Below are 230,686 nucleotides of genomic sequence, written 5' to 3'. Positions count from 1 at the left end.
AATCTGAGCCTGGGCGGGAAGGCGAACGCCCAACTGGACGCGGCCGTACGCAACTCCATCGCCTCCGGCGTGACCTACGCGGTCGCGGCGGGCAATGGCGGACAACCGGCCAATCTGTACTCGCCCGCCCGCGTCGCGCAGGCGCTCACCGTCGGCGCCGTCGACCGGACCGACACCCGGGCGGGATTCTCCGACTACGGCGCCTCGCTGGACCTCTTCGCACCCGGCGTGGCGATCACCTCCGCGTCGTACCGGAGCGACACCGCGAGCGCGACCCTCTCCGGTACGTCGATGGCGAGTCCGCACGTCGCGGGCGCGGCGGCGCTCTATCTGGCCGGCCACCGCCGGGCGACACCGGCCCAGGTGGCCAGGGCACTCGTACGGCGCGCGGTGTCCGGGAGGGTCGCGCGCGCGGGGGCGGGTTCGCCCGACAAACTGCTGCGCGTCGGCGGCCCCTAGAGATCCGCCCGGGGGACGGGAACCGGCCCCGTCCGCGCGGGACGAGGCCGGTCCTGTACGCAGACATACGCGTAAGGAGTTAACAAAGCGTCGGATTGCCCACCCGAATAGGGTGGGAAGGCTCCTGCGGTACAGCCCGCAGGCCCCACCTCCCCACACCCTCATCCGCCCACCCACGTTGACGCGGACAGGAGCGGTCATGCCCGCCACGCACCACACGTCGCCACCCCCGACGACCACCTCCGACGCCTCCCCCCCACCCGCGGTCGACGCCGCTCCCGGCGTCCCGGAGAAACCCTCCGCAGACCCGCGCGGTGGCGTCGGACGCATTCCCGTCCTCGACGTACGTCCCCTCGTCCTCCAGGGCCGCCGACCGGCGAAGGCGGTGGTCGGCGAGGCCTTCGAGATCTCCGCCACGGTCTTCCGCGAGGGCCACGACGCGGTCGCCGCGAACGTCGTCCTGACGGACCCGCGGGGCCGCGGCGGCCCCTGGACCCCGATGCGCGAACTCGCCCCCGGCACCGACCGCTGGGGCGCCACGGTCGCCGCGGACGGGACGGGCCGCTGGACGTACACCGTGGAGGCGTGGAGCGATCCGGTCTCCACCTGGCGCCACCACGCGGGGATCAAGATCCCGGCCGGCCTCGACACGGAACTGGTCCTGGAGGAGGGCGCACGGCTGTACGAACGGGCGGCCGCCGGTGTGCCCGTGGGCCGGGACGGAAGGGACGTCGTGCTCGCCGCCGTGGACGCGCTGCGCGACGCCGGCCGGCCGGCCGCGGCCCGTCTCGCCGCCGCCCGCACCCCCGAGGTGGACCGGCTGCTCGCCCGCCATCCGCTGCGCGAACTCGTCACGTCCTCGGAGGCGTTGCCCCTGCTCGTGGAGCGCGAGCGGGCCCTGTTCGGCTCCTGGTACGAGTTCTTCCCGCGTTCGGAGAGCGGCCGGCTGGACCCGCTGGTGCACGGCACGTTCCGCACCGCCGCCGAACGCCTGCCCGCCATCGCGCGGATGGGCTTCGACGTCGTCTATCTGCCGCCGATCCATCCCATCGGCACCACGTACCGCAAGGGCCCCGACAACACCCTCTCCGCCGGTCCGGCCGACGTGGGCGTGCCGTGGGCGATCGGCTCCCCGGAGGGCGGGCACGACGCGATCCACCCGGATCTCGGCACCATCGACGACTTCGACGCGTTCGTACGCCGGGCGGAGCGCGAGGGCCTGGAGATCGCCCTCGACTTCGCGCTCCAGTGCTCCCCCGACCACCCGTGGGTGGAGAAGCATCCGGAGTGGTTCCACCACCGCGCCGACGGCACGATCGCGTACGCGGAGAACCCGCCGAAGAAGTACCAGGACATCTACCCGATCGCCTTCGACGAGGACATGCCGGGGCTGGTCCGGGAGACGCTGCGGGTGCTGCGGTACTGGATGGACCACGGTGTCCGGATCTTCCGCGTGGACAACCCGCACACCAAACCGGTGGTCTTCTGGGAGCAGGTCATCGCGGACGTCAACCGGACCGACCCGGACGTGATCTTCCTGGCCGAGGCGTTCACCCGGCCCGCGATGATGCGCACACTCGGGGCGATCGGCTTCCAGCAGTCGTACACGTACTTCACCTGGCGCAACACCAAGGAGGAGCTGACCGACTACCTCACCGAGCTGTCGGGCGAGGCCGCCGCGTCCATGCGGCCCAACTTCTTCGTCAACACCCCCGACATCCTGCACGAGTTCCTCCAGCTCGGCGGGCGCCCGGCCTTCGAGCTGCGGGCGGTGCTCGCCGCGACGCTGTCACCGACCTGGGGCGTCTACAGCGGTTTCGAGCTGTGCGAGAGCACCCCGCTGCGGAAGGGGAGCGAAGAATACCTGAACTCCGAGAAGTACCAACTGCGTCCGCGTGACTGGGAGTCGGCGGAGCGTGACGGACGTAGCATCGCGCCGTTGCTGGGTGCGCTCAACGCGATCAGACGGCGCAGCCCGGCCTTGCGGCAGCTGCGCGACCTGCACTTCCACCCCACGGACAAGGAGGCGGTGATCGCCTACTCGAAGTCCGTCACGGACGCCCGCGGATCGAACACGGTTGTGGTGGTGGTCAACCTCGACCCCCACCACACCCAGGAGGCCACGGTCTCGTTGGACATGCCGCAACTCGGCCTGGACTGGCACGAGTCCGTGCCGGTGCGCGACGAGCTCACCGGCGAGACCTACCACTGGGGCAGGGCCAACTATGTGCGTCTGGAGCCTGGGCACAGGCCCGCGCACATTCTCACCGTCCTGCGACCGTCCTCACCGCACATCGGAGGGTCACCCACCATATGATCGTCAACGAGCCCGTACCGGACACCTTCGAGGACACCCCGGCCAAGGACCGCGACCCCGAATGGTTCAAACGCGCCGTCTTCTACGAGGTCCTGGTCCGCTCCTTCCAGGACAGCAACGGCGACGGCGTCGGTGACCTCAAGGGCCTCACCGCGAAACTCGACTACCTCCAATGGCTCGGCGTCGACTGCCTCTGGCTGCCCCCGTTCTTCAAGTCCCCCCTGCGGGACGGCGGTTACGACGTCTCCGACTACACCGCCGTACTCCCCGAATTCGGCGACCTCGCCGACTTCGTCGAGTTCGTCGACGCCGCCCACCAGCGCGGCATGCGCGTCATCATCGACTTCGTCATGAACCACACCAGCGACCAGCACCCGTGGTTCCAGGAGTCCCGCGCCAACCCCGACGGACCCTACGGCGACTACTACGTCTGGGCCGACGACGACAAGCAGTACCAGGACGCCCGGATCATCTTCGTCGACACCGAGGCCTCCAACTGGACCTTCGACCCGGTCCGCAAGCAGTACTACTGGCACCGCTTCTTCTCCCACCAGCCCGACCTCAACTACGAGAACCCCGCCGTCCAGGAGGAGATCGTCTCCGCACTGCGGTTCTGGCTCGACCTGGGGATCGACGGCTTCCGGCTGGACGCGGTCCCGTACCTGTACCAGGTCGAGGGAACCAACTGCGAGAACCTTCCGCCAACGCACGAGTTCCTGAAGCGGGTGCGCAAGGAGATCGACACGCACTACCCGGACACGGTGCTGCTGGCCGAGGCGAACCAGTGGCCCGAGGACGTCGTCGACTACTTCGGCGACTTCCCCTCCGGCGGCGACGAGTGCCACATGGCCTTCCACTTCCCCGTCATGCCCCGCATCTTCATGGCCGTCCGCCGCGAATCCCGCTACCCCGTCTCGGAGATCCTCGCCAAGACCCCCGCGATCCCCAACAACTGCCAGTGGGGCATCTTCCTGCGCAACCACGACGAGCTCACCCTCGAAATGGTCACCGACGAGGAACGCGACTACATGTACGCGGAGTACGCCAAGGACCCGCGCATGCGCGCCAACATCGGCATCCGCCGTCGGCTGGCCCCCCTGCTCGACAACGACCGCAACCAGATCGAACTCTTCACCGCCCTGCTCCTGTCCCTCCCGGGCAGCCCGATCCTCTACTACGGGGACGAGATCGGCATGGGCGACAACATCTGGCTCGGCGACCGCGACGCCGTCCGCACCCCCATGCAGTGGACCCCCGACCGCAACGCCGGATTCTCCTCCAGCGACCCCGGCCGCCTCTTCCTGCCCACGATCATGGACCCCGTCTACGGCTACCAGGTCACCAACGTCGAAGCGTCGATGTCCTCACCCTCGTCGCTCCTGCACTGGACCCGCCGCATGATCGAGATCCGCAAACAGAACAAGGCCTTCGGCCTCGGCTCCTACACCGAACTCCCCTCCTCCAACCCCGCCGTCCTCGCCTTCCTGCGCGAAGCCCCCTCGACCGAGGACGAAGGGGACGACCTGGTGCTGTGCGTGCACAACTTCTCCCGCTTCGCCCAGCCCACCGAACTCGACCTGCGCGCCTTCAACGACCGGCACCCCGTCGAACTCATCGGCGGAGTCCGCTTCCCCGCCATCGGTGAACTCCCCTACCTGCTCACCCTCGCAGGCCACGGCTTCTACTGGTTCCGGCTCCGCAAGGACGCCGTGTAGAACCGGGGCGGGGCGGTTTCCCCCGTCCCGCCCTGGGCACCCATCAGTAACACCCCCGACTCGCCCGGACTCCGGGTCCCTGGGTCCTTGGGTCTCCGGTCCCCCGGTCCCTGGGGAAAGGACGCGACGCCATGTCGGAAGCCGCCACGCACCCTGTCACGGAACCCGTCGCACGCCCCGAGCTGCTCGCTTCGCTCGACCCGCTGCTGCGGGAGTGGCTGCCACGCCAGCGCTGGTTCGCGGGCAAGGGACGTCCGGTCACCGGATTCTCCCTGGTGACGGCCAACGAGTTACTGCCGACGTCCGGCCAGCTGGGCCTGCTCCACCTCCTGGTACGGGCACACCAGCCGGCCACCCCCGCGCAGGGGGCCACCGCCCAACAGGGCGACTGCTACCAGTTGTTGATCGGCGTACGCGAGGCACTGCCGCCGCGGCTCGCGCCCGCGCTGATCGGTCATGTCGAGGAAGGGCCGCTGGCCGGGCGCACCGTCTACGAGGCGCTGCACGACTCCCGCCCCGCCGACGTGCTCCTCGAAGCGCTGCGCAGCCGGGCCCGGATCGGCGAGCTGCGCTTCGAGCACGACCACCGTCAGCGGATCCGGGGTGGACTGGCGCCCCGGCTGGTGACGTCCGAGCAGTCCAACTCCTCCCTCGTCTATGGAGATACGTTCATCCTCAAGCTGTTGCGGCGCATCGTGCCGGGCGTCAACCCCGACCTGGAGCTGCCGCGCATGCTCGCGCGGGAGGGCTGCCCGCGGGTTCCGGCGCCCGCGGCGTGGATGACGGCGGACATCAGGGACGCCCAGAATCCGGCGGCCGGGGAGACATACGTCCTCGGTGTGCTGCAGCCCTTCGTCCGGGGCGCGACGGACGGCTGGGAACTGGCCCTGCACGGACTGGCCAAGGGCGAGGACTTCGGCGGCGAGGCGCGGGCACTGGGCCGGGCCACCGCCGAGGTGCACACGGCGCTCGCCCGCGCACTGCCCACGACCACGCTGGGGCACGTGCAGATGGAGCTGCTGGTCGAGGGCATGACCGAGCGGCTGGCGGCGGCGGCCCAGGCGGTGCCCGCGCTGCGCCCGTACGCGCCCGGTCTGCGGACCGCCTTCGACGCGCTGGCGGACCTGGCCGCCGAGGGACAGACCTGGACCGCACAGCGCGTCCACGGGGATCTGCACCTCGGCCAGTGCCTGCGTTCGCCCACCGGAGAGTGGTCGCTCATAGACTTCGAGGGCGAGCCGTCGAAGCCGCTGGCCGAGCGCCGTATGCCGCAGCCGCCGCTGCGCGACGTGGCCGGGATGCTCCGCTCCTTCGACTACGCGGCCCGCTCGAATCCCCGGACCACCACCGGTCCCGCCCCGGCCCCCGCCCCTGCCGTGTCCGAGTGGGCCGACACCTGCCGGGCCGCCTACTGCGCGGGTTACGCGGAGGTCGCCGGACGCGACCCGCGCACCGATCCCGTCCTGCTGCGCGCGTACGAGACGGACCGGGCCGTGTACGAAGTGCTGTACGAGGCCCGCCACCGGCCCGACTGGCTGCCGGTGCCCCTGGCGGTGGCTCGCCGCATCCCCTGACGTTTCCCGCTCACCCCGCCGAGGAGGCCCTGCCCGTGACGCCCCGCCCCCCGTCCGACGACAGTCCGAAGAAGAACGGTGCCAAGAAGCCTACCACCGGCAAGAAGGCGGCGGTCCAGAAGACTGCGGCCCAGCAGACGGCGGCCGGGAAGCCGGCCGAGGGGAAGCCGGCGGCCAAGTCCCCCGAGAGGTCCGCCGGCAAGAAGCCCACCGGGAACAAGGGCGCCGGGAGCAAGGGCGCGAAGTCCTCCGAGAAGGCTCCCGCACCGGCCGGCGTCGCTGCGGCCCCCACGGACAACTCTCCCGCCGCCATCGGCAGCACCGCCGACCGCCTGGACAACTCCCCGTCCCCGCACGGAAGTTCTCGCACTCCCGCCGACAGCGTGCCCGCCCTCACCGACAGCGTGCCCGCCTTCGCCGGTCTCGGTCCGGACGACCGGGAGCGGCTGCTCTCCGGTACGCACCATGATCCGCACGGCGTCCTGGGCGCCCATCCGGTACCGGGCGGAGTGGCGTTCCTGGCCTTCCGGCCGTACGCCCTGGGCGTGACCGTCGTGACGGACGACCTGCGCGCCGAGCTTCACGACGACGGGGACGGCTTCTTCTCGGCCCTGCTGCCGCTGCGCGCGGTCCCGGACGCGTACCGGCTGCTCGTGGCGTACGAGGGGACGGTCCAGGACACCGAGGACGCGTACCGTTTCCTGCCCGCGATCGGCGAGCTCGACCTCCATCTGCTGGGCGAGGGCCGCCACGAACAGCTCTGGCAGGCCCTGGGCGCCGAGCCGATGACGCACCAGGGCGTGGCCGGCACCCGCTTCACGGTGTGGGCGCCGAACGCGCGCGGCGTCCGGCTCGCGGGCACCTTCAACTTCTGGGACGGCACGGGGTATCCGATGCGGTCGCTCGGCTCCACGGGCGTCTGGGAGCTGTTCGTGCCCGGCATCGGCGAGGGCGAGCTCTACAAGTTCGAGATCACCCGCCCCGACGGCTCCCTCACCCTGCGCGCCGACCCGATGGCCCGCCGCACCGAGGTCCCGCCGCGCACATCGTCGATCGTGCACACCTCGCACCACACCTGGCAGGACGAGGAGTGGATGGCGGGCCGGGGCGAGCGCCCCGCCCACGAGGCGCCGTTCTCCGTCTACGAGGTGCATCTGGCGTCCTGGCGACCCGGCCTGACGTACCGTCAATTGGCCCAGCAGCTCCCCGCCTACGTCTCCGACCTCGGCTTCACCCACGTCGAACTCATGCCCGTCGCCGAACACCCCTTCGGCGGCTCCTGGGGATACCAGGTCACCGGCTTCTACGCCCCCACCGCCCGCCTCGGCACCCCCGACGACTTCAAACACCTCGTCGACGCCCTCCACCAAGCTTCTAAGCATCGGCGTCCTCATGGACTGGGTCCCCGCCCACTTCCCCCCGCGACGAATGGGCCTCGCCGCATTCGACGGACGCCCCCTCTACGAACACGCCGACCCCCAACGCGCCGCCCACCCCGACTGGGGCACCCTCGAATTCGACTTCGGACGCCGCGAGGTCCGCAACTTCCTCGTCGCCAACGCCGTCTACTGGTGCCAGGAATTCCACATCGACGGACTCCGCGTCGACGCCGTCGCCTCCATGCTCTACCTCGACTACTCCCGCGAACCCGGCCAGTGGACACCCAACGAACACGGCGGCCGGGAGAACCTCGACGCCGTCGCCTTCCTCCAGGAGATGAACGCCACCGTCTACCGCCGCAACCCCGGCGTCGTCACCATCGCCGAGGAATCCACCGCCTGGGACGGCGTCACCCGCGCCACCCACCACTCCGGCCCCGGCGGCTTCGGCGGACTCGGATTCGGGCTGAAGTGGAACATGGGATGGATGCACGACTCACTGGACTACGTCCAGCACGAGCCCGTCCACCGCAAATACCACCATCACGAGATGACGTTCTCGATGGTCTACGCCTACAGCGAGAACTACGTCCTGCCCATCTCCCACGACGAGGTCGTCCACGGCAAGAAGTCACTCGTCTCCAAGATGCCGGGCGACTGGTGGCAGCAACGCGCCACCACCCGCGCCTACCTCGGCTACATGTGGGCCCACCCCGGCAAACAACTCCTCTTCATGGGACAGGAGTTCGCCCAGGGCGCCGAATGGTCCGAGACCCACGGACCCGACTGGTGGCTCCTCGATCCCGCCTATCCCGCCGAGGCCGACCACCGGGGCGTCCGTGACCTGGTCCGCGACCTCAACACCGTCTACCGCCACACGCCCGCGCTCTGGCAGCAGGACACCGACCCGTCCGGCTTCCAGTGGGTGGTCGGCGACGCGGCGGAGGACAACGTCTTCGCGTTCCTGCGTCTCGACGCCGAGGGCGTCCCGCTGCTCGCGGTCTCCAACCTCTCCCCGGTCGTCCGCCACGCCTACCGCCTCGGCGTCCCCGACTCCGTCCCCGCCTGGCAGGAGACCCTCAACACCGACAGCGCCCGGTACGGCGGAAGCGACGTCACCAACCCCGACGTCGTCAAGCCGGAACTCCAGGCCTGGCACGGCCGCCCGGCCAGCATCCGCCTGACACTGCCCCCACTGTCGACGGTCTGGCTCCGGCCGGCCTGAGACCCGGCCTTCGCGGGACAGCGGCCTCCGCGGCGCCGACGGCGGAGCTCCGCGCCCCGCTGTCGGCGCCGCCCGCAGTGACGGCTCCGTTGCGTCGTCATGCCCGCACCCGCTCCTACCCGAACGCCCCGGCCAGCGCCTCCGGCAGCTCCCCGGTGTACAGGACGCCCAGCCGCTGCGTGGCCCGGGTCAGGGCCACGTACAGGTCGCTCGTGCCGTACCGTCCCGGCTCCACCACCAGCACGGAGTCGAACTCCAGACCCTTGGACTGGCGGGGGTCGAGCAGGACCACCGTCCGGGTCAGGTCGGGCTCGCCGCCCGCCGTCACGCCGTCCAGCCGGGCGGCCAGCTCCGGGTGCAGGTCCCGCGGGGCGACGACCGCGAGGCGGCCCTCCGCCGGGGTCAGTTCCGCCACCGCCTTCGCCACCGCGCCGGGCAGGTCGTCGGTCGCGCGGGCCCACGGACGTACGCCCGTCGTCCGCACCGAACTCGGCGGTTCGAAGCCGGGGTGCTCCGCGCGGACCACCGCCGCCGCCACCTCCATGATCTCGGACGGGGTGCGGTAGTTGACGGCGAGCCGGGTGTGCTCCCAGCGGTCCTCGACGTAGGGGGCGAGGATCCGCTCCCACGACCCGACCCCGGCCGCCTCGGCGGTCTGCGCCGGGTCGCCGACCAGCGTCATCGACCGGGTGGGACTGCGGCGCATCAGCAGCCGCCAGGCCATCGGCGAGAGCTCCTGCGCCTCGTCGACGATGATGTGGCCGAACGCCCAGGTCCGGTCGGCCGCCGCCCGCTCGGCGGCGCTGCGGTGGTCCTCCTCCTCGTGCCGCTCGGCCATCCGCTCGGCGTCGATGATGTTGTGGGCGGACAGGACCTCGGAGTCCTCCTCCTCCTTGTCCTCGAACTCGTACGTACGGGAGGCGTAGGACACGTCGAGCACGCCCTGCGCGTAGGCGACCTGCGCGCGGCGCTCCTGGTCGGCCAGGGCCCGCGCGACCCGGTCGTCCTCGCCCAGCAGTTCGGCGGCCTCGTCGAGGAGGGGGACGTCGGCCACGGTCCACGCACCGGTGACCGGACGGCGGATCGCCTCGGCGTCCTCCTCGCCGACGTAGCCCTCCGGTTCGGCGAGGAAGTCCGCGACCAGCCGCTGCGGGGTCAGCCGCGGCCACAGCTGGTCGATGGCCGACCAGACCTCGGGGTTCTCGGCGAGGTCGTCACGGATCTGGGTGATGTCGCTCGGGTCGAGGAGGTTGGACCCGTCGAAGGGGTCGGTGCCGATGCGTTCGGCGAGCATGTCGGTGAGCGTGTTGAGGATGTGGCCCTCGAAGTACTCGCGGGCCACGTTGTGCGGCAGACCGGCCTCGCGGGTGCGTTCGCGGGCGACCTGTACGAGCCCGGCGTCGAGCATCAGGACGTCGCGGTCGTGCTCGATCGCGATCACCGGGTCGGGCAGCGCCTGCCGGTCGCGGACCACCGAGACCAGCACCTCGGCCATGTCGGCGCGGCCCTTGACCGCCGCGGCCCGCGGGACGTCGGTGGCCTTGGCCTTCACCCCGGGGAACAGCTCGCCGACGGTCGCGAGCAGGACGCCCGTCTCGCCGAGCGAGGGCAGCACCTCGCCGATGTAGCCGAGGAACGCCGGGTTCGGGCCGACGATCAGGACGGCGCGCTTGGCCAGCAGCTCCCGGTACTCGTACAGCAGGAACGCGGCCCGGTGCAGCGCGACGGCCGTCTTGCCGGTGCCGGGGCCGCCCTCCACCACCAGGACGCCCCGGTGCGGAGCGCGGATGATGCGGTCCTGCTCGGCCTGGATGGTCTGCACGATGTCGCTCATGCGTCCGGTGCGCGCCGAGTTGAGCGCGGCGAGCAGGACGGCGTCGCCGGTCGGGTCCTCGTGGCCGGTGCGCCGGTGGTCGCCGAGGTCGAGGATCTCGTCGTGCACGTCGGTCACCCGGCGGCCCTCGGTACTGATGTGCCGGCGGCGGCGCAGGTCCATCGGGGTGTGCCCGGTGGCGAGGTAGAAGGGGCGGGCGACCGGGGCCCGCCAGTCGATGAGGATGGGTGTGTGCTCGGTGTCGTCGGCGCGGACACCGATACGGCCGATGTGGTGGCTGACGCCGGAGGTGAGGTCGATCCGGCCGAAGCAGAGCGAGCCGTCCACGGCGTTCAGTGCGGCCAGCAGCCCCGAGCGCTCGGCGACGAGCACATCGCGTTCGAGCCTGGCCTGCATGGGCGTGTTGCCCTGCGCGAGCGCGTCGCCGACGGAGGCCTCGGTGTCGCCCCGCAGCACGTCGACGCGCGCGTACAGCCCATCGATGAATTCCTGCTCCTGCTGCAATTCAACATCGGGAAATTCTGCGTTTGAGCCCCTGTTTGACAATTCCACTCCCGCCCGGATATACTGTGGCCAGTGAACTTCTCCACGACTTGATGAATTCAAGTCGCGAACCATTCAATATACGCAAGGAAAACCCCCGGGTGCAATTTCCCCGGGGGTTTTCTTTGTGCCGGCCGCAGCCGAGGCGCCCGCTCAGAGCACGTCGGACAGCTCCTCCAGCAACCGCCGCCTGGGCCGGGCGCCCACCATGGACTTCACCGGCTCACCGCCGCGGAACACCATGAACGTGGGCATCGACAGCACCCGGTAGGCGTTGGTCGTCTCCGGATTCATGTCGACGTCCAGCTGGACGACCTTGAGCCGCCCCTCCTCCTCGGCCGCGAGAGCACTCAGCACCGGCCCCATCTGCCGGCACGGCGGACACCAGTCGGCGGTGAACTCCACCAGCACGGGCAGCTCAGCACCGATCACCTCCGCCTCGAAGTCCGCGTCCGTCACCGAAACCACGCCCGTCAGATCGATCACCGTGTCCGCCCTCCCAGTTCGCACACCGGCTCCGGACCCCCCGGAACCGCCGCGTCGGCGGCCAGCTCGTCGCGCGCCCGCTCGGCCCGCGCCAACTGCGCGCCGACCTCGCTCCGAACCGCCCGCAACTCACCGATCAGCGCGTCGAGTTCACCCAGCTTGCGGCGGTAGACCGCGAGCGAGGCGGGACACGAGTCCCCCTCCGGATGCCCGGCCCGCAGGCACTCCACGAACGGCCGCGTCTCCTCCAGGTCGAACCCGAAGTCCTGCAGCGTCCTGATCTGCCGCAGCAGCTTCAGGTCGTCCTCGTCGTAGGTGCGGTAGCCGTTACCGGTGCGCCGCGCGGGCAGCAGCCCCCGCGACTCGTAGTAGCGCAGAGTGCGCGTGGTGGTCCCGGCCCTCGTCGCCAGCTCGCCGATTCGCATACCCCGAACGTAATCCTTGACGTCGGCGTCAGGGCAAGGCCGGTGGCGGCGGCGTGGTCAGGCGTGCGCCGCCACGCCCGCGGACTCCTCGACCTCCAGCAGCGACGCGCTCTGCCGCTCCTCGTCGAACGCCGCGCGTCCGCCGCGCAGCCCGAAGAGCCGTTTGGCGAGGGCGATGTAGAGGACGGCGAGGATGTTCAGGACCAGGGTGGCGATCTTCAGCCAGCTGACGTGCTCGGTCAGCTCGTAGATCTCCAGGGGAAGGAAGGCGGCGGTGGCGACCACCGTCAGGTACTCCGCCCAGCGCTTCGCGTACCAGAGGCCGCCCGCCTCGACGAGTTCGATCAGCGCGTACGCCAGCAGCAGCGCGGCCACCAGGACGAGCGTGGAGTGCTTGTAGCCGAAGGACTTCTGGATGGTGCCGACGACCGGCGAGTGGTCGAGGTCGTAGTGGAAGTGCCTGAAGACCGGCCGGAAGACGTTCAGGTACTCGTCGAAGAGACGGCGCACGGAGTCCTGACTGTTGCTGAACCTCCACACCGCGGCCGCGACCAGCACGATGAACACCCCGCGCACGGCCCGCTCGATCGCCAGGAAGCGCAGGATGAACAGATCCCGCAGCACCTTGCCGCGCGGCACGAGCGGCGCCTCCTCCGCGGGCCCCGCGCCGTGCGGTTCGCCGAGCACGAAGTCGCCGCAGCGCAGACAGCGCCAGGCCTCGCCGAGGCTGGTCGCGGCGCGCAGACGGTCGCGCAGCCCCGGTTCGTCCGGCGCGTAGGTCGCGTGGCCGCGACGCGCGCACGTCCGCCGGTCCCAGTCGATCTTCATACTCCGTGCCCTCCGCAGAACATGCAGAACATGCAGAACATCACGTGCCGTGCCGGTAGGTCCGGCACGGCACGGTAGTGCATGTTCTACGAGACGGAGGCCCGGGGCCCACGGTTCCGGGAACACCGTCGCGGGACACGGTCAGCGCGTCACGGCACTCTCCTCGGCCTCGGACTCGGCCTCCGCTTCGGCCTCCGCTTCGGCTTCGGCTTCGGCTTCGGCTTCGGCTTCGGCTTCGGCTTCGGCTTCAGTCTCGGTCTCCACTTCGGCGGCCCCCGCGCCACCGGCGGCACTCGCGTCACCGGTGTCTCGTGCGTCCCCCTCGGCCACCTCAGCCCCCTCAGCCACCCGCACCCCCGCCGCGCGCTCCTTCCACGGCAGCAGCACCGCCACCAGCACCGTCCCCACGCCCAGGATCACCGCGCCGATCAGGCTGGTGTGCGCCACCGCGTCCGAGAAGGACGAGCCGACGGCGTCCGCCATCTGCCGTGCTCCGTGCCCGAGTTGGTCGGACTGCGCCTTCAGTTGCGCGGCCTTCTCGGTATTCCCGGCGTGCCCGGCCCGTGCGGCCTGCTCGCCGAGCTGCCGGGCCTTGTCACCGATCCCCTGGGCGACCGCGTATCCCGCGCCGACCGAGTCCTGGGCCGTGGCCAGCGCGTCCGCCGGGAGCTTGCCGCCCCTGGTCGCGTCCGAGAGGTGCGAGGAGTACGAACTCGCCAGCACCGAGCCGAGGAGGGCGATGCCGAGCGAACCGCCGAGCTCCAGCGAGGTGTCGTTGACCGCGCCGCCGACACCGAGTTCGGACTCGGGGAACGCGCCCATGATGGCGTCCGTGCAGGGCGAGAGCGCGAGCCCGATGGCGAGACCGAGGATGACCAGCGGAAGGACGAAGTCGCCGTACGACGACGCCGCGTCCACCCGGGTGAGCAGCGCGAGCGCCGCCGTACCGCCGACCATTCCCGCGGTCACCGTGATCCGCATGCCGACGCGCGGGGTGAGGTAGCCGGTGAGCGCCGAGCCGGCGAAGACGGCCCCGGCGAGCGGCAGCATCCGCACGCCGGTGTCGAGCGCGTCGTATCCGAGCACGAACTGCAGGTGCTGGGTGAGGTAGTAGAAGGCGCCGAAGACGGCCAGGAAGAAGAGCGCGACGGCGAGGTTAGAGCCGGCGAACCGGCGCTGGGCGAACCGGCGTACGTCGACGACCGGGCGCGGGTGGCGCAGCTCCCACACCACGAAGGCCACCAGTCCGAGCCCCGCGACGACCGCGGCCGTGACGGCCCGGACGCCCCATCCGAAGTGCGGCCCCTCGATGATCATGTAGACCAGGGAGCCGATCCAGACGACCGACAGCAGGCCGCCGACGTGGTCGACGCGGTGCCGGTGGGCGGCCCTGGAGGGCGGTACGAGGACGAGGGCGCCGACGATCGCGAGCGCGGCGATCGGCACGTTGATCAGGAAGGTGGAGGACCAGCCGTGGTGCTGCAGCAGCGCGCCCGCGACCAGGGGGCCCGCCGCGATGGCGAGTCCGGCCGTGGCGGTCCACAGGGTGATCGCCTTCGCGCGTTCCGCGCGCGGGAAGGTAGCGGCGAGCAGGGAGAGCGTCGCGGGCATGATCAGCGCGGCGCCGACCCCCATCACGGCGCGGGCCGCGATGACCCCGGCGGAACTGTCCACGAGCGAGCCCGCCACCGCGCCGCCGCCGAAGACCACCAGCCCCAGCACGAGCGCGCCGCGCCGGCTGTACTTGTCGCCGATCGCGCCGAGCAGCAGCATCAGCGCGGCGTACGGGACGGTGTAGCCGTCGATGACCCACTGCAGGTCGGCGCTGGACAGGCCCAGGTCCCGGGTCATGTCGGGGGCCGCCACGGTGAGGGCGGTGTTCGCCATCACGATGATCAGCAGGCTCAGGCAGAGCACCAGCAGCGCCCACCAGCGCCGGGCGTAGGGCCGGTCCATCCGCTCGACCGGTTCGTTGATGACGAGACGCATGGGTACGGCCGCCCTCTCCTCACTCGATTTGCACACAGCCGTGTAATTGCACGACAGTGTGCAATCTACGACGCTGCACACCACTGTGCAAATCGATGGGGCGGAGCCCTGGGCGCAGAAGCGGCCCGGCGCCGCGCGGGGCGTGCAGAATGACAGTCATGACCACGGGTAGTGCCAGCCGCGCGGACGTGAACCGCCGCCGCATCCTCGACGTCGCGCTCGCCGAGCTGCTGCGCGACCCCGACGCCTCCATGGACCAGATCGCACGGGCCGCGGGCGTCGTACGGCGCACCGTGTACGGACACTTCCCGAGCCGCGAGGTGCTCGTCAGCACCCTGACCGACGGCGCCGTGGAGGCGGTGGCCGCAGCGCACGCGGCGGGCCGGGAGGGCGTCGAGGACCCGGCGGAATCACTGATCCGCTCGACGCTCGCGGTCTGGGAGATCGCCGACCGCTACCGGCTGCTGGTCGCGCTGGCCCAGCGCAGCGTCACCGTGCAGGGCATCCGCGAGCGGCTCACCCCGGTGCGCGAGGCCTGCGCGGAGGTGCTCCGACGCGGCCTGGAACAAGGTGTGTTCGAGTCCCCGCTGCCGGCCCCGGCCCTGGCGTACGTGCACGAGCAGGTGCTGTTCGCGCTGATGGAGGCGGTGAACGACGGTCTGCTCGCGGCGCGGGAGGCGGGTCGCTCCGCCGCGGTCACCATGCTGACCACGGCGGGCGTACCCGCCTCCCGCGCCACCGCTCTGGTGGCGAAGCAGAGCGAGGAAGGGTGAACGTCAGCGAGGCAGCCCGCGGGCTGCCTCGCTGACGCACCGAGCGGCCAGGTCCACCGGGGGGAAGGACCCGGCCGCTCGGTGCTCCGAGGGCGCCGGCCCCGTCCAGGGGGGCGCCCTGTCAGGAGGAGCGTCCCGTGGGGAGGGGCGCCCCGTCCGCGGGGAAGCGGCGCCGGCGGGTGGAGCGGGCGGGGGTGTCAGGCCTTGGCCAGCTCCTTGTCGCCGCCCTGCTCGGGCAGTTCGGCGGAGACGTCCTCGTCCGCGTCGGCGTCGTCCAGCAGCGTCCGCTCGTCGAAGGGCAGTTCACCGGCGAGTACCCGGTCCACCCGCTCCTTGTCGACCTCGCCGGTCCAGGTACCGATGAGCAAAGTGGCCACCGCGTTGCCCGCGAAGTTGGTGACCGCGCGCGCCTCGCTCATGAAGCGGTCGATGCCGATGATCAGTCCGACGCCGTCCACCAGCGCCGGCTTGTGCGACTGCAGACCGCTGGCCAGTACGGCGATACCGGAGCCGGAGACGCCCGCCGCGCCCTTCGAGGCGACCATCATGAAGAGCAGCAGCCCGATCTGCTGGCCGATGCTCATCGGCTGGTCCATCGCGTCGGCGATGAACAGCGAGGCCATGGTCAGGTAGATCATCGTGCCGTCGAGGTTGAAGGAGTAGCCGGTCGGCACGGTGATGCCGACGACCGGACGGCTGACGCCCAGATGCTCCATCTTCGCGATCAGCCGCGGCAGCGCGGACTCGGAGGACGAGGTGGAGACGATCAGCAGGAACTCCCGGCCCAGGTACTTCAGCAGCTGGAAGACGTTGATCCCGGCCACCAGCTTCGTCAGGGTGCCGAGCACGATCACGACGAACAGGGCGCAGGTGATGTAGAAGCCGAGCATGATCGTGCCCAGCGCCTTCAGCGCGTCCATGCCGGTCTCGCCGATGACGGCCGCCATGGCGCCGAAGGCACCGACGGGCGCCGCCCACATGATCATGCCGAGGATGCGGAAGACCAGCTTCTGGATGTGCTCGACGCCGCGCAGCACGGGCTGTCCGGCCCGGCCCATGGCCTGCAGCGCGAAGCCCACGAGCAGCGCGATCAGCAGCGTCTGGAGGACCTGGCCCTCGGTGAAGGCCGAGACGAAGGTGGTCGGGATGATCCCGAGGATGAAGTCGACGGGCCCCTCGGCGGCGGCCTCGGCCTGCGTGTGCCCGACGCCCTTCACGGCCTCGGTCAGGTGCATTCCGCTGCCCGGGTGGATGATGTTGCCGACCACCAGGCCGATCGCCAGGGCCACGAACGACATGCAGATGAAGTAGCCGAGCGCGAGACCGCCGACCTTGCCGACCTTGGCGGCCTTCCGCACCGAGCCGACCCCGAGCACGATCGTGCAGAAGATGATCGGCGAGATCATCATCTTGATCAGGGCGACGAAGCCCGTACCGATCGGCTTGAGCTCCTTGGCGAAGTCCGGCGCGGCGAACCCGACGCCGATACCGAGGGCGACCGCGATGATCACCGCGATGTAGAGATAGTGGGTGCGGTCCCGCTTGGCGGCGGGTGCGGCAGGTGCCGTTGGGGTGCTGGCCACGGCTGCCCTCCTTGACGACGTCGTCGGCATCATCCGGCGTGCGGCTCACGTCCGGGGAATCGGGACACACGCCTCCGGGAGAACCCGGGGGGCGTGCGCCCGGGGGATGCGGTGACTATCTCCCGGCGTGTGAGGGCGGTCACCCTTCCGTTCATTTAGTTCACGCTTACAAGGGGAGGCAGACTGACGCCATGCGTCTCCCCCGCGTCCCGAGACCCCGCAGCCTGGCCGGCCAGCTCTTCGCCATGCAGGCCGTGCTCATCGCGGTGCTCGTCGCCGGGTACGCGCTGTTCACGTACGTCAGTGACCGCAGCCAGGCCGAGGAGGCGGCGGGCCGCCAGGCGATGGCCGTGGCCCGCTCGGTCGCCGACGCCCCCTCCGTCCGGGACGCGATCCGCACCACGGACCCGACGAAGCCCCTGCAGCCGTACACCCTCCAGGTGCAGCGGGACACCGACGTGGACTTCGTGACGATCATGAACCCGCGGGGCATCCGCTGGACCCACCCCGACGAGACGCTGATAGGGCGGCACTTCCTCGGGCACATCGGCCCCGCCCTGCGCGGCAAGTCCTTCACCGAGACCTACACGGGCACCCTCGGTCCGTCCGTACGCGCGGTCACCCCGGTCCTGGACAACGGCCACCTCGTCGGCCTGGTCAGCGCGGGCATCAAGGTGGAGGCGATCACCAAGCGCGTCCAGGACCAGGTGACCGCCCTGATCGGCGTCGCGGGCGGCGCCCTCGTCCTCGGCGGTATCGGCACCTACGTCATCAACGCCCGGCTGCGCCGCTCCACGCACGGCCTGAACGCGGCCGAACTCAGCCGCATGCACGACTATCACCAGGCCGCGCTGCACGCCGTGCGCGAGGGACTGCTGATGCTGGACGCGCAGTACCGGGTGGCGCTGATGAACGACGGCGGGCGGGAGCTGCTGGGCGTCGGCGACGCGGCGGTCGGCCGCTCCGTGGCCGAACTCGGCCTGCCCGCGCCCCTGACCGGCGCGCTGCTGTCGGCGGAGCCCCGGGTGGACGAGGTGCACCTGACGGCGTCCCGTGTGCTGGTCGTCAACACCTCCCCGGTCACCGGCGGTGAGCGCCGCGGCACGGTCGTCACCCTGCGCGATGTCACCGAACTCCAGGCACTGACGGGCGAACTGGACTCCGAGCGCGGTTTCACCCAGGCCCTGCGCTCGCAGGCCCACGAGGCCGCCAACCGTCTCCACACGGTGGTCTCGCTGATCGAGCTGGGCCGCGCCGAGGAGGCCGTCGACTTCGCCACGGCCGAACTGGAACTGGCCCAGACCCTCACCGACGAGGTGATCTCGGCGGTCAGCGAACCGGTCCTCGCCGCCCTGCTGCTGGGCAAGGCGGCCCAGGCCAACGAGCGGGGCGTGGAGCTGGTGATCTCGGAGCAGAGCGGCATCGACGACGGTCTGCTGCCGCCCGGCCTGCCGGCCCGTGACCTGGTCACGGTCCTCGGCAACCTGATCGACAACGCGATGGACGCGGCCCAGGGCACGGTACGGGCGCGGGTGACCGTCACGGCCTTCACGGACGGCTCCGGCCTGGTGCTGCGGGTCGCCGACACCGGTGCCGGGGTGGATCCGGCCCACGCGGAGGCGGTCTTCCGGCGCGGCTGGTCGACGAAACCGGCGGGGCCCGGCCGCGGGCTGGGCCTCGCCCTCGTACGCCAGGCGGTGAACCGTCACGACGGCACCCTGACGGTGGCCGAAGCGGCGGGGGGCGGGGCGGAGTTCGAGGTGCGGCTGCCGTTGCCCACCACGGCTCCGGCCGGCGACGAGGCGGCCGGGTCCGAGGCCGACGCCCCCGAGGACCTCGCCCCCCAGCCCGTCCAGCCCGTCCAGCCCGCCCTGCCCGGAGGCGACCTATGACCGACCCCCAGCCCATCCGCGTCCTCGTCGTCGAGGACGACCCGGTGGCCGCCGACGCGCACGTCATGTACGTCGGGCGGGTCCCCGGTTTCACGGCGGTGGGCAAGGCCCACACCGGCGCCGAGGCGCGCCGTGCCCTGGAGCGCACCCCGGTGGACCTGTTGCTCCTCGATCTGCACCTGCCCGACGTGCACGGACTGCAGCTCGCCCGCTCGCTGCGCGCCGCCGGCCACCACGCGGACGTGATCGCGGTGACCTCCGCGCGGGACCTCACGGTCGTCAGGGAGGGGGTCTCGCTCGGGGTCGTCCAGTACGTCCTGAAGCCCTTCACCTTCGCCACCCTGCGCGACCGGCTCGTCCGGTACGCCGAGTTCCGCGCGGCGGCGGGCGAGGCGAGCGGCCAGGACGAGGTGGACCGCGCCCTGGCCACCCTGCGCGCCCCGAGCCCGGCGGCGCTGCCCAAGGGGCTGAGCGCACCGACCCTGGAGCGCGTCACCCGCACCCTGCGGGACTGCGCGGACGGTCTCACGGCGGCCGGGGTCGCCGAGGTGGTGGGCATCTCGCGGATCACGGCCCGGCGGTATCTGGAGCACCTGGTGGACGCGGGGCGCGCCGCACGCACGCCGCAGTACGGGCAGGTCGGGCGGCCCGAACTTCAGTACCGCTGGGTGAAGGGTTAGTTCCGTATGCGGTCTTCAACAGGGCCTTTCCCGGGTCGTGTTCGGTCGCAAGGCGGTGCAAGGTCATTGACCTGGACTAGTCCACGCTCTTAGGTTCACCGGGCAGACAACCCGGCCACCGACGACGTCGGCCAGTAGGAGGTCGTGCCCGTGCGCCCTACCGCCACCCCACTTCTCCTCGCCACTCTGCTCACCGCGACCGCGCTCAGCGCCTGCGGATCGGGCTCCGGCAGCAGTCCGGACACCGTGAAGATCTCCTTCAAGCAGTCCACGGACAACTCGATCCGCGTCATGGACACCTATCTGGGCCAGATGAAGAAGGAGTTCGAGAAGGCGAACCCCGGCAAGAAGGTGGAGCTCGTCCCGATCAAGGCGCCCGACTCGGAGTACTACACCAAGCTCCAGCAGATGCTGAGATCGCCCAAGACGGCCCCCGACCTGGTCTACGAGGACACCTTCCTCATCAACTCCGACATCACCAGCGGGTACTTGAAGCCCCTGGACGCCTACCTCGACAAGTGGCCGGACTGGAACCAGTTCATCGACACGGCGAAGTCCGCGGCCAAGGCGCAGGACGGCAAGACGTACGGCGTTCCGGACGGCACCGACACCCGCGGACTCTGGTTCGACAAGGGTGTCTTCCAGAAGGCGGGGCTGCCGGCCGACTGGCAGCCGAAGAGCTGGGACGACGTGCTGAGCGCCGCCCGCACCATCAAGCGGAAGGTCCCGGGCGTCACCCCGCTCAACGTCTACACGGGCAAGCCGGCCGGCGAGGCCGCCACCATGCAGGGCTTCGAGATGCTGCTCTACGGCACGGGCGACGGGAAGACCGACCCCATGTACGACACGGCCGCCAAGAAGTGGGTCGCGGGCAGCCAGGCCTTCAAGGACGCGCTCACCTTCGTGGAGACGGTCTACAAGGAGAAACTGGGCCCCGACGTCTCGGACGCCCTGGACCCGAACTTCCCCACCACCGTCCGCGGTGAACTGCTGCCCAAGGGCAAGCTCGGCATCAACCTGGACGGCAGCTGGCTCCCGCAGGACTGGCAGAAGGGCGCGGGGCACGAGTGGCCCGAGTGGTCGCAGAAGCTCGGCCTCGCGTACATGCCGACCCAGCACGGCCAGGCGCCCGGCAAGGTGAGCATGTCCGGCGGCTGGACCTGGGCGATCCCGTCCAAGGCCGGCAACCCCGACCTCGCCTTCAAGTTCGTCGAGACGATGCAGACGAAGGCGAACGCGCAGAAGTGGTACATCGCCAACTCCGGTATCGCGGTGCGCAAGGACGTGGCGTCCGACCCGGCGTACGTACAGGCGCAGCCCGGCATCAAGTTCTTCACGGACCTGGTCGCGAGCACGCACTACCGCCCCGCGTACCCCGCCTATCCCAAGGTCTCGACCGCCGTCCAGGAGGCCATGGAGGGCGTGACGACCGGGGACAGCTCGGTGGACAAGGCGGCGAGCGGCTACGACGAGGAGCTGAAGACGGCCACCGACGGCCAGGTGGTGCGCAAGTGAGCGTGGGCATGCGGGCGGCACCCGCCGCCCCGGCCGCCGCGAAGACCGTGTCGCCGCGCCGGCCGGGGCGCCCCCGGGTCCTGGCCCGCGCGCTGCCCGTCGCGCCGGCCGTGATCCTGCTGCTCCTCTTCCTGGCCGGCCCGATCGCCTACTGCGCGTACATCGCTTTCACCGACCTCCAGTTGACGGGTCAGGCACACTCCTCGTTCGTCGGCTTCGAGAACTTCCGGGCGGCGTTCAAGGACGAGGCGTTCCTGAACGCGGTGTGGCTGACGCTGGTGTTCACGGTCCTGTCGTCACTCGTCGGCCAGAACACGCTGGGTCTGGCGCTGGCCGCGCTGATGCAGCGGGCGTCCAAGCCGGTGCGGACGCTGGTCGGCGGGATCGTGATCACGGCGTGGGTGCTGCCGGAGGTGGTGGCGGGCTTCCTGCTGTACGCGTTCTTCCGGCGGGAGGGCACCCTGAACGCGATCCTGGACTGGCTCCATCTCCCCACCCAGAACTGGCTGTTCACCCTGCCGATCCTGGCGGTGTCGTTCGCCAACGTGTGGCGGGGCACGGCCTTCTCGATGCTGGTCTACTCGGCGGCGCTGAACGAGATCCCGAAGGAGATCACCGAGGCGGCGGAGGTGGACGGGGCGGGCGGCTGGCGCCGGATGTGGCACATCACGCTGCCGATGATCCGCCGGTCGATCGCCACGAACCTGATGCTCAACACCCTGCAGACGCTCTCGGTGTTCGGGCTGATCTGGGTGATGACGCGGGGCGGCCCGGGCAACAGGAGCCAGACGCTTCCCCTGTTCATGTACGAGCAGGCGTTCCAGAAGAGCATGATCGGATACGGGACGGCGGTCGCGTTGCTGCTGCTGGTGGTCGGGGCGCTGTTCTCGGTGGTCTACATGCGGCTCCTGCGGACGGAGGTCTGAGATGGCTCTGCTGACGGGGGCCACGCTCCGGTCCCGCCGGGTGGGAAGGCGTCTGGCGGCGGACGCGGGACTCCTCTTCGTGGCCGCGGCGTTCGTGCTGCCGCTGGCCTGGGTGGTGCTGTCGTCGCTGGACGCGCACGCCGATCTGCGGGTGCGGGTCCCGGACGGCCTCACGCTGCACAACTTCGACGCGGTGCTGAAGCCGGACATCACCTTCACACCGCTGCTGAACAGCCTGGTCCTGTGCGGCGGGGGGACCGCGCTGACGGTGGTGTGCGCGGCTCTGGCGGCGTATCCGCTCTCACGGTTCCGCTCGCGTCTCAACCGCCCCTTCCTGCTGACCATCCTGTTCGCGACCTGCCTGCCGATCACGGCGATCATGGTTCCGGTGTACGCGCTGTTCGTGCGGGTGAACCTCATCGACACCGTGCAGGGCACCATCTTCTTCTTCGCCGCCTCCCAACTCCCCTTCGCCATATGGCTGATGAAGAACTTCATGGACGGGGTGCCGAGGGAGCTGGAGGAGGCCGCGTGGACGGACGGCGCGTCGTCGCTGCAGTCCCTGGTGCGGATCGTGCTGCCGCTGATGGGCCCCGGGGTGGCGGTGGTGACGGTCTTCTCGTTCGTGATGATGTGGGGGAACTTCTTCGTCCCGTTCATGCTGCTGCTGACGCCGGACCAGATGCCCGCGTCGGTGAGCATCAACGACTTCTTCGGGAACCGGGGGACGGTGGTCTACGGGCAGCTGGCCGCGTTCTCGGTCATCTACTCGACGCCGGTGATCCTGCTGTACGTGCTGGTGGCGCGGCGGCTGGGAGGAGGGTTCGCGCTGGGCGGAGCGGTCAAGGGCTGACCGGAGCACGCGGGGAGCGGGTCGCGCCGACACCTCACAGGACGCGCCGACCGGAACCGTATGTTCCTACAATCTGTGATTGTGGCTGAACAGAATGTAGTCAGCGCTGTCCCGACCCCATATTTTGTGCGCGTGCAGCGACCGCAGGCCCAACAGCCCACACCGCCCTTCAACGCTCAGGCCGCCCGCAGACTGAGGACGGCACTCGGTATGAGGCCCGAGCACGTCGCCTACGGAATGAGAGCCTCGTACGGGATGCCCTACGTCACACCCGATCTCGTCGCCGCCTGGGAGCGCGGGACCACCGCACCGAGCGGACCCGAACTCACCGCGCTCGCGGGGGTGTTGTGGTGCTCGCCGGGAGAGATCATCGGCGCGCCGCGGACCCTGCGCGAACACCGCGTCGCGCGCGGCCTCGCGCAGGAGGACATAGCCCGCACCGTCGGACTCGAACTTCCCGCCTACCAGAAGATGGAGGAGACCGACGAGTGGCGCGGCACCGAGCGGCAGGCCACCGCCCTCGCCGACGTGCTCGAACTGTCCCTGCGGGACTTCGTCACCGTCACGGGGCGCGACGGCAGGCTCGCCGAGCTGCTGCGGAGCGCGGTGACGACACGCTGGCAGGCGTACTCCCGCCCGGTGGGGAAGATGATCCCGCTGGACCGGCGCCTCCTGGAGGACGTCCTCCAGGAGCTGTACCAGGAGTACCAGGGCCAGATGGTCGCCACGCTGAGCTGGGCGGCCGGGCCGGCCGCCGCCGAGGCCGACGACTCGGGCCAGGACTTCCTCGACCGGATCGTCGACCACTTCTGGTCGACGATCCAGCGAAGCACGTAATGAGGGCCGGCCGCCCGGAAGCATCCCCGACCGGATCGTCCTGTCGACCACCGGTCGGCGCGCTTCCAGCTCGGCCGCGGGGCTTGCCGGCCTCGCGGGAGGACCGCCGGCTCCACGTCTTCGAGCCCGGACCGCCGGGGACCGCCGGACCTGGACCCGGCCCCCGACCCACGACCGGCTCCACGCGCTCCACGGCGGACCACTGACCGACGGCCGGGAGCCCGTACCCGAGGTGGGACCGCCGGTCCGCCGCCCGGCCAGGGCCCCGGCGTACCGGGGCGCGCCGGGACACGCGGGGCCCGAAGGCGCCGGGCCCGGAAGACGTCGGCTTCCCCGCCGGAAGGCGCCCGCTAGAAGACCGACTCCGCCTCGTCCATCCGGTCCTTCGGAACCGTCTTCAGCTCCGTCACGGCCTCCGCGAGCGGCACCATGAGCACATCGGTGCCGCGCAGCGCCGTCATCCGGCCGAAGTCACCCCGGTGGGCGGCCTCCACCGCGTGCCACCCGAACCGCGTCGCCAGGACCCGGTCGTACGCGGTCGGGGTGCCGCCCCGCTGCACATGACCGAGGATGACCGGCTTGGCCTCCTTGCCGAGGCGCCGCTCCAGCTCGTACGCCAGCGCCGTACCGATGCCCTGGAAGCGCTCGTGGCCGAACTGGTCGATCGCGCCGTGGCCGTAGTCCATGCTGCCCTCGACGGGGTGGGCACCCTCGGCGACACAGATGACCGCGAACTTCTTGCCGCGGGCGAAGCGCTCCTCGACCATCGCGACGACGTCGGCCGGGTCGAAGGGACGCTCGGGCAGGCAGATGCCGTGGGCACCGGCCGCCATGCCCGACTCCAGGGCGATCCAGCCCGCGTGCCGGCCCATGACCTCGACCACCATCACACGCTGGTGCGACTCGGCGGTCGTCTTCAGGCGGTCCATGGCCTCCGTGGCCACGCCCACCGCGGTGTCGAAGCCGAAGGTGCGGTCCGTCGACGAGATGTCGTTGTCGATCGTCTTCGGGACGCCGACCACCGGCAGGCCCGCGTCCGACAGCATCCGCGCCGCCGTCAGCGTGCCCTCGCCGCCGATCGGGATCAGTACGTCGATACCGAACTCGCGCGCCATGTCCTGCGCGTTCTCGCAGGCCTCACGGAGCCGGTCGCGCTGCAGCCGCGAGGAGCCGAGGATGGTGCCGCCGAGGGCGAGGATGCCGCCGACGTCGTTCAGGTCGAGGGTGCGGTAGCGGCCGTCGAGCAGGCCCGCGTACCCGTCCTCGAATCCGATGACCTCGTCCCCGAAGGTGGTGACCGCTCGGTGCACGACCGACCGGATCACTGCGTTGAGGCCCGGGCAGTCGCCGCCTGCGGTGAGAACTCCGATACGCATCGTGCTGTGTCTCCTGCTCGCTGCTGGTTCGTGTGAGCCGGTCCGATTGTTTCATGACCCCAGGACGGGCGCCGATTCCGCCCGAAGCCCTCCGTCGCGGCGCCCCGGGTGACATTCTCGACCCGTTCCCGGTCAGGCCCCGGTCAGGCCCCGGTCAGGCTCGGTCAGGCCCCTGTCGGACCTCCGCCAGACGTCTGTCAGACCTCCGTCAGACCTCGCCAGGAAGTTCGCCTTATCCACCCGCGGGGGTATTGTCAAGAGGGTTCCGCTCACCACGGTGGGCCATTTGTCGAGCCCGAAAACGGCACACGAGCCACGAGACCGCGCCACGAGACCCCGACAGAACACCTCACGTCACCAGAACACCCCACGCCAAGGATGGAGAGCACGCGTGACCCGCAGTGTCTACGTGACCGGGATCGATCGCGGCGACGGCCGCCAGGTGGTCGAGCTGGGCGTCATGGAGCTCCTGACCCGCCAGGTCGACCGGGTGGGCGTCTTCCGGCCGCTCGTCCACGACGGCCCCGACCGGCTCTTCGAACTGCTGCGGAGCCGCTACCGGCTCGCCCAGGACCCGGCGACCGTCTACGGCATGGACTACCACGAGGCGTCCGCCCTCCAGGCCGAGCAGGGCACGGACGAACTGGTCTCCACCCTCGTCGACCGCTTCCACCTCGTCGCGCGCGACTACGACGTCGTCCTGGTCCTGGGCACCGACTACGCCGACACCCAGTTCCCGGACGAGCTGTCGCTGAACGCCCGGCTGGCGAACGAGTTCGGCGCCTCCGTGATCCCCGTGGTCGGCGGCCGCGGGCAGACCGCCGAGTCCGTGCGCGCCGAGACCCGCAACGCGTACCGCGCCTACGACGGCCTCGGCTGCGACGTGCTCGCCATGGTCGTGAACCGCGTCGCCCCGGCCGACCGCGACGGACTCGGCGAGCGGCTCGACTCCCGCCTCCCCGTGCCGTGTTACGTGCTCCCGGACGAGCCCGCGCTCTCCGCTCCCACCCTCGCCCAGATCACCCACGCCCTCGACGGCACGGTGCTCCTCGGCGACGACGCGGGACTCGCCCGTGACGCGCTCGACTTCGTCTTCGGCGGCGCCATGCTGCCGAACTTCCTCAACGCCCTGACCCCGGGCTGCCTGGTGGTCACCCCCGGCGACCGCGCCGACCTGGTCGTCGGCGCGCTCGCCGCGCACAGCGCGGGCACCCCGCCCATAGCCGGAGTCCTGCTCACCCTGAACGAGCGGCCCAGCGACGCGGTCCTCACGCTCGCCGCCCGCCTGGCCCCCGGCACCCCCGTGATCTCGGTCGCCGGGACCTCCTTCCCCACCGCGGCCGAACTCTTCTCCCTGGAGGGGAAGCTGAACGCCGCCACACCCCGCAAGGCGGAGACCGCGCTCGGTCTCTTCGAGCGGTACGTGGACACCGCGGACCTGCTCAGGCGCGTCTCCGCGCCGAGCAGCGACCGCGTGACCCCCATGATGTTCGAGCACAAGCTCCTCGAACAGGCCCGCTCCGACAAGCGGCGGGTGGTGCTTCCCGAGGGGACCGAGACACGCGTCCTGCACGCGGCGGAGGTGCTGCTGCGCCGGCGCGTGTGCGACCTGACGCTGCTCGGGCCGGTGGACCAGATCCGCAAGAAGGCCGCCGATCTCGGCATCGACCTGGCCGGCTGCCGGCTCGTCGACCCGGTGACCTCCGAGCTGCGCGGCCGCTTCGCCGAGAGGTACGCCGCCCTGCGCGCCCACCGGGGCGTCACGGTCGAGCTGGCCTACGACGTCGTCGCCGACGTGAACTACTTCGGGACGCTGATGGTGGAGGAGGGGCTGGCCGACGGCATGGTGTCCGGCTCCGTGCACTCCACCGCCGCCACCATCCGGCCCGCCTTCGAGATCATCAAGACCAAGGCGGACACGAAGATCGTGTCGTCGGTCTTCTTCATGTGCCTCGCCGACAAGGTCCTCGTCTACGGCGACTGCGCCGTGAACCCCGACCCGAACGCCGAGCAGCTGTGCGACATCGCCATCCAGTCGGCGGCCACCGCCGAGCAGTTCGGTGTCGAGCCGCGGATCGCGATGCTGTCGTACTCGACGGGCACGTCCGGTTCGGGCGCCGACGTCGACAAGGTGCGCGCGGCCACGGACCTCGTACGGCTGCGGCGCGACGACCTGAAGATCGAGGGGCCGATCCAGTACGACGCCGCCGTCGAACCCTCCGTCGCGGCGACCAAGCTGCCGGACTCCGACGTCGCCGGGCAGGCGTCCGTGCTGATCTTCCCGGACCTCAACACCGGCAACAACACCTACAAGGCCGTGCAGCGCTCGGCCGGCGCGATCGCGGTCGGCCCGGTCCTCCAGGGCCTGCGCAAGCCCGTCAACGACCTCTCCCGCGGCGCGCTCGTGCAGGACATCGTCAACACGGTCGCCATCACGGCCATCCAGGCCCAGACCCCGGCCACCGGATGACCGCCGCACCGGGCGGGCCGGGCCGGCCCGCGAGCACCGGCCCCCACCCGGCGTCCGCCCCCGGCGACGACCGCGCACCCGAAACCGACCCAGAAGGCATCCCCGCAGTGACCGCCACCCGAGTCCTCGTCCTCAACTCCGGCTCCTCGTCGCTGAAGTACCAGCTCCTCGACATGCGCGACAGCAGCCGCCTCGCCACGGGCCTCGTCGAACGCATCGGCGAGCGGACGTCCCGGCTGAAGCACACGGCGCTCACCACGGGGGAGACCCGGGAGACGACCGGCCCCGTCGCCGACCACGCCGCCGCCCTCAAGGCCGTCGCCGAGGAGCTCGGCCGGGACGGGCTCGGCCTGGACTCCCCCGAGCTGGCCGCGATCGGCCACCGGGTCGTGCACGGCGGGAGTTCCTTCACCGAACCCGAGATCGTCGACGACGCCGTGCTCGCGGAGATCGAGCGGCTGGTCCCGCTCGCCCCGCTGCACAACCCGGCGAACCTGACGGGTATCCGTACGGCCCGGTCGCTGCGCCCCGACCTTCCCCAGGTCGCCGTCTTCGACACCGCCTTCCACACCACCATGCCGGAGTCGGCCGCGCGTTACGCGATCGACGTGAGCACCGCCGACGAGTACCGCATCCGGCGCTACGGCTTCCACGGCACCTCGCACGCCTATGTGTCCCGGGAGACCGCGAAGCTCCTCGGCAGGGCGCCGGAGGACGTGAACGTCATCGTGCTGCACCTCGGCAACGGTGCCTCCGCGTCCGCCGTGCGCGGGGGCCGTTGCGTGGACACCTCCATGGGGCTCACGCCACTGGAGGGACTCGTCATGGGGACGCGGTCCGGTGACGTGGATCCCGCGGTCATCTTCCATTTGACGCGCGTTGGCGGGATGTCCACGGACGAGATCGACACTTTGCTCAACAAGAAAAGCGGCCTGATCGGTCTGTGCGGCGACAACGACATGCGGGAGATCCGAAGCCGTGTCGACGAGGGCGACGAGCAGGCGCGGCTCGCCTTCGACATCTACATCCACCGCCTGAAGAAGTACATCGGCGCCTATTACGCGGTACTGGGCCGGGTGGACGCGATCGCCTTCACCGCGGGGGTCGGCGAGAACGCCGCCGCGGTGCGCGAGGCCGCGGTCGCCGGTCTGGAGGGGCTCGGCCTGGCGGTCGACGCCGGCCTGAACGCGGCTCGAGGGGACGGGGCGAGAATCGTCTCCCCCGAGGGCGCACGGGTCACGGTCGCCGTGGTGCCGACCGACGAGGAACTGGAGATCGCCACGCAGACCTACGCACTCGTGGGCGCGTCCCACGACCTCACCTGAGCGGCATCCCGCCCCTTTGTATCTTCCGCCAGACGGAATATTCCGTAGCGAAACAAACCGATAGGATCGCCCCATGCGCCGTTCGAAAATCGTCTGTACTCTCGGCCCCGCGGTCGACTCCCACGAGCAGCTCGTCTCGCTGATCGAAGCCGGCATGAACGTGGCCCGCTTCAACTTCAGCCACGGCTCGCACGCCGAGCACCAGGGGCGCTACGACCGCGTCCGGGCCGCCTCGGCCGAGACCGGCAGGGCGATCGGTGTCCTCGCCGACCTGCAGGGCCCGAAGATCCGTCTGGAGACCTTCGCCGAGGGACCCGTCGAGCTGGTGCGCGGTGACGAGTTCACCATCACCACCGAGGACGTGCCGGGCGACAAGCAGATCTGCGGCACGACCTACAAGGGCCTGCCGGGCGACGTCTCCAAGGGCGACCAGATCCTCATCAACGACGGCAACGTCGAGCTGAAGGTCGTCGAGGTCGTGGGCCCCCAGGTCAAGACGGTCGTCATCGAGGGCGGCGTGATCTCGGACCACAAGGGCATCAACCTGCCCGGCACCGCCGTGAACGTGCCGGCGCTGTCCGAGAAGGACGTCGAGGACCTGCGCTTCGCCCTGCGGATGGGCTGCGACATGGTCGCCCTCTCCTTCGTGCGCGACGCCGACGACGTGAACGACGTCCACAAGGTGATGGACGAGGAGGGCCGCCGCGTCCCCGTCATCGCCAAGGTGGAGAAGCCGCAGGCGGTCGCCAACATGGACGCCGTCGTCGCGGCGTTCGACGCCGTCATGGTGGCCCGTGGCGACCTGGCCGTCGAGTACCCGCTGGAGAAGGTCCCGATGGTGCAGAAGCGCCTCGTGGAACTCTGCCGCCGCAACGCCAAGCCGGTGATCGTCGCGACCCAGATGATGGAGTCGATGATCACCAACTCGCGCCCGACCCGCGCCGAGGCGTCGGACGTGGCCAACGCGATCCTCGACGGCGCCGACGCGGTCATGCTGTCCGCCGAGTCGTCCGTGGGCGCGTACCCGATCGAGACGGTCAAGACGATGTCGAAGATCGTCGTGGCGGCGGAGGAGGAGCTGCTCTCCAAGGGACTGCAGCCCCTGGTCCCCGGCAAGAAGCCGCGCACGCAGGGCGGTTCGGTCGCCCGCGCCGCCTGCGAGATCGCCGACTTCCTCGGCGGCAAGGGCCTGGTCGCCTTCACCAAGTCCGGTGACACCGCGCGCCGGCTGTCCCGCTACCGCGCGTCCCAGCCGATCCTGGCCTTCACCACGGACGAGGGCACCCGCAACCAGCTGACGCTGAGCTGGGGCGTCGAGTCCCACGTGGTGCCGTTCGTCAACAGCACCGACGAGATGGTCGACCTGGTCGACCAGGAGCTGCAGAAGCTCAAGCGGTTCAACGACGGCGACGTCGTCGTCATGACCGCCGGCTCGCCCCCCGGCGTCCCCGGCACCACCAACATGGTCCGGGTGCACCACCTGGGCGAGAGCGGCCGCACCGCCTGACCCACGGTCCCCGTACACCGCCGAGGGCGCTCCCTGTGACAGGGGGCGCCCTCGGTCTTTCGCCGTTGAATCACGCCTCAACACTCGCGCGGCTCCGCCCGGCCCACCGGGAATGCCTGAGGGCGCCCCCTGGATCAACAGGGGGCGCCCTCAGGGTGTTGCGGCTCCCGGAAAGGTCGTGGGCGGGTCCGAGGACCCGCGGGCCGGGGCCCGTCAGCTGGTGTACTGGTGCAGCCCGGGTACGGTCAGTGTCCCGCCGAACTGTCCCGCCTGCACGACCTTCACCTTGGTGAAGTAGATCAGCGGGATGTTCAGCGGCGGCGGGTTGTCCGGGTCGAACGTGATCGGTATCAGGCCGAGCAGGTTCCCGGAGATGCTCTCCGTGTACATGATCGTCTTGCCGTCGCGGATGGTGGACGTCGTCCCCTTGCCCGCCTGTACGTGGTACGTCTTGCCGGACTGCTTGTCGTCGACCGTCTGGTGCAGGTCCCCGATGTCCGTGCCGTCGGAGATCACGTACTTCAGGACCCTCTTGATCTTGCCGCTGGCGGTCTTCACCTTCACTATGCCCTGGTAGTCGGCGCCTTTGAGCAGCAGCGAGCTGGCGTTCAGGTACCACGGGTCGTCGGGCAGCAGTACGCGGTTGTCGACACCGCCCTCGGCGTCCGTGGCGACCGGGCAGTCCGACGTGTCCGTGGTGGCACTCGCGGACGGGCTCGGCGACGAGGTGGCCGCGTCGGTGGCGTCCTTGACCGCCTTCGTGGTGTCCTCGGCCGCCTTGGTCGCCGTGTCGGTCGTGTCCTTCACGGCCTTCTTGACCGTGTCGGTGACCTTGCCGACGGTGTCCTTGACGGTGCCGGACGCGCCCTTGTCCTGGGTGTCCCCGGCGCTCGCCGGGGCGGACGCGGAGGGGTGGCGGACGGCGTGGGGGTGGAGCTCCCCGTGGAATCGCCGCCGCCGGTGAGGACGCCCGTGATGGCGTCGCCGACGGCGCCGAGCAGTCCGCCGCCGCCCGTGGAGGCCGACGGGGTCGCCGCGGGCTTCTCGTCACCACCGGTGCCACTGGCGCTCTGGGCCGACTTGCTCGCGGACGGCGTCGGGTCGGACCCGGCCTTGTCGTCGGAACCTGAATCCGACGAAGAGGTCTTGTCCGGGGACGCGCTGGCCGAGGGGGTCGGCTTCGCCGTGCCGGGTGACGCGGTGGAGCTCGCCGAGGTGGAGGCGGAGGGCGTCGGCGTGGCCGAGGCGTCCTTGCCGTCCTTGGCGCCGGTCATGGCCTCGACGCACTTCTGGTATTCGTCGATCGTCAAGCTCTTGGACGACGGGTGATCGTCCGCCTGCGCGAGCGTCGGGGTGAAGCCCATGCCCATGAGGACGGCCGTCGGCATCGCCGCGATGGCCACGGCTTTGCCCGCGGGAACATGGAATCTGGTGAACAGGGGCTTCCTGGGGGCCGCGTGGCGCGGTCCGGTTCTCACCCGGGACTCGTCGGCTTCCGTCCCGCGGGTCGCCTCGTCAGCCGGCACTGTGCCTCCCGTTCGCCCCGTAGGCGGAGCTCATTCCTGACAGGTCCCTCGGCTCGCCGCCCGTCTCGCCGGCGTCCGCGGGACCCGCGCCGTCCGGGGTGCCGGGGGATTCCGGCGCCTGCGGCGCTTGCGGGGTGTTCGGGGTGTCGGAGGCGCTCGGAGCGCCGCCCTGGCTCTTGTACGTCGAACTGCGTTTTTCCTCGCCGGTTTCGCCCGGGGACCAGGAGACCGCCATCGCCCCGCCGATCATCGCGAACAGGAAGCCGATGAGGAAGCCGCCGAGGTTGGCCACCGGGATGGACACCAGGGCCAGCAGGATCGCCGCGACTCCGGCGAAGGTCCGTACGTGCCGCTGGAACCAGAGACTGATGCCCAGTACGCCGAGCAGCACGCCGATGATCAGGGATCCGGCGCCGGCCGTGGTGGACATCGCCAGCGTCAGATGACCGACTTGGAGATGCGCGTACGGGAAGTAGGCAATGGGGAAACCGCCGAGCAGGACGAACAGGCCTGCCCAGAACGGGCGTTCGCCCCTCCAGGACCGGAAGTTCCGCCGGAAGACTTGGAGATAGTGCTCGCTCTGCCCGGGTGACTCGGCGCTCATGGAAAACGGCTCCCTGGAACGGCTTGCTGTGAGAAGTTCACATACTGCGGAAAAGAGGTGGGGCGGGCGGGGCAGCTGCCGGCTCCCCCGCCCGCCCCCTGAGTGCCTAGTAGCACTCCTTGGTACCGGTAGACACCGACATCTTCAGGCCACTGAGCTTGAACGTGCCGGCCGTGGTCGCCCACGCCGTCTGCTGCACGTGGGTGAGCTCCGCGGACTCCGCCTGCTGGGCGAAGCCGTAAGGGTTGGCCTGCTCGCCGCCACCCTTCATGCCCGCGCCCTTGCCGCCCTTTTCGGTGCTCGTGTCACCGGCGGCCACACCAATGTCGATGTTGTGGAAGGTGGCATCGGCCTGGAGGTCCTCGACGTCGATGTACAGGTTCTCGGCCTGCACCGCGTCGTGACCCGCTCCGCCCGCCCTGAGGATCAGGCTGACCGACCCGAGCAACGGGATGTTCGGGGTGACCACGGACTGACACATGTTCGTGATCGACGCGGACTTGAACGCCGACACCGCGACGGGGTGAGCCGTCTTCTTGCCGTCGAGGGTGTACCCCGAGTCAATGGCTCCGTACTGCGAGAAGCCCTGGCCGTTGAGCGAGTCGGCCGTCACCTTGAACGACTGGCCGGAGACGCTGAACGACGCGGCGAGAGCGCCCTGCGCGAGGGCCACACCTATCGCTGCCGTGGCGGCCACACTGGGCACCATCACGACGGCGAACCGCTTCCATCTGGTCCCGCCACGCACCTGGGACTGCATATTTCCTCCTTCTCGGACGTACATCTCCTGGCCCTGACTGCCACTTGTCGGCGGCTCAGCCGGGCAGGGATGGGAGAAGTGCTACGTCCTCGGGAAGGAGAGCGCCTGTACTCCTCGGACGCATTACGCCCGAACACACCGGCGATCACCCCCGAGCGACAACCACTGGTCGCGCCTGACACACATCACGCACAACCTGCTGGACAGGCTCCGCCGAACGGCGAAGACCCCCCTGCCCAAGAGGCGGCGCCACTGCCGCCGCCCCTACCCGGTGGGGACCCAGAAAACCCCTTGACCCGATTGGTTGTCGGAGGAGGGGTAATGGACCGAGCGTCGCCGATCGTGGTGCATTCTGGCCGCCCGCACAAGGGGGTTCGTTACTGGCTAGTAACGGCCGGATAACCGAACAACGACCCGTCGGTATCGGTTGGCGACTCAGGGTGGCGCTGGGGCGGATGACAAAAAGGTTGATCCACGGACGGAATCCGACAGAACAACGCCTCCGACTTACTCCCAGTAACAGCGGCCGCGTTTACCAAGTTTTGGTAAAACGCGGCCGCTTGTGGCCCTCCTGACGAATCTTTCACCTGGGCGTCACAAGGCCCGGCGTTTAGGAACAGGTCAGAACAGGGCCCTGGCCAGCGCCCGGCGCGCCGCGATCACGCGCGGGTCGTCGGCGCCCACCACCTCGAAGAGTTCGAGCAACCGCACCCGTACGGCGTCGCGGTCGTCGCCCGCCGTGCGCTGCACCGTGTCGATGAGCCGCCCGAACGCGTCCTCGACATGGCCGCCCACGAGGTCCAGGTCGGCGGCGGCGATCTGCGCCCGCACGTCCTTCGGGTTCGCCGCGGCGTCCTCGCGCACCTTGCCCGGATCGGCGCCCTGCACGCGCTGGAGCAACTCGGCCTGGGCGAGGCCGAGCTTGGCCTCCGTGTTGCCCGGGTCGTCGCTCAGCACGTTCCGGTACGCCTGTACGGCACCGCCGAAGTCACCCGCGTCCAGGGCCTGTACGGCCGCTTCGAGGAGCGCGTCGTACGGTCCGGCCGGCATCTCGTGCTCCACCGGAGCCTCGCCGGGCTCGGCTTCCTGGTCGACGGTCAGACCGGTGAGGCCGAAACGCTCCTCGGCGACCTGCACGAGCTGGTCCAGGGTCCCCCGGATCTGCGCCTCGGCGGCGGCTCCCTGGAAGAGCGGCAGCGCCTGTCCCGCGACCACGGCGAAGACGGCCGGGATCCCCTGGATCCCGAACTGCTGCATCAGCATCTGGTTGGCGTCGACGTCGATCTTGGCGAGGATGAACCGGCCGCCGTACTCGACGGCCAGCCGCTCGAGCACCGGGCTCAACTGCTTGCAGGGCTCGCACCACTCGGCCCAGAAGTCGATGACGACCGGGACCTCGGTGGACCGCTGAAGGACATCACGCTCGAATCCGGCCTCGTCGACATCGATGACGAGACTGGCGGGAGACACGGCCCCGCCTCCGCCGCCCTGCCTGGCCGCTTCGGCGCGCGCCTGCTCCGCCTTCGCCTTGGCCTCCTGGGCCGCCTTCACCGCGGCGAGGTCGACGACTCCGCTCATGGACATGTTCCGTGGCTGCATGAGTACATCCTCCCCCTTCCTCGCGCACGTGTGAAAAACGCTGTGAAATCCGGGCCCGCAACGTCCTGGTCCGCGGCGCCCGGCGTCCGATGTGTGGTGCTCGCGCCGGGTCCCCACCTGGCGCCTGTGGTTGCCGCTCGCGCACGGGTCAGGGTGTACGAGCGTCGTCCGCAGCTTTCGCTACGGGTCGTAGCGTAACTGCACGGGGGCGTCTTCGCCCGCCTTCCCCCGGTGATCTCCCTCACGGCTTCACAGAACCGCCGGATTTGCCCGCCCACAACGGCGGATATGGTCCTGCCATGCAGAGTCGCTCTTCCGTCCCGCGTACGGGGCGCCCGCGCAGCGCTGCCGCGGACGCCGCGATCCTGGAGGCGACGCGGGCGGCGCTGGTCGAACTGGGCTGGTCCAAGCTGACGTTGGGGGACGTGGCGACCCGCGCCGGAGTCGCCAAGACGACCCTCTACCGGCGCTGGGCCGGCAAGAACGAGCTCGTGGTCGACGCGGTCGCCGTGCTCTTCGACGAACTGGAGCTGCCCGACCGCGGCAGTCTGGCGGCGGACATCGAGGGTGTGGTGCTGCAGTTCGCGGCGATCCTGGACCGGCCCGAGACGAAGACCGCCCTGATGGCGGTGGTGGCGGAGTCCACCCGTGACGAGCCTCTGCGGGAGCGGATCCGGACGTCCATCGTCGACCGGCAGAAGCGGCTCGTGGTGGAGGGGAGGGCGCGGGCCACCGCCCGGGGGGAGCTGCCGCCGGAGTCCGATCCCGAGGCGTCCGCGCGTACGGCGGATCTCATCTTCGACGTGGTCGCCGGGGCGGTGGTGCATCGCACGCTCGTCAGTGCGGAGGCGGCGGACGAGGAGTGGGTGCGGGCGTTCACCCGGGTCCTCCTGCTCGGCCTGGCGGGCGCCACCGACGCCCCCCTGAACCAGCGTTCCCTCGCCCCCGGCGCCCCATCTCTTGGGGCTCCGCCCCAAACCCCGCCAAGGGGCTGCGCCCCCTGGACCCCCGCGTCGCCCGAAGGGCTCGTCCTCAAACGCCGGACGGGCTGGAGATGCGGGCCCCGGCCGGCACCACCAGCCCGTCCGGCGCTTGAGGACAAGGCCCTTAAGGCCGACCGGGGGTCTGGGGGCGGAGCCCCCAGGTACGCATGGGGCGAAGTACCCCGGGGTTCAGAAGCCCGCCGGCTCCGTGTACACCCCCCACTCATCCCGGAGGGCGTCGCAGATCTCGCCCAGCGTGGCCTCCGCCCGCACCGCCTCCAGCATCGGCACGATCATGTTGGACCCGTCCCGCGCGGCAGCGAGCATCGCACCCAGCGCGGCCCGCACACGTGCGTCGTCCCGCGCGCCCCGCCGCGTCCCCAACTCCCGCACCTGCTCCCGCTCGACCTCATGGCTGACCCGGAGGATCTCCAGGTCGCCGGTCACGGACCCGTGGTGGACGTTCACGCCGACGACCCGCTTGTCGCCCTTCTCCAGCGCCCGTTGGTACTGGAACGCGGATTCGGCGATCTCCCCGGTGAACCAGCCGTCCTCGATCCCCCGCAGGATGCCGGAGGTGATCGGCCCGATCGGGTGCCGCCCGTCGGGATGCGCCCGCAGCCCCCGCTCCCTGATCTGCTCGAAGATCTTCTCCGCGTCGGCCTCGATCCGGTCGGTGAGCTGCTCGACGTACCAGGAACCGCCCAGCGGGTCCGCCACGTTGGCGACGCCGGTCTCCTCCATCAGCACCTGCTGCGTGCGCAGGGCGATCTCGGCGGCCTGCTCGGACGGCAGCGCGAGCGTCTCGTCCAGGGCGTTGGTGTGGAGCGAGTTCGTGCCGCCCAGCACCGCGGCGAGCGCCTCGACCGCCGTACGGACGACGTTGTTGTACGGCTGCTGGGCCGTCAGGGAGACACCGGCCGTCTGGGTGTGGAAGCGCAGCCACTGCGCCTTGTCGGACTTCGCGCCGTACACGTCCCGCATCCAGCGCGCCCAGATCCGCCGGGCGGCCCGGAACTTGGCGATCTCCTCGAAGAAGTCGAGGTGCGCGTCGAAGAAGAAGGAGAGGCCGGAGGCGAAGACGTCGACGTCCAGGCCGCGCGAGAGGCCCAGTTCCACGTACCCGAAGCCGTCCGCCAGCGTGTACGCCAGCTCCTGCGCGGCCGTGGAGCCCGCCTCCCGGATGTGGTACCCGGAGACGGACAGCGGCTTGTAGGCGGGGATCTTCGCGGCGCAGTGCTCCATCAGGTCACCGATGAGGCGCAGGTGCGGCTCGGGCTCGAAGAGCCACTCCTTCTGGGCGATGTACTCCTTGAAGATGTCGGTCTGGAGCGTGCCGTTCAGGACGGCGGGGTCCACACCCTGGCGCTCGGCGGCGACCAGGTACATGCAGAAGACGGGCACGGCCGGTCCGCTGATCGTCATCGACGTGGTGACGTCGCCGAGCGGGATGTCCTTGAACAGGACCTCCATGTCGGCGGCGGAGTCGATCGCGACCCCGCAGTGCCCGACCTCGCCGAGCGCGCGGGGGTCGTCGGAGTCGCGCCCCATGAGAGTCGGCATGTCGAAGGCGACCGAGAGACCGCCGCCGCCCGCGGCGAGGATCATCTTGTACCGCTCGTTGGTCTGCTCGGCGTTCCCGAATCCGGCGAACTGGCGGATCGTCCAGGTACGCCCTCGGTAGCCGGTCGGGTGGAGCCCGCGGGTGAAGGGGTACTCGCCGGGCCATCCGATCCGCTCGAAGCCCTCGTACGTGTCCCCGGGCCGGGGCCCGTACACCGGCTCCACGGAGTCGCCGGAGAGCGTGGTGAAGTCCGCGTCGCGCTTGCGCGATGCGTCGTACCGGGCCTGCCAGCGTCGGCGGCCCTCTTCGATGGCGTCAGCGTCCATGCCTCCAAATTTACTAGGACGTCCTAGTAAATGTCGATGGGAAACCGCCACGGACCACACCGACGGCGGTACGGAGGATCCGGTGGCGGCAGGAGTCCCGCGGCGTTACGGCTGGTGGGACGGGCCGGACTAGGCCTTGGCGACCACGGGGGAGTCGTCTGTGATCCTCGACTCCAGCTCGCGGCTGACCTTGCGCTCCACGAAGAACGCCGCCGTCGGGATCGTCCCGGCCAGCAGCACCCACAGCTGCTTGCCGACCGGCCACTTCGCCTTGGCGCCCAGGTCGAAGGCGAACACGAGGTAGACGACGTAGAGCCAGCCGTGCGCGATGGCGACGACGCGGGTGAAGTCCACGGCACCGTTCATGTCGAGCACGTACTTGGCGATCACACCGAGGGTCAGCAGGACCAGCAGCACACCGGTGACGTAGGCCATCACGCGGTAGCGGGTCAGCACGCTCTTCTTCATGCGTACGAGCCTAACGGCCCCTTTTGCGCGATCTTCGCGCGCCCCTGCCTCGTCTACTCGTCGTCGAAGTCGTGCGCCGAGACCCTCAGCGGCCGCAGCATCGCGAAGATCTCCCCGCACTCCTCGGAGTCGTACACCCCGAGCCCGAAGTCCATCTCCATCAGGTCGCGGGTCGCCGCGTCGCAGACCTCGCGGCCCTTGTCGGTGATGGAGGCGAGCGTGCCGCGCCCGTCGTTGGGGTTGGGGCGCTTGTCGACGAGCCCGGACCGCACCAGACGGTCCACGGTGTTCGTGACGGAGGTGGGGTGCACCATCAGCCGCTCGCCGATCTTGGACATCGGCAGCTCGCCGGCCTTGGAGAAGGTGAGCAGCACCAGGGCCTCGTAGCGCGCGAAGGTCAGTCCGTACGGCTTGACGACCGCGTCGACCTCGGCGAGGAGGATCTGGTGTGCGCGCATGATCGAGGTGATCGCGGCCATGGACGGCACGGCTCCCCAGCGCTGTTGCCACAGTTCGTCGGCGCGGGCGATGGGATCGAAGGCAAGGCTGAGCGGCTTCGGCACGGCATGAGACCTTACCCGCCGGTCATATCGTGGTCTGCCCCGTCTCGCCCTTCGGTCGCGCATACGTTCCCGTACGACGCGGGGAGGGGCGGCGGCGGCCGCTCGGACCGCCGGACGCGCGGAACCCCGGCCCAGTGGACCGGGGTTCGGGGGCGTCGGCGCCGCTCGGGACGGGAGGTCAGGCGGACAGGTGCCGCTCGACGGTCTCGACCTTCGAGGTCAGACCGTCCGTGACCCCGGGGCGGATGTCCGCCTTGAGGACGACGGAGACGCGCGGCGCGCGGGCCTCGACGGCGGCGACGGCACGCTTGACCACGTCCATCACCTCGTCCCACTCCCCCTCGACGGAGGTGAACATGGCGTCGGTGCGGTTCGGCAGTCCGGACGCGCGCACGACCCGTACGGCGTCGGCGACGTACTCCCCCACGTCCTCGCCGACACCGAGCGGCGTCACGGAGAAGGCGACGATCACGACGACCCCACGACTCCCTCGCGGCGGGCGCGGGAGGCGATGACCGCGTCCTCGGTCTCGCGCCGCAGCTTGCGCTCGGCGAAGAACCCGCCGGTGGGCAGCACGGAGAGGACGAAGTAGAGGATGCCGGTCCCGGCGCTCCACCGGGCGCGGTTCCAGGCGTCCGCCCAGAAGATCACGTAGAGGATGAAGAGCACACCGTGGATCGCGCCCATGACGGGCACCGCGTTGAAGTCCGTGGTCCGCTTCAGCACCGAGCAGACGAGCAGCAGCAGGAAGGAGACGGCCTCGGGGGCCGAGACCAGGCGGAGGCGGCGGAGGGCGGTGGCGGTCTTTATGTCCACGGGTCACCTTCGGTGGGGTCGGGGGAGAGTCGTCGGTCGTCCGGGGCTCCGAGCTTTGTGAACGCAAGCACAAGGCCCCGGCCATTGTGGCACCCGGGACGGGGCACCCCGGCCCGGGGGTCGCGGACGGCGCGCCCCGGGCGGTCGTCCCGTCGGCCCCTAAGGGGCCGCTCAGGGATGAGATCCACCCGTGGACCCTGTCCCCCTCCGCAACCGGCGGCTACCGTCACAACCGTGGCGATGTTCCGACTTCAAGGCAGCAAGGTGCTGGCCGTCGACATGACCGGGGACGCCGTGAAGGCGAAGAACGGCTCGATGGTCGCGTACGACGGTCAGATGGCCTTCAAGAAGCTGAGCGGTGGCGGTGACGGGATCCGCGGGATGGTGACGCGGCGCCTGACCGGCGAGCAGATGACGGTGATGGAGGTGAAGGGGCACGGGACCTGCTGGTTCGCGGACCGGGCGAGCGAGATCAACCTGGTGAGCCTGCGGGGCGACACGCTGTACGTCGAGTCCAGCAATCTCCTCGCGACCGACGCCGGGCTGCGCACGGGCACGTCCTTCACGGGACTGCGCGGCGCCTCCCAGGGCAACGGTCTGTTCACGACCACCGTCGAGGGCCACGGCCAGGCGGCGATCATGTCCGACGGGCCGGCGGTGGTGCTGCGCGTCAGCTCCCAGTACCCGCTGACGGTGGACCCGGGCGCGTACATCGCGCACCAGGGCAACGTCAGGCAGTCCTTCCAGGCCGGTGTGACGTTCCGCACATTCATGGGCGAGGGCGGCGGCGAGGCCTTCCAGATCCGCTTCGAGGGCGACGGTCTGGTCTACGTGCAGCCCAGTGAGCGCAACACGATCGCGGGGGACCTGTGACATGCCGTTCCGCGAAGTGAACTCCAAGATGATCGAGGCGACGGTCCTGCCGGGCCAGCGCCTGTTCAGTCAGCGCGGCGCGATGCTCGCCTACAAGGGCGAGGTGTCCTTCACGCCCAACATCCAGGGCGGCCAGGGCGGCGTCATGTCGATGCTCGGCCGCCGGGTCGCGGGCGAGGCCACCCCGCTGATGACCGTCGAGGGCAGCGGCACGGTCCTGTTCGGGCACGGCGGCCATCACATCCAGGTGATCAGCCTGACGGGCGACACGCTCTACGTCGAGGCGGACCGGCTACTGGCCTTCGACGGCACGCTCCAGCAGGGCACGATGTTCCTGGGCTCGCAGGGCGGGGTCATGGGCATGGTCCGCGGCCAGGTGACGGGCCAGGGCCTGTTCACCACGACCCTCAAGGGGCACGGCGCGGTCGCCGTGATGGCGCACGGCGGGGTCATCGAGGTGCCGATCACCCCGCAGCGCCCGGTCCACGTCGACCCGCAGGCGTACGTGGCGCACCACGGCGACGTACGCAACAAGCTGTCCACGGCGCTCGGCTGGCGCGACATGGTGGGCCGCGGCTCGGGCGAGGCGTTCCAGCTGGAGCTGAGCGGCAGTGGTGCGGTGTACGTCCAGGCCTCGGAGGAGAAGCTGTGAGCGCGTACGGGACTCCCGGTGGCCCCACGGTCCACGACCCCATGACGTTGCCCGTCGACGACAACGTCAACAAGTACACCTTCTGCGTGGAGCTCAAGGGGAGCCAGTGGTTCCTGCAGAAGGGCAAGATGATCGCCTACTACGGGTCGATGGAGTTCAACGGCGTCGGACACGGCCGACTCGACCGACTTGTCCGTACGTCGTTCCATTCGCCTCTGCACGCGAGCGACTGGGTCGTGGCGGACGGTTCGGGCAAGATGCTCCTCGCCGACCGGGCCTTCGACGTGAATTCGTATGACCTGGACGACGGCAACCTGACCATTCGCTCGGGCAACCTGCTCGCTTTTCAGCCAAGTCTCGCTCTCAAGCAGTCGATCGTGCCGGGCTTTCTGACACTCATCGGAACCGGCAAGTTCGTGGCGGCATCAAACGGTCCGGTGGTGTTCATGGAACCCCCGATCCGGGTGGACCCGCAGGCGCTGGTGGGCTGGGCCGACTGCCCGTCCCCGTGTCATCACTACGACCACGGGTACATGACGGGCGTCATGGGCGGCCTACGTGCACTGACAGGCCTGGGCGGGGCCTCCGGAGAGGAGCATCAGTTCGAGTTCGTAGGAGCCGGCACCGTGCTGCTCCAGTCCACGGAGATCCTGATGGCCGAGCGGGCCACCGGGGCCGTTCCGCACGAGCCGGGAGTGCCCGGCGCCGGCGGCACACCCGGCCACCAGGGCCAGTACGGTCAGCAGGCCGCGACACCGCGCCTTCCCGGACAGCTCGGAGACCTCCAGCGTCGCTTCGGGCTGTGAGCGGTAGTCTGCGGAGTGTGACATCGAACGCGTGCGCACCGTCACACCACCCTCACTAGTTCGCCTTTCAACATTTTAGGTAGACTTCATTCATGGAGACCGAGACGGCCACGCGCTGGCTGACCGATGCGGAGCAGTGCGCCTGGCGCACCCACCTGGAGGTCAACAGGCTGTTGACGTACCAGCTCGAGAGGGACCTGCAGCCGTTCGGGCTGACGATGAACGACTACGAGATCCTGGTGAACCTCTCCGAGTCGGAGGGCGTCCGGCTGCGGATGAGCGACCTCGCGGCCGCCACCCTCCAGTCGAAGAGCCGCCTCTCGCACCAGATCACCCGCATGGAGAACGCGGACCTGGTCAGGCGGGAGAACTGCGAGTCCGACCGCCGGGGTCTGTACGCCGTCCTCACCGATCACGGCCTGGAGACGATGAGGAAGGTCGCCCCGCACCATGTGGCGTCCGTCCGCAGGCACTTCATGGACCTGGTGTCCCCCGAGGCCCTGGAGCAGCTGCACAAGTCGCTGCAGCCGATCGCGGAACACCTGCGGGGACAACGCGGCAAACCGTGACGCCCCGCGGGAACGCGGGAACACGCGCCGCGGGAACACGTGACGCGTGACCGGGGACACGGCACCACGACCCCGGAGTCAGCTCAGCGGCAGCGGCAGCGGCAGCGGCAGCGGCAGGACGAACGCCTCTCCCCGCTTCCCGGATCCGCTCCGCGTCAGGCGTGGCCGGGCAGCCGGAGCGTGAACAGCGCTCCGCCTCCCCGGGCTTCGCCGACGGTGAGTGTGCCGCCGTGGCGCAGTGCCACGTCGCGGGCGATGGCGAGGCCCAGACCGGCCCCGCCGTCGTCCCGGCCGCGGGCCTCGTCGAGCCGTACGAACCGCTCGAAGATCCTCTCGCGTTCGGCGGCGGGGACACCGGCCCCGTCGTCGGCGACCTCCAGAACGGCCCACGGGCCCTCGGCCCGCAGGGTGACCGCGACCCGGCTGCGCGCATGCCGGCGGGCGTTGTCCAGCAGATTGCCGAGCAGTCGCGCCATCTGCCCCCGGGATCCGACGACTTCGGCGCTCGCGCCCTCCACCGTCACCCCCGGGCGCCTGGACACCTCCTCCCGGGCCAGCCCCGCCAGGTCGAACCGGGTGCCCGCGGGCCGCTCCCCCGCGTCCAGCCGGGCGAGCAGCAGCAGATCGGCGGCGAGCCGCTGCAGCCGTACGGTGTCCTCGACGGCCCCGGTCACATCCAGCAGTTCCGGGTGCGCGGCGCCCACTTCGAGCTGGGTGCGCAGGGAGGCGATGGGGCTGCGCAGTTCGTGCGAGGCGTCGGCGACGAACCGGCGCTGCCGCTCGACGGACGTCTCCAGCGCGGCCAGCGTCTCGTTGGTGGTCCGCGCCAGACCCGCGACCTCGTCCTGGGTGTCCGGCACGGGCACGCGCCGTGCGAGGTCCTCGGAGGCCGTGATCGCGGCCATCTCGCTGCGGATGCCCTCGACGGGCCGCAGCGCGCGCCGGGTGACCCGCCAGGTCACGGCGGCCACCACGGCCAGCAGCAGCGGGAGACCGGTCAGCATGACCGTCAGGGCCGTGCGTACGGCGCCCTGTTCGGCGGAGAGCGGCGCGCCCGCGTACACGGTCAGCGCGCCCTTGCTCTTGACACTCACCTCGACGGCGGCGAACCGGTAGTCCGCCGTGTCCCCGCCGAGCGTGGCGGAGCCCTCGCCGAAGTTCACCTCGGCGCCGATCCGGCCGGGTTCGAGAGAGTAGTCGTCGTCCGCACCCGTGCCGCGGCCCCGGCCGTCCTTCCCCCGGCCGTCGCCACCCTTGTCGTCGCCACCACCCTTGCCGTCGCCACCCTTGTCGTCGCCGCCCTTGCCGCCGCCGTGGTCGTCCGCCGCGTCGCCGTCGCTCCCCGGGGCGGCCGTCCGCTGGGCCCGCGGCTTCACCGCGCCGGTCCCCGTGCCGCTGATCCGCCGCAGGTTCTCGCTGGCGGCGACCAGTACGCCCTTCCCGTCGACCACCTGGACGGGACGCTGGTCGTCGTCCAGCCGCAGCCGGTCGTAGGACGCCCCGCCGGACAGGTCGGCCGCGACCTCGCGGGCGCTGCGCTCCGCCTCCGTGCCGGCCTGGCCGTTCAGGTTGGCACGGAGGGACAGCAGGACGGCGGCGCCCGCGGCCACCAGCGCGATGGCCACCACGACGGTCGCGCCGAGCGTGGCCTTGGCCCGGACGGATCCGAAGAGCCGGCTCATCGCGCTTCCAGCCGGTAGCCGGCCCCGCGCACGGTCCGGATGAACGCCGCCCCGAGCTTGCGCCGCAGGGTGCTCACGTAGACCTCGACTATGTTCGGGTCCCCGTCGTAGGCGAAGTCCCAGACGTGTTCGAGGATCTCGGCCTTCGAGACGACCTGTCCGGCCCGCAGCACGAGCTGCTCCAGGACCGAGAACTCCTTCGCCGTGAGGGCGACCTCGTCCGCGCCGCGGAAGACGCGCCGGGCCGCGGTGTCGACCGTCAGCTCGCCCAGGACCCGCACCGGCGGGTGGGCGGACCGCCCGCGCCGCAGCAGCGCCTTCACCCGGGCCACCAGCACCACGTACGCGAACGGCTTGGTCAGATAGTCGTCGGCGCCGGTGTCCAGCCCCTCCGCCTCGTCGTACTCGCCGTCCTTCGCGGTGAGCATGAGGATCGGCACGTCGTGTCCGGCGGCGCGCAGTGCGGCGCAGACGCGATAGCCGTTCATGCCGGGCAGCATGATGTCGAGGACGACGAGGTCGTAGGCGCCCTCGCTCGCCCGATGCAGTCCCTCGGCTCCGTCGTGGACGACGTCCACGGCGTACCCCTCGGCCCTCAGTCCCTTGGCGAGCGACAGGGCCAGCCGCTTCTCGTCCTCCACGATCAACAGGCGCATGCGCCCAGCGTCCCAAACCGAACCTGAAGAAGTCTTCAGGCGGCTTCAGGCTGCGTTCAGCGACCCTCGCCGACATTGGTTCCCGTCGGCAACGCAGCAACGCACCGGACGACTTGGGGCCGGTCTCGCACGGATCACCAGGCAGAGTCCGGCACATGAGGAGGAACCGATATGAAGCGCAACATCGTCATCGCCGCCGTGGCGGCCGCGGCCCTGATCGGGGGCGGCACGGCGACGGCCCTGGCCGTCACGGACGACAGCACGGCCGCGGTCGCCGGGTCGTCGTCCCGGACGGCGGACGACGACCGCGCGGACCACGTACGCCATGGCGACGACACCCGGGCGGACGACCGGACGCGGACGGGCGGCCGCACCGGGACGGACGACCGGACACGGACGGACGGTCCCACCCGGACGGACGATCACCCTCACCCGGACGACCGCACCCGAACGGGCCATCACACGGCCGGATCCGACGATCACGACGACGCCGCGCGGCTGCGGTCCGCCCGGGTGACGGCGGCCGAAGCCCTCACCACGGCGCTGCGCCACACGCCGGGCACCGCCGCCTCCGCCGGCCTGGACGACGACCGCGCCACCCCGACGTGGGAGATCGGGATCCTGGCCACCGGCGGCACCTGGTACGAGGTGCGCGTCGACGCGGGCACGGGCAAGGTCGTCTCCGCCCGCACGGAGCCGGCGCACCGGGGCGGCCACGACGGCTGACTCAAGGGGTCCCGCGCGGCGGCTCGGCAGGGCCCCGCGCGGGGCCCTGCCGGGAGGCCCCGCGTTCGGGGCACGGCGGTGATCGCCGTCCGTTCCCAGCACGCCCCGGAAACGACAGGGCCGCACGCCCGACCGGCCCGGAGACGGCGGGACGAGGAGCGCCCACCATCCCGCGGCGGGCCCCGTCAGGTCTCGGCCGGGCCCCGGGTCCCGGTCAGGCCCCGTCAGGTCTCGGTCAGGCCCTCCACCAGGGAGTCGGCGGCCCGGTAGGGGTCGAGTTCGCCCGCGACGATCCGTTCCGCCAGCGCGCTCAGACGGCGGTCGCCGTGCAGGTCGCCGATGCGCCGGCGCAGGGCCGTGACCGCGATCGTCTCGACCTCCTGGGAGGCCCGGGCGAGCCGGCGCTCGGCGAGGACGCCGTGCTCCTCCATCCAGGCGCGGTGCTTCTCCAGGGCCTCGACGACCTCGTCGATGCCCTCGCCGCGCGCCGCGACCGTCTTGACGATCGGCGGCCGCCAGTCCCCGGGCCCGCGGGACTCGCCGAGGCCGAGCATGTGGTTCAGCTCGCGCGCGGTCGCGTCGGCGCCGTCCCGGTCGGCCTTGTTGACCACGTACACGTCGCCGATCTCCAGGATTCCGGCCTTCGCCGCCTGGATGCCGTCGCCCATGCCGGGGGCGAGCAGGACGACCGAGGTGTCCGCCCGGGACGCGATCTCGACCTCCGACTGGCCCACCCCGACGGTCTCGACCAGGATCACGTCGCAGCCCGCCGCGTCCAGCACGCGGATCGCCTGGGGGGCCGCCCAGGCCAGGCCGCCGAGGTGACCGCGGGTCGCCATCGAGCGGATGTACACACCGGGGTCCGAGGCGTGCTCGGACATCCGGACCCGGTCGCCGAGCAGCGCGCCCCCGGAGAACGGGGACGAGGGGTCGACGGCCAGGACGCCGACCCGCCTGCCCTGCCGCCGGTAGGCGGTCACCAGCGCCGAGGTCGACGTCGACTTGCCGACGCCCGGCGACCCGGTGAGCCCGACCACGTACGCCCCGCCGGCCAGCGGAGCCAGCGCCGCCATCACCTCACGCAACTGCGGGGACGCCCCCTCCACCAGGGAGATCAGCCGGGCCACGGCCCGCGGCCGGCCTTCCCTGGCCTGGGCCACCAGCGAGGAGACGTCCTGCATCACAGCTCCGTTCAGAGTCGTACGAGACAACGCGGCGGCACAGCCGCGGCGAGGGACCTACGCCGTGGGTACCCGCACGATCAGCGCGTCACCCTGACCGCCGCCACCGCACAGCGCCGCCGCGCCCACGCCGCCACCACGCCGCTTCAGCTCCAGCGCCAGGTGCAGTACGAGACGGGCGCCGGACATGCCGATCGGGTGGCCCAGGGCGATCGCGCCACCGTTGACGTTCACCTTTTCCGTGGACACCCCGAGGTCCTTCATCGACTGCACGGCGACCGCCGCGAACGCCTCGTTGATCTCGATCAGGTCGAGGTCCGAGACGTCCAGGCCCTCCTTCTTCAGGGCGTGCAGGATCGCGTTCGACGGCTGCGACTGCAAAGAGTTGTCCGGTCCGGCCACGTTCCCGTGCGCGCCGATCTCGGCGATCCACTCCAGGCCCAGCTCCTGCGCCTTCGCCTTGCTCATCACGACGACGGCCGCGGCGCCGTCCGAGATCTGCGAGGAGGTGCCGGCCGTGATCGTGCCGTCCCTGGTGAACGCGGGACGCAGCCTGCCGAGCGACTCCGCCGTGGTCTCGGCGCGGATGCCCTCGTCCTTGCTGAAGACGACGGGCTCGCCCTTGCGCTGCGGAATCTCCACCGGCGTGATCTCCGCCTCGAAGACGCCGTTCTTCTGGGCGGCCGCCGCGCGCTGGTGCGAGAGGGCGGCGACCTCGTCCTGCTCCGGACGGGCGATGCCGAGCCGCGTGTTGTGCTTCTCCGTGGACTCGCCCATGGCGATGTTCTCGAAGGCGTCGGTCAGACCGTCGTGCGCCATGGCGTCGAGCATCTCGATGGCGCCGTACTTGAAGCCCTCACGGGACTTCGGGAGCAGGTGGGGGGCGTTCGTCATGGATTCCTGGCCGCCCGCGACCACGATGTCGAACTCACCGGCCCGGATCAGCTGGTCCGCGAGGGCGATCGCGTCCAGGCCCGACAGACACACCTTGTTGATCGTGAGCGCCGGGACGCTCATCGGGATGCCCGCCTTGACGGCCGCCTGCCGCGCCGGGATCTGTCCCGCCCCGGCCTGCAGCACCTGGCCCATGATCACGTACTGCACCTGGTCGCCGCCGATGCCCGCGCGGTCGAGGGCGGCTTTGATCGCGAATCCGCCGAGGTCGGCTCCGGAGAAGGACTTCAGCGAGCCGAGCAACCGTCCCATCGGGGTGCGGGCACCCGCGACGATCACGGAGGTCGTGCTGTTCGTTCCAGACATGAGGTGCGATCCCCTTCCAGCTTGCACAGCTGAGGAGTGAACGAGGGTTTACTTGAATGTACTGAGCGGTAGGCCACCCGTCATCCGGCTGTCAGTGTGATCGCGCGCACGTTGCGTAACCGCCGCGGGAGCGCTGCACTGGCACCATGCTGACGCGAATCGACCACATCGGGATCGCCTGCTTCGACCTCGACAAGACCGTCGAGTTCTACCGGGCCACGTACGGCTTCGAAGTCTTCCACTCCGAGGTCAACGACGAGCAGGGCGTGCGCGAGGCCATGCTCAAGATCAACGAGACGTCCGACGGCGGCGCCTCCTACCTCCAGCTCCTGGAGCCGACCCGCGAGGACTCGGCCGTCGGGAAGTGGCTGGCGAAGAACGGCGAGGGTGTCCATCACATCGCGTTCGGTACGGCGGACGTCGACGCCGACGCGGGCGACATCAGGGACAAAGGCGTACGCGTCCTCTACGACGAGCCGCGACGCGGCTCCATGGGGTCACGAATCACCTTCCTTCACCCCAAGGATTGCCACGGTGTGCTGACAGAACTGGTCACTTCGGCGGCTGTTGAGTCACCTGAGCACTGACCTCCGTATATCTGGGCCGGTAGGGTTGGGGGCGGCCGCTGCCATTTCGGGGCGGCCCGGGGCCTGTCCGGCGACGGGCTCCGAGGTCGTGCCGCCGTGACGACGGCGCGACCGAGGGCCGGGGTCCAGGTTTTCGGGGGACGAGCGTCGGGGCAGCAGCCCGTGCTCCGCTGTTGATCTGACACCATTCCCCGGGGGCACCGTCCGGCGGATGGACGGGGCTCGTTTGGAGAGACTTGCGACCAGGGGACGGATGGGACCGCGCAGTGCGGGGCTACGAACGCCAGGAGCGAGAGCCGGCGGCTGACGTCGACCACCTCTCTCGGTTCGAGGCCGAGATGGAGCGGCTGAAGACCGAGCGGGAGAAGGCCGTCCAGCACGCCGAGGACCTCGGCTATCAGGTCGAGGTGCTGCGCGCCAAGCTGCACGAGGCGCGCCGCAGTCTGGCGACCCGGCCTGCCTACGACAGCGGCGGCGACCTCGGCTACCAGGCCGAGCAGTTGCTCCGTAATGCCCAGATCCAGGCGGATCAGCTGCGCGCCGATGCCGAGCGCGAGATGAGCCAGGCCCGGGCGCAGACGCAGCGCATCCTCCAGGAGCACGCCGAGCAGGCCGCCCGCCTGCAGGCCGAGCTGCACGCCGAGGCGGTCGCGCGGCGTCAGCAGCTCGACCAGGAGCTGGCCGAGCGCCGCCAGACCGTCGAGTCGCACGTCAACGAGAACGTGGCCTGGGCCGAGCAGCTGCGCTCCCGCAGCGAGCAGCAGGCCCGCCGTCTCCTGGACGAGTCGCGGGTCGAGGCGGACCAGGCGCTGAGCACCGCCCGCGCGGAGGCCGAGCGGGTCGCGGCCGAGGCCCGCCAGCGGCTGACGAACGACGCCGAGTCGGCCCGTGCCGAGGCCGAGGCGCTGCTGCGCCGGGCCCGTACGGACGCCGAGCGGCTGCTGAACGCCGCGTCCACCCAGGCCCAGGAGGCCACCGAGCACGCCGAGCAGCTGCGCAGCTCCACGGCGAACGAGTCGGACAGCGCCCGCCGCCAGGCCACCGAGCTGAGCCGGGCCGCCGAGCAGCGGATGACGGCCGCCGAGACGGCCCTGCGCGAGGCACGGGCCGAGGCGGACAAGGTCGTCACCGAGGCGAAGGATGCCGCGGCCAAGGCCCTGGCCGGCGCCGAGTCGGCGAACGAACAGCGCACCCGCACGGCGAAGGAGCAGGTCGCCCGGCTGGTCAGCGAGGCCACCAAGGAGGCCGAGACCACCAGGTCCGAGGCCGAGCAGGTCGTCGCGGAGGCCCGTACCAAGGCCGAGAAGATCGTCGCGGAGGCCGAGGAGAACGCCCGCAGTCTCACCGCCGAGGAGACCGCCTCCCAGCTGTCCAAGGCGGCCCGTACCGCCGAGGACGTGCTCAACAAGGCGTCCGAGGACGCCAGGAAGACCACGAGGGCGGCGGCCGAGGAGGCCGAGCGGATCCGCACCGAGGCGGAGTCCGAGGCGGACCGGCTGCGCGGCGAGGCGCACGACATCGCCGAGCAGCTCAAGGGCACGGCGAAGGACGACACCAAGGAGTACCGCGCCAAGACGGTCGAGCTGCAGGAGGAGGCGCGCCGGCTGCGCGGCGAGGCCGAGCAGCTGCGTGCCGACGCGAACGCCGAGGGCGAACGCATCCGCGGCGAGGCCCGGCGCGAGGCCGTCCAGCAGATCGAGGAGGCGGCCAAGACCGCCGAGGAACTGCTCGCGAAGGCCAAGGCGGACGCGGACGAGCTCCGGGCGACCGCGACGACCGACAGTGAGCGCGTGCGCACCGAGGCCATCGAGCGCGCCACGGCGCTGCGCCGGCAGGCCGAGGAGACGCTGGAGCGCACACGCAAGGAGGCCGAGAACAACCGCGCCGAGGCCGTCGAGCTGGCCGAGACGATCAAGGCGGAGGCCGAGCGGGCCGCCGAGACGGTGCGCGAGGACTCCGAGCGCGCCATAGCGGCCCGCCGGACGGAGGCCGCCGAGGAGCTGACCCGGCTGCACACCGAGGCCGAGCAGCGGCTCGCCTCGGCCGAGCAGGCGCTGAGCGACGCGCGGGCGGAGGCCGAGCGGATCCGCCGTGAGGCCGCCGAGGAGACGGAGCGGCTGCGCGGCGAGGCCGCCGAGCGGATCCGTACGCTGCAGGCGCAGGCCGAGACGGAGGCGGACCGGCTGCGCAACGAGGCCGCCGCGGACGCCTCGGCGTCGCGGGCCGAGGGCGAGAACATCGCCGTACGGCTGCGTTCGGAGGCCGCGGCGGAGGCCGAGCGGCTGAAGTCGGAGGCCCAGGACAGCGCCGACCGGGTACGGGCCGAGGCCCAGGCCGCGGCCGAGCGGCTGGCGACGGAGGGCGCCGAGACGCTGGCCGCCGCCCAGGAGGAGGCCGTCCGGCGTCGCCGCGAGGCCGAGGAACTGCTCGGTTCGGCACGCCAGGAGGCCGACCAGGAGCGCGAGCGGGCCCGCGACCAGAGCGAGGAGCTCCTCGCCTCCGCGCGCAACCGCGTGGAGGAGGCCCAGGCCGAGGCCGTACGGCTGGTCGAGGAGGCCGACCGGCGCGCGACCGAGATGGTCTCGAACGCCGAGCAGACCGCACAGCAGGTGCGCGACTCCGTGGCCGGGCTGCACGAGCAGGCCCAGGAGGAGATCTCGGGCCTGCGCTCCGCCGCCGAGCACGCGGCGGACCGTACCCGCACCGAGGCGCAGGAGGAGGCGGACCGGGTCCGCGCCGACGCGTACGCCGAGCGGGAGCGCGCCTCCGAGGACGCCGGCCGTGTCCGGCGCGAGGCGGCCGAGGAGACGGACGCCGCCAAGTCCCTCGCGGAGCGCACGGTCTCGGAGGCGATCGCCGAGTCCGAGCGGTTGCGTTCGGAGGCCGCGGAGCACGCCCAGCGGGTGCGCACCGAGGTGTCGGACGCCATCGCGGGCGCCGACCAGGACGCCTCACGCACCCGCGCGGAGGCCCGGGAGGACGCGAACCGGATCCGTTCGGACGCGGCCACGCAGGCGGACACCCTCATCAACGAGGCACGCTCCGAGGCGGAGCGGCTGACGAACGAGACGAACGCGGAGGCCGAGCGGGTCCGCGCCGAATCCACCGCCAAGGCCGATCAGCTGGTCTCGGAGGCGACCGGGGAGGCGGAGCGGCTGCGCGCCGAGGCCGCCGACACGGTCGGTTCCGCGCAGCAGCACTCCGAGCGGATCCGCAGCGAGGCCGCACGGGTCAAGTCCGAGGCGGAGGCGGAGGCGGAGCGGCTCACCTCGGCCGCGCGCGAGGAGGCCGACCGGACGCTGGACGCTGCGCGCCAGGAGGCCAACAAGCGGCGCTCCGAGGCGGCCGAGCAGGTCGACACCCTCATCTCGGAGACGGCCTCGGAGGCCGACAAGCTGCTGGCGGAGGCTCAGCAGAGCGCGCAGAAGGCCACGGCGGACGCCGAGGGCCAGGCCGACACGATGGTGGGCGCGGCCCGCAACGAGGCCGAGCGGCTTGTCTCCGAAGCGACCGTGGAGGGCAACTCCCTTGTGGAGCGGTCCCGTACGGACGCGGACGAGCTGCTGGTCGGCGCGCGCCGGGACGCGACCGCCATAAGGGAGCGGGCGGAGGAGCTGCGCGACCGTGTCACCTCGGAGATCGAGGAGCTGCACGAGCGGGCCCGCCGCGAGTCGGCCGAGACGATGAAGAACGCCGGCGAGCGCTGCGACGCGCTCGTGAAGGCGGCCGAGGACCAGCTCGCCGAGGCCGAGGCGAAGGCGAAGGACCTGGTCGCGGAGGCCAACTCCGAGGCGAGCAAGGTGCGTATCGCGGCGGTCAAGAAGGCCGAGGGGCTCCTCAAGGAGGCCGAGCAGAAGAAGTCCTCGCTCGTCGCCGAGGCGACGGAGATCAAGGCCGAGGCCATCCGCGAGGCACGGCTCGCGGTCGAGGAGGGCAAGCACGAGCTGGAGGTGCTGGTCCGTCGCCGCGAGGACATCAACGCCGAGATCTCCCGTGTCCAGGACGTCCTGGAGGCGTTGGAATCCTTTGAGGCCCCGTCGGGCAACAAGGACGGTGGGGTCAAGGCGGGCGCCGCCGCCGGCGCGACCCGTTCGGGGGGCAAGTCGTCGGAGGGCTAGCCAGAAGCTCCCATTCCGCACCTTTCCGGACCTTTGGTGCGGACTCTGGCAAGCGCTCTGACAGCCAGCCACCCAAAAGGAGTGTCATTCTCCAGATCAAACACGTATCCGCTCGATGACACACCGCTTTGGCCCCTAGGATTCCCCCTATCACCTCACCGGTCTCATTCGACAGGAACCCCATGAGCGACACTTCCCCCTACGGCTTCGAGCTTGTGCGGCGTGGGTACGACCGCGCTCAGGTGGACGAACGCATTTCGAAGCTCGTCTCCGACCGTGACAGCGCTCTGGCCCGTATCACTGCTCTCGAGAAGCGCATCGAGGAGCTCCACCTCGAAACGCAGAACGCCCAGGCCCAGGTCACCGACGCCGAACCGTCGTACGCGGGTCTCGGCGCCCGGGTCGAGAAGATCCTCCGCCTCGCCGAGGAGGAGGCGAAGGATCTGCGTGACGAGGCCCGTCGCGCGTCCGAGCAGCACCGTGAGCTCGCCGAGTCGGCCGCGCAGCAGGTCCGCAACGATGCAGAATCGTTCGCGTCCGACCGCAAGTCCAAGGCGGAGGACGAGGGCGTCCGGATCGTCGAGAAGGCCAAGAGCGACGCCTCTCAGCTGCGCCAGGAGGCGCAGAAGGACGCCCAGTCCAAGCGCGAGGAGGCGGACGCCCTCTTCGAGGAGACCCGCGCCAAGGCCGCGCAGGCCGCCGCCGACTTCGAGACGAACCTCGCCAAGCGCCGCGAGCAGTCCGAGCGTGACCTGGCCTCGCGTCAGGCGAAGGCCGAGAAGCGCCTCGCGGAGATCGAGCACCGCGCGGAGCAGCTCCGCCTGGAGGCCGAGAAGCTGCGCACGGACGCCGAGCGCCGCGCCCGCCAGACGGTGGAGACGGCCCAGCGCCAGGCCGAGGACATCGTGGCCGACGCGAACGCCAAGGCCGACCGCATCCGCTCGGAGTCCGAGCGCGAGCTGGCGGCGCTGACGAACCGTCGCGACTCCATCAACGCCCAGCTCACGAACGTCCGTGAGATGCTCGCGACGCTCACGGGTGCCGCGGTGGCCGCCGCGAGCACGCCGGCCGAGGACGAGCCCATCTCGCGTGGGGTTCCGGCCCAGCAGTCCCGGTAACCGGTTCCTGTCCACGACCGCGGCCCGCACCCTCCTCGGGTGCGGGCCGCGGTCGTGGGCGCCGGCAGACGGTGCGACAAGCCCTGACGGCGCGGCCGTGAACCCCGGTGAACAAGCGGCAAAGACCCGCCCGCTCAAGTAGCGCGGCCCTGGGGGCCGCCCTACCGTGGCCGCATGATCGAGCTCGAGGGGCTGACCAAGCGGTACGGCGAGAAGGTGGCGGTCGATCAGCTGTCCTTCGCCGTCAGACCCGGCATCGTGACGGGGTTCCTCGGGCCCAACGGCGCCGGCAAGTCCACCACCATGCGGATGATGCTCGGGCTCGACCGGCCCACCGCGGGTGACGTACGGATCGACGGACAGCACTACGACCACCTCAAGGACCCGCTGAAGTACATCGGCGCCCTGCTGGACGCCAAGGCCATGCACGGTGGCCGCACCGCCTTCAACCACCTTCTCTGCCTCGCGCAGAGCAACGGCATCCCGAGGGCGCGGGTGGACGAGGTCCTCGACACGGTGGGACTCACCGCGGTCGCGCGGAAGAAGGCCAAGGGCTTCTCGCTGGGCATGGGCCAACGGCTCGGCATCGCGGGCGCGCTGCTCGGCGATCCCCGGATCCTGATGTTCGACGAGCCGGTCAACGGCCTCGACCCCGAGGGCATCCACTGGATCCGCAATCTGATGAAGTCGCTGGCCTCGCAGGGGCGGACCGTGTTCGTGTCCAGTCACCTCATGAGCGAGATGGCGCTGACCGCCGACCACCTCGTCGTCATCGGCCAGGGCCGGCTGCTGGCCGACACCTCCATGGCCGACTTCATCCAGAACAACTCCCGGTCGTACGTCCGCATCCGCACCCCGCAGCGCGAGCGGCTGCTCGATGTGCTGCACGAGGCCGGGATCACCGTCGTCGAGAGCGGCGGCGGCGCCCTGGAGGTGGACGGCGGCAAGTCCGAGCAGATCGGTGAGCTGGCCGCGCGTCACCAGCTCGTACTGCACGAGCTGAGTCCCCAGCAGGCCTCCCTGGAGGAGGCTTTCATGCAGCTGACCGCGGAGTCGGTGGAATACCACGCGCACTCCGACACCCCGCCCCGCGAGTGGGGCGGCGACTGGCGGAAGGAATCCTGAGCATGGCGGCCTCCCAGGTCCTCAGGTCCGAGTGGACCAAGATCCGGTCCGTTGCCTCCACGGTCTGGACACTCGGCCTCGCCGCCGTCGTCACGATCGCGCTCGGCATCCTGATCTCACTGCTGTCCAAGAACGAGTTCGACAAGATGAACGCGAAGGACCGGCTCTCCTTCGACCCGACGTACATCAGCTTCGCCGGAATGAGTCTCGGTCAGCTCGCGATGATCGTGTTCGGGGTGCTCGTGGTCGGCAACGAGTACAGCACCGGCATGATCCGCACCTCGCTCGCCGCGGTCCCGCAGCGCGCCACGTTCCTCTTCAGCAAGGTCGCGGTGGCGACGGGGCTCGCCTTCGTGGTCGGCATCATCACCAGCTTCGTCGCGTTCTTCCTCGGGCAGGCGACGCTCGGCACGCACCGGGCGTCGATCGGCGACCACGGGGTGCTGCGCGCGGTGATCGGCGGCGGCCTGTACATGACGCTCATCGCGGTGTTCTCGATGGGTGTGGCGACGATGCTGCGCAGTCCGATGCTCTCGCTGGGCATCCTGATGCCGTTCTTCTTCCTGATCTCCAACATCCTCGGCGCGGTCTCCGCGACCAAGAAGATCGGCCGCTATCTGCCCGACCAGGCCGGCAGCAAGATCATGCGGGTGGTGACCCCGGTCGGCGACGACACCCCGTACGGGCCCTGGGGAGGCCTCGCGATCATGGTGCTGTGGGTGGTCGCTGCACTCCTGGGCGGCTACGCGCTGCTCAAGAGGCGGGACGCCTAGGGCGTGTTGCGAAAGTTCCGTCGTCCGCCCGGAGGGCGGGCCTCGCGGCGTCCGGTGCGTGCTCTGGGGGTCCCCCCGGCCGGAGGCTGGGGGAGCGCCGGGCGGAAGCCCGCGTACTGGACGTACTCGGGTTTTCGCCCGGTGCGGCGAGAGTGCGTGCCAGGCGTCGCGAGGCAGGCGGGACTTTCGCAACACGCCCTGGAGGACGCGCGAGCCGGGGACGGACGGCCGAGAGGCGTGCACGCGTTCAGTGAAGTTCAGAGAAGTTCAGGGAAGGGGACGCGTGGCGTCGCCGTCGTCGGACGGCGGCGCCTGGATCAGCCCGTCGAAGTCCGTCCAGCCCTCCCAGCGCCACACGTCCCTGTGGAGGTCGGGCTGCAACGGCACGAAACGGCCGAGTTCGAAGTCACCGGCCTCCAGGTCGAACCAGCGCTCGTCGGCGACCTCGGTGCCCAGGCCCACGGTCCGCGCCGTCAGCCGCACCAGCAGCTTCACCCCGTACGAACCGGCGAGGTCCTTTCCCTGGATGTGCCGGAACGGCAGCTCGGCCACCGGTGCCTGGACCGGTATCCACACCGTGAACGGCGCCCCGCGCTCGACCGCGAGCCAGTACCGCTCGTCGGCCGGCTCCCCCTGGGCGTCCAGGACCTTCAGCCACTGCTTGTAGATGACCAGGCTGCCGTCGTGCGGGGAGCGCTCCAGGTAGCGCAGATGGACACGGGCGCGCAGATCCACGACGGACAGGTTGTCGAAGCGGTTGTAGAAGCGGACGGCGATGATCGCGTCCTCGCTGGTCGCGTGCTGCCGCGAGTAGCCCGGGAAGTCGGCGGTCCAGGCGTGCGAGATGCTGGCCCGCTGCCGCCAGACGAACGGCCGCAGCGCGAACATCTTGATCAGCACGATGCCCAGCAGCACCGCGGGCACCAGGGCGCCGGTGACGGAGGCGACCGTGGCGAGCAGCTGGTGCGCGGTGCTGTCCGGCTCGGGCGACAGACTGTCCGTGCCGACGCTGGCCCGCAGCACCGCGAGGCTGAGGTCGAGCAGCCGCTCCCCGTTCGAGAACCGCTCCGCCATCGACCGCGCGGAGTGCTCGGTCAGCGTCCAGGCCGTCGCGATGACGACGGAGAGCCCGGCCAGCGCGCCGAGTGTCATCAGCAGCAACGCATGCACGGTACGTCCGGCGATCCACCAGCGAACGGACGTACGGAAGCGCGGATGCGTCCGGCCCCGCCCCGCCGCTCCCCTGGCGTCGGCCCCTTGCCCAGTGCGCCTCAACTTGCATCCCCCGTAACCGACTTCGCTCCCACTCGTAGAATGGGACGGCATGATTCCCGGTGTCCGTTCCGGCCAACCCTGCCGCGGCGGGCGAGAGCGGGCCCCGCTCCGGGTACATCTCGCGTGAAAGGCTGTGCCCGTATCGCGCGACCACCCCCGAAGGGCGTCACCGTGACGACGAAGGACCGAAGCCTCCAGGCGCTGGGCCTGGACGACGTGCCCGCCAAGCAGCCGCTCACCTATCCGGGCCGGCCCACCCCCGAGCCCTCCCTGCTGACCGGCGGCGAGCTGCTCCAGCTCGACGTACGGCCGCTGCGGCTCGGCGAGTGGTACGTGGAGGAGCGCCAGGCGCAGCAGCGGCTGGACGAGGCGCTGGCCGACCTCGGCCAGGCCGGGACCGGCAACCGCCACCCGGTGATCGCGGTCGGTTCGAACGCCTCTCCCGGCCAGGTCGCCCACAAGCTCACCCGGCTCGGCATCCCGGCGACCGTGCCGATGGTGCCGGTGCGGGTGCACGGCATCGGGGTGGGGTGCTCGGGGCACATCAGTCCGGCGGGTTACGTGGCGGGCACGCCGTACGTCGACCGGGGCGCCGCGACCACGCTGGTCGTCACCTGGCTGGACCCGACGCAGCTGAAGGCGGTCGACGACACCGAGTTCCCGGACTACCGGCGGGCGATACTGCCCGGCGACGCGTTCGAGATGACGATGCCGTCCGGGGAGCGGCTCGGCGGCGCGTACATCTACTTCAGCGCGCACGGGGTGCTGGCGGACCCGGCCACCGGACGGCCGCGGCCGGGCGGCGGGGACCAGGCGGAGCTGCTCGCCGCGCTGCTCGCCGGCTCCGGCCGGCTGCGGGAGCTGCTCGGGCCCGATCCGGCGGCCTGGGTGCGGCGGGCCGGGGCCGACCGCGCACTGCGTGAGCGGGGCACGCTCATCTTCGGCGAGGAGGGCTGGGTACTGCCGCAGACGGACTTCCTGCCGTACGTCGACGACGCGGCCGAACTGCGGCTGTACGACGACCTGCCGCCCCTGGACGACTCACTGCCGTCGCGGGGCTGAGGACGCGCCGGGGCCGAGGTGCGCGCGGCCGGCTCCGGGGTCCCCTTTCCGGCCTGACCTGGGACGACGGGTACCTGACAAGGGCCGAAGCCGGGACGAGCCCTCCCCGTCGATCCCTCCCACGCCTCTCCCCCGCGTGACCTGCACGGTTTTACTTTCTCTTGAGCGGAACCGTCAGCGCCCCGATATCCTCCTAAGCCTTACGGGGGCGTGCGCCCCGACGTCCTGAACCTTTCGATGGGTGCGGAGCATGATCGAGGCAGTCGGCCTGACGAAGCGCTACGGCGCCAAGACGGCCGTGTACAACCTTTCCTTCCAGGTGCGGCCGGGCGCCGTCACCGGCTTCCTCGGGCCCAACGGCTCCGGCAAGTCGACGACGATGCGGATGATCCTCGGCCTCGACAACCCCTCCTCGGGCCAGGTGACGATCGGCGGGTTCCCGTACCGCAAGCTGCCGAACGCGCCCCGCCAGGTCGGCGCGCTCCTCGACGCCAAGGCCGTGCACGGCGGCCGGCACGCCCGCAACCACCTGCTCTGCCTCGCCCAGCTGTCGGGCATCCCGGCCCGCCGGGTGGACGAGGTGCTCGGTGTGGTCGGTCTGCAGGACGTGGCCAGGAAGCGCTCCAAGGGCTTCTCGCTCGGCATGGGCCAGCGGCTCGGCATCGCCGCCGCGCTGCTCGGCGACCCGCAGGTGCTGCTCTTCGACGAACCGGTCAACGGCCTCGACCCCGAGGGCATCCTCTGGGTCCGCAACCTCATGAAGGCGCTCGCGGCGGAGGGCCGTACGGTCTTCGTCTCCTCGCACCTGATGAGCGAGATGGCGCTGACCGCCGACCACCTGATCGTGATCGGCCGCGGACAGCTGCTCGCCGACCAGAACATCAAGGACTTCATCTCGCACAACTCGGCCGACTTCGCCCGGGTCCGCACCCCGGACACGGAGCCGCAGCAGCGCGAGAAGCTGACGGCCGCGCTGACCGAGGCGGGCGGCCAGGTACTGCCCGAGCAGGACGGCGGCCTCCGGGTCACCGGGCTGCCGCTGCCCCGCATCAGCGACCTCGCGCACGGCGCCGACGTACGCCTGTGGGAGCTGTCGCCGCACCAGGCCTCGCTGGAGGAGGCGTACATGCGGATGACGCAGGGCGCCGTCGACTACCGCTCGACGATCGACCAGCGGGCCGGATTCCAGCAGGAGCCGCCGCCCGGCGCGATGGCGCCGCCACAGATACCGGTGCCGGGGCAGGGCCAGCCGGGCTGGTACGCACCGCCGCCGCCCCAGCAGGGCGGGCAGCCGTTCGCGATGCCGCAGGGAGCCCCCCAGACGGGCCCGTACGGCGCTCCGGGCGCCCCTGCCGCCGGGCAGGGTCCCTACGGCGCTCCGCCCGCTCCCGGCGGCGCTGACGCCAACCCGTACGCCCAGCCCGCGCCGCAGGCCCCCGCGCAGCCGTCCGCCGCGCCCGCCGCCCCCGACCTCACCAAGCCCGAGGACGCCCGATGAGCACGCCCCAGCCGCCGATGCCGCAGCCGACCGCCGCTGCCCCCCACTGGCAGGGGGCGCCCGGCACGTCGTACACGTCGCCGATCCCGATCACCCGCACCCACCTCGGGCACGCGCTCACCTCCGAGTGGACGAAGATCAGGTCGGTGCGCTCCACGCTGTGGACGCTCGGCATCTTCCTGCTCCTCGTGATCGGCATCGGCTTCCTGGTCGCCGCGCAGACCACGAACGAGGACTTCGGCGACGTGCCGTACACGATCCCGGCGTTCTTCGGCCTGATGCTCGGGCAGATCTGTCTGATCACGCTGGGCGTGCTGGTCGTCTCGTCCGAGTACGGCACCGGCATGATCCGTACGACGTTCACGGCCTCTCCGCAGCGGCACCGGGTGCTCGCCGCGAAGCTGATCATCTTCTTCGCGGCGGCCTTCGTCGTCTCGGCCTTCGCGATCGGGCTGGTCGGCCTGATCACCGAGGGGATGCACAGCGAACCGTCCCCGCTGCCGTGGGGCGGCACCGTCGTGATGGGCGCGCTGTACGTGTCGCTGCTCGGCGTCCTGGCGCTCGCGGTGGGCTCGATGCTGCGTCACTCGGCGGGCGCGATCACCACGATGCTCGGCGTCGTGCTGGTGCCCGCGATCATGCCGGCGTTCCTGATGATGTCCGAGAGCATGCGGACGCTCGGCGAGAAGATGCAGGAGTACAACGCCCCGAACGCCCTCGCCCGGATCTTCCAGCTCGACAGGGAGAGCGGCCACGGCGGCGCGCAGCTCGGCCTGCTCGCGGGAGTGACGGCGGCCGCCATCGTCGGCGCCTTCGTCCTCCTGGACCGCCGGGACGTGTGACGCCCCGGGCCCCACACGAACCTGAAGTCGCCTAGAACCTGGGCGCGTTACGGGACCGCTGCACCCGCGTGGTGCGGCGGTCCTTCGCGTTCCAGCAGGCCTTGTGCCAGTGACGGCGCTCGTCGACGCCCGAGTGCTCCGGCCAGGCCACCACGTGCGGGAGACCGGAGGGGATCATCTGGTCGCAGCCCGGGCAGCGGTAGGTCTTGCCCTGCGCGCTGGCGCCCGCCACATGACGCACGCTCCACTCCTCGCCCTGCCAGTTCTCCGTGGACTGCCAGCCGCCGTACCGCCCGGAGCGGTCGTCCTCCGCGCTCCGGGCGGAGGGGTCGGAACCCTTGGAACGGTTGCGACGCGGGGACACAGGACACCTCACGGAGCTGTACAGGGGGCAGGGACCTCGTCCAGCCTACGCGGCACCCACAGGGGTAGGCGTACCTCACAACCCGCTCAGATCGCCCTCCCGTCGGAGCATTCTGCAGACAATCCGGAAATCCCTCCGACAGGCCGTGTCTTCGGCACGTGTCGGACGGTTATGCCGGTCGGGGGAGCTCCGCGTCGGAGCCGAGGAAGCAGGAAGCACCATGCACGTTGGAAGTTTTGTACTGGCGGCCCAGTTCCCCGGACAGGGCCAGGGAGAGGCCCTGCACCGGGCGGTGCGGACGGCCGAGGTCGCGGAGGCCGCCGGGCTCGACGCGGTGTGGCTGGCGGAGCACCACTTCGTGCCGTACGGGACGTGCCCGTCGGCCGTCACCCTCGCCGCCCTGCTGCTCGGCCGCACCAACCGCATCCGCGTCGGCACCGCCGTGAGCGTACTGCCCACCGTCCACCCGGTGGCACTCGGCGAGCAGGCCGCGCTGCTCCACGTGACCTCCGGCGGCCGCTTCTCGCTGGGCGTGGGGCGCGGCGGCCCCTGGGTCGACCTGGAGGTCTTCGGCTCGGGCCTGGAGGCGTACGAGAAGGGGTTCCCCGAATCACTCGACCTGCTGATGCGCTGGCTGCGCGAACCGTCCGTGGAGGCCCACGGCGAGCGGTTCGCCTTCCGCGAGGTCCCCGTCGTCCCCCGGCCCTCGGAGACACTGAGCGGCTCCCCCGGTCCCGAGGTCGTGGTCGCCTGCACCTCACCGGCGAGTGTGCGGCTGGCCGCCGAGCGCGGACTGCCGATGCTCCTCGGCATGCACGTGGGTGACGAGGAGAAGGCCGAAATGGTGACCCTGTGGCGGCAGTACGCGCGTGTGGCGGGCCGCCCCGCGGACGAGATCCGCGCCGCGGCCCATGTGTCCGCCGGCGTCTGCCAGATCGCGGACCGCCGTACCGACGCGGTGGAGGCGCTCCTCAAGGCGATGCCGGGCTGGTTGAAGCAGGGGCTGGACGCGCATGTCACGGTCGACGGCCGCGCGCGCTCGATGCGGGACCCGCACGCGTACACCGAACTGCTCTGCGGGCTGCACCCGGTGGGCACCCCCCGGCTGTGCGCGGACCGGCTCGCGGCGACCTCGGAGCGGACCGGCATCTCCCGCTTCGCCCTGCTCGTCGAGGGCTCGGGCGATCTGGCGGCGACGGAGGAGAACGTGCGCAGGCTCGGCGCCGAGGTGCTCCCCCACCTCGGCTGAGCCCCGCACGCGGGAAGCTTGCCGCCCCGGTACAGAGCACCTCCCGCGTACGGAGCGGCAAGCAGTGCGGCATCAAGGCGTCAGCAGTCGCGGAACTCCGGCGACTGGTTCAGCAACTGACTGCGCACCGAGGTGAAGCGTGCCAGTGTGTCGTCCACTGAGGCGTCCAGTGGGAACACCGCCACCCGGTGGCAGTTCTGGAAAGCCAGCCGCACACCGAAGTGCCGCTGCAGCGCGCCGCGTATCGCGTCACTCGCGAGCGCACGCAGCAGCTGGCCACGTGCCTGCTCGTCCGGCGGAGGCGTCTGGTTGTCGGCGAAGTTGCCGCCGTCCACCTTCAGCTGAGCCACCAGGGAGCTGATCATCTCCCATGCGTAGGGCAGGGAGGTCCGGACGCAGTCGACGAATTCAGCTTCGTCGACCTCGCCTCGCTCGGCCTTTTCGAGTAGGGCCGGTGAGACGTCGAGCGACATGGGTTCTCCTCTCGCACCCCCAGAGCGCGGGGGTTGCCGGACAGATGAGGGAACTCGCGATCTCCAACACGCTGAGTACACGCATCGCGACCTCCCGTTTATACGGTAAGCAACGGACCGTGACGGCACCAGGAGAATGCGCACATAGTGAACTCCCACTAGGCACACAATCAGCCACCACCGAACAGGCGTCTTCCAGGGCGAATCGCGTCGACCTGTGCCCGTCGAGTAGCGTTGCCGACCATGCGTCTCGTCATTGCCCGCTGCTCCGTTGACTACGCGGGCCGGCTCACCGCCCATCTCCCGTCGGCCCCCCGCCTCATCCTGGTGAAGGCGGACGGCAGCGTCTCGATCCACGCGGACGACCGCGCCTACAAGCCCCTCAACTGGATGTCGCCGCCGTGCACCCTGAAGGAGGGCGCGGGCGAGGAGGAGGGCGTCTGGACCGTCATCAACAAGGCGGGCGAGAAACTCATCATCACGATGGAGGAGATCCTGCACGACTCCTCGCACGAACTCGGCGTGGATCCCGGCCTGATCAAGGACGGCGTGGAAGCGCACCTCCAGGAGCTCCTCGCGGACCGCATCGACACGCTCGGCGAGGGCTACACGCTCATCCGCCGCGAGTACATGACGGCCATCGGACCCGTCGACATCCTGTGCCGCGACGCCGAGGGCGGGACCGTCGCCATCGAGATCAAGCGGCGCGGCGAGATCGACGGCGTGGAGCAGCTCACCCGCTACCTCGAACTCCTCAACCGCGACCCGCACCTCGCGCCGGTCCGCGGCATCTTCGCCGCCCAGGAGATCAAGCCGCAGGCCCGCGTCCTCGCCACGGACCGCGGCATCGGCTGCACGGTCCTGGACTACAACGCGCTGCGCGGCATCGAGGACGACAAACTGCGCCTGTTCTGACGCACACCGCCGCGACGCGCACGAGCGCACAGCGGAGAGGGCCGGGTCCGCGAACGGACCCGGCCCTCTCCGCTGTGCCCGGTCTCAGATCACCGCGCCACTCGGGGCTCCGGCGCCGCCGCTCTCCGGAACACCCGCGGAACCGCTCTCCGGAGCGCCGACGGTGGCGCTGCTCGCGGGTGCGCCGGGGCCGCCCGCGGTGTCGGTGGTGGACGGCTCCGTCGACGGACTGGAGGTGTCGGAGGGCGGCGGCGATGAGGGAGCCGTCGACGACTTCGACGGAGAAGGACTCGTCGACGGCCTCGACGGGGACGACGACGGCTTGGTGGTCGGCGGCTTCGAGGTCGGCTTGGACGGCGACTTCGACGGCCCGCTGCCCGACCCGTGCGTTCCGCTCGGATCGTCCGACGGCTTCCCGTCGGCCGGCGGCGTCGGGTCGTCCGAGGTCCCGTACGTGCCGTCGGGGCCGGGATCGGTCGGCGTGCTCACCACGCCCGAGCCGCTCCCGTCGTCGTCCCCGCCCTTCTTCGGCTTGTCCGCGCCGAGACTGTCGTCGTCGGAGCCCTGACTCGCCGACGGATTGACGCCGACCCTCTCGGACGGGGTGTCGCTGTTGTTGTTCGAGGTCGCGCCGAGCGTCACCACCGTGCCCAGCACGGCCACCAGGAGCGCACCCGCGCCCGCCGCGACCAGATTGCGCCGGGTACCGCTGACCAGACGCCCGGCGACCCCGACGTGCTTGTCCGGACCCGGCTGCGCCCGATGGGTGATCAGCGTCGAGGGCTCGCCGTACGAATCGGACAGCGTCACCGCGGGGAACGCGGCCGGTACGCCACCGGGCGGCGAGGCGGACTCCTCGTGCCGCGCGTCGGACACCTCCTCGCCCGCCGTCGCGAGGGCGCCGGGCAGGACCTCCCCGGAGCGGTCGGCGACCAGTGCGAGGGCGCGGCGGCCCGCCACGGTGCCCCGTTTGTCGGCGAGGGCGCCACGCAGCCCGATGGAGGCCTCGAGCTCGGCGCGGGCCCGGTCCAGCTGTCCGCCGCAGAGCGCGAGAATGCCCAACTCATGGTGGAAGTAGGCCTGTTCGCCAACCTCTCCGGCGAGCTGGGAGGCCTCGGCGCCGGCCCGCAGGGCCCGCTCCCAGGCGCTCCAGTGCAGCCCGGCGGCGAACGCGGGCGCGGCCGTGCGGGCCAGCAGCACGGCGGGGTTCTCGTCCTGCTCGTCGGCCGGGGCCGTGCTGAGCGGGACCAGCACCCCGAGCGCGGCGAGCACCGCGTCGGCCTCGGCGCAGACCCGTTCCGGGGTGACCGAGGGGTGTCCGGCCCACCAGGTGTAGTGCTGGGCCGCGGCGCCGGCCTGCTCCTCGATGTCGTCGGCGTATCCGGCGGTCTCCAGCTGGGCCTGCACACCGGCCGCCAGCCGGTAGCGGGAGCCGACCGGGGAGACCAGCGAGCAGCTCGCCAGTTCGGCGAGTGCGGCATCGGCGTGGGTGTCGCCCATGAGGGCGGGCAGATGCGCCTGGTGCGGCACCTCGCCCCCCAGAGCGACGGCGAACCGCAGGGTGGCGCGGGCCGACTCGCTGAGCCGGGACGCGAGCAGCGAGGCGGGTGCGGCGCCCTCGGCGAGCGAGGGCAGCGGTATCGCGGTGCCCTCGTCCTCGTCCACGGGCGCGTCCACCGGGGCGTCCTCGAGGTAGCCGTACGCGTCGAAGGCGCTCGGGTCGACGCTCAGCTGGTCGCGCTGCCGCAGCAGGGCGCCGGCCTGCATGAAGCGCAGCGGAAGTCCCTCGGACTCGAACCAGAGGTCGCCCGCCCAGTTCGACTCCTCCTCGGTCAGCGCGCGTCCGACGGCCCGCTCCAGCAGTTCGAGGCCGCCGGCCCGCGCGAGGCCGCCGAGGTGCACCTCCTCGAGGAGGGAGCCGGCGGACGGCGCGGGGACGTCGGGGGTCGCGGCGACGAGGAAGGCGCACTCGGGTGTGGCCTCGAGCAGCTCGTCCAGCGCCGCGCCGCCGATCTCCGCGTCGTCGAGGACGACGACCGCGCCGATCGCGTGGACGAGGTCGCTCAGCTCGTCCCGTTCCGGCCGGTGCAGGGGCGCGCGGTACACGGCGGCGAAGAGGTCGTGCAGGAGGTCGTTCGCGCCGCGCCGGTAGCCGGAGAGACGGACGACGCCGTCGGGCGCGAGGTCCGCGCAGTCCTCGGCGACGGCCTCGAGCAGGCTGGTGCGGCCGGAGCCGGCCGGGCCGGTGAGGCGTACGGAGCGCCCGCGCGCCAGCAGGCGGACCAGCTTCTCGCGCTCCTCCTGGCGCTCCAGGAGCGGCAGTCGGGGCTGGGCCGGTCCCGCCGGTACGGGCGGCTGGGAGGCGCGGTTCAGTTCGGCGCGCTCCACGGCGGTGAACTTCACGGGCCGCTGCGGACGCTCGTCCGGCGGGCAGGTCTTTATCTCGCTGCCGTCGACGGGATTGACGGTGAGCAGGAAGTCGCCGGAGACCAGCTGGACGGTACGGGCCAGTGCGGGCGTGTACTGCCCCAGGTCCGCGGTGAGCGGATCGCGTGGCGGGCGCGGGCGAGGCGCCTGGCCGTCGTCGTCATGGACGTACTCTTCGGATCCCCGGTTGGTCGGGTCCATGTTCCAAGCCCCCCAAAAGCGTCGTGTGCCGAGCCCCTCCCGGCCTGGCTGCACACCGCGCTGTCGCTTCTGGTCCGGTGCCCGCTCTCAGGGTTTCGGGCGGCGGGCAGCCGAACCCTAAACCTTCGCACAGTATCCAGGAACAGCCGGGGTACCGCGCCGCCCGAGACGTCACAGCTTCATGAGGATTGCGCGCGTCGTACGTTTCGTACGCCGCTCAGGTGGTACGTCGCTCAGGCCGCGTACGCCGGGGCGCGCCCGGCCGGCTCCGTGGGAAGGGCCGCGAGCGGGTCACACACGGGGCAGCGACTCGACCCCGATGCCGCCCTCGATCGCGAGGATCCGGTGCAGCCGGGTGGCCACCAGCAGACGCTGCATCTGCGGGGGCACGCCGCGCAGCACGAGCCGTCGGCCGCACCGCCCGGCCCGTCGGTGGGCGCCCATGATGACACCGAGCCCGGTGGCGTCCCAGGAGTCCAGCTCGGACAGGTCGAGCACCAGGTCGCCGGCTCCGTCGTCGACGGCCGAGTGCAGGACCGTACGGGCGTCCGCCGCGCTGCGTACGTCGAGGCGGCCCCCGACGACCACCTCGGCGTGGTCGCCCCTGATGTACATATGCGCTCCCCGGGAGTGCGTCTCGTACGCTGCGTCAGCCTGCGTCTTCCGTGTGCACCGTCTGACTGCCCTGAGGGCTCAGAGGTTGCCGTCTGTAAGCGAACCGATACCGAATTCACCTCATGGGGTGATGCTCCAGAGGCGCACGCGATGTCAGTGCTTGTAGAAGCCCTGCCCGCTCTTGCGCCCGATGTCACCGGCGTCAACCATCCGGCGCATCAGCTCCGGCGGGGCGAACTTCTCGTCCTGGGTCTCGGTGTAGATGTTGCCGGTGGCGTGCAGCAGGATGTCGACGCCGGTCAGGTCGGCCGTGGCGAGCGGTCCCATGGCGTGTCCGAAGCCCAGCTTGCAGGCGAGGTCGATGTCCTCGGCGCTCGCCACGCCGGACTCGTACAGCTTGGTCGCCTCGACGACGAGAGCCGAGATGAGACGGGTCGTCACGAAGCCGGCCACGTCACGGTTGACGACGATGCAGGTCTTGCCGACGGACTCGGCGAACTCCTTCGCGGTGGCGAGGGTCTCGTCGCTCGTCTTGTATCCGCGCACCAGTTCGCACAGCTGCATCATCGGCACCGGCGAGAAGAAGTGGACACCGACGACCCGCTCCGGGTGCTCGGTGGCCGCCGCGATCTTGGTGATCGGGATCGCGGAGGTGTTGGAGGCGAGTACGGCGTCGGGACGGACGATCCTGTCCAGGGTCCGGAAGATCTCGTGCTTGACCTCGAGCTTCTCGAACACCGCCTCGACCACGACGTCCGCGTCTGCGGCGGCGTCGAGGTCGGTGGTCGCGGTGATCCGGCCGAGCGCGGCGTCGGCGTCGTGCGCCTCCAGCCTGCCCTTGCTCACGAACCTGTCGTAGGAGGCCTTGATACCGTCCGTGCCACGCTTCAGCGCCTCGTCGGTGACGTCGCGCAGGACGACGTCCCAGCCCGCCTGCGCGGACACCTGGGCGATGCCGGACCCCATCAGGCCGGCTCCGATGACGGCGAGCTTCCGTGCCACTGTGCGACTCCCCTGACGCGCTGTATATGTCTGCCTCTCGGGCGGACACTAGCGCTCGTGAGGGCCCCTGTGACCGGTAAGTAATGCGCGTCACGTCTCATCTGACGGACATCACACCGGATGGCTCACCCCGCGTCGCGTACCCCGTAGTTGAGCGCCTTCTCGCCCAACAGGTCCTGCGTCCGGCCGGGGAGGACGACCGCCTCGCGTGACACTTCGTCCGGATTGCGGCCGGGCCCCGCATGCCGCTGCGCCGTCCGGTGGACACGGGGGAGACCGGTGCGCGGGCGTCCGCGCACCGGTCACGGGCCGTACGGCGCCGCGGTCGCCGCCGTCCCCGCGGCGCCCGCCGTGACGGTGGGCACACGTGCGCACCGGAAGGCCGGGGCGTAACTACGCTGACCCCATGGTCAATCTGACGCGCATCTACACCAGGACCGGCGACCAGGGCAGCACCGCCCTCGGGGACATGAGCCGGGTCTCCAAGACCGATCTGCGGATCTCGGCGTACGCGGACGCCAACGAGGCGAACGCGGTGCTCGGTACGGCGATCACGCTCGGCGGGCTCGACGAGGACGTCGTCACCGTCCTCACCCGTGTGCAGAACGACCTGTTCGACGTGGGGGCCGACCTGTCGACCCCCGTGGCCGAGAACCCCGCGTACCCGCCCCTGCGCGTCGAGCAGTTCTACATCGACCGGCTGGAGGCGGACTGCGACCGCTTCAACGACGAACTGGAGAAGCTGCGCTCCTTCATCCTGCCCGGCGGCACACCCGGCGCGGCGCTGCTGCACCAGGCGTGCACGGTGGTGCGGCGGGCCGAGCGCTCGACGTGGGCCGCTCTCGAGGTGCACGGCGAGCTCATGAACCCGCTGACCGCCACCTATCTCAACCGCCTCTCGGACCTGCTCTTCATCCTGGCGCGGACGGCGAACAAGGCGACCGGCGACGTCCTGTGGGTGCCCGGCGGGGAGCGCTGACCCGCAGCGGCCCGGGAGCGTCCGGGCCCGGCGGCTGATCGCCGGGCCCAAGCCGCCGTTCTTGCTGGGGAGTTGAGGCCTCGGCACAGTGCTGCGTTCACTGGTCCAGACCTATTGACCTATGGTCCAGACCTTTCTATTCTCACCGCACTGCGCTCAGTCATGCCCACGACACCCCCGAGGAGAGGCATCATGCGCTTCCGGCACAGAGCCCGACAGAAAACCGTGGCAGGTCTCACCACCCTGCTCCTCCCCCTCGCCGCCCTCGTCGGCCTCGCGAGCCCCGCCCATGCGGCCACCTCGGCCACCGCCACCTACACCAAGACCCAGGACTGGGGTACGGGCTTCGGCGGACAGTGGACCGTCAAGAACACCGGCACCACCGCCATCAGCTCCTGGACGATCAACTGGGACTTCCCCTCCGGGACGTCCGTCACCTCGGCCTGGGACGCGGACGTCACCAGCTCCGGCACCCACTGGACCGCCAAGAACAAGTCCTACAACGGCACCCTCGCCGCAGGCGCCTCCGTCTCCTTCGGCTTCAACGGCGCCGGCTCCGGCTCCCCCTCCAACTGCACGCTGAACGGCGGCAGTTGTGACGGCGGAACCTCCGTCCCCGGTGACAACCCGCCCTCCGCGCCCGGCACTCCCACCGCCTCCTCCCTCACCGACACCTCGGTGAAGCTCTCCTGGAGTGCGGCCACCGACGACAAGGGCATCAAGAACTACGACGTCCTGCGCGGCGGCGCCAAGGTCGCCACCGTGACCGGTACGACCTACACGGACACCGGCCTGACCGCCGGCACCGACTACTCGTACACCGTCCAGGCCCGTGACACCGCCGACCAGACCGGTCCGGTGGGCGGCGCCGTCTCGGTGCACACCACCGGCGGCACCACCACCCCGCCGCCCACCGGCAACGCCGTCAAGCTCGGCTACTTCACCGAGTGGGGCATCTACGGCCGCAACTACAACGTCAAGAACCTGGTGACGTCGGGCTCGGCCGCCAAGATCACGCACATCAACTACGCCTTCGGCAACGTCACCAACGGCCAGTGCGCGATCGGCGACTCCTACGCCGACTACGACAAGGCCTTCACCGCCGACCAGTCGGTCAGCGGCGTCGCCGACACCTGGGACCAGCCACTGCGCGGCAACTTCAACCAGCTGCGCGAGCTGAAGGCCAAGTACCCGAACATCAAGATCCTCTGGTCCTTCGGCGGCTGGACGTGGTCCGGCGGCTTCGCCCAGGCCGCCGCCAACCCGGCCGCCTTCGCGCAGTCCTGCTACAACCTCGTCGAGGACCCGCGCTGGGCCGACGTCTTCGACGGCATCGACATCGACTGGGAGTACCCGAACGCCTGCGGTCTGTCCTGTGACACCAGCGGCGCCGCGGCCTACAAGAACCTGATGCAGGCCCTGCGCGCCAAGTTCGGCACGGGCAACCTGGTCACCGCGGCCACCACGGCCGACGGCACCTCCGGCGGCAAGATCGACGCCGCCGACTACGCGGGCGCCTCGCAGTACGTCAACTGGTACAACGTGATGACGTACGACTTCTTCGGCGCGTTCGCCGCACAGGGCCCGACCGCCCCGCACTCCCCGCTCACCTCGTACACCGGCATCCCGACGCCCGGTTTCACCACCGCCGACGCGATCGCCAAGTTCAAGTCGAAGGGCGTGCCCGCGAGCAAGCTGCTGATCGGCATCGGCTTCTACGGCCGCGGCTGGACGGGCGTCACCCAGGACGCACCGGGCGGCACGGCAACCGGACCCGCGCCGGGCACGTACGAGCAGGGCATCGAGGACTACAAGGTCCTCAAGACGTCCTGCCCGGCCACCGGCACGGTCGCCGGAACCGCGTACGCGCACTGCGGCAGCAACTGGTGGAGCTACGACACCCCCGCCACCATCGGCACGAAGATGGCGTGGGCCAGGACCCAGGGTCTGGGCGGCGCGTTCTTCTGGGACTTCAGCGGCGACACCAGCAACGGTGAACTGGTCAGCGCCGTCAACACCGGCCTGAGCTGACCCCGCACCACCCCGCACAGCCGCCGCGGGCGGACCTCCGGGTCCGTCCGCGGCGGTCTTCCCGGTTCACGGGCACCGACGGGCGAGGGTCAGGCGACGTTCACACGCTGTCCGGGCGGGGCCGCCTCCAGCCACGCGAGGAACCCGGTCAGCGCGTCCTCGCTCATCGCCAGTTCCAGCCGCGTGCCCCGGTGGACACAGGCCAGGATGATCGCGTCGGAGAGCAGCGCGAGCTCCTCCTCACCGTCCGGGGCACGCCGGCCGGCCACCTCGATCGCCGAGCGCTCCAGCACACGGCGCGGGCGGGGGGAGTACGAGAAGACCCGGTACCACTCGATGCGGTCACCGTTGTAGCGGGCGACGCCGTAGCCCCAGCCCTTGCCACTGGTGTCGCTCTTCTCGGGCACGTCCCAGCGCAGGCTGCAGTCGAACGTGCCGCCGGAACGCTGGATGAGCCGGCGGCGGAGGCCGAAGACGAACAGCCCCACCACCACGAGAGCCACTACCAATCCGCACACAGTCAGAGCGAGGACCATCGACACCGACCTCCTCGTCTCCTAGGTAACGGAAAAGAAAAAACCTCCGCATTCGCCTCAGCCGCGGCCGGGGCCGGAATCATCCGGTCCCAGCCGCGGCTGAGGCAAAGCATCACTCGGCACTCCCCCAGTACCCTAAGGGTCTGGGAGGTGCCCCCGGATCAGCGCGCCGACACCGCCCGGAGTCGGACATCCGCCCGACGCTCGGCGGAGGCATCGCCCTCCGCCTTGGCGCGCTCGAGCTCCCGCTCCACGCGCTGGACGTCGATCTCGTCCGACAGCTCGGCGATCTCGGCCAGCAGCGACAGCTTGTTGTCCGCGAACGAGATGAAACCGCCGTGCACCGCGGCGACGACCGTTCCACCATCACTCGTACGGATGGTCACCGGGCCCGACTCCAGCACACCGAGAAGCGGCTGGTGACCGGGCATGACGCCGATGTCGCCGGACGTGGTACGCGCGACGACCAGGGTGGCCTCGCCGGACCAGACACTGCGGTCCGCGGCGACGAGCTCGACATGCAGCTCAGCAGCCAAGGTGGGCTCCTCGGGTCACCACCCGGCCGTTGCCGCCGGGTGTTGGGTCAAAGTCTAATGGGCGTGAGGAGAGGGACGGGACGCACCCCGCGAGGTGCGGCCCCGCCCCCCTCACTCATGAACACGAGGTTCAGGAGACGCCGAGCTCCTTGGCGTTGGCCTTGAGGTCCTCAATGCCACCGCACAGGAAGAACGCCTGCTCCGGGAAGTGGTCGTACTCACCGTCGATGATCGCGTTGAAGGCCACGATCGACTCGTCCAGCGGGACGTCCGACCCGTCGACGCCGGTGAACTGCTTGGCGACGTGGGTGTTCTGGGACAGGAAGCGCTCCACGCGACGGGCACGGTGGACGGTGAGCTTGTCCTCCTCGCCCAGCTCGTCGATACCGAGGATCGCGATGATGTCCTGAAGGTCCTTGTACTTCTGGAGGACCGACTTGACGCGCATCGCGGTCGCGTAGTGGTCCGCGGCGATGTACCGCGGGTCCAGGATGCGGGACGTGGAGTCCAGCGGGTCCACGGCCGGGTAGATGCCCTTCTCGGAGATCGGACGGGAGAGCACCGTCGTCGCGTCGAGGTGGGCGAACGTGGTGGCCGGGGCCGGGTCGGTCAGGTCGTCCGCGGGGACGTAGATCGCCTGCATCGAGGTGATCGAGTGACCACGGGTCGAGGTGATGCGCTCCTGGAGGAGACCCATCTCGTCGGCCAGGTTCGGCTGGTAGCCCACCGCGGAGGGCATACGGCCGAGCAGGGTCGAGACCTCGGAACCGGCCTGCGTGAAGCGGAAGATGTTGTCGATGAAGAACAGCACGTCCTGCTTCTGCACATCGCGGAAGTACTCCGCCATGGTCAGACCCGCGAGGGCCACGCGCAGACGGGTGCCCGGGGGCTCGTCCATCTGGCCGAAGACAAGGGCGGTCTTGTCGATGACGCCCGAGTCCGACATCTCCTCGATGAGGTCGTTGCCCTCACGGGTGCGCTCACCGACACCGGCGAACACGGAGACACCGTCGTGGTTGTTGGCGACGCGGTAGATCATCTCCTGGATGAGCACCGTCTTGCCGACACCGGCACCACCGAACAGACCGATCTTTCCACCCTTGACGTACGGGGTGAGAAGGTCGATGACCTTGACGCCGGTCTCGAACATCTCGGTCTTCGACTCGAGTTCGTCGAAGCGCGGGGCCTTGCGGTGGATGGACCAGCGCTCGCCCGTGTACTTCTCGTCGCTGTTCAGCACCTCACCGAGGGTGTTGAACACCTTGCCCTTGGTGAAGTCGCCGACCGGGACCGTGATGCCGGTACCGCTGTCGGTGACCGCGGCCTGGCGGACCAGACCGTCGGTGGGCTGCATGGAGATCGTGCGGACCAGGCCGTCACCCAGGTGCTGGGCGACCTCCAGGGTCAGCGTCTTCTTCTCGCCGGCGTTGGCCGGGTCGGCCACCTCGACGTGAAGGGCGTTGTAGATGTCCGGCATCGCGTCGACGGGGAACTCCACGTCGACGACCGGGCCGATGACCCGGGCGACGCGGCCCGTGGCAACGGCCGTCTCAGAAGTCGTCGTCATTACTTGTCACTCCCCGCGGTCGCGTCGGCAAGGGCTGCGGAGCCACCGACGATCTCGCTGATTTCCTGGGTGATTTCGGCCTGGCGGGCCGCATTGGCAAGGCGGGAGAGCGTGGTGATCAGGTCTCCCGCGTTGTCGGTCGCCGACTTCATCGCGCGGCGCGTGGCGGCGTGCTTGGAGGCAGCCGACTGGAGCAGCGCGTTGTAGATACGGCTCTCGACGTAGCGCGGCAGCAGGGCGTCGAGGACGTCCTCCGCCGATGGCTCGAACTCGTACAGCGGAAGGATCTCGCCCGTGCTGGACGTCTCCTCCGCAACCTCTTCGAGGCGCAGCGGAAGCAGTCGGCTGTCGATCGCCGTCTGCGTCATCATCGAGACGAACTCGGTGTAGACGATGTGGAGTTCATCCACGCCGCCGTCCGCCGTCTCCTTCTCGATGGCCTCGATGAGCGGACCCGCGACCTTCTTCGCGTCCGCGTAGGTGGGCTCGTCGGTGAAGCCCGACCACGACTCCACGACCGTGCGCTCGCGGAAGTGGTAGTGGGCCAGACCGCGGCGGCCGACGATGTACGTGTCGACCTCCTTGCCCTCGGCCGCGAGACGGGCGGTCAGCATCTCCGCCGCCTTGATGGCGTTGGAGTTGAAGGCGCCGGCCAGTCCGCGGTCGCTCGTGAGGAGCAGCACCGCGGAACGGGTCGCCGTCTCCGCCTCCGTGGTCAGCGGGTGCTTGGTGTTCGAACCGGTACCGACCGCCGTGACCGCGCGGGTGAGCTCGGTCGCGTACGGCGCGGAGGCCGCCACCTTGCGCTGCGCCTTGACGACGCGCGAGGCGGCGATCATCTCCATCGCCTTGGTGATCTTCTTGGTCGCGGTGACGGATCGGATGCGACGCTTGTAGACCCGGAGCTGGGCTCCCATGAGTCAGGTCCCTTCCTTACGTCACTTGGCGGCGGCCGGAGCGTCCTCGCCGAGAAGCTTCCCGTCCGAGGTCTCGAACTGCTTCTTGAAGTCCGCAATGGCGTCGGCGACGGCGGTGAGGGTATCGTCCGACATCTTGCCGCCCTCCTTGATGGAGGTCATGAGGCCCTGCTCCTTGCGGTGCAGGAACTCCAGGAGCTCCTTCTCGAAGCGGCGGACGTCGGAGACCGGTACGTCGTCCATCTTGCCGGTGGTACCGGCCCAGACGGAGACGACCTGGTCCTCGGTCGGCATCGGCTGGTACTGAGACTGCTTGAGCAGCTCGACCAGTCGCTGACCGCGCTCCAGCTGCGACTTCGACGCGGCGTCCAGGTCGGAACCGAAGGCGGCGAACGCCTCCAGCTCACGGTACTGGGCGAGGTCGAGACGGAGCCGGCCGGAGACCTGCTTCATCGCCTTGTGCTGGGCGGAGCCACCGACGCGGGAGACCGAGATACCGACGTTCAGGGCCGGACGCTGGCCGGCGTTGAACAGGTCGGACTCCAGGAAGCACTGGCCGTCGGTGATGGAGATGACGTTGGTCGGGATGAACGCCGACACGTCGTTCGCCTTGGTCTCGACGATCGGCAGACCCGTCATCGAACCGGCGCCCATGTCGTCGGAGAGCTTCGCGCAGCGCTCCAGCAGACGGGAGTGCAGGTAGAAGACGTCACCGGGGTAGGCCTCGCGCCCCGGCGGACGGCGCAGCAGCAGGGACACGGCGCGGTAGGCGTCGGCCTGCTTCGAGAGGTCGTCGAAGATGATGAGGACGTGCTTGCCGTCGTACATCCAGTGCTGGCCGATGGCCGAACCGGTGTACGGCGCCAGGTACTTGAAGCCGGCCGGGTCGGACGCCGGGGCGGCGACGATGGTCGTGTACTCGAGCGCGCCGGCCTCTTCCAGGGCACCTCGCACGGAGGCGATGGTGGAGCCCTTCTGACCGATGGCGACGTAGATGCAGCGGACCTGCTTCTTCGGGTCGCCCGAGCGCCAGTTGTCGCGCTGGTTGATGATCGTGTCGACGGCCAGCGCGGTCTTGCCGGTCTGACGGTCACCGATGATCAGCTGACGCTGGCCGCGGCCGACCGGGGTCATCGCGTCGACGGCCTTGTAGCCGGTCTCCATCGGCTCGTGCACCGACTTGCGGACCATGACGCCCGGGGCCTGCAGCTCGAGGGCGCGGCGGCCGGACGTCTCGATCTCGCCGAGGCCGTCGATCGGGTTGCCGAGCGGGTCGACGACGCGGCCGAGGTAGCCCTCGCCCACGGCGACGGACAGCACCTCACCGGTGCGGTGCACCGGCTGGCCCTCCTCGATGCCGCTGAACTCGCCGAGGACGACCGCACCGATCTCGCGCTCTTCCAGGTTCAGCGCGAGACCGAGGGTCCCGTCCTCGAACTTCAGCAGCTCGTTCGCCATCGCCGAGGGAAGACCCTCGATCTTGGCAATACCGTCGCCGGCGACGGTGACCGTACCGACCTCCTCGCGCGAGGCCGCGTCCGGCTGGTACGACTGGACAAAGTTCTCCAGCGCGTCCCGGATCTCCTCCGGCCGGATCGTGAGCTCCGCCATCTGGGTTCCCTGCTCTCCTTGTTGGGCCCGAAGTGTTCTTGGGGGTCTGGGGTCAGCCCCCAGGAATCCTCTGCACGGCCCAACCAGGGCCGTAGGTACAACGTGTTACGCGTATTGAGTTGCTGCTAGCCGGCCATGCGGCGGCCGGCGTCGTCGAGCCGGTCCGCGATGGCGCCGTTGATGACCTCGTCACCGACCTGCACCCGGATCCCGCCGAGGACCTCGGGGTCCACGTCGAGGTTGAGGTGCATCGAGCGGCCGTAGAGCTTCGCCAGAGCGGCGCCGAGGCGCTGCTTCTGGCCGTCGCTCAGCGGGACCGCCGAGGTGACGACGGCGACCATGCGGTCCCGGCGCTCGGCGGCGAGCTTGGACAGGGACTCGAGTCCCGCCTCCAGGCTACGTCCACGCGGCGCGGTCACAAGGCGCGTCACCAGACGCTCGGTGGTCACGTTGGCACGGCCGCCGAGCAGGCTGCGCAGCAGCTCGCTCTTGGCCGCCTTCGAAGCGGCGCGGTCGGTCAGCGCGGCACGCAGCTCGGTGTTCGAGGAGACGATCCGGCCGAACCGGAACAGCTCGTCCTCGACGTCGTCGAGCGTGTTCGCCCGCTGGGCGGCCGTGAGGTCGGCGATGTTCGCCAGCTCCTCCAGCGTGTCCACCAGGTTGCGCGACTGCGACCAGCGCGAGCGCACCAGACCGGCCACCAGGTCCGCGGCCGGGCCGCCGACCTGGCCGCCCAGCAGGCGCTGGGCCAGCTCGGCCTTGGCCTCACCGGGCTGCGCCGGGTCGGTCAGGACCCGACGCAGGGACACCTCGCGGTCGAGCAGGGCGGTGACGGCGGCCAGCTCGTCGCCGAGCCGGGCCGCGTCCACGGACGTCGAGTCCGTCAGCGCGTCGAGACGCTCACGGGCTGCAGCGAACGCCTCGCGGCTCGCTCCGTGCGCTGTCATCGAGTCGCCTCGGCCTTCGTGGCGGCCTCATCGAGTCCGTCGAGGAAGCGGTCGATGACACGGCTCTGCCGGGCGTGGTCCTCGAGGGACTCACCGACGAGCTTGCCGGCCAGGTCGGTGGCGAGCTTGCCCACGTCCTGGCGCAGCGCCTGCGAAGCGGCCTTGCGGTCGGCCTCGATCTGCGAGTGGCCGGCGGCGATGATCTCCTCACGCTGCCGCTGGCCTTCCGCGCGCATCTCGGCGATGAGCGTGGCGCCCTGCTCCTGCGCCTCCTGGCGCAGCCGCGCGGCCTCGTGCCGGGCTTCGGCGAGCTGGGCCTTGTACTGCTCCAGCACGCTCTGGGCCTCGGTCTGAGCGGCCTCGGCCTTCTCGATACCGCCCTCGATGGCCTCGCGACGCTCGTCCAGAACCTTGTTGATGTTCGGGAGAAGCTTCTTGGCGAGGAAGCCGAAGACGATGACGAAGGCGATCAGGCCGATGACAAGCTCAGGGATCGGCGGGACGAGCGGGTTCTCCTGCTCGGCCGCCAGAATGAGCAGCTGGCTCATATCAGTGCCTTTCGTCTAGTGGGCTGTCGTCGATCCGACGTCACACGCCGTAGACGAACGGCATGACCAGACCGATGAGGGCGAGCGCCTCACAGAAGGCGAAGCCGAGAATCTGGTTGGCGCGGATCAGACCGGCGGCCTCAGGCTGACGGGCGAGCGCCTGGGTGCCGTTACCGAAGATGATGCCGACGCCGACGCCGGGGCCGATGGCCGCGAGGCCGTAACCGATCGAGCCGAGCGAGCCGGAGACAGCGGCAAGGGTCTGGGACATGCCAGTTCTTCCTTTTCTTTACGGACCGGTGGGGGTTGGCCACCGGACGACTGCGGGGTCGAGAAGCGGGCGCTCAGTGGTGCTCGGCCAGCGCGCCCTGGATGAAGGAGCAGGTCAGCAGCACGAACACATACGCCTGCAGGGCCTGGATGAACAGCTCGAAGGCCGTCATGACGATCACCATGATGAACGAGACGCCCGCGTAGGCGATCCCGATGCCGTTCAGCAGGTACCAGCTGGCGATCGTGAACAGCAGCAGCAGGGTGTGGCCGGCGAACATGTTCGCGAAGAGTCGGACCGCGTGCGTGAAGGGCCGGACGATCAGGTTCGAGAAGAACTCGATGAGCATGGCCAGCGGCAGCACGGGGCCGAGCGACTTGTCGTATCCCGTGAAGTTCTTGAGGGCGCCGACGAAGCCATGACGCTTGAAGGTCAGCGACACCCACAGGACGTAGACGATCAGGGCGAGCACCACGGGGTACGAGATGATCGCGGTGACCGGGAACTGGGCGACCGGCACGATCGACCAGAGGTTCATCATCCAGACGAAGAAGAAGAGCGAGACGACGAGCGGTACGTACTTCTCGCCTTCCTTCTTGCCGATGGTCTCGTAGACGATGCCGCGCCGGACGAAGTCGTAACCCGTCTCGGCGACCATCTGGAGCTTGCCCGGGACGACCTTCGGCTTGCGGAAGGCCGCCCAGAAGAAGCCGACGATGATGATCGAGCCGAGCAGCGCCAGCAGCATCGTCTTGTTGAAGTACAAGTTGCTGTCCCCGTCGCCCAAGAGGGGCTTGAACAGGAACGAGTGCAGGCCGGGAGCCGGGAAGCCACAGCCGTCGAAGATGTGGCAGTCGGTCTCGAAGGCGAGCACCTGCGTCGGGTCAGCACTCACCGCGGGCTCCTTCAGCGTGGCGCATAGGTACGGCAACCTCGTTGTGTCGGCGCGGCGCGCAGCCGCGGTTCGGCACTGGACTGGTGTTACGGATGGGAGGGCGGCTGTGGGGCATCAAGCCTCGCGATTGAGCAGGCGTCAGCTCAGATGCCCGCGCCCGCGATGCCGCAGTTGGCACCGGACGATAGCAGGATCTCCTACAGGCACTTATCCCGGCCCTACCCCTCACGACGAGTGCTCCGATTTTTCGGGCTTGTCGCCCTTCGCGGAGTCGGGTTCGACGTAAAGGATCTTGGCGTTCATGTGGGCACGCGCCTGTGCGCCGATCCACGCGAGCGTGGTGGCGACCAGGGTGATCGCGAAGGCTTTGGGGTTGAACAGCGTCGTGTTCTTGAACGCGGCGACGAAGATGAACAGCAGAAGAATCTGCGCCGTGTAGAGCAGCAGTCCCATCGCCTGGAACAGGTGCGGAAGCGTTTTGGCGGTGCGCTGCAGAACGTAGAGCCCGATGCCCATGAACAGGATCACGACCAGCGTCGCGACGACCGCCCCGAGCGCTCCCTTGCCACCCGCGACCACACCGCTGACCACGGCGGCGATCGCGCCGACGGCAGCTGTGGGCACGGCGGCCTGAAGGAGAATCCGGGCGTCATTGGACGGCATGGCGGCAACTCCGCTTGCTAAGGGGGGCAGGGTGTCGTCATGGACGAGCGTAGTCCCGGGTCGAGAGAGATCCTCACGCCAAGGGGCCGTCTCACGACGGTCCTTCGGCTCCACCCCGGGTTCTCGTGAACCGTATCACAAACTATTTGATGCGGTCTTTACCTAGATGGTGTGCTCGCTGTCACACATGAGAGTGAACCTGCGCGTCTGTGCAAAATAACGGGCAACTTGTCTGGTATTGCAGCGGTTTGCCACTGGCGGCTCTTGCAAAATTCTTACTTTGCGTCAGCGTGAACTTTCGGCCCCGGGCCGGTCCAGGACACGCGCACGAGTGCCAATCGCCGTCGCCCCGTTGACTCCTGAGACTCCGACAACGACCGGGGCACGCTGTTCGTCGTCGATGTCCTCCCGCTCCCGCGCGGCCTCGGCGCCCTGCGCCGGCGCCTCTTCGTCACCGTCGGCCGGGAGCGCCGAGGCGGCGGCCCGGCGACGCCGGTAGCGCGGCGGTACGAGGTGCTCGGCCCAGCGCGGAGCGCGCGGGGTGAAGCGCGGCAGCAGGAGCAGCACGAGACCGACCGCGCTGAACGCGGCGATACCGAGCACGCTCCACATGGCTCCCGAGTTCACCGAGTAGGCGAGGGCGCCGAAGGCGATGAGCGCCGACCAGAAGTACATGATCAGCACGGCCCTGCTGTGCGAGTGGCCGACCTCCAGCAGTCGGTGGTGCAGATGCCCGCGGTCGGCGGCGAACGGCGACTGTCCGCGCCAGGTGCGCCGCACGATGGCGAGCACGAGGTCGGCGGCCGGGATGGCGATGATCGTCAGCGGCAGCAGCAGCGGGATGAAGACGGGCACCGTCTGGTGAACGGTGTTGCGCGGGGAACCGGTGAAGAGGTTCATCACGTCGGGGTCGATCTGCCCCGTGATGGAGATCGCGCCGGCCGCAAGCACCAGCCCGATCAGCATCGAGCCGGAGTCCCCCATGAAGATCCGCGCCGGGTGCATGTTGTGCGGCAGGAAGCCCAGGCACATGCCCATCAGGATCGCCGCGAACAGCGTCGCCGGGGCGGCCGCCTCGATGCCGTAGCTGTACCAGATGCGGTAGGCGTACAGGAAGAACGCGGCGGAGGCGATGCACACCACGCCGGCGGCGAGCCCGTCGAGCCCGTCGACGAAGTTCACGGCGTTGATCGTGATGACCACCAGCGCCACCGTCAGCAGCGTGCCCTGCCACTGGGTGAGGGCCACCAGGCCGACACCGGGGATCGGCAGCCACAGGATCGTCAGACCCTGCATGACCATCACGCCCGCGGCGATCATCTGACCGCCCAGCTTGATCAGGGCGTCGATCTCGAACTTGTCGTCCAGCACGCCGATCAGCCAGATCAGCGCCGCCCCGGAGAGCAGCGCGCGCGGCTCGTTGGAGTTGGAGAAGACCGCGTTGAGGTTCGTCAGGTGGTCGGCGACCAGCAGGCCGGCGCACAGACCGAAGAACATCGCGATGCCGCCGAGCCGCGGTGTGGGTTCCCGGTGCACGTCCCGTGCCCGGATCTGCGGCATGGCTCCGGCCACGATCGCGAACTTCCGTACCGGCCCGGTCAGCAGATACGTCACCGCGGCCGTGACACAGAGTGTCAGCAGATATTCACGCACGGGCTTCCCCACAGGTCTCGCTGGCCATCTCAGCCCCACACCCTAGCGATGCGCGCATACGGTTGAGGACTTCCGGGTAGCGACGATGGTTGCACGAGTGGCTGTGCACACGAGTGCGTGTACCCCTCAGAGGTCCGGATAGGGCGGAAATCTTCCGGTGAGCTCCCGCACTTCTTCACGTGCGGTCCTGCTGTCCTTCCCGCCTCGCAGCACCGCCGCGAACACCGCCGCGACCTGCGCCATCTCCAGCTCGCCCATGCCCTGCGTGGTCATCGCCGCGGTGCCCAGCCGCAGGCCCCGCGACTCCCCGTGAGGCAGCGCACAGGTGTCGAGGACCATTCCGGCGGCGGCGAGCCGGCCGCGCGCGGTGCGTCCGTCGAGGCCGAACGGCGCCGGGTCGGCGGTCAGCATGTGGGTGTCGGTGCCGCCCGTGGTCAGGGCGAGTCCCTCCGCGGCCAGCCGCTCGCCCAGCGCCCGCGCGTTGGCGACCACCTGATGCGCGTACGCCGTGAACGCGGGCGTCTCCGCCTCGCCGAACGCGACGGCCTTGGCGGCGATCGTGTGCATCTGCGCACCGCCCTGGGTGAACGGGAAGACGGCGCGGTCGACGCGCTCGGCCAGTTCCGCGCCGCACAGGATCATGCCGCCGCGTGGCCCGCGCAGCACCTTGTGGGTCGTCGCGCAGACCACGTCGGCGTACGGCACCGGGCTGGGCGCGGCTCCCCCGGCGACCAGCCCGATGGGGTGGGCGGCGTCGGCGATGAGATAGGCGCCGGCCTCGTCGGCGATCTCCCGGAAGAGCGCGTAGTCGATGTGCCGGGGATAGGAGATGGAGCCGCAGACGATGGCCTTGGGGCGGTGCGTCCGGGCCAGCGCCCGCACCTGCTCGTAGTCGATCCGCCCGGTCTGCGGCTCCACGCCGTAGCCGACGAAGTCGAACCAGCGGCCGGAGAAGTTCGCCGGCGACCCGTGCGTGAGGTGACCCCCGAAGGCCAGCCCCATGGCGAGCACCGTGTCGCCGGGGCGCAGCAGGGCGGCGTACGCGGCCAGCACGGCCGAGGATCCGGAGTGGGACTGCACGTTCGCGTGATCGGCGCCGAAAAGGGCCCTGGCGCGCTCCACGGCCACCCGCTCGGCGACGTCGACGATCTCGCAGCCGCCGTGGTGACGGGCGCCGGGGTACCCCTCGGCGTACTTGTTGGCGAGCGGCGACCCGAGGGCGGCCAGCACGGCCGGCGAGGTGAAGTTCTCGGCCGCGATCAGCTGCAACGTCGTCGACTGCCGCACCAGCTCCCCGAGCAGGATCTCGGCGAGTTCCGGGTCCTGTCGGCGCAGGACATCCGCTTCCAGCGTGTGTGTGACCGGCATGGTGGTCTCCGGACCTCGGCAGGGGGTGCGCCACGTCCTGGGCGGCGAGATGCGCTACGTCCAATGTAGAACCGCGGCCCCGCGGGCGCCCGGTCTCGCCCGGACCCGTATCCCGTCGGCGCCGCGCGGCCCGGCCGGCGCCCTCGCCCACGACCGTGCGCGGGCCCCCGCCCGACACGGCCGCGCCCGTGTCAGGCGCTCGCCCGCACGCCCGTCAGCGCCGTCACGACCGGGTCCAGCGCCTCGTTGATCTCGTCCCCGATGGACCGGAAGAACGGCAGCGGCGCGCCGTAGGGGTCGTACACCTCGTCCGCCTCCGCCGTCGGGGCCAGCAGCCACCCGCGCAGCGCCGCCGCGGCCCGCACCAGGGCACGGGCGCGTTCGACCACGCCGTCCTCCAGCGGGGGCAGCGTCGCGGTGTCTATGGCCCGTACGAGGCGCGTGAACTCCTTCAGTGTGAAGGTGCGCAGACCCGCCGAGTGGCCCATGGAGATGACCTGGGCGCGGTGGTCGCGGGTGGCCGTCAGCACCAGGTCGGCCCTGATGACGTGGTCGTCGAGGAGCTCGCGGCCGACGAAGCCCGTGGCGTCCGCGCCGAAGTCCGCGAGGACGGTCTCGGCGTTGGCCTCCATGGGCGCGCCCTCGTGGCCCCAGGTGCCCGCGCTCTCCACGATCAGGCCGCCCCACAGGGGGTCGCCGAGGCGGTGCGCGAGGGCATGGCGGGTCAGCCGCTCGGTGATCGGCGAGCGGCACACGTTGCCGGTGCTGACGTGGAGGATGCGGAAGGACCCCCCGGGAGCACCGTTGGACCCCGCGCTCCCCGTGCCTATGCCACGCATGGGGGTGCCCCCTGGTCGAGGGGGGCCGGGAGCCTGGGGGCGTCAGGGGCTGTCAATTCGCCACCTCGAGGTCGGGTACGACCTTCCGCAGCTCCTCCGCCGACAGCGCCCCGGCGCGCAGCAGCACGGGCACCTTGCCGGTCACGTCCACGATCGAGGAGGGCACGTTGCCGGGGGTCGGACCGCCGTCCAGGTAGACGGAGACGGAGTCCCCGAGCATCTCCTGCGCGGCGTCGCAGTCCTCCGGCGCCGGGTGGCCGGTGAGGTTCGCGGAGGAGACGGCCATCGGGCCGACCTCCGTGAGCAGTTCGATGGCGACCGGGTGCAACGGCATGCGCACGGCCACCGTGCCCCGGGTGTCACCGAGGTCCCACTGCAGGGACGGCTGGTGCCGGGCGACGAGCGTCAGGGCGCCCGGCCAGAACGCGTCGACGAGCTCCCAGGCCATCTCGGAGAAGTCCGTGACGAGCCCGTGCAGGGTGTTCGGGGAGCCGATGAGGACAGGGGTGGGCATGTTGCGGCCGCGGCCCTTGGCGTCGAGCAGATCGGCGACGGCCTCCGAGGTGAACGCGTCGGCACCGATGCCGTAGACCGTGTCCGTCGGGAGGACCACCAGCTCGCCACGGCGGACGGCGGACGCGGCCTCACGCAGACCGGTCGTGCGGTCGGTCGCGTCGTTGGTGTCGTATCGCCGTGCCATTTAGCGGGCCTCCTCGTACACGTACTGCTGGCTGGGGAACGGGATGCGCGTCATCACGGCATCGCCTTGCGGGCGGTCGCGAACCGCGGCCGGTTGTTGAGGTCCGGGTGGTCGGCCGCGTCGGCCCAGCCCCGCTCCTCGGTGAAGATCCACGGCACCTGTCCGCCCTGGGTGTCGGCGTGCTCGATGACGACGACGCCGCCGGGGCGCAGCAGCCGGTGCGCGGTGCGCTCGATGCCGCGGATGAGGTCGAGTCCGTCCTCGCCGGAGAACAGGGCGAGTTCGGGATCGTGGTCCCGGGCCTCCGGCGCCACGTACTCCCACTCGGTGAGCGGGATGTACGGCGGGTTGGAGATCACCAGGTCCACCTGCCCGTCGAGGTCGCGGAAGGCCTCCAGGGCGTCTCCCTGGCGCAGGTCGACCCTGGACCCCTCGACGTTCTTGCGTGTCCACCGCAGGGCGTCCTCGGACAGCTCCACGGCGTGCACGCGGGAGCGCGGGACCTCCTGCGCGAGGGCGAGCGCGATGGCGCCGGAGCCGGTGCAGAGGTCGACGATCAGTGGTTCGACGACGTCCATCGCGCGGACGGCGTCTATGGCCCAGCCGACCACCGACTCGGTCTCCGGGCGGGGCACGAAGACGCCGGGGCCCACCTGGAGCTCCAGGTAGCGGAAATAGGCGTGCCCGGTGATGTGCTGGAGCGGCTCGCGGGCCTCCCGGCGCGCGATCACCTCCCAGTAGCGGGCGTCGAAGTCCGCGTCCTTGACGGTGTGCAGCTCGCCCCGTTTCACGCCGTGCACGAAGGCGGCGAGCTCCTCCGCGTCGTTGCGCGGTGAGGGCACGCCGGCGTCGGCCAGCCGCTGGGTGGCCTGGGCCACTTCCGCGAGCAGCACGCCGCGGGGGTTTGGGGGTCGCCCCCCAAGATGTTGCTGCACGCTGGTCCTCCGGGGCTGAGCTGTTGTCGTGAGCTTCTTACGCGGCGGCGAGTTTGGCCGCCGAGTCCGCGTCGACGCAGGCCTGGATCATCGCGTCGAGGTCGCCGTCGAGGACCTGGTCCAAGTTGTACGCCTTGAATCCGACGCGGTGGTCCGAGATGCGGTTCTCCGGGAAGTTGTACGTACGGATCTTCTCGGAGCGGTCGACGGTACGGACCTGGCTGCGGCGGGCGTCCGCGGCCTCCCGTTCCGCTTCCTCCTGCGCCGCCGCGAGGAGCCTGGAGCGCAGGATACGCATCGCCTGCTCCTTGTTCTGCAGCTGGCTCTTCTCGTTCTGGCAGGAGGCGACGACTCCGGTGGGAATGTGCGTGATGCGCACCGCGGAGTCGGTCGTGTTCACGGACTGGCCGCCGGGTCCGGAGGAGCGGTAGACGTCGATGCGCAGATCGTTCGCGTGGATCTCGACGTCGACCTCCTCGGCCTCCGGCGTGACCAGCACGCCGGCCGCGGAGGTGTGGATGCGGCCCTGCGACTCGGTGGACGGCACGCGCTGCACGCGGTGCACGCCTCCCTCGTACTTCAGGCGCGCCCAGACGCCCTGTCCCGGCTCGGTGGCGCCCTGGCCGCCCTTGGTCTTCACCGCGACCTGGACGTCCTTGTAGCCGCCGAGCTCGGACTCGGTGGAGTCGATGATCTCGGTCTTCCAGCCGACGCGCTCGGCGTACCGCAGGTACATGCGCAGCAGGTCGCCGGCGAAGAGGGCGGACTCGTCGCCGCCGGCGCCCGCCTTGATCTCCAGGATGACGTCCTTGTCGTCGCTGGGGTCGCGCGGGACCAGCAGCAGCCGGAGCTTCTCGGTGAGCTCCCCGCGCTGCTTCTCCAGTTCCTTGACCTCGGCGGCGAAGTCGGGGTCGTCGGCCGCGAACTCCTTCGCGGTCCCGATGTCGTCCCCGGTCTGCTTCCAGGAGCGGTACGTCGCGACGATCGGGGTCAGCTCGGCGTAGCGCTTGTTCAGCTTGCGCGCGTTGGCCTGGTCGGCGTGGACCGACGGGTCAGCGAGCTTCTTCTCCAGATCGGCGTGTTCACCGATGAGTTCCTCGACCGCCTCGAACATCTCCGGCTCCAATGGACTGTCCCCCGCTCCGTGACGGGCTCGGGGACGTAGGTACGGCGTGGGGGTCCCCAGGGTCCTGACGGGGTCCGGACCCTGGGGGAAGGGGCTGCACCGCAAAGCGCCGGTCCCGGCGCCCCCGTGCCGGGGACGCCGGAGACCGGCGCTGTGGGCTCGCTACTTCTTGGCAGCGGCAGCCTTGCCGAAGCGGGCCTCGAAGCGGGCCACGCGGCCACCGGTGTCGAGGATCTTCTGCTTGCCCGTGTAGAACGGGTGGCACTCGGAGCAGACCTCGGCACGGATGGTGCCGGAGTCGATCGTGCTGCGGGTGATGAACGACGCGCCACAGGTGCAGCTGACCTGGGTCTCGACGTACTCGGGGTGGATCTCGCGCTTCAAGGTGTCTCCTAGTTTCGGGAGGGCGCCGGGTCGCCGCCGCGGGATGCGGGTGCGTGAACCGGAGCCGACGTACCAGTCTGCCAGGACTGGGCGCATCCCCCAAAACCGGGGGGATGGATTATCTATTCCCGGGCAGGTGTACGGGCCGCTCAGGGCCTGCGCACGGGGCTCAGGAGGCGTTCACGACGCCCTTCGCGGTGCCCGTGGCGGTGCCCTCGGTGGCCGCCCTCGGAACCGCCCGGTCGTCCTTGAGGGCGTTCCAGACCATCTTGGCCTTGGCCTCGTCGACCAGGACACGGTTGGCGTCCGCGCTGTCGTACTGGACCGGCATCGTCACCATGTTCATGTGCGACGAGCCGATGCCCTTGAGACCGTCGGCGAAGGACGCGAGGTCCTTGACCGAACCGATGTCGGAGTCGGTGGTGACGGTCTTGGTGGCGGTGTCGGCGAGCTGGTAGAGCTTCGCGGGGCTGGTCAGGACGCCGAGGTGCTTGACCTGGTCGACCAGGGCCTTGATGAACGCCTGCTGGAGCTGGATGCGGCCGAGGTCGGAGCCGTCACCGACGCCGTGCCGGGTGCGGACCAGACCGAGCGCCTGCCGCCCGTCGAGCGTGTGCGGGCCGGCCGTGAGGTTCAGATGGCTGTCGGGGTCCTTGATGTCCTTGGTCGTGGTGACCGAGACACCGCCCAGGTCGTCGATGAGCTTCTGGAAGCCGCTGAAGTCGACCTCGACGTAGTGGTCCATGCGGATGCCGGACAGGGACTCGACGGTCTTCACGGCGCAGGTGGCGCCACCGGTGGAGTACGCGGAGTTGAACATGACGCCGGTCGCGGCGTCGTGGGTGACGCCCTTGGCGTCCGTGCAGGAGGGGCGCCGGACGAGGGTGTCGCGGGGTATGGAGACCACGCTGGCCTTCTTGTGGCCCTGGTATATGTGCACGACCATCGCCGTGTCCGAGCGGGCGCTGCCGTCGTCGACGCCGCCGCCGAGCTTCTCGTTGCCGCCGGACCGCGTGTCGGACCCCAGCACCAGGATGTTCTCGGAGCCGTTGTCGGCCTTCAGGGGCCGGTCCGAACCGAGGGCCTGGTTGATGTCGACGGTCTTGAGGTTGTCGTTGAGCTTGAAGTAGAGGATCCCGACGCCCGTGCCGCCCAGCACGACGATGCCCGCCGCGGTCCAGGCCGTGATGAGCAGCGCCTTGCGTCGCGTTCCCCGCGGCTTGCGGCGGCTGCCCTTCGCACGGCGGCGCGGACGGCTCGTGCCGGACTCGCCCGGTGTCCCGGGTCCCGGCGTGCTCTCGGCAGGCATGTGCTCCCTCAGTCCTCGTACTGTCGGTTACCCCTGTCTGTCAGGGCCAGGCCCGTCTGCGGTCGTGACACGTACTTCTCCATGGTCACTCCGTACCGTCAGACGGGGAAACTCGGCAAAGGGTTGCACAACGCGATGTGCCCACCGCCGACCGCGATGGGCACATCGAAGGCTCGGCGCGTCCGGACAGGAACGCGCTCACCTGCTCTTTCAGCCGAAGATGTCGTACTGCCCGAAATCGGTACCGATCTTGATCCTTGTGGCGAAGATCTCGCTGGTGGCCTTGCCGGTACCCGGGTACAGATACAGCGTGCCGCCGGGCGTACGGGCCAGGAAGTCGGCCCTGCCGTCGCCGGTCACGTCACCCGGAGCGTCGAAGGCGTTGTAGCCGCCCCAGGTGCGCACCTTGACGCGGGCCGAGAACGCCCCGCTGCCCGCCTTGCCGGTGCCCTTGTAGAGGTAGACGTACGAGCCGGTCCCGCTGCGCGCGATCAGGTCGGCCTTGCCGTCCCCGCTGAAGTCACCATGCCCGCGAAGGGAGTTGTACTGGTTCCAGCCGGAGCCGACCTCGACGCGGGCCGAGAAGGTGCCGTTGCCCTTGCCCGGGTAGATCCACAGGACGCCACCGGAGTCGACGGAGAGCAGGTCCGGCAGCGCGTCACCGGTGACGTCGCCGGGGGCGACGACGCGTGTGCGGGTCTTCCAGTTGGTGAAGATCTTCGTGTCGGCCCACTTCTCCGTGGACGGCAGGAAGTGCCACCAGTGGATGTCACCGCTGGAGCTGCGGCGCTCCACGACGTCCTGGTAGCCGTCGCGGTCGAGGTCGGCCTGCAGGACCACGTTCGACGTGCTCCAGGAGCCCCACGACTGCCGGGCCCCGAACGAGGTGCCGTTGGAGTCCTTCTCGTACAGCGTCTTGGTGGACGCCTGGCGGACGAACAGGTCCGCCTTGTGGTCACCGCTCAGGTTCGTGTCGTCGACGCGCGGGAAGGCGGCGCCCACATAGGTGCTGACCTTGCTGAAGACGCTGTACGCGCCCTTCTTCACGCAGTCCGCCACGCCCCAGGAGACGACGCCCACGATGCGGCCGCCCACGATCAGCGGGCCGCCGGAGTCACCGTTGCAGGCCGAGGTGGTGCCGGTGTCGCTGCCGGTCGCCGGGTTGCCCGCGCAGACCATGTGGCCCTTGACGAAGTCCGTGCCGTAGTAACGGCCGCACGTGGTGTCGGACTGGAGGGGCAGCGTGGCCGTCTTGAGGTTCTCGGCGATGTCCTGCGTGGTGGAGGTGGTGCGGCCCCAGCCGTAGAGCGTGGCCTTGGTGCCGGACGCGTACGAGGCGGTGTCGCCCGACGTCGTCATCCGGATCGGCTTGGCCTTGACCGGGCCCGGCAGCGTGAGCACCGCGAGGTCGTTGTCGATGGCCGACGCGCTGTACGAGGGATGGTTCCACTGCCGCCAGACACCGGAGACGGTGCCGCCGTGCAGGTTGGTACCGCCGTCCGAGGGCAGCTGACCGGTGCCGGTCAGGACGGCCCCGTGGGCCTTCCAGTCGTAGCCCTTGACGCAGTGCGCGGCGGTGAGGATCTTCGTCGGCGCCACCACCGCGCCACCGCAGAAGAACCCGGTGTCGTCGCTGGTGCTGCTCGTGCCCTTGTCGTCCGTGTACCAGAGCTGAGCCATCCACGGAGCCGTGGTGATGGTCGTCGTGGTACCACCGATGATCTTCGGATCGACGGAGCCGGTGGCCGCGCTCCCGCCGACGCTCGTGCCGGTGCCCGCGCCTATGCCCGCGCCTGTACTTGTGGACGTGCCGGCGCCCGAGGTCGCCCCCGCACTCGTACCCGTACCTGCACCCGTACCTGCGTCCGTGCCCGTGCTCGCGCCCCGCGAGGGCTTCGGGGTCGACGGGCCCGCCGTGCCGTCACTGGCGACGGCGGCGGCGATCCGCTTCTCCAGCGTGGCGAGGCCGGGCGACGGGTGGCCCGGCCTGGCCGTCGGCGCCGACTGCGTCGTGGCGGCGTTCGCGGACGACATCAGCAGCGCGCCGCCGACGGCGGCCGCCAGGGTCGCGGCGGCGACGGGAACGGCGATGCGTATCCGGCGTCTGTGACGACCACGCCCGGACAAGGATGAATCCACTCAAGTCCCCCCTGAGACCTATCTGTTGCGAGAAGGCGCGATCGTACACGCGTGCCGGACAGCACAAAGGGCCGCCCCCGGATCGGGGGCGGCCCTTTGTCTCAGACGTGCGAGGGTCAGTCGTTGCCGTTGCCCGGCGACGGCGTCGTCTTCTGGATCTGCAGAAGGAACTCCGCGTTCGACTTCGTCTGCTTCATCTTGTCGAGCAGCAGCTCGATCGCCTGCTGCTGGTCGAGCGCGTGGAGCACGCGACGCAGCTTCCAGGTGATGGCGAGCTCGTCGCTGCCGAGCAGCAGCTCTTCCTTACGGGTACCGGACGCGTCCACGTCCACCGCCGGGAAGACACGCTTGTCGGCGAGCTTCCGGTCGAGCTTGAGCTCGGCGTTGCCGGTGCCCTTGAACTCCTCGAAGATGACCTCGTCCATGCGCGAGCCGGTGTCGACGAGCGCGGTGGCCAGGATGGTCAGCGAGCCGCCGTCCTCGATGTTGCGCGCGGCACCGAAGAAGCGCTTCGGCGGGTAGAGCGCGGTCGAGTCGACACCACCGGACAGGATGCGGCCGGAGGCAGGGGCGGCGAGGTTGTACGCACGGCCCAGACGCGTGATCGAGTCGAGCAGCACGACGACGTCGTGACCCAGCTCCACCAGACGCTTGGCGCGCTCGATGGCGAGCTCGGCGACCGTGGTGTGGTCCTCGGCCGGGCGGTCGAAGGTCGAGGAGATGACCTCGCCCTTGACCGACCGCTGCATGTCGGTGACCTCTTCCGGACGCTCGTCGACCAGGACGACCATCAGGTGGCACTCGGGGTTGTTGTGCGTGATCGCGTTGGCGATCGCCTGCATGATCATGGTCTTGCCGGTCTTCGGCGGGGCCACGATCAGACCGCGCTGGCCCTTGCCGATCGGCGCGACGAGGTCGATGATCCGGGTCGTCAGCACGCCCGGGTCGGTCTCCAGGCGGAGCCGGTCCTGCGGGTAGAGCGGCGTCAGCTTGTTGAACTCCGGGCGCCCGCGCCCCGAGTCGGGGGCCATGCCGTTGGTCGAGTCCAGGCGGACCAGCGCGTTGAACTTCTCGCGGCGCTCGCCGTCCTTGGGCTGACGCACGGCGCCGGTGACGTGGTCACCCTTGCGCAGGCCGTTCTTGCGGACCTGGGCCAGCGAGACGTACACGTCGTTCGGACCCGGCAGGTAGCCCGAGGTGCGGATGAACGCGTAGTTGTCGAGGATGTCCAGGATGCCCGCGACGGGGATCAGGACGTCGTCGTCCGCGAGCTGCGGCTCGCTGGTCGCGAACTCGTCGCGGCCACGACGGCCACGGCGGTCGCGGTAACGGCCGCGACGGCCGCGACGGCCACCGTCGAAGTCGTCGTCGTCCTGCGGGCCGTTGTCACGCGGCTGGCGGTCCTGACGGTCCTGACGGCCGCCGCCCTGCTGCTGCTGACGATCCTGACGGTCCTGTCGGTCCTGGCGCTCCGGGCGCTGCTGTCCGCCGCCGGCCTGGCCCTGCTGCTGCTCGTCGCCCTTGCCGCCGCGGCGGTCGCGCTCACGTCCGCCACGCTCGCGGTCACCGCGCTCGCCGCGGTCCCGGCGGTCACGGCGGCCCTGGCGGCCGTCGGCGCCGTCGCCGGCGTCACCCTTGGCCTCGCCGGCCGTGTCGGCCTTCGGCTCGCTCTTCGCCTCGACGGCGACCGTCTCGGGGCTGCCCGCCTCGGCGACGGCGCGACGGCGGCGGCGCTCCACGGCGGGGGCGTCGTCACGCTCGGCCTCGCTCGCGCGGGAGGGGCCTCCGGCGGGCTGGCCGGGGATCTCGATCTGCTGCTGGGCCACGGCCTTCTCGGCGGCCTTCTCGGCCTTCGTCTCGGCCGCGGTGGCCTCGTCGCCGGTACGGGCCTTGGAGGTGGCCCGGCGCTTCGGCTTGGCCTCGGCGGCGGTGTCGGCGGCCTGCGCCGGGGCACCGCCCGCCTGCGCCTCCTTGATGACCTCGATCAGCTGGCTCTTGCGCATCCGCGCGGTGCCCCTGATGCCGAGGCCGGACGCGACCTGCTGAAGCTCGGCCAGCACCATGCCGTCGAGGCCGGTACCGCGGCGCCGCCGGGAGCCGGCACCGGAGGCAGGCGCGGCAGAGGCGTCCGTGGCGGGCGCGGCAGCGGTCTCCTCGACACGCGCGCCCATCAGATCGGTGGTGTCGCTCACGAAGGGTCCTTCCCTGGAGCGGACGTCGGCCTGTCTGGCTCGGCGACCGGTTGTGCTGTCCGGCTTTGGTCCTTGTGGTGTGGACCGCGCCGGGGCGGTGGTCCGCCAAAGCGGCGGAAGACATATCTGGTGATGACGATTCCGGAGCCGTGGCACTGAATTGCGGTGTCATCGGCACGGTCACGCCGGTTCCGGAGCGTGCTCAGCACTGCTCAGCGCATAGCACCCAATGCATGGCACAAAGCAGTTTGGGAGGCTCCCGGAAGAAAGGTTGTCCCGGACGGGGACACGATGCACCTCGCCATGGTGGGGTCGGGTGCAGACTTGAGGTTAACACTACCGGATCCAACAAACATTCCCCCTCTCGAAATCCGGCAACCGCGCGCTTTTAATGGACGCCCGTCGGCGCGAGAGGCAGCACGCTCGCCCCCGTGGCGTCGAGGTCCAGTCGATTGGCGGCCCAGCCCTGACCTGCGAGGTCAGCGACTTTGTCGGCCGATTCCCCGTCGGCGAGCGCGAGGACCGTGGGGCCCGCGCCGGAGATCACCGCGGGAATGCCGTCGGCCCGCAGCCGCTCCACCAGTGCGGCGCTCTCCGGCATCGCCGGGGCGCGGTACTCCTGGTGCAGACGGTCCTCGGTGGCGGGCAGCAGCAGCTCGGGGCGCCTGGTGAGGGCCTCGACGAGCAGTGCGGCGCGGCCCGCGTTCGTGGCGGCGTCGACGTGCGGGACGGTGCGTGGCAGCAGACCGCGCGCGGTCTCGGTGAGCACCGGCTTTCCCGGTACGAAAACCACCGGAACGATGGAATCGGCGGGTTCCATCCGGATCGCCCGCGCGGCTCCGGCCTCCATCCAGGAGAGCGTGAAACCACCGAGCAGGCAGGCCGCGACATTGTCGGGATGCCCTTCGATCTCGGTGGCGAGTTCCAGCAGCGCGGAGTCGTCGAGCCTGCTGTCGCCGCCTATGGTCACGGCACGCGCGGCGACGATTCCGGCGCAGATGGCGGCCGAGGAGGAACCGAGACCCCGTCCGTGCGGAATGCGGTTGGCGCAGACGATCTCGAGGCCGCGCGGCTGTCCGCCCAGCAGGTCGAAGGCGGTGCGCAGGGAGCGTACGAGGAGGTGACTCTCGTCGCGCGGCAGCGTCTCGCTGCCCTCACCCGCGATGTCGATGTGCAGCCCGGAGTCGGCCACCCGGACGACCACGTCGTCGTACAGCCCCAGTGACAGGCCGAAGGCGTCGAAGCCCGGCCCGAGATTGGCGCTGGTGGCGGGGACGCGCACCCGGACGGCGGCGGCGCGGAACGCTGGACCGGCCATCGCTCGATGACTCTCCTTGAGCTGCGTGATGTGCGAGATTCTCGATGAACTGCGGTGAACTGCTGCGAGGAACTGCGACGGGTTGCGATGCCTACGAAAAGACCCGGAGGCCGCAAGGACGGCGCGGCACCGCGGCATATGCGGCGGGCGGGTTCGGTACAGCCTATCGAAGGAAGGTTCTGTGGCGACATAGGGCGCACAGGAGGCGCACGATGCGTGTCGTAAGCCCCCCGTGCACCCCCCGCCGGATTGCGCCGGGGCCGGTCGCGGCGGGTGACGCTTTCCACCGCTTTCCGGCACTTTCAACCCGCCACCGAAGAGCTCCGACGCGCCCCTACGCACTCCTGGAGGCCCCGGGAGCCCCCGGAGCCTCCCGCTCAGGGACTCCCACGGGGCGGCGGCGGGTTCGCGCCAGGCGGCTTTACGCCAGCCCGAGCCGCTCCGCCGCCGTGGCCGCGTCCACCGGGACGGTGACGGGCTGCGGGGCGCCGGCGACGGCCCAGTCCGGATCCTTGAGCCCGTTCCCGGTGACCGTGCAGACGATCCGCTGGCCGGGGTCGACCTTGCCCTGCTCGGCGGCCTTCAGCAGGCCGGCGACGGACGCGGCGGACGCCGGCTCGACGAAGACACCCTCCTGCGCGGCCAACAGCCGGTAGGCACGCAGGATCTCACGGTCCGTCACCTCGTCGATGAAGCCGCCCGACTCGTCCCGCGCGGCCAGCGCGAACTGCCACGAGGCCGGGTTGCCGATGCGGATCGCGGTGGCGATGGTCGAGGGGTCCTTGACCACCTCACCGCGCACGATGGGCGCGGAACCGGAGGCCTGGAAACCCCACATGCGCGGGGTCCGGGCGGCGATGCCGTCGGTGGCGTACTCGGTGTAGCCCTTCCAGTACGCCGTGATGTTGCCCGCGTTGCCCACCGGCAGGACATGGATGTCGGGCGCGTCGCCGAGCATGTCCACGATCTCGAAGGCCGCGGTCTTCTGGCCCTCGATGCGCACCGGATTGACCGAATTGACCAGCGCCACCGGGTAGTTGTCGGACAGCGAGCGCGCGAGCGTGAGGCAGTCGTCGAAGTTCCCGTCGACCTGGAGGATCTTCGCGCCGTGGATGAGGGCCTGCCCCATCTTGCCGAGCGCGATCTTGCCCCGCGGCACGAGGACGGCACAGACCATCCCGGCCCGCACCGCGTAGGCCGCGGCGGAGGCCGACGTGTTGCCGGTGGAGGCGCAGATGACGGCCTTGGCGCCCTCCTCCTTCGCCCGCGTGATGGCCATGGTCATACCGCGGTCCTTGAAGGACCCGGTCGGATTCGCACCCTCCACCTTGAGGTGGACGTCGCAGCCCGTGCGCTCGGAGAGCACCTGCGCGGGCACGAGCGGCGTACCGCCCTCACGGAGCGTCACGACCGGCGTGTTCTCGGACACCGGAAGCCGGTCCCGGTACTCCTCGATGATTCCGCGCCATTGGTGGGTCATTGCTGGTTACTCTCCTTCAACCCGCATGATGCTGGCGACACCCCGCACGGTGTCGAGGCTGCGCAGCGCCTCGACGGTCCCGTTCAGGGACGCGTCGGACGCACGGTGGGTGACCACGACGAGGGAGGCCTCGCCGCCTCCGTCCTGCCGGCCCTGCTGGCGAACCGTATCGATCGAGACGCCGTGCTCGGCGAAGACCGTGGCCACCTGGGCGAGAACACCCGGTTTGTCGGCCACGTCGAGGCTGATGTGGTAGCGCGTGACGACCTCGCCCATGGAGCTCACGGGCAGCTGGGTGTACGCGGAGTCGCCGGGGCCGGTCGCGCCGTTGAGCTTGTTGCGGCAGACGGCGACGAGGTCACCGAGGACGGCGGAAGCGGTCGGCGCGCCGCCGGCGCCCGGCCCGTAGAACATGAGCTGACCGGCGGCGTCCGACTCGACGAACACGGCGTTGTACGCGCCGCGCACGGAGGCGAGGGGGTGGCTCAGCGGAATCATCGCCGGGTGCACGCGCGCCGTCACCGAGCCCCCGTCCGCGGCCCGCTCGCAGATGGCAAGCAGTTTGATGGTGCAGCCCATCGCCTTGGCCGAGGCGAAGTCGGCGGAGGTGACCTCGTTCATGCCCTCGCGGTAGACATCGTCGAGACGCACCCGCGTGTGGAAGGCGATTCCGGCGAGGATGGCGGCCTTCGCGGCGGCGTCGAAACCCTCGACGTCGGCGGTCGGGTCGGCTTCCGCGTACCCGAGCGCGGTGGCCTCGTCGAGGGCCTCCTGGTAACCCGCTCCCGTGGAGTCCATCTTGTCGAGGATGAAGTTCGTGGTCCCGTTGACGATCCCCATCACGCGGTTGATCTTGTCGCCGGCCAGCGACTCGCGCAGCGGGCGGATCAGGGGGATGGCACCGGCGACGGCGGCCTCGTAGTAGAGGTCCCTGCCGTGCTCCTCGGCGGCGGCGTGCAGCGCGGCACCGTCCTGGGCGAGCAGCGCCTTGTTGGCGGACACCACGGAGGCACCGTGCTCGAAGGCGGTCGTGATGAGGGAGCGGGCGGGCTCGATCCCCCCGATGACCTCCACGACGACGTCGATGTCCCCGCGTTTGACCAGGGCGGTGGCGTCGGTCGTCACCAGGGCGGGGTCGATGCCCGCACGGACCTTGGAGGGCCGCCGCACCGCGACGCCGGTCAGCTCGACCGGGGCCCCGATGCGCGCGGCGAGGTCGTCGGCGTGCGTCGTCATGATGCGAGCCACCTCTGAGCCGACAACCCCACAGCCCAGCAGCGCCACCTTCAGCGGACGCGTACGCATCATCCGACCTCGTTTCCTCATACCGTCTACGGTGGGACCAGTCTCACTCACCGGACGGGGCTTTCTGTCCCTCGTCCGGATCGTGAGATGTCTATTTCATTCTTGCCGGGCCGACGGACCGGAGATCTTCCTCCGCCCGCCGGGACACCGCCGGTGGCCGCCGTCCGTCATCCCACATCGAGCCGGAGCAGGTCGTCCTCCGTCTCGCGCCGGACGATGACCCGCGCCTCGCCGTCGTTGACCGCGACGACCGGCGGCCGCAGCGCGTGGTTGTAGTTGCTGGCCATCGACCGGCAGTAGGCCCCGGTGGCCGGAACGGCGAGCAGGTCGCCGGGTGCCAGGTCGGAGGGCAGGAACGCGTCCTTCACGACGATGTCACCGCTCTCGCAGTGCTTGCCGACGACGCGCACGAGCATGGGCTCGGCGTCGGAGGTGCGCGAGACCAGGGCGACGCTGTACTCGGCGTCGTACAGCGCGGTGCGGATGTTGTCGGACATGCCGCCGTCCACCGAGACGTACGTCCGCAGCCCTTCGAGCGGCTTGATCGTGCCGACCTCGTAGAGCGTGAAGGCGGTCGGCCCGACGATGGCGCGCCCGGGCTCCACCGAGATCCGGGGCGTCCGCAGCTTCGCGGCCTCGCACTCCCGGCTGACGATCTCGCTGAGGGCCTTGGCGATCTCGTGCGGCTCACGGGGGTCGTCGTCGCTGGTGTACGCGATGCCGAGGCCGCCGCCGAGGTCGATCTCGGGCAGTTCGACCCCGTGCTCGTCACGGACGGCCGCGAGCAGCGCCACGACGCGCCGGGCGGCGACCTCGAACCCGGCCATGTCGAAGATCTGCGAGCCGATGTGCGAGTGGATCCCGACCAGCTCGAGACCGTCGAGGGAGAGCGCACGGCGTACGGCCTCCGCGGCCTGCCCGTCGGCGAGGGCGATGCCGAACTTCTGGTCCTCGTGGGCGGTGGCGATGAACTCGTGCGTGTGCGCCTCCACGCCGACCGTCACCCGGATCTGTACGCGCTGCCGGGTGCCGAGGGAGTGGGCGATGTGGGCGACGCGCACGATCTCCTGGAAGGAGTCGAGGACGATCCGCCCGACGCCGGCGCGGACGGCGGCGGTGATCTCCTCGGCGGACTTGTTGTTGCCGTGGAAGGCGATGCGGTCGGCGGGCATACCGGCGGAGAGGGCGGTGACCAGTTCACCACCCGAACAGACGTCGAGGTTCAGCCCCTCCTCGTACAGCCACCGCACGACGGCCCGCGAGAGGAACGCCTTCCCCGCGTAGAAGACGTCGGCGTCGTGCCCGAAGGCGGTGCGCCAGGCGCGGGCGCGCGCACGGAAGTCCGACTCGTCGAGGAAGTAGGCGGGGGTGCCGAACTCCTCCGCGAGGGTGGTGACTTCGACACCGCCGACGGTCACGACCCCGTCGTCGGTACGGGTGACGGTGTGGGCCCAGACCTTGGGGTCGAGGGCGTTGAGGTCGGAGGGCGGGGCGCTGTAGTGCCCCTCCGTCAGCACATCGGCGTGACGGGGCCCGGCGGGGTGTGCGGAACGGCTCATTCTTCTCTCACAGATAGTCAGGGGCGCTGATGCCGAGCAGGGACAGGCCGCCGGCCAGCACCGTCCCGGTGGCTTCGGCGAGCGCGAGCCGGGCGCGGTGGGCGGCCGAGGGTTTCTCGTCGCCGAGCGGCAGCACCAGGTGCTGGAGGGCGAGGAAGGCGTCGGCGGTGGTGACGAGCTGCCGGGCGAGGCGGTCCGGGGCGCGATGGGTCGCGGCGACGCGCAGGGCACGGGGGTACTCGGCGAGGGCGCCGAGCAGGTCGTCCGCCCCTGGGACGTCACCGGGGGTGCCGGTGAAGCCGAGGGCGGCGGCGTTGCGGGTGAGAGCCCGGGTGCGGGCGTGTGCGTACCGGACGCGGAAGAGCGGGTTGCTCTCCCGCTGAAGAAGATGCCCGGCATCGATCCGCGGCCGGTCGTGCCCGGCCGGGTGCAGCAGCGCCCAGCGCGCGGCGTCGGGGCCGAGAGGGGTGGGGTCTTCGGGGGCGGGGACGGGGCGGAGGGTTACGGGGGTGGTGAGGGCGCCGGGGGCGGTGGGCGCGGGGGCGCTGGGTGCGGGGGTGAGGGGGTGCGTTCCTCGGGGTGCCGGGGGCCGCCGGGCCGGAGGTCGGTGTGGGAGGGGCGACGCCTGGGGGGTCCGTGTGGGAGGGACCGTGTCGAAGAGGTCTGTGTGGGAGAGGTCTGTGTGGGAGGGATCCGTGTGCGGCAGCTTGGCGTGCCGCAGCCCGGTGTGCGACGGCTCGGCGTGCCGCAGTCCGGCGTGCGACGGCTCAGCGTGCGGCGGCTCGGCATGCTGCACGAGGGCCTGGCCACCCTGGGTGGCGATGATCCGTACGAGCGCGTCGGCGACGACCTCGGCACGGATGTCGTACGGCATCGGGATCCGGAGCGGGACGACCTGCCCGGCGAGCGCGTCGCCATGACCGTAGGAACCGCGCCCGATCTCCCGTACGAGGGATGCGACGGCGGAGTCCGCGCCACCGAGGCGAATGTTGAGAAACCCGGGCCCGGTGATCGCGACGTCGGCGACACCGTCGGTGCCGACGAGGTGGGGCAGCAGGATCTCGGCGACCTGCACCGCGGAGCGCCCGGCGGGGCGGGCCAGCTGCAACGCGATGTTCGTGGCGTAGTCCCCGCACCCACCGGGCCCCGGCGGCGCCACCACCGCCCGCGCCGGCACGGCCACACTCAGCTCACCCGCGTCCACGGCACGACGCACCGCGCGCAGCACGGTACGGGAGAGCTCGACGGGGGTCACGTGACCAGCGTAGGGGAGGAGGGGGTGGGTATGCGAGTCGGTTTGGCCGGAGGTCCGCGATGTGGACGGGGTACGGCGGGGTGTAGGGGTTCCGGGGATGGCTTAAGCGGGCCTGCGCCCGTAGGGGTGACTCGACGACTGACGACCGCGGTCCATGGGTGACGGGGTGGGACGGGGTACGACGGTGTGCGACGGGTCAATGGCTGTCGTCAGTGACCGGACCGGCCGGCGCGCTCGGCTTCGTCGACCCCGAACCCCTCAGCGCCGAACCTCTCGGCATCGAACCCCGCGGCACCGAGCCTCTCCGTACCGAACCTCTCCGCACGGAAACCGTCCGTACCGAACCCTTCGGAACCGAAGCCCTCTCCCTCGTCCGCGCCCTGGAAGGCACCTTGGAAGGGCGACCCGCAGTCGTCGTCACCACCGCCTTCGCCGCCCCGACTCCCCCGCCGCTCCATCAACTGCCGCACGATGCGCACGAGTTCAGCAGGCTCGAAGGGTTTGGCGAGAAAGGCGTCGACGCCCACATCGAGCCCGCTCTCGACCTCGTACTGAGTGCAGGCGCTGACGATGGCGAGAGGAAGGTTCCGCGTGCGCGGATCGGCACGGAGGCGAGCGGCGGTCCGCAACCCGTCGAGGCGGGGCATGACCACATCCAGGGTCACCACATCGGGCCGCACGTGATGCACCACGTCCAGGCATTCGACACCGTCGGCCGCGGTCACGACCTCGATGCCCTCCAGCTCGAGATTGACCCTGATCAGCTGCCGGATGACCTTGTTGTCGTCCACAACAAGCACCCGACCGGACGCGCCTGACACAACTCGAGAGTAGGTCCGCGCCCGGCACCGCGTCCGGCTTTTCCCCACTTCCACCCCGGACGTGTTCCCGAACCCGCTCGGGCTGAGTCCTGACGCCGCCCCGACCCCGCCTCGACCCGACATCCGGGACTCTCACCGGGGACCCTGAACCCATTCGGCCCACACCCCCGAGCCGCCCCCACACTCACCCAGGACGCCCTCCCGCCCCTCCTCAACACACCGCCCCTCCCCCACATAAACCCATGCCAGTCGCCCTCGAAAGAGCTGGTAGGGTTCTACCCGTCGCCACACACCAAGGCCGACACGCCCCCGTAGCTCAGGGGATAGAGCAACGGCCTCCGGAGCCGTGTGCGCAGGTTCGAATCCTGCCGGGGGCACTCGCCACACAGCCAGCAAGAATCAGGCGCTGAGCTGGGCGGATGCCTAGATGAGAGAGCGGGAGTCAGTCTCACTGACTCCCGCTCTTTCTCGTTCTGTCTCACTGTTCGCGCACTATCTGCGATACACGCGACACGCCTCCGACACGCGAGGCCCACCGCTCACGGTGTTATCCCGGTGCCGCTGATGGTCTGGTCCGCCTCTTCCCGGCCCCGCAGGTCGAAGCCCGCTGGAACCCGGGCGACAGCGGAAGAATCGGCACTGCGAGTACCAGCGCTGCCACCGAGGGCGGTGGCGGCAGTACTGTCGGCCGACCTGCGTGACCGGCTAGCCGTAACGGGCATCAACCGCTCTAGTGATCTTGCGATCGCTAGACAGTTCGCCCGCTCGGCTGGGCCGGGACCGACGCCCCTCTCTTGCGACGCGCCTCAGCCCTGAGAAGAGTGACCTCTTTGATGCACCCTTGAAGCGCGTCCTGGGTCAGGCCCTGATCAGTCATCTGGTATCGGTGCGGCTCGTACCGGTCGCGCAGTTGCTGAGCGAAGAAGTCGCCCCAGCCACTGCTGACGATGCCGCCGTCTGGCTCGCCATCACCGCCCTCGCGACTCTCCTGGCTGTAGTAGCGGATCAGGCCGAGTTTGCGTAGTAGGTGGCAACTGTCCTGCCAGGCATCGCGCTTGAGACCAAAGTCCTCGATCCGCCTTTTGCCGTAGAGATAGACACCCTCCTCGTCGTGTTTGGTCGGGGCGTACTGGCTGAGCTCGCGCAGGATGAGCCAGGTGGCGACCTCGGAGGGGTTGAGCACTTGGACCCAGCCGTTGAGGAAGAAGTCGGCGGGGATGGTGAACGCGAGCGTTCGTTTCCCGTTCCAGCCCTTCCGAGGGACGGTGTAGGCGTGCGAAGTTTGGAGGTCGCCTCGGCCTTCCTCGCTCATGAGAGAGAAGGACCCGTAGAGGCGGCGGCCGCCGTTCTTCGCTCGGGGCACAGTGACCAGGGAGCGCCCGAGGTCGAAATCCTCCAGGCTTCGCAGGGCCCCCTGGATCTGTCGCAGGCGCAGTACCTCCGAATTCCGCTCCTGCTTGGTGTCGGGCATGTAGGCGCCGGTCTTCGTGTCGTAGGCGCCGTCGATGGCGACGAAATCGGACCAGGACAGTCGCTCGCGGGCCAGGCTGCGGACGTTCTTCCACGGCTCACCGATGTTCAGCCGGCAGTGCGCCTCGAAGACAGCCAGCAGGTAGAAGCGCAGCGCGATGCCCCGCGGGTTGAGCAGGTGAGTCAGTGGGGGCTGCTGCCCCTCTTCTCGGGCGTATAGCAAGTGAGCGCGCAGCTTGACAAGGTCGGGCTGCTTCCCGGCCCTCCAGACCTCGCGCAGGGCCGCCCCTGCCTGTGCCACAGCCCTGGTGCGCTGCATCTCGGTCAGCCGACGCAATCGGCGTTCGATCGTCTCAAGGACTCCGGACATCGCTCCGTCACCACGTTTTGATCTCAACGTTTTGATCCGCGTATAAGACTCTACTAGTTAATTAACTAGATCATCTCAGTGCGGATCAAAGCGTTGCCAGGAGTCGCCTGAGTGGCCCGAAAGTGGCCTCACCATGGAGTTGAGCACCGGTTCGAAACGGGCTCAGCGGCTCGCCGTTCGTACCGATGCGAACGGCCCCGGGGTCCAGCCCGGGGCCGCTACAACGAATCAGAATCCACTTAGGAGCCTAATGGCAAACCAGACAAATGAAAATCAGGACCCCGAGCGCCTATCCCAGCGGTGGATGCTCATCCTCCTCGGAGCTGGCGTAGTTGGGATCACAGTCCTCGTCCTCGGCGGGCCAGCCCTAGCGGCACTCGGCGCTGCCGGAGGGGCAGTAGCAGTGTTGCACGGGATCATCGCGTAGCGGGCCCCGCCCGGGGCGCTCCAGAGCGCCCCGGGCGCCCTCGGGGCGGCGGGGAGCCCTACAGATCTTGCGCCAGGCATTCGGCGCGGAGTCGCTGGTGAGGTTGGAACTGGCGCCACATGTCCAGCCCTTACCAAGAGACGGGTCTCAGCGCGGCACGGGTGCGATCAGGCTACGTCGCCCTCCCCCTCAAGAGCCTTTGCGATCTTCAGGTTGGCGGCTTCCTCGTGTCCGTCCACGCACCCGTGGTACCGGCGGTGGATCACCTCCGGGGAGTTGCCGACCCGCCGGGCGACCTCAGCGATCGGGACCCCGGCGTTCAGCCATCGTGTGATGCATGCGTGACGCAGGTCGTACGGGCGCCCGGCGAGCGGCGATTCGACGCGGTCCGGCGGAAGGGCGAACGGTCGCGCCTCCTCCCACACGCGCCAGTACGTGGATGAGCCGACGACTCCCCCGCGCTCGTTCCCGAACACGCGCCCCTCCTTGGCGGTCCCGAACTCCTTCAGGTGGGCTCGAAGGATGGCGACCAGGACGGGCGGGATGGGCACCGGGCGGTCGGTGTCGGACTCGCGAGCTTTCAGGCCCCGGCGGTCGTGCCGCTCCCCGGAGTCCGTCCACTGCTTGCCCGATACGGGACGTGTCTCCCTCAGCGTCAACGTGCCCCAACCCTCCTCCGGCAGGTGGCAGTCAGAGAGCCTCAGCCCGACCGCCTCAGCGGGCCTGAGCCCCGCGTAGTACAGGACCCCGTAGAACGCCACCAGGCGCCGCCCGCGGCTGCGGTCCCACGAGCCGACGTAGGAGACGCCGATGAGCAACTGGCGTCCCTGTACGGCGTTCACGAGCACGCGGCGGTCCACCACCCCACCGGAGCCCACGCGCTTCCCACGGGCTCCTTGGAGCGGGTTCTCCGGGAGCTCCTTGGAGGCGACTGCGTGTTCGAGGGCCGTGTTCAGGGCGCGCCGCCGCCGTCTGTGCGTCTCCCCCGCCGCCGGGGTACCGTCCAGCCGGTAGCTGAGGCGGTACACCACGTCCTCGAACACCTCGACGTCCGCCAGGTCGGCAACCGGCCGGTCCTGCGTCGTGAGCCACTCGTACGCGGTTTTCAGCTCGGCCGGCGGATCCTCCCTCGCATTCGCGGGGACCATCCCCCACCGGAATGCCAGCCGCAGGTACTTGTCGTCAGGAGCACTGTCCCCGCGCTTCACCATGGCCAGCGCCACGGCCGCGAGCGCGTCCGCCATGCCTTCACGCGTCTTCGCGGCGCTCATGCGCCACCGCCCGGCGACGTACTTCCGGCAGAATTCGAACCACCGCAACGACGGCTCGGCCTCAGCCGCCGCTTCCGCCTCCGCACGGACTTCGGACTCGGGCTGTCCGCTTGCGATCTCGAACGCTTCGCCTCGGCGCATGGCCTGCCGGAGCTCCGAGCGCCGGCTCTCGGCGAGTGCCGACGTGGCGAACGTCGCGCTGCTCACCTTCCCGCCCACGACCCAGCGGAGTTGGTACGGACGTGCCTTCCGGTCGACCTTCGTGACCTTCCACAGCCGGACATCGAGGGAGTACCCCGGCCTGGCCGACCCGTGCGGGCGTCGAGCCGGGATGCCTTCATTCGTGCTCACGCAGCGTCCTCCCGCTCCGTGAGCCACCGCTCGTACTCCGACCGCCGGATTCGCACGTCGCCGTTCGGGAGCTTGATCGCGCGGGGGCCCTTCCCCAGTTGGCGCCACCGGTAGAAGGTCGACGGGGCGACCTTCAGATCGGCGATGACCTCCTTGACGGTCATCTTCTCGTCGAGCGTGCGGGCGCTCATTCCGCCATCCTTTCGGCTTCGTCCGCACCGGACAGGCCGGACAGCTCCAATTCCGACTGTCCGGACTGTTCGCGCAGGTCAGATGGCATAACCGGACAGGCGGACAGTGCGGACACCTCTTGCGCGCCCTCTGTCCGGGTGTCCGTGTCCGGGTAGTACCGGCCGCCAGCGTCCTTGGTGAGCTGCCCGGCGTCGGCCATGCGGTTGCAGGTACGCCGGATCGTGTCCAGGTCGACGTTCGGCAGCTCGCCCGCCATGTCCTTCGGCCTGGCCCCCGAGTGAGCGCGGACGTAGCGCAGGATCGTGGCGCGGGTATCGCCGACGGTGTGGTCGGACACCGGTCCGTCCAGCAAGTGCCAGGCGCCGGAGGCGGGTTGGAAGCTGAGGGCGTACTCGCTTTCGTCCACGTCGCGGCCGGTGACGTGCAGGATGCCGTCTGCCTGCCCGCGGGCCCGCTTCAGCACGAGGGTGGCGTCTGCCGCGCCCGCGATGCCGTTGGTCCCGGACACCTCGGTCAGGAAGTCGTCGGAGCCTGCCTTGCGGACGTGGTGGACCAGGACGACAGCGATGCCGTAGTGGTCCGCGAGCCGCTTGGCGTAGCCGACAGAGACATAGTCCGCGTCGTACGCCGATACGCCCTGCGGGGCCTGTCCGCGCATCTTGGCGAACACGTCGATGACGACCATGCGGGCGTCGGGGTTTCGGTCCAGCCACTGTGCGATGGCCTCGGTTCCGCCCTGGGGGAAGGGCGGACACTCGGTGACCAGGGTCAGCCCAGCGGGAGCCGGCTTTCCGCCCAAGAGCTTGCCCATCCGGGTCTGAAGGCGGCGCGGGGTGTCCTCCAGGGCGAGATAGAGCACGGGCCCGCCCTGAACTGGTACGGAGTCGAACGCCTGGCCTCCGGCGGCGACCGCGAGTGCCAGCCCGAGGGAGAGCCAGGATTTGCCGACCTTGGGCGGTCCGGCGAGCAGGCTGACGCCTTCGGCGAGGATGTCGGGCACGGCCCATTTGGGCTCGGGGAAGTTGGCGGCCATGAGCTGATCGGCCGTCCATGCGGTCCGCGGGCGCTCCCGCTTCGGGGGCGCGAGCGGGGCTGCCTCGGTGTCGCTGGGCACGGAGTACAGGTGCAGGGGCGGGATGGGGCTGGTGCTCATGCGGCGACCGTCCGGGGGCGCCGTGCTCCGGCCCGGAGGCCGGAAGCGATGGTGCGCCGTGCCTCGCGCTCGCCCTGTCCGACCTGGAGCGCGGCAGTGAGGAGCCAGCCGGTGACGTCGGCTTCGCTCAGCTCGCCGCCGGCGACGAGCTGTCCGAGGGCGGCTGCGGCGATGAAGAGCGCGTCATTGTGTTGGTGTTCGCCGGAGCCGGTGACCCGTTCCACCTCGCCGTTGACGGCGGACCGCAGGAAGGCCGCACGGCGTCCGTGTCCGGTGAGGGCGACTGTGACGGGCTTCTGCGGAGGCAGCGGGGTGGGGCGTAGGAGTTCGGCGAGCCAGCCGGGCAGCGGCGCCACAGGGGCGTTGTGGGTGACCGCGTACGGGCGATTGTTGAAGGTGCTGCCCGCGCCGACCACGAGTCCGCCCACGGCGCGGGTATCGACCTTCCAGCCGAGCCCTCGGGTGCTGTCCCCGGCGGTGTTCCGCAGAGGTTCGCTCTCCGGTGCGGCGAAGTACAGATGGGTGCCGCCGCTCCAAGTACCGACCGTGTAGGTGTCGGTGGGGAGGGGCTGGCCGTGGCGCTCGCAGAGTACGGCGAGCACGTCGGCGCCTTCCGTGACACCGTGCTTGGCCCATTCGGCCGGCGGGGTGTCGGTGGGGTGCTTGGGCCGGTCCAGGTCGATGACGACCAGGCCGGACGGGCCAGTCGCGATGCCGACGTTGTACGCGGCATGTGTCCAGCACCGGGTGATGCGGACGTGATCGGCCGTGGCGCGCTGTTCCCAGTCGCGGACGGCGGGCCGCTTGTCTCCGGGGATGAGAGGGAAGACGCGCCAGTCTCGCGACGCTGCGTCAAGCGCTGAGGCGAGCTGGGCAGGGCCGTCGGGGTACGGCATGCTGGGGTTCTCCTGTTTCTGTCTTCGGATGGGCAGGGAGAACCGCGGCGGCGGGCGACCTTGCTGGGGAGTCCCGCCGCCGCGGCGTAGCTATGCGATATCGAGGGTGAGCTGAGCCGACGCGGCCTCCGCGGCTTCGGGCGCGGTGGCGGCGAGCAGGGCGCGGTAGGCGAGTGCGGCTTGGTGGATGACGACGCCGTTGCCGAGGATCTTGAGCTGGTCGGAGCGGGACAGGCCCAGGTCGGGGCCGGTGACCCAGCCGGGATCGGCGCCCATCATCCATTCGACGAACGCCGGGGACAGCCGGCGGTTCCCCTTGGTCCCGGGCTCGGTCGGCTCGGGCGCGGGTCGGCCCAGAACCTGCTCCCAGCGGCGGATGGCGGGCCCGTAGTCGGTGCCGTTGGTGGCCACCCACCGGCCGTCGAGGCGCACGGCCTGGCCGGGCAGGTAGTAGTTGCCCGCCGTGTCACGCTGGTTGGGCCCGCCGTGTGGCCCGTCCGACGCCTTGGGGGTGGGCAGCAGGTTCACCACCACCTCGTTCAGGGGACGGGAGTTGGTTCCAAGGAGGTTGGAGGCGCCGGACTTCCAGTCACGCGCGGCGGGGGTGGGCAGCAGGGTGACAGCGGTGCGCAGGTTCATCCCGCCCTGCCGTTTGGGCGAGGTGCCGGGTCCACCGGTGCCGTCGGCGGCGGCCGGGGTGGGCAGCAGCCTCAGGCGCCCGTCGGGGGCAACAAGAACACCACTTCGTCCTCCAGCGTGGGCCCGTGCCCACCCGCCCGGCGCTTGTCCGGGTGCTGCGGTCCGCCGTTGCGTCCGAGCTGTGAGGTGGGAGTCTTCAGCAGCGGGATACGCGACGGCGAACCAGCGGTCCCGGCGGTGGCAGGCGCCGACTTCGGGATCTCCAGCTCGTAGGCACATCCACCGCGCGTCGTACCCGATCGCGGCCAGGTCGGCGGCGACGACATCGAGTCCCCGGCTGCGCAGGGCTGCGACGTTCTCCAGGAAGACGAGTCGGGGTCGAAGATGGCGAACGGCACAGACGATGGTTTTCCACAGTCCGGAGCGGTCACCGGCGATCCCTCCCCGAGGTCCGGCGTTGGAGATGTCCTGGCAGGGAAACCCGGCCGTCAGCGCCACCGGGCGGGACACGGTTGCGGCCAGGGCGGCGAAGTCGACGGCCGTGATGTCCCCAAGGTTGTCCACAAGGGGCAGGCGGGAGGCGAGCAGGCGGGAGGCGGCCGGGTCCTTCTCGCCGACCAGAACGGTGGGCAGGCCGGTGACGGCTTCCACGGCCTGGTCCAGCGCACCGGAGCCGGTGCACAGACTGATGTTGCCGTCCTCCAGCGGCGCGACGGGATAGGTCATGCGCGGTTCTCCTTGCTGCTGTCGGCGAACGGGAGTTGGGGCAGGCCCACCGCTTCGAGGGCCCCGGGGTCGAAGCCGGGCAGGGCCGCGCGGGTGATGAGTGCCTGCGCGAGCTGTTCGGCGTAGGCGGCGCCGGTGCGGGCGACCTCGATCTGTGTCGTGCCGCGGATGGTTTCCACGCGCTCGATGTGGGCGCGTTCCTCGCGCCGGTCGCTCACGTGCCGCTCGTACGCGACGCGTTCGCGGCGGTCAGTGCGCCAGTACCGGGCGGCGAGCCCGTAGGCGATGGCGGTCGTCAGCACCCACAGCAGCAGGGGCAGGGACAGCCCGTTGGCGTATCCGGCGACGCCGGCGAGGGCGAGTCCGCCGGAGGCGGCGAACGCGGTCCCGGCGATGACGGGGTCTCCGGCGCGGCCGATGCTCGCGCAGACGCCGGCCGCGCCGGCGGCGAGGGAGAGCGCGGTCATGAGTACGGCGTTGCCGAGGGAGTGTTGGGCGCCGTTGGCGTTCCAGATCCGGGCCAGGATCAGCACGGTGGACGTGGCCACGGCGGGGGCGGCTTTGGGGGCGATGATGGCGAGCCAGTGGCGGGCCACGATCTGTTCGTTCACGACTGGCTTCCTCACAGGTTGGGGAGCGCGTTGATGACGGCGCTCATGAGGGCGTGGACGGTGTGGGAGGCGCCGGTGGAGGCGAGGTAGAAGCCGAACATCACGGCGACGAACGCCCCGCCCGCCTTGAGTGATCCGGAGCGGATGAGGACGATGAGCAGCAGGCCGAAGAGCAGGGCGAGCGAGATGGTCACGGCCATGGCGGAACTCGCTTTCGGTCGGGAAGAGCGGCTGGTTAGGCTGCGCGGGCCCCGGGTGCTGGCAAGTTCGGGGCGTGGACCGGTGACCGCGCCCGCCTGGCTCCAGCTAGGAGCGGGGTCCGTCTGATGACGGGTGGTCGCCGGTCGTGTGCTCAGCGGGTGCCTTGGCGGTAGATCCGTGAGGCGCGGTTGTAGAGCCAGCGGCCGGCGCGGACGCGTTTGCCGCGGCCCTTGCAGCGGCGGCAGTGCTTGCCGCGCTTGGGGCGTCCCTTGCGGTCGGTGGTGGTGGCGAAGCCGAAGCCGTTGCACTTGCGGCAGGTCCCGAACGGGCTCCCCGCACACAGAGCCACGTAACAGAGTGTGATGGCGAGTGGGCAGACGACAGCAAGGGCTATGGGGGTCATCGGGGTCCCTCCGGGCCGGTTTCCGGGGTTTTCGCAGGTGGGCTGCTATCCGCTAGATCACAGGTGGGGTGCTGTTTGGGGTGCTAGCGGGGGTGCTACCGGTAGCAGGTGGGCCCGCTACCGGTAGCGGGTGAGCGGGGCTAGGCGGCGCCCCGGTTTTCGTCACGCTCAGCAATCGCGGTGGTGAGGTCGTCGCGGACGATGCCGCGGCGGGTGGTGCGCTCGCCGTCGTCGGTGGTCCCGGCCACGCCGGTGGTCTTGATGCCGTGCGGCTTGAGTGCGGAGGTGACGTTCTCGCCCTTCCAGCCGCCGTAGACCTCCGGCCGCAGTTCCGCGAGCCGGGCGGCGATCCGCTCGTTCCACACCCGCTTCTCCGAGACAGGGACGACGGCGGCGACGTCGGCGAGCAGGTCGTACGAGGGACCCGCGGTGCTTTCGGCGTCCTCCCCGAGCGCGTGCCCGGACAGGGTGCCTTCGGCCTTGCGCAGGGCGAGGGCGCGCTGGGCGATGGCGTTGGTGGCCGGGTCGTCGAGGTAGGCGGTGCGGACCACGCTCGGCAGGGGGCCCGCTCCGGCGAGGTAGCCGTTGCCTGCGTCGATCTCCGGGCGGAACGCGGTGGCGCGCACGCCGTTCCGGTACGCGCTCGTGCCGAGGATCATGTCGTTCTCGACCTGGCCGGCGACCCTCAGGCAGAAGCGGATGGACACGTTGCCGCTGATCCCGGTCGGGAGCGAGTCCTTGTCGGGGCGCTGGGTGGCCAGGATCAGGATCACTCCGAGGGCGCGGCCGAGCTTGATGATGAACTCGGCGTCCTCACCTGCCTGTTTGCCGTACTTGGGGTGGGCGAAGAGGTTCTGGCACTCGTCGAACACGGCGAGCAGCGGCCACAGCTTGAGGGAGCGCTTGTCGGCGATGGTGCGGGTGATGCGCTTGTCCGGGCAGAGGTCCCGCGGCAGCTTCTTGATCGCGGCAGCGCGGCGCATGACCTCGGCGCGCAGCAGGGTGAGGGAGTCGGCGGCGTACTTGATGGAGTCGTCGTCGATGCCGGAGACGAACCGGTGGCAGGTGCAGGCGAGGGCGTCGACGTCGCCGGTGCCTTTCAGCTCGTGCAGCCACATTTCCACCGACGGGTCCAGTGCCGCTCCGCAGGCGAGCACGCGGACGGAGGCGGTCTTGCCCTGGCCGGGCTGCGAGCCGATCAGCACGTTGTGCTGAATCATCGGCACCGACTGGCCGCGGCCGCGCGGGTCCAGGCCGAACGGGATGCCTTTGAAGATGTCGTGGCGGCGGGCGGTGGCGAGCTGCCACTTGACGATGCCGGTCTTGGACAGGTCCCGGTCCCCCACCCACAGGATGAGGCGTCCCTCGTGCTCGTTGGGGTCGGCGTCCGGCCACACGCACCCGAGTGGGCGGCGCAGGCCGGAGGCGAGTCGGGCACGCCGGTCGGCGACGTCCGCGACCGTGACTCCGAGCGGCAGGTCGATGTCCGCGCGCCAGCCGGGGCCCTCGCGGGTGATGGGAGCGGCGAACTGGATGCCGTCCTTGCCCTTGGCGACCGCGCTCGCGATCTGGCCGATGCCGATGGAGGCCATGGCCTTGACCACGATGTCGCTGGTCAGCTTCTGTACCTCGGTCTTGATGACCGCACGCGTCGTCAGCGGCGCATCGGCCGGCGCCCCGGCCAGGCCGAAGCCGAGCACGGCCACCGCGGCGGCGATGACCTGCGTCATCGGCTCCGCCCCGTAGACCAGGAACAGGACCGTGCCCAGGGTGAAAAGGGAGCCGAGGATGGTGAGGATCATCCGCAGGCGGACGCGCCGGTCGCGCTGGCGCGAGAGCTTCAGGTACTCATCCACCTGCTCGTTCGTAGCCGTGTACTGCCGCAGCGCCTCACCCTCGGCGTCCACGGACCAACGGCCCACCCTGCCCAGGGTGTGGAGCGCGCCGCGCGGGGAGCGCCAGACGAGTTTGGGCAGGTAGACGAATGGGACGCGGACCGCGTGGAAGGCGGCGGTGTGCCAGGCGTGCCCGGCCAGCCAGCCGAGCGCTTCCTTGAACTCCGCGGCCGACTTGAGCCAGGCCGGGAAGACGTCGAGTCGCTTGGAGTTCTTGATGCGGTCGATGACGCCGGGGCCGGACATGGTCGGCACCGTGCTGTCGACCAGCGTCGGCCGTCCGTCGGCCGACTCGGTCGGCTCCGGGTCGGCCGACTTCGACGGCCGGGAGTCGGCCGAGGGGTCGGGGCTCGGGTCGGTCGACTCGCCGCGCGCGGTCCGGGCCTTGCCGAGGTCGACCACCTCGCCCCCGGACGGGGCCGCGGGGTCGCCCATTTCGGCTTCGAGCCGGTTGAAGAGTTCGTTGTCGTCGTCGGGGTGTTTCACTGACAGTTCCTTCTCTCGGGAGGGAAAGGGCGGGCCCGGCCGTCGCTGTAGGAGGTGGGCGGTCGGGCCCGCCGCGTGGGTCATGCCGCGCGCTGTTCCTCGGGGTAGGCACAGGACACGCACGTTCCGAGCGAGGTCGGGATGACGTATCCGGCGTCCGACTGGCACTGCGGGCAGGTGCGGCGGGCGAGCATCGCAAGAGCGAGCGCTCCCCACTTGCGGGAGGTCATCGGCCGCACCGGGCGGGCGCGGTCGACGCGGTAGAGGTAGGCGACCTGCACCCCGGACTTCCGGCCCCGGTGGCGGCGTATCACCTGCGCAGCGATCGGCTGTCCGCCCGGCCGCAGTCCGCGGTCCCGGAGCTGACGGCGGGTGGCGTAGCCGTCGGGGGCGAAGCGCCACGGGAAGGTGGGGACCCCGAACCGGGTGCCGCTGGGGTCGTAGCACTTGCTGAACGCCGTGGACATCAGGCCGCCACCCCCACAACCGGCGCGCCGGTACGGGCACCGGTGCGGCCGGCACGCCGACCGGTGACCGTGGCGAACAGCCGCCCCAGTCCCGCACGGCGCAGTCCGGCGCGAGCCTGCTTGGCCGCGTACATCGCCTCATCCGCGCGCCGCAACAGCCCGGACAGGTCGTCGTCGGGGAAGTCCGCGGCCCGCACCCAGCCGAGCGAGACGGTGGTCCGCATCGCCGGGTCCTGGCCGTCGACCGGGCGGCCGAGGACGCCGTGAAGGACGGCGAGCAGGTCGCCCGCGGTGCCGTGATCGTCGATGACGACGGCAGCGAACTCGTCGCCCCCGAGCCGCCCGGCCACCCCGGAGCCCTGAACGTAGTGGGTGAGGCGGTCGGCGGTCGCCTTCAACAGCGCGTCCCCGGCCGCATGCCCGAACGTGTCGTTGATCTGCTTGAAGCGGTCCACGTCGGCCAGTACCACCACCGCGCGAGGGTCCTTGAGCAAGACGGTGGCGCGGCGGGTGAAGCCGTCACGGGCCCGTAAGCCGGTCAACGGGTCACGCCGCGCCGTGTTGAGACGGGCCCGCAGCCGCCACGCGTGGACAGCCCAACCAGCAGCCGGCGGCAGTGCGGAGAGCAGGACGGTGACCGGGGTGTTCATGCCGCCGCCCCCTCGCCGCTCTCGCCGCCATCGGTGTCGTTGATGGGGTGCAGACGTCGGCCGTCGGCCCGCTCGCTGAGCAGCAAGTCCCGCAGCACGCGAGAGTTCGCTGCCGAACAGTGCAGCGTGGTCCGGATCGCCTCAGCGTTGATCGCGTCATCCGCCCACTCCGCCGTGGCCGTCCGCGCCTCGGCGAGCAGCTCCGCAGGGGTCCGCGGCGCCTTGGTGGCCTTGGCCTTGGTGGTGCGCTTGCGCGGCTGCTTCGGGGTGTCCTGCTTGGGCGGCTTCGGGTCCTGGGGCGGGACGGGCGGGATGTCTTCGCTGGCCGGGGCCAGCTCCCCGAGCTTCAACAGCACCCGCTCGGGGCGGGGTGTCTTGGAGCGCCAGCGGCGGCCGTGCTGCTGCCGCAGCTGCGCGCGGGCCAACTGCCGCTCCCGCTCGCGCCCCAGCGCATCCGTGTAGGAGGTGACCTCCCACAGGGTCATGCGGCGCCACAGGGCCAACGTGGACAGCGGGGCGAGCAGCCAGCGCGAGCGGCGGATCTTCTCCATCCGCCGACCGGTGACGGCGCCGATCCGGGAGGCGTACACGTGCGCGGCGACTTCGGACAGGACCACCCACAGCAGCGGCATCGTGCCGTGCGCGAGCTTCGCGGACAGCGAGTGCCCGGCCGCGACGTTCAGCCAGCACGTCACCCCGGTCAGCGCCCACGGCACGAACCGCACCCAGCCCAACGGCATGTCCGTACGGATCAGCAGCAGGAACGCTGCAGTGAACACCGGGATCGCCGTGTCGATACCCACGGGCAGCATCCACGGGGAGGCGAAGCCCCAGCGGGCCCCGGCCGTGGACACGGCCTCGAAGGAAGAGGCCAGGCCCAGCCCGCCCACGCCGGCCGCGAGCACGGCGACTGCACCCAACAGCCACAGTTCCGGGGTCGTCAGCGGCGGGACCGTCGGCCGCTCGCTCGTGTGCGTCGTGGTCGTCATGCGCTCTCACCGCCCTGCGAGGCCCGGAGCTGGGCCTCCATCAGTTCGGCTTCCACGTCCGTCACCTGGCCGTCGAGAATGCGCTGATAGACGGCCTCGCTCTCCAGGAACATGCGGTCCTGGAAGGTCGGGTCCTCGCTCATGCCGCCGCCCCCTTGCGCACCGAGCGAGGGCCGGCGGGACGGGCCAGCGGAACGATGTTGAACAGCTCCGGCGCGTACACCTCGATCGCCTCCGCGGCGATCCGGCTCACGTCGTCGGGCAGGTGCGGGTTGTCGGCGAGGATGTCGCGCGCCGCGTCCTCGCGGGCCGCGCGCTCTTCGTCCGTCTCGCCCTCCACCCCGAGCCACAACTCAACCGGGGTGCCGAGCGCCAGTTCCACAAAGTCGTCCGTGGTCAGGGCCTCATGGCCCGCTACGAACGTGCGCAACCTCGAACTACTCACAGATCTCTCCTGAATCGAAGGAGCAGGGAGAACCCGACGGCGGACGGCCTTGCTGGGGAGTCCCGCCGCAGGGCGTGTTTGTGCAGGTCGAGACAGCCGTGGCTGCCCCATTCAGCGATGCGATACATGCTTGAACGTGTATCTCACAGTGGCGCGCTCGATTGCGGCTGTCAAGTCCTTCGGGGCTTTCGGGTTGCCCTGCGACGTGACATCAGATTGCCGCTCATTGGTGGGACGAAGTCACCACGTCCCTGGACGACTTGGGACGTCCTCGTTAACGTTCACTGAGTCATGCACGTCCCCAGACGTCCCCGGGAGTTGGGATGGCGAACGAACGCTTACGATCGGCGATGTTGACGAACGGCATCACGGTCGACGCCATGGCAACCCACATCGGAGTGGACCCGAAGACCGTCGAGCGCTGGATAACTCAGGACCGTGCGCCCTACCGGCGCCACCGCCTTGCCGTCGCCGCGTTCGTACGCGAAGACGAGGCATATCTCTGGCCGAACGGCCTTCCCGACGGCCAGCGTCAGGATGCTGCCGACGCCGAGGTCCTGAAGGTGTACCCGCATCGCTCCTACGTTCCTTCGGATCTCTGGCTCCAGCTCTTCGGCCGCGCCGAGCGCGAGATAGGCGTACTCGTCCACGCGGGGGTCTTCCTCGCGGAGAACCCGCGTTGGCCCCAGCTGCTAAAGCTGAAGGCGTCGTCCGGCGTACGGGCCCGGATCCTGTTGGGCGACCCCAGCAGTCCGGAAATCCAGCGGCGGGGCGAAGAGGAGGAGATCGGCGAAGGCGTCGCCTACAAGGTGCGCGAGGTCATGAAGCTCTACCGCCCTCTGTACTCGGTCCCGGGCATCGAGTTCCGGAAGCACAGGTCGACCCTTCACAACTCCCTCTACCGCTCCGACGACGAGTGGCTGGTCAACACGCAGGTCTACGGGGTGAGCGCCCCGATGGCCCCGGTGCTCCACCTCCGCCGCGTCGCCGGCGCCGAGCTGGTCTCGACGTACCAGCAGAGCTTCGAGAAGGTGTGGTCCGAAGCCGTCCCCATCGAAGGGTCCTCATGAGTCGCCGTACCGACTACTTCAACGATCCTGCCGCACCAAAGGCCAACAGCATTGTGCCCGCAGTAACCGCCTTTGTCGTGAACGACGCGGGTGACGTACTCCTGGAGCAACGTTCGGACAACGGGTGCTGGGGCATGCCCGGAGGCGCTCAAGAAGTCGGGGAGAACATCGCCGGGACTGTCGTCCGGGAGGTCCTGGAGGAGACAGGGATTCACGTCGAAGTGGTCGGCCTGGTCGGCATCTTCACCGACCCCCGACACGTCATCGCCTTCGCAGACGGAGAGGTGCGCCAGGAGTTCTCGCTCTGTTTCCGAGCCAGGCCGATCGGCGGTGAGATCAAGGTGAGTTCGGAGTCATTCGCAGTGCAGTGGGTCCGGCGAGCAGAACTGGACTCTCTCGACATCTCGCCAACGACACGCCGACGCCTCGAAGAGGGGTTCCGCAACGCCGAAGTCCCGTTGATCAGTTGAGCTTCGCCTCTACCGCCTCGGCTCGGCGCCGCACCCGGGCCACCCTGGCCATGAGTTCGGGTCGGGCCTCGGACACTGCCCGGAAGACGACGTGTTCGGGACCGTACCGCTCCAGAACTTCGGACAGCCGCTCGGCAGGGTCCACAAGGTCCCCAGTCGGAGTGCTGGTCAGGTCACAATAGGTGATCGCGTCCACCAACTCCGCTTCGGCGGGCCCGAACTCGGTGAGCGCATCATCGAGCCCGAGTTCGGATGCCTCCCACGAAGACGACGTGTGGAAGGCCACGACGCTGCACAGCCGCGGGTCAGCCCCTACAACGTCGCGCAAATACCGGGCCCCGTCGATCATGTGCTGTCCGGTATCCACAGCGTCCCTGGCATATCCGATGTCGTGCACGATGGCAGCAGCGGCCAGCAGCTCGGCGTCCCCGCCCAACGTGGGCGCGAGGGCCAGTGCTTGAGAGTGAACCCTCTTGGAGTGGGCCCACCGTCGCGGCAAACTGTCGGCCAACATCGACTCAGCGAGGTCGTGGGCCCACTTGGCCAGGTGCATCTTCTACTGCCTCCAAGGCAATCGGGAGTTCAGGAAGGAGAGCTGACGAACCGACCAACTCCGTGCCTCGCCTCGACGTGACCAGCGGTCTCCAGCTCACGCACGGCTCGGCGAACCGTGCCACGAGACACCCCGTACCTCTCGACGAGAATGGCTTCACTCGGAAGTCGCGTTCCAGCAGGCAGATCGCCGCTCCGGATCTGCTCCAACAGGTCGGCCATGATCCGTTCGTATGGTGCGTTTCCAGCTGCCCCGGCGACAATGCGGCCAACGCCGGCAACGGTCTTGATGTCCCCCGATTCTTCAAGGGCATGCAGCGCCCGCCGAACCGTCGTACGAGCCACCTCGAACTCGCGCCCGATCTCGGCCTCCGACGGCAACCCGTCCACGTAGGCTCCAGCGGCGATCCGTTCGCGCAACGCCTGAGAGATCACCTGATACGTCCCGCGAGGGCTGGGGCTCGGCACGCATTCCTCCTTCGGACGACCGTCGCGTTCAAGCTTCCCACGGGCACCCTGGCTGGTGGTGTCCCGACTGTCCGGCTGTCCGGTTATAGCTCTCACCTGCACTAACGCGCCGGACAGCTCGGAGTACTGCTGTCCGGGCTGTCCGGTCACAGGGCTGCAACACCCCATGGGTGTTGCAGCCCATCGGCGAAGCCGACCTCTCAATGGGGACGAGCTCTGACGGGGGCGAGGGTGTTCCACATTTTGCCAACAAGCGCCCCACCCAAAGTGGGATGATCCTTGAGCCACGATGCCGGGACAGCAGGGGGACGCTTCATGGCCAACGAGAACTCGCAGCTGGCAGGACTCATCTGGTCCGTATCGGATCTGCTACGTGGCGACTTCAAGTCTTCCGAGTACGGAAGGATCATCCTGCCGTTCACGGTCCTACGTCGGTTGGACTGCCTCCTTGCCCCAACCAAACAAGCCGTACTCGAAGCTACGAGTCAGGACTCTGCAAGCGGTGGCAACGAGCGTCTCCTCATGGAGATCGCCGGCCAGCCCTTCTTCAACATCAGCCCGCTATCTCTAGACCGCATCGACTCCTCCCCTCAGGACGTAGGCCCTCTCCTACGTGACTACGTCGCTAACTTCTCTGGGAACGCGAAGGAGGTCATACAGCGCTTCGATTTTGACCAGCTGATCCGACGTCTAGACAGTGCGAAGCTACTTCGCCCGGTCCTGAACAAGTTCGTGTCAGTCGACATGGGCTCCACCGTGAGCAATCGCCACATGGGACTCGTATTCGAGGAACTCGTTCGGCGATTCGAAGGGCAGACCCCTGAGGTGTCAGGCGAGCACTTCACGCCGCGAGAAGTCGTCCGCCTCATGGTCAATCTCGCGATCGCGCCCGACACGCGACTACTGACTTCCCCTGGCCTTACCCGTTCTGTCCTCGACCCGGTCTGCGGTACTGGTGGCCTACTGGCAGAAGCTGCGGAGTACATCGGGGAAATTAGCCCTTACGCACACGTCTCTCTGTACGGACAAGAGATCAATCCCGAATCGTGGGCCATCTGTCGCTCCAACATGATGTTGCGCGGAGCGGACGCGAACAACATCACCTTCGGGAACACTCTCAGTGAAGACCGGCATAAGGGTCAGCAATTCGACTACCTGCTGGCCAATCCTCCCTTGGGTGTTGACTGGAAAAGGGTCGCTGAGTCGGTCCGCGAGGAACATGCACACATGGGGAGCGCCGGACGTTTCGGCGCTGGCCTCCCTCGTATTAACGATGGATCCCTACTGTTCCTCCAACACATGCTAGCCAAGATGAAACCGGCGGACAGTAATAAGGACAGCGGTAGCCGTGTCGCCATCATCTTCAACGCCTCACCGATGCATACCGGAGCCGCCGGCTCGGGAGAATCTCAAATCCGAAAGTGGATCATCGAGAACGACTGGCTGGAGGCCATTGTGGCCCTACCTGACCAGCTTCTCCACAACACCGGCATCAGCACTTACCTGTGGGTGCTTAGCAACCGCAAGTCCTCAGATCGTCAGGGAAAGGTGGTCCTGTTGAATGCCCGGGACCACTGGCAAAAGATGCGCACCTCAGTGGGCAGCAAACGAAAGTACTTCGGTCCCGATCAAATCAATGAGATCACGCAACTCTATGCACAAGCCCTGACGCTCGCTCCTGACCATCCACAGCGTGACAAGGTCCGGGTGCTGCGGAGTGACGAGTTGGGTTACCGCAGAATCATTATCGAGCACCCGCTTCGCCTACGATACGAGCTGTCTGAGGAAAGTCTCACTCAACTCGCCGCCTCGCGAGTGCTTCAGAAGACAAGTAGTCCCGATGCATTGCTGACATCATTGCGTCCTCTGATCAGGTCAAAATGGCCTACCAAAGCTCAGGCGCTCAGTGCACTACGTCAGGCGGCTACGGAAAATGGGTTGACATGGCCTGCGGGACTCGCCTTTGAGAAGGCCGTCCGTATCGCCATCGGGGTCCGCGACGACCAGGGAGAAGTGCTAAAAGTCCGCGGAATCGTTGAACGCGATCAGGAACTTCGCGAGGCGGTGAACTTGCCACTGCATGAAGACCCTGACGATTACCTCAAGCGCGAAGTACATCCTCGCGCTCCTGACGCATGGATCGCAGAAGAGTCCACCAAAGTCGGTTACGAAATTTCACCCACCCTGTTCTTCGTCGCTGAACTCGATGGACCTTACGAGCCCCTCCACCAGTTCGCACGTCTGGAGACAGCGCGCGTATCGCTCCCACACGATGAAGACGATACCGACAGCGCGACCGACAGACCTAAGCACCTCAGAGCACAGGACCTGCACCACGCCAACTCGGCACTCGAGTTGCCGGAGGCCCCTAAGGAAGGACCTGCGCTGACGCCTTGCACAGGGGGCGATCTCGTAGGGCGCCCCGGCAACTGGAGACTGCTACCCGCAGGATTTGGGGAAGCGGTCACCACCATGTTCGTGCTGCGTCCGCTGCAGGGAGACGGCAGAGGTCTGTGCGAATGGTTGAACTCGCGCAAAGAGACCAGCGAGTTTCCCAATCCACGCGAACTACTCAACATGCCGGTACCTGTTGGTCTCGTTGCCGACGAGGAGGTAGACGGTCTTCTCGAAGATGTGCAAGAGGGACGACGTGCACTGCGAGCGGCAACATCAAACATTCTACCCAACGTCTTCACCGGGAACGAAGTAGACATCCAAGGGGTGCGGAAGGAAATACGGCTCGCCGCATACGAAGCGCGCCTCATTGGCGAGCTGGTACGCCCCCTAGATGATCCCGTCTGGCGAGCAGAATGGAGCTATCCGTATCACGTAGCCGCACTGGCACGCAGGTATCGGATTAGCACGCACCCGGCTGAGCGTAAGGATGGCCTACTAAAACTCGGTGAAGGTATTGCACGAGTCCTGGGCCTGCTCTCACTGAGCGAGATAATCGCACAAAACGGGTTCACTAATAGCTTGCGTAAGCAATTTCGCACAGGGGCCACATTCGGCACATGGCTATGGTTTATCGATAAGCTGCTGGAAGATACCGGAACTCCCCACCTTCGCGAACTCGCCGCTCTGCGCGAAATTGATGGAGCTCGCTCCCTACTGGAAGATGTAAAGGATTTCAGAAACAACTCGCACCATGCACATGGCGTTCGCGCCACACATGAACTAAACGAAGATGTTGAGAAGCTGGAACCGAACATCGTATCGGCCATCAGTGCCGCTAGTTGGCTTTCGGGTATGCATTGGGACTGGGTCGAGAGATGCGAATACCTCGACGAATCCTCCTACAAGCTCGTTGGGCTACGCCTTCGTGGTAGCCATCCGAGCTGGGAGCCATTCGAACGGTCTAGCACTTATCCACTGAAACCTGACCGAATTTATGTCAACAATACACCGGCCGACACCCCTGTCGATTTGTGGCCTCTGGCCGCTGTGAGCATTTGCAGGAAATGTCGAACGCAAGAGCTATTTCTGCTCAATCAGATACGAGACGGGGTCATGACCCTCCGTAGCCTAGAAGAGCACTCCATGGAGATTTCTTATAATGGGCCTGATTGACAGCACGCCAAACAATCCTAGAGGCGAAGAACGCAGGTCATTTTGCGCGAGTATCCATCGTCAAATCGTTCTCGTCCACTGATGATCTTGAGGAAATGCTGATGCTGACGAGACCGCGGGGCCTGCCGATCAGGGTGGTCCACTGCGTCTTGCGAGAGTACGGAGTCGCCACTCTTTACTGAAGACTGCGCGCAATCTTCCGGAGCCGGGTGCGAATGGCTGTCGACTGGGTCTCACAGAGGCGCGCATGTATTCGCTGCGGTCAGACCTTCCGCTGGTTTTCCCAGATCGTGTGGTCTAGCTCCCACGGTGTGCACCTCAAGCGCGCCGCAGCCTCAGTGAGGATGCTGATCGCTTGGGCCGTGGTCACCGTGCGCTGCAGCACTGTATGCAGCCATCGAAGAACCATGCGGTCCGGCTTGATGCGGCTGTCGTCTCCCAACAGCATCCACAGGTAGGCGAGTCGTGCGCCTGAGCCGTGGCCTGCAACCCCGGCGAGGTCACGCTCAATGGCCTTCAGCCTGTCGAAGTCAGCGAGCAGCGCGTTGGCACCGGCAAGGGTTGCGACGCCGTGGGATACCAGAAGCTCGGCGTACTGACGGGCAGCCTCCGCCTTCAGTGGGGCATCGCGGTTTGCCCGTGTGCGCTGCCTGTTCTGTAGGACCTCGGAAGAAAAGGCCTCTTCGCCGTGGGTCTGGATATGCGCAACGAAGCCCTGAAGCGGTTGCTCGTCGGGGACAGGGAGCTGCGCGCTACCTGACAGCGGAACTGAGATGCCGGCCCAGGCCGCGTAGCGGTGGCAGGTCGGGACCGTGTGTCGCTCGTAGTGGGCGTTGATAGAGAAGACGGCGTCCAGGACACACAGGGAGGCATGGGCCCACCGAGGGCCTCGCGGTTTGAGTGCCAGATGCCCAGCGGCAACGACTACTTGTCCTATCTCGTCCATCGATCCCCCAATGATGAAACGGGGAGACATTGTTGCATGCGGTACTGACAGGCGAGCCAGGTTCGTAGGCATGCCGCTCGGGCATTGGCAGGGTTTGGGTGCCCGGGGCCTCCCCCTGAGTGGTGGACACGCTGATACTGGATCAGCTTGATCCGGAGGAAGCGAGAAGACCGCCGATGGCGATGAAGGACTATTCGGACGAGTTCAAGGCCGATGCCGTGGCCCTGTACGAGTCCACACCCGGGGCGACCTACAAGAGCATCGCCGCCGACCTGGGCATCAACCGGGCGACCCTGCGCGAGTGGGTGCTGCGGGACCGCGAACGCCGCGGTGTCACCGCCACGGCTGCAAAGCCGGCCGTCCGACCGGGGGCGGCGGTGCCGTCCGACGCTCCGGACGGGCGGATCCGGCAGTTGGAGGCCCGGGTGGCCGAGCTCGAGGCGAGTGAGCGGAAGCTCGCGACCGAGCGGGACATCCTCCGCAAGGCGGCCAAGTATTCCGCCGGAGAGACGAACTGGTGATCAGCCGCTTCCAGTTCGTCGACGACCACCGGGACACCTACGAGGTGAAGCGGCTCTGCCACGTCCTGGACGTGAACCGGTCCAGCTACTACAAGTGGCTCGCCGGCGCCGAGGCCCGGGCCGCCCGGCAGCACGAGGACCGGATCCTGGCCGAGGAGATCCGCGAGATCCACGGCGAGTCCGGCGGCGCCTACGGCTCCCCGCGAGTGACCGCCGAGCTCCGCGAGAAAGGACGGCGGGTCAACGAAAAGCGGGTCGCCCGGATCATGCGGACGTTCTCGATCACCGGCATCCGCCTGCGCAGACGCGTGCGCACCACCGTCCCGGACCCGGCAGCCTCACCGGTTGCGGACCTCTTCCAGCGGGACTTCACCGCCGCCGATCCGGGACGGAAGTACATGGGCGACATCACGTATCTCCCGCTCGCCGGCGGGGAGTTCCTCTATCTCGCGACCGTGCTGGACTGCTTCAGCCGCAAGGTCGTCGGCTGGTCCATCGCCGACCACATGCGCACCGGCCTGGTCGCCGACGCGCTGCGGATGGCAGCCTCGACCCGCGGCCGTCCGGACGGCGCCGTGTTCCACTCCGACCACGGGGCCCCATACGGATCCCGGGCCTTCGCCGGCCTCTGCGACCAGCTCGGGGTCACCCGCTCGATGGGCGCGGTCGGCACCAGCGCCGACAACGCGGCCTGCGAAAGCTTCCACGCCTCCCTGAAACGCGAGACCCTCCAGGGCGCCCACGACTACGGTGACGCCGGCACCTGCCGCCGGACCGTCTTCGCCTGGCTGACCCGCTACAACACCCGCCGCCGGCACTCCGCCAACGGCCACCTCAGCCCCAACGAATACGAACACCGACACCACACCGCTAAACTCACGCTCGCCGCGTGATCAATAACCGCGTGCCCACCTTCACGGGGGAAGGCCCGAGCAGTCGCGAACGCCAGTGGACCGTCAGCACAAGCAGGCGGCACACCAGCCCAAGACCGAACCCTCACGAAAAGGTCGTGGGTTCAAATCCCGCCACCCCGAAAGCTAGAACGCAGGTCAGGCCCGGTGCTAAGCAATCAGCAGCGGCCTGCCTCGTTCTCCAGGGGCCCTCTGGAGAATCCTGGAGAAGATCTTGAAGAGCCTGCTCACCCACGTGCCGGGGGAGGTCGCCCCACGCGACGAACCGCCCCAGTGCTCGCGCGGCACGGAACAACTTCGCCTCTCACTTCCCGACTTGAGCCGAAGCCACGTTCCGCGTCTCGTCGGCGAGTGCTATATCCGCATATCGACGAGATTGCCCTGTTGTGGCCATGGAAGGGGTCTGACGGCGCTTGGGGGTCGGTTGCAGGATGCTCTCCACGCTGGATGAACTCGGCCGCGGGAGTCGAGCAGGAGAGTGCCGAGACGCCCAGCCGTAACTGCAGACCGGACGCTGCAGCAGCTGGTTGATGCTCACGTCGCTCAAGGGGGGCCTGGTCAGCTTGGCGAGATCCGCCGCGAGCTGATCGCCCAGCGCCTTCGTGATGCTGAGGGTGAAGCTTCGATGGAATGCCGACTCCTCCGACCCCCCTGTTGTCGCCGTCATAGCCCCCGTCGCCCTCTTCATGGTTCTACCGCTGTGGGGCGACATCGCACGAGTTTCTCCGGCACACGGGACACAATTGACACTACTCCGCGGTATGGTTCTGACTGCACTGAACTGCTAGGAGTGGAAATGCAACGGACGTCGGTAGAGCTCTTCGCGGGCGGGGGTGGGCTGGTCCAAGCCAGCACAAACACCGGCTTCCGACACCTGCTGCTGAACGAGTTCGCGAAGAGGGCGTGCGAGACGCTTGAGGGCAATCGCTTCGACGCGTTTCCCGCGGACGTCGATTCCGATGTGCTGGCGAAGTGGCTGGACCAGATCGATAGGCAGCGCGCGGAGGGCTTCGAAGCTGCGGGCGCCGTCGAGCGGCCCCACTACCCTCCCCTGGTCACCGGCGACGTCCGAGAGTTGGACATGCGCTTCCTCAGGGATCGCGACGTTGACCTTCTGGCCGGCGGGCCACCATGCCAGCCGTTCAGCCTTGGTGGAGTCGCGAAGGGCGACGAGGACGAGCGGAACATGTTCCCGGAGATGTTCCGGGCGGTTCGTGAGATCCGTCCCAAGGCCGTCATCTGTGAGAACGTCCGAGGGCTCCTTCGCCCGTCCTTTGCTCCCTACTTCGAGTACATCAAGCGCGAGCTTTCCCTGCCGTCTGTGAAGCGCGGTAAGGGTGCCAGGTGGCAGCAGCACGACCAGGCGTTGCAGGAGCGGCTCGATGCGAAGGACACCGATCCGGCGGAGACTTACGAGGTCACGCAACACGCCGTGAACGCCGCCGACTACGGGGTGCCGCAGATCCGCAACCGCGTGATCCTCCTGGCGTTCCGCGCTGACCTGGGCGTGGACCCGAAGTTGGTCAAGCGCGCTGTCGCGCGCACCCACTCCCACGCGGCCCTCGCCCGGACGATCCTCGAAGGCTCCTACTGGAAGCGCCACGAGCGGGCGGGCGCCAAGATTCCGAAGCGCGTCATCGATCTGGTGACCTCGCGCTACGCGAACGAGCAGCTGTCGTTCGAAAGCGGGGATGAGGAGCTCCAGCCTTGGCTCACCCTTCGAGACGCCATAATGGGGCTCCCCGAGATCAACACCAGCATGTTGGACAAGACGACGGAACAGGGCGGATTCCCCGACCACATCGGGTGGCCCGGAGCCAGGATCTACGACGGGCACACACCCAACGAACTTGACCGGCCGGCCAAGACCGTCAAGGCCGGGGTGCACGGTGTGCCCGGTGGCGAGTCGGTCATGCAGCTCGACAACCTGGTGCGCGACGAGAAGACCGGCCTGCTGCGCCCCGAGCACCGGTATATGACCGTGCGCGAGGCCGCCAGGGTCATGACCTTCGGCGATGGATGGAACATGGCGGGCCCGCGGGGTGAACGCATGCGGCAGCTGGGCAACGCTGTTCCCGTGAAGCTGGGCGAGGTGTTCACCAGCGCCGTCGCGAAAGCCCTCGACGACGCGGAACGACGCTCGTGAACGACGCCGTCGAGTCCCGGCAAGTGGGCTGGAAGGACAAGCCGCCGCCCGAGAGGGCATGGCGGGGACGGCAGGGGCGGACCAGGAAGGCGATCGTCGCCGAGCAGGATCGTGCCGCAGGTGGTCGCGAGGGCCGCTATGTCAAGCGTAAAGACGGCGACTACGCGCTGGCCTCGATCACGCTGAAGTTGTTGCCCAGGACTCGTCGGATCAGGGCCTATCTCCGCTGGTCGGAGAACGGGCGTTCGCCCGCCCTGTATGTCGGAGAAGTGGAGCACCCGACGCGTGCGGCGAATCTTGAACAGGCTTGGCAGATCGCCAAGGACCGGGGGATGGTCGGAGAGCGTCCTCTTCCGGAGGGGTCGTGGGCGTCGTCCCTTGCCACGCGGTCATCGATGCGCGGGAACCGAGGCCGCGACACGGCACCGGAACTCCGAATCCGCTCACTGCTGCATCGCGAAGGTCTGCGCTACCGCGTATCGGCACGTCCGCTTCCCGGAGTACGGCGAACCGCCGACCTCGTCTTCACCCGTGCTCGTGTCGCCGTCTTCGTAGACGGGTGCTTCTGGCATGGGTGCCCCGATCACTGCCGCCCAGCACGCACGAACAGTGACTTCTGGCGCACCAAGATCGATGGAAATCGAGCCAGGGACTCCCAGACCGACCAGTTCTTGGCGGAGGCGGGATGGCGTGCCATCAGAATCTGGGAGCACGAAGATCCCGTACAAGCGGCGGGCCGGGTCGCCGCCGCCGTTCGCGACTTTGCGGCGCGGGATGATCACAACGTTTCGTGATTCAGGAGCTCGTTGACGGCGTCGGAGGCCCGGCACAGATTGATGCGCCCGACCGTCGCCCTCGCTGAACGCGAGCAGGCCGTCCCCAACGTTGACGCCAACCTCGGCCAACAGCCCCAACGGTGGTTCGACGCGCGCATCGAGCTCTACGGGCACCCTCGGCGGGTTCACGGATCACGGAAGGAGTCCCCCAACAACCGCCGGCGTCTACCACCAGCACTGCGGATCGCCGTGGGACGTTGCGATTGCGACGGCTGGCGACCGGGTCTCGCAACCGCCATAAGCCACTCAACTGGATGGAACGGCAGGGAACTTACCGCCGATTGTCAGTGGTTCCCTCTACTCTCTTCATCACGCGTACGGCTCTACCCGAGCCGCGCGCCGAAGCGCTGCCCGCGGTAGGGCTTTCTTCGGCGTGCCCACGCGAGACGAGTACAGGGGGTCCGTCCGTCTATGAAGATCACACCTTCCGCGCGCGTGTTGCGCATGCTCGGTGAAATCGAGTTCGACGAGTGGCAGTGCATCGCCGAGCTGATCGACAACGCCTTCGACGACTTCACGGAGATCCATCGGTCCGGGACCCCCTGGGCGGGCGGGTATCGCGTCAGCGTCGAGCTCCCCGACTCCACGCAGGGCCAGCTCGTGATCACCGACACCGGTCGCGGCATGACGTACGACCGGCTGGAGCGGGCTGTACGGGCCGGCTGGTCGGGCAACGACATGCACGACAAGCTCGGCCTCTTCGGTATGGGGTTCAACGTCTCGACGGCGCGGCTCGGCAAGCGCACGCGCGTCCTGACCACGCGCCAGGGCGACACCGAGTGGATCGGTGTGGAGATCGACCTCGACCGCATCGGAGACGACTTCGAGGCGGAGGACATCACGGAGCCGAAGGCCGATCCCAACGAGCACGGCACGCGTATCGTCATCAGCCGCCTGCATCCCACGCGCGCTCGGTGGCTGCAGAAGAACGGCTCGGCCCTGCGCAACATCCTCGGACAGGTCTACTCCTGGATGTTCCTGAACCGTCCGTTCGAGCTGTGGGTTGGCGGCTTCCAGGTGAAGCCTGTCCAGCACTGCCGTTGGGGAGACGACCGCTCGGTCCTCTACAACAACAAGGAGCGCATCCCCGCCTACATCGAGATCGACCAGAAGCTGGAGAACGGTCTCGCCTGTGGTGACTGCGGACAGTGGCAGCTCACTGATCGCGACGCCTGCGAAGACTGTGGGAGCGATCGACTCACCGTTCGTGAGCGCCGGGTGCACGGGTGGCTCGGCATCCAGCGTTACATGCACAAGCACGATTACGGAATCGACTTCCTGCGCAACGGTCGCAAGATCCTCCGCTGGGACAAGCAGCTGTTCACCTGGCGCAACCCTGACGGAGCGGTGGGCAACGAAGAGCCGGAGTATCCGGTGGACCTCGCCCACCAGGGTGGCCGCATCATCGGGGAGATCCACCTCGACCACGTCCCGGTCACGTACCAGAAGGACGCCTTCGAGTACGGCGACCGCAGCTGGCGTTCGGCGGTCGAGATCGTAAGGGGGGTCGCGCCGCTGCTGCCCCAGCGCGCGGCGAACCTTGAGTACGAGGAGAACACCAGCCCGCTAGCGCTCCTCTTCAAGGGATACCGTCGTAACGACGCCGGTCTGCGGTACCTGGTCCCGGGAGACGGCCGCAAGCCGATCCACGACGACACCCGTCGGTGGGGACAGGAGTTCCACCGGGGCAACCCCGCCTACCAGACCGATGAGCGCTGGTGGCAGGCGGTCGAGGACCACGAGGCCGCCAAGAGCAGGGGCAAGAACTCGAAGGCGGCAGCCGCCACCCCGGGAAAGCCCGACGAGGCGGCCGTGATGGAGGCGCTCGGTTTCGACGGCACTGAAATCAGCGGTCCGAGTTCCCCCGCGACCGGTTCGGACGAGACGCCGCCCGATGCCCAGGAGCAGGCCCCGACGGCCGGCGGCGAGTCCGCTGCCGCCGCACCGGCCCCAGAGACGCGCAAGGAAACGCGGCAGGAACGTGTCACGCGCTACACGGAGAACTCGACCACCTACCCGGCCCTGAGCCGCTCCTTCGGCCACCCGCGCGTCGGATTCGTCGAGGTCGAGGCACGTCGGCTCACGGCGGGAGGCCTCACCGACGAGAACCTCCACCCCACCCCCGTCCTGCTGGACCAGCGCGGCGGCAACGCCCTCGTGGCGTTCCTCGACCTCGATCATCCGATCTTCCAGAGGTTCGGTGCGGACCCGGCCGACCTGCTGCTCGCGGAGATCGCCGTTCTGCTCAGGGTTCAGGCGGAGACGGAGTGGAGCCATTCCGAACTCATCGCGGCGATCCGGGTGGAGTCGCTGCCCGCCACCGCTCTGGATGCCCAGATGATCAGCGCAGAGGCGCAGGAACTGCTTGCCGAGATCCGGCACCGCATGGCGACCGAGCTGGACCGCTCCGGCGAACCGGGGAAGGCGTTTCAGTTCCTCTCGCCCGACGAACTCACCCACACCGAGCACACCATGATCGCCAACGGCAAGGTCACCCGCACGACCGACCTCGGTGCGAGCGGTGAGTTCCTGCTGCACGTGCCCGCCCTCTTCCTGGTCCGGCTCGTCGAGTCGCTGCCGTCGCTGTTCATGGACAACCGCGTCTTCCAGGGCGTCTACGAGGGTGTCGCCTCCGCGTCCGCGCGGCGGCTCAGCCTCACGCGCACGGTCGGCTACCTCTCCGATGTCGCGACGCAGGCGACCTACGCCGGGGCCAGCCTGCCGGACCAGCTGCTGCGGACGAGGCTGAGCATCCGTCTGCTGGCCGACGATCTCACGGAGGAGAGGTGAGCGCCGTCTTCCTCTCGGCCGACGAGCTTCTGAGGGGAGGACCCACAGGTCTCACGCACGCCGTCGAACGGGCCCTCTGGTACCTCGGCTTCAACGACGTGCGCGTCATCGACGGCGCCGGCGACCAGGGCGCGGATCTCTTGGCGGTACGCGGTCGGGAACAGTGGGTCTTCCAGTGCAAGTGGAAGGCCGGAGGGAAGGTCGACCGGAGCGGTGTCGACGACCTCGAGCGCGCGCGTACGCGCTACCGCGCGGACAAGGCCATCCTGGTCACCAACACCGACATCAACGCGGCGGCTGAGGCCCGCCGCGTGGCGCTCAACGGAGTCGGCGTGCCGATCACCGTCTGGCACGGCGCGACCCTGAGGTCGATCGGGGACCGCATGCCCGAGACCGTTCCCGCGAAGTACGCCCTGCGCCCGTACCAGGCCGAGGCGGCGGACGCCGTGGTCCGGGACCTCGACGCAAACGGCACCGCGCTGCTCGTCCTCGCGACGGGTCTCGGCAAGACCGTGGTGGGCGGGGAGATCATCAGCCGCCACCTCACGACCAATCCGGACGCCAGGATTCTCGTCGTCGCTCACATGAAGGACCTCGTCGCCCAGCTCGAGAAGGCGATGTGGCGGCACATCCCCAAGTACGTTCCCACGCGCCTCCTCACGGGAGAGAGCCGACCCGAAAGCCTCGACGGAGTCGTGGTCGGAACGGTCGAATCCGTTCTCAGTGCCGTACGCGTGGGCTACCGACCCGACCTCATCATGATCGACGAGACGCATCACGTGGCCGAGACCGGCAGGTTTGCGGAATTGCTCGACCTGTGTGGGGATGCTGAGCAGTTCGGTGTGACGGCGACACCCTGGCGCGGAGACAAGTTCGACATCACCTCCCGCTTCGGGTATCCGAGCTTCAAGATGGGCATCGCGGAAGGCATGGCCGCAGGCTTCCTCTCCGCCGTCGACTACCGGCTGTACGTCGACAATGTCGACTGGAACGCCGTCCGGGACGCCAGCGTGCACGGGCAGTCGATCAAGGACCTCAACAAATCCCTGTTCCTGCCGCAGCGCGACGAGGAGATCGTCGAGCACTTCCGTGAGGCGTGGCGGACCACGACGGAACCGAGGGCCATCGTCTTCTGTCAGACCATCGAGCACGCCGAGCACATGGCCCGGTTGTTCGCCTCGTCCGACGCGGCGTGGGCCAACGCGTCGTTCCTGCACAGCGCGCTCCCGCGGCAGCGACGCCAGATCCTGCTGAACGAGTTCCGGCTCGGCCGGGTGCCGGTGATCACGTGTGTCGACGTCTTCAACGAGGGCGTCGACGTTCCGGACGTGAACCTCATCGCGTTCCTGCGGGTCACGCACAGTCGGCGGATCTTCGTCCAGCAACTCGGGCGCGGACTCCGACTCAGCCCCGGCAAGAAGGCCCTGAGGGTCCTCGACTTCGTGACCGACATCCGCAGGGTGGCGGCGACCCTGGAACTCCGGCGATCGCTGGAGGCTCAGGAGAGCGAGCACCTGCGCGTACGAATGCCACATGCCTCCCGTATCCAGTTCAGCGACGAGACCGTCGGGTCGCTGATGGACCACTGGATCCAGGACGCGGCGGACCTTGAGACCGCAGCGGACGAGGTCCGCCTTCAGTTCCCTCTGACGACTGGAATCGAATGACCAAGTACGCGATCCCCTCGGACCTGGAAGAAGAAGTCGTGCGTCTCCTCTACAAGCGGGCCGCCGACCTCAACTGGACCTATCTCACGGACACCGAGCGCACCCGTCACTATCAGGCGTGGACCTCCGACCCGCAGGTGGGAGGACGGCTCCTCCCGTTCATCGGGAAGCCGGAGAACGTCCGGCCGTGGCTCAAGGACAGGCCCATGAAGGAGTACATCCGGGCGACCTACGGGGTGGGCAAGTGGGCTCCGCTCGTGGTCAGGCCAGCCACTCCGGTCAGCGTTCTTGTTGAAAAGGCCCTCGGTCACGGTTGGGAAGTCGATCTTGAGACGCTCGACATCAAGCCGCTCTGCGTGACGATTCGCCACGACGACGACGAGGAGATGGAGCAGCGCTTCGCCTGGGCGCCCATGCGCGACTTCAAGCATCTCGCGTGGGCGGCCATCGCGGCGCAGGCCGGCGGCGACCCCCTGCCGTGGGTCATCTGCACGGTGGACTCGTTCGTCCGGAAGATCACCCCGGAGCAGAAGGCGACCAACGAGCGGATCGTGAAGCGGCTTGGTCTGATCAGCGCGCACGTCACCGATGGCTGACCGGGGGTCCGCCATGACGATGGATGGCGACTGGCTTCAAGCTGCTTTCGGCGCGCTTCCCGCCCGGTCACAGCGCATGATCGAGGATCGCGCGCTCGGGAAGACGCTCGGAAGTATCGGGCAGGAGCATGATGTGACCCGCGAACGGGTCCGCCAGTTGCTCCTGAAGGCGCAGGAGCAACTCTGCGCTAGCGCCGATGTCTTCGTGGATGACTGGCGTGATCGGCTCACCACCCTCACCGAGCGCTCGGCCGTGCCCCAGTCCGAGGTGGCGGCCGTGTTGGGCGTACGTGATCAGATAGGCGTGGGGTCTCTCGTCGAGGCTGTCGGGGCTGAGCACCCGCTGACGTGGGCCGGTCGTCTGCGCGGCTGGTGGACCCGCAGCCCCGGCGCTCTGGAAGTGCTGCTCCGGCGAGGAATGGAGGAGGCGCCGCTGCGTGGGGAGGACGTAGCGGTGACCTTCGCGGCCGCCGGAGTACCGGACGAGGTCCCTTTGCTGGATCTGCTGGGACATCCGGACAGCCCTCTGGTGCCTGGCTTCGAGGGAACTTGGCTACGCCGGCGCGCCCGCGGCAGGGACGCGGCGTACCTCTTCCTCCTGGCGAACGGTGAACCCTGCCGCGCGGAGGAGTTGCTGACACCGACGGGGATCAGGCGGAAGCCCGCCGTCGCCGAGGCGCTCCGGCGGGACGAGAGGTTCGTGCAACTCCGATTGGAGGGGAAGTGGGCGCTGGCCGAATGGCCCCACCTGAACATCACGCCGTACCCGAACGCCATGGAGGCCTTCGTCGCTGTGCTGACCGAACTGGGGCCGCTACCCAAGGACGCTCTCTTCGTGAAGGTCGGCGAGCGCTACCCGGTGACCCTGTGGCGCCTGCACCAATGCCTGCTGGACGACAGGGTGGGCATCACGGAGGATGGCTTGATCGAGCTGGTCGCGCGAGGCGCTACCCCGATCGAGGAAAGCGAGCCGGTACAACCGGCGAGGATGGCCGTCGATCCTGCGGGAAACGTCTTTGGCGTCCGGCTCACGGTGGACAAGGACGTCCTTCGGGGTAGCGGCGTCGTCGTCAGCAGCTGGCTCACATGGCAGCTCGGAATGCGACAGGCCCCTATGGCCAGGACCTTCTCCATCGCCGGTCACCCCACACCGATCGTCCTCAAGCGGGCGACGAGCGCGGCCCAGATCTCCAGCCTGCGGGTACTGGCGAAGAAGAACGGAATGGTGGGCGGCTGCGAATTCGTCCTCTTCCTCCGCACGGACGACTCAACGGCACGAATAGAGCACGCTTGTGCCCGGCACACCTGCCCTGCGATGAGCGAGCCTTCCAGGATCGAGGGTGGAGCTTGACGCGTTTTCCAGCCGTGGCCCAGCATCCCGGATCGGCTGAGGCGCCATGTCGGCGGGCACGGCGGGCGTCCTGCTCGGCCTGCCAGGCCCGGAGAGTGCGGCTGTTCATGTCCCGCCGGAAGGTCCGGAGTGTTGTTGGAGGGGGTTGCGACGGGGGCGGGCCGAGGATGGCCAGGAGGTCGCTCGAGCCCCGGGAGTCCAGCCGTCCGCACGGAAGCGCAAGTTCCACCCCAGTATCTGGTGACAGGCTGGATCGACTTGACCGAACCAGGTGGTGCCCTACGGGGCGAATGACCCAGAATGCGGAGGTGAGCGAGCGGAAGCAGCCGTATCGACCTGGCTGCCAAGGCAGTTGGAAGGTGCAACCTGATGAGCAAGGTCCCGGAGAACGGTGAAGAGATGGCGTCCGAGGCCTCCGGTCCTGTAGCTGGCGAGGCTGCTCAAGCCAAAGCGGGACCCGTCAGGTCCGGGCCGCCCTGGAAGCAGATTGCCGTAGCGGCCGGCGGCTTGGCTGTCACCGCACTGGGCGCAGTCGTCGTCACCCTCGTCGCGACACGCAACTCCGCGCGTATGGCGAACGCGGCGGCTTACGCCCACGGCCTGCTTGACGGGGCCAACGCCGCGAGGAACGGTTACGACTTCGACGAAGATGACGACTAAGACGAGCTGGCGAACGACGTAAGGCCTGCCCTTCGGGCGATACCAGGGACGGGGGCCAAACGCGACAGTCACCGCATGGCTGTCCCGGACAGTCGTGGAGGGTCAGCAACCCCATACCAAGGCCACAAGGCACCTTCTCGCGTTCGGGACGAAGAGGTCGAGGCTTGACGGTGGCTGAGGGGCTGCAGCGCAGCCATGATGTGTCCAGGGACGCATGGCCGAGCGTCGCCAAAGCGCCAGCGGAGATGCGCCGTGGGTGATGGGCGGCGACCATCGCGGTTCTGCCCTTGAGGCCTCGTCGCTGGCGAGGTCATGGGACGTCAGCCCTTCGGGGTCGTCGTCCGTGTCGACGGCGCCCCGGAGGCAATGGCGCTGGCCGAGATCACGGCGATGCCGGAGGGGATGGACCAGCCCGCGTTCGGGGCCCGCATCATCGGTGAGGTCATCGAGTACGCCGGAAGGGCCCAGCAGCGGATACAGCAAGGCGCGGCCGAGTAGCCGAGCTCGGGACAAGCAGCCAGTACCAAGCGAGAGCTTGTGCCAGGGATCGTGGACCATCCGTGGACTCGTCCCGCATGATCAGTTAGGTGTAGGGCCGTGACCTGCCGCGTTGCGCTGCTAACAAGCGGCCTCCGGAGCCGCTGCACTACAGCAGCGAAGTACGGCAACCACCGCAAGGCCACGCGAGCTTCAGTTGCTTGGCGTCAGCCCCCGAGCGGCCGATATGACGGACCGCTGAGCGTGACAGTGTCGGAGCGGGGGTCGCTCATGTGCATCCGGCGTCGTTTTTCGGCCGCAGGCCCGGCTCGCGGACCATCGCGGTGATCTCGGCGGCGGCACGCTCAGCACGGCCTGGGCGGCGCAGCCGTCGCTCCAGCGGCGGGAAGCCAACACTGCCGACGGGGGTGTCGTCGACATTGGTGCGGCAACGGACGATCAGCTCACCTTCGGGGGTGTAGACAGCGCCGATGACATCCGCCCACGGGAGGTGGGCAGTACGCCACAGGCCGCGAACGTGCAGTCCCTTGGAGTCGGCGGTGATCCGCCAGATCATCATCCGGAGGCAGACGCTCACCCAGTACAAACCACCTACCGACCAGAAGGGCAGCTGCCACCACGTAGGGGAACCCGTGAAGAGCGTCCCCAGCAGCATGATGGTCACGACGATCAACGCCGCTCCGACGGAGCGCGCCACCGGACCTGCCTGCCACCGGACCGGTCCGGTAGCAGGGGTCATCGCGGCGAGGGCGTTTTGGACGCGGGCCTCAGCGGCCCGGCGGTGTTCGGCCGTGCGTGCTGTGCCGGGACGGTATACCCCGGGCTTGCCCGTGCCGTCGGGAGAACCGTGCCGTATCGGGGACGCGGTCCCCTCGACGAGCCACTGCCCGGACTCCGTTGCGCTCGCCAGAATCAACTCACCGCCCTCGCGAGGTGCACCGTAGAGCAGGGCTTGGCGCAGTGCCGTGCGGGTGCGGGTGTCGGGCTCGTAGCTCAGCACCGGGCGCAGGGTGGCGGTGTCGTCGGCGGCGAATATCTCCGTACGCCCCTGATCGTGACGGGTCAGGACGCGCAGTACCGGGACCGGGGCGCGGTGCAGCGCCACCGCCCGACGGCGGGAGAGCAGGCCCGAGCCAAGCACGGTGACACCGAGCCCGGCGAGGACGAGTGCCAGCGCCTGACGGCCGGTGCGGTCGCCGTAGGGCTCAGTGGCGAGCCGCATCCAATCGCCGTGCATCAGCACCGGCACGCTACTACCGACCCGATAGCTGCCCTGCGCGTCGAACCTGTGTCGTGTGTTATCGGAGAGGCGGACAGTGACGGTGTAGTCGTCAGTGTTGTAGGCCACGACTCGGGCGTTCTCCGACGTGGCCGTACGAGCCAGGCGGTCGTCTGCCCGGTCGTCCACGACGACGGTCGTAATCAGGGCACCGGCCACCGCGCACAGGATCGCCCCCACAATGCCGCGGACCAGGCCCCGGCGCCAAGGGCGGACGTCGTCCGTCGCCGGGGCAGGCACCGTGATGCCGCCGGCCGCGTCGAGCACGAGCGAGCGTTGGCGGCCGCGCGCCCGCAGCCGCGCCACGACGGCCGCCCAGCCCCAGCACAGCCCCGCCACAACGACGGCGTCCGCGATCTTCTCGGCCGGTCCACCCAGCCAAATATCGGGATTGCTCATCCAGATCAGCAGCAACGGAGCGGACACGAGCGCGAGTTCCGGTAGCACAAACAACCACACCAGGTGCGGCAGGAAGAGCATCGATCCGGCCGCATCGAGCCAGTCCGCCCCACAGGGCGCTGCCACCGTGCACATCGAGTCGGGCGAGAACATCATCGCCGCCATGACCACCGCCACCAGCAGCACCACAGCCGGCCCCACCGGCCGCGCCCACGCGGGCACCCGGACGTCCGCCCACCGCCTGGCATCGGCGGACACCCAGGGGCGAGCGGGAACATCCGCATACGGCACTGAACTCGTCGTCACCCGCGCATTATTCGTCACGGTTGTATGCCCCCTGCGCCTGGGGTCACCCCGAGTAGTACGCCCGGTGGCGAGCGCCGATCGATACTGCCGTTGGTCTCAGTTCCGGTCTCATTCACTGACGGTCGCGAGTGTTCGCGACCGTTCGCCGCTCCCCCGCGCTCCTCACGCGCGGACGGGCGGCACGTCGGGGGGCTGTCGCCCCAGGAAAGCCACACTGGACGAGTCCCGCCCAAGTTGCTTGGGGACAAGGCAGTCTCTGGCCCACGGCGCCCAGAGTCTTTGTCCGCACGTGGGAATGGGCCAGCACAGCGTCCAGTCGTGGGCTCGCTGCGACACAGCTCCGACACAGTGTGTGTATCCGTACCACAAGGGACTGGCTCCCGCGCAGGTCAGGCGGGGTGCGAGGCTCGATCGGCGCAATCACTCCGGAGCCGTTTTCTGCCTGCTGCGCACTATCTGCGATACAGGAGGGTGCTGCACGCCTTCCGCGATCAATGAACCTGCTGTTCAGAGCCCGTTCGCAAGCCAAACTCTGATTGTGCTCCGGAGCCGTGTGCGCAGGTTCGAATCCTGCCGGGGGCACCCCTCATGAGGTGCCCAAAGACCCCGTCACCAGCGAAAACGCTGAGGCCGGGGTCTTCGCGTATGTGCAGGCAGATGCAGCCCGAGGCGGCTCTATGTCGGGGTCTGTGGACGAGGCGTGGACGGGATCTTGAGGCATCATCCCAGGTCATCGGGCGCAAAGGGCGGGGTCCACAGCTCCGCCCCCTCCATCCTCTCCCCCGGATCACCGATCACCGAGGGCCGAACCGTCGATGTGCCCCGCTCCGCGGTCAGGACGTTCAGGACGTACAGCCAGGGACCGAGCCGACAGGCCGGCAGTTGTTGGGGGTGTTGTCGACGATCCGGCTGTTGACGAGGTTCAGGACGCTGGGGGACGGCGCTTGCCAGATGCCGCCGCCGTTGAGCGCACTGTTGCGCTGCACCACTGTTTTCGTCAGCGTGCTGGTGCCGTCGTTGGCGATACCGCCGCCCATCTGGCCCGCGCGATTGTCGGCGATGGCCGTCGAGGAGATGTCCATCGGGGCGCGGTCGTTGTAGATTCCGCCGCCCTGCTCGAAAGCGCGATTGCCGCCGATGTACGACTTCTTGATGGTCAGAGAGGCCCCGGCGGTGAAGATGCCACCCCCAAGTTGCGTAGCCTGATTCCGCTCCACTTTGGTGTTGTCGAGCAGGGTGGTGCTGCGCGGCCCGTTGTAGATGGCGCCTCCCCGCTGTGCCGCGCTGTCCCGCAGAACGCTGTCATGGACTTCGAGGGTGCTGCCCTGGTTGACGAAAATGGCGCCCCCTTGGTTTGCCGTGCTGTTGGTCACCGTGCTGTGCCGGAGGATGAGCGTCCCTCCGTCGGTGGGCAGGTAGGTGCCGGCGTAATCGAGGTAGCCGCCACCAGTCGCCGTGACACCGTCCACGGTCAGGCGCCCATTGGGACCGTCGATCTGCGCGATGCGGAAGGCGTCGGAGGCGTCGGGGTCCCGTCGGATGGTGGTGTTGTGACCCAACAGGGTGACGGTGCCCGTGATCCGCGGCAGAGCGTTGGCGCCGAGCCCGCCGGTCGACGCCGGAGTCGTGACGTTGTAGACGCATTTGGATGCGAGCCGGATGGTGTGCGGTCCGGTGTTGTTGTTCGCCGCGACGATCGCGTTGTTGAGCGCGGTGACCTTGCACGGGATGGATGCCAGGGGTTCCGCGCCCGCGGCGCTTCCGATACCGAGCACGGCCACAATCGGCACGGCCAAGGCCACAGCACTGAGTTGGCGTCTGCGCATCTCTTCTCCAGGTCGCACTATGTGATTGAGTAATTACCTTACGTGACGACTGACAGTGTTCCATGAGTTCGGCGGTCCGCCCTGCGCGACACAAAGCACGACTGGCAGCCGGATATCGACGCAACAGCCATGGGCGTCCGACGTGTGCCGACGCGTACGCGGGCCCGACACGTCGGCAGGCGCACCAGCGGCGGGCGCGCGTACGCCAGCCGACGGCGGGCGGGGTGTACCTCATCGCCCGCGGCAAGAACATGGGGCTACGCGAAGCGGAGCAGGCCAAGGCCAAGGCCAAGCAGCAAGCCTTCCACAGCTACATCCGCGAGACCGCCGGCACCGCCAAGCCAAGCGCGACCGACGAACTTGCGAGGCTCTCGGAGACCAAGGCCAAGGGCGACCTCACAGACGAGGAATTCCAACGCGCCAAGGAGAAGATCCTGCACTGACCGACACAGGCCCCGCAGGAGGAAACTCCACAGCTCAAGGGCGGTCCCATCGATGCAGCACATCTTCAGCAACGGATGTACCGAGAGCGGGGATATGCCTGCTTTATGGTGACCTGAGGGGTCGCGCGCACAAGCCGTGACGCACACCGGAACCTCTGGAGGTGCAAGCGGTGAGGCGATGGCGGGCTCTGATCATCCTCGGTACCGCCCAGTTCCTGATGGTGCTCGACACCTCGGTCATGAACGTCTCGATCAGCCAGTTGGTCGAGGACTTCGACACCGAGGTCACCGCGATTCAGGCCGTCATCACCCTCTACACCCTGGTCATGGCAGCCCTCATGATCACAGGTGGGAAACTCGGGGACATGCTCGGACGCCGCAAGGTGTTCGGCATCGGACTGATGGTGTACGCCACGGGCTCCGCCCTCACCGCTGTGGCTCCGACCCTGTGGGTGCTCATCCTGGGCTGGTCCGTGATCGAAGGGCTCGGTGCGGCGCTGGTCCTTCCGGCACTTGCCGCCCTCGTGGCCGGGACCTACCAGGGCCGGGACCGGGCCGTCGCCTACGGGGTCATCGGCGGACTTGCCGGAGCCGGCATCGCGGTCGGACCTCTGGTCGGTGGCTGGGTGACCACCTATCTCACCTGGCGTCTGGTCTTCGCCGCCGAGGTTGTGCTGGTGGCGGCCATCCTCTTGGGCATGCGCTGGATCGAGGACCAGCCCCACCGCGGCTCCCGGCCTCACCTCGACAAGGTCGGAGCCGTACTGTCCTCCACCGGCCTGGCCCTGGTGGTGCTGGGCGTCCTGCAAAGCAGCTCCTGGGGCTGGCTGCGCCCCCGCAACTCCCCCGTGACCGTCTTCGGCTTCTCCCTCACCGTCTTCGTCATCGCTGCCGGGGCCTTCGTGCTGTGGCTGTTCCGGTTGTGGGAGCGACGGCAGGAGGCGCGTAGGCATGAGCCCCTCGTACGGTTCTCGCTGTTCGGCGTGCCCGCTCTACGGGCCGGCCTTGCCACGTTGCTCAGTCAGAACCTCATCCTCCTGGGCCTGTTCTTCGTCATCCCTCTGTACCTCCAGATCGTGCAGGGCCTCAGCGCCTTCGAGACCGGGCTGCGGCTGCTACCGGTGTCGATCAGCATGCTCGTGGTCTCCATGAGCGGCCCCCTGCTCGGCCGGATCGCCTCCCCCCGCACGGTGGTCCGTACGGCTCTGCTGATTCTCATCGCGGCGATTCTCTGGCTGCTGGCCACCATCACTCCATCCCTCAATGATCTTTCGTTCGCATGGGCAATGGCCTTGCTCGGCACGGGTATGGGCCTGCTCGCCTCCCAGCTCGGCAACGTCGTCCAATCGAGCGTCGGCGAATCGGAACGCAGCGAGGTCGGCGGTCTCCAGTACACCGCTCAGAACCTGGGGTCCTCCCTCGGAACCGCCCTCATCGGCTCGCTGCTCATCGGGGCACTGGTGCACGTGTTCACTACACGGATCGAAGGCAACCCGGAGATCTCCAACGCGGCACGTCAACAGGTCGGTGTCACCATCGAGGCGGGCGTCAGCTTCGTCGGCACCGACCAGGTACGAGCCGCGGCGGAGCGTGCGGGCCTTGGCAAGCCCGAGGCCGACGCCCTCGTGGCCGAGTACGCCGAGGCACAGCTCGGCAGCCTCAAAGCCGCCGTCCTCGCCACCGCCGGCATCGCGCTCGCCAGCTTCCCGTCCACCCGGCACCTGCCGACAGACCGGCTCCGCAAAACCTCGGCTGCCTGAGGGCTTCGTTCCAGTGAAGGGTCACAACAGGACCCCCGGCCGACCCGGGGAACGCTGGCGCAGGTTTTTGAACCGGATGCGCATGGACCGTAGTCGCTGGGCGGCAGCCCAGCGACTACGAACAGGCGTGGCGGGCACGCTGTGGAGTCAGCTCACCGCGATCGACTTTTTCGGTCACTCGTTCCAACTGGCCGCCCTGGCATTCCTGTGCTTCTTCCCGTTCCTCATCGTCATCACTGCGGCTGTAGGCCGCGACGCCGCCGCTGTGGTCGCCGGCTGGCTGGGGCTGGACCGACCAGCCGCGCAAGCCGTGGCGTCCCTGTTTACGCCCGGTCAGGGACAAGGCACACTCACGGTGCCGAGCGCCTTCCTGCTGGTCCTCGGGGCTGTGGCTGTCGCCAGCGTCCTACAGGGCTGGTACCAGAAGGTTTTCGACGTCCCGGCACGAGGCTGGCGGGACATCCGTACGCAGCTGTACTGGCTCGCGGCACTGCTCACATACGGTGTAGCGCAGACGGCCGTGGGCAGAACACTCGGCGGGCCAGTACTGCAGAGCCTGGTCGGCTTCGCCTTCGCGACGTCGTTCTGGTGGTGGAGCATGCACACACTGCTGGCTGGAGCCGTGCGATGGCCCGCCCTCTTTCCGGCAGCCCTGGTCACAGGTGCCTGCTGGACAGGCCTGGGAGTCTTCTCCTCCCACTACTTCTCCTCGGCAATCGTGGCCAACCAGCAGAAGTACGGCCCCATCGGCATCGTCATGATCATCTTGTCCTGGCTGGTGGCGGTGGGCGTAGTCATCCACCTGGGAGCGGTGGTCGGCCGCCTGTATCTCGACCGCCATGCACGACCATGAACGGCGCTGAGGCGACCCAGCCAGCAGCCCGCCGTTAGCTGCAGCCTGGTGCACCGTCCATGCGTCTTTGCCTAAACAGCGCGACAGTGGAGTGGTGGGTGTTTGGGCGTACGTCGCGTTCTTCGACATCGGCGCCGCTGCCGGCCAGAGCGAACCCGACGTGGACGAGGCCGCGAAGGACCTGACCGCAGGGATCGGCCGACTCCGACGGTTCTACGAGTCTGAGAGCTCTTGGCAGACGCTGCGCGAATCGGTGCGCCCGGTCATCGACGGCATGCTCCGCGAAGGTAGGACCGCGCTACAACGCCAGGAGCGGTGGACCTGCAGGGTGGGCGACGTCGAGGTGACGCTCTACCCCGTGCCCGACCGGATAGGACCACCACCCAACGCGTGGCCGTACGGCATCCCCGAGCATGGGGAGCCTGAATGAACTTGCCAACCAAGTAAGACTTGCGTCGCCCGCGGCCGTCCCGGTGACCCGACCTCCGAGTGAGCAGCGAGTGAGGGACGTGTGCGGAGAGCGCATCCTGAGCGTTTTCCCAGTTCAGAGACACTTTGCCGCGGTCATGGCGCCTGCCCTGCCGAGCCGTGTGCGCAGGGTGAGCAGTGCCGTTCCTCTAGTCGGCGGTGCGTCCCCAGTAGCCGATCTGCACGGGGCGCCCATCGCGGTAGAGCACCGTGCAGTTCCCCTGGGCACGACCAGGGAAGGCCAAACGCTCGGGATCGAGGGCGGCATCCCACTCTGCGTAGGTGGGTCGGCAACTGCGAGCCCAGTCGCGCACCTCACGGTCAGTCAGTGGCCGCATGAACGGACCGCTGTCGGTGTCCGTCGCTACGATCATGAGGGGGAAGTCCAGCGCCGTGCCCGTCCCACCGGTGAAGATGTACTCGTGCCACGTTGGGTCGCGCCACAGTTCCTCTACGGATCGGCCGTCGAAGCCGTGGTTGTCCTTCACCAGTTCCTCTTCCTGAGCCTGCCGGAATGCGGCCGCCAGATCAGGCTGATACGGGCCCGTGTGTCTCCATGCGTCGCCGCCCATCCTCGTCCCTCAACCGTTCGACCAAAAGAGCAGCGTAGGAGAGGGCACTGACACGACACCGCACCTGATCACTCGTACTCGCGCAGCAGCCCATCGATCTTGCTGTTGGCCACCTCCTGCCTACCATCGAGGCACTTCGCGTAGCGGCCCGAGCAGAACCTCCACGCTGTTTCCGGCACGCTCTGCGACCTCGGGCGGATCAACTCCTGCGTTGAGCCACGTGGACAGAGCGGAGTGGCGAAGGTCGTACGGTCGGCGCGCCAGTGGCGACGCCGCCGCGGCCGGCGGGAGGGCGAGGAGTCGGGCTTCTTGCCAAGCGCGCGAGTAGGTCGAGGAGGCGACCACTCCCCCGCGCTCGCTGTAGAAGAGGCTCCCGTCCGCAGCCGTGCCGAAGGCATCGAGTCCTCGCAACGGCTGGGCCGTCACCGCTGGGTGTGGTCGAGGGGACCATGTCCTGGCTCGCCGGATGCCGACGCATGCACCGCCACTGCGAACGCAAGGCCGAACACTTCTTCGCCTTCGTCGGCATCGCCGCAACCCTGATCAACTACCGCCGACTCACCAAATGAAACAACGCCTGATCGCGACCACCTCACCCAACGAGCCGCCCTTCCCTCAGCAGATCTCGGAGCCTCAGGGTTATGCAGCTACGTCGCCGACGCCCAGGTCAGGGGGCGGACCGTGACGTATTCACCGAAGCGTGGCTGAGGTCCGTGCGAGGTTGCCGGAGACACACGCGGCGGGCACTCGTTCGACGTACCCGCCATCGTGGCTGGTTTTCGATGGTCAGGTCAGTACTGCCCGACTGACAGCGAGAAGCCGAAAACCAAGAGAAGATCAGAAATTTGAAATGATTCGCCCCATATAATCCCCTGAGCGAGCCCTGGAGCACTCAGTGCTTCACGAATCGTGAATGGCGAACCGTCAGGCCAGAAACGCACTAGTTGAGCTACTTATCGACTGTTAACCTTTGCCAGTCATATCGTGATCATTAAGGGGAGGAACGATTCTCGATGGGATTCTGGCGAAAGAGTTCTGCCGCCTTGCTGGCTTCCGTTGCGTTGGCGGCAGGGGGCGCCGTGGCGACCGCGGCCCCGGCTTCGGCTGCACAGACCTGTCCGGCGGGCAATGTCTGCCTGTACGCCTCCACCGGTTTCAACAACATGGGGCTGCGGACGGTAAAAACCAGCGAGTGCTTCCAGCTCGCCTCTTACAACCTGATCGATGGCGACGGAATCATGTCCTATCGCAATAATCTCTCTGTCAAGGCTGTGCTTTGGCATACCAGCAGCCTGGACCAGGAGTGGGTGGCCGACGGCACGATCAGTGCGGGCGGCTTCAGCAGTAACACGAGCGGTAATTTCTCCGATGCCGTACTCGTGTGCACTGGCGGCCGAAGCCCTTACTGGTCAGAAGCCTAAACGTAGATGTAGTCCGGGGCGGCAGGCATCTACCTCGCCATCTGGGCAAGCAGAAGACGGTCTCGTCGCACGAGGAGTGGTCGTGGGTAAGTGGAGGGCCTCATTGCCCACGACCGGTCCGCCTGTGCTGGCGATTTCATGATCAGCGTCGCCAAGATTTCTTCATCTCGCAGCGCAACCACCCAATCCACTTCACCCAGGACCGTCATGCAGTGTATGTCTGATCCGGGTCCGCCCGCGCTGATCTCATAACTGAACCGCTCCGCCGGCTTGCAAGCCGGACAAACTAATATAGGGACAAAATGGTGCCGAAGCGGATACGTTCGATGATGGCTGCATCACTGGTACTGGTCGGCGGAGGTGTGCCCGCCCTCGCATCAGCGGCATCAGCGGCTTCGTCGAGCTTCGAGTACGAGGTAACCCGGACTGCGTCGTCGTATCGGGACATTCCGGGAACCGAGGTATTGTTCACCGCCGCAGAGGGTGAGAAGTCATATCTGTGGTCGCGTAATCTGTCGGTGGCGAGCGTGACACCTCTGGGTAGCGGGGACAACATCGGTTCTACGGTGGCGGTACGGTGCAGTTTTTCCGATGGCGGAGCGCTTCCTGCTGATGCGGAGGCCGGCGTGTATTGGGCCGCAAATCTGGTGCCACCCGGAGAGGACTCAGTCTCTCCGGCCCTGCGCTGGGTGTTCACCGCACCCACTGCTGGAACGTACAACTGCCGCCTTTCAGTGACCAGTTACTCAACGATAATCCAGAATGGGCGCAGTGTGACGATGCGGGTGCCGGCCGGTGCGGAACTGGCCCGCGGAGTCTATTCATCAACAGCACGCTGGACGCTGCCCGCCGCTAGCGCTGCTGTGATCGCACGCGGCTCGACGCAGACTACGCTGGGATACACCTACACGTCCGGCGCCGACGACAACATCACCGTTGTACAGGACGCGGCACTGACAACCTGCGTCTCAGGCTCCACTATCTGTGCGGGCGGGTCGACGGATTATTCCAAGACGCAGGCAGAAACTTGGATTGAAGCACAGCCGCAAAACCCCGATGGAACCAAGTGCGGTAATCCCATCAATGGGGCTGTGGCGAAGTGGAACATCTCTACTGCCAAGCATCACCAGACCGCAACAAACGTCCTCCACCTCACCAAGTCTCAGCTCGTCGGGTGCACGCAGATACGCGCTTCTCTCAAGGTGAAGAACGTCGACGGCAATCCACTCAACCTCCATGCCGGGTACGCCTCGGGACAGATCGCTGCAACTCACGGTCTTGCCTTCACGTACTGACATATCAGGGTCCATAGCGTGCTCGCAAAAGGTCTCCAGCAAGTCTCGGAGCTCTAAGCCCGGCACAATCTCCATCACTGGGCGGAGCTGTGCCTGCACCTCCACCGAGGCGTGACCCAAAGCCAAGAACTCGCCCGCCTTATCCGTCAAAATCGGAACGCAGGCCACGAGCAACCCCCCAAGCGCTCCCCGCACTCAGCCAGTTGTGGAGCTGGTCTCACTTGCCAGCGTGACCCTGAGAAAGAAAGACAGGTAGAGCGCTGTTCGAGCCAAAGGGCTCAAAGTTGAGGGTCGAACCACGAACGCAGGGCGCGCAGTTGCCGCACAACGTTTGCGCCTGAGTGCCCTCCTGAGCAGGGACCTCGCAGGAGGTGTCCGGACTGTCCGGTTAAGTCCCTCACCTGCACAAACAGCCCGGACGGCTTTAGGAACCACTGTCCGGACTGTCCGGTCACAGAGAGCTGCAACACCCCGGGGCGCAGCCCATTAGCGACGCTCCTGTGTCGCGTGACAACGACGAATGCGCGGCAGGTCTTCGCGCAGCAGCTTGACGACCTCAACAGCCCGTCGAGCCTTGCTGGCGTCAGAGGTGAACGCTGCGAACAGAGCGCAGATTGCGACGACAATCGCGATCGGAGGTCATGAGGCACCGTCAGGTCGTGCGTGTGCAAGCTTCTCTTCAGTCGTGGTCCGCACCGGTCGGCGGGGCGGCGAAGTACTGGGCGTATCGCGTCCCGGCGAAGTGCTCGCCCAGCAGGCGGGAGAAGAGCAGGACCGACGACAGCGGGCGGTGGTTCACCACCAGGTGGTGCGTCTTTCCCTCTGCGTTCCTGTAGACGACAGCGATGTTGGCGATCGGCTCGCCGCCCACCTCGGACGTGTAGTCCTCGACGAAGTCGTTCTCGCCGTATCCGCCGATGTAGATGAAGTCCTGGTACTCGTACAGAGTGCGCGCATAGGACAGCACCGTGCGAACGTCCTCCGCACCCCGGACGACCCCGTTCAGTACCGAGCCCTCCATCGTCACGTCGTCGGCAAGGTTGTCCAGCCAATGCGGGTAGTAGTCCGTGCGCCGGCGCGCCGGGTCGTCGCTGCCCAGATACATCGGTTTCGTCTTGTCAGTCATCTTCCAGCCTTTCAAACGGGACAACGGCCTGATGCGTCTGGCCGGCAGGCCGAGCAGTGCCTCCGGCCGAGAGGGGCGGCGCCGCCGACATCACCATCGGCATCGGCAGGGCCGCGTTCTACCTGTCGTCCTCGTTCGTGCCGTCCTCGAAGACGAAGAGTGGCTTGGCGTCGCGTGCGGGTGTTTCGGCGAGCGCGAGGGCTTCGGCGAAGCGTTCGAGTGGGAAGGGCCGGCCCTCGGGGATGCTCAGGACGCCGTCAGTGACCAGTCCACGCACCTCGGACAGCGCGCGCAGCGCATCCTCGGGCGTGGCGGTGGCGAACCAGCGGTTCAGCCAGAAACCACGGACCACTTTGGTCTCGTAGATCACCGAGCGGGCCTGCAACGGGATCGTCAGCGCCGCCGGATCGGTCTGCCGATGGGTGGACAGCGCGCCGTAGACCACGACCTCTCCCCCCGGGGCCAACGCCTGGGACACCTGGGCACCCACGACTCCCGCGACACAGTCGGTGGCCTTGCGCACGCCCGCCGGCCCCGCGATCTCGGCCACACGCCGCACCAGGTCCTCGTCCTCGGTACAGATGACCTCGTCCCCACCGAGCGCCTTGATCTCCTCGACGGCATCCCGCCGACGCACGACATTGATCGTGCGAATGCCCAGGTGCCGGCACAGCTGGATGACGAGCCGGCCGACGGTGGAACCCGCCGCCGTCTGCAACAGCCATTCGCCCGGCCGCACATCGAGTACGCGCGTCACCAGGAGCAGCGCGGTCAACGGATTGACGGCAAGTTGGCAGGCGCTGGAGTCGCTCAGGCCGTCGGGGACCGGCAGGAGCCTTCGTGTGTCGGCGACGAGGTACTCCTGCCAGGTGCCGGCCACCGGGGGCCCTGGTACCGCCGGTACGGCGGCGACCACCACACGCTCACCGACCTCCAGCCCCGCGGTGTCCGGGCCCAGGGCCTCGATACGGCCCACGCATTCCATGTGACCCCCGACAGCCGGGAATTCGGGGGAGAAACCGTAGCGGCCACGCAGGACGTGCAGATCACTGGCGTGGACCGGAGTCGCCGTCACACGGATCAACGCCTGGCCGGCCTCCGGCACGGGAACAGGCCGGGACTCCAGCCGCAGAACATCGACAGGCTCGCCAACCCTGCCGGCTACGAGCGCACGCATGGACCGAGGCATGAATGACCTTTCGTCTCTCACCGCCCGACGAACTCGGCGGGTGATCGGGGAAAACAATGCTGGTGCCGGCATTCCCGGCACCCAAAAGGGCGCTGCGTCCGTGCGGCCTGCTGAATTTCGTGATCCGGACCGCTCGCCGCAGCGCATCACTCTGGTTCAGATGATGCAGCTGTCATTTCGGGCATTTCGGGGTCGCTGCGCCCGGTCACGGAGGAACTCCCGGCGGCGGACAATGTCGCGTCCATGTCTGCCGCGCCGGTTCGGGGGTCAGGAGGCCGCCGGGAACACCTGGAGGCCGTCGATCGAGTCACGCCCCTTGGCGGTGTCCGCGTACAGCCGGGCCTTGACTATCAGGCCGTCGTTCACGGTGAACAGCAGACAGTGTTCGTTCTCCATGGTGCGGCCGTTCTTCGCCTTCGCCCTGGCCCTGACGGGGACGACCACGTGCGTCCCTGCGTCGAGCACTGTGTGCGCGTCGTAGGTGAAGGTCTCGTAGTAGTGATCGTAGATGTCCCGGTAGAAGGCGAGAAATCCTTCAGGCCCATGGAATGTTCCGCCATAGGGCAGGGAGGTGGGGAAGTCGAAGATCACTTCGGGTGACATGAGGGCCACCAGGTCCGAGGAATCGTTCTCCTCGAATCCTGAATATGCTCGCCGGCAGGCGTCCACAATGGTCTGATTGCTCGACACGTTTCCTCCAGATCGCAGCGGAGATGAGCGGGGATCCGTTCAGTCGCGGTCGCCGTCCGACGGGTCAGCGACGTACTTCGCGTACTCTGTCCCGGCGAAGTGTTCGCCCAGCTTCCGGGAGAAGTGGTTGAGCATCTGCAGCGGACGGTGGTTCATCACGAGATGCTGCGTCTTCCCCTCCTCGTTGAAGTAGACGACGGCGATGTTGGCGATCGGCTTGCCGTCCACCGTCGCCGCGTAGTCCTCGACGAAGCCGTTCTCTCCGTACTTGCCGATGTAGATGAAGTCCTGGAAATCGTACAGAGTGCGCGCATAGGACAGAATCGCAAAGACGTCCTCGGCCCCGTGGATGGTGCCCGTGAAGACTCCGGCCTCCAGCGTCACATCGTCGGCCAGATTGTCCAGCCAAGGGGGGTAGTAGTCCTTGCGCTGCCGCGCCGGGTCGCCGCTTCCCAGATATGTCGGGGGCGTCTTGTAGGTCATCTTTCATCCTCCAGTATCGGTTGAACTTCTAACAGAATCGCCGGACGCGACAGGCACTGTCCAACGAAAGTCAGAGAATGCCGCCATCTCGCTGAGAGATACCTCGGGCGCTCGCTGAGGGATACTCGGAGGGTGGAACTGCGCCAGCTCGAGTACTTCGTCGCCGTCGCCGAGGAAGCGAACTTCACCCGTGCCGCCGCACGGCTGCACGTCGTCCAGTCCGCGGTCTCCACCACGATCAAGAACCTCGAGCGAGAACTCCGCACGCCGCTGCTGGAACGCACCCCCAAGCGCGTGCTGCTCACCGACGCCGGTGCTGCCCTGCTGCCGCGCGCCCACGCCGCTCTCGACGCCGCCCGGGAGGCCGCGGACGCGGTGGGCGAGGTCCGCGGCGGACTGCGCGGCACACTGCGGCTGGGCGCGATAGCCACGGTCGGGGTCATCGACCTCCCCGTGTTCCTCGGTGAATTCCACCGGCGTCATCCCGGCGTGTTCCTGCAGACCAGCGCCGCTCCCTCCGGCTCCCAGGGCCTGGTCGACGCCCTCCTCGAACGGCGGCTCGACCTCGCCTTCGTCTCGGGGTCCGGACCACGCCCGACCGGCATCACGCTGACCCCCCTGGCCACCTCGGTGCTCGACCTCGTCGTGCCGGCCGCCCATCCGCTCGCGAGACGCCGCACCGTGTCGATCACCGAACTGGCCGGCCTGGACTTCGTCGACTTCCCCGCGGGCTACAGCAACCGGACCGTTGCCGACCGGGCCTTCACCACCGCCTCCGTCCCCCATCAGGTCGCCATCGAGATCACCGACCTCACCACCGGCGTGGCCTACGTCCGAAACGGCCTGGGCGTGGCGCTGCTGCCGCGGGTCGCCCTCGGCAAGGGACAGGACGTCGCCACCCTGACCGTCGACGACGCCGACCTGGAATGGGAGTTTTCACTCGCCGCTCCGTCCGAGCGCCCGCCAGGTGCCGCGGCACGTGCCATGCTCGACATGGCCCACGAGTTCCTCTGGCAAGCGTGAGCATCGGCTTCCCCTGGCAAGCGTGAGCGTCGGCTTCCCCTGGCAAGCGTGAGCGTCGGCTTCCCCTGGCAAGCGTGAGCGTCGGCTTCCCCTGGCAAGCGTGAGCGTCGGCTTCCCCTGGCAAGGGTGAGCATCGACGACGTGCGGGAGTGGGCGGCGTCGGTGGGGAGGCCGTGCTCGCCGTCCGTCGCCCCGCCGCCTCCGCGCGGTCCTCACGCGTACACGACCGAGTGCCGTTCTTTCAGGGGCAGTTGGCCCCCGACGTGGGAGGCGGCCGGACGGTTCGGCGGTCTTTGCCGGGGAATTCCGATCAGTGCTTTCGGTGGCGTCGCTCACATAATTGGTGCAGGCATCTAGGCAATGCGCCTTTCTTCGCCGACAGTTGATGACGGAAGGCCCCGAAGAAAGCAATCGCTCACATGCACTATTCCTCCGACGTTCCCGTACAGCCCCACGCCGTCACCGTCGCCGAAGTGATTCCCGGTGATCTTCTCGCCCTCTCGGATCAGGACGTGAAGGAGAGCACCTGGTACTCGGTGATGCACACCTCGCCCGAGACTCCGCACACCATTCGACTGACATTGCGGCCGCCGCTCGGCGGGAAGGATCACGACGCGGTATTCGAGCGAGGTCGTCAAGTGACCGTCGCCTGCCGTCGGTTGGACGTGGCGGCAATTCCCGAGACCGTCTCCTCCGATCTCGATACGGTGGAATTCCGGGACGGAGACCGCGTCGGTTCGCTGCGCGTCGTGGACCCCGGGGCCGTCGAGGAGTCGTACACCCGTAGGTGGGGCCAGTGGTACCCGGATCTGGACAGCGGGACCCAGGAACCGATCTCGGACGCGGAGGTGCGGGAGCGGGCCGCGCGAGCCGTCCGGCAGGGACACGTCGTACGCCATCACCCGCGTCCGCGCCGGTCCGCCGGGGCCCGTGCGCCGCGCCGGGTCGTCGTCACCGGGCTCGGCGCCGTGACGCCCCTCGGTGTCGGAGTCGGGGAACTGTGGCAGGGGCTGCTCGAAGGCCGCTGCGGCATACGCGAGTTGGAGGGCGAGGAGTTCGCCGGACTGCCGGTGCGGATCGCGGGGACCGTGCCCGTGGACCCCGTCGGACTGCTGCCCCGGCCGCAGGCGCGGCGGATGAACCGGTCCGCCCAGTTCGCGGTGCTCGCCGCCCGCGAGGCCTGGCAGGACGCCGGATTCGACCCCGCCGGCACGGGGGAGAGCGGGCTCGCCCCCGATCGGGTCGGCGTCTCGGTCGGCTCCATCCTCGGCGACGCCTCCGTCCTGGTCGGCGGCGACCGCAGGCTGCGCGACCGCGGACCGCGCGCGGTCTCCCCGCTGACCACGCCGATGACCGTGCCCTCGCAGGCCGCGTCGCAGGTGTCGCTCGCCCTGCGCATCACCGGCGAGGCCCGCACCGTGACCAGCGCGTGCGCCTCCGGCACCGAGGCCGTCGGGCAGGCCATCGACCGCATCCGGTACGGGCGGGTCGACGTCGCCCTCGCCGGGGGCGCCGAGGCCGTGGTCACCCCGGCGATCATGGCCTCCTTCGCCGCGATGCGCGCGCTGTCCGCCCACCCGATCGGATCCACCAGCCCCTCCCGGCCGTTCGCCGGCGACCGCGACGGCTTCGTGAACGGCGAGGGCGCCGGGTTCCTGCTCCTGGAGGCCGAGGAGCACGCGCGGGCACGCCGGGCGCGCGTCTACTGCGAGGCCGCCGGCTGGGGCCTGTCCGCGGACGCCCACCACATGGCCGCGCCCGACCCGTCCGGCAGCGGCGTGGCACTGGCGCTGCGCCGGGCCGTCCAGGACGCGGGCGCCCACGTCGTCGACGTCGTCCACGTCAACGCGCACGCCACCGCCACCGTCGACGGCGATCTCGCCGAGGCGAACGCCCTGCGCGCCGTGCTCGGCGGGCGGGTGCCCGTCACCGCGCTCAAGGGGCATCTCGGCCATCTCCAGGGAGCCGCGGGCGGTGTGGAGGCCGTCGCCACGGTGCTCACCCTCCATCACGGCCTCATCCCGCCCACCATCGGCTGTGACGTCCAGGACGACGCCATCGGCCTGGACGTGGTGACCAAGAGCCCCCGCCCGCTGCCCGCGTTCGGCGACCTCGCCCTCAGCAACTCGTTCGGATTCGGCGGCCACAACGCGGTACTGGCGTTTCGCCGGACGGGTTGACCGGCCGGCGGCCACATCGGCCGCGCGTGCCACATCGGCCGCGCGTACGGGCGTACGGGCGTACGGGCGTACGGGCGTACGGGCAGGCGCCTACCGGTCCGCCGTGGTTCTGTCGTGTCTCAGGCCGAGGCCCGTTTGCGCGGGGTGGTCTTCTTCGCGGTGGCGGTGTTCTTCTTGGCGGCCGTCTTCTTGGCCGCGCCCTTGGCCGTCCCCTGGGCCGTCGACTTCGTGGCCGTCCGGGCGGTGGTCCCGGAGGACGCCTTCCCCGTGGCCTTCTTCGTCGCCGTCTTCTTCGCCGCCGTCTTCTTCGCGGTCGACGTGGACTTCTTCCCTCCGACCGACTTCGGTGCCGTACGAGCCGACCTTCGGGCCGGGAGCGGGGTGACCTCGGCGGTCCCGCCGGTCTCCTCGGCCTTCCCACCGGTCCGCTCCTCGGTCTTCGCGCCCCTCGCCCCGTCCGTCTCCTCGCCGCGGGACTCCTTCGCCGCGCGCACGCTCTTCTCCAGGGCGGCCATCAGGTCGAGCACCTTGCCACCCGCCTTCTCCCCGGCGGGCGCGGCCGGCGCCTGTTCGCCGGAGGCCTTGGCGGCGATCAGCTCCTCCACGGCGTCGCGGTAGTCGTCGTGCAGGTCCGCGAGGTCGACCTCGCCGAGGGTGTCCATGAGGGCGTCGGCCAGGTCGAGTTCCTGGTCGCGGACGGTCACGTTCGCGTCCGGGGCGACCTCGTCCGTACCGCGGATCTCGTCCGGCCAGAGCAGCCCGTGCATGGCGATCACGTCGTCCACCACCCGCAGCATCCCGAGCCGCTCCCGTCCGCGCAGCGCGAACTTCGCGATGGCGACCTTCCGGCTGCGCTTGAGGGCCTCGCGCAGCAGGATGTACGGCTTGGCGGCGGGGACGCCGTTCGCGGACAGGTAGTAGGCCGTGTCCATCTGGAGCGGGTCGATCCGGTCGGCCGGCACGAAGGCCACGATCTCGATCGTCCTGGCGGTCGGGATCGGCAGCGAGGCGAGGTCCTCGTCCGTGACCGGGATCAGCGAGCCGTCGCCGTCCTCGTACGCCTTGCCGATCTCACCGGTGGTGACCTCGCGGTCCTCCAGTTCGCAGAACTTCCGGTACCGGATGCGGCCACCGTCGTCGAGGTGGATCTGGCGGAAGGAGATCGAGTGGCTCTCCGTCGCGTTCACGAGCTTGATCGGGATACTGACCAGCCCGAAGGAGATGGCGCCGTTCCAGATGGATCGCACGTGCAGCACCTTCCTGAGACGGATTCGAGAGGCGAGAGACGAGGGACGAGGGGTCCGACACGGATTTCGCGGGGTGCGGTTGGAAGTCAGGCTAGACGCGTGTTCGCGACAGCACATCCGCAGGCGGGGCGCCGAGCGCCTCCCCCACGGTTTCGTGCGACGCTCGACCCATGACGCCGATCACCGAGGTGGAGGGACGGCGGCTCGCGCTCACCAACCTGGAGAAGGTCGTCTACCCGGCGACCGGCTTCACGAAGGGCGAGGTCCTGCACTACTGCGCGACGACCGCGGCCCCGCTGCTGGCACACCTCCACGACCGGCCGGTCTCCTTCCTGCGCTATCCCGACGGACCGGACGGCCAGGTCTTCTTCACCAAGAACGTGCCGCCCGGCACCCCCGCCTGGGTCCAGGCCGCGGAGGTCCCCCGGACGGAGGGCCCCGCCCGTATGGTCCTGATCCAGGACCTCCCCTCGCTCATGTGGGCCGCGAACCTCGTCACCGAGTTCCACACACCGCAGTGGCGGGCGGACGCGCCCGGCGCGGCGGACCGGCTGGTGTTCGACCTGGACCCCGGCGCCCCCGCGACGGTCGTCGAGTGCTGCGAGGTCGCCCTGTGGCTGCGGGAGCGGCTGGCGGCGGACGGAATCGCGGCGTACGCGAAGACGTCCGGCTCGAAGGGGCTGCATCTGCTGGCGGCGCTGGTGCCGGTGGCGTCCGAGGACGTCAGCGCGTACGCGAAGGAGCTGGCCGTCGAGGCGGAGCGCGCGCTGCCGGGCCTGGTCACACACCGGATGACGAAGAGCCTGCGGCCGGGAAAGGTCTTCGTCGACCACAGCCAGAACGCCGCGCGCAAGACCACGGCGACGCCGTACACCCTGCGGGCCCGGACCACGCCCACCGTCTCCGCGCCCGTCACCTGGGACGAGGTCGCGGACTGCGGTGAGCCGGAGCGGCTCGTCTTCCACGCCGGGGACATCGCGTCACGGCTGGAGCGGTACGGCGATCTGCTGGCACCGCTGCTGGATCCGGGCCGCGCGCACGCCTTGCCGTGAGCCGACGGACGCCGCGCACGGTTCACGCGGCCCCTCCTGGACCCTCTCGGCCCCTCTTCGCTCCTCTCGGCTCCTCTCCCGGCCCGCGACGGGGCACCGGCCGACGGGGTTGTCAGGCCCCGGGTCGCCGGACCTCGGACCTCGGACCCTGGGGTCGCCGGACCTCGGACCTCGGGTCGCCGCGCATCCGGCCCACGCGGACAATGAACAGCGTCAGGACACGGGGGCGAAGCGGGACCCGGCAGGGCAAGTCAAGGGCGGGGCAGGGCGGGACGGACTAGACCGGACAAGGGCAGCGCAGGGTGTGTGGCCGCGTGCCACCGGGGGCGGCGGCGGCCTGCCGGCGAGGTGGCGATGATGCCGACGTGGCGACTGCGGGACTTCCACGACGATGATCTCGACCAGGCGATCCAGATTTGGGACCAGAACCGGCAGGCGGACGACGCCGCCGCCGTCTTCCCGGTCTCCGAGGTCATGGCGGCGGCCCGGGGCGGCGGCCCCGCCGTGGTCGCCGTGGCCGGGAACGACATGGTGGGCATGGCGGTGGCACAGGTCCGGGGCGAACGGGCCTGGATCACGCTGGTGGCGCTCTCCGCCGCGTGGCGCGACCGGGGCATCGGCAGCGCCCTGATCGGTGAACTCGAACGCCGGCTGCGGACCCAGGACGTACGGCGGATCGGGGCACTGCTCGCCCCGGGGGCGACCGGGACGACGGCACTGGAGAACTCCGGCTACCGGGCGCGCACCGGGCTGGTCTTCTACGAGAAGATCGAGCATCTCGGCGCGGGCGAGGCGGGTCTGCTCGCGGAGCTCGGCGGGAGGCTGCAGCCGCAGGGGCTCTGGCACGCGCTCGCCGGGATGGAACGGGAGAAGGACGCCATCGAGCGGCGGATCGTGCTGCCGCTGGCCGAGCCCGAGCTCGCCGACCGGTACGGGGTGGCGCCGCCGAAGGCGGTCATCCTCTTCGGGCCTCCCGGCACCGGGAAGACCAGCTTCGCGAAGGCGGTCGCCTCCCGGCTGGAGTGGCCGTTCGTGGAGCTGTTCCCGTCCCGGCTGGCGGCGGGCGCCGAGGGGCTCGCCACGTCGCTGCGGAACACCTTCGCCGAGCTGGCGGAACTGGAGACGGTGGTGCTGTTCATCGACGAGGTCGAGGAGATCGCCGGCGCCCGGTCCGGTCTGGCCGTCGATCCCGGCCACGGTGTCACCAACGAGCTGCTGAAACTGATCCCCGGCTTCCGCGACCACGACGAGCGGCTGCTGATCTGCGCCACGAACTCCGTCCGCTCACTGGATCAGGCGTTCCTGCGGCCCGGGAGGTTCGACTACGTCATCCCGGTGGGCCCGCCCGATCCGGTGGCCCGGGAGGCCATCTGGCGGCGCTATCTCGGGGCCGCCGCCGACCGGGTCGAGCTGCACCGGCTGGTGGCGGCGAGTGAGATGTTCACCCCCGCCGACATCGAGTTCGCCGCCCGCAAGGGCGCCCAGGCCGCGTTCGAGCGCGAGATCACCGACCGCCGGGGCGTGCCGGCCGGTACCGAGGACTACCTGGCGGCGGTCGCCGACACCCGCCCGACCCTCACCGCGCAGGCCCTCACCGAGTTCGAGGAGGACATCGGGCGTCACGTACGGATGTGACGCCCCTGCCGTCGCGCAGTACGGGCGTACGGAGGACGTCAGAGAGGGCGTGGAGAGGGCGTACGGACGTGACACAGGCCGTCGAAGCAACCGTGGCGCCGGGCGGTCCCGGGACGCGTGGCGCCGGGGTCCCGGGACGCGTGAGAGAGGCGGCGGGAGCCTCACAACCACGTGTGCCGGTCACGGGCCATCGCGTGCAGTGCCTCCACGTCCGCCGGTTTCAGGACCCCGCCCAGCCGGGCCAGGGAGGACAGCTCGGTGTCCTGGAGCACGCGCAGCTCACGGAGCGGCGAGAGGACGTCGAGGCCCGCGGGCCCGGCCAGGGCCAGGACGGGACGGACCTCGGCGGTCAGCGCGTACGAGGCCCGGCCGGCGTCGGCGCGGACCTGCCGGAGCAGGGGGCGCGACTCGCGGCGGCCGACCGTGACCATGGGATCGGTGACGAGGACCCGCTGCTTGCGGGCGTACACGGCACGGACCGAGAAGACACCGCCGGGTCCGATGACCAGGTGGTGGATACGGTCACCGCCGGGCAGGGGGACCGAGTGCACGGTGTGCCAGCCCGCGCCCTCCAGCCGGTCGAGGGCGTCGCCGACGGTCTGCTCGGCGGCGAGCGCGCGGCGGCGCGGGTCGGGCCGCAGCCGGTGGGCCGGCCCCGGATCCCGGTCGAGGGCGACGACCAGTGCCTCGCCCGGCCGGTTGGGCGCGAGGTCGTCGTCCGGATGGAGGGTGAGGCGGGCCAGCTCCGCCGGGGTGGGGACCGGAGGCGGACCCACGGTCACAGGGCCGGTGAGGAACGGGGCGAGGGTGTCGAGCACGTCCTCCCGCCGGTCCTCGCTGAGCAGGTTGACCCGGGCCGTGTCACGGTCGTACCAGGCGACGTTCCTCCCGTCGGTCAGGCACACGTAGAGGCGCTCCTGTCCGTGGCGCCAGGCCGGTACGACCCGCAGTCCGTTCATGCACCATCACCCCATGACCATGGGAACAGGCGGGGTGCTCCAGGGGCAAGAACCCGGTTACCTTTGTGAGCAGTTGGGGGAGTTGTGGGAGGCGCCGTTGCGGACTCGCAGAAGACAGCCCGATGTACCCGCTCCGCAGAACCCGTGGAGCGAGATCGTGCCCGGCCTGTGGATGGGCGGGCACGCCTTCGCGGGGCCCTCCGGGGAGCCGGAATTCGCCGTCGTGCACGATGAGTTCGACCTGGTCCTGACGCTGCTGCGGCTACCGGGGCACGGTCCGGACCCGGGCGTCGAGCACCATGTGTGGCCGATCCCGGACGGCCCCCTGGACGGCACGCAGCTGGCGGGCGTGATCCGTCTCGCGCGGGCCGCGGACGACGCGCTGGAGGACGGTCGCCGGGTCCTGGTCCGCTGCTACCACGGCTACAACCGCTCGGGGCTCGTCGTGGCGCACGCGCTGATCCTCGCGGGGCACAGCTCCGACGAGGCGATACGGCTGATCCGGGGCCGCCGCTCGCCGTGGGCCCTGCACAACGAACTGTTCGTGGAGTACCTGCGGGCCGGACTCCCCACCGCCCGGCTCCTGGAGGAACTGGCGGAGTAGCGGAGTAGCGGAGCAGCGCAGTAGCGCAGTAGCGCAGTAGCGCAGTAGCGAAGTAGTGGAACAGCCGAGTAGCGACGGGGGCACCGGCGGAGCTGCCGGGCGGGGCTGAGGGACGGGAGAAGCGGCGGAACCAGGGAAGTCCGGTCGACGGAACCCGGGACTCCGGGGCGGAACGCAGGAGCCCGGAGGGCCGGAACACGGGAGTCCGGTCGGCGCTCCGCCCACGAACAAAAAGGACTTCCGTACGAATAAGGTGTAGGGCGTCGGTTCCGTCGGTTTCACGCCGGCCTCGCGCACCGTGCCGTCCCCGGCCCCGGACCGAGGCGGGCACGGACGCAGGAGAGCAGTGACCCCCACTCGGCCCAGCCGCCTCACGCTCGCCGCCCTCGCCGCCGCGCTGGTGGCGGTCCTGGCCGGCTGTGGCGACTCCGGTGCGCTGCGCTCCGCGGGTGAGACGCCCACCGCCGTGGGCCCCGCCAGGCTCTGGCCGGAGCTGCCTCCCGCGTCGACGCCCGCCCTCGACTACGGCGAGGCCGACACCGAGACGGTCAAGGGTGTCACCGCGCCGGGTGACGACATCCACCAGGTGAATCCGCTCGACGTGGTGCGCGCCGAGGTCGCCGCGCACCCGGACGAGTACTCCGGCGCGGGCGCCTCGCACGCGGCGACCGCCCGGCAGTTGGAGGACTGCGGGAAGAAGGGCGCCCTCGGCAAGGACTGCCCGCTCCTGAAGGCGTACTACCGCGATCTCACCGGCGACGGGAAGGACGACATGGTGCTCGGCATCCGCTTCCCCCACAACCAGCTGGCCGTACGCGTGTACGCCTTCCTGGACCACCGGCTGGTGCAGGTCATGAGCACTTCGGACAGCGTGGTCAGCGTCGAGCTCGCGGGCCGCCAGGTGATCATCCGCTCGCCCTCGACCCTGCCGGGCTACGAGTTCCGTACGGTGTGGACCTGGGACCCGCACCAGAACGCGATGCTGGCGACCCGCGACGAGATCCTCCGGGTGGGCACCCCTCCCCCACGCCCACCCGTGCCACCACCCCGGCGCCCGTCCCGCCGCCGTCCGCGTCCGCGCCCCCCTTCACGACCTCCGGCCCGTCCCCGTCGGCGAGCGGCTCATGACGCGCCCCCGACGGCACCCCCGCCCCGCCGGGCACCCCCGCCCCGCCCGGCGCTTCCGTCCCATGCGCACCCTACGGGCCCTCTGCCGCATCCCCCACTGGACCGCCACCCTCACCTGGAAGGCGACCGCCTTCCTCGCGGTGATGTGCTGCGGCCTGGCCGCCCTCCTCGGCGTCCTCGTGCATGTGTCGGTGACCGACCAGACCGTCGGCGAGGCCCGCGGCCGCGCGCTCGACCGGCTGGCCGAGGTGACGGCTGCGTACGAGGAGGGCGACCGGCTGCCCCCGGGCGCGGGCGTCGACCTGCCGGGGCTGCCGGCCGCGCTGCGCGAGCTGGCCACCGACGGCCGGCGCGGCACGATGGTCGGCGGCCAGGACGAGCATCCCACCATGTGGGCGGCCGGACCCGCCGGCCGCGGGCGGGCACTCGCCGTGCAGTTCGACTACGCGCAGGGGGCCCACGCCATCGACGCCCTGGACCGGGCGATCGTGTGGTCCTCGGCGCTGGCGATCGGCGCGACGCTGCTGGTGGGGGCGTTCGCGGTGACCCGGGTGACCCGGCGGCTGCACGCGACGGCGCGGGTGGCCCGGCGGATCAGCGCCGGCGACCTGGACGCACGCGTCAACGACCCCCGCACCGTCCACGACCCCCGTACCGCCTACGACACCCGTACCGTCCACGACTCCCGGGGCGGCGTCAACCCCCGTACCCAGCGCCCGACACGTCCTCAGGACGAGGTGGCCGCGGTCGCCGGCGCGCTCGACACGATGGCGGCCTCGCTGCAGGGCAAACTGCTGAGCGAGCAGCGCTTCACCGCGGACGTGGCGCACGAGCTGCGCACCCCGCTGACCGGGCTGCACGCGGCGGCCGAGCTGCTGCCGCCGGGCCGGCCGACCGAGCTGGTGCGCGACCGGGTCGCCACGCTGCGCACGCTCACCGAGGATCTGCTGGAGATCTCCCGTCTGGACGCCGGACGGGAACGGCTGGAACTGGATTCGGAGCCCCTGGCCCCGCTGGCCGGCCGGGTGGTGTGGGCGTCGGGCACCGAGACCGAGGTCCATGTCGTGCGCGACACACGGGTGGAGACCGACCGGCGCCGCCTGGAGCGGGTGCTCGGCAATCTGGTGGCCAACGCGCACAAGCACGGCAGGGCGCCGGTGACGCTGACCGTCGACGGCCCGGTGGTGACCGTACGGGACCACGGCGACGGCTATCCGGACTACCTGCTGGAGCACGGGCCGCAGCGGTTCCGTACCGAGGGCGGCTCCAAGGGCCATGGCCTCGGTCTGACGATCGCGCTCGGCCAGGCGGAGGTGCTGGGCGCGCTGCTGGTCTTCACCAACGCTCCCGACGGTGGGGCCCTGGCGACCTTGACGCTCCCTCAGGACGCACAGGACGCACAGGACGAGCGGAACGAGCGGGACGAGCGATACGAGCGGAGCTCGCGGAACGAACGGGACGGGGAGAACGGTGGGACCGACCGGGACGGCGGGAACGGCCGCGACGGTGACACCGGTCCCTGAGTCCTCCGCTCCCCCAACGCGATGAACCCGCGCCGGCTACACCGAAACGGACCGTTCATCACTGCATGACGGGACATGAGCTCCACCACTTGCTACGTTCCGGACATGATTCAGCCCGGAATGCCCGGTTCGGACGAAACGACCGGACCGACCGGAACAGCCGGAACGGCCGGAACTACCGGAACGGCCGTGGTGGCGGACCCACCCCCACCCGTCCCCTCCGCACGTCTCGCCAGGCGCCGCGGCATCGAGTTCACCCTCATCGTCGTCGCCGTGCTGCTCTCCGTGTACGGCTACTGCGCCGTCGGACTCGCCCGGCACGGCACCGTCCCGCCCGGCGCCGCCGGTTACGGCGCGGGGCTCGGCGTGCTGGCGCTCCTCGCGCACGTCGCGGTGCGGCTGCGGGCGCCGTACGCCGATCCGCTGCTGCTGCCGATCGCCGTCCTCCTCAACGGCCTCGGCCTGGTGCTGATCTACCGTCTCGACCTGGAGACCCCCGACGACCCGGCCGCCCCGATCCAGCTCATCTGGTCGACCCTCGGTGTCGCGCTGTTCATCGTGGTCGTGTTCTTCCTGCGCGACCACCGCGTCCTGCAGCGCTACACCTACGTCTCGGTCGTCACCGCGCTCGCGCTGCTGCTCCTGCCGATCCTCTTCCCCGCCGTGAACGGCGCCCGGATCTGGATCCGGATCGCCGGATTCTCCATCCAGCCGGGCGAGTTCGCGAAGGTGCTCCTCGCGGTCTTCTTCGCCGGCTACCTCGCGGCCAACCGCAACGCGCTCACGCACGCGGGCCGTCCGGTCCTCGGCTTCATCCGGCTCCAGTTGCCCACCGGCCGCGTCCTCGGCCCGATCGTCACGGTCTGGCTGCTGAGCGTGCTGGTGCTCATCCTGGAGCGGGACCTGGGGACGTCGCTGCTGTTCTTCGGCCTGTTCGTGATCCTGCTGTACATCGCCACCGGCCGCACCGGCTGGATCGCGGTGGGCCTCCTGCTCGCCTGCGCGGGCGCGATGGCCGTGGGCCGGCTGGAACCGCACGTCCACGGGCGGGTGCAGGACTGGCTGCACCCCTTCGCCTCGATCGACGCGGGGCTCGGGCCCAACCAACTCGCCCAGTCCCTCTTCGCGTTCGCCGCCGGCGGCATGCTCGGCACCGGTCTCGGGCTCGGCCACTCCATCCTGATCGGTTTCGCCGCCAAGTCGGACTTCATCCTCGCGACGGCGGGCGAGGAGCTGGGCCTGTCCGGGCTCTCGGCGATCTTCCTCCTCTACGCGCTCCTCGTGGAGCGCGGCTACCGGGCCGGCCTCGCCCTGCGCGATCCCTTCGGGCGCCTCCTCGCGATCGGCCTCGCCTCGATCGTGGCGCTCCAGGTCTTCGTGATCGCCGGCGGGGTGACCGGTCTGATCCCGCTGACCGGAATGGCGATGCCGTTCCTCGCCCAGGGCGGCTCCTCGGTCGTCACCAACTGGATCATCGTCGCGCTGCTGATCCGGATCAGCGATTCGGCACGCAGTCAGTACGACGGGACGGCGGCGCCGTGAGCCGCCGGAAGGACTCACCATGACCAAGTACATCCGCAGGGCCGCCGCCCTGTGCGCCGTGCTGCTCGTCGCGCTCCTCGTGAACGCCGCCCGCGTCCAGATCGTCCGGGGCGGGACGTACGACGACAACCCGGCCAACCGCCGTCAGTCGATCGCCCGGTACGGGCAGCCGCGCGGCGACATCCTGGTCGGCGGGCGGCCGGTCACCGGCTCCAGGGACACCGGGGAGCAGCTCCGCTACGAACGGACGTACACGGACGGCCCGCTGTACGCGCCCGTGACCGGCTTCGCCTCACAGGTGTACGGCACGACGTCCCTGGAGAGCACCGAGGACGGCATCCTCTCCGGCACCGATCCGCTGCTCTCCCCGCTCCCGCTGTGGAACGACTTCACGCGGGCCCGCAACCCCGGCGGCCAGATCGTCACCACCCTCGATCCGGCCGCACAGCGGGCGGCCTACCAGGGGCTCGGCCGGCGCCGGGGCGCGGTCGCCGCCATCCAGCCGTCCACGGGCAGGATCCTGGCGCTGGTCTCGACGCCCTCCTACGACCCCGGGCAGCTGTCGGGGACGGGGACGGCGGTGACGGACGCGTGGCGGCGGCTGAACGCGGCGGCGGACAAGCCGATGCTCAACCGGGCGATCCGGCAGACCTATCCGCCGGGGTCGACGTTCAAGGTGGTGACGGCCGCGGCGGCGCTGGAGACCGGCGTGGTGACGGACGTCGACGAGTCGACCGACTCCCCCGACCCGTACACGCTGCCCGGCACCACGACCTGGCTGACGAACGAGACCGAGGGCTGCGAGGACGCGTCGCTGCGGTACGCCTTCGAGTGGTCGTGCAACACGGTCTTCGCCAAACTCGGCGTGGACGTGGGACTGCGTGCCATGAGCCGCACGGCGGCGGACTTCGGCTTCAACGACAAGAAGCTGCGGATCCCGTTCCTGGCCGCGCCCAGTAATTTCGACACCGTCCTCGACAGGCCGCAGTTGGCGCTCTCCTCCATCGGCCAGTTCAACACCCGGGCCACGCCCCTGCAGATGGCGATGATCTCGGCGGCCGTGGCGGACGGCGGGACCGTCAAGTCGCCCTACCTGGTGGAACGGAGGAAAGGGCTGGACGGCACCACCGTCTCGACGACCGGACCGCACACGCTCCGCCAGGCGATGAGCCCGGCGACGGCCGCACGGATGCGCCGGCTGATGACGGACGTGGTGACGGACGGCACCGGCGCGAACGCCGCGATCCCGGGGGCGACCGTCGGCGGCAAGACCGGGACCGCCCAGCACGGCATCGACAACCTGGGGCTGCCGTACGCCTGGTTCGTCTCCTGGGCCCAGGCCGACGACTCCCTGCAGCCCGCGGTGGCGGTCGCGGTCGTCGTCGAGGACGCGGCCGCGGACCGCGGCGACATCAGCGGGGGCGGGGACGCGGCGCCGATCGCGAAGGCGGTGATGGAGGCGGTGCTCGGGTCCGGGGACGGGCACGGCGAAGGAGGCTCGAAGGGACGTCGTGGAGGTCGGTTGCGGCCGGAATGAGATATCCGGCCGGAATCGGCGTACTGATGGGAGGCTCCCCACCACAACGGCCCCGTCCTGTCATGCCGGAGGTACCTCGCCCGTGAGCATCACCAGAGCGGCCCCGCCGGGGCCCGGCCACCGCGACCCGGACGAACCGCGGGTCGAGGACGCGGGCGGACCGGGGGTCAAGGACGCGGGCGGACCGCCGGCCGAGGCGAAGGAACGGCGAGCCGGGGCGAACGAACCGCGGGCCGAAGCGGAAGAGCCGCCGGCCGGGACGAAGGAACGGCAGGCCGACGATTCGCAGGGCTGGCAGTTCAGCTCGCCGCTCGTGCTGGTGATGCTGCTGGTCGTGCTGGTGCTGGCGCAGGGCCCGGTCCGCGGCGCCCTGTCCGCGCCCGTGATGCAGAGCTGGATGACCGTGTTCGTCGCGGTGGTCCTCCAGGCGCTGCCCTTCCTCGTCCTCGGCGTGCTGCTGTCGGCGGCCATCGCGGTGTTCGTCCCGCCCGCGTTCTTCGCCCGCGCGCTGCCGAAGCGGCCCGCGCTGGCCGTGCCGGTGGCCGGGATGGCCGGGGCGGTGCTGCCGGGCTGCGAGTGCGCGTCCGTGCCGGTGGCCGGCGCGCTGGTGCGCCGGGGGGTGACACCGGCGGCGGCGCTGGCGTTCCTGCTGTCGGCCCCGGCGATCAACCCGATCGTGCTGACCGCCACCGCCGTCGCGTTCCCCCGCGACCCCGAGATGGTCGTGGCCCGCTTCGTGGCGAGTCTGCTCGTGGCGTGCTCGATGGGGTGGCTGTGGCAGCGGCTGGGCCGTGCCGACTGGCTGCGGCCGCCGGCCCGCCCCTCGCACGAGGGTCTCGGCAAGGGGGCCGCGTTCTGGGGGTCCGTACGGCACGACGTGATGCACGCCGGCGGCTTCCTCGTCATCGGGGCCATGGCGGCGGCCACGCTCAAGGCCGTCGTGCCGGCGAGCTGGCTGCACGCCGCGGCCGACAACCCGGTGGTGGCGATCCTCGCCCTGGCCGTCCTGGCGGTGCTGTTGTCCATCTGCTCCGAGGCCGACGCGTTCGTAGTCTCGTCCCTGACCCAGTTCTCGCTGACCGCGCGGCTGGCCTTCCTCGTGGTGGGACCGATGATCGATCTGAAGCTCTTCGCCATGCAGGCGGGCACGTTCGGCCGCGGGTTCGCCCTGCGGTTCGCGCCCGCCACCTTCGCGCTGGCCATCCTCGGATCGGTGCTCGTCGGGACGGTGCTCCTGTGAACCGGCAGGCCCAGGCGGTGATCATGTTCCTGGTCGGGGCGGCGGTGCTGCACGCCGGCTTCACCGACCTCTATCTGCGCTATGTCAAGGCCGGGCTGCGGCCCCTGCTCCTCGCGGCCGGTGTGGTCCTGATCCTCGCGGCGCTGGCGACGGTCTGGTACGACCGGCGCGCGTCGAAGGACGGACACCGGCACGCGGAGGGCGCGGGGGAAGGCGAGGGGCAAGAGGCCGGGAGCGGGGACGGCCACGGACACGCGCACCGGGAACCCCGTGTCTCCTGGCTCCTCGTCCTGCCCCTGTTCGCCCTCATCCTGGTCGCCCCGCCCGCGCTCGGTTCCTACAGCGCCCTGCACACCGGTACGGCCCTGCAGGCGCCCCTCGCCTATCCGCGCCTGCCGGCCGCCGACCCGCTCCCGCTCAGCGTCGTCGACTACGCGGGGCGCGCCGCGTACGGTCACGGCCGCACCCTGGGGAACCGGCGGGTGGAGGTCACCGGTTTCGTCGCCCTCGGCCACGACGGCACCCCGTACCTGGTCCGGATGGCGCTCAACTGCTGTGCCGCCGACGCCCAGCCGGTCAAGATCGGTCTGACCGGGCACATCCCGCCCGTCCTGGAGCCCGACGCCTGGCTGCGGGTCACCGGCACCTACACCGGCAAGCGGGCCAAGGACCCGGTCAACGACGGGGTCATCCCCTTCCTCGACGTCACCGAGGCCAGGCCGGTCCCGACCCCGCGCGACCCGTACGACGAGAGCTGGAACAACTGACCGGAACATTGGAGACGGGGGTGGCGCACGGTTCGGACACCCCCCGGTGGGCCGCCGCACGCGGTTCGCGCCCCCGCCCTCAGGAGTCCGCGCCCTCCTCGATCATCTCCTCGACCTCGGCCACGCGCGCCCGCTCCTCCGCCGCGAACCGCCCCGCGTCCAGCCGCTCCGCGATCTCCTCGTCCTGGGCCATCAGCAGGTCGAGGCTGGAGTCGCCCATCTCGAGGACGCCCATGTCGACGTACGCCTGCTGGAGGCGCTCGCCCCACAGGCCGATGTCCTTGACGCAGGGGACGATGCGGCTGAAGAGCAGCCGGCGGAAGAGGTGCAGGAATTCGGACTGCTCGCTGTACACCTCGGCCTCGGCCCTGGGGACGCCGAAGTTCTCGAGCACCTCGACGCCGCGCAGCCGGTCCCGCATCAGGTGGCAGCCCTCGATGACGAACTCCTCGCGTTCGCGCAGTTCAGCGTCGGAGAGCTGCCGGTAGTAGTCGCGCAGCGCCATGCGGCCGAAGGCGACATGGCGGGCCTCGTCCTGCATCACGTACGCGAGGATCTGCTTGGGGAGGGGCTTGTCCGTGGTGTCGCGGATCATGCCGAAGGCCGCCAGCGCCAGGCCCTCGATCAGGACCTGCATCCCGAGGTAGGGCATGTCCCAGCGGGAGTCGCGGAGGGTGTCGCCGAGCAGGGACCGCAGGTGGTCGTTGACCGGGTAGAGCATTCCGATCTTCTCGTGCAGGAAGCGGCCGTAGATCTCCGCGTGCCGGGCCTCGTCCATGGTCTGGGTGGCCGAGTAGAGCTTCGCGTCGAGATCGGGGACGGACTCCACGATGCGCGCCGCGCACACCATCGCGCCCTGCTCGCCGTGCAGGAACTGGCTGAACTGCCAGGCGGTGTAGTGCCGGCGCAGTTCACCCATGTCCCGGTCGGTCATCTTCGCCCAGTGCGGTGTCCCGTACAGGGTCATCGCCTCGTCGGGGGTGCCGAGCGGATCGTACGGATCGACCTCGATGTCCCAGTCGATCCGCCGCTGTCCGTCCCACTGTTTGTCCTTGCCCTTCTGGTACAGGGCGAGAAGCCGGGCGCGACCGTCGTCGTACTCCCAGCTGAAGCGTGCTGCCCCCGAGGCCGGTATCTGCCAGAGGGGGTCTCCCGGGTCCTTGGCGTACAGCTCGTGCGTCGGCATACCCGGCAGGCTCACACGGGGTAGACGCGTCGTCAACAAGTCGCGCACAGGGGATTGACGAGCTTGCTGACGGGCAGTCTCATAAGAAGTGACCGCCGGTAACCCCTGAAGATCCCGTACGACGAGGTGGGAACAGTCATGACGACGGTGACGGAAGACGGACTCGACGAGCTCGCCGGGCTCCGCGACGCGCTCGGCTTGCTCAAGGACCGTGAACAAGTGGCCGAACGGCTGCTCGCCTCTTCCGCCAAGCACTCCTTCGACCCGGACAAGGAGCTGGACTGGGACGCGCCCTTCGAGGAGGGCAAGTGGTTCTGGCCGCCCGAGCTGGTCTCGCTCTACGACACCCCGCTGTGGAAGCGGATGGGCGAGGAGCAGCGCATCCTGCTCTCGCAGCACGAGGCGGCGGCGCTCGCCTCCCTCGGGATCTGGTTCGAGATCATCCTGATGCAGCTGCTGGTGCGTCACATCTACGACAAGGCGGCCACGAGCGCGCACGTGCGGTACGCGCTCACCGAGATCGAGGACGAGTGCCGGCACTCGAAGATGTTCGCCCGGCTGATCTCGCGCGGCGGCACACCGCACTACCCGGTCAGCCGCGCCCATCTGAATCTCGGGCGGCTCTTCAAGACCATCTCGACCACCCCCGGCTCCTTCACCGCGACACTGCTCGGCGAGGAGATCCTGGACTGGATGCAGCGGCTGACCTTCCCCGACGAGCGGGTGCAGACCCTGGTGCGCGGCGTCACCCGCATCCACGTGGTCGAGGAGGCCCGGCACGTGCGGTACGCGCGGGAGGAGCTGCGGCGCCAGATGGTGACCGCGCCACGCTGGTCCCAGGAGTTCACCCGCGTCACCTCCGGCGAGTTCGCCCGTGTCTTCTCCGTCGCCTTCGTCAATCCCGAGGTCTACACGAACGTCGGTCTGGACCGGCGCGAGGCCGTGGCGCAGGTGCGGGCGAGCGGACACCGGCGCGAGGTGATGCAGACCGGGGCGAAACGCCTGACCGACTTCCTGGACGACATCGGCGTACTGCGGGGCGTCGGACGGCGGCTGTGGAAGGCCTCTGGGCTGCTGGCCTGAGGGGGGCGCCACGCCGGTGTCCCTCGCGGGGCCCGGAACGAGGTCACGGACCGAGCCCCGCCGGACGGGTGCGAGCAGGGGCGGCGGGGGCGAACACACGGGTTACGCTGCCGACATGACCTCCGCGGCCCCCACCCCCGCATACCGCCGGCTGAGCGTCGAGGAGCGGCGTTCGCAGCTCCTCGAGGCGGCGCTGACCCTCTTCGCGCACCGGGCCCCCGAGGAGGTCTCGCTGGACGACGTGGCGGAGGCCGCGGGGGTGTCGCGGCCCCTCGTGTACCGGTACTTCCCGGGCGGCAAGCAGCAGCTGTACGAGGCCGCGCTGCGCTCCGCCGCGGAGGAGCTGGAGCACTGCTTCGCGGAGCCGCCGCAGGGGTCGCTGAGCGAACGGCTGTCGCGGGCCCTTGACCGCTATCTCGCCTTCGTCGACCAGCACGACGCGGGCTTCAGCGCGCTGCTGCAGGGCGGCAGCGTCGTCGAGACGTCCAGGACGACCGCCATAGTGGACGGGGTGCGGCGGGCCGCCGCCGACCACATCGTCGACCATCTCGCCGTGCGGGATCCGGGGCCCCGGCTGCGGATGACCGTACGGATGTGGATCACCGCCGTCGAGGGCGCGTCGCTCAGCTGGCTCGACGGGGGCAAGGAACCGCCGCTGGACGAGCTGCGGGACTGGCTGGTGGAGCAGTTCGTGGCGATGCTGGTGGCGAGCGCGGGACGCGATCCGCAGACCGCCGACGTCGTGCGTGCGGCGCTCGCCCTGGAGGCGCCGGAGGGTGCGGTGGGGGTGCTGGCCCGGCGGGTCGTCCCGCTGCTCGACGGCGCGGCGCGACTCCTGTGACCAGCACCGCCCGGCACTGACTGACACCGACTGAAACTGCCCGGCACCGACCGGCACTGACCTGCGATGAGCGCCACCGGGCGGCGCGTTTGTGACACTGGTGCGGTGAAGAGCCAAGACACCCCCTTCGAGGGAGGCCCGCTGGACGGGCGTGTGCTGCCCGTCCTGCTCGGTCTGACCGGACACCCGCCGAAGGTGTACCGCGTACCGGTACCGGACGCGGCCGGCGGCCCCCCGACCGTCCTCGTCTACCGCCGCGTCCAGGCGGGCCGGAGCAGGCGCCTGGGGCTGCACCAGGGATGGAAGTACGCGTTCGACCCCGAGGGCGGCGCGGGCCGCGCGCCCGGCGGACCGAAGTGGCCCTGGTCCGGGCCGCGCGCCAGGGGCGGCGACGCCACGCCGGAGTCCCACGCCGACGAGTGACCTTCTTGGGCCGAACCGGCTCACCGGGCGCGCACGCGGGACGCGCGCGCCCGATCCTGACCGGTGCGAGGTGGACGTACCACCGCCGCACCGGAGGTGATGAAGTGTCAGGACGCATCCTGCGCCTGGTCTGTACGGTCGCGGTGGCGACCGGGGCGCTGCTCGCGCCCGTACCCGCCGTGGCCGCCCCGGACCCCGGGCCCTCGGCGTCCGCGGGGGCCGGCGCGGGCGGTCCCGAAGTGCGGTCCACGGCGCGGTTGCTGACGAACCTCCAGCAGCGCTACCGGGAGGCCGAGCGCGCCACCGAGACGTACAACGCGACCGTGGAGAAGCTCGGGAGACAGCGGACCGAGGTCGCCCGGCTCGACGCGAGACTCGTCGGCGCCCGCCTCTCCCTGCACGACAGCCGCGGCGCGGCGGGGCGGCTGGCCCGGCAGCAGTACCAGAGCAGCAGCGGGATCTCCTCGTACCTACGGCTGCTGCTCACCCGCGATCCGCAGCGCGCGCTGGACGAGGGACAGGTGATCAGGCGGCTGTCCCGGGAGCGGGTCAAGGCCATGGACCGGCTGGCCGGGAGCGAGCGGCACACCGAGGGGCTGGCACGGCGGGCGCGCAAGGCCCTGGACGGTCAGCTCACCCTCGCCGCACGGCAGAAGAAGGAGCGCGACGCGGTCCGCGAGCGGCTGAAGGACGTCGAGAAACTGCTCGCCTCGCTCACCGCGGGGCAGCTCGCCGAACTCGACGCGCTGGAGAAGCGGGGGACGGAGGCGGCCCAGCGGAAACTGGTGACGTCCGGGGCGCTGAGCAGCGTACGGGCCCCCTCGCCGGAGGGCCGGGAGGCGGTGGAGTACGCCGTGAAGCAGCTCGGGAAGCCGTACCGATGGGGTGCCACGGGACCCGGGGCGTACGACTGTTCGGGGCTCACCTCACAGGCCTGGGACCACGCCGGGCAGCCCATTCCGCGCACCAGCCAGGAGCAGTGGGCGCGGCTGCCCCGGATCCCGCTGACCGAGCTGCGCCCCGGTGACCTGGTCGTCTACTTCCCCGAGGCCACACATGTCGCCATGTACATGGGGGACGGCTTGGTGGTGCAGGCGCCGCGGCCCGGGACGAAGATCAAGATCTCACCGATCGCCGCCAACCCGGTCCTGGGCGCCGTACGGCCGGACCCCGCCGGGAAGCCCGACGGGCAGTACGCACCGCCGGCGCCGCCATCGAGGGCGGACGACGGGCTGGACGGGAGCACCCGGTAGGGGCCGTCGTCCTGCCCTGTGGAGCGCGGCCTGCCCGGCGGGAGCGCGTCGTCCCGCCCGGCGGGGGCGCGTCGTCCGCCCGGCAGGGCGCGGCATCCGGCTCTCACCTGCGATAGCCGAGGAGGGTCATCATGCCGGACTCGGAGTGGTACTGGTTGTGGCAGTGGAGCATCCACAGTCCCGGGTTGTCGGCGTAGAAGTCGACGACGATCTTGCGGTGCGGCAGGACCACGGCGGTGTCCTTGCGTGCTCCGACCGCGCCGAGGCCGGTGAGGGCGAACGTGTGGCCGTGCAGATGCAGGGGGTGCCACATGTTGGTGGCGTTGATGAGGGACAGGCGGATCCGTTCGCCCTCGCGGATCGGATGACGGCGTTCCAGGGAGTACGGCTCGTGGTCGAAGGCCCAGTCGAACCTCCTCATGCTGCCGGTCAGCTTGACGCGCAGCCGGCGGTCCGGACCGGAGTCGTTGAGCGCCACGGACTCGTGCGGCCGCAGCCGTCGGGCCGGGACCACCTCGCCGTCGAGCTCGCGCGGGTGCACGGCGGGCTGGGGCAGGGTCCCGCTGGAGGTGCGCAGGACCGCCAGGGCCCGGGCGTTCTTGCCCTCGGCCAGCGCGACCAGCGGGAACATCCCGTCCTTGGCGGTGATCAGCACGTCGTAGCGTTCGGCCATGCCGATCAGCAGCGCGTCCGTCGTCTTGTGCTCGACCGGGTAGCCGTCCGTGTGGGTCACCGTCATCCGGTGGCCGCCCAGCGCCACCCGGAAGGCCGTGTCGCCCCCGGCGTTGATGATCCGCAGCCGGATGCGGTCCCCCGGGCGGGCCCGGAAGACCGAGGGAGCCTGCGGGATACGGCCGTTGACCAGGTAGTACGGGTAGTCGACGTTGCCGCCCTCGCTGCGCAGGATGCGACTGTGCGAGCCCCGCAGGATGCGCGAGGGGCCGGTGGAGTGGTCATGGCCCGACGACTGCGCGCCGCCCGCCGCGTCGTGGCCGGACCCGCTGTGCGCGCCGCCCTCCCCCATGTCCATCGGCGCGCCCCTGCCGCCGCGCAGCTGGGAGAGCACTCCCTCCGGGGTGGAGCCGCCCACGCCGTCCACCCAGTCGTCCAGGACGACGACCCACTCCTGGTCGTAGGACAGGGGTTCCCTGGGGTCCTCGACGATCAGGGGCGCGTACAGGCCCCGGTCGAGTTGCATGCCGGAGTGCGAGTGCAGCCAGTAGGTGCCCGCGTGCGCCATGGCGAAGCGGTAGGTGAAGTCCGCGCCGGGCTTGATGGAGTTCTGGGTCAGTCCCGGCACGCCGTCCATGTCGCACCGCATCCGGACCCCGTGCGAGTGCAGCGTCGTCTCCACCGGCAGGTGGTTGGCGACCGTGAGGGCGAGGATGTCGCCCTTGGTGACCCGGACCTCCTTGCCGGGCAGCGCGTCGCCGTACGCCCATGACCTGACGGTGCGTCCGCCCAGGTCGAGGGAGGTCTCGGCGGCGGTGAGCCGGAACTCCCGGACGGGGCCGGTGCCGCGTCTGCGCTCGGCGGCGAGGACCTCGGGATCGGAGGGGTTCACGAAGCCGCCGGGTCCCCTGGGTACGAAGCCACCGCCGCCCGCGTTGCCGGCGGCTCCGGCCCCCGACTGCGGGCCGGACCCCGAGTCGGAGCCGGAGCAGCCCGCCAGGACTCCCGAGCCGACGGCCACGATCGAGGCACCCAGCACGGTGCGCCGCTTATATGTGTGCATGGATGAATAACACACGTCTTGTCCGCATGTGTGCGAGAACTGGAGCGGCGTGTCCTGTCACCAGGGTGGTGAAGAATCGTTACTTCCCGGGCCCTCGCAGGCGCCGGCGCTCCTCGGAGGAGCGCCGGGAACCGCGCGGCCGAGCACGCTCGGCCCACACCGGGACGGGGCTCAGACCCCCGCGAGCGAGGCGAGGTACGCCTCCGTCTTCTCCGGCTCATAGAAGAAGTTCTCGAAGTCCGCCGGGTTGTCGAACCCGTTGGCGAAGCGGTGAGCGACCGGCTCGAGTTGGGTGCCGGCGCCGATCAGCTTGAGGACGTGCTCCGGCGGGACGCCCAGCATGGCGTTCGTCCACTTCGTCACGTGCTGGGCGGTGTCCCAGTAACGGTCGAAGGTGGAGCGCATCCAGGCCTCGTCGAACTCCTTCTCGCCGTGCTCCAGGATCGAGCCGAGGTACGCCGCCGCGCACTTCGAGGCGGAGTTGGAGCCCTGGCCGGTGATCGGGTCGTTCGCCACGACCACGTCGGCGACGCCCAGGACCAGGCCGCCGCCGGGGAGTCGGCCGACCGGGTTGCGGACGGTGGGGGCGTAACGGCCGGACAGCGTCGCGTTGGCGTCGGTCAGTTCGACCTTGGTGGCGCGCGCGTACTCCCACGGCACGAACCGCTCCATCAGCTCCAGCGTCAGGGAGAGGTGCTCGGCCGGGTCCTTGACGCCGTTGAAGACGTCGGCCGGGCCGCCGGGCACGCCCTCCCAGAAGAGGATGTCCGCGCGGCCGGAGGTGGTGAGCGTCGGCATGACGAAGAGCTCGCCGACACCGGGGACCAGGTTGCAGCGGACCGCGTCGTGGTCCGGGTGCTCCGGGCGCGGACCGAGACCGTGCACATAGGCGACGGCGAGGGCCCGCTGCGGCTGCGCGTACGGGGAACGGGAGGCGTCCCGGCCGAACATGGACACCAGTTCGCCCTTGCCCGCGGAGACCAGTACGAGGTCGTACGTACGGGCGAAGTAGTCGAGGTCGGAGACCGCCGCGCCGTGTATCACCAGCTGGCCGCCGCGCTGGGCGAACGTCTCCATCCAGCCGGCCATCTTCACCCGCTGGTCGACCGACTGGGCGTAGCCGTCGAGCCTGCCGACCCAGTCGATCGCGCGCTGCGAGGGGCCCGGGTCGAAGGAGCCGGGCGCGGCGACCGAGACGCCGAGACCCTCGATCCTCGGGGCCTGGGACTCCCAGAAGTTCAGCTGGAGATCGCGCTCGTGCTGGAGTGCCGTGTGGAACATGCACTGCGTCGACATGACCCGGCCCGTACGGATCTCGTCCGCCGTCCGGTTCGACATCAGGGTGACCTCGTACCCGTTCGACTGGAGGCCGAGGGCGAGCTGGAGTCCGGACTGGCCGGCTCCGACGACGAGTATCTTCCGCATGGGCGTCCTTACTCTGCGTACGTCTTATTCGGGGCTCGCGTCGAGCGCGTGCCCCACCAGCGCGAGGAGCGTCTCGACGACCGAGATCCGACGCCTGGCATCCATGATCATGACAGGTATGTGTGGAGGCACCGTGAGGGCCTCACGCACGTCGGCGGCGTCGAACGGCTCGCTGCCGTCGAAGTGGTTGACCGCGACGACGTAGGGAAGTCCGCAGCTCTCGAAGTAGTCGAGTGCCGGGAAACAGTCCTTGAGGCGGCGGGTGTCGGCCAGGACCACCGCGCCGATCGCGCCGCGCACCAGGTCGTCCCACATGAACCAGAAGCGCTGCTGCCCCGGTGTGCCGAAGAGGTAGAGCACCAGGTCGTCGTCGAGCGTGATGCGGCCGAAGTCCATGGCCACCGTGGTGGTCAGTTTCTCCGGTGTCGCGCTGAGGTCGTCGGTGTCCTCGCTGGCCTGGGTCATCAGCGCCTCCGTCTGGAGGGGCGTGATCTCGGAGACCGCCGTGACCAGCGTGGTCTTGCCCACGCCGAAACCGCCCGCCACGACGATCTTGGTGGCGATCGGGGCGCGGCTGCGGTCCGTCTGCCAGGCCTGGAGGTTCTCGTCGGACTCCGGCCCGGGCAGCGGCACCGGGGCGAGCGGCATCGGGGCCGTGGCGGGGAAGGCGGTTCGCGGCGCGCCCTCAGAGACGACGGAGTCCATTCAGCACCCTTTCCAGCAGAGCGCGGTCCGGCTGTCCCGGGCCGTGACCTGTTCCGTACACACGGATCTTTCCCTGGTCCGCCAGGTCGCTCAGGAGCACGCGGACCACGCCCAGCGGCATCCTGAGGAGGGCGGCGATCTCGGCCACCGTACGCATCCGGCGGCAGAGTTCGACGATGGCCCGCATCTCGGGCATCACCCGGGTCTCGAGCGACCCGTTGGTCAGTTCCCGGCGCTCCTCGGGGGCTTCGAGCGCCGCCACGAAGGTCTCGACGAGCAGCACGTGCCCGAAGCGGGTCCGGCCGCCGGTGAGCGAGTAGGGGCGGACCCGGGCGGGTTTGCGGTCGCTGCCGCGTATGGGGAGCTTGGGTGCGGAGGAAGAACTCACTGGGCACTCCCCGTCGGCTTGGCTTCTAGTGACTGGCGCAGTTCACTGCGGAGTTCGGGGGTCAGTACGTGGCCGGCGCGACCGACGAAGAGCGCCATGTGGTAGGCCACCACGCTCATGTCGCAGTCGGGGGCGCCGTGCACACCGAGCAGCGAACCGTCGCTGATCGACATCACGAAGAGACTGCCGTCGTCCATCGCGACCATGGTCTGTTTGACGCCGCCCGCCTCCATCAGCTTCGCGGCGCCGATGGTCAGGCTGCCGATGCCGGAGACGATGGTGGCGAGGTCCGCGGCGGACCCCTTGGGGCCGGTGGGGCGCTGCTCCGTCCCGGTGCGGGCCTCCGCGTTCCTGCCGGGGTCGGAGGAGAGCAGCAGCAGACCGTCGGAGGAGACGACCGCGACCGACAGGAGTCCCGGCACCTCCTCGACGAGGTTGGTCAGCAGCCAGTGCAGATTGCGGGCTTCGCTGCTCAGGCCGAAGGTACTGGGCGCGGTCAACTGCTTGCCTCCTCGACTGTGCCCCCCGATGCGTCTACTGCGTCCGGTGCCCGGTGCGGTGCGGTGGCCGGGCCGTCCGGCGCGCCGGGGGTGCGTGTCTGTGCCGTCTGTTCGGAGATCTCCGCCTCGACGTCGCGGCGGCCCTCCGTCGCACCCCGGTGGAAGCCGCCCAGTCTGCGCCGCAGCGCCTCGGCGTCCACCCCGCCGGCACGCGCCCGGGGGGCAGGCGCGGGGGCGGAGATCTTCGGTGTGCGCTTGGGCAGGCCCTTGTCGGTGACCCGCTCCGACTCGTCGTCCGGTGCGCGGTCGTGGACGTCGGGTCCGATGGTGTACGGGTCGGTGGCGGGCCGGGGGGAGGGCACGGTGGGCGGGGCGGGGGCCGCCGCGGCTGCGCGGGGTCCGTCCGCCGCCGTCGGTCCGTCCGCTCGCCATCGGTCCGTCCGTCCGCGTGACCGGGCCGCGTGACGGCGGTACCGGGCCGCGTGACGGCGGTACCGGCGCGTCTACCGGTGGCACCGGCGCCAGGACCATCGTGGTCTCGGAAGCCGACGGACCGGGTACGGGCGCGTCCTGCGCCCCTGCGTCCCGTACGGCCTCCTCCGCCGCGGCTATCAAGGGGTCCTCGTCCCCGGCCGCGGCGGCGGGAACGGCTTACCTGAGGGCCGAACGTCCGCGCAGGACATTGGAGTTGACCTCGGCGGCGGCCCCCGGAAGGGTCACCGTGGGGGCGGCGCCCGGAACGGGGGCGGTCGAGGGGACCGTGCTTAGGCTGGGGACGCGGACAGCAGCGTCTTCGGGAGGACGACCACCGCGGCGGTCCCGCCCTGCTTCTGCTCGCGCAGCTGTACGCGTACGCCGTGCCGGTGGGCGAGCCGCGCCACCACGTACAGGCCGAGCCCGAGTCCCTCGCCGCTCTCCTGGTCGTACGCGTCGTCCGGGTCGAACGCGGAGAGGCGGGCGTTGAGCTGGGTCATCCGCTCGGCCGCCATGCCGATGCCCTCGTCCTGCACGGAGAGCATGACCTCGCCGCTCTCCAGGAGCCAGCCGGAGACCTCGACGGGGAGGTCGGGCGGCGAGAACGACGAGGCGTTCTCCATGAGTTCGGCCAGCAGGTGCGAGAGGTCGTCCGCGGCGTAGCCGGCGAGGTGGGCGTGCGGCGGCAGGGCGGCGATACGGACCCGCTCGTACCGCTCGATCTCGCTGACCGCGGCGCGCACGACGTCGACGAGCGGGACCGGGCCCGTGTGGTGCTGGACGTGCTCGTGCCCGGCGAGGACCAGCAGGTTCTCGCTGTGGCGCCGCATCACGGTGGCGAAGTGGTCCAGCTTGAAGAGCGTGCCCAGCCGCTCCGGGTCCTGCTCGCGCTCCTCCAGCCCCTCGATGACACCGAGTTGCCGCTCGACCAGGCCGAGGGTGCGCAGCGCGAGGTTGACGAAGGTTCCGTGGATGGTGCCGCGCACCTGCTCCAAGTGGGAAGCGGCCTGCGCGAGTTCGGCCCGCAGCCGGTCGCGTTCGTCGGCCATCAGCCGGCGCTGCCCGACGAGGTGCTTGCGGTCCGCCTCGAGAGGTGTGAGCCGCTCGTGCAGCCCCGCGGCGTGCGCGTGCAGCGCGTTGACGGAGCGGACGACCTGGGCGAACTCGTCGTTGCGGCCGGTGAACCTGACCGGTTCCCCGGCCGCCGGGTCGGCGGCGAGGCGGGCCGATCCGATCCGCAGCACGGCCAGCGGGCGGGTGAGCGTGCGGGCCATCGCCATCGAGACGCCGACCGCGACCAGCAGCAGGGCGCCGATCAGGGCGATCCGGACCTCCAGCGCGGTGACGTCGTCGTCCCGCAGCAGTTCGAGGCCCTTGGTGCGGTGCTCGTAGAGGGAGGCCTCCGCGCCGCGCATCAGCTCGACCCGCGCGGAGAGCGCGGCGTCCGCCTTCTTCGCGCTGGTGTCGAGCTCGCCGTCGGAGAACGTCGGCTGGTCGGTGAGGCGGGCGAGGTACTTGTCGGCGGTGGTGACGTCCGGTCCGGTGACCGTCGAGTCGTAGGAGGTCTTGGCGGCCTTGGGCGCGGTCTCGCGGAAGTCGGCGAGGGCCGCGTCCGAGCGCAGCCGGGCCTGCTGGGCGGCGGCGCTGAGCGCGTCGCGCTGCTTGGCGCCGGCGGCCGACGAGCTGCTCGTGGTGGTCGGCAGACCGGTGAGCGGGTCGATGACCGTCCGGGTGGTGCGCGGGATGTCGAGAGCGGCCAGGAGCAGCCCGCGGGCGGCGGCGGACTGCTGGACGGCGGAGTCGAGTTCGGCGAGGGAGTGCGCGCCGGGGCCGGCCCGGGGCGGCAGCCGCTCGGCCAGGTCCTCGGCGAGCCCGTGCAGTCCGGTGATGACGGCGGAGTAGGCCTCGTGGGTCTCGAGAGCGCCGCTGTTGCCGGTGAGCGCCGCTCTGCGGACCGCGCCGATGCCGTCCAGGTCGGTCAGCAGCACGGGCGACGCGTCCTCGTCCGCCCGCAGCTCCGTGACCTGCCGGTCGACCCGGGCGCTGCGCTGCTCGGAAGGGGCCTTGGACTTGGGGCGCCCCGCGGCGATGTACGTGGTGACGTCGTCGCGCTCGTCGGCCAGCGCGTGGGCGAGCGTCAGCGCCTCCTGGGTCCGCTGCGCGAGCGTCACCAGGTTCTGGGAGTCGTTGAGCTGCTCCGAGGCCGCCATGACCGTGGGGGCTCCGGCGCCGGCGATGGCGGCCGCGACGACCGCCACGGCGACGATCAGCCGGTTACGCACGTGAGCGGCGCGGCCTTTGCCCGCGGAGGTGTCCCCCGCGGCCCCCGGCGTGCGTTCCGCGCCCCCCTCGGGGGCCGACTGCCTGCCTGTGCGCCGAGACCGCATCTTCTGCACCGGTGCTCGCATTCCTGACTCGTGTACCCAAGGGCCCGGGTGACGCTCCGTCAATGAAGGTGTCCGCCCTCCGCACGCCTTCGACTCGGCATGAGCAGGGGGTACCCCCCATCGGCTCCCGACCCTCCCAGTGCCGGTGGGCAGTGGTCCCGCATCATCTGACCCGCCACCCGAAGGAGTGAACCCCGGACGGGAGTTGGCGGGCAAGTTCCTCTGGCGCGTGCGCCCCCCTTGCGCGGCGGGCCGGTTGGACGTCGGCGGCGGGCTTTGGCAGTATTCGCCGCCACGCGTTCCCGGAGTCGATCATTCCATGCCAAACCAGGCGGCTGAGCTGCGGGTCCGTACCCGTTCGGCGACCGTTGCCAGCCTTTCGTGGACCTTGTGAAGAGCTCGTGCAGACTGGCTGGATGCGCACCGAACTCGTTTCCGAACCGGGCGACCCGGGCCGCCCCAATGAGGACTTCGCATCGGTCGGGCTCCCGGCCTCGGGACAGGGGGGTTCACTGGTCCTCCTCGACGGCGTGACGCCTCCACCGGGTGACGACGGATGTCTTCATTCCGTTGCCTGGTTCTCGGCACGGCTCGGCGGATCCCTGACCGAACTGTCCGTTTCCCGACGGGATCTCCCCCTGCCGGAGGTCCTTTCCCTGGCGATCCGGCGCACCGCCGAGGCCCACGCCGGCTCCTGTGACCTTTCTCACCCGCGTACGCCGCAGGCAACCGTGGTGGTCGCGCGGTGGTCCGCCGAACTGGTCGAGTACCTGGTCCTGTCGGACTCGGCCCTGCTGCTGGAGTCCCCCGCCGGGGAGGTGACACCGGTCCTGGACGGCCGCCTCGACCTCGTCCCGCGCGCCTGGCTCGCCACGGACGCGATCGCCGACGCGACGGTCCGCAACAAGGAGGGGGGCTTCTTCACGGCCGCCGCGGATCCGTCGGTGGCGGCACGGGCCGTGACGGGCGTGCTGCCGCGTGCGGAGGTGCGCGCGCTGGCCGCTCTCACGGACGGCGCGACCCGCTGGGTCGAGAAGTTCGGGGAGGGCGACTGGAGCGAGCTGTTCACGCTGCTCCGCAAGGAGGGCGGGCAGGCGCTCGTCGACCGCGTACGGACGCTGGAGCGCGACGACGCGGAGAACCGGGTGCGGCTGCGCCGGAGCAAGACGCACGACGACGCGACGGTGGTGTTCGTGGAGTACTGAACGGGGGCGCCGCGCACGGGGGCGGGCGACCGTCCGTCCTCCGCGCGGCGCAACGGACGGCGCCGGGGCCCACGGTCGCGAGACGCCAGGGGTCCCACAGCCACGAGACGCCAGCATGCCCACAGGCACGAGACGCCGGGGAGCCCCACAGCGGTGAGACGCCAGGGAGCCCCGCAGCCACGGGGCGCCGGGGTCCCCCGTCCCCCGTCCCCCGAGACGAGGGCGGAGCCGTGGAGCACCGCGGCACCCGCGATGGGCTGGTCCGGCCGCGGAGCGACCGGGGCCTACTTCTCCATGCCCTGGTTCAGCTGGTGCAGCAGCCGGGCGAGTTCGGCGACCTCGTGCGGGTCCCAGCCGACGAGCTCGCGGACGTACCGTGCCCGTCGTGCCTCCCGGACCCGGCGGAAGCGGTCCCGGCCCCCGTCGGTGAGGTGGACGAGCCAGGCGCGGCCGTCGGCCGGGTCGGGCTCGCGGGCGACGAGGCCGAGCTCCTCCAGAGCGCGGAGCTGACGGGACATCGTGGCCTTGCCGACCCCGATGTAGGCGGCCAGCTCCGTGGCGCGCTGGCGGCCGCACTCCTCCAGACGGAAGAGGAGCCCGTACGCCGAGGACTCCAGATCCGGGTGGACCTCGCGGGCCATCTCACCGGAATTGGCGCGGGCGCGTCGCAGGAAAACGGTCAACTCCCGCTCCAGTGCCGGGAATTCCTGGTCCACACCATTTTCCGACGCCTCGGATTCGACACGACGTCCGTCGCCGTTTGCGCCCTCGTGCACGTCAGCACCCCTGACCCGGTTTCCCGATCCTGAAAGTCTCTGCCAAAAGTCGCCGTTGTCGCAGCTCCGCCAGTATTTCGCAGGCATAGGCCAACGGCAGCCTCCGGGCCCTCTTCCCCGCGGCCTTCCCCGCGCCCAGCTTCTTCGACGGACAGATACTGGCATGGGCACGCCATCAATAGGTCGACGAAGGCCTCGGGCGTGCTCGACATCGAGTGGAACCCGTACGGCGGCGCCTGCTACGGCAGGACCCAGAGCAGCGCGCACGACCGGCCGCAGGCGCTCGCCAACGGATGAGCGCCCGGACAGGGGAACGCCCGGGCTCCCTCACGGGCCCGGGCCTTCCCCGTCCGGACGGACCGGCGGCGTCCGTCACGCCGCCACCGGCACCTCCGGGGTCGCACCGCTGGTCGCCGGGGTCAGCGCCAGCTCCAGCACCTGCCGGACGTCCGTCACGGCGTGCACGTCGAGCTTCTCCAGGACCTCCGCGGGGACGTCGTCCAGGTCGGGCTCGTTGCGCTTCGGGATCACGACCGTCGTCACCCCGGCCCGGTGGGCGGCCAGCAGCTTCTGCTTGACGCCGCCGATCGGCAGCACCCGGCCGGTCAGCGAGACCTCACCGGTCATCGCCACGTCCGTACGGACCGGCCGCCCGCTGAGCAGCGACGCGAGGGCCGTCGTCATGGTCACGCCCGCGCTCGGACCGTCCTTGGGGACGGCGCCCGCCGGGAAGTGGATGTGCACGCCCCGGTCCTTCAGATCGCCGACCGGCAGTTCCAGCTCGGCTCCGTGCGACCGCAGGAAGCTCAGCGCGATCTGCGCCGACTCCTTCATCACGTCACCCAGCTGACCGGTCAGGGTCAGACCCGCCGCGCCCGTCTCCGGGTCGGCGAGCGACGCCTCCACGTAGAGGACGTCACCGCCCGCGCCCGTGACGGCCAGACCGGTGGCGACACCGGGCACCGCGGTACGGCGCTCGGCCGGGTCCTGGGCCGACTCGGGCACGTGGTGCGGCCGTCCGAGCAACCCGCGCAGATCGGCGTCGGTCACCGTGAACGGCAGCTCCCGCTCGCCGAGTTCATGCTGCGCCGCGATCTTGCGGAGCAGCCGGGCGACGGCCCGCTCCAGGTTGCGGACGCCCGCTTCCCGGGTGTACTCCCCGGCGAGCTTGCGCAGCGCGCTCTCGTCGAGCGTGACCTCGTCCTTCGCCAGACCCGCCCGCTCCAGCTGCCGCTGCAGCAGGTGGTCACGGGCGATGACGACCTTCTCGTCCTCGGTGTACCCGTCGAGCCTGACCAGCTCCATACGGTCGAGCAGGGCCTCCGGGATGGCTTCGAGCACGTTGGCCGTCGCCAGGAACACCACGTCGCTCAGGTCGAGCTCGACCTCCAGGTAGTGGTCCCGGAAGGTGTGGTTCTGCGCGGGGTCGAGGACCTCCAGCAGGGCCGCGGCCGGGTCGCCCCGGAAGTCGGAGCCCACCTTGTCGATCTCGTCCAGCAGGACCACCGGGTTCATGGACCCGGCCTCCTTGATGGCGCGGACGATACGGCCGGGCAGGGCGCCGACGTAGGTACGCCGGTGGCCGCGGATCTCGGCCTCGTCCCGGACGCCGCCGAGGGCGACCCGGACGAACTTCCGGCCCATCGCGTGCGCGACGGACTCGCCGAGCGAGGTCTTGCCGACGCCGGGCGGTCCGACCAGCGCGAGCACGGCACCGCCGCGCCGCCCGCCGACCACGCCGAGCCCGCGCTCGGAACGCCGCTTGCGCACGGCGAGGTACTCGGTGATGCGTTCCTTCACGTCGTCGAGTCCGGCGTGCTCGGCGTCCAGGACGGCCTTGGCGCCCTGGATGTCGTACGCGCCGGTGTCGTCGGTCCGTTCGTTCCACGGCAGTTCCAGCACCGTGTCGAGCCAGGTGCGGATCCAGGAGCCCTCGGGCGACTGGTCACTGGACCGCTCCAGCTTGTCGACCTCCTTGAGGGCGGCCTCGCGGACCTTCTCGGGAAGGTCGGCGGCCTCGACGCGGGTCCGGTAGTCGTCCGACTCCTCGCCCTCCTTGGCGTCGCCGTTCAGCTCGCGCAGCTCCTTGCGGACCGCTTCCAGCTGGCGCCGCAGCAGGAACTCGCGCTGCTGCTTGTCGACGCCCTCCTGGACGTCCTTGGCGATGGACTCGGCGACGTCCTGCTCGGCGAGGTGCTCACGCAGCTGCTCGGTGGCGAGCTTCAGCCGGGCCACCGGGTCGGCGGTCTCCAGCAGCGTGACCTTCTGCTCGGTGCTCAGGAACGGGGAGTAACCGGAGTTGTCGGCGAGCGCGGACACGTCGTCGATGGCCTGTACGCGGTCCACGACCTGCCAGGCGGCGCGCTTGCGCAGCCAGCTGGTGGCGAGGGCCTTGTACTCCTTGACCAGTTCGGTGACATGACCGGGCAACGGGTCGGGCACGGTCTCGTCGACCTGGGTGCCCTCGACCCACAGTGCGGCACCGGGACCGGTCGTCCCGGCACCGATCTTCACGCGTCCACGGCCGCGGATCAGCGCGCCCGGGTCGCCGTCGGCCAGCCGGCCGACCTGCTCGACGGTGCCGAGCACACCGGTGCTCGGGTACGCCCCGTCGATGCGTGGCACCAGCAGCACCCGCGGCTTGCCGGGCTCCGACCGCGCGGCGGCCTGGGCAGCCTCCACCGCGGCACGCACATCGGCGTCGTTCAGGTCCAGCGGAACCACCATCCCGGGCAGCACGACCTCGTCGTCGAGCGGCAGCACGGGCAGGGTGAGCGATGTGGACGTCGAAGCCATGATCTTCCCTCCGGCAGTCAAGTTGAGCTACATCGACTCAATGCACGTGAGCCCCCGATTGTTCCCCCGGGCCTGTTCGCTCTGAGCGATCACTCGGCCACCCCCGGGGCTACGGGAATCCGCACAGGTCAGCGCGGTCCTCGACGCGCCGATGGGGCGGCCGGGAGTGCTCCCGGCCGGGGCTTACCGCAAGAACCCCCGCGCGCCGCGCCCTGTTCCCGCGGGGCTCCTGGGGGCGACGGTCAGGTCCTGGGCGGCGAGGGTGCCGGGCGCCTGGGCGGCCCGGACGGCGGGGTCGGCCGTGTCGCGGCCCCCGCGCCCGTCCGCGCCGGCCCGGTGCCGGCGCCGTATCAGCGGCCAGGTCGAGACCCCGACCGCCAGGGACAGCAGGTGTCCCCAGTCGGTCATCGGGTCCCGGAACGCGATCAGGTCGCCGGCCAGCACCCCCGCGAAGCCGATCAGCAGCGGCCAGCGCAGCCACGGCGTCAGCAGCCCGGCGAGGGCACCGACGCTCGCGGCGACACCGAAGCTGATGCCGTAGTCGAGACGGTGCAGGGAACTGCCGGGAAGGTGTCCGGCCAGCACCGACAGGCCGACGGGCACCTCGGTGGCCAGCGTGGCCACGACATGGCCGAGCAGGAAGACACCCGCCGCCCGCAGTCCGCCTATGCGCCGCTCCAGCGCGGTCAGTACGAGCACGAACCCGGCCGCGTACATCGACGCGACCCCGCCCGCGATCCACAGCGCGCTGGCCAGCAGCACCAGCACCGGATGGCGCGCGAGGTGCGCCACGTCCGTGCTGGAGCCCTGCTGGAGGGCGTGGACGAGGGAGGGGGCCGCGTGGTCCGCGGTCACCGACACGACGGCGAGGACCGCCGCGTACCCGAAGGTGAAGGGCGTGCCGGTGGGGGTGGGGAGCAGCCGCCAGGGCCGCAGCGCGCTTGTCCGGGCGCGGGCGAGGGCACGGGTGCGGGCGCGAGAGGCGGGCGGGCGGGGTGCGGATGTCTCCGTGACCGCGTCGCCGCGCTGTCGCGGCATGCCGTCCAGCACGGACGTGCCGGCTTCCGCGTTCTCGGGCGTGGCGTCCGACGGGGAGGTGGTGGCCGCCGCGGTCGTGCTCCGGTCCAAGGTGGAGGGCTCCTTCCGTCCCCACCCACCCTTGGGTGTCCCACGCGCCACTGTCTATGACCGACGCCACCCGCGGGGGGATTCACAGCAAGCCCGCATCCGCGTATGCGGTCCATATGTAGGGAGGACCCCGCGCCCGGGGATCGTTCCCGCCGCGCGTCCGGGCGGACTGCCAGGATGGGAGCCATGACGGCTCCGTACGACACCCCCGTAGTCATCGACCGCAGGGAAGGCCCGTACGGCGAGGTCGTGTTGCGGCGCCACGGCGCACTGCTGCAGATCATCGCCAACGGATGCTTCCTGATGGACACCTCGGACGGCCGCTCGGAGCGGCTGCTCGTCGACGCCGCGTACGACGCCCTCGACGGACGCCCGGAGCCGGACCTCCTGATCGGCGGACTCGGCGTCGGGTTCTCGCTCGCCCACGCGGCGGCGGACCGGCGCTGGGGGCGCATCAGCGTCGTCGAACGCGAGCGGGCCATCGTCGACTGGCACCGTGACGGTCCGCTGGCCGGGCTCTCCGCGCGGGCGTTCGCCGATCCGCGCACCGAGATCGTGGAGGCCGATCTGTCCACTCACCTACGTGAGACATCCGCCACGTACGACGCGCTCTGCCTGGACATCGACAACGGCCCCGACTGGACCGTCACGGAGGACAACGACAGCCTGTACGGACCGGCCGGACTCGCGGACTGCGCGCGGGTGTTGAGGCCCGGCGGAGTGCTCGCCGTATGGTCCGCCCGGCCCTCTCCGGAATTTGAAGGAAGCTTGCGGAATGCCGGATTCCGACGGGTGCGTACCGAAGAGATCCCGGTTGCCCGGGGCGTTCCGGACGTCGTCCACCTCGCGACAGGGCCTGGATAGCCGAGCGCAGCCGACTGCCCTTACGCTGCTCCCCTGGCGCGGATCATTCAAGCGTCAAGCGCAGTCATGGGATCACCCCACGGATTCCGGAAAGCACACATCAGGGGCGGGCGATGGAGCAGACCCACACATCCCACAACGGCACGGCGGCGACGCCGGGCGCTCAGCGCCGGGTGCTGGTGGTCGAGGACGACCCGACGATCGTCGACGCCATCGCGGCCCGTCTGCGAGCCGAGGGGTTCCTCGTGCAAACCGCGGGCGACGGACCGGCCGCCGTCGACACGGCGGAGGCCTGGCAGCCGGACCTGCTGATCCTCGACATCATGCTGCCCGGCTTCGACGGCCTGGAGGTGTGCCGGCGGGTCCAGGCCCAGCGCCCGGTACCGGTGCTGATGCTCACCGCGCGCGACGACGAGACCGACATGCTGGTCGGTCTCGGCGTGGGCGCCGACGACTACATGACCAAGCCGTTCTCGATGCGGGAGCTGGCCGCGCGCGTGCACGTCCTGCTGCGCCGGGTCGAGCGGGCGGTGGTGGCGGCCTCGACGCCGCGCAGCGGCATCCTGCGCCTCGGCGAGCTGGAGATCGACCACGCGCAGCGCCGGGTGCGGGTGCGCTCGGAGGACGTGCACCTCACCCCCACCGAGTTCGACCTGCTGGTCTGCCTCGCCAACACGCCGCGCGCGGTACTCTCCCGCGAGCAGTTGCTGGCCGAGGTCTGGGACTGGGCGGACGCTTCGGGAACCCGGACCGTGGACAGCCACATCAAGGCGCTGCGCCGGAAGATCGGCGCCGAGCGGATCCGCACCGTGCACGGTGTGGGCTATGCGCTGGAGACCCCGACTCCCTGAGCGGGGCCCGCGCGAGGACCTGTCTGAGGGGGCTGATCTCATGAGCGGACCGGGAGAGCGCGGAAACGCCGGGCCCTGGGGCTCCGTGCGCCCCTTCTCGATCAAGACGAAGCTGGGCACGCTGGTCGTGGTCTCGGTCTTCATCACCACCGGTCTGCTGATGATCGCGGTGCGCACCGAGACGGAGCTGCGCTTCATCACGGTCTTCTCGATGATCGCCACCCTCCTGATCACACAGTTCGTGGCGCACTCGCTCACCGCGCCGCTGGACGAGATGAACACGGTCGCCCGGTCCATCTCGCACGGCGACTACACGCGCCGGGTCAGCGACAGCCGCCGCGACGAGCTGGGCGACCTGGCCCAGACGATCAATCTCATGGCCGACGAGCTGGAGGCCCAGGACCGCCAGCGCAAGGAACTCGTGGCGAACGTCTCGCACGAGCTGCGCACCCCCATCGCGGCTCTGCGCGCGGTCCTGGAGAACGTCGTGGACGGCGTCTCCGCCGCCGACCCCGAGACGATGCGTACGGCCCTGAAGCAGACGGAGCGGCTGGGCCGGCTGGTCGAGACGCTGCTGGACCTCTCCCGGCTCGACAACGGCGTCGTACCGCTGCGCAAGCGCCGTTTCGAGGTGTGGCCGTACCTGTCGGGCGTACTGAAGGAGGCCAACATGGTCGCCTCCGCGCGCGCGGGACTCGCGTCGGGCTCCGGCAACCACACCCGCACCGACGTCCACCTGCACCTCGACGTCTCGCCGCCGGAGCTGACCGCGCACGCCGACCCGGAGCGCATCCACCAGGTCGTCGCCAATCTCATCGACAACGCGGTCAAGCACAGCCCGCCGCACGGCCGGGTCACCGTCAAGGCCCGCCGGGGCGATCTCCCCGAGTCGCTGGCGCTGGAGGTCCTGGACGAGGGCCCCGGCATTCCGCAGTCGGAGTGGCACCGCGTCTTCGAGCGGTTCAACCGGGGCGGGGTGCCCGCGCCCCACGGGCCCGGCAGCGACGGCGGTACGGGCCTGGGGCTCGCCATCGCCCGCTGGGCGGTCGATCTGCACGGCGGCCGGATCGGCGTGGCCGAATCCCAGCGGGGCTGCCGGATCCAGGTCACCCTTCCGGGCCTTCCCTCTCTGCCAAGTTGACGTAAAGTTCGAACCGGAGCCACAAGATCCATCCGCGTCCGTCGCTCGTGGACACGTGTGATCAGGCAGAGGGCCGCGCGACTCGTGCCGCGACCCGGAATCGACGTACCCATTCCGGTCCGGAACCTCGCTTGTTTCCCGCCATTTCCCTCACCGAAACACGCTTTCCGATGTGACTTGCGCGACGTTGGACGGGCCCGGCCTGACCTTCCCGGCCAGGGAGGCGTAGCCTTTATTCCCGCTGTCCATCACCTTGTGAAGCGGAAGAGGGCGGTTGCCGCCGTGTCGCCACAGTCCCCCAGTAACTCGAGCACTTCGACCGAAGACCAAGCCGGGAAGAACCCCGCCGCTGCGTTCGGTCCCAATGAGTGGCTCGTCGACGAGATCTATCAGCAGTACCTCCAGGACCCGAATTCGGTAGACCGAGCCTGGTGGGACTTCTTCGCCGACTACAAGCCAGGGGCTCCGGCCGCCTCGGCTCCGGCGGGTACTGCGGCCGCGGGGGCCGCAGGGACCACCACCACGGCAGCTGCGTCCGCGCCTGCCGCGCCGGCAGCCCCTGCCGCGCCCGCGGCGCCCCAGGCTCCGGCCCAGGCCGCTCCGGCGGCTCCTGCGGCCCCGGCGCCCGCTCCGGCCGCCGCACCCGCGGCGCCGAAGCCTCCTGCCGCTGCCCCGGCCCCGGTTCCCGCGAAGGCCGCTCCGGCCGCCGCGAAGCCGAAGGCCGCGCCCGCGACCGAGGCCCCTGCCGGTCCCGAGTTCGTGACGCTGCGCGGCCCCGCCGCCGCGGTCGCGAAGAACATGAACGCCTCGATCGAGGTGCCCACGGCCACATCCGTGCGCGCGGTCCCGGTGAAGCTGCTCTTCGACAACCGCATCGTCATCAACAACCACCTGAAGCGTGCCCGGGGCGGGAAGATCTCCTTCACCCACCTCATCGGCTACGCGATGGTGCAGGCCATCAAGGCCATGCCGACCATGAACCACTCCTTCGCGGAGAAGGACGGCAAGCCGACCCTGGTCAAGCCGGAGCACGTCAACTTCGGTCTCGCCATCGACCTGGTGAAGCCGAACGGTGACCGCCAGCTCGTCGTCGCCGGCATCAAGAAGGCCGAGACGCTGAACTTCTTCGAGTTCTGGCAGGCCTACGAGGACATCGTCCGCCGCGCCCGCGACGGCAAGCTGACGATGGACGACTTCACCGGCGTCACGGTCTCCCTGACCAACCCCGGCGGCCTCGGCACCGTCCACTCGGTCCCCCGCCTGATGCCCGGCCAGTCGGTCATCATGGGCGTCGGCTCCATGGACTACCCGGCGGAGTTCCAGGGCACCTCCCAGGACACCCTGAACAAGCTCGGCATCTCGAAGGTCATGACGCTCACGTCGACCTACGACCACCGGGTGATCCAGGGCGCCGCCTCCGGCGAGTTCCTCCGCATCGTCGCCAACCTCCTCCTCGGCGAGAACGGCTTCTTCGACGAGATCTTCGAGGCGCTGCGCATCCCCTACGAGCCGGTCCGCTGGCTCAAGGACATCGACGCCAGCCACGACGACGACGTCACCAAGGCCGCCCGCGTCTTCGAGCTGATCCACTCCTACCGGGTCCGCGGCCACGTCATGGCCGACACCGACCCGCTGGAGTACCGCCAGCGCAAGCACCCCGACCTCGACATCACCGAGCACGGTCTCACCCTGTGGGACCTGGAGCGCGAGTTCGCGGTCGGCGGCTTCTCCGGCAAGTCGATGATGAAGCTGCGCGACATCCTCGGCGTGCTGCGCGACTCGTACTGCCGCACCACCGGCATCGAGTTCATGCACATCCAGGACCCGAAGCAGCGCAAGTGGATCCAGGACCGCGTCGAGCGCCCGCACTCCAAGCCGGAGCGCGAGGAGCAGCTGCGCATCCTGCGCCGGCTGAACGCGGCGGAGGCCTTCGAGACCTTCCTGCAGACCAAGTACGTCGGCCAGAAGCGGTTCTCCCTGGAGGGCGGCGAGTCCGTCATCCCGCTCCTCGACGCCGTCATCGACAGCGCCGCGGAGTCCCGCCTGGACGAGGTCGTCATCGGCATGGCCCACCGCGGCCGCCTGAACGTCCTCGCCAACATCGTCGGCAAGTCGTACGCGCAGATCTTCCGCGAGTTCGAGGGCAACCTCGACCCGAAGTCGATGCACGGCTCCGGCGACGTGAAGTACCACCTGGGCGCCCAGGGCACCTTCACCGGCCTGGACGGCGAGCAGATCAAGGTCTCGCTGGCCGCGAACCCCTCCCACCTGGAGACGGTCGACCCGGTCATCGAGGGCATCGCCCGCGCCAAGCAGGACATCATCAACAAGGGCGGCACGGACTTCACGGTCCTGCCCGTCGCCCTGCACGGTGACGCGGCCTTCGCGGGCCAGGGTGTCGTCGCCGAGACCCTCAACATGTCGCAGCTGCGCGGCTACCGCACCGGCGGCACGGTGCACATCGTCATCAACAACCAGGTCGGCTTCACCGCCGCCCCGGAGTCGTCGCGCTCGTCCATGTACGCCACCGACGTGGCCCGCATGATCGAGGCGCCGATCTTCCACGTGAACGGCGACGACCCCGAGGCCGTCGTCCGCGTCGCCCGCCTGGCCTTCGAGTTCCGCCAGGCGTTCAACAAGGACGTCGTCATCGACCTCATCTGCTACCGCCGCCGCGGACACAACGAGTCCGACAACCCGGCGTTCACGCAGCCGCTGATGTACGACCTGATCGACAAGAAGCGCTCGGTGCGCAAGCTCTACACCGAGTCCCTCATCGGCCGCGGCGACATCACCCTCGAAGAGGCCGAGCAGGCGCTGCAGGACTTCCAGGGCCAGCTGGAGAAGGTCTTCACCGAGGTCCGCGAGGCCGTCTCGCAGGGGGCGGAGGTGCAGATCTCGGACCCGCAGGCGCAGTTCCCCGTCGCCGTGCAGACCGCAGTCTCCCAGGAGGTCGTCAAGCGGATCGCCGAGTCCCAGGTCAACATCCCCGACAACGTCACCGTCCACCCGCGTCTGCTGCCGCAGCTGCAGCGCCGGGCGGCGATGATCGAGGACGGCACGATCGACTGGGGCATGGGCGAGACCCTCGCCATCGGCTCCCTCCTCCTGGAGGGCACCCCGGTCCGGCTGTCGGGCCAGGACTCCCGCCGCGGCACCTTCGGCCAGCGCCACGCGGTCCTGATCGACCGGGTCACGGGCGAGGACTTCACCCCGCTCCAGTACCTCTCGGACGACCAGGCCCGCTACAACGTCTACGACTCGCTGCTCTCCGAGTACGCGGTCATGGGCTTCGAGTACGGCTACTCGCTGGCCCGCCCGGACGCCCTCGTGATGTGGGAGGCGCAGTTCGGCGACTTCGTCAACGGCGCGCAGACGGTCGTCGACGAGTACATCTCGGCCGCCGAGCAGAAGTGGGGCCAGACGTCCGGCGTCACCCTGCTCCTGCCGCACGGCTACGAGGGCCAGGGCCCGGACCACTCCTCGGCCCGCATCGAGCGCTTCCTCGCGCTGTGCGCCCAGAACAACATGACGGTCGCCCAGCCGACGCTCCCGTCGAACTACTTCCACCTCCTGCGGTGGCAGGTGCACAACCCGCACCACAAGCCGCTGGTCGTCTTCACCCCGAAGTCGATGCTGCGCCTCAAGGCCGCCGCCTCGAAGGCGGAGGAGTTCACCACCGGCGCCTTCCGCCCGGTCATCGGCGACGACTCGGTCGAGGCCGCGGCGGTCCGCAGGGTCGTGTTCTGCGCCGGCAAGCTGTACTACGACCTCGAGGCCGAGCGGCAGAAGCGCGGCGTCACGGACACGGCGATCATCCGCATCGAGCGCCTGTACCCCCTCGCGGGTGCGGAGCTCCAGGCGGAGATCGCCAAGTACCCGAACGCCGAGAAGTACCTGTGGGCCCAGGAGGAGCCGGCGAACCAGGGCGCGTGGCCCTTCATCGCCCTCAACCTGATCGACCACCTGGACCTGGCCGTCGGCGCCGACATCCCGGGCGCCGAGCGGCTGCGCCGCATCTCCCGCCCGGCCGGCTCGTCCCCGGCCGTGGGTTCGGCGAAGCGGCACCAGGCCGAGCAGGAGCAGCTGGTGCGCGAGGTGTTCGAGGCCTAGGTCTCGAACGCGGCCTCCCGTACGTCGTCGCGGGCCCGGTTCCCTCTCGGGGGGCCGGGCCCGCGGCATCTCCCACCCCTTTTTCCCATCCCTTTCATCCCGTTCATCCCGTTCACCCCCTTCACCGACCGGAGCACCGCCCATGTACTTCACCGACCGTGGCATCGAGGAGCTGGAGAAGCGGCGCGGCGAGGAGGAGGTCACCTTCGAGTGGCTCGCCGAGCAGCTGCGCACGTTCGTCGACCTCAACCCGGACTTCGAGGTACCGGTGGAGCGGCTGGCGACGTGGCTGGCACGGCTTGACGACGAGGACGACGAGGACGACGACGAGTAGATCCCGTCGCGCCCCGCGGCCCCTCGCCACGCCCCGGGTCCCCTCTCCCGCCGCATCTCACCGAGACGGGTGTCTTGACTTTCCGTATCCGCGATATATCGTGAATGACGGAAGACGCGATATGGCGCGTCGATTCCATGCCCGCGCCCGTCCGGGACCGGTCGTCTGGAGGTCTGCACCATGTCCGAGTGGTCCGTCGCAGAGCCGAGGAAGCTCACCTTCGACGACCCCGTGACGGCGCTGCACGTGCGCGTCGTCAACGGAACAGTGAACGTCGTGGGCACCGACGAGGGTTCCGCGAGGCTTCAGGTCTCCCAACTGGAAGGCCCCCCGCTTCAGGTGACCCAGCGGGACGGCACGCTCACCGTGGCCTACGAGGACCTGCCCTGGAAGGGCTTCCTCAAGTGGCTCGACAGCAAGGGCTGGCGCCGCAGCGTGGTGGTCTCGCTGGCCGTCCCGACCGGCACGCGTGTCGAGGTGGGCGTGGTCGGCGCCGCCGCCGTGGTCTCCGGCGTGGAGGGCCGGGTGGAGGTCAAGGGCGTCACCGGCGACACGACGCTCGTACGCCTCTCCGGCCCCGTCCGGGTGGACACCGTCTCCGGCAGCCTGGAGGCCCAGGCCGTCACCGGCGACCTCCGCTTCAACTCCGTCTCCGGCGATCTGACCGTCGTCGAGGCCTCGGGCTCCTCCGTGCGCGCCGACTCGGTGAGCGGTTCGATGATCGTGGACCTCGACCCCACGGGCACCCCCACCGACGTGCGCCTGACGAACGTCTCGGGCGAGATCGCCATCCGCCTCCCGCACCCCGCCGACGCCGAGGTGGAGGCCAACACCGCGAGCGGCACCGTCTCCAGCGCCTTCGAGGACCTCCGGGTCAGCGGCCAGTGGGGCGCCAAGAAGATCACTGGCCGGCTGGGCGCGGGCAACGGCAAGCTGAGGGCGGTGACCGCCTCCGGCTCCATCGCCCTGCTCCGCAGGCCACCGGTGGAGGACGAGCCGCGCGAGCCGGCCCCGTCCGCGCCCGCGGGGGACAGCTCGCCCGACGACTCCACGGACGGCCCGACCGACAAGAAGGTGCTCTGAGATGCCTCCCGTCTTCGCCCACGGCCGTCTGCGCCTCTACCTGCTGAAGCTGCTGGACGAGGCCCCACGGCACGGATACGAGGTGATCCGCCTCCTGGAGGAGCGCTTCCAGGGGCTGTACGCGCCCTCGGCGGGCACCGTCTATCCGCGGCTCTCCAAGCTGGAGGCCGAGGGACTGGTCACCCACACCACCGAGGGCGGCCGCAAGGTGTACGCGATCACGGACGCGGGCCGCGCCGAACTGGCCGACCGCAGCGGCGAACTGGCCGATCTGGAGCTGGAGATCCGCGAGTCGGTCGCGGAGCTCGCCGCGGAGATCCGCGCCGACGTGCGGGGCGCCGCGGGCGATCTGCGCCGCGAGATGCGGGCGGCGGCCACGGAGGCCCGGCGCGGCCACGGAAGCGCCGGCGACGCCACGGAGCACGAGCCCGCGGGCGGCTTCGGTGACTTCGGCGACCACCGCGACAAGGAGTCGTGGCGTGCCGCGAAGGAGGAGATGCGGCGCGTCAAGCAGGAGTGGAAGGAGCAGGCCCGGCGCGCGAAGGACGAGAGCCGGCGGGCCCGCGACGAGGCCCAGCGGGCCCGCCGCCAGGCCAAGGAGGCACAGGAGAGGGTCCGCGCCCAGGCCCAGGAAGAGATGCAGCGTATGGCCAAGCGGGTCCAGGAGCAGGTCCAGGACCACTTCGCGCGCGGGGACTGGCCGACGGGGGTCCGCGAGGGCCTCACCGAACTCGCCAAGGAGTTCGGTGACTTCGGCAAGACCTTCGGGGGCGACTTCGGCAAGACCTTCGGAAAGGACACCGGCCCCGGCCGGCCGGGCACGCCGGAATCCGGGTCGGCCGAATCCGACTCGGCGCGCACCCCGGAACCCGACTACTCGGACACCCCGGACGACTTCCCGGCAGGCTACGAACCCTCCTGGGCCCACGAGAGCTCCACCGGCGAACCCGCCCGCGACCTCGACCGCCTCCTCGACCGGTTCCGCGACGACATCCGCGACGCGGCCCGGGACCACGGGGTGACGGAGGACCAACTGCGGGCGACCCGCCGTCACCTGTCCACGGCGGCGGCACACATCGGGGCCGCGCTGCGCACACCGAAGAGCTGACCGCCGGTGGCACCCGGGGATCTCCCTGACGGGACGGGGTCCCCGAGTTCCGGCCGGGGGACCCCGAGGGCTCCCCGCGGCGGGGCTCACCCCGCCTTGGCCTCCCCATCGCCGTAGAGCACGCGCGTCACCGTCTCGTACGTGACCCCGTGATCGGCGAGCACCTCCGCGAGCACACCGGGCCGGACGGTCAGGGCCATCAGCAGATGCTCGTCGCCGATGTGCCGGTCCTGACGGGCGAGCGCCAGCCGAAGGGACTGCGTCAGCGTCTCCTTGGCCCCCTGGGTGAACGGCCGACGCCCGGACCGCCGGCCGGCTCCACCCCTCCTGCCCGCCTCCAACGCTCCGGCCCCATGGGCCTCCTCCACCCGGGAGACGATCTCCGAGACGTCGATGCCGAGCCCGGACAGCGCCTCCGTCTCGGCGCGGGAGAGCCCACCCCGCCGGCGCGTCTCGGCGAGCGCCCGTTCCACCGAGTCACGGCGTTCGGCCGCGCCGAGCGAAGCGAGCGCGAACGAGCCGCGACTGCCCTCCCGGTCCAGCAGGGCAAGGAACATGTGCTCCTCGTCCACCGCCTCGGCCCCCGCCCGCTCGGAGTACCCGACCGCGCCCTCGACCACGGCCCGGGCATCCTTCGTGAAACGCTCGAACATCACTGCCTCCCGTACTTCTTGTGCACGGCCTGCCTGCTCACTCCGAGTTCCGCGGCGATCTCCTGCCACGACCAGCCCTGATGGCGCGCACTGCGCACCTGTACCGCCTCCAGCTGCTCCAGCAGCCTCCGCAGCGCGGAGACCGCCCGCAGCCCGATCCGCGGATCGCGGTCACCCGCACGCTCGGCGAGATCCGTTGCTTCGGTCATGATGTCAACCTACATTGACAGACGTCCCCCGTCAATCAAAGTTGACACCCGTATGCGGAACGGCGGGCCCGGAGACTCCCGGGCCCGCCGCGGCCACCACGTCACTGCGCCCCGGCCCACTCGGCCGGATGGACCTCAGCCCACCGTGAGCACGATCTTCCCGAACTGATCGCCCGCCGCGATCCGCTCGAACCCCTCCCGGGCCCGGTCGAGCGGCAGCACCTCGTCGATGACGGGCCGCACCCCGGTGGCGGCGCAGAAGGCCAGCAGGTCCTCCAGCTCGTCCTTGGTGCCCATCGTGGAGCCGACGACCTTGAGCTCCAGGAAGAAGATCCGGGTCAGCTCGGCGTGCGCGGGACGGTCCCCGCTCGTCGCTCCGGAGATCACCAGTGTGCCGCCGGGCCGCAGCGACTTGATGCTGTGCGACCACGTGGCCGCGCCCACCGTCTCGATGACCGCGTCCACACGCTGCGGCAGCCGCGCGCCGGACTCCAGCGCCTCCACGGCCCCGAGTTCGACGGCCCGCTTGCGCTTGGCCTCGTCACGGCTCGTCGCGAAGACCCGCAGTCCGGCGGCCTTGCCGAGCACGATCGCGGCGGTCGCGACACCGCCGCCGGCCCCCTGCACGAGGACCGAATCGCCCGGCCGCACCCCGGCGTTGGTGAAAAGCATGCGATACGCCGTCAGCCACGCGGTCGGCAGACAGGCGGCCTCCTCGAACGAGAGCTCCTTGGGCTTCGGGAGGACGTTCCACGCCGGGACCGTGACCTGCTCGGCGAAGGTTCCCTGGTAGCGCTCGGTGAGGATCGACCGGGGCTCCTCCGGGCCGACCCCGTGCCCCGTCTGCCCGATGACGGAGTGAAGGACGACCTCGTTGCCGTCCTCGTCGACGCCGGCCGCGTCGCATCCGAGGATCATCGGCAGTTTGTCCTCGGCCAGGCCCACTCCCCGGAGGGACCAGAGGTCGTGGTGGTTCAGGGACGCGGCCCTGACGTTCACGGTCGTCCAGCCGGGCCTCTGCTCGGGGGCCGGGCGCTCCCCCAACTCCAGGCCGTTGAGCGGCTGATCACGGTCAATGCGAGCGGCGTAGGCAGCGAACATGACCTTGACGATAGGCTCCGCCCCCGCGCCGCGGAACCACGTCCCGCTGTGACACGCGTCCCGCCCGTCACGCGGCCCACCTCACACCCGTACCGGCTCGCCCGAAGAACCCCGCGTGAACCATCCGTACGGCCCAACGCCCGGGCAAAGGAAAGCGGCCCCGCCGGGGGACAACCCCGGCGAGGCCGCAGAATCCGCTCCCGAACCGCCCCGGAACGTCTGAAGCCGCCCTCGAACCACGCTCACGCGGCTTGCGAACCGGTCTCGGGCGAAACGGTGCCGAAACCGCTCACCTCACCGGCGCGCGACCCCTTCGGCCCGCGCGGCCGCGGCCACCGCCGCGGTCACCGCGGGCGCCACCCGCTCGTCGAACGGCGAGGGGATGATGTAGTCGGCGGAGAGGTCGTCCCCGACGACCGCGGCCAGCGCGTCGGCCGCCGCGATCTTCATTCCCTCCGTGATCCGGGACGCCCGCACCTGCAGCGCCCCGGCGAAGATCCCGGGGAACGCCAGCACGTTGTTGATCTGGTTCGGGAAGTCGGACCGCCCGGTGGCGACCACCGCCGCGTACTTGTGGGCGATCTCCGGATGCACCTCCGGGTTCGGGTTGGCCATGGCGAACACGAACGCACCCTCGGCCATGGAAGCCACCGCCGGCTCCGGAACCGTGCCGCCGGAGACGCCGATGAAGACGTCCGCACCCGCGAGGGCCGCTTCCAGCGACCCGGAGAGCCCCGCCTTGTTGCTGATCCCGGCGAGCTCCCGCTTGACGTCCGTGAGGTCATCCCGGTCGGACGACACGACGCCCTTGCGGTCCGCGACGGCCACGTCGCCGATGCCCGCCTCCAGCAGGAACTTGGCGATGGCGATCCCGGCCGCGCCCGCGCCGGAGATCACCGCGCGCAGCTCACCGAGCGAGCGCCCGGTCAGCTTCGCGGCGTTCCGCAGGGCCGCCAGGGTCACCACGGCCGTCCCGTGCTGGTCGTCATGGAAGACGGGAATGTCCAGCCGCTCCTGGAGCTTCCGCTCGATCTCGAAGCACCGCGGCGCCGAGATGTCCTCCAGGTTGATGCCGCCGAAGGACGGGGCGAGCCGGGCCACGGTCTCGACGATCTCGTCGACGCCGGTGCAGTCCAGCGCGATCGGCACGGCGTCCACCCCGCCGAACTGCTTGAACAGGATCGCCTTGCCCTCCATCACGGGGAGCGAGGCCTCCGGACCGATGTCGCCGAGGCCGAGAACGGCCGTGCCGTCCGTGACCACCGCGACCACGTTGGACTTCCACGTGTAGTCGTGGACCAGTTCCGGCCGCTCGGCGATGGCGCTGCACACCTTCGCGACGCCGGGTGTGTACGCCAGGGACAGGTCGTCCTTGTTCCGCACGGGCACGGTGGCCTGCACGGCCATCTTCCCGCCACGGTGCAGCGCGAACGCCGGGTCGAAGGCCGGCGAGTCCACGGAGCCGTCGGAATTCACCGGCTCCACGTCGCCTTCGGGACCCGTACTGCTGTCGCTGCGAGGATTGACGATCTCCGCTGCCACTTTGTTTTACCCCTTAAGTCTTCATTGATTGAGGGTGACCACTCCTGATTGAGGGGTGGGCGGGCACCGCGTATGCCCTGCCGCCGTGGTTGCGTACGGGCGGATACGCGACGGGCGCGCCGCACACGCGCCCTGAGCCCCGGATGAGGGGTGTAAAGAACCTTCTTACCGGACGGACTGTGCCGACGACGAGCCCATAACGCGAAGCTCACACGCCGGTGACATGACTCATACCCGAATATGTGGACAAGTCCAGGATTTGACGTCATGTCGTCGCAAGCGCGGAGTCGTGGCGGTCCGCATCCGGAGGTGCGCCGCAGATCTTCCGGCCGAAAGGGCGGTTTCCCGCACAGGATCCGGCACGGCCGGGGCGCCCAGTGTTGGTCCGGGGGTCACCCGTTATCCGATTTTGACATAGCGAGTCCTCTGAAGGGCGCAATCCGAATGGCAAGATGCCGTCATCACACGAGGTCGCGACACCCGAAGGTGTGTGTTCTCGTCGACCCATCGGCAACTCCCTCATCCGCCGGAGGCACCCACCATGACCGCAAGCACCACCCGTCGTACGACGGCCGCGCAGTCCCGGATAGCAGCGGTCGGTGCGATCGCGGTCGCCGGGGCCCTGGTTCTCACCGGTTGCGGTGACCAGACGAACGGTGGCGGCGGCAGCTCCACCGAATCGGCCAAGTCCAACAGCGCTCCCCTCTTCTCCAAGCTGCCCAAGAAGATCCAGGACGCGGGCGTCATCAAGGTCGGCACGAACGCCGAGTACGCCCCCATGGAGTCGACCGAGGGCGGCAAGATCGTCGGCGTCGACCCTGACCTGGCCGACGCGCTGGCCAAGCAGCTCGGTGTGAAGTTCGAGTTCACCTCGGGCTCCTTCGACGGCCTGATCACCGCCGTCAACTCCGGCCGCTACGACGTCGGCATGTCGTCCATCACGGACAACAAGCAGCGCCAGCAGGGCCTGGACGACAAGGGCAAGAAGCTCGGCGAGGGCGTCGACTTCGTCGACTACTTCACGGCCGGTACGGCCATCTACGTGAAGAAGGGCAACCCCGAGGGCATCAAGGGCATCGAGGACCTCTGCGGCAAGACGGCCGCCGTGCAGCAGGGCACGACGTACGAGACGGCCCTGAAGGACCAGTCCAAGAAGTGCACGGACGCCGGCAAGAAAGCCATCAACATCGAGGCCTTCCAGAACGACACCGAGGCCCAGACCCGGGTGAAGTCCGGCGGCGCGGTGGCCGGCATCAACGACTACCCGGTGGCGGTCGACCTGGCCAACAAGGCCGACGGCGGCAAGGCCTTCGAGGTCATCAACAAGCAGTACGACGCCGGCCCGTTCGGCATCATCCTGAACAAGAAGAACACCCAGCTCCGTGACGCGCTGAAGGATGCGGTCGACGCGATCATCAAGGACGGGTCGTACCAGAAGGTCCTGGAGAAGTGGGGCGCCCAGTCCGGCGCGATCGAGCAGTCCGCGATCAACGGCGGCAAGTAAGCCGAGCGCACCACTGAAGGGCAGTCACGTGACTGACAAATTCGACAAGTCCCCCGCGGACGCCGCACCCCCCGGCGACACGGTGGCCAGGAGCGCGGCCGCCGGGCCGGACCCGGAGACCATCAAGGCGATCCCCGTCCGGCACTACGGCCGGTGGATCAGCGGCGTCATCGTCGTCGCGCTGCTGCTGGCGCTCGGCGTCGCGTTCTCGCAGGGCAACATCCAGTGGCACACGGTCGGCGACCAGCTGTTCGTGTCCAGCGTCGTCCAGGGCGCCGGCCGCACGCTGCTGATCAGCGTGCTCGCCATGATCGTGGGTGTGGTGCTGGGCATCGTCCTCGCGGTGATGCGGCTCTCGAAGAACCCGGTGACCAGCACGGTCGCCTGGCTGTACATCTGGTTCTTCCGCGGCACCCCGGTCTACGTCCAGCTGCTGCTCTGGTTCAACCTGGCGCTGATCTTCCCCGTTCTGAATCTCGGTCCGATCTACAAGAACGAGATGACGGACGTCATGACTCCGTTCATGTGCGCCCTGCTGGGCCTCGGTCTGAACGAGGCCGCGTACATGGCCGAGATCTGCCGCGCCGGCCTGCTGGCGGTCGACGAGGGTCAGACGGAGGCCGCGCAGGCCCTGGGCATGAGCCACACCAAGACACTGTTCCGGATCGTGATCCCGCAGGCGATGCGCGTGATCGTGCCGCCGACCGGCAACGAGTTCATCAACATGCTGAAGACCTCGTCGCTGGTGTACGCGGTCACGTACAACGAGCTGCTGCGCTCCACCTCGGCGATCGGCTCCACGTCGTACGCCGTGATGGAGATGCTGTTCGTCGCCTCCATCTGGTACCTGGCCATGACCAGCGTGTTCAGCGTCTTCCAGTACTACCTGGAGCGCTACTACGCACGCGGTTCCAGCCGCAGCCTGCCGCCGACCGTCTTCCAGAAGATCAAGGCGAACATGCTCGGACTCGGCCGTGAGAGGGGCACCGCATGACCGCGATGGTGAAGTCGGAGGGCGTCCACAAGTCCTTCGGTCCGGTGGAGGTCCTCAAGGGCATCGACCTCGAGGTGAACACCGGTGAGGTGTTCTGCCTGATCGGCCCGTCCGGCTCCGGCAAGTCGACCTTCCTGAGGTGCATCAACCACCTGGAGAAGATCAACGCCGGCCGGCTGTACGTCGACGGCGACCTGGTCGGCTACCGCCAGAAGGGCGACAAGCTCTACGAGCTCAAGGACAGCGAAGTCGCCCTGAAGCGCCGGGACATCGGCATGGTCTTCCAGCGCTTCAACCTGTTCCCGCACATGACGGCCGTCGAGAACGTCATGGAAGCGCCGATCCAGGTGAAGGGCACGAAGAAGTCGGACGCCCAGAACCGCGCGATGGAGCTGCTCGAACGTGTCGGCCTGTCCGACAAGGCGCGCAACTACCCCTCGCAGCTCTCCGGCGGCCAGCAGCAGCGCGTGGCGATCGCCCGCGCGCTGGCGATGGACCCGAAACTGATGCTCTTCGACGAGCCGACCTCGGCCCTGGACCCGGAGCTGGTCGGTGACGTCCTCGACGTCATGCGCGACCTCGCCGAGTCCGGTATGACGATGGTCGTCGTCACGCACGAGATGGGCTTCGCCCGCGAGGTCGGCGACAGCCTGGTCTTCATGGACGGCGGTGTCGTGGTCGAGTCCGGCAACCCGCGCGACGTCCTGACGGACCCGCAGCACGAGCGCACCAAGTCGTTCCTGTCGAAGGTGCTCTGAGGGTTTCGACGAACGGATGCCGCCCGCCCGGGAAGGGCTGGGCGGCATCCGTCGTTCCGGGTCACCACACGTTCGGCCAGGGGCTGCGCGGCGAGAGGCCGCTCGGTGCCGAGCCCCCTCCGCGGGCGCCGCGGCCGGTCCGGGGGACGTCACGACCGCGCGGGACGCGGAACAGGGGGTACGAGTCCCCGTACCGCCTCGACCGAAGCAACCGGCGGACCCTGCGGACCCGGCGGATCACTTGACCGCGAGCACCAGCGCGTCCGAAGGCGAGCGCCACACCGCCCGCGCCTCCGCGAAGCCCTTCTCGCGCAGCACGCGCGCGTGCCAGTCGGCGGACGGGGTGTCGCCGTCGGCGTGCTCGCCGTAGATCTCGAAGCGGCGGGCGGTCGGCGCGGCGAGGACCGGGTCCTGCGCGGCCAGTTCCCACCACGCGGACCAGTCGAGGACACCGCCCTCCTTGGCCCGGTCCATCCGGGCGTGCCGCTGCGCGCGATCGGCCGCGTTGATCAGGGGCGTGGACTCGTCGATCATGTGGTCGGCGTTCATGAAGACCCCGCCGGCGCGGACGATCCCCGCGATCCCGCCGTAGAGGGCCGCGAGGGGTTCGCTGTGCAGCCAGTGCAGGGCCGTGGCCGTCAGCACGGCGTCGTAGGACTCGTACGGCAGCCGGGCCGTCCAGTGCGGGTCCTTGAGGTCGGCCGTGACGAAGGAGACCCGGTCGTCGCCCGCGAAGGTGCCCTCGGCGATGGTGAGCAGCGCGGGGTCGAGGTCGACGCCGGTGCTGGTGGCGCGCGGGAGCCGGGCGAGGAGCCGGGCGGTGACGGTTCCGGTGCCGCAGGCGAGGTCGAGGACGCGCGGCGCGGGGCCGACCAGGGCCTCGACCATGTCGATCATCACCCGGAAGCGCTCCTCGCGGTCCGGCATGTACCACTCCTGCTGCCGGTCCCAGCTCTCCTGCCAGGCCTGCCAGTCGGTTCCGGTGCTGTGCGTCCCGGTGTGGCCGGTGCCGGTGCTGACGGTCATGTAAGCCCCTTCTTCGCTCGTCTTCACTCACCCGCGTAATACCCTGGAAGCGCAATCAGCCGTTACCTGACCGCCCGCATGACGATAGAGCGCCTCCGTAAGGACTACAAGTGGAACTGGCCTATTACTCGGACTACGCGGTTCGTCTCGTCAACAGCGAGGAGCCGGCCCGGGGCAAGGACGCGCTCACCTCGGTCGAGGCCGTCCGCGATCTCTTCGTGGGCAACGCCTCGGCGGCGCGCCGCGCCACGGACGCCGACGTGACGCGCTTCCGTTCGGTCCGCGCACGGCTGCGCGCCGTGTTCGAGGCGGCGGACGGCGACGACGAGACCCTCGCGGTCGACCTGCTGAACTCGCTGCTCCTGGAATTCCCCGTCAGCCCGCAGATCTCCGGGCACGACTTCCGGGACGACGACGGACGCCCGCTGTGGCACATGCACCTCGCGGACCACCCGTCGAACGTGACGGCGGGTTACGCGGCGATCGCCGCCATGGGGCTCGCCTTCCACCTCACCTCGTACGGCGTGGACCGGCTGGGCCTGTGCGAGGCCGCGCCGTGCCGCAACGCCTACCTGGACACGTCGACGAACCGCTCCCGGCGCTACTGCTCGGACCGCTGCGCGACCCGCGCCAACGTGGCCGCCTACCGGGCCCGAAAGCGCCTGGAGGCGGACCGGTCGGAGAGCACGGGCCTGGCCGCCGACAGCGCCCAGCGCACCACCGCGAGCGGCGAACGCTGACCGCCCTTGAGGGGCCGGTACCGCAACCGCACCTTCCCGAGGACGAGCTCCTCGGGCACGGCGCCGTAATCGGTGCTGTCCCCGCCGGCGAAGGCGTTGTCACCCAGTACCCACCAGCCGCCCTCGCGCCGCTGTGCCACCCGCTTCACCACCAGCAGGTCCTGCTGGAACGGATGACGCAGAACGACCACGTCACCGGGCCCGACCCGGGCCCCGTACTGCACGACGAGCCGATCCCCGTGCTGGAGCGTGGGCACCATCGAGGGCCCCCGCACCTCGGCCCCCCCGAACGGCAGCACGGCCCTTCCACGTTCGCTCTCCTGCGACAGCTCCGGCATCACCGGCACCTCCCCGGTCCATCCTCCACCAGTCCCAGTCTCACCCCGGACTTTTGTCCTAAGCCCATGGGGGCACTCGCGAAAAGACGTCCCCCACGGAGTAATGTCCCACCTGAGAAGACGATCACGAGGAAGGACAGCTCCATGCTCTCCCGCCTGTTTGCCCCCAAGGTGAAGGTCAGCGCGCACTGTGACCTGCCCTGCGGCGTGTACGACCCTGCCCAGGCCCGCATCGAGGCGGAGTCGGTGAAGGCCGTCCAGGAAAAGATGGCCGGTAACGACGACCCGCACTTCCAGGCCCGCGCCACCGTCATCAAGGAGCAGCGCGCCGAACTCGCCAAGCACCACGTGTCGGTGCTCTGGAGCGACTACTTCAAGCCCCCGCACTTCGAGAAGTACCCCGAGCTGCACCAGCTGGTCAACGACACCCTGAAGGCCCTCTCGGCCGCCAAGGCGTCCACCGACCCGGCGACGGGACAGAAGGCGCTGGACTACATCGCCCAGATCGACAAGATCTTCTGGGAGACCAAGAAGGCCTGATCCGGGCCGCGTTCGCCATGACCGGCGAGCGGTGCACCCTCGCAGGTCGACGGGCGTTCCGAAGGGGCCCGGCCGGATTTTCCGACCGGGCCCCTTCGGGTGTGCGCGTCCGGTCGTGCCGTGTCCGGACGACCGGCGCCGCCCGGCGGACATCGTCGGTCACGGCCCGGAAGGCCCGGTGACGTCGCCCTACGGGCGGATGCCGTCGCAGGCGATCGACAGGTGACGGGGGCCGCGCAGGACCGCGTTCTGCCGGTAGGGGGGCGGGTCCTCCACCAGACGGGGGTTCTCCAGCCTGCGGGCCAGCTCACCGAGCGCGAGCTGCGCCTCCAGCCGGGCCAGCGGAGCGCCGAAGCAGCTGTGGATGCCGCTGCCGAAGCCCAGGTGCTGGATGTCCCCGCGGTCCGGGTCGAACCGGTCCGGGTTCTCGAAGCGGTCGGGGTCACGGTTGCCCGCCGCCAGTACCAGCCACAGCGACGACCCCTTGGGGATGGTCACGCCGCGCACCTCGATGTCGGCGAGGGTGCTGCGCTGCGGCAACAGCTGCACCGGCGGTTCGAAGCGGAGCAGCTCCTCGACGACGGGAACGGCCAGCTTCGGGTCCTCGCGCAGCCGTTGCAGGATGCCGGGGTTGCGCAGCAGGGTCAGCATGCCGTTGGTGATGAGGTTCACCGTGGTCTCGTGACCGGCGATCAGCAGCAGCGCCGCGGTGCTCATGACCTCCATCGTCGTCATGGCGCCGTCCGGCCCGTGCGCGGTGGCCAGTTGCGACAGCATGTCCTCGCCCGGCTTCTTGCGGCGTTCCTCGATCAGGCCGGCCAGATACATGCCCAGCTCGGTGCGGGCGTTGTTCGAGACCTTGGCGCGCTCGCCGGCGTCGGCGCCCGGGACGGGGTCCAGGCTGGCGGCGAGGACGTCCGCCCAGGCGTGGAAGCGGGGCTCGTCCTCGTGGGGCACGCCGAGGAGCCGGCAGATCACGGTCACCGGGAAGGGGTACGAGAACTGGTCGACCAGGTCGATCCGTTCCGGGTCGCCGATGCCGTCGATGAGCCCGGAGACGATGTCGGCCAGCTCGCCGTGCATCTCGTGGACGCGCCGCGGCGAGTGCGGGGGTCCGAAGGGACGGTTCGTCATGCGCCGCAGCCGGTCGTGCTCCGGAGGGTCGAGCCGCAGGAACGCCGGCGGCAGCGCCGACTCCTCCTCCGTGTCGCCCAGCGGATCGCCCGCCGTCGCCTTCAGGTTGCGCGCGTCGGAGCTGACCCGCGGATCGTGCAACAGGCTCTGGATGTCGTAGTACTTGCTGACGACGTACGGCCCGTCCGCGTCGTGGTACACCGGGGTCTCGCGGAGTTCCTCGTACAGCGGATACGGGTTCGCGCGGTGCGAGTAGTCGATGATCTGCCGCAGGATGGCTTGCGTCATGATGCGTCCTCGTGAGCGTCGGATCAGTGCCCGGCGGGGGTGAACGTCATCCGCCGGTCGGCCGGCGAATATCCGGTGAGGGTGACGGTCGGTCCGCTCGTGGGCACTGACGGGTCGGGGAAGTCCGCGTCCACCGGGCGCTGCCCCTCGGGGCGGCGGTCCACGGTCGCGAAGGACGGCGGGAAGGGCGCTGTGGTCTCGATCAGCTGCTGGTAGAACTGCAGCCACTTCGTCTGGTCGAAGGTGACGGCGCCGATGACGCGCCCCTGGTACCCGTACACGCCGGTGAATCTGCGCTCGTTGAGTGCGCCCTGCGCGATGAGGATCTCCGTCCCCATCGACGGCACCCCCACGGACTTGATGTTCACGCCGAACTGCGAGGACCAGAAGGCGGGCACCCAGATGTGGGGGCGGCGGTCCACGCTGTCGCTCATCATGTTGTGCGCCGCGGTCTCGGCCTGCGCGACGGCGTTGCCCCAGTGCTCCAGGGACAGGAACTGGTAGCCGAACAGCGGATGCGGGGAACGCGCCACGTCGCCTGCCACATAGACGTCGTCGGTGACGATGCCGCGGATGTCGAAGGCCCGGCAGCCGGCGTCACAGGCGATGCCCCGGGGGCCCGCGCCCAGTCCGGACCCCGCGAGCCATTCGGTGTTGCGCAGGGCGCCGAGGCACACGACCACCACATCGGCGTCGACGGTGTTCCCGTCGGAGAGATGGGCGGCGCGGACCCGGTTCGCGGCGTCGCCCTCCAGGCCGGTCACCATGATGCCGCAGCGCAGGTCGACCCCGTGCTCACGCTGGATCTCGGCCGCGACCTGGCCGACGACCCCACCGAGCGCGCCGACCAGGGGCGCGGCGGCCCGTTCGGCCACGGTGACCGCGATCCCGCGTTCCCGGCAGGCGGAGGCGATCTCCGAGCCGGTGAACCCGGCGCCGATGACGAGCACACGGCGGGGGTTCTGCGCGAGCGCGCGCTCCAGCCCGGTCGCGTCGTCGCGAGTGCGCAGGACGAAGACACCGTCGAGTTCCGCCTCGCTCTCCCTCGGCCAGGGCCTGGCCCGGACGCCGGTGGCGATCAGCAGCCGGTCGTACCCCACCTCGTCGCCGTCGGCCAGCCGTACCCGCCGGGCCGCCATGTCGAGGCCGGTGGCCGGGACCCCGAGACGCCACTGCGCGTCGATCGCGCGGCGCCGGGGCAGGGAGGTGTGGTCCGAAGTCGCCCGGCCCAGCAGGACCTGCTTGGACAGCGGGGGCCGGTCGTAGGGCTCGTAGGGTTCGTCGCCGACCATCGTCAGGGAGCCGGCGAACCCCTTCTCGCGCAGGGTCTCCGCGGCCCGCAGTCCCGCGAGCGAGGCGCCCACGACGACGACACGCCCTTCGCGCTTGAGCCGGTCGAGGATTCCGTCACCGCTCACCGGTGACCTCCCGGTCGGTTCCGGGGTTCGCGACCGCGTGGTCTGCGGGGTCCGCGTCCACGAGGATGGCCTGGACGGGGCAGGCCGCGACGGCACGCGCCACGTCGTCGCGCCGCTTCTCGTCGGCCTCCGGGTTGTAGAGCAGGGCCTCGTCGCCGTGCATGGCGAACACGTCGGGAGCGAGGAACGCGCACTGCGCGTACCCCTGGCAGCGGTTGAGATCGACGACAAGTCTCACCGAGGAACAGCCTTTCCGTGGCCCCGTCCGCCCCCTCGCCCCTCAGCATGCGTGAGCGGGCGCGGACCCGCTCGCCGGAGCGTCCGATGGGACGACGGGGTCACCGCGGGCTCCGGGACCGGCGCGGTTCGCGCAGCCCGACGCGCAGGATGTGGAGACTGACGATCAGCGCCCAGGCCGGGAAGACCAGTTCGGACCAGGGCAGGGAGGACCCCGCGGCGAGCAGCACCAGGCCCACGAGATATCCGAAGATGCCGAGGGGCCTCGGCAGGACGCCGAGGCGGTGTCCGATGGTGGAGGTCGTGAAGACGAACACGGCCGCCATCCGCAGCGCGTACGTCGTCATCATCGTGTAGGCGAAGTAGCGCCCGAAGTCGGAGGAGCGGACCTCGTCCAGGACGGTGCCCGCCGCGGCACCGGCCCCGAACATCGTGGCGACGAACACCAATCCGCTGCCCATGAAGACGGTGGCGACGAACCTGTCCTCGGCGTCGCCGACCTGCGCGCGCACGGCGCCCATGAACCACAGGAAGAAGATGCCCGCGAAGGGAAGGATCTCCAGCGCCGTCTGCACCGCCCACCGTTTGTCCGGATCGATCGTCGCGCCGGGCGGGTTCCCGGCGGGAACGGCGATCCGCACCAGCACGATCGCCACCGCGAGCAGCACCGCGAACACCGCCCCGGCCATGCCGGCCGCCCGCGGTGTGCGCAGCCGCTCGTCGTTCGGCTCCATCGTCGCCCGCCGTCCTTCCCGGTTCCCCTCTTGGTCCAGCAAGCAGGCACGCGTGCCCGTACGCCACCGGGGGCACCCGCGGGAGTGACGGCCCTCCCCGCTGTCGGTGGCCCGTGCCATCCTGGAGAGATGACCGTGGAGGATCTGGTCCGGCTGCGCCGGACACGCGACCGGATGGACCGCGAGTACGCGGAGCCGCTGGACATCGCCGCGCTCGCGCGCACGGCGCTGATGTCCCCCGGCCACTTCCAGCGCAGCTTCCGCGCGGCGTACGGGGAGACGCCGTACGGCTATCTGATGACCCGCCGGATCGAGCGGGCCAAGGCCCTGCTGCGGCGCGGCGACCTGACGGTCACGGAGGTCTGCCTCGCCGTGGGCTGCACCTCGCTCGGCTCCTTCAGCTCCCGCTTCACGGAGCTGGTCGGCGAGACCCCGAGCGCGTACCGGGCCCGCCCGCACGACCACGGCGCCCCCATCCCGCCCTGTGTGACCCGCCGTCTGACCCGCCCCTCCCGCCACCGCAGACCGGACGAAGGGGAACCGGGGACGCGCCTGTAGGCCCGGCGGAAAGCCCCCGGCACGGCCTAGCCTGGGACCCATGGACCTGAAACTTTCCCAGTGCTTCATCGCGGTGGACGACCACGACAAGGCGCTCGCCTTCTACCGGGACGTCCTGGGCCTGGAAGTGCGCAACGACGTCGGGTTCGAGGGGATGCGCTGGGTGACCCTCAGCTCGCCGCTCCAGCCGGACGTGGAGATCGTCCTGGAGCCCCCGGACGCCAGCCCGGACGCCTCCCCCGCCGACAAGCAGGCCATGGTCGAGCTGCTCGCCAAGGGCATCCTGCGCGGGGTCATCTTCTCGACGACCGACTGCGACGCCCTCTACGAACGGGTCCGCACGTCTGGCGCCGAAGTCCTCCAGGAGCCGACGGACCAGCCGTGGGGCGCCCGCGACTGCGCGTTCCGTGACCCGGCGGGCAACCTCCTCCGCTTCAAGGAGCGCCCCGCGGCCTGACCACGGCTCCCCTCCGCCGGGAAACGGGCCCGGGTCCCCGGTGGGAAACGGGCCCCGCCGTCCGTCCCCCGGGTGCCCGTCCCCGGGAATCGGGCTCCGGCTACCGTTGCGTCGGCCCCGCCGCACCGCTCACCACCGGAGACACCCATGCCGTCCGCGCGCTCCCGCGTCCTCTACGTCAGCGACCTGGCCTATCCGGCCAAAGGGCGGCGGTACGGCGACGAGGACGTGTTCCTCACCTCCCGGCTGCGCGAGGACTTCGACGTCGCCGTGTGCCATCCACTGGACGCGGCCGCGCTGATGACCGGCTTCGACGCCGCGGTCGTCCGCAACAGCGGGCCGGTGCTGCACTACCAGGCGCAGTACGACGCCTTCCGGCGGCGCGCGCTCGCCGACGGCGTCCGTGTGTACAACCAGCTCTCCGGCAAGGGGGACATGGCCGGCAAGCAGTACCTGCTCGACCTCACCGCGGCCGGGTTCCCGGTCATCCCCACCGTCGACCGCGCCGGGGACCTGCACCGGCTGCCGGACGTCGACACGTACGTCGTGAAGCCGAAGCTGGGGGCGGACTCGATAGGCCTGGAGTTCGTCTCGCGCGACGGGCTCGCCGAACTGTCGTACGACGACCGTCTCGTGCAGCCGCGTATCGACTTCCGCTACGAGGTGTCCTTCTACTTCGTCGACCGCACCTTCCAGTACGCCCTGTACGCACCCCGCCCGGACCGGCGGTGGGACCTGGAGCCGTACGAAGCGACCGGGCGGGACCGGGAGTTCGCGCAGCGGTTCGTCGACTGGAACGACATCGCGTACGGCATCCAGCGCGTCGACGCCTGCCGGGCACCGGACGGCGAGCTGCTCCTCGTCGAGCTGGAGGACCTCAACCCGTATCTGTCGCTGGACGTCCTGGCCCCCGCCGCGCGGGACGCCTTCGTCGCGCGGGTGAAAACGTCGTTGCGCGGTCTGATCGGGCAGGAGACGGTACGAGGCGCCGCAGAAGCCGTCTGAAGCGTGCCGGGCGCCCGAACCGCCGACACCGTCCGACAGGGGAACCGCACCATGCCCGAACCGATCCGCGGGACCGTACCGATCCGGTGGACCTACGCCTTCGTCGACCGGCCCAGGAAGGACTTCGGGGCGGCCCACGCCTTCTGGACCTCCGTCACGGGGACCGCGCCGTCCGCGCCGCGCGGCGGACAGGACGAGTTCGTGACCCTGCTGCCGGACGGGTCCGACGCGTGTCTGAAGGCGCAGGGCGTCGAGGAGGGCGAGGGCGGCGCGCACCTCGACCTGGCCGTCGAGGACGTGGCGGCGCTGGTGGAGTCGGCCCTGCGGCTCGGAGCCCGCACCGTGTCCGACCACGGCATCACCGACGACGGGGGCTGGGCCGTGCTGCGCTCCCCCGGCGGCATGCTGTTCTGCGCGGTCCCGTGGCAGGGGGAATCGGTTCGGCCGCCGGTGGTCGAGCAACCCCCCGGCGTCAGCAGCCGCCTCGACCAGGTGTGCGTCGACGTGGCGCCCTCCCGCCACGACGCGGAGGTCGCCTTCTGGAGCGGCCTCACCGGATGGGAGTCCCACCCCGGCTCGCTCCCGGAGTTCCATGTGATCAGGCCGCCCGCCACGCTGCCCGTCCGCGTGGTCCTGCAACGTCTCGGCACCGATCGCCCCACCTCGGCCCACCTCGACCTCGCCTGCTCGGACATCGAGGCCGTCCGCGCCCGCCACGAAGGCCTCGGCGCCACCCTCGTCGGCCGCGGCACGCACTGGGCCGTGATGCGGGACCCGGCCGGCGGCACGTACTGCCTGACGGGCCGCGACCCCGGCACCGGTGGCCTCCCGGTCCAGTCGGTCTAGGGCGTGTTGCGAAAGTCCCGTCGTCCGCCCGGAGGGCGGGCCTCGCGGCGTCCGGTGCGTGCTCTCGGTGGGCCGGGCGGAAGCCCGCGTACTGGACGTACTCGGGTTTTCGCCCGGTGCGGCGAGAGTGCGTGCCAGGCGTCGCGAGGCAGGCGGGACTTTCGCAACACGCCCTAGGCGGGCCTCCCGGCGGGGGCGATACGCCTAAGGGCTGTCCCACACCTCCACGTCCACCACCGCCGAGACCGGGATCGGCCCGTAGACGTGCGGGAACTCCTCGCCGCCGGGCTTCACGGCCTCGTACCGCACCGGCACCTCCAGCCGTTCGGCGTCGACGACCAGGACCACCAGGTCGTCGGGACCCTCGTAGGCCCCATAGAGGAAGGAAGCGATCCGCGGGAGTTGGGCCCGCGTCGAGCAGTGGATGAAGCCCTCCTCTCCGAGGGTGCGGCCACGGGTGGACATCTCGTACGCGCCGGACGCGCGGGCCGCGTCCCACAGCGAACGCTCGGTGAGGTGCAACAGGGGTTCGGACATGCCTCAACGCTACGGCGTCGGACGTACGGCCCCGGCTTTCCCTCCCTTCCCTCCCTTCCCTCCCGTTCCGGCTCGCCGGGTGCCGCACCGGCCCCGCGGAGGCGCCCCGCACGGCGCGGGACGCGTGCCGCGCGGGGCGCCTCCGCGACCGGTCAGGCAGAGGTGACGGCGGCGAAGTAGTGGCCCTTGTCGAGGTCTTCCAGGAGACCGGGGTGGATCGGCTCCCAGCCCACCAGCTCGCGGGTGAGGGTGTTCGACGCCGGGGAGTCGTGGCCGAGGAAGGCCCCCAGCCAGGCGAAGTGCCCGGCCGCGTCCTCGGGCGCCACGGCGGTCACCGGCACGTCGAGGTGACGGCCGATCACCTCGGCGACGTCACGGATCGCGACGCCCTCCTCCGCGACACCGTGCAGCACCGACCCGGCGGGGGCCTTCTCGACCGCCAGACGGAACAGCCGTGCCGCGTCCAGACGGTGGACGGCCGGCCAGCGGTTGGCGCCGTCGCCGAGGTAGCCGGAGACGCCCTTGGCGCGGGCGATGGTGACCAGGGTCGCCATGAAACCGTTGTCCCCGTCGCCGTGGCAGGTCGGGGAGAGCCGCACCACGGACGAACGCACCCCGCGCGAGGCCAGTGCGAGCACCGCCTGCGCGGTGGCCATCCGGATCGAGAGCGGCGAGCCGTCGACGGCCGGCATGTCCCGTTCGGTGGCCGGCCGCCCGGGGGCGAGGCCGACCACGCCGGAGGCGAGGACGAAGGGACGGTCGGTGCCCGCGAGCGCGTCACCGAGGGCGTCGACGGCGCGGCGGTCGGCCTCGGCTGCGCCCTGGAAACCGCCGGCGAAGGCGACGTCGTGCTTGAAGGCCAGGTGGATCACCCCGTCCGACCCGGCGGCCGCGTCCCGGAGCACGTCGAGATCGTCGATGGTGCCGCGGACCACCTCCACCCCGGCCGCGGTGAGCGCGTCGGCGGAGGCCTCGGAGCGGGCGAGTCCGACGACCTGGTGCCCCGCCCCGGTCAGCTCGGGAACGACAGCGGAACCGAGCCAGCCGGACGCGCCGGTCACGAAGATGCGCATGGAGAGTCCCCAAACCAGTTGATGTCAGTTGCTGTCATCGACGCTAACACCTGATGTCAGTTGCTGTCATCACGTAGGATCTGCGCATGGGTAGATGGGAGCCGAACGCGCGCGGGCGCCTGGCGAAGGCGGCGTTGGAGCTCTACAGCGAGCGCGGCTTCGAACAGACCACGGTGGCGGAGATCGCCCGACGGGCCGGACTCACCGAGCGCACCTTCTTCCGGCACTACGCCGACAAGCGCGAGGTGCTGTTCGCCGGCTCCGGCGAGTTGCAGGAGCTGTTCGTGCGGGCGGTCGCCGACGCTGCGGAGTCCGCCGCGCCGATCGACGCGATGGCGGCGGGGCTCGACGCGGTGTCCGAGGCGTTCGCCGACCGCCGCGACTTCGCGCGCGCACGGCAGGCTGTGATCATGGCGAACACGGAGCTCCAGGAAAGAGAGCTGATCAAGCTCGCCACGATGGCGGCGGCGCTCGCCGACGCCCTGCGCGGACGCGGCGTCACGGAGCCGGCCGCGAGCCTGACCGCCGAGGCCGGGGTCGCCGTCTTCAGGGTCGGCTTCGAGCGCTGGATCGTGGCGACCGAGGAACGCGAGATGGCACGGCTGATGCGGGAATCGCTGGCCGAGCTGAAGGCCGTGACCGCGGGCCGGTAGGCCCGCTCTGCCGGTCTCCGGGCCGGATGCCGTCGTGGCGGGCGGCGGTTCTCCCGGAAGCCGGCGGCGCGGACGCCGTGCACTGTCCTCGGGCCTGCGCGGGCCTGCCCTGGGCGCCGGCTGCGGCAGACGGCGGTACTCCCCCTGCGTGTCGCCTCGGGGCCGGCCGCTGGGGCCCGCGATCTGCTGAGACTTGCCCATGCCCGAAAGCTCCACCGCCTCCGTACCCGCTCCCGTCGACCGGACCGAGCTCCGCAGGACCGTGATCATGACAGTGCTCACCGTGGTCGCGGGGGCGGTCGACGCGATCACCTTCCTGGCCATGGGCCGGGTGTTCGCCGCACTCGAGACGGGCAACGTGCTGTTCCTGACCTTCGCGTTGGCCGGATCCGGCCAGGTCTCCGTGATCCGGCCCTCCGTCGCGCTCGTGACGTTCGCGGCCGGGGTGGCCACGGCCTCCTTCGCGATCCGCGCGCTCACCGCGCGGGGACGCCGCTGGTTCCCGGCGGCGCTGGCCACCGAGGGGGTCCTTCTCGCGATCGGGGGGACACTGGACCTGCTGCGCCACGGGACGGGTTCGCCCGCTCACGATCCCGATCTGATCGCCCTCGCGGCCGTGACGCTCGCCATGGGAGTGAGATCCGCCGTCGTACTGCGCGTGGCGGTGCCGGGCATGCCGACGCTCCTCATCCAGATGTCCCTCGTCCAGCTCGTGGCGGACGTGTCCACCGCGCCCCGGGTTCCGGACGGCGAGCAGGGGGTGCCTCGACGGCTCGCGCGCACCCGTCTCACCGCGACCGTCTGCGGCATGTTCGCGGGCGGGACCCTGGGCGCACTCATGGCGCCGTGGGGGGCGGGCCGCGCGCTCCTCGTCGTCGCGGCGGTCGTCATGGCGCTGGCGTTGTCGGGAGTCCACGCCGACCCGCCCCGCCACCGGCCTCCCCCGGCCCCGGCCTCCTGACGGGCACGGCACCGCCGTGAGCCCGGCCGGAGAACCCCGGAGAACCGGGGAAACCCGGAGAACAAGAGGTACGGCCTCTGCGCTCGGCCTCCGCCCTCGGCCTCCGGTACGGGCACACCTCGTCGCCCCCCGTCGCGCCCACACGGTCCGCGCACGGATCAGGAACTCTCCGTGGCCTCCGTGGCCTCGGCCCGTTCCGCCGCCGTCCGCCGGACTCCCGCGGCCTTCCCGGGATCGCGGGGATCGCGGGGCCACCGGGCCGCGCCCGCCTCCTGAAGATCACGCGTCGGCGGGGAGGACGCGGACTCCGCGCACGCCTCGCACCGTGGGTTGTGGCAGGGACCGGGACCCCAGACGGGAACGAACGCGCCCAGTGTCTTGCGGCGCCGCACGACCGTGGCGACCGGCTGCTCGCAGGCGGGGCAGACATGCTCATCGATGCCCATGCCTTCAGAGTAGGGCGGCACCCGCTACGGCGCTCCCCGCACGGCCGGGCGCGAGAGCGGCCGGGGACGGCGGCCCCGGCCGACTACGCCCCGGTTGCCGACCCCGCCCGCGGCTCGCGCCACATCGGCCACATGCGCGGGCCCTCCGGCAGGTCGAGGGGCCGGCCGGTGTGACCGAACCCGAGCCGCTCGTAGAGCGCGCGGCTGCGCTCGTTGCTGGCCTCCAGATAGGCGGGGACCCCCTCCTGGTCACAGCGGTCGAGGACCGAACGGACGAGCGCGCTGCCGAGGCCCTCGCCCTGGCGCTCCGGCGCCACGGCGATCATCCACAGGTACTCGTGGGCGCGGCCCGCGGGGTGGATCCCGGCGGTGAGCCGGCCCACCAGCTCGACCCGTACGTTGTCGGGGTCCACCGCCTCGCGCAGCTGGACCGGCCCCTCCTCGTCGGCGTGGTCGTCGGCGGGCACCGACAGCCACAGGGCGCACGCCGTGCCGTCCTCCGTGATGTCGACACGGCCCTCGGCGAACACGATGTCGGCGAACACCGCCATCAGCCGGGGGTGCCGGGCACGGCGGTGCGCCGCGTCCGGGAACACCCAGCCGCTCACCGGGTCGTCCCGAAACGCCTCGTCGAGCAACTGGACGACCCGTCCGCGATCGTCCTCGCCCGCCACCCGTATCGCCACACCCATGTCCTGCCCCTTCGCCTCAACCGCCCCTGGCCGTACGGCCGTCGCAGCCTAGCGGGGATCACCCGCGGCGAAGGGGCGGGCCCCGCGCACCGTGGGGATGCGCGGGAGCCGCCCCGGGCCGGAGACCGGGACCGTACGGAGGTCAGGTGCCGTACGGTCCCGGTGGCTCCGGGGTCTTCAACCGCCGTCCGGCGGCTTCAGTTACTGCGTCGCGTGACGAACTCCGCGAGTGCCAGGAGACCACCCGCGGCCTCCGGGTCGGGGATCGCCCGGGACAGTTCGTGCATCGCCCGGGACATCCGGTCGGCCGCCTGGACCTGGGCCCAGTCGCGGCCCCCCGCCCGCTCCACGGCCAGCACCGTGCGCTCCAACTCCCCTTCCTCGTAGGGAACTCCGTACAGCTCGGCGAGTTCCGTCGCCGCCGGGGTGCCGGAGCCGAGCGCGGCCACCACGGGCAGGGACTTCTTGCGGGCGATGAGGTCCGCCCCGGCCGGCTTGCCGGTACGGCTCGGGTCCCCCCAGATCCCGATCACGTCGTCGATCAGCTGGAAGGCGAGGCCGGCCTCCCGGCCGAACGCGTCCAGTGCCTCGACGTCCTCCTCGTCCGCTCCCGCGTAGAGCCCTCCGATCGCGCAGGCACAGCCGAGCAACGCGCCCGTCTTCGCCTCGGCCATGGCGAGGCACTCGTCGAGGGTGACCTCGCCGGGGCCGCGTTTCTCCATGGCCGTGTCGGAGTGCTGTCCCTCGCACAGCTCGACGACGCAGGACGCGAGCCGGGCGGCGGCGGCCGGGGCCGCCGGATGCGGGTCCTCGGCCAGCAGCCGCTGGGCGAGCGCCTGCAGGGCGTCCCCCACGAGGATCGCGGCGGCGTCGCCGAACACGGTCCACGCGGTGGGCCGGTGTCTGCGGGTGGTGTCCCGGTCCATGACGTCGTCGTGCAGCAGGCTGAAGTTGTGGATCAGCTCCACCGCGGCGGCCGCCCGTACGGCCGACGCGTGCTGCCCGCCGAGCGCTCCCGCGGCGGTGAGCACGAGGGCGGGGCGGATCGCCTTGCCCGCGTTGCCCGCCGCCGGGGTGCCGTCCGCGTGCTCCCAGCCGAAGTGGTAGAGCGCGATCCGGCGCATCGAACCCGGCAGCGAGTCGACGGCCCTGCGCAGCTCGGGGTCGACGGACGCCCGCGCACGCTCCAGGATGCCCGCCGCCTCCTGTCCGTCGGGCGGGACGGGCGGAACCTGTTGTCGCATGGGCCCCCCGTTCATGGGCCCCCCGAGAGGGCTCCGCCCGTCGAGGGTCTCGGCCCCGCTCTGCTGGGGCTTCGGTCCACCCGCTCTGCCCGTCCGGTCCGGCGGGAACACGGTGGCCGGTGTCGGGAAGGTCACCGCCAGCGGCCGATCTCGACGTTCTCCAGGATGCCGAGGGCGTCCGGGACGAGGACCGCGGCCGAGTAGTACGCCGTCACCAGGTAGGAGATGATCGCCTGTTCGTTGATGCCCATGAAACGCACCGACGTACTCGGCTCGATCTCGTCCGGGATGCCCGCCTGCTGGAGCCCGATGACGCCCTGCTCGGCCTCGCCGGTACGCAGGGCGATGATCGAGGTCGTGCGGGCGTCGCTGACCGGGATCTTGTTGCACGGGAAGATCGGGACCCCGCGCCAGGTCGGGATGCGGTTGCCCGCGATCTCGACGCTCTCCGGGACGAGCCCGCGCTTGTTGCACTCGCGGCCGATCGCGGAGATCGCGCGCGGGTGGGCGAGCAGCAGCTTGGTCCCGCGCCTGCGACTGAGCAGTTCGTCGAGGTCGTCGGGGCTCGGAACGCCGTCGTGCGGTTGCAGCCGCTGGTCGTACTCGCAGTTGTTGAGCAGTCCGAACTCCCGGTTGTTGATGAGCTCGTGCTCCTGGCGCTCCTTCAGCGCCTCGACGGTCAGGCGGAGCTGCTGCTCGGTCTGGTTCATCGGCTGGTTGTAGAGATCGGCCACGCGGGTGTGCAGGCGAAGTACCGTCTGGGCGATGCTCAGTTCGTACTCGCGCGGTGCGGCCTCGTAGTCCACGAAGGTGCCGGGGATGTCCTCCTCCCCGGTGTGGCCGGCCGCGAGGTCGATCTCCTTCTCGCCGTACTTGTTGGTGCGCTGCTCAGGAATCGCCCGCAGCTGCTGGAGGTGGGTGCGCAGGGACTCGGCGCGCTCCGCGACCTGTTCCAGGTCCTGGCGGGGCAGCGTGAGCACGGTGACCGCGGTGACGGCGCGGGCCGTGTACTCCCAGATGGCGTCCGGGTCGATGAGCGCCTGCTCGCCGAAGTACGCGCCGTCGGCGAGGACGCCGAGGACCGCGTCGTCGCCGTAGGGACCCGTACCGATCTTCTCGACCTTGCCGTGCGCGAGCAGGAACACCTCGTCGGACGGACTGCCGAACGAGGCGAGCACCTCGCCCGGCGCGAACTCCCGCTGCTGGCAGCGCTGGGCGAGCTCGCCGAGCACCTCCTGATCCTCGTAGGACCGCAGGACGGTCAGCTCGCCGAGCTCGGCGGGGATGACCTGGACGCGGTCACCGGTCTTCACGAACGTCACCCTGCCGTCGCCCACGGAGTAGCTGAGCCGCCGGTTCACGCGGTACGTGCCACCCTGCACGTTCACCCACGGGAGCATGCGCAGCAGCCACCGTGAACTGATCTCCTGCATCTGGGGTGCGGACTTGGTGGTGGTGGCCAGGTTCCGCGCGGCCGATGTGCCGAGACTCTGCTGCGGCCTGCCCTGACCTGAACGGACCTCTTCGCCTACCGACATGAAAATTGCCCTCCCGGTCATGCACTGATCTGCGTCGCTCAGCCTTCCATCACGGAGCGTGCCGGTGCTATTACACGAATGAGGGGGAATGGATCACGTCGGATTGGGCAGACACGCGCACTTTGTCGAGTGGGCGAATCGCGCGGAACCCTGACGTCCGGAAACATCGTGCCGTGATATCGAACGGTCGGGGCCCACGCCGTCGAACAGCCTCGCGTCGACGCGCTCGGGAACTCCAAGATCCGGCCATCCGTTTGACACTGCGACGGACGATGACGGGAGACGGCGATGGCAGGCTTCCTGGACCGCGCCAAGGAACAGGCGCAGCGAGGGCTCACGCAGGGCAAGCAGAAGCTGGACGAGGTGCAGGCGCAGCGAGCGGGCGCCGACCTCCTCAAGAGACTCGGCGCGGCGTACTTCGCGGAGCGGCGCGGCAGCGGGTCCCCCGAGGCGACCCAGCAGGCTCTCCAGGCCCTGGACAGCCATATCGCGGCGAACGGGGACGCGTTCCTGCGCTCCTGAGCGGTGCCGCCCCGACGCGCGCCGGCCCTGACCGGATCGGCTCGCACGCTGTACGAACGGCCGACCCGGAGTGTCCTGTTCCGGGTAGAAGCGGCGGTACGAGACGGCCGCGCCCGGTGGCCGGCGTGCAGCGCGAAGGAGGCGGTCATGGCTTCACCCATGTCCGCGGCCGGTTTCCTGGACCGGCTCAGGAGGGAAGGCGCCACCGTCGTCGAGGTCGGCGCCTGGGAGCATCACAACCGCAACCACAAGGGGCCGTGGGGCCCGGTGCACGGGGTGATGATCCACCACACGGCGTCCTCGGGCGACGAGCACACCATCGGCCTCTGCCGCACGGGCCGCGCCGACCTGCCGGGCCCGCTGTGTCACGGCGTCATCACCAAGGACGGCGTCGTGCATCTCGTGGGCTACGGCCGGGTCAACCACGCGGGCCTGGGCGACGACGACGTGCTGCGTGCCGTGATCGCGGAGAAGTCGCTCCCCGTGGACAACGAGGCGAACACCGACGGCAACCGCCACTTCTACGGCTTCGAGTGCGAGAACCTCGGCAACGGCAAGGACCCCTGGCCCGAGGTCCAGCTGGAGGCGATCGAGAGGGTCGCGGCCGCGATCTGCCGCCATCACGGCTGGACGGAGCGCTCGGTCATCGGCCATCTGGAGTGGCAGCCCGGCAAGGTCGACCCGCGCGGCTTCACGATGGCCTCGATGAGAGAGCGCGTCCGCGACCGCCTCAAGTGACGCACAGGCGTTCGCCGGTCACCCGGATTCCCGCACGGCTGTCCGACAATGGCGGGGTGACCAGCCCCGACGACCCCGGCATCCCGGGCACTCCCGCCGAGCCCGACGCCCCGGACGGCCCCGAAGCACTCGACCCGACCGGTCTGCGGCCCGGACTGCCCTCGCCGCTCTGCCCGGTCGCGGACGGGCGCTTCGCGCGCCACGGAGTCCGGCTGCTGCTCAAGCGCGACGATCTGATCCACCCGGAGCTGATCGGCAACAAGTGGCGCAAGCTGGCCCCGAACCTGCGCGCCGCGGCCGGTCGCACGCTCCTCACCTTCGGCGGCGCGTACTCGAACCATCTGCGGGCCACCGCCGCCGCGGGCCGCCTCCTCGGACTGCCGACCATCGGCGTGGTCCGGGGCGACGAGCTGGCCCACCGCCCCCTCAATCCCTCCCTGGCCCGGTGCGCGGCCGACGGCATGCGGCTGCACTTCATCGACAGGTCGATGTATCGCCGCAAGACGGAACCGCGGACGCTGGACGCGATCCTGTGCGCGGCCGACGCCCGGGACGCGTACGTCGTCCCCGAGGGCGGCAGCAACGCCCTCGCCGTACGTGGCTGCCAGGAGCTCGGCGCGGAGCTGCGCGGCCACGCCGACGTCGTCGCCCTCGCCTGCGGGACCGGCGGAACCCTCGCGGGCCTGGCCGCCGGCCTCGCCCCCGGCCAGCGGGCGCTGGGCGTCCCCGTCCTCAAGGGCGGCTTCCTGGACGCCGAGGTACGGGCCCTCCAGGACTCCGCCTTCGGCGGGCGTCGCGGCACCTGGTCCCTCGACGACCGCTTCCACTTCGGCGGCTACGCGCGCGCCACGCCCGAACTCGACCTCTTCGCGGAGGACTTCGAGCAGCGTCATGGCCTGCCCGTCGAACGTCTCTATGTCGCCAAGATGCTGTACGGACTTGTCGCCCTGGCCGAGGAGGGGGCGTTCGCACCGGGGACGACCGTGGCAGCGGTGATCACCGGGGCGCCGCTCGCCTGAACCGGGTGCCGGCGCGGCGGAACCTCACGCCGCCTCCCGGTACGCCGCCGCCTCCTCCAGGTCGAGCCGTCTCAGCAGGGTGCGCAGCATCTCGTCGTCGATGTAGCGGTGGTCGCGGAGCCGCACGAAGACCTCGCGCTCGGCGCTGATCATCTTGCGGGACAGCCTGCGGTAGGTGTCGTCGGCGGTCTCCCCGGTCACCGGGTTGACGGCGCCGAGCCGCTCCCAGACCGCGTTGCGGCGGCGCTCCAGGACCGAGCGCAGCCGGTCGGCGAGCGGCGGGGGCAGGGCGTTGCGCTCGTCGGCCAGCAGGTCGTCGAGGCGCTGTTCGGCGGCCCGGGAGGCCTGGGCCTGGGCGTTGGCCTCGGCGAGCGTCTCGGCCTGGGTGTCGCGGCCGGGCAGCTTCAGGAGGCGGATCAGCGGAGGCAGGGTCAGCCCCTGTACGACCAGGGTGGCGATGACGGTGGTGAAGGTGAGGAAGAGCAGGAGGTTGCGCTCGGGGAAGCGTGCGCCTCCGTCCACGGTGAGCGGGATCGAGAAGGCGATGGCGAGCGACACCACGCCCCGCATCCCGGCCCAGCCGATGACGAACGGGGCCTTCCAGGTGGGGTTCTCCTCGCGCCCCCGGATGCGCGAGGACAGCATCCGCGGCAGGAAGGTGGCGGGATACACCCACACGAACCGGGCGGCGACCACCACCAGGAAGACGACCACCGCGTACCAGGCGGCGCTGACACCCTCGTACGGGCCGAGCCCCTTGAGGACGACCGGCAGTTGCAGGCCGATCAGCGCGAACACGGCCGACTCCAGGACGAACGCGACCATCTTCCAGACGGCCTCCTCCTGGAGCCGCGTCGCGAAGTCCACCTCCCAGGCGCGGTGTCCGAGGTAGAGCGCGACGACGACCACCGCGAGGACCCCGGAGGCGTGCACCTGCTCGGCGATCCCGTACGCCACGAAGGGGATCAGCAAGGAGAGGGTGTTCTGCAGGAGCGCCTCGTTCAGGTGGGTGCGCAGCCAGTGGATCGGCATCATCAGGACCAGGCCGACGACCACGCCGCCGACGGCCGCGAGCAGGAACTCACGGATGCCGCCCGCCCAGGTCGCGCCCTCGCCGACCGCGGCGGCGAGGGCCACCTTGTAGGCGGTGATCGCGGTCGCGTCGTTCACCAGGGACTCGCCCTGAAGGATCGTGGTGATCTTCGACGGCAGCCCCACCCGGCGCGCCACCGCGGTGGCCGCGACCGCGTCGGGCGGCGCCACCACCGCCCCGAACACCAGCGCCGCGGGCAGCGGCAGACCCGGCACGATCAGATAGGTGACCCAGCCGACGGCCAGCGTCGCGAAGAGCACGTACCCGACCGACAGCAGCGCGATGGGCCGCAGATGCGCCCGCAGGTCGAGGTACGAGCTGTCGGTGGCGGCCGTGTACAGCAGCGGGGGCAGCAGCAGCGGGAGGACGACCTCGGGGTCGAGTTCGTACCCGGGAACTCCCGGGACGTACGCGACCACCAGGCCCGCGGCGACGAGCAGAAGCGGTGCCGGCACCGGAGTGCGGCGGGCCGCTCCGGCGACCGCCGCGCTTCCCGCGACCAGCAACAGCAGTGGCAATACGTGCATCCTCGTCCGCCCGCCCTCGTTTTCGCGCGGCATCCCGCACGCCCGACGTAACCTGGCAATCATGAAACAGTGCACGCATGCCGACGCGCTGCCTCACCCCGAACCAGAGCCCACGAGCGAGACGTGCCTGGAGTGTGTCGCCGCGGGCACACATCCGGTACAGCTGCGGCTGTGCCTGGACTGCGGGCACCTCAGTTGCTGCGACTCCTCGCCGCTGCGGCACGCGACAGAGCATTTCAAGGAGACGGGACACCCCGTGATGCGCACGTTCGAGGCCGGTGAGAGCTGGCGCTGGTGCTTCGTCGACCACGTACTGGCGTGACCCGCCGTCCGGACGGTTCGACCGTCTGACGCCTGGGTACGTCAACCCGGCGCGCGCTCTTCCTATTTGGGCCCGCAGACCCCTAGCCACTGTCCGTACTCATGGGCTTACTATGAGTGACAGCAGGGGAGTGGGGTCCCCAGGACAGGAAAGTCGGGAGCGCGGTAGCGTCACCGCTGAACCACCTAGCGCGTTACCCCGGGGGGCGACCCTCGGCCCCGAAAGAGCTCGAATGAGCTTGTACCACCTTGGAGGTGAGGGTGTCCCAGATCGCAGGCGAGCCCGCGACGAAGGACTTCGTGGAAGTCCGGCTGCCCGCCGCGGGTGCCTACCTGTCGGTGCTGCGCACGGCCACGGCCGGCCTCGCGGCCCGTTTGGACTTCACCCTCGACGAGATCGAGGACCTGCGCATCGCGGTGGACGAGGCCTGCGCGATCCTGCTGCAGCAGGCCGTCCCCGGCTCGGTGCTCAGTTGTGTCTTCCGGCTCATCGACGACTCGCTCGAGGTGACGGTCTCCGCTCCGACCACGGACGGTCACGCTCCGTCACGGGACACGTTCGCGTGGACCGTGCTCTCGGCGCTCGCGGGCAAGGTCGACTCCACCGTCGCCGAGGACAAGACCGTTTCGATCAGCCTCTACAAACAGCGCGGCGCGGGACCCGGGCCGGCGTGAGGGACGGGGACGGGCCGGTGCGGGACGAAGAGCGCGGCACACGGGGGCTTCCCGCCGGGCGCGTCGACGGCCTCGACGCGCCACGGCGCGTGGCGGAGGGCGTCGACGCCATCCCCGACCAGGCCCGGCCGCACCCGGACGACGGCACAGCCTCCCGGGCCGGGGATCCCCCCAGCCCGAACGAAGCCGACAACGCGGGGGACGCGCCGGTCGACGAGGACGGACAGGAGAAGCTCCCCGGCCGGGACGACGGGCAACGGGATCCGGAGGGTGCCGCGCGGAGCACGTCCTCGGAAGGGCGGCGGCTGGTGACGGGCGGGACTATGAGCGAGCAAGAACAACACGACAAGACAGCTGCGCAGAGCGTGCAGAGCGTGCAGGCCACGCAGCACGGGCCGAGCGTCCAGCACATCCAGCACGACCCGAAGGACCCGCAGGACCGCAGCGGGGCGCGGGCGATGTTCATCGAGCTGCGCAAGCTGCCGGACGGCAGCGCCGAGTACGCGGAACTGCGCAACCAGCTGGTCCGCATGCACCTCCCGCTCGTCGAGCACCTCGCGCGCCGCTTCCGCAACCGCGGCGAGCCGCTGGACGACCTGACCCAGGTCGCCACCATCGGCCTGATCAAGTCGGTCGACCGGTTCGACCCGGAGCGCGGCGTCGAGTTCTCGACGTACGCGACCCCGACGGTGGTCGGCGAGATCAAGCGGCACTTCCGCGACAAGGGCTGGGCGGTCCGCGTGCCGCGCCGCCTCCAGGAACTGCGCCTCGCGCTCACCACGGCGACCGCGGAGCTCTCCCAGCAGCACGGCCGTTCCCCCACGGTCCACGAACTCGCCGAGAAGCTGGCCATCTCGGAGGAGGAGGTCCTGGAGGGTCTGGAGTCCGCGAACGCGTACTCCACACTGTCCCTGGACGTTCCCGACACGGACGACGAGTCGCCGGCCGTCGCCGACACACTCGGCGCCGAGGACGAGGCTCTGGAGGGGGTCGAGTACCGGGAGTCGCTGAAGCCGCTGCTGGAGGACCTTCCGCCGCGAGAGAAGCGGATCCTTCTCCTTCGCTTCTTCGGCAACATGACGCAGTCGCAGATCGCCCAGGAGGTCGGCATCTCCCAGATGCACGTCTCCCGGCTGCTGGCCCGCACCCTCGCCCAGCTCCGCGAAAAGCTGCTGGTGGAGGAGTAGCCCACCCCGGACGGCGGGGCCGCCGCGCCGGGGCACGGTCCGGGGGCCGCTCGTACGCCGGGGGCCGCTCGTACGCCGGGGGCCGCTCGTACGCCGGCGGTCGCTCGTACGCCGGCGGTCGCTCGTACGCCGGCCGTCGCTCGTACGCAGGGCCAGGTCGTGCACCAGGAGCCGAGGGCTACCCTTCAGGGGTGAGCGCTGAGCAGACCCCCGCCCCCGACGCGTCGACCGCGCGGCCCCGTCCCGGACGGCTGACCGCCGCGGCGGCGCTGGCCGCGCTGGAGGGGCTCGCCCTGGCCGCGGGGGGCGCCTACCTGTTCGTGCAGGGGCTCACCGGATCTCCGGACGACCGGCGGCAGGCCGTCACCGGGGGCGTGACCCTGATCGTGCTCGCGCTGCTGCCCCTGCTGGCCGCGCGCGGGCTGCTGCTGCGCCGCAGATGGAGCCGGGGCCCCGCGGTCATCACCCAGATCCTGGCCCTGCCCGTCGCCTACAACCTGCTCCAGGCCGACAGCGTCGCCATCCCGGCCGGCATCGTCCTGGCCGTCGTCGCGGTCGCCGCACTGGTTCTGCTGGTGAACCCGGCGACGACGGCGGCCCTGGGCATCCGCGGACCCGGCGGTGCGGAGGAGTCCCACCAGCGCTGACAGGCCACGGCCCGCGCACCCTGCCCGGCCGCGCCGCCGCCCCGTCCCGCGCCTCCGCCGCGCGCCGTACCCCGTTCCCGCCGTCTCTCCCCGTGTCGAGGCTCACGCCCTCATCTCTTACCCGATCCCTACCTCGGTCTGGGACGAGTACCGCACGGTAGGTACGCTGCTTCGCATGCGTGCACTTCTCGTGGTCAATCCGGCAGCAACCACCACAAGTGCGCGCACGCGTGACGTCTTGATCCACGCGTTGGCGAGCGAGATGAAGCTCGAAGTGGTCACCACCGAGTACCGCGGGCACGCCCGGGACCTGGGCCGGCAGGCCGCGGAGGGTGAGGACATAGAACTGGTCGTCGCCCTCGGCGGCGACGGCACCGTCAACGAAGTGGTGAACGGCCTGCTGCACAACGGCCCCGAGCTGGACCACCTGCCCCGCCTCGCCGTGGTCCCCGGCGGCTCCACCAATGTCTTCGCCCGCGCCCTCGGCCTGCCCAACGACGCGGTGGAGGCCACCGGCGCCCTGCTGGACGCGCTGAGAGAGAACCGCGAGCGCACGGTCGGCCTCGGTCTCGCCGCGGGCACCCCCGGCACCGAGGACGAATCCGTCCCCTCCCGCTGGTTCACGTTCTGCGCGGGGCTCGGCTTCGACGCCGGAGTGATCGGCCGGGTCGAGCAGCAGCGGGAGCGCGGCAAGCGCTCCACGCACGCCCTGTATTTGCGCCAAGTGGTACGTCAGTTTCTGGACGAACCTCACCGCAGGCACGGAACGATCACCCTGGACCGCCCCGGCGAGGACCCGGTCACCGATCTCGTCCTGTCCATCATCTGCAACACCTCGCCCTGGACGTTTCTCGGCAATCGTCCGGTGTACGCCTCACCTAAGGCTTCGTTCGATACCGGGCTCGACGTACTCGGCCTCAGCCGCATGTCGACGGCCTCGGCCGCCCGGTATGCCACCCAGTTGCTCACTTCGTCCCCCGCGCGCGGTCCGCACGGAAAGCACGCCCTGTCCCTGCACGACCTGACCGACTTCACCTTGCATTCGAAGGCGCCGCTCCCCCTTCAGATGGACGGCGACCACCTGGGGCTGCGTACAAGCGTGACGTTCACAGGCGTACGCCGTGCACTGCGTGTGATTGTGTGAGTGGAAGGCCTCAAAGTCCTTTCACTCGAACGTTTAGACCAGGGTCCACCCCATGGAAGTACGGCTGTGACCTAGTCGACACCGAGGAATCAAAAAAAACTTTCCAGAAGGGGTTGTATCCGCCGCTGAGGTTTGCGAGTCTCTACGTGGCGCTCGGGACGGCCCGCAACATCGGCCCCACAGAGCGCCAGAACCCCTCCCCAAATCAAGGACCACACCAGTCCGTCTGGTAGTCGGCCCTTCACTTGTTGAGGGATTCGTGAAAGCGTTCACATTCACAAGCAACGTGCATGTAATACCAAGGAGAGGTAGCAGCCATGGACTGGCGTCACAACGCCGTTTGCCGCGAGGAAGACCCCGAGCTCTTCTTCCCCATCGGCAACACCGGTCCTGCGCTGCTGCAGATCGAGGAAGCCAAGGCCGTCTGCCGCCGCTGCCCCGTCATGGAGCAGTGCCTGCAGTGGGCGCTCGAGTCCGGCCAGGACTCCGGCGTCTGGGGTGGCCTCAGCGAGGACGAGCGTCGCGCGATGAAGCGCCGCGCCGCCCGCAACCGGGCTCGTCAGGCCACCGCCTGACACCCCACCCCGCAACGAGCCTGAGCTTGGCGGCGCGTACAGCGCGTACGCATCTCCCGCCCCCGAGCCGCAGCGCGCAGTACCCCCGATGCTCCCCCGGAACTCTCGACGATGTTCGAGCAGGGGGTACCCCCATCGCAACGTAAGCAGAGGCCCCGGACCGAAAGGTCCGGGGCCTCTGTCCTGCGCCATCGCCCCGGGCCCCGCGCCCTCGGGGTGCGGCCGCGCCCTACTTGCTCGTCCGCACCGGAATGTCCAGGATGACCTGCGTGCCGCGTTCGGGGGCCGCCACCATGTCGAACGTCCCGCCCAACTCTCCCTCCACCAGGGTCCGTACGATCTGGAGGCCGAGGTTGCCCGAGCGGTGCGGGTCGAAGCCCTCCGGCAGACCGACACCGTCGTCCTGGACGGTGACCAGCAGCCGGGTCTCCTTGGTGGTGCCGCCCCGGACCGCCGAGACCTCGACCGTGCCCCGGTCGCCCTCGCGGAAGCCGTGCTCCAGCGCGTTCTGCAGAATCTCGGTGAGGACCATGGAGAGCGGTGTCGCCACCTCCGCGTCCAGCACCCCGAAGCGGCCGGTGCGCCGGCCGGTGACCTTGCCGGGCGAGATCTCGGCGACCATCGCGAGCACCCGGTCAGCGATCTCGTCGAACTCCACCCGTTCGTCCAGGTTCTGAGACAGCGTCTCATGCACGATCGCGATCGACCCGACCCGCCGCACGGCCTCCTCCAGGGCCTCCCGGCCGCGCTCCGACTCGATGCGCCTGGCTTGCAGCCGCAGCAGTGCCGCCACCGTCTGGAGGTTGTTCTTGACCCGGTGGTGGATCTCCCGGATGGTCGCGTCCTTGGTGATCAACTCCCGCTCCCGGCGCCGCAGTTCGGTGACGTCACGCAGAAGGACGAGGGAACCGACCCGGGTGCCCTTGGGCTTCAGCGGGATCGCCCGCAGCTGGATCACCCCTTCGGCGCTCTCGATCTCGAACTCGCGGGGCGCCCATCCGCTCGCGACCTTGGCCAGCGCCTCGTCCACCGGCCCGCGGGACGGGGCGAGTTCGGCGGTGGTCACGCCGAGGTTGTGGCCCACCAGGTCGGAGGCGAGGCCCAGCCGGTGGTACGCGGACAGCGCGTTCGGTGACGCGTACTGCACGATGCCTTCCGCGTCCAGGCGGATCAGTCCGTCGCCCACGCGCGGCGAGGCGTCCATGTCGACCTGCTGGTCGGGGAACGGGAAGGAGCCGGCCGCGATCATCTGGGCGAGGTCGGAGGCGCTCTGGAGGTACGTCAGCTCCAGCCGGCTCGGGGTGCGCACGGTGAGGAGGTTGGTGTTGCGCGCGATGACACCGAGGACGCGCCCCTCCCGCCGTACCGGAATGGACTCGACCCGCACCGGCACCTCCTCCCGCCATTCGGGGTCGCCCTCGCGCACGATGCGGCCCTCGTCGAGCGCGGCGTCCAGCAGCGGTCGGCGGCCCCGCGGGACCAGATGGCCCACCATGTCGTCCTGGTACGAGGTCGGACCGGTGTTGGGGCGCATCTGCGCCACCGAGACATAGCGGGTGCCGTCCCGGGTGGGGACCCACAGGACGAGGTCGGCGAAGGAGAGGTCGGAGAGCAACTGCCACTCCGAGACCAGCAGATGCAGCCACTCGAGATCGGAGGCACCGAGAGCGGTGTGCTGGCGTACGAGGTCGTTCATGGAGGGCACATGTGCGAGCGTACCCGGGGGGTCGGCCCCGGTCCGAAAACACCCGCGGGCCGCGGCGCCTGGGAGGGACCCTCAACCCTCCCGGCACCGCAGCCCGGAGCAGCAACGGCCGTGGGCTGTGCGGTCCCGGTCGGCCGATGGAGAGGACCCGGAGCAGTCAGGGCAGAGAGCGCCGGTTCCTCGGTCCGTCCTCCTGTGCGGGGAGGACGGAGGCTTGTTCAGTTGATGGGGTGACGCTGTGGGCCGCGGACGCCCTACCCGAACATTGTGGACTAGACCACGTTCTCGCGTCCATGAGCCGACGGATGTTTGTTGTTGTCACTTCATCGAACTTCCCACAACATCCACCATGAAGACTAGCCCGCTTCGGCCCCCGGCGGGGGCCGGTTCCGCTCATGCGCGGGCCGGACGGGTTGTCCGGCCGACCGGGTCCGGGGAGCCGTCGACGTGACTGACGGTGATCACCGGGTCGCGGGGGGGCCGGGCCGCACGCCGGGGCCGTCGCCATCGAGGCGAGCCCCGCGACGGACGTCGCTTCGCGAGGGGACACGCCCTGGGGCCCACCCCTTTTCCCGCCCCCTCTCCTTCCCTGCCCCTCTCCTTCCCTGCCCCTCTCCTTCCCTGCCCCTCCCCTTGCCCGGCCCCCTTCCTTTCCCGCCCCCTTCAGAAACCCGTCCGGATCCCTTCCAGCGCGCGGGTTCTCCCACGACCACGGGCGGACCATCTTTGCTAGATTGGTCTACACCACACGTGTTCCCTTCGGTTCCCGGCGAGCCCCTCCCCAGATCGGCAGGCCCAGCGTGGAAGTTGTCATCGTTCCGGACGCCAAGGCGGGCGGCGAGCTGATCGCCGAGGCCATGGCGCAACTGCTGCGGCGCAAGCCCGACGCCCTGCTCGGCGTGGCCACCGGCTCGACCCCGCTGCCCATCTACGAGGCACTGGCGGCGCGGGTCGGCTCCGGCGGCGTGGACGCCTCCCGGGCACGGATCGCACAGCTCGACGAGTACGTGGGGCTCCCCGCCGAGCACCCCGAGTCCTATCGGTCGGTGCTGCGGCGCGAGGTGCTCGAGCCGCTCGGGCTGGACATGGCCGCGTTCATGGGACCGGACGGCGCGGCGCGGGACGTCCAGGCCGCCTGCGCGGCGTACGACAGGGCGCTGGCCTCGGCCGGCGGGGTCGACCTGCAGATCCTCGGCATCGGGACGGACGGGCACATCGGCTTCAACGAGCCGTGCTCCTCGCTCGTCTCGCGGACCCGCATCAAGACGCTGACCGAACAGACCCGGGTCGACAACGCACGGTTCTTCGGGGGTGACATCGAGCAGGTGCCGCACCACGTCATCACGCAGGGCATCGGCACGATCCTGGAGGCCAGGCACCTGGTGCTGCTCGCCACCGGTGAGGGCAAGGCCGACGCGGTCGCCGCGACCGTGGAGGGTCCGGTCGCCGCGGTGTGCCCGGCCTCGGCACTCCAGCTCCACCCGCACGCCACGGTCGTCGTGGACGAGGCGGCGGCGTCCGAGCTGAAGCTCGCGGACTACTTCCGGCACACCTTCGCGAACAAGCCCGACTGGCAGGGAATCTGAGGACTGTCCCGTAACCCCTGGCACACGAAGGCGCCGGGCACCCTGTCGGACAGGGTGCCCGGCGCCTTCGTGTGCGCGGGTCGGGGCGGCTGCTACTCCCCCGCGATGACCTCCGCCGCCGCCCGGCCGCAGACCCGGGCCGCGCCGTGGGTCGCGATGTGCGGGGCGCCCCGGGGCGGCGCCTGCGGGACGCCCATCTCCACGACGATCGTGTCGGGGCGGGCGGCCAGCAGGATGTCGAGGGCCGTCGCCATCCAGGCGTGCCGGTGTTCGTCACGGACGACGGCGACGATCCGCCGGGGGCCCGCGGCGGCCAGGACCTCGGCGGCCGCGTCGTCCCCCGCGAAACCGCCGGTCTCCGTGCCGGGCACCAGCCGGGCCAGTTCGGCGGCGACACCCCAGGGGGTCTCGTCACCGACCGCGATGTTCGCGACCGGCGTGAGCGCGGCCACGTAGGGAGCGCCGGTGAGCGGGGTGTACGGCGCGGAAGAGGTGACCCGCAGCGCGCGACGGGCGGCGACCAGCCCGATCTCGGCGGCGCCGCCCTCGCCGCTCCCCCCGCTCGCACCGCTGCCGGAACCCGCGCCCGCCGCCTCCCGCGCCGACGCGGCGGTCGTCCACCGGGCCAGCGCCCTGACCCGCGCCGCCGCGTCCGCGAGCCGCTCCTCGGCCAGTTCGCCGGTGCGGACAGCCGAGACGAGGGCGTCGCGCAGCCGTCGTACCGTCTCGTCGTCCGCGAGGCCGCCGCCCACACAGATCGCGTCGGCGCCGGCCCCGATGGCGAGGACGCTGCCCCGCTCGATGCCGTACGTCGCGGCGATGGCCTGCATCTCCATGCCGTCGGTGACGATGAGTCCCTCGTAGCCGAGTTCCTCGCGGAGCAGACCGGTCAGGACGCGGCGCGAGAGCGTTGCCGGGCGGTCCGGGTCCAGGGCCGGGACCAGGATGTGCGCGCTCATCACCGCACGCGTGCCCGCGGCGATCGCGGCCCGGAACGGGGCGAGTTCGCGCGCCTGGAGGACCGGCAGGCCGGCGTCGATGCGCGGCAGGGCGTGGTGCGAGTCGACCGCCGTGTCGCCGTGTCCGGGGAAGTGCTTGGTGCAGGCCGCGACGCCTGCGGACTGCAGGCCGGTGACGTAGGCGGCGGTGTGCCGGGCCACCAGGTCGGTGTCGGCGCCGAAGGACCGTACGCCGATGACCGGGTTGCCTGGGTTGGAGTTCACGTCCGCGGACGGGGCCCAGTTGAGGTTCACCCCGCAGGCCGCCAGGCGCCGGCCGAGCGCGGAGGCCACCTCCCTGGTCAGCTCCACGTCGTCCACCGCGCCCAGCGCGTGGTTGCCGGGATAGGAGGAGCCGGACCGGACCTCCAGACGGGTGACGTCGCCGCCCTCCTCGTCGATGGCCACGAGGACGTCGTCGCGCTCCGCGCGCAACTGGGCCGTCAGGGCGGAGAGCTGTTCGGGCGACGCGATGTTCCGGCCGAAGAGGCCGACCGAGGCCAGGCCTTCACCGAGCCGGCGCAGCAGCCAGTCGGGGGCCGTGGTCCCCGTGAAGCCGGGCTGCAGGACGGTCAGCGCGTCGCGTGTCAGGTCATCCTTGTCCGCGTTGGACGCGGCTGTTCCGCTGGCGAGTGTCGTCATCGGGGGTGTTATCCCTTCACGGCGCCCGCGGTCAGCCCCGCGGCCATCTTGCGCTGGACGATGAGGAAGAGCACGACGATCGGCACGGCCATCATGGTGGCACCGGCCATCATCGGGGCGTACTCGGTGCCGTGCTGGGTGGTGAAGTTGCCGAGCCAGACGGTGGCGGTCTGGTTCTTCTGGCTCATCAGCATCAGCGCGTAGAGGTACTCGTTCCACGCCTGGATGAAGGCGTACACCGAGGTGGCGACCATGCCGGGGGCGAGGAGCGGGAAGACCACCCGCACGAAGGCGCCGGTGCGGGAGCAGCCGTCGACCATGGCCGCCTCCTCCAGCTCCTTCGGGATGTTGACGATGAAGCCGCGCAGCGTCCACACCGTGAAGGGCAGGATGAAGGTCAGATAGGTGATGATCAGGCCGGAGAGCTTGTCGTACTGATCGAGGTCGTTGAGAAGCAGGAAGACCGGGATGATCATGGCGACCAGCGGGATCATCTGGACGGCCAGGATGCCGACGATCACGATCTTGCGGCCGCGGAAGGCGAAGCGGGAGATGGCCAGTGCCGCGAGCATGCCCACCACGACGCCGATCAGGACGACCGCCAGGGACACGATCAGGCTGCGGCCGACCGGGCCCCAGAAGTCCGCGATGTCCAGCGCGCGGCGGAAGTTGTCGAGCGTCACCCCGGTGGGGAACAGGCTCGGATCCGGGTCGATGGCGTCCTTCGCGGGCTTGAACGCCGTGTTCAGCATCCAGTAGACCGGGAAGCCCGCGACGACGAAGACGAGCAGACCGAGGACGTTCCAGCCGAGCTTGGACTTCCGGGGTCCGGAGGGCGTACGCCTCGGGGTGACGACGGCGCTCATTCGACCTCTCCGATCTTGAGCATCTGGCGCATGTAGACGGCGACCACGCCGAGCAGGAGCAGCACGGTCAGCAGGGCGATCGCCGATCCCTGGGCATAGTCGTTGACCACGAAGGCGCGGTCGTAGGAGTAGGTGGTGAGCAGCTGGAACTCGGCCTCGGGGTGGCCGCCGCGCATCACGAAGACCTGTGGGAAGACGCCCATGTCCCAGATGACGGAGAGCGTCGTCAGCATCACGACGATCGGCTTGAGGATGGGGAGCGTGACGTAGCGGAAGACGCCCCAGGCGCCGGCGCCGTCCAGGCGGGCGGCCTCCTCCAGTTCCTTGGGCACCTGGGTCAGGCCCGCGCCGAGCGTGATGACGACGAAGGGCACCGCGCCCCACACCACCAGCAGCATGATCACGGCCAGGCCCTGCGGTCCGCTGGCGAACCAGTTGTGACCGACCAGGTCGACGCCCGGCAGCTTGCTCAGCAGCGCGTTGAACACGCCGTAGTCCGAGTCGAAGAGCCACTTGAAGACGGTGGTGGCCACGATGATCGGCATGCCCCAGCTGGCCACCAGCACGATGTTGACGAGCGTCTTGACCCAGCCGGAGACGCGCTGGAGCAGCAGCGCGATCAGCATGCCTGCGACCATCGTGAAGACGACGGACCCGCCGGCGAAGACGATCGTGCGCAGGACGACGGCCCAGAACTCGCCGTCGCCGAGCACCTTGGTGAAGTTGTCGAAGCCGACCGACTCGGCCGGCTGGAAGCCCCAGAGCTGGGACTGGCCGAACTTCTGGAAGGACAGGGTGACGAGCCGGACCAGGGGGTAGCCCATGACCAGCGCGAGGATGAGCAGACAGGGGGCGAGCAGCGCCCAGGGGACGGCGGTTCCGCCGGGGGCCCGCCTTCTGCGTGGCGCCCTGGGGGCCGTCGGTGGCGATGCCTGCCGTGCCGGTGGCGCCTTGGTCGGGGTGGTCGTGTCTGCGGCACTCATCGCGCGCTCCTCAGCGGTCCCTCAGGTCGTACGAGAAGCAGGGCCCCGTCCCCGGAAGCACTCCCCGGGGTCCGACGGGGCCCTGCGCTCAGGTCACTTGGTGTTGATGACCTTGTCGATCGCGGCGTCCGCTTCCTTCGCGGCGGCCTCGACCGACTTCTTGCCGGTGCCGATGTTCTGCAGCATCGTCTGAAGGACCTGGGCCTTCTCGACCTGGCCCCAGCCCGGCGCCATCGGCACGAACCAGCTGCTCTCGGCCGCGGTGGCCGGGACGACCGTCGCCGGGTCGTTCTTGAGGGTCGCGAGGTCGGTCTTGTTGTTGGGCAGGTTGCCCTTGCCCATCAGGCCCTTCTGGCCCGTGGAGCCCGTGAGGGCGTTGATCCACTCGCCGGCGAGGGCCTGCGCCTTGGACTTCACCGGGATGGCGAGGTCGGAGCCGCCGAGGAAGACGGGCAGGTTCTTGCCGGACGGGCCGGGCATCACGAAGTTCTCGAGGTTGCCCTTGAGCTTGCCGGTCTTGTCGTTCTTCGGGTCCTCGGAGGTCGCGCCTTCCCAGGCGGCGCCGAAGATCATGGCGGACTTGCCCTGGCCGTAGACGATGTAACGGTCGGACTCGTCCTTGGTCTTGTCGCCGTGCATGTACTTGTCGACGACGTTCTTGAACTCGTTGAGGCCCTTGACCGACTCGGGCGAGGAGAGGTTGGCCTTCCACTGGCCGCCCTCGTCCGTGGCGATGGAGCCGCCGGCGTCGTAGACGAAGGACATCGCGGCGTACCAGTCGCGGGTGGGCTGGTACCAGGCGTTGAACTTGCTCCCCTCCTTCTTCTGGATCTTGTCCAGGTCGGAGGTGAGCTCCTGGTACGTCTTCGGGGTCGCCTTGATGCCGGCCGAAGCCGCCACGTCCTTGCGCCAGTTGCCGACGCGGCCGCCGGCGTAGTACGGCACGCCGTAGGTCTTGTCCTCGTAGGTGACCGATGCCTTCAGGCCGTCGAGCCACCCGGCCGAGTTGTCGAACTTCGTGGCGTCGACGGGGGCGAAGGCTCCCTTGACCATGTAGCCGAGCATCTCGGTGTTGCCCATCTCGACCACGTCGGGGGCCTTGTCGGTGGCGAGGACGGCGTCGAGCTTGGTGTTCTTGTCCGGCCAGCCGTAGTACTCGTGGTTGATCTTGACGCCCGGGTGCTTCGCCTTCACCGCGGCGTCCGCGGCCTTGACCAGCTCGGGCCAGTTGTTCTGGGCGTCCACCGTGAGCCAGACGGTCAGTTCCTTGGCGTCCGCGCCCTTGTCCGATCCCCCGGACTTGTTGTCACTGCCCCCGCACGCCGCGATGGAGACCATCATGCCCGCGATACCGATCGCAGCTGCCAGCTTCCGCTTCACGCCACCCTCCTCAGGGATGCCACAAACCCCCCTGCCCACCGCGGTGACACACGCCGAATCGCTGCCGATTACTGCCCGTGGGGCTGGGACCTGGACCAATGGTGTAGACCAGTACGGGGAGCTTGGCCTAGACCTAGAGGGGTGTCAAGGGTGTGTAAG

General features: G+C 70.0%; 203 protein-coding genes, 1 tRNA gene and 7 pseudogenes (1 of these 211 running past the window's edge). 96 read left to right on the top strand and 115 right to left on the bottom strand.

Translation table 11 applies throughout. The annotated features are described in order from the left end of the window. From HEP85_RS27495 to glgB, 5 genes and pseudogenes are all read left to right on the top strand, one after another. Positions 1-459 carry the 3' portion of a S8 family peptidase gene (locus tag HEP85_RS27495; protein WP_329527439.1) on the top strand. It extends 744 nt beyond the left edge of the window, so 459 of the gene's 1,203 nt are visible here — the last part of the coding sequence; its start codon lies off the left edge, out of view; the stop codon is at positions 457-459. Positions 460-658: 199 nt separating this feature from the next. Beyond that, positions 659-2,776 (top strand): alpha-1,4-glucan--maltose-1-phosphate maltosyltransferase, encoded by a 2,118-nt coding sequence (locus tag HEP85_RS27490; protein WP_369657861.1) that lies wholly within the window; start codon positions 659-661, stop codon positions 2,774-2,776. Beyond that, a complete protein-coding gene (gene treS, locus HEP85_RS27485; RefSeq protein WP_168530314.1) occupies positions 2,773-4,491 on the top strand; it encodes a maltose alpha-D-glucosyltransferase in 1,719 nt (572 codons plus the stop codon). Before HEP85_RS27490 ends, treS begins: the two co-directional genes overlap by 4 nt. Positions 4,492-4,622: 131 nt before the next feature. Further along, positions 4,623-6,065, top strand: a complete 1,443-nt coding sequence (locus tag HEP85_RS27480) for a maltokinase (protein WP_369657860.1) — start codon at positions 4,623-4,625, stop codon at positions 6,063-6,065. Positions 6,066-6,100: 35 nt separating this feature from the next. Next, positions 6,101-8,669, top strand: a pseudogene (glgB, locus tag HEP85_RS27475) (1,4-alpha-glucan branching enzyme). A 115-nt stretch (positions 8,670-8,784) separates the two neighbouring features. Here glgB and HEP85_RS27470 read toward each other — a convergent pair. The 5 genes from HEP85_RS27470 to HEP85_RS27450 form a co-directional block, all read right to left on the bottom strand. Next, positions 8,785-11,007: an AAA family ATPase gene (locus tag HEP85_RS27470; RefSeq protein ID WP_248002089.1), complete on the bottom strand. Its 2,223-nt coding sequence runs from the start codon at positions 11,005-11,007 to the stop codon at positions 8,785-8,787. Positions 11,008-11,199: 192 nt separating this feature from the next. Then, complete coding sequence (locus HEP85_RS27465; RefSeq protein ID WP_282189857.1) at positions 11,200-11,532, bottom strand: co-chaperone YbbN; 333 nt, start codon at positions 11,530-11,532, stop codon at positions 11,200-11,202. Next, on the bottom strand, positions 11,529-11,957 hold the full coding sequence (locus HEP85_RS27460; protein WP_168530313.1) for a MerR family transcriptional regulator: 429 nt from the start codon (positions 11,955-11,957) through the stop codon (positions 11,529-11,531). The genes HEP85_RS27465 and HEP85_RS27460 overlap by 4 nt, the downstream gene beginning before the upstream one ends. Positions 11,958-12,014: 57 nt before the next feature. Next, positions 12,015-12,785, bottom strand: a complete 771-nt coding sequence (locus tag HEP85_RS27455; protein ID WP_168530312.1) for a DUF2127 domain-containing protein — start codon at positions 12,783-12,785, stop codon at positions 12,015-12,017. A gap of 141 nt (positions 12,786-12,926) precedes the next feature. Next, positions 12,927-14,774, bottom strand: coding sequence for an MFS transporter (locus HEP85_RS27450; protein ID WP_248002088.1), 1,848 nt, complete (start codon positions 14,772-14,774; stop codon positions 12,927-12,929). A gap of 149 nt (positions 14,775-14,923) precedes the next feature. Here HEP85_RS27450 and HEP85_RS27445 point away from each other — a divergent pair, with 149 nt between their 5' ends. Beyond that, the gene (locus HEP85_RS27445; RefSeq protein ID WP_168530311.1) at positions 14,924-15,547 is read left to right on the top strand and encodes a TetR/AcrR family transcriptional regulator; all 624 of its coding nucleotides are present in this window, start codon (positions 14,924-14,926) and stop codon (positions 15,545-15,547) included. Positions 15,548-15,744: 197 nt separating this feature from the next. Here the strand turns inward: HEP85_RS27445 and HEP85_RS27440 are convergent, their stop codons facing one another. Beyond that, positions 15,745-17,163, bottom strand: coding sequence for a cation:dicarboxylate symporter family transporter (locus HEP85_RS27440; protein WP_168530310.1), 1,419 nt, complete (start codon positions 17,161-17,163; stop codon positions 15,745-15,747). Between the two features lie 158 nt (positions 17,164-17,321). Here HEP85_RS27440 and HEP85_RS27435 point away from each other — a divergent pair, with 158 nt between their 5' ends. The 6 genes from HEP85_RS27435 (at position 17,322) to HEP85_RS27410 (ending at position 23,833) form a co-directional block, all read left to right on the top strand. Further along, positions 17,322-19,022, top strand: coding sequence for an ATP-binding protein (locus tag HEP85_RS27435; RefSeq protein ID WP_369657859.1), 1,701 nt, complete (start codon positions 17,322-17,324; stop codon positions 19,020-19,022). Continuing rightward, complete coding sequence (locus tag HEP85_RS27430; RefSeq protein ID WP_168530308.1) at positions 19,019-19,702, top strand: response regulator; 684 nt, start codon at positions 19,019-19,021, stop codon at positions 19,700-19,702. The genes HEP85_RS27435 and HEP85_RS27430 overlap by 4 nt, the downstream gene beginning before the upstream one ends. 144 nt (positions 19,703-19,846) lie before the next feature. After that, positions 19,847-21,217 carry an extracellular solute-binding protein gene (locus HEP85_RS27425; protein WP_168530307.1) on the top strand — a complete coding sequence of 457 codons (1,371 nt, stop codon included), beginning with the start codon at positions 19,847-19,849 and terminating at the stop codon, positions 21,215-21,217. 8 nt (positions 21,218-21,225) lie between these two features. Further along, positions 21,226-22,143, top strand: a complete 918-nt coding sequence (locus HEP85_RS27420; RefSeq protein ID WP_248002523.1) for a carbohydrate ABC transporter permease — start codon at positions 21,226-21,228, stop codon at positions 22,141-22,143. A 1-nt stretch (position 22,144) separates the two neighbouring features. Further along, positions 22,145-22,996 (top strand): carbohydrate ABC transporter permease, encoded by an 852-nt coding sequence (locus HEP85_RS27415; protein WP_168530306.1) that lies wholly within the window; start codon positions 22,145-22,147, stop codon positions 22,994-22,996. Positions 22,997-23,206: 210 nt separating this feature from the next. Continuing rightward, positions 23,207-23,833: a helix-turn-helix transcriptional regulator gene (locus tag HEP85_RS27410; RefSeq protein ID WP_248002522.1), complete on the top strand. Its 627-nt coding sequence runs from the start codon at positions 23,207-23,209 to the stop codon at positions 23,831-23,833. A gap of 350 nt (positions 23,834-24,183) precedes the next feature. On the opposite strand, the gene HEP85_RS27405 is transcribed toward HEP85_RS27410, so the two are convergent. Continuing rightward, on the bottom strand, positions 24,184-25,209 hold the full coding sequence (locus tag HEP85_RS27405) for an ATP-dependent 6-phosphofructokinase (RefSeq protein ID WP_168530304.1): 1,026 nt from the start codon (positions 25,207-25,209) through the stop codon (positions 24,184-24,186). Between the two features lie 391 nt (positions 25,210-25,600). Here HEP85_RS27405 and pta point away from each other — a divergent pair, with 391 nt between their 5' ends. The 3 genes from pta (at position 25,601) to pyk (ending at position 30,511) form a co-directional block, all read left to right on the top strand. Beyond that, a complete protein-coding gene (gene pta / locus HEP85_RS27400; RefSeq protein WP_369657858.1) occupies positions 25,601-27,679 on the top strand; it encodes a phosphate acetyltransferase in 2,079 nt (692 codons plus the stop codon). A 107-nt stretch (positions 27,680-27,786) separates the two neighbouring features. Next, complete coding sequence (locus tag HEP85_RS27395; protein ID WP_168530302.1) at positions 27,787-29,004, top strand: acetate kinase; 1,218 nt, start codon at positions 27,787-27,789, stop codon at positions 29,002-29,004. Between the two features lie 73 nt (positions 29,005-29,077). Beyond that, on the top strand, positions 29,078-30,511 hold the full coding sequence (gene pyk, locus HEP85_RS27390) for a pyruvate kinase (protein WP_168530301.1): 1,434 nt from the start codon (positions 29,078-29,080) through the stop codon (positions 30,509-30,511). Between the two features lie 213 nt (positions 30,512-30,724). On the opposite strand, the pseudogene HEP85_RS27385 reads toward pyk, so the two are convergent. The 4 genes and pseudogenes from HEP85_RS27385 to HEP85_RS27370 all read right to left on the bottom strand — a co-directional run bounded on the left by HEP85_RS27385 (position 30,725) and on the right by HEP85_RS27370 (position 35,000). Continuing rightward, positions 30,725-32,037: pseudogene (locus HEP85_RS27385) on the bottom strand (hypothetical protein). Next, a complete protein-coding gene (locus tag HEP85_RS27380) occupies positions 32,027-32,641 on the bottom strand; it encodes a DUF6114 domain-containing protein (RefSeq protein WP_168530299.1) in 615 nt (204 codons plus the stop codon). Before HEP85_RS27380 ends, HEP85_RS27385 begins: the two are co-directional and overlap by 11 nt. 106 nt (positions 32,642-32,747) lie before the next feature. After that, on the bottom strand, positions 32,748-33,401 hold the full coding sequence (locus tag HEP85_RS27375) for a DUF6230 family protein (protein WP_168530298.1): 654 nt from the start codon (positions 33,399-33,401) through the stop codon (positions 32,748-32,750). Positions 33,402-34,022: 621 nt separating this feature from the next. Continuing rightward, positions 34,023-35,000, bottom strand: a complete 978-nt coding sequence (locus HEP85_RS27370; RefSeq protein WP_168530297.1) for a tetratricopeptide repeat protein — start codon at positions 34,998-35,000, stop codon at positions 34,023-34,025. 299 nt (positions 35,001-35,299) lie between these two features. Between HEP85_RS27370 and HEP85_RS27365 the strand changes: the two are divergent. Continuing rightward, positions 35,300-35,911: pseudogene (locus HEP85_RS27365) on the top strand (TetR/AcrR family transcriptional regulator); the annotation flags it as partial. Positions 35,912-36,172: 261 nt separating this feature from the next. Here the strand turns inward: HEP85_RS27365 and HEP85_RS27360 are convergent. The 5 genes from HEP85_RS27360 to HEP85_RS27340 all read right to left on the bottom strand — a co-directional run bounded on the left by HEP85_RS27360 (position 36,173) and on the right by HEP85_RS27340 (position 39,720). Beyond that, positions 36,173-37,873, bottom strand: a complete 1,701-nt coding sequence (locus tag HEP85_RS27360; RefSeq protein WP_168530295.1) for a methylmalonyl-CoA mutase — start codon at positions 37,871-37,873, stop codon at positions 36,173-36,175. A gap of 129 nt (positions 37,874-38,002) precedes the next feature. Continuing rightward, on the bottom strand, positions 38,003-38,341 hold the full coding sequence (locus HEP85_RS27355) for a DUF3817 domain-containing protein (protein ID WP_168530294.1): 339 nt from the start codon (positions 38,339-38,341) through the stop codon (positions 38,003-38,005). 53 nt (positions 38,342-38,394) lie between these two features. After that, positions 38,395-38,904, bottom strand: coding sequence for a MarR family winged helix-turn-helix transcriptional regulator (locus HEP85_RS27350; protein ID WP_168530293.1), 510 nt, complete (start codon positions 38,902-38,904; stop codon positions 38,395-38,397). Positions 38,905-39,082: 178 nt separating this feature from the next. Then, complete coding sequence (locus HEP85_RS27345) at positions 39,083-39,376, bottom strand: MTH1187 family thiamine-binding protein (RefSeq protein WP_168530292.1); 294 nt, start codon at positions 39,374-39,376, stop codon at positions 39,083-39,085. Next, complete coding sequence (locus tag HEP85_RS27340; protein ID WP_168530291.1) at positions 39,373-39,720, bottom strand: DUF3817 domain-containing protein; 348 nt, start codon at positions 39,718-39,720, stop codon at positions 39,373-39,375. The genes HEP85_RS27345 and HEP85_RS27340 overlap by 4 nt, the downstream gene beginning before the upstream one ends. Positions 39,721-39,960: 240 nt before the next feature. Between HEP85_RS27340 and HEP85_RS27335 the strand changes: the two genes are divergently transcribed. The 4 genes from HEP85_RS27335 to HEP85_RS27320 all read left to right on the top strand — a co-directional run bounded on the left by HEP85_RS27335 (position 39,961) and on the right by HEP85_RS27320 (position 42,620). Continuing rightward, positions 39,961-40,593, top strand: a complete 633-nt coding sequence (locus HEP85_RS27335) for an AIM24 family protein (protein WP_168534067.1) — start codon at positions 39,961-39,963, stop codon at positions 40,591-40,593. 1 nt (position 40,594) lies between these two features. After that, complete coding sequence (locus HEP85_RS27330; protein ID WP_168530290.1) at positions 40,595-41,245, top strand: AIM24 family protein; 651 nt, start codon at positions 40,595-40,597, stop codon at positions 41,243-41,245. Further along, positions 41,242-42,051 carry an AIM24 family protein gene (locus tag HEP85_RS27325; protein WP_168530289.1) on the top strand — a complete coding sequence of 270 codons (810 nt, stop codon included), beginning with the start codon at positions 41,242-41,244 and terminating at the stop codon, positions 42,049-42,051. Before HEP85_RS27330 ends, HEP85_RS27325 begins: the two co-directional genes overlap by 4 nt. A gap of 92 nt (positions 42,052-42,143) precedes the next feature. Then, positions 42,144-42,620 (top strand): MarR family winged helix-turn-helix transcriptional regulator, encoded by a 477-nt coding sequence (locus HEP85_RS27320; protein WP_168530288.1) that lies wholly within the window; start codon positions 42,144-42,146, stop codon positions 42,618-42,620. A 155-nt stretch (positions 42,621-42,775) separates the two neighbouring features. Here HEP85_RS27320 and HEP85_RS27315 read toward each other — a convergent pair whose 3' ends face one another. Continuing rightward, the gene (locus HEP85_RS27315) at positions 42,776-44,302 is read right to left on the bottom strand and encodes a cell wall metabolism sensor histidine kinase WalK (protein WP_168530287.1); all 1,527 of its coding nucleotides are present in this window, start codon (positions 44,300-44,302) and stop codon (positions 42,776-42,778) included. Continuing rightward, positions 44,299-44,958, bottom strand: a complete 660-nt coding sequence (locus HEP85_RS27310) for a response regulator transcription factor (protein ID WP_168530286.1) — start codon at positions 44,956-44,958, stop codon at positions 44,299-44,301. The genes HEP85_RS27315 and HEP85_RS27310 overlap by 4 nt, the downstream gene beginning before the upstream one ends. Positions 44,959-45,129: 171 nt before the next feature. Between HEP85_RS27310 and HEP85_RS27305 the strand changes: the two genes are divergently transcribed. Beyond that, entirely contained in the window at positions 45,130-45,684 is a 555-nt protein-coding gene (locus HEP85_RS27305) for a PepSY domain-containing protein (RefSeq protein ID WP_329290487.1), read from the top strand. Positions 45,685-45,908: 224 nt separating this feature from the next. Here the strand turns inward: HEP85_RS27305 and meaB are convergent, their stop codons facing one another. Both meaB and HEP85_RS27295 read right to left on the bottom strand, forming a co-directional pair. Next, positions 45,909-46,865 carry a methylmalonyl Co-A mutase-associated GTPase MeaB gene (gene meaB / locus HEP85_RS27300; protein WP_329290484.1) on the bottom strand — a complete coding sequence of 319 codons (957 nt, stop codon included), beginning with the start codon at positions 46,863-46,865 and terminating at the stop codon, positions 45,909-45,911. Positions 46,866-46,922: 57 nt separating this feature from the next. Next, positions 46,923-48,125, bottom strand: coding sequence for an acetyl-CoA C-acetyltransferase (locus tag HEP85_RS27295; RefSeq protein WP_168530284.1), 1,203 nt, complete (start codon positions 48,123-48,125; stop codon positions 46,923-46,925). A 146-nt stretch (positions 48,126-48,271) separates the two neighbouring features. Between HEP85_RS27295 and mce the strand changes: the two genes are divergently transcribed. From mce to HEP85_RS27270, 5 genes are all read left to right on the top strand, one after another. Beyond that, positions 48,272-48,712: a methylmalonyl-CoA epimerase gene (gene mce / locus HEP85_RS27290; protein WP_168530283.1), complete on the top strand. Its 441-nt coding sequence runs from the start codon at positions 48,272-48,274 to the stop codon at positions 48,710-48,712. A gap of 266 nt (positions 48,713-48,978) precedes the next feature. Further along, the gene (gene scy / locus HEP85_RS27285) at positions 48,979-52,830 is read left to right on the top strand and encodes a polarized growth protein Scy (protein WP_168530282.1); all 3,852 of its coding nucleotides are present in this window, start codon (positions 48,979-48,981) and stop codon (positions 52,828-52,830) included. 182 nt (positions 52,831-53,012) lie between these two features. Next, the gene (locus tag HEP85_RS27280; RefSeq protein WP_168530281.1) at positions 53,013-53,948 is read left to right on the top strand and encodes a cellulose-binding protein; all 936 of its coding nucleotides are present in this window, start codon (positions 53,013-53,015) and stop codon (positions 53,946-53,948) included. A 174-nt stretch (positions 53,949-54,122) separates the two neighbouring features. Next, positions 54,123-55,073, top strand: a complete 951-nt coding sequence (locus HEP85_RS27275; protein ID WP_168530280.1) for an ABC transporter ATP-binding protein — start codon at positions 54,123-54,125, stop codon at positions 55,071-55,073. Between the two features lie 2 nt (positions 55,074-55,075). Further along, positions 55,076-55,846, top strand: a complete 771-nt coding sequence (locus HEP85_RS27270) for an ABC transporter permease (protein ID WP_168530279.1) — start codon at positions 55,076-55,078, stop codon at positions 55,844-55,846. 267 nt (positions 55,847-56,113) lie between these two features. Here HEP85_RS27270 and HEP85_RS27265 read toward each other — a convergent pair whose 3' ends face one another. Next, complete coding sequence (locus tag HEP85_RS27265; RefSeq protein ID WP_168530278.1) at positions 56,114-57,007, bottom strand: hypothetical protein; 894 nt, start codon at positions 57,005-57,007, stop codon at positions 56,114-56,116. A gap of 285 nt (positions 57,008-57,292) precedes the next feature. On the opposite strand from HEP85_RS27265, the gene HEP85_RS27260 reads away from it, so the two are divergent. From HEP85_RS27260 to HEP85_RS27250, 3 genes are all read left to right on the top strand, one after another. Next, positions 57,293-58,183 (top strand): hypothetical protein, encoded by an 891-nt coding sequence (locus tag HEP85_RS27260; protein ID WP_329290476.1) that lies wholly within the window; start codon positions 57,293-57,295, stop codon positions 58,181-58,183. Positions 58,184-58,433: 250 nt separating this feature from the next. Next, positions 58,434-59,681: an ABC transporter ATP-binding protein gene (locus tag HEP85_RS27255; protein WP_168530277.1), complete on the top strand. Its 1,248-nt coding sequence runs from the start codon at positions 58,434-58,436 to the stop codon at positions 59,679-59,681. Positions 59,682-59,698: 17 nt separating this feature from the next. Continuing rightward, the gene (locus tag HEP85_RS27250) at positions 59,699-60,523 is read left to right on the top strand and encodes an ABC transporter permease subunit (protein WP_168534065.1); all 825 of its coding nucleotides are present in this window, start codon (positions 59,699-59,701) and stop codon (positions 60,521-60,523) included. Positions 60,524-60,554: 31 nt separating this feature from the next. On the opposite strand, the gene HEP85_RS27245 is transcribed toward HEP85_RS27250, so the two are convergent. Beyond that, positions 60,555-60,887 (bottom strand): ATP/GTP-binding protein, encoded by a 333-nt coding sequence (locus HEP85_RS27245; protein ID WP_168530276.1) that lies wholly within the window; start codon positions 60,885-60,887, stop codon positions 60,555-60,557. A 220-nt stretch (positions 60,888-61,107) separates the two neighbouring features. Between HEP85_RS27245 and HEP85_RS27240 the strand changes: the two genes are divergently transcribed. Further along, positions 61,108-62,136 carry an LLM class flavin-dependent oxidoreductase gene (locus HEP85_RS27240; RefSeq protein ID WP_168530275.1) on the top strand — a complete coding sequence of 343 codons (1,029 nt, stop codon included), beginning with the start codon at positions 61,108-61,110 and terminating at the stop codon, positions 62,134-62,136. Positions 62,137-62,216: 80 nt separating this feature from the next. Here the strand turns inward: HEP85_RS27240 and HEP85_RS27235 are convergent, their stop codons facing one another. Further along, positions 62,217-62,609, bottom strand: coding sequence for an SCO5389 family protein (locus tag HEP85_RS27235; protein WP_101400700.1), 393 nt, complete (start codon positions 62,607-62,609; stop codon positions 62,217-62,219). 243 nt (positions 62,610-62,852) lie between these two features. Between HEP85_RS27235 and nucS the strand changes: the two genes are divergently transcribed. Further along, positions 62,853-63,524, top strand: coding sequence for an endonuclease NucS (gene nucS, locus HEP85_RS27230; RefSeq protein ID WP_194280581.1), 672 nt, complete (start codon positions 62,853-62,855; stop codon positions 63,522-63,524). Positions 63,525-63,608: 84 nt separating this feature from the next. Here the strand turns inward: nucS and HEP85_RS27225 are convergent, their stop codons facing one another. The 3 genes from HEP85_RS27225 to HEP85_RS27215 form a co-directional block, all read right to left on the bottom strand. After that, positions 63,609-66,152, bottom strand: a complete 2,544-nt coding sequence (locus HEP85_RS27225) for an ATP-binding protein (protein ID WP_369657857.1) — start codon at positions 66,150-66,152, stop codon at positions 63,609-63,611. A gap of 291 nt (positions 66,153-66,443) precedes the next feature. Beyond that, positions 66,444-66,767: an STAS domain-containing protein gene (locus tag HEP85_RS27220; RefSeq protein ID WP_168530273.1), complete on the bottom strand. Its 324-nt coding sequence runs from the start codon at positions 66,765-66,767 to the stop codon at positions 66,444-66,446. A 153-nt stretch (positions 66,768-66,920) separates the two neighbouring features. Next, a complete protein-coding gene (locus HEP85_RS27215; protein WP_168530272.1) occupies positions 66,921-67,769 on the bottom strand; it encodes a 3-hydroxyacyl-CoA dehydrogenase family protein in 849 nt (282 codons plus the stop codon). Positions 67,770-68,175: 406 nt separating this feature from the next. On the opposite strand from HEP85_RS27215, the gene HEP85_RS27210 reads away from it, so the two are divergent. Together HEP85_RS27210 and HEP85_RS27205 are read left to right on the top strand one after the other, a co-directional pair. After that, the gene (locus HEP85_RS27210) at positions 68,176-68,748 is read left to right on the top strand and encodes a cob(I)yrinic acid a,c-diamide adenosyltransferase (RefSeq protein WP_168530271.1); all 573 of its coding nucleotides are present in this window, start codon (positions 68,176-68,178) and stop codon (positions 68,746-68,748) included. A gap of 192 nt (positions 68,749-68,940) precedes the next feature. Then, complete coding sequence (locus tag HEP85_RS27205; RefSeq protein ID WP_168530270.1) at positions 68,941-70,779, top strand: glycoside hydrolase family 18 chitinase; 1,839 nt, start codon at positions 68,941-68,943, stop codon at positions 70,777-70,779. 89 nt (positions 70,780-70,868) lie between these two features. Here HEP85_RS27205 and HEP85_RS27200 read toward each other — a convergent pair whose 3' ends face one another. The 26 genes and pseudogenes from HEP85_RS27200 to HEP85_RS27075 all read right to left on the bottom strand — a co-directional run. Continuing rightward, positions 70,869-71,315, bottom strand: a complete 447-nt coding sequence (locus HEP85_RS27200) for a DUF2550 domain-containing protein (protein ID WP_153288573.1) — start codon at positions 71,313-71,315, stop codon at positions 70,869-70,871. A gap of 161 nt (positions 71,316-71,476) precedes the next feature. After that, positions 71,477-71,851, bottom strand: coding sequence for a F0F1 ATP synthase subunit epsilon (locus HEP85_RS27195; protein WP_168530269.1), 375 nt, complete (start codon positions 71,849-71,851; stop codon positions 71,477-71,479). 130 nt (positions 71,852-71,981) lie between these two features. Then, positions 71,982-73,418, bottom strand: a complete 1,437-nt coding sequence (atpD, locus tag HEP85_RS27190) for a F0F1 ATP synthase subunit beta (protein WP_153288574.1) — start codon at positions 73,416-73,418, stop codon at positions 71,982-71,984. Next, on the bottom strand, positions 73,418-74,335 hold the full coding sequence (locus tag HEP85_RS27185; protein WP_168530268.1) for a F0F1 ATP synthase subunit gamma: 918 nt from the start codon (positions 74,333-74,335) through the stop codon (positions 73,418-73,420). Before HEP85_RS27185 ends, atpD begins: the two co-directional genes overlap by 1 nt. A 21-nt stretch (positions 74,336-74,356) precedes the next feature. Further along, the gene (gene atpA, locus HEP85_RS27180; protein ID WP_168530267.1) at positions 74,357-75,946 is read right to left on the bottom strand and encodes a F0F1 ATP synthase subunit alpha; all 1,590 of its coding nucleotides are present in this window, start codon (positions 75,944-75,946) and stop codon (positions 74,357-74,359) included. A 125-nt stretch (positions 75,947-76,071) separates the two neighbouring features. Then, positions 76,072-76,893, bottom strand: a complete 822-nt coding sequence (locus tag HEP85_RS27175) for a F0F1 ATP synthase subunit delta (RefSeq protein ID WP_168530266.1) — start codon at positions 76,891-76,893, stop codon at positions 76,072-76,074. Beyond that, complete coding sequence (locus HEP85_RS27170; protein ID WP_168530265.1) at positions 76,890-77,441, bottom strand: F0F1 ATP synthase subunit B; 552 nt, start codon at positions 77,439-77,441, stop codon at positions 76,890-76,892. Before HEP85_RS27170 ends, HEP85_RS27175 begins: the two co-directional genes overlap by 4 nt. 40 nt (positions 77,442-77,481) lie before the next feature. After that, on the bottom strand, positions 77,482-77,712 hold the full coding sequence (gene atpE / locus HEP85_RS27165; RefSeq protein WP_031039373.1) for an ATP synthase F0 subunit C: 231 nt from the start codon (positions 77,710-77,712) through the stop codon (positions 77,482-77,484). Positions 77,713-77,785: 73 nt separating this feature from the next. Next, a complete protein-coding gene (gene atpB, locus HEP85_RS27160) occupies positions 77,786-78,607 on the bottom strand; it encodes a F0F1 ATP synthase subunit A (RefSeq protein WP_168530264.1) in 822 nt (273 codons plus the stop codon). A gap of 225 nt (positions 78,608-78,832) precedes the next feature. Further along, on the bottom strand, positions 78,833-79,270 hold the full coding sequence (locus tag HEP85_RS27155; RefSeq protein WP_168530263.1) for a hypothetical protein: 438 nt from the start codon (positions 79,268-79,270) through the stop codon (positions 78,833-78,835). A 285-nt stretch (positions 79,271-79,555) separates the two neighbouring features. Beyond that, the gene (locus HEP85_RS27150; RefSeq protein WP_168530262.1) at positions 79,556-80,923 is read right to left on the bottom strand and encodes an MraY family glycosyltransferase; all 1,368 of its coding nucleotides are present in this window, start codon (positions 80,921-80,923) and stop codon (positions 79,556-79,558) included. Between the two features lie 126 nt (positions 80,924-81,049). Further along, positions 81,050-82,291 carry a serine hydroxymethyltransferase gene (gene glyA, locus HEP85_RS27145; RefSeq protein ID WP_168530261.1) on the bottom strand — a complete coding sequence of 414 codons (1,242 nt, stop codon included), beginning with the start codon at positions 82,289-82,291 and terminating at the stop codon, positions 81,050-81,052. Positions 82,292-82,482: 191 nt separating this feature from the next. Further along, positions 82,483-83,130: a protein-tyrosine-phosphatase gene (locus tag HEP85_RS27140; RefSeq protein WP_168530260.1), complete on the bottom strand. Its 648-nt coding sequence runs from the start codon at positions 83,128-83,130 to the stop codon at positions 82,483-82,485. A 52-nt stretch (positions 83,131-83,182) separates the two neighbouring features. Next, positions 83,183-83,830, bottom strand: coding sequence for an L-threonylcarbamoyladenylate synthase (locus HEP85_RS27135; RefSeq protein WP_168530259.1), 648 nt, complete (start codon positions 83,828-83,830; stop codon positions 83,183-83,185). Between the two features lie 53 nt (positions 83,831-83,883). After that, positions 83,884-84,723, bottom strand: a complete 840-nt coding sequence (gene prmC, locus HEP85_RS27130; protein ID WP_329290446.1) for a peptide chain release factor N(5)-glutamine methyltransferase — start codon at positions 84,721-84,723, stop codon at positions 83,884-83,886. Between the two features lie 79 nt (positions 84,724-84,802). Continuing rightward, complete coding sequence (gene prfA, locus HEP85_RS27125; RefSeq protein WP_168530257.1) at positions 84,803-85,879, bottom strand: peptide chain release factor 1; 1,077 nt, start codon at positions 85,877-85,879, stop codon at positions 84,803-84,805. Positions 85,880-86,053: 174 nt separating this feature from the next. Beyond that, entirely contained in the window at positions 86,054-86,275 is a 222-nt protein-coding gene (gene rpmE / locus HEP85_RS27120) for a 50S ribosomal protein L31 (protein WP_168530256.1), read from the bottom strand. Between the two features lie 169 nt (positions 86,276-86,444). Further along, the gene (locus tag HEP85_RS27115; protein WP_168530255.1) at positions 86,445-87,584 is read right to left on the bottom strand and encodes an LCP family protein; all 1,140 of its coding nucleotides are present in this window, start codon (positions 87,582-87,584) and stop codon (positions 86,445-86,447) included. Positions 87,585-87,794: 210 nt separating this feature from the next. Then, positions 87,795-89,618, bottom strand: a complete 1,824-nt coding sequence (locus tag HEP85_RS27110; protein ID WP_168534064.1) for a trypsin-like serine protease — start codon at positions 89,616-89,618, stop codon at positions 87,795-87,797. Between the two features lie 221 nt (positions 89,619-89,839). Next, entirely contained in the window at positions 89,840-91,915 is a 2,076-nt protein-coding gene (rho, locus tag HEP85_RS27105) for a transcription termination factor Rho (RefSeq protein ID WP_329527419.1), read from the bottom strand. A gap of 388 nt (positions 91,916-92,303) precedes the next feature. Further along, complete coding sequence (gene thrB / locus HEP85_RS27100) at positions 92,304-93,233, bottom strand: homoserine kinase (RefSeq protein ID WP_168530254.1); 930 nt, start codon at positions 93,231-93,233, stop codon at positions 92,304-92,306. 421 nt (positions 93,234-93,654) lie between these two features. After that, positions 93,655-94,713, bottom strand: coding sequence for a threonine synthase (gene thrC / locus HEP85_RS27095; RefSeq protein ID WP_329290439.1), 1,059 nt, complete (start codon positions 94,711-94,713; stop codon positions 93,655-93,657). 6 nt (positions 94,714-94,719) lie between these two features. After that, on the bottom strand, positions 94,720-96,018 hold the full coding sequence (locus tag HEP85_RS27090) for a homoserine dehydrogenase (RefSeq protein WP_168534062.1): 1,299 nt from the start codon (positions 96,016-96,018) through the stop codon (positions 94,720-94,722). A gap of 167 nt (positions 96,019-96,185) precedes the next feature. After that, positions 96,186-97,577, bottom strand: a complete 1,392-nt coding sequence (gene lysA / locus HEP85_RS27085) for a diaminopimelate decarboxylase (protein ID WP_168530252.1) — start codon at positions 97,575-97,577, stop codon at positions 96,186-96,188. Between the two features lie 7 nt (positions 97,578-97,584). Beyond that, entirely contained in the window at positions 97,585-98,832 is a 1,248-nt protein-coding gene (gene nrtL / locus HEP85_RS27080) for an ArgS-related anticodon-binding protein NrtL (protein ID WP_369657856.1), read from the bottom strand. Positions 98,833-99,281: 449 nt separating this feature from the next. Beyond that, positions 99,282-99,701 (bottom strand): annotated as a pseudogene (locus HEP85_RS27075) (response regulator); the annotation flags it as partial. 257 nt (positions 99,702-99,958) lie between these two features. Between HEP85_RS27075 and HEP85_RS27070 the strand changes: the two are divergent. Further along, positions 99,959-100,030 (top strand) — tRNA-Arg (locus tag HEP85_RS27070). 371 nt (positions 100,031-100,401) lie between these two features. Here HEP85_RS27070 and HEP85_RS27065 read toward each other — a convergent pair. The 15 genes from HEP85_RS27065 to HEP85_RS26995 form a co-directional block, all read right to left on the bottom strand. Beyond that, on the bottom strand, positions 100,402-101,493 hold the full coding sequence (locus tag HEP85_RS27065) for a hypothetical protein (RefSeq protein ID WP_168530250.1): 1,092 nt from the start codon (positions 101,491-101,493) through the stop codon (positions 100,402-100,404). A gap of 594 nt (positions 101,494-102,087) precedes the next feature. Further along, complete coding sequence (locus tag HEP85_RS27060) at positions 102,088-103,164, bottom strand: site-specific integrase (protein WP_348772428.1); 1,077 nt, start codon at positions 103,162-103,164, stop codon at positions 102,088-102,090. 374 nt (positions 103,165-103,538) lie between these two features. Next, positions 103,539-103,733, bottom strand: coding sequence for an AlpA family transcriptional regulator (locus HEP85_RS27055; protein WP_168530249.1), 195 nt, complete (start codon positions 103,731-103,733; stop codon positions 103,539-103,541). Beyond that, entirely contained in the window at positions 103,730-104,887 is a 1,158-nt protein-coding gene (locus HEP85_RS27050) for an AAA family ATPase (protein ID WP_168530248.1), read from the bottom strand. Before HEP85_RS27050 ends, HEP85_RS27055 begins: the two co-directional genes overlap by 4 nt. Further along, positions 104,884-105,783, bottom strand: coding sequence for a bifunctional DNA primase/polymerase (locus tag HEP85_RS27045; protein WP_168530247.1), 900 nt, complete (start codon positions 105,781-105,783; stop codon positions 104,884-104,886). Before HEP85_RS27045 ends, HEP85_RS27050 begins: the two co-directional genes overlap by 4 nt. A 90-nt stretch (positions 105,784-105,873) precedes the next feature. Further along, complete coding sequence (locus HEP85_RS27040) at positions 105,874-107,148, bottom strand: DNA cytosine methyltransferase (protein ID WP_168530246.1); 1,275 nt, start codon at positions 107,146-107,148, stop codon at positions 105,874-105,876. Further along, the gene (locus HEP85_RS27035) at positions 107,145-107,759 is read right to left on the bottom strand and encodes a hypothetical protein (protein WP_369657855.1); all 615 of its coding nucleotides are present in this window, start codon (positions 107,757-107,759) and stop codon (positions 107,145-107,147) included. Before HEP85_RS27035 ends, HEP85_RS27040 begins: the two co-directional genes overlap by 4 nt. Positions 107,760-107,770: 11 nt before the next feature. Next, positions 107,771-107,959 carry a hypothetical protein gene (locus HEP85_RS27030; RefSeq protein ID WP_168530245.1) on the bottom strand — a complete coding sequence of 63 codons (189 nt, stop codon included), beginning with the start codon at positions 107,957-107,959 and terminating at the stop codon, positions 107,771-107,773. A 152-nt stretch (positions 107,960-108,111) separates the two neighbouring features. Beyond that, positions 108,112-108,363, bottom strand: coding sequence for a hypothetical protein (locus HEP85_RS27025; protein ID WP_168530244.1), 252 nt, complete (start codon positions 108,361-108,363; stop codon positions 108,112-108,114). A gap of 140 nt (positions 108,364-108,503) precedes the next feature. Beyond that, positions 108,504-110,744 carry a cell division protein FtsK gene (locus HEP85_RS27020; protein WP_211118074.1) on the bottom strand — a complete coding sequence of 747 codons (2,241 nt, stop codon included), beginning with the start codon at positions 110,742-110,744 and terminating at the stop codon, positions 108,504-108,506. 80 nt (positions 110,745-110,824) lie between these two features. Next, a complete protein-coding gene (locus HEP85_RS27015) occupies positions 110,825-111,211 on the bottom strand; it encodes an RRQRL motif-containing zinc-binding protein (protein ID WP_168530243.1) in 387 nt (128 codons plus the stop codon). After that, complete coding sequence (locus HEP85_RS27010) at positions 111,211-111,861, bottom strand: GGDEF domain-containing protein (protein WP_168530242.1); 651 nt, start codon at positions 111,859-111,861, stop codon at positions 111,211-111,213. The genes HEP85_RS27015 and HEP85_RS27010 overlap by 1 nt, the downstream gene beginning before the upstream one ends. Further along, positions 111,858-112,850 carry a DUF2637 domain-containing protein gene (locus HEP85_RS27005; protein ID WP_168530241.1) on the bottom strand — a complete coding sequence of 331 codons (993 nt, stop codon included), beginning with the start codon at positions 112,848-112,850 and terminating at the stop codon, positions 111,858-111,860. The genes HEP85_RS27010 and HEP85_RS27005 overlap by 4 nt, the downstream gene beginning before the upstream one ends. After that, positions 112,847-112,993, bottom strand: a complete 147-nt coding sequence (locus HEP85_RS27000; protein ID WP_168530240.1) for a hypothetical protein — start codon at positions 112,991-112,993, stop codon at positions 112,847-112,849. The genes HEP85_RS27005 and HEP85_RS27000 overlap by 4 nt, the downstream gene beginning before the upstream one ends. Then, positions 112,990-113,280 (bottom strand): hypothetical protein, encoded by a 291-nt coding sequence (locus tag HEP85_RS26995; protein WP_168534057.1) that lies wholly within the window; start codon positions 113,278-113,280, stop codon positions 112,990-112,992. Before HEP85_RS26995 ends, HEP85_RS27000 begins: the two co-directional genes overlap by 4 nt. Positions 113,281-113,675: 395 nt before the next feature. Between HEP85_RS26995 and HEP85_RS26990 the strand changes: the two genes are divergently transcribed. Further along, positions 113,676-114,365: an XRE family transcriptional regulator gene (locus HEP85_RS26990; protein ID WP_248002085.1), complete on the top strand. Its 690-nt coding sequence runs from the start codon at positions 113,676-113,678 to the stop codon at positions 114,363-114,365. Continuing rightward, positions 114,362-114,835 carry an NUDIX domain-containing protein gene (locus HEP85_RS26985; protein ID WP_168530238.1) on the top strand — a complete coding sequence of 158 codons (474 nt, stop codon included), beginning with the start codon at positions 114,362-114,364 and terminating at the stop codon, positions 114,833-114,835. The genes HEP85_RS26990 and HEP85_RS26985 overlap by 4 nt, the downstream gene beginning before the upstream one ends. Here HEP85_RS26985 and HEP85_RS26980 read toward each other — a convergent pair. Next, entirely contained in the window at positions 114,828-115,388 is a 561-nt protein-coding gene (locus HEP85_RS26980; protein ID WP_168530237.1) for an HD domain-containing protein, read from the bottom strand. The genes HEP85_RS26985 and HEP85_RS26980 overlap by 8 nt on opposite strands. A gap of 29 nt (positions 115,389-115,417) precedes the next feature. Next, positions 115,418-116,005: a GntR family transcriptional regulator gene (locus HEP85_RS26975; RefSeq protein ID WP_211118073.1), complete on the bottom strand. Its 588-nt coding sequence runs from the start codon at positions 116,003-116,005 to the stop codon at positions 115,418-115,420. Between the two features lie 165 nt (positions 116,006-116,170). Between HEP85_RS26975 and HEP85_RS26970 the strand changes: the two genes are divergently transcribed. Beyond that, positions 116,171-119,425, top strand: coding sequence for a class I SAM-dependent DNA methyltransferase (locus HEP85_RS26970; protein ID WP_168530235.1), 3,255 nt, complete (start codon positions 116,171-116,173; stop codon positions 119,423-119,425). A gap of 262 nt (positions 119,426-119,687) precedes the next feature. Here HEP85_RS26970 and HEP85_RS26965 read toward each other — a convergent pair whose 3' ends face one another. Then, positions 119,688-120,371: a hypothetical protein gene (locus tag HEP85_RS26965; protein ID WP_168530234.1), complete on the bottom strand. Its 684-nt coding sequence runs from the start codon at positions 120,369-120,371 to the stop codon at positions 119,688-119,690. Positions 120,372-120,547: 176 nt separating this feature from the next. On the opposite strand from HEP85_RS26965, the gene HEP85_RS26960 reads away from it, so the two are divergent. Beyond that, positions 120,548-121,785, top strand: a protein-coding gene (locus HEP85_RS26960; protein WP_168530233.1) for an IS3 family transposase whose coding sequence is annotated in 2 segments (ribosomal slippage) — positions 120,548-120,869 and positions 120,869-121,785 — 1,239 coding nt in all. Because the reading frame shifts where the segments join, the coding sequence is not laid out codon by codon here. Between the two features lie 232 nt (positions 121,786-122,017). Here HEP85_RS26960 and HEP85_RS26955 read toward each other — a convergent pair. Further along, positions 122,018-122,245: pseudogene (locus tag HEP85_RS26955) on the bottom strand (DNA primase); the annotation flags it as partial. A gap of 354 nt (positions 122,246-122,599) precedes the next feature. Between HEP85_RS26955 and HEP85_RS26950 the strand changes: the two are divergent. From HEP85_RS26950 to HEP85_RS26915, 8 genes are all read left to right on the top strand, one after another. After that, complete coding sequence (locus HEP85_RS26950; RefSeq protein WP_168530232.1) at positions 122,600-123,949, top strand: DNA cytosine methyltransferase; 1,350 nt, start codon at positions 122,600-122,602, stop codon at positions 123,947-123,949. Then, positions 123,946-124,743, top strand: a complete 798-nt coding sequence (locus HEP85_RS26945) for a very short patch repair endonuclease (RefSeq protein WP_248002084.1) — start codon at positions 123,946-123,948, stop codon at positions 124,741-124,743. The genes HEP85_RS26950 and HEP85_RS26945 overlap by 4 nt, the downstream gene beginning before the upstream one ends. Before the next feature lie 453 nt (positions 124,744-125,196). Further along, complete coding sequence (locus HEP85_RS26940) at positions 125,197-127,575, top strand: ATP-binding protein (RefSeq protein ID WP_168530231.1); 2,379 nt, start codon at positions 125,197-125,199, stop codon at positions 127,573-127,575. Next, positions 127,572-129,242 carry a DEAD/DEAH box helicase family protein gene (locus HEP85_RS26935; RefSeq protein ID WP_168530230.1) on the top strand — a complete coding sequence of 557 codons (1,671 nt, stop codon included), beginning with the start codon at positions 127,572-127,574 and terminating at the stop codon, positions 129,240-129,242. The genes HEP85_RS26940 and HEP85_RS26935 overlap by 4 nt, the downstream gene beginning before the upstream one ends. Beyond that, positions 129,239-129,838, top strand: a complete 600-nt coding sequence (locus HEP85_RS26930; protein ID WP_168530229.1) for a hypothetical protein — start codon at positions 129,239-129,241, stop codon at positions 129,836-129,838. The genes HEP85_RS26935 and HEP85_RS26930 overlap by 4 nt, the downstream gene beginning before the upstream one ends. A gap of 13 nt (positions 129,839-129,851) precedes the next feature. Beyond that, positions 129,852-131,189, top strand: a complete 1,338-nt coding sequence (locus HEP85_RS26925) for a sigma factor-like helix-turn-helix DNA-binding protein (RefSeq protein WP_248002083.1) — start codon at positions 129,852-129,854, stop codon at positions 131,187-131,189. A 369-nt stretch (positions 131,190-131,558) separates the two neighbouring features. Beyond that, complete coding sequence (locus HEP85_RS26920; protein WP_168530227.1) at positions 131,559-131,849, top strand: hypothetical protein; 291 nt, start codon at positions 131,559-131,561, stop codon at positions 131,847-131,849. Positions 131,850-132,161: 312 nt separating this feature from the next. After that, on the top strand, positions 132,162-132,347 hold the full coding sequence (locus HEP85_RS26915) for a hypothetical protein (protein WP_168530226.1): 186 nt from the start codon (positions 132,162-132,164) through the stop codon (positions 132,345-132,347). A gap of 268 nt (positions 132,348-132,615) precedes the next feature. Here the strand turns inward: HEP85_RS26915 and HEP85_RS26910 are convergent, their stop codons facing one another. Both HEP85_RS26910 and HEP85_RS26905 read right to left on the bottom strand, forming a co-directional pair. After that, on the bottom strand, positions 132,616-134,214 hold the full coding sequence (locus HEP85_RS26910; RefSeq protein ID WP_369657854.1) for a hypothetical protein: 1,599 nt from the start codon (positions 134,212-134,214) through the stop codon (positions 132,616-132,618). A 959-nt stretch (positions 134,215-135,173) separates the two neighbouring features. Beyond that, positions 135,174-136,157 (bottom strand): hypothetical protein, encoded by a 984-nt coding sequence (locus HEP85_RS26905; RefSeq protein ID WP_248002082.1) that lies wholly within the window; start codon positions 136,155-136,157, stop codon positions 135,174-135,176. A gap of 224 nt (positions 136,158-136,381) precedes the next feature. Between HEP85_RS26905 and HEP85_RS26900 the strand changes: the two genes are divergently transcribed. The 4 genes from HEP85_RS26900 (at position 136,382) to HEP85_RS26885 (ending at position 139,643) form a co-directional block, all read left to right on the top strand. Next, entirely contained in the window at positions 136,382-136,600 is a 219-nt protein-coding gene (locus HEP85_RS26900; RefSeq protein ID WP_168530224.1) for an SHOCT domain-containing protein, read from the top strand. A 170-nt stretch (positions 136,601-136,770) separates the two neighbouring features. Beyond that, positions 136,771-138,360 carry an MFS transporter gene (locus HEP85_RS26895; RefSeq protein WP_168530223.1) on the top strand — a complete coding sequence of 530 codons (1,590 nt, stop codon included), beginning with the start codon at positions 136,771-136,773 and terminating at the stop codon, positions 138,358-138,360. Between the two features lie 127 nt (positions 138,361-138,487). Continuing rightward, positions 138,488-139,213, top strand: a complete 726-nt coding sequence (locus HEP85_RS26890) for a ribonuclease BN (RefSeq protein WP_248002081.1) — start codon at positions 138,488-138,490, stop codon at positions 139,211-139,213. Between the two features lie 94 nt (positions 139,214-139,307). Continuing rightward, positions 139,308-139,643: a hypothetical protein gene (locus tag HEP85_RS26885; protein ID WP_168530222.1), complete on the top strand. Its 336-nt coding sequence runs from the start codon at positions 139,308-139,310 to the stop codon at positions 139,641-139,643. 187 nt (positions 139,644-139,830) lie between these two features. On the opposite strand, the gene HEP85_RS26880 is transcribed toward HEP85_RS26885, so the two are convergent. Together HEP85_RS26880 and HEP85_RS26875 are read right to left on the bottom strand one after the other, a co-directional pair. Further along, positions 139,831-140,253, bottom strand: coding sequence for a hypothetical protein (locus tag HEP85_RS26880; RefSeq protein ID WP_168530221.1), 423 nt, complete (start codon positions 140,251-140,253; stop codon positions 139,831-139,833). Between the two features lie 68 nt (positions 140,254-140,321). Beyond that, positions 140,322-140,646: pseudogene (locus HEP85_RS26875) on the bottom strand (site-specific integrase); the annotation flags it as partial. Between HEP85_RS26875 and HEP85_RS26870 the strand changes: the two are divergent. The 3 genes and pseudogenes from HEP85_RS26870 to HEP85_RS26860 form a co-directional block, all read left to right on the top strand. Then, positions 140,644-140,822, top strand: a pseudogene (locus tag HEP85_RS26870) (transposase); the annotation flags it as partial. The pseudogenes HEP85_RS26875 and HEP85_RS26870 overlap by 3 nt on opposite strands. Positions 140,823-141,266: 444 nt before the next feature. After that, a complete protein-coding gene (locus HEP85_RS26865) occupies positions 141,267-141,674 on the top strand; it encodes a peptidase inhibitor family I36 protein (protein ID WP_168530220.1) in 408 nt (135 codons plus the stop codon). A 302-nt stretch (positions 141,675-141,976) separates the two neighbouring features. Next, complete coding sequence (locus HEP85_RS26860; RefSeq protein ID WP_248002080.1) at positions 141,977-142,969, top strand: hypothetical protein; 993 nt, start codon at positions 141,977-141,979, stop codon at positions 142,967-142,969. Between the two features lie 679 nt (positions 142,970-143,648). Here the strand turns inward: HEP85_RS26860 and HEP85_RS26855 are convergent. From HEP85_RS26855 to HEP85_RS26840, 4 genes are all read right to left on the bottom strand, one after another. Beyond that, entirely contained in the window at positions 143,649-144,095 is a 447-nt protein-coding gene (locus HEP85_RS26855; protein ID WP_168530219.1) for a hypothetical protein, read from the bottom strand. A 118-nt stretch (positions 144,096-144,213) separates the two neighbouring features. Next, the gene (locus HEP85_RS26850; RefSeq protein WP_168530218.1) at positions 144,214-145,272 is read right to left on the bottom strand and encodes a zinc-dependent alcohol dehydrogenase family protein; all 1,059 of its coding nucleotides are present in this window, start codon (positions 145,270-145,272) and stop codon (positions 144,214-144,216) included. A gap of 279 nt (positions 145,273-145,551) precedes the next feature. After that, on the bottom strand, positions 145,552-145,974 hold the full coding sequence (locus HEP85_RS26845; protein ID WP_211118072.1) for a nuclear transport factor 2 family protein: 423 nt from the start codon (positions 145,972-145,974) through the stop codon (positions 145,552-145,554). A 39-nt stretch (positions 145,975-146,013) separates the two neighbouring features. After that, positions 146,014-146,457, bottom strand: coding sequence for a hypothetical protein (locus HEP85_RS26840; RefSeq protein ID WP_168530217.1), 444 nt, complete (start codon positions 146,455-146,457; stop codon positions 146,014-146,016). Positions 146,458-146,589: 132 nt separating this feature from the next. Here HEP85_RS26840 and HEP85_RS26835 point away from each other — a divergent pair, with 132 nt between their 5' ends. Both HEP85_RS26835 and HEP85_RS26830 read left to right on the top strand, forming a co-directional pair. After that, the gene (locus HEP85_RS26835; RefSeq protein WP_168530216.1) at positions 146,590-147,480 is read left to right on the top strand and encodes a LysR family transcriptional regulator; all 891 of its coding nucleotides are present in this window, start codon (positions 146,590-146,592) and stop codon (positions 147,478-147,480) included. 419 nt (positions 147,481-147,899) lie between these two features. Beyond that, positions 147,900-149,660, top strand: a complete 1,761-nt coding sequence (locus HEP85_RS26830; protein ID WP_168530215.1) for a beta-ketoacyl synthase — start codon at positions 147,900-147,902, stop codon at positions 149,658-149,660. Positions 149,661-149,779: 119 nt separating this feature from the next. On the opposite strand, the gene HEP85_RS26825 is transcribed toward HEP85_RS26830, so the two are convergent. Beyond that, entirely contained in the window at positions 149,780-150,916 is a 1,137-nt protein-coding gene (locus HEP85_RS26825) for a Ku protein (RefSeq protein ID WP_248002079.1), read from the bottom strand. Between the two features lie 161 nt (positions 150,917-151,077). Between HEP85_RS26825 and ligD the strand changes: the two genes are divergently transcribed. Both ligD and HEP85_RS26815 read left to right on the top strand, forming a co-directional pair. Beyond that, on the top strand, positions 151,078-151,959 hold the full coding sequence (ligD, locus tag HEP85_RS26820; protein ID WP_168530213.1) for a non-homologous end-joining DNA ligase: 882 nt from the start codon (positions 151,078-151,080) through the stop codon (positions 151,957-151,959). A gap of 357 nt (positions 151,960-152,316) precedes the next feature. After that, positions 152,317-153,594 (top strand): ATP-binding protein, encoded by a 1,278-nt coding sequence (locus tag HEP85_RS26815; protein ID WP_168530212.1) that lies wholly within the window; start codon positions 152,317-152,319, stop codon positions 153,592-153,594. A gap of 161 nt (positions 153,595-153,755) precedes the next feature. Here HEP85_RS26815 and HEP85_RS26810 read toward each other — a convergent pair whose 3' ends face one another. After that, complete coding sequence (locus HEP85_RS26810) at positions 153,756-154,553, bottom strand: nuclease-related domain-containing protein (RefSeq protein ID WP_168530211.1); 798 nt, start codon at positions 154,551-154,553, stop codon at positions 153,756-153,758. A 97-nt stretch (positions 154,554-154,650) separates the two neighbouring features. On the opposite strand from HEP85_RS26810, the gene HEP85_RS26805 reads away from it, so the two are divergent. After that, a complete protein-coding gene (locus tag HEP85_RS26805) occupies positions 154,651-155,157 on the top strand; it encodes a dual specificity protein phosphatase family protein (protein WP_168534049.1) in 507 nt (168 codons plus the stop codon). 522 nt (positions 155,158-155,679) lie between these two features. Here the strand turns inward: HEP85_RS26805 and HEP85_RS26800 are convergent. After that, complete coding sequence (locus tag HEP85_RS26800) at positions 155,680-155,871, bottom strand: hypothetical protein (protein ID WP_369657853.1); 192 nt, start codon at positions 155,869-155,871, stop codon at positions 155,680-155,682. 476 nt (positions 155,872-156,347) lie between these two features. On the opposite strand from HEP85_RS26800, the gene HEP85_RS26795 reads away from it, so the two are divergent. The 5 genes from HEP85_RS26795 to HEP85_RS26775 all read left to right on the top strand — a co-directional run bounded on the left by HEP85_RS26795 (position 156,348) and on the right by HEP85_RS26775 (position 162,894). After that, complete coding sequence (locus HEP85_RS26795; protein ID WP_369657852.1) at positions 156,348-157,808, top strand: ATP-binding protein; 1,461 nt, start codon at positions 156,348-156,350, stop codon at positions 157,806-157,808. Positions 157,809-157,928: 120 nt separating this feature from the next. Further along, entirely contained in the window at positions 157,929-159,350 is a 1,422-nt protein-coding gene (locus tag HEP85_RS26790) for an FtsW/RodA/SpoVE family cell cycle protein (RefSeq protein ID WP_168534047.1), read from the top strand. A gap of 19 nt (positions 159,351-159,369) precedes the next feature. Then, the gene (locus HEP85_RS26785) at positions 159,370-160,887 is read left to right on the top strand and encodes a penicillin-binding protein 2 (RefSeq protein ID WP_168530209.1); all 1,518 of its coding nucleotides are present in this window, start codon (positions 159,370-159,372) and stop codon (positions 160,885-160,887) included. Between the two features lie 82 nt (positions 160,888-160,969). Beyond that, positions 160,970-162,127 (top strand): permease, encoded by a 1,158-nt coding sequence (locus tag HEP85_RS26780; protein ID WP_369657851.1) that lies wholly within the window; start codon positions 160,970-160,972, stop codon positions 162,125-162,127. Then, the gene (locus tag HEP85_RS26775; RefSeq protein ID WP_168530208.1) at positions 162,124-162,894 is read left to right on the top strand and encodes a TIGR03943 family protein; all 771 of its coding nucleotides are present in this window, start codon (positions 162,124-162,126) and stop codon (positions 162,892-162,894) included. The genes HEP85_RS26780 and HEP85_RS26775 overlap by 4 nt, the downstream gene beginning before the upstream one ends. 79 nt (positions 162,895-162,973) lie before the next feature. Here the strand turns inward: HEP85_RS26775 and HEP85_RS26770 are convergent, their stop codons facing one another. Next, positions 162,974-164,080 carry a ferritin-like domain-containing protein gene (locus HEP85_RS26770; protein WP_168530207.1) on the bottom strand — a complete coding sequence of 369 codons (1,107 nt, stop codon included), beginning with the start codon at positions 164,078-164,080 and terminating at the stop codon, positions 162,974-162,976. A gap of 138 nt (positions 164,081-164,218) precedes the next feature. On the opposite strand from HEP85_RS26770, the gene HEP85_RS26765 reads away from it, so the two are divergent. The 4 genes from HEP85_RS26765 to HEP85_RS26750 all read left to right on the top strand — a co-directional run bounded on the left by HEP85_RS26765 (position 164,219) and on the right by HEP85_RS26750 (position 167,680). Beyond that, positions 164,219-165,163: a diiron oxygenase gene (locus HEP85_RS26765; RefSeq protein WP_168530206.1), complete on the top strand. Its 945-nt coding sequence runs from the start codon at positions 164,219-164,221 to the stop codon at positions 165,161-165,163. 115 nt (positions 165,164-165,278) lie between these two features. After that, positions 165,279-166,004 carry a TetR/AcrR family transcriptional regulator gene (locus HEP85_RS26760; protein ID WP_168530205.1) on the top strand — a complete coding sequence of 242 codons (726 nt, stop codon included), beginning with the start codon at positions 165,279-165,281 and terminating at the stop codon, positions 166,002-166,004. Between the two features lie 105 nt (positions 166,005-166,109). Further along, complete coding sequence (locus HEP85_RS26755; RefSeq protein ID WP_168530204.1) at positions 166,110-166,427, top strand: hypothetical protein; 318 nt, start codon at positions 166,110-166,112, stop codon at positions 166,425-166,427. 104 nt (positions 166,428-166,531) lie between these two features. Continuing rightward, complete coding sequence (locus HEP85_RS26750) at positions 166,532-167,680, top strand: NlpC/P60 family protein (RefSeq protein WP_168530203.1); 1,149 nt, start codon at positions 166,532-166,534, stop codon at positions 167,678-167,680. A gap of 103 nt (positions 167,681-167,783) precedes the next feature. Here HEP85_RS26750 and HEP85_RS26745 read toward each other — a convergent pair whose 3' ends face one another. The 7 genes from HEP85_RS26745 to HEP85_RS26715 all read right to left on the bottom strand — a co-directional run bounded on the left by HEP85_RS26745 (position 167,784) and on the right by HEP85_RS26715 (position 175,189). Beyond that, the gene (locus tag HEP85_RS26745; protein ID WP_168530202.1) at positions 167,784-169,415 is read right to left on the bottom strand and encodes a multicopper oxidase family protein; all 1,632 of its coding nucleotides are present in this window, start codon (positions 169,413-169,415) and stop codon (positions 167,784-167,786) included. 171 nt (positions 169,416-169,586) lie between these two features. After that, positions 169,587-170,840, bottom strand: a complete 1,254-nt coding sequence (locus tag HEP85_RS26740) for a styrene monooxygenase/indole monooxygenase family protein (RefSeq protein WP_168530201.1) — start codon at positions 170,838-170,840, stop codon at positions 169,587-169,589. Positions 170,841-170,864: 24 nt separating this feature from the next. Then, positions 170,865-171,488, bottom strand: a complete 624-nt coding sequence (locus tag HEP85_RS26735; RefSeq protein ID WP_168534045.1) for an ATP/GTP-binding protein — start codon at positions 171,486-171,488, stop codon at positions 170,865-170,867. A gap of 37 nt (positions 171,489-171,525) precedes the next feature. Further along, on the bottom strand, positions 171,526-171,933 hold the full coding sequence (locus tag HEP85_RS26730; RefSeq protein WP_168530200.1) for a DUF742 domain-containing protein: 408 nt from the start codon (positions 171,931-171,933) through the stop codon (positions 171,526-171,528). Next, positions 171,930-172,433 carry a roadblock/LC7 domain-containing protein gene (locus HEP85_RS26725; protein ID WP_168530199.1) on the bottom strand — a complete coding sequence of 168 codons (504 nt, stop codon included), beginning with the start codon at positions 172,431-172,433 and terminating at the stop codon, positions 171,930-171,932. Before HEP85_RS26725 ends, HEP85_RS26730 begins: the two co-directional genes overlap by 4 nt. Then, positions 172,430-172,795: a hypothetical protein gene (locus tag HEP85_RS26720; RefSeq protein ID WP_369657850.1), complete on the bottom strand. Its 366-nt coding sequence runs from the start codon at positions 172,793-172,795 to the stop codon at positions 172,430-172,432. The genes HEP85_RS26725 and HEP85_RS26720 overlap by 4 nt, the downstream gene beginning before the upstream one ends. Before the next feature lie 402 nt (positions 172,796-173,197). Further along, positions 173,198-175,189 (bottom strand): nitrate- and nitrite sensing domain-containing protein, encoded by a 1,992-nt coding sequence (locus HEP85_RS26715; protein ID WP_369657849.1) that lies wholly within the window; start codon positions 175,187-175,189, stop codon positions 173,198-173,200. A gap of 521 nt (positions 175,190-175,710) precedes the next feature. On the opposite strand from HEP85_RS26715, the gene HEP85_RS26710 reads away from it, so the two are divergent. Beyond that, positions 175,711-176,499: a protein phosphatase 2C domain-containing protein gene (locus tag HEP85_RS26710; protein ID WP_168530198.1), complete on the top strand. Its 789-nt coding sequence runs from the start codon at positions 175,711-175,713 to the stop codon at positions 176,497-176,499. Between the two features lie 284 nt (positions 176,500-176,783). Here HEP85_RS26710 and HEP85_RS26705 read toward each other — a convergent pair whose 3' ends face one another. The 3 genes from HEP85_RS26705 to HEP85_RS26695 form a co-directional block, all read right to left on the bottom strand. Then, positions 176,784-177,275, bottom strand: coding sequence for a MarR family winged helix-turn-helix transcriptional regulator (locus HEP85_RS26705; RefSeq protein WP_168530197.1), 492 nt, complete (start codon positions 177,273-177,275; stop codon positions 176,784-176,786). A gap of 372 nt (positions 177,276-177,647) precedes the next feature. Then, the gene (gene lon, locus HEP85_RS26700) at positions 177,648-180,071 is read right to left on the bottom strand and encodes an endopeptidase La (protein WP_168530196.1); all 2,424 of its coding nucleotides are present in this window, start codon (positions 180,069-180,071) and stop codon (positions 177,648-177,650) included. Positions 180,072-180,254: 183 nt separating this feature from the next. Then, positions 180,255-181,199 carry a rhomboid-like protein gene (locus HEP85_RS26695; RefSeq protein ID WP_369657848.1) on the bottom strand — a complete coding sequence of 315 codons (945 nt, stop codon included), beginning with the start codon at positions 181,197-181,199 and terminating at the stop codon, positions 180,255-180,257. A gap of 186 nt (positions 181,200-181,385) precedes the next feature. On the opposite strand from HEP85_RS26695, the gene HEP85_RS26690 reads away from it, so the two are divergent. From HEP85_RS26690 to HEP85_RS26660, 7 genes are all read left to right on the top strand, one after another. Further along, positions 181,386-182,063 carry a spermidine synthase gene (locus tag HEP85_RS26690; protein ID WP_168530195.1) on the top strand — a complete coding sequence of 226 codons (678 nt, stop codon included), beginning with the start codon at positions 181,386-181,388 and terminating at the stop codon, positions 182,061-182,063. A 113-nt stretch (positions 182,064-182,176) separates the two neighbouring features. Beyond that, a complete protein-coding gene (locus HEP85_RS26685) occupies positions 182,177-182,914 on the top strand; it encodes a response regulator transcription factor (RefSeq protein WP_054236710.1) in 738 nt (245 codons plus the stop codon). A gap of 40 nt (positions 182,915-182,954) precedes the next feature. After that, entirely contained in the window at positions 182,955-184,055 is a 1,101-nt protein-coding gene (locus tag HEP85_RS26680; protein WP_168530194.1) for an ATP-binding protein, read from the top strand. 282 nt (positions 184,056-184,337) lie between these two features. Next, positions 184,338-188,168: a multifunctional oxoglutarate decarboxylase/oxoglutarate dehydrogenase thiamine pyrophosphate-binding subunit/dihydrolipoyllysine-residue succinyltransferase subunit gene (locus tag HEP85_RS26675; protein WP_369657847.1), complete on the top strand. Its 3,831-nt coding sequence runs from the start codon at positions 184,338-184,340 to the stop codon at positions 188,166-188,168. A gap of 142 nt (positions 188,169-188,310) precedes the next feature. Next, a complete protein-coding gene (locus HEP85_RS26670) occupies positions 188,311-188,502 on the top strand; it encodes a DUF6104 family protein (protein WP_168530193.1) in 192 nt (63 codons plus the stop codon). Positions 188,503-188,682: 180 nt separating this feature from the next. Beyond that, on the top strand, positions 188,683-189,585 hold the full coding sequence (locus HEP85_RS26665; protein WP_168530192.1) for a DUF4097 family beta strand repeat-containing protein: 903 nt from the start codon (positions 188,683-188,685) through the stop codon (positions 189,583-189,585). Position 189,586: 1 nt separating this feature from the next. Further along, complete coding sequence (locus HEP85_RS26660; RefSeq protein ID WP_168530191.1) at positions 189,587-190,693, top strand: helix-turn-helix transcriptional regulator; 1,107 nt, start codon at positions 189,587-189,589, stop codon at positions 190,691-190,693. An 86-nt stretch (positions 190,694-190,779) separates the two neighbouring features. On the opposite strand, the gene HEP85_RS26655 is transcribed toward HEP85_RS26660, so the two are convergent. The 4 genes from HEP85_RS26655 to HEP85_RS26640 form a co-directional block, all read right to left on the bottom strand. Beyond that, positions 190,780-191,346, bottom strand: a complete 567-nt coding sequence (locus HEP85_RS26655) for a Clp protease N-terminal domain-containing protein (RefSeq protein WP_168530190.1) — start codon at positions 191,344-191,346, stop codon at positions 190,780-190,782. Next, positions 191,346-191,555 (bottom strand): helix-turn-helix domain-containing protein, encoded by a 210-nt coding sequence (locus HEP85_RS26650; protein WP_148010429.1) that lies wholly within the window; start codon positions 191,553-191,555, stop codon positions 191,346-191,348. Before HEP85_RS26650 ends, HEP85_RS26655 begins: the two co-directional genes overlap by 1 nt. A gap of 135 nt (positions 191,556-191,690) precedes the next feature. Then, a complete protein-coding gene (locus HEP85_RS26645; RefSeq protein ID WP_168530189.1) occupies positions 191,691-192,656 on the bottom strand; it encodes a zinc-binding dehydrogenase in 966 nt (321 codons plus the stop codon). 294 nt (positions 192,657-192,950) lie between these two features. After that, positions 192,951-194,198 (bottom strand): NADP-dependent malic enzyme, encoded by a 1,248-nt coding sequence (locus HEP85_RS26640; RefSeq protein ID WP_168530188.1) that lies wholly within the window; start codon positions 194,196-194,198, stop codon positions 192,951-192,953. Between the two features lie 541 nt (positions 194,199-194,739). Between HEP85_RS26640 and HEP85_RS26635 the strand changes: the two genes are divergently transcribed. From HEP85_RS26635 to HEP85_RS26625, 3 genes are read left to right on the top strand one after another with little or no spacing between them, the layout of a single operon-like run. Next, positions 194,740-195,702, top strand: coding sequence for an ABC transporter substrate-binding protein (locus tag HEP85_RS26635; RefSeq protein ID WP_168530187.1), 963 nt, complete (start codon positions 194,740-194,742; stop codon positions 195,700-195,702). Positions 195,703-195,730: 28 nt separating this feature from the next. Then, the gene (locus HEP85_RS26630) at positions 195,731-196,696 is read left to right on the top strand and encodes an amino acid ABC transporter permease (RefSeq protein ID WP_168530186.1); all 966 of its coding nucleotides are present in this window, start codon (positions 195,731-195,733) and stop codon (positions 196,694-196,696) included. Further along, positions 196,693-197,454: an amino acid ABC transporter ATP-binding protein gene (locus tag HEP85_RS26625; RefSeq protein ID WP_329290342.1), complete on the top strand. Its 762-nt coding sequence runs from the start codon at positions 196,693-196,695 to the stop codon at positions 197,452-197,454. Before HEP85_RS26630 ends, HEP85_RS26625 begins: the two co-directional genes overlap by 4 nt. A 237-nt stretch (positions 197,455-197,691) precedes the next feature. On the opposite strand, the gene HEP85_RS26620 is transcribed toward HEP85_RS26625, so the two are convergent. Then, the gene (locus tag HEP85_RS26620) at positions 197,692-198,480 is read right to left on the bottom strand and encodes a trans-aconitate 2-methyltransferase (RefSeq protein WP_168530184.1); all 789 of its coding nucleotides are present in this window, start codon (positions 198,478-198,480) and stop codon (positions 197,692-197,694) included. 110 nt (positions 198,481-198,590) lie between these two features. On the opposite strand from HEP85_RS26620, the gene HEP85_RS26615 reads away from it, so the two are divergent. Beyond that, positions 198,591-199,220, top strand: a complete 630-nt coding sequence (locus HEP85_RS26615) for an ABATE domain-containing protein (RefSeq protein ID WP_168530183.1) — start codon at positions 198,591-198,593, stop codon at positions 199,218-199,220. On the opposite strand, the gene sodX is transcribed toward HEP85_RS26615, so the two are convergent. Next, on the bottom strand, positions 199,124-199,558 hold the full coding sequence (gene sodX / locus HEP85_RS26610) for a nickel-type superoxide dismutase maturation protease (protein WP_168530182.1): 435 nt from the start codon (positions 199,556-199,558) through the stop codon (positions 199,124-199,126). The genes HEP85_RS26615 and sodX overlap by 97 nt on opposite strands. A 144-nt stretch (positions 199,559-199,702) precedes the next feature. Between sodX and sodN the strand changes: the two genes are divergently transcribed. Continuing rightward, positions 199,703-200,098: a superoxide dismutase, Ni gene (gene sodN, locus HEP85_RS26605; RefSeq protein WP_004983535.1), complete on the top strand. Its 396-nt coding sequence runs from the start codon at positions 199,703-199,705 to the stop codon at positions 200,096-200,098. A gap of 189 nt (positions 200,099-200,287) precedes the next feature. On the opposite strand, the gene HEP85_RS26600 is transcribed toward sodN, so the two are convergent. The 4 genes from HEP85_RS26600 to HEP85_RS26585 form a co-directional block, all read right to left on the bottom strand. Continuing rightward, on the bottom strand, positions 200,288-201,520 hold the full coding sequence (locus HEP85_RS26600) for a cytochrome P450 (RefSeq protein ID WP_168530181.1): 1,233 nt from the start codon (positions 201,518-201,520) through the stop codon (positions 200,288-200,290). Between the two features lie 23 nt (positions 201,521-201,543). Next, positions 201,544-202,938 (bottom strand): NAD(P)/FAD-dependent oxidoreductase, encoded by a 1,395-nt coding sequence (locus HEP85_RS26595; protein WP_168530180.1) that lies wholly within the window; start codon positions 202,936-202,938, stop codon positions 201,544-201,546. Next, positions 202,928-203,176 carry a ferredoxin gene (locus HEP85_RS26590; protein WP_168530179.1) on the bottom strand — a complete coding sequence of 83 codons (249 nt, stop codon included), beginning with the start codon at positions 203,174-203,176 and terminating at the stop codon, positions 202,928-202,930. The genes HEP85_RS26595 and HEP85_RS26590 overlap by 11 nt, the downstream gene beginning before the upstream one ends. A 100-nt stretch (positions 203,177-203,276) precedes the next feature. Then, entirely contained in the window at positions 203,277-203,909 is a 633-nt protein-coding gene (locus HEP85_RS26585) for a hypothetical protein (RefSeq protein ID WP_168530178.1), read from the bottom strand. A 129-nt stretch (positions 203,910-204,038) separates the two neighbouring features. Between HEP85_RS26585 and HEP85_RS26580 the strand changes: the two genes are divergently transcribed. The 4 genes from HEP85_RS26580 (at position 204,039) to HEP85_RS26565 (ending at position 206,775) form a co-directional block, all read left to right on the top strand. After that, entirely contained in the window at positions 204,039-204,467 is a 429-nt protein-coding gene (locus tag HEP85_RS26580) for a helix-turn-helix transcriptional regulator (protein WP_153288673.1), read from the top strand. Between the two features lie 40 nt (positions 204,468-204,507). Beyond that, positions 204,508-204,924, top strand: a complete 417-nt coding sequence (locus tag HEP85_RS26575) for a VOC family protein (RefSeq protein ID WP_168530177.1) — start codon at positions 204,508-204,510, stop codon at positions 204,922-204,924. A 147-nt stretch (positions 204,925-205,071) separates the two neighbouring features. Beyond that, a complete protein-coding gene (locus HEP85_RS26570) occupies positions 205,072-205,929 on the top strand; it encodes a hypothetical protein (RefSeq protein WP_168530176.1) in 858 nt (285 codons plus the stop codon). A gap of 51 nt (positions 205,930-205,980) precedes the next feature. Further along, positions 205,981-206,775, top strand: coding sequence for a VOC family protein (locus tag HEP85_RS26565; protein ID WP_168530175.1), 795 nt, complete (start codon positions 205,981-205,983; stop codon positions 206,773-206,775). 204 nt (positions 206,776-206,979) lie between these two features. Here the strand turns inward: HEP85_RS26565 and HEP85_RS26560 are convergent, their stop codons facing one another. Next, positions 206,980-207,312, bottom strand: a complete 333-nt coding sequence (locus HEP85_RS26560) for a DUF952 domain-containing protein (protein ID WP_168530174.1) — start codon at positions 207,310-207,312, stop codon at positions 206,980-206,982. 152 nt (positions 207,313-207,464) lie between these two features. Continuing rightward, positions 207,465-208,385 (bottom strand): SDR family oxidoreductase, encoded by a 921-nt coding sequence (locus tag HEP85_RS26555; RefSeq protein ID WP_168530173.1) that lies wholly within the window; start codon positions 208,383-208,385, stop codon positions 207,465-207,467. 86 nt (positions 208,386-208,471) lie between these two features. Here HEP85_RS26555 and HEP85_RS26550 point away from each other — a divergent pair, with 86 nt between their 5' ends. Further along, positions 208,472-209,038, top strand: a complete 567-nt coding sequence (locus HEP85_RS26550; RefSeq protein WP_168530172.1) for a TetR family transcriptional regulator — start codon at positions 208,472-208,474, stop codon at positions 209,036-209,038. Between the two features lie 199 nt (positions 209,039-209,237). Next, on the top strand, positions 209,238-209,999 hold the full coding sequence (locus HEP85_RS26545; protein ID WP_168530171.1) for a YoaK family protein: 762 nt from the start codon (positions 209,238-209,240) through the stop codon (positions 209,997-209,999). Positions 210,000-210,157: 158 nt separating this feature from the next. Here the strand turns inward: HEP85_RS26545 and HEP85_RS26540 are convergent, their stop codons facing one another. The 4 genes from HEP85_RS26540 to HEP85_RS26525 form a co-directional block, all read right to left on the bottom strand. Continuing rightward, positions 210,158-210,445, bottom strand: a complete 288-nt coding sequence (locus tag HEP85_RS26540) for a hypothetical protein (protein ID WP_168530170.1) — start codon at positions 210,443-210,445, stop codon at positions 210,158-210,160. 83 nt (positions 210,446-210,528) lie between these two features. After that, a complete protein-coding gene (locus HEP85_RS26535; RefSeq protein WP_168530169.1) occupies positions 210,529-211,137 on the bottom strand; it encodes an N-acetyltransferase in 609 nt (202 codons plus the stop codon). 197 nt (positions 211,138-211,334) lie between these two features. After that, positions 211,335-212,381: a family 2 encapsulin nanocompartment cargo protein polyprenyl transferase gene (locus HEP85_RS26530; protein ID WP_248002077.1), complete on the bottom strand. Its 1,047-nt coding sequence runs from the start codon at positions 212,379-212,381 to the stop codon at positions 211,335-211,337. 131 nt (positions 212,382-212,512) lie between these two features. Next, the gene (locus tag HEP85_RS26525) at positions 212,513-213,919 is read right to left on the bottom strand and encodes a family 2B encapsulin nanocompartment shell protein (protein ID WP_168530167.1); all 1,407 of its coding nucleotides are present in this window, start codon (positions 213,917-213,919) and stop codon (positions 212,513-212,515) included. A gap of 288 nt (positions 213,920-214,207) precedes the next feature. On the opposite strand from HEP85_RS26525, the gene HEP85_RS26520 reads away from it, so the two are divergent. From HEP85_RS26520 to HEP85_RS26510, 3 genes are all read left to right on the top strand, one after another. Next, positions 214,208-214,441 carry a hypothetical protein gene (locus tag HEP85_RS26520; protein WP_168530166.1) on the top strand — a complete coding sequence of 78 codons (234 nt, stop codon included), beginning with the start codon at positions 214,208-214,210 and terminating at the stop codon, positions 214,439-214,441. Between the two features lie 147 nt (positions 214,442-214,588). Further along, a complete protein-coding gene (locus HEP85_RS26515) occupies positions 214,589-215,179 on the top strand; it encodes an N-acetylmuramoyl-L-alanine amidase (protein WP_168530165.1) in 591 nt (196 codons plus the stop codon). Between the two features lie 143 nt (positions 215,180-215,322). Continuing rightward, entirely contained in the window at positions 215,323-216,198 is an 876-nt protein-coding gene (locus HEP85_RS26510; protein ID WP_168534043.1) for a 1-aminocyclopropane-1-carboxylate deaminase/D-cysteine desulfhydrase, read from the top strand. Positions 216,199-216,222: 24 nt separating this feature from the next. Here the strand turns inward: HEP85_RS26510 and HEP85_RS26505 are convergent, their stop codons facing one another. After that, complete coding sequence (locus HEP85_RS26505; RefSeq protein ID WP_168530164.1) at positions 216,223-217,818, bottom strand: Na+/H+ antiporter; 1,596 nt, start codon at positions 217,816-217,818, stop codon at positions 216,223-216,225. Between the two features lie 61 nt (positions 217,819-217,879). On the opposite strand from HEP85_RS26505, the gene HEP85_RS26500 reads away from it, so the two are divergent. The 6 genes from HEP85_RS26500 (at position 217,880) to HEP85_RS26475 (ending at position 222,367) form a co-directional block, all read left to right on the top strand. Further along, a complete protein-coding gene (locus HEP85_RS26500; RefSeq protein WP_168530163.1) occupies positions 217,880-218,140 on the top strand; it encodes a UBP-type zinc finger domain-containing protein in 261 nt (86 codons plus the stop codon). Between the two features lie 260 nt (positions 218,141-218,400). Then, a complete protein-coding gene (locus HEP85_RS26495; RefSeq protein WP_054228129.1) occupies positions 218,401-218,814 on the top strand; it encodes an anti-sigma regulatory factor in 414 nt (137 codons plus the stop codon). Then, the gene (locus HEP85_RS26490; RefSeq protein WP_168530162.1) at positions 218,811-220,001 is read left to right on the top strand and encodes an RNA polymerase sigma factor SigF; all 1,191 of its coding nucleotides are present in this window, start codon (positions 218,811-218,813) and stop codon (positions 219,999-220,001) included. Before HEP85_RS26495 ends, HEP85_RS26490 begins: the two co-directional genes overlap by 4 nt. A gap of 191 nt (positions 220,002-220,192) precedes the next feature. Next, positions 220,193-220,648 (top strand): hypothetical protein, encoded by a 456-nt coding sequence (locus tag HEP85_RS26485; protein ID WP_168530161.1) that lies wholly within the window; start codon positions 220,193-220,195, stop codon positions 220,646-220,648. 175 nt (positions 220,649-220,823) lie between these two features. After that, on the top strand, positions 220,824-221,792 hold the full coding sequence (locus HEP85_RS26480; RefSeq protein WP_168530160.1) for a diacylglycerol kinase family protein: 969 nt from the start codon (positions 220,824-220,826) through the stop codon (positions 221,790-221,792). A 317-nt stretch (positions 221,793-222,109) separates the two neighbouring features. Further along, on the top strand, positions 222,110-222,367 hold the full coding sequence (locus tag HEP85_RS26475; RefSeq protein ID WP_006380970.1) for a WhiB family transcriptional regulator: 258 nt from the start codon (positions 222,110-222,112) through the stop codon (positions 222,365-222,367). 229 nt (positions 222,368-222,596) lie between these two features. Here HEP85_RS26475 and HEP85_RS26470 read toward each other — a convergent pair whose 3' ends face one another. Next, the gene (locus HEP85_RS26470; protein WP_168534041.1) at positions 222,597-224,063 is read right to left on the bottom strand and encodes a sensor histidine kinase; all 1,467 of its coding nucleotides are present in this window, start codon (positions 224,061-224,063) and stop codon (positions 222,597-222,599) included. Positions 224,064-224,872: 809 nt separating this feature from the next. On the opposite strand from HEP85_RS26470, the gene nagB reads away from it, so the two are divergent. Further along, complete coding sequence (nagB, locus tag HEP85_RS26465) at positions 224,873-225,658, top strand: glucosamine-6-phosphate deaminase (protein ID WP_168530159.1); 786 nt, start codon at positions 224,873-224,875, stop codon at positions 225,656-225,658. 92 nt (positions 225,659-225,750) lie between these two features. On the opposite strand, the gene HEP85_RS26460 is transcribed toward nagB, so the two are convergent. The 4 genes from HEP85_RS26460 to HEP85_RS26445 form a co-directional block, all read right to left on the bottom strand. Then, positions 225,751-227,298, bottom strand: coding sequence for a glycoside hydrolase family 3 protein (locus tag HEP85_RS26460; RefSeq protein WP_168530158.1), 1,548 nt, complete (start codon positions 227,296-227,298; stop codon positions 225,751-225,753). Between the two features lie 8 nt (positions 227,299-227,306). Beyond that, a complete protein-coding gene (locus HEP85_RS26455; protein ID WP_168530157.1) occupies positions 227,307-228,164 on the bottom strand; it encodes a carbohydrate ABC transporter permease in 858 nt (285 codons plus the stop codon). Beyond that, positions 228,161-229,147 (bottom strand): carbohydrate ABC transporter permease, encoded by a 987-nt coding sequence (locus HEP85_RS26450; protein WP_168530156.1) that lies wholly within the window; start codon positions 229,145-229,147, stop codon positions 228,161-228,163. Before HEP85_RS26450 ends, HEP85_RS26455 begins: the two co-directional genes overlap by 4 nt. A 93-nt stretch (positions 229,148-229,240) precedes the next feature. After that, entirely contained in the window at positions 229,241-230,527 is a 1,287-nt protein-coding gene (locus HEP85_RS26445; RefSeq protein ID WP_168530155.1) for an extracellular solute-binding protein, read from the bottom strand. Between the last annotated feature and the right edge of the window lie 159 nt (positions 230,528-230,686).

The sequence above is a fragment of the Streptomyces sp. RPA4-2 genome, assembly GCF_012273515.2.
Lineage (GTDB): Bacteria > Actinomycetota > Actinomycetes > Streptomycetales > Streptomycetaceae > Streptomyces > Streptomyces kaempferi.
Note: the sequence above shows the minus strand (reverse complement) of the source record. Positions and strands in the feature narration are given on the sequence as shown.

Excerpts from the sequence above, each read along its gene's own strand:
- HEP85_RS27490 (WP_369657861.1), top strand. The coding sequence starts at position 659 with ATGCCCGCCACGCACCACACGTCGCCACCCCCGACGACCACCTCCGAC.
- treS (WP_168530314.1), top strand. The coding sequence starts at position 2,773 with ATGATCGTCAACGAGCCCGTACCGGACACCTTCGAGGACACCCCGGCC.
- HEP85_RS27480 (WP_369657860.1), top strand. The coding sequence starts at position 4,623 with ATGTCGGAAGCCGCCACGCACCCTGTCACGGAACCCGTCGCACGCCCC.
- HEP85_RS27460 (WP_168530313.1), bottom strand. The coding sequence starts at position 11,957 with ATGCGAATCGGCGAGCTGGCGACGAGGGCCGGGACCACCACGCGCACT.
- HEP85_RS27455 (WP_168530312.1), bottom strand. The coding sequence starts at position 12,785 with ATGAAGATCGACTGGGACCGGCGGACGTGCGCGCGTCGCGGCCACGCG.
- HEP85_RS27450 (WP_248002088.1), bottom strand. The coding sequence starts at position 14,774 with ATGCGTCTCGTCATCAACGAACCGGTCGAGCGGATGGACCGGCCCTAC.
- HEP85_RS27445 (WP_168530311.1), top strand. The coding sequence starts at position 14,924 with ATGACAGTCATGACCACGGGTAGTGCCAGCCGCGCGGACGTGAACCGC.
- HEP85_RS27440 (WP_168530310.1), bottom strand. The coding sequence starts at position 17,163 with ATGATGCCGACGACGTCGTCAAGGAGGGCAGCCGTGGCCAGCACCCCA.
- HEP85_RS27435 (WP_369657859.1), top strand. The coding sequence starts at position 17,322 with ATGCGTCTCCCCCGCGTCCCGAGACCCCGCAGCCTGGCCGGCCAGCTC.
- HEP85_RS27430 (WP_168530308.1), top strand. The coding sequence starts at position 19,019 with ATGACCGACCCCCAGCCCATCCGCGTCCTCGTCGTCGAGGACGACCCG.
- HEP85_RS27420 (WP_248002523.1), top strand. The coding sequence starts at position 21,226 with ATGCGGGCGGCACCCGCCGCCCCGGCCGCCGCGAAGACCGTGTCGCCG.
- HEP85_RS27415 (WP_168530306.1), top strand. The coding sequence starts at position 22,145 with ATGGCTCTGCTGACGGGGGCCACGCTCCGGTCCCGCCGGGTGGGAAGG.
- HEP85_RS27410 (WP_248002522.1), top strand. The coding sequence starts at position 23,207 with ATGAGGCCCGAGCACGTCGCCTACGGAATGAGAGCCTCGTACGGGATG.
- HEP85_RS27405 (WP_168530304.1), bottom strand. The coding sequence starts at position 25,209 with ATGCGTATCGGAGTTCTCACCGCAGGCGGCGACTGCCCGGGCCTCAAC.
- pyk (WP_168530301.1), top strand. The coding sequence starts at position 29,078 with ATGCGCCGTTCGAAAATCGTCTGTACTCTCGGCCCCGCGGTCGACTCC.
- HEP85_RS27380 (WP_168530299.1), bottom strand. The coding sequence starts at position 32,641 with ATGAGCGCCGAGTCACCCGGGCAGAGCGAGCACTATCTCCAAGTCTTC.
- HEP85_RS27375 (WP_168530298.1), bottom strand. The coding sequence starts at position 33,401 with ATGCAGTCCCAGGTGCGTGGCGGGACCAGATGGAAGCGGTTCGCCGTC.
- HEP85_RS27370 (WP_168530297.1), bottom strand. The coding sequence starts at position 35,000 with ATGCAGCCACGGAACATGTCCATGAGCGGAGTCGTCGACCTCGCCGCG.
- HEP85_RS27360 (WP_168530295.1), bottom strand. The coding sequence starts at position 37,873 with ATGGACGCTGACGCCATCGAAGAGGGCCGCCGACGCTGGCAGGCCCGG.
- HEP85_RS27355 (WP_168530294.1), bottom strand. The coding sequence starts at position 38,341 with ATGAAGAAGAGCGTGCTGACCCGCTACCGCGTGATGGCCTACGTCACC.
- HEP85_RS27335 (WP_168534067.1), top strand. The coding sequence starts at position 39,961 with ATGTTCCGACTTCAAGGCAGCAAGGTGCTGGCCGTCGACATGACCGGG.
- HEP85_RS27330 (WP_168530290.1), top strand. The coding sequence starts at position 40,595 with ATGCCGTTCCGCGAAGTGAACTCCAAGATGATCGAGGCGACGGTCCTG.
- HEP85_RS27320 (WP_168530288.1), top strand. The coding sequence starts at position 42,144 with ATGGAGACCGAGACGGCCACGCGCTGGCTGACCGATGCGGAGCAGTGC.
- HEP85_RS27315 (WP_168530287.1), bottom strand. The coding sequence starts at position 44,302 with ATGAGCCGGCTCTTCGGATCCGTCCGGGCCAAGGCCACGCTCGGCGCG.
- HEP85_RS27310 (WP_168530286.1), bottom strand. The coding sequence starts at position 44,958 with ATGCGCCTGTTGATCGTGGAGGACGAGAAGCGGCTGGCCCTGTCGCTC.
- HEP85_RS27305 (WP_329290487.1), top strand. The coding sequence starts at position 45,130 with ATGAAGCGCAACATCGTCATCGCCGCCGTGGCGGCCGCGGCCCTGATC.
- meaB (WP_329290484.1), bottom strand. The coding sequence starts at position 46,865 with ATGCAGGACGTCTCCTCGCTGGTGGCCCAGGCCAGGGAAGGCCGGCCG.
- HEP85_RS27295 (WP_168530284.1), bottom strand. The coding sequence starts at position 48,125 with ATGTCTGGAACGAACAGCACGACCTCCGTGATCGTCGCGGGTGCCCGC.
- mce (WP_168530283.1), top strand. The coding sequence starts at position 48,272 with ATGCTGACGCGAATCGACCACATCGGGATCGCCTGCTTCGACCTCGAC.
- HEP85_RS27280 (WP_168530281.1), top strand. The coding sequence starts at position 53,013 with ATGAGCGACACTTCCCCCTACGGCTTCGAGCTTGTGCGGCGTGGGTAC.
- HEP85_RS27275 (WP_168530280.1), top strand. The coding sequence starts at position 54,123 with ATGATCGAGCTCGAGGGGCTGACCAAGCGGTACGGCGAGAAGGTGGCG.
- HEP85_RS27270 (WP_168530279.1), top strand. The coding sequence starts at position 55,076 with ATGGCGGCCTCCCAGGTCCTCAGGTCCGAGTGGACCAAGATCCGGTCC.
- HEP85_RS27255 (WP_168530277.1), top strand. The coding sequence starts at position 58,434 with ATGATCGAGGCAGTCGGCCTGACGAAGCGCTACGGCGCCAAGACGGCC.
- HEP85_RS27250 (WP_168534065.1), top strand. The coding sequence starts at position 59,699 with ATGCCGCAGCCGACCGCCGCTGCCCCCCACTGGCAGGGGGCGCCCGGC.
- HEP85_RS27240 (WP_168530275.1), top strand. The coding sequence starts at position 61,108 with ATGCACGTTGGAAGTTTTGTACTGGCGGCCCAGTTCCCCGGACAGGGC.
- HEP85_RS27235 (WP_101400700.1), bottom strand. The coding sequence starts at position 62,609 with ATGTCGCTCGACGTCTCACCGGCCCTACTCGAAAAGGCCGAGCGAGGC.
- nucS (WP_194280581.1), top strand. The coding sequence starts at position 62,853 with ATGCGTCTCGTCATTGCCCGCTGCTCCGTTGACTACGCGGGCCGGCTC.
- HEP85_RS27225 (WP_369657857.1), bottom strand. The coding sequence starts at position 66,152 with ATGGACCCGACCAACCGGGGATCCGAAGAGTACGTCCATGACGACGAC.
- HEP85_RS27220 (WP_168530273.1), bottom strand. The coding sequence starts at position 66,767 with ATGTACATCAGGGGCGACCACGCCGAGGTGGTCGTCGGGGGCCGCCTC.
- HEP85_RS27210 (WP_168530271.1), top strand. The coding sequence starts at position 68,176 with ATGGTCAATCTGACGCGCATCTACACCAGGACCGGCGACCAGGGCAGC.
- HEP85_RS27205 (WP_168530270.1), top strand. The coding sequence starts at position 68,941 with ATGCGCTTCCGGCACAGAGCCCGACAGAAAACCGTGGCAGGTCTCACC.
- HEP85_RS27200 (WP_153288573.1), bottom strand. The coding sequence starts at position 71,315 with ATGGTCCTCGCTCTGACTGTGTGCGGATTGGTAGTGGCTCTCGTGGTG.
- atpD (WP_153288574.1), bottom strand. The coding sequence starts at position 73,418 with ATGACGACGACTTCTGAGACGGCCGTTGCCACGGGCCGCGTCGCCCGG.
- HEP85_RS27185 (WP_168530268.1), bottom strand. The coding sequence starts at position 74,335 with ATGGGAGCCCAGCTCCGGGTCTACAAGCGTCGCATCCGATCCGTCACC.
- atpA (WP_168530267.1), bottom strand. The coding sequence starts at position 75,946 with ATGGCGGAGCTCACGATCCGGCCGGAGGAGATCCGGGACGCGCTGGAG.
- HEP85_RS27175 (WP_168530266.1), bottom strand. The coding sequence starts at position 76,893 with ATGACAGCGCACGGAGCGAGCCGCGAGGCGTTCGCTGCAGCCCGTGAG.
- HEP85_RS27170 (WP_168530265.1), bottom strand. The coding sequence starts at position 77,441 with ATGAGCCAGCTGCTCATTCTGGCGGCCGAGCAGGAGAACCCGCTCGTC.
- atpE (WP_031039373.1), bottom strand. The coding sequence starts at position 77,712 with ATGTCCCAGACCCTTGCCGCTGTCTCCGGCTCGCTCGGCTCGATCGGT.
- HEP85_RS27155 (WP_168530263.1), bottom strand. The coding sequence starts at position 79,270 with ATGCCGTCCAATGACGCCCGGATTCTCCTTCAGGCCGCCGTGCCCACA.
- glyA (WP_168530261.1), bottom strand. The coding sequence starts at position 82,291 with ATGCCGGTCACACACACGCTGGAAGCGGATGTCCTGCGCCGACAGGAC.
- HEP85_RS27140 (WP_168530260.1), bottom strand. The coding sequence starts at position 83,130 with ATGCGTGGCATAGGCACGGGGAGCGCGGGGTCCAACGGTGCTCCCGGG.
- HEP85_RS27135 (WP_168530259.1), bottom strand. The coding sequence starts at position 83,830 with ATGGCACGGCGATACGACACCAACGACGCGACCGACCGCACGACCGGT.
- prfA (WP_168530257.1), bottom strand. The coding sequence starts at position 85,879 with ATGTTCGAGGCGGTCGAGGAACTCATCGGTGAACACGCCGATCTGGAG.
- HEP85_RS27115 (WP_168530255.1), bottom strand. The coding sequence starts at position 87,584 with ATGCCTGCCGAGAGCACGCCGGGACCCGGGACACCGGGCGAGTCCGGC.
- HEP85_RS27110 (WP_168534064.1), bottom strand. The coding sequence starts at position 89,618 with ATGTCGTCCGCGAACGCCGCCACGACGCAGTCGGCGCCGACGGCCAGG.
- thrB (WP_168530254.1), bottom strand. The coding sequence starts at position 93,233 with ATGGCCGGTCCAGCGTTCCGCGCCGCCGCCGTCCGGGTGCGCGTCCCC.
- thrC (WP_329290439.1), bottom strand. The coding sequence starts at position 94,713 with ATGACCCACCAATGGCGCGGAATCATCGAGGAGTACCGGGACCGGCTT.
- HEP85_RS27090 (WP_168534062.1), bottom strand. The coding sequence starts at position 96,018 with ATGCGTACGCGTCCGCTGAAGGTGGCGCTGCTGGGCTGTGGGGTTGTC.
- lysA (WP_168530252.1), bottom strand. The coding sequence starts at position 97,577 with ATGAGCCGTTCCGCACACCCCGCCGGGCCCCGTCACGCCGATGTGCTG.
- HEP85_RS27065 (WP_168530250.1), bottom strand. The coding sequence starts at position 101,493 with ATGTCCGGAGTCCTTGAGACGATCGAACGCCGATTGCGTCGGCTGACC.
- HEP85_RS27060 (WP_348772428.1), bottom strand. The coding sequence starts at position 103,164 with ATGGCGGACGCGCTCGCGGCCGTGGCGCTGGCCATGGTGAAGCGCGGG.
- HEP85_RS27055 (WP_168530249.1), bottom strand. The coding sequence starts at position 103,733 with ATGAGCGCCCGCACGCTCGACGAGAAGATGACCGTCAAGGAGGTCATC.
- HEP85_RS27050 (WP_168530248.1), bottom strand. The coding sequence starts at position 104,887 with ATGAGCACCAGCCCCATCCCGCCCCTGCACCTGTACTCCGTGCCCAGC.
- HEP85_RS27045 (WP_168530247.1), bottom strand. The coding sequence starts at position 105,783 with ATGCCGTACCCCGACGGCCCTGCCCAGCTCGCCTCAGCGCTTGACGCA.
- HEP85_RS27040 (WP_168530246.1), bottom strand. The coding sequence starts at position 107,148 with ATGACCTATCCCGTCGCGCCGCTGGAGGACGGCAACATCAGTCTGTGC.
- HEP85_RS27030 (WP_168530245.1), bottom strand. The coding sequence starts at position 107,959 with ATGGCCGTGACCATCTCGCTCGCCCTGCTCTTCGGCCTGCTGCTCATC.
- HEP85_RS27025 (WP_168530244.1), bottom strand. The coding sequence starts at position 108,363 with ATGACCCCCATAGCCCTTGCTGTCGTCTGCCCACTCGCCATCACACTC.
- HEP85_RS27015 (WP_168530243.1), bottom strand. The coding sequence starts at position 111,211 with ATGTCCACGGCGTTCAGCAAGTGCTACGACCCCAGCGGCACCCGGTTC.
- HEP85_RS27010 (WP_168530242.1), bottom strand. The coding sequence starts at position 111,861 with ATGAACACCCCGGTCACCGTCCTGCTCTCCGCACTGCCGCCGGCTGCT.
- HEP85_RS27005 (WP_168530241.1), bottom strand. The coding sequence starts at position 112,850 with ATGACGACCACGACGCACACGAGCGAGCGGCCGACGGTCCCGCCGCTG.
- HEP85_RS27000 (WP_168530240.1), bottom strand. The coding sequence starts at position 112,993 with ATGAGCGAGGACCCGACCTTCCAGGACCGCATGTTCCTGGAGAGCGAG.
- HEP85_RS26990 (WP_248002085.1), top strand. The coding sequence starts at position 113,676 with ATGGCAACCCACATCGGAGTGGACCCGAAGACCGTCGAGCGCTGGATA.
- HEP85_RS26985 (WP_168530238.1), top strand. The coding sequence starts at position 114,362 with ATGAGTCGCCGTACCGACTACTTCAACGATCCTGCCGCACCAAAGGCC.
- HEP85_RS26980 (WP_168530237.1), bottom strand. The coding sequence starts at position 115,388 with ATGCACCTGGCCAAGTGGGCCCACGACCTCGCTGAGTCGATGTTGGCC.
- HEP85_RS26970 (WP_168530235.1), top strand. The coding sequence starts at position 116,171 with ATGGCCAACGAGAACTCGCAGCTGGCAGGACTCATCTGGTCCGTATCG.
- HEP85_RS26965 (WP_168530234.1), bottom strand. The coding sequence starts at position 120,371 with ATGGACGAGATAGGACAAGTAGTCGTTGCCGCTGGGCATCTGGCACTC.
- HEP85_RS26950 (WP_168530232.1), top strand. The coding sequence starts at position 122,600 with ATGCAACGGACGTCGGTAGAGCTCTTCGCGGGCGGGGGTGGGCTGGTC.
- HEP85_RS26940 (WP_168530231.1), top strand. The coding sequence starts at position 125,197 with ATGAAGATCACACCTTCCGCGCGCGTGTTGCGCATGCTCGGTGAAATC.
- HEP85_RS26930 (WP_168530229.1), top strand. The coding sequence starts at position 129,239 with ATGACCAAGTACGCGATCCCCTCGGACCTGGAAGAAGAAGTCGTGCGT.
- HEP85_RS26925 (WP_248002083.1), top strand. The coding sequence starts at position 129,852 with ATGACGATGGATGGCGACTGGCTTCAAGCTGCTTTCGGCGCGCTTCCC.
- HEP85_RS26920 (WP_168530227.1), top strand. The coding sequence starts at position 131,559 with ATGAGCAAGGTCCCGGAGAACGGTGAAGAGATGGCGTCCGAGGCCTCC.
- HEP85_RS26915 (WP_168530226.1), top strand. The coding sequence starts at position 132,162 with ATGGGACGTCAGCCCTTCGGGGTCGTCGTCCGTGTCGACGGCGCCCCG.
- HEP85_RS26905 (WP_248002082.1), bottom strand. The coding sequence starts at position 136,157 with ATGCGCAGACGCCAACTCAGTGCTGTGGCCTTGGCCGTGCCGATTGTG.
- HEP85_RS26880 (WP_168530221.1), bottom strand. The coding sequence starts at position 140,253 with ATGGGCGGCGACGCATGGAGACACACGGGCCCGTATCAGCCTGATCTG.
- HEP85_RS26865 (WP_168530220.1), top strand. The coding sequence starts at position 141,267 with ATGGGATTCTGGCGAAAGAGTTCTGCCGCCTTGCTGGCTTCCGTTGCG.
- HEP85_RS26860 (WP_248002080.1), top strand. The coding sequence starts at position 141,977 with ATGGTGCCGAAGCGGATACGTTCGATGATGGCTGCATCACTGGTACTG.
- HEP85_RS26855 (WP_168530219.1), bottom strand. The coding sequence starts at position 144,095 with ATGACTGACAAGACGAAACCGATGTATCTGGGCAGCGACGACCCGGCG.
- HEP85_RS26850 (WP_168530218.1), bottom strand. The coding sequence starts at position 145,272 with ATGCGTGCGCTCGTAGCCGGCAGGGTTGGCGAGCCTGTCGATGTTCTG.
- HEP85_RS26840 (WP_168530217.1), bottom strand. The coding sequence starts at position 146,457 with ATGACCTACAAGACGCCCCCGACATATCTGGGAAGCGGCGACCCGGCG.
- HEP85_RS26830 (WP_168530215.1), top strand. The coding sequence starts at position 147,900 with ATGCACTATTCCTCCGACGTTCCCGTACAGCCCCACGCCGTCACCGTC.
- ligD (WP_168530213.1), top strand. The coding sequence starts at position 151,078 with ATGACGCCGATCACCGAGGTGGAGGGACGGCGGCTCGCGCTCACCAAC.
- HEP85_RS26815 (WP_168530212.1), top strand. The coding sequence starts at position 152,317 with ATGCCGACGTGGCGACTGCGGGACTTCCACGACGATGATCTCGACCAG.
- HEP85_RS26810 (WP_168530211.1), bottom strand. The coding sequence starts at position 154,553 with ATGAACGGACTGCGGGTCGTACCGGCCTGGCGCCACGGACAGGAGCGC.
- HEP85_RS26795 (WP_369657852.1), top strand. The coding sequence starts at position 156,348 with ATGCGCACCCTACGGGCCCTCTGCCGCATCCCCCACTGGACCGCCACC.
- HEP85_RS26790 (WP_168534047.1), top strand. The coding sequence starts at position 157,929 with ATGCCCGGTTCGGACGAAACGACCGGACCGACCGGAACAGCCGGAACG.
- HEP85_RS26785 (WP_168530209.1), top strand. The coding sequence starts at position 159,370 with ATGACCAAGTACATCCGCAGGGCCGCCGCCCTGTGCGCCGTGCTGCTC.
- HEP85_RS26770 (WP_168530207.1), bottom strand. The coding sequence starts at position 164,080 with ATGCCGACGCACGAGCTGTACGCCAAGGACCCGGGAGACCCCCTCTGG.
- HEP85_RS26765 (WP_168530206.1), top strand. The coding sequence starts at position 164,219 with ATGACGACGGTGACGGAAGACGGACTCGACGAGCTCGCCGGGCTCCGC.
- HEP85_RS26760 (WP_168530205.1), top strand. The coding sequence starts at position 165,279 with ATGACCTCCGCGGCCCCCACCCCCGCATACCGCCGGCTGAGCGTCGAG.
- HEP85_RS26745 (WP_168530202.1), bottom strand. The coding sequence starts at position 169,415 with ATGCACACATATAAGCGGCGCACCGTGCTGGGTGCCTCGATCGTGGCC.
- HEP85_RS26740 (WP_168530201.1), bottom strand. The coding sequence starts at position 170,840 with ATGCGGAAGATACTCGTCGTCGGAGCCGGCCAGTCCGGACTCCAGCTC.
- HEP85_RS26735 (WP_168534045.1), bottom strand. The coding sequence starts at position 171,488 with ATGCCGCTCGCCCCGGTGCCGCTGCCCGGGCCGGAGTCCGACGAGAAC.
- HEP85_RS26710 (WP_168530198.1), top strand. The coding sequence starts at position 175,711 with ATGCGCACCGAACTCGTTTCCGAACCGGGCGACCCGGGCCGCCCCAAT.
- lon (WP_168530196.1), bottom strand. The coding sequence starts at position 180,071 with ATGGCTTCGACGTCCACATCGCTCACCCTGCCCGTGCTGCCGCTCGAC.
- HEP85_RS26690 (WP_168530195.1), top strand. The coding sequence starts at position 181,386 with ATGACGGCTCCGTACGACACCCCCGTAGTCATCGACCGCAGGGAAGGC.
- HEP85_RS26685 (WP_054236710.1), top strand. The coding sequence starts at position 182,177 with ATGGAGCAGACCCACACATCCCACAACGGCACGGCGGCGACGCCGGGC.
- HEP85_RS26680 (WP_168530194.1), top strand. The coding sequence starts at position 182,955 with ATGAGCGGACCGGGAGAGCGCGGAAACGCCGGGCCCTGGGGCTCCGTG.
- HEP85_RS26670 (WP_168530193.1), top strand. The coding sequence starts at position 188,311 with ATGTACTTCACCGACCGTGGCATCGAGGAGCTGGAGAAGCGGCGCGGC.
- HEP85_RS26665 (WP_168530192.1), top strand. The coding sequence starts at position 188,683 with ATGTCCGAGTGGTCCGTCGCAGAGCCGAGGAAGCTCACCTTCGACGAC.
- HEP85_RS26660 (WP_168530191.1), top strand. The coding sequence starts at position 189,587 with ATGCCTCCCGTCTTCGCCCACGGCCGTCTGCGCCTCTACCTGCTGAAG.
- HEP85_RS26655 (WP_168530190.1), bottom strand. The coding sequence starts at position 191,346 with ATGTTCGAGCGTTTCACGAAGGATGCCCGGGCCGTGGTCGAGGGCGCG.
- HEP85_RS26650 (WP_148010429.1), bottom strand. The coding sequence starts at position 191,555 with ATGACCGAAGCAACGGATCTCGCCGAGCGTGCGGGTGACCGCGATCCG.
- HEP85_RS26645 (WP_168530189.1), bottom strand. The coding sequence starts at position 192,656 with ATGTTCGCTGCCTACGCCGCTCGCATTGACCGTGATCAGCCGCTCAAC.
- HEP85_RS26635 (WP_168530187.1), top strand. The coding sequence starts at position 194,740 with ATGACCGCAAGCACCACCCGTCGTACGACGGCCGCGCAGTCCCGGATA.
- HEP85_RS26625 (WP_329290342.1), top strand. The coding sequence starts at position 196,693 with ATGACCGCGATGGTGAAGTCGGAGGGCGTCCACAAGTCCTTCGGTCCG.
- HEP85_RS26620 (WP_168530184.1), bottom strand. The coding sequence starts at position 198,480 with ATGACCGTCAGCACCGGCACCGGCCACACCGGGACGCACAGCACCGGA.
- sodX (WP_168530182.1), bottom strand. The coding sequence starts at position 199,558 with ATGCCGGAGCTGTCGCAGGAGAGCGAACGTGGAAGGGCCGTGCTGCCG.
- sodN (WP_004983535.1), top strand. The coding sequence starts at position 199,703 with ATGCTCTCCCGCCTGTTTGCCCCCAAGGTGAAGGTCAGCGCGCACTGT.
- HEP85_RS26600 (WP_168530181.1), bottom strand. The coding sequence starts at position 201,520 with ATGACGCAAGCCATCCTGCGGCAGATCATCGACTACTCGCACCGCGCG.
- HEP85_RS26585 (WP_168530178.1), bottom strand. The coding sequence starts at position 203,909 with ATGGAGCCGAACGACGAGCGGCTGCGCACACCGCGGGCGGCCGGCATG.
- HEP85_RS26580 (WP_153288673.1), top strand. The coding sequence starts at position 204,039 with ATGACCGTGGAGGATCTGGTCCGGCTGCGCCGGACACGCGACCGGATG.
- HEP85_RS26575 (WP_168530177.1), top strand. The coding sequence starts at position 204,508 with ATGGACCTGAAACTTTCCCAGTGCTTCATCGCGGTGGACGACCACGAC.
- HEP85_RS26570 (WP_168530176.1), top strand. The coding sequence starts at position 205,072 with ATGCCGTCCGCGCGCTCCCGCGTCCTCTACGTCAGCGACCTGGCCTAT.
- HEP85_RS26565 (WP_168530175.1), top strand. The coding sequence starts at position 205,981 with ATGCCCGAACCGATCCGCGGGACCGTACCGATCCGGTGGACCTACGCC.
- HEP85_RS26560 (WP_168530174.1), bottom strand. The coding sequence starts at position 207,312 with ATGTCCGAACCCCTGTTGCACCTCACCGAGCGTTCGCTGTGGGACGCG.
- HEP85_RS26555 (WP_168530173.1), bottom strand. The coding sequence starts at position 208,385 with ATGCGCATCTTCGTGACCGGCGCGTCCGGCTGGCTCGGTTCCGCTGTC.
- HEP85_RS26550 (WP_168530172.1), top strand. The coding sequence starts at position 208,472 with ATGGGTAGATGGGAGCCGAACGCGCGCGGGCGCCTGGCGAAGGCGGCG.
- HEP85_RS26545 (WP_168530171.1), top strand. The coding sequence starts at position 209,238 with ATGCCCGAAAGCTCCACCGCCTCCGTACCCGCTCCCGTCGACCGGACC.
- HEP85_RS26540 (WP_168530170.1), bottom strand. The coding sequence starts at position 210,445 with ATGGGCATCGATGAGCATGTCTGCCCCGCCTGCGAGCAGCCGGTCGCC.
- HEP85_RS26535 (WP_168530169.1), bottom strand. The coding sequence starts at position 211,137 with ATGGGTGTGGCGATACGGGTGGCGGGCGAGGACGATCGCGGACGGGTC.
- HEP85_RS26530 (WP_248002077.1), bottom strand. The coding sequence starts at position 212,381 with ATGCGACAACAGGTTCCGCCCGTCCCGCCCGACGGACAGGAGGCGGCG.
- HEP85_RS26525 (WP_168530167.1), bottom strand. The coding sequence starts at position 213,919 with ATGTCGGTAGGCGAAGAGGTCCGTTCAGGTCAGGGCAGGCCGCAGCAG.
- HEP85_RS26520 (WP_168530166.1), top strand. The coding sequence starts at position 214,208 with ATGGCAGGCTTCCTGGACCGCGCCAAGGAACAGGCGCAGCGAGGGCTC.
- HEP85_RS26515 (WP_168530165.1), top strand. The coding sequence starts at position 214,589 with ATGGCTTCACCCATGTCCGCGGCCGGTTTCCTGGACCGGCTCAGGAGG.
- HEP85_RS26505 (WP_168530164.1), bottom strand. The coding sequence starts at position 217,818 with ATGCACGTATTGCCACTGCTGTTGCTGGTCGCGGGAAGCGCGGCGGTC.
- HEP85_RS26500 (WP_168530163.1), top strand. The coding sequence starts at position 217,880 with ATGAAACAGTGCACGCATGCCGACGCGCTGCCTCACCCCGAACCAGAG.
- HEP85_RS26480 (WP_168530160.1), top strand. The coding sequence starts at position 220,824 with ATGCGTGCACTTCTCGTGGTCAATCCGGCAGCAACCACCACAAGTGCG.
- HEP85_RS26475 (WP_006380970.1), top strand. The coding sequence starts at position 222,110 with ATGGACTGGCGTCACAACGCCGTTTGCCGCGAGGAAGACCCCGAGCTC.
- HEP85_RS26470 (WP_168534041.1), bottom strand. The coding sequence starts at position 224,063 with ATGAACGACCTCGTACGCCAGCACACCGCTCTCGGTGCCTCCGATCTC.
- HEP85_RS26460 (WP_168530158.1), bottom strand. The coding sequence starts at position 227,298 with ATGACGACACTCGCCAGCGGAACAGCCGCGTCCAACGCGGACAAGGAT.
- HEP85_RS26455 (WP_168530157.1), bottom strand. The coding sequence starts at position 228,164 with ATGAGCGCCGTCGTCACCCCGAGGCGTACGCCCTCCGGACCCCGGAAG.
- HEP85_RS26450 (WP_168530156.1), bottom strand. The coding sequence starts at position 229,147 with ATGAGTGCCGCAGACACGACCACCCCGACCAAGGCGCCACCGGCACGG.